This window comes from Paenibacillus sp. FSL H7-0331 (assembly GCF_001956045.1).
In genome coordinates this window covers 1-193,208 of sequence record NZ_MRTH01000015.1, presented here as the reverse complement: position 1 = coordinate 193,208, position 193,208 = coordinate 1, and the positions used below count along the sequence as shown (strand labels likewise).

The following is a 193,208-nucleotide window of genomic DNA, read 5'->3' as shown; positions in this document are numbered from 1 at the left end:
GACGATTATTGATCGTCTATGTCTTCGCTTGGAAACCAACCAACTTCCTGAACAATTTTAGTTCAACTTATATAGATGCTGATGCAGAGGCGTTTTGGAAGAGTAATCCAACATTATGGAATAAGTATAGACCGATTGGTAATGCTTTGATGGAAGAAAAATTTAATGAACAAACTATAATAAGTTATAATGGGTCAACTGTTACCTTAGTTAATAATGATAAAGAGTATACAGTCACTTTTGCTTCAATGAAATCAATTGAAGATACCTTTTTGACGAGCGATCCTTTAGGTGATTATAATTGGTCTGAAAGTATTAAATCAGCTATTCGTCATGAAAATGTAAAGCTATATCGAGCAGTGGATTTACAAAGGAAATAGGGAATTTAAGTACGATTTCGTTTATTTCGATGTCTCAGGTAAAGTTACTAGCGTTCAGGAATAGATAGAGTTGACAATTAGGTCCTATGCCAAGAACTTCCTAAAGAGGAGGTTCTTTTTTTACACATTTTATCTGAACAGGAGCAGTCCTAGTCTAAAGCCTAGGTTCAGACCCTCCCTAAGACGGTTATGTCAGGCAAATAAGACGGATATAATGGATTTATAACTTAGAGCGTGACTTATGAAGCCAAAGGAAGTGTTTGAATATGAAAACAATAGAAGCGACTGCAAAAGCGCCAACAGGTAAAGTGAGTTGGGTGCTTTTTAATCCAAAAACCTATGCAACGATCCTCTATTTATTGCTGTCTCTCCCGTTAGGGATTATCTATTTTACAGTAGCGATAACGGGACTTGCACTATCAATCGGTTTAACTCCAATATTTATCGGAATACCGCTGTTTTTTGGAGTAGCTAAGCTGTTGAATGGGATTGTGAATTTTGAACAAAGCATGATTAGACAAATTTTAGGTTTACCGACTCCTCCTGTTTCGTATACCTACAATCAACAGTCTGAGGCTGGGCAGAACTGGTTGATGCGAATGGTGAGAGGTTTTGACAGTGGACTATTCATTCGAAATCTGCTGCTCGTATTACTAAAATTTGTAACAGGCATTGTCTTTTTTGTTATTATGGTAACGGTGATTTCACTAGGACTAGGACTTATTGCTCTTCCAGTCGTGCATATCATTTTGATGAATGAAATGCAGCTTGATATTTTAGAGAATAGCTTGTTCAGTTATTTTCATATAGATTGGACCTACAATCAGCAATATATGCTGTACGTAGGCGTTGGCCTTGTACTTTTCTGGATCGCGCTTCGCGTTGTGAATGGGCTCATGCAAATTCAGCGCAGAATCATGTATGTGGATGAGCCATATCAGCAGCCGCCAGTGCCAGTGGAAGCACAAATACATGCGCCGGTTCAGTCGCAATATTATGAGTACCAAGGATCAGCCCACTCAAGGGATGATGCAGCCAGCCTATAGAGAGCTTTAGAAGCTCTCTTTTTTTGATGTTAGAAACCTTACACTCAGGGCGTCCAATTTCCCTATTGCAAAAAGGGATGTATGAAGTGACGTTCGAAGGGACGGGAAACGTAGTTTTTTACGTGAAATAAATATCTTCAAATCGATCAGGTGACAAATAACCGATGGAACCATACAAATTGTTTGGATGACAGATAACCAAACAGTTTTTCTATTAATGGAAAAAGTACGAAGCTTGTTACAAATGTAAATTTTTAATCGTTCATTAAGTAACTTTATTTCAACAAAATGAATAATCCATTAAATCCGCATCACCTCCATTAAACAACTTTATTTATTTTTCAGGAAAATGTAAATAAACTATGAAGGGAGCTTATTATTAGAGCAAAAAATTGTGTGTCATAAAAAAAGCTTGCTTTTGTGCATATACACATATATATTGAATACATGAATGATCTTGGACCTTTATCCTGTCACTGTTTAGTCGCGCGGCAAATGACCCGGTACGTAACAAAACTGTATGAACGTCATCTTGAACCGTCTGGAATAACTTCGACTCAATTAGCGATACTAAACTTCATTGAGCGCCATCAGGAACTGACAATGAATGAGCTGGCCGAGATGCTGCTGATGGATCGCACAACTTTAGTGCGCGCCCTGAAGCCTTTGCAAATTCAAGGTTATGTATTGACCACTCGTCATCTCAACGAGCCGCGTCGGCACTTGCTCTCTCTGTCGCCAAGCGGATGCCTCAAAATCGAAGAAGCAATGCCTTTATGGGAAGCAGCGCAACATGAATATGAAACTGAAATTGGTTATGAGCACGCACGCGCTCTTCGAAACGACTTGTTGAGGATCACGGGAGCACTGTGAAACGTCTCCCGATGATTTATTTACTTCAAACTGTGCATATACACATGTTGATTCAGCTGGGATAACATTGCCATTGTAATCATTCGCTGTAGCAGGGGGATCTAGCATCATTCAAAATTCAATTCGAGGGAGTATCAACTCATGACAAAATTACTAGAAGGGAAGAATGCTGTTAGTACTGGATTTTTTCGTTTTAAATTAACTTAATTTTTTTTTAACTTTTTGAGAACGATAGTTCTCAAAAGGATCGAGACAAGATTGAATAAGCTGGTGACGATAAAAAGCAATAATTGAGTACACTAAAGAACAAACAAAAAAGGAGTAGTGACATGGATATTTCTAAACAAGTTGCAATTATCAGTGGTTCTAACCGAGGTCTTGGCAAGAATTTGGCCCAGGAGCTTCTTAAAAGAGGAGCTAAAGTATATGCTGGAGCGAGGAATCCAGCTTCAATTGATTTGCCAGGTGCTATGCCGCTTCAACTCGATATTACAGATCCCGAATCTGTGGCCGCTGCTGCAGCCGCCGCTGGCGATGTAACCCTTCTGATCAATAATGCCGGTACATCAACAGGAGCTGACCTTTTGACGGGTAAGTTTGACGATATTAACTTGGAATTCAACACGCATGTTTTTGGCACATTATCTATGATTCGTGCCTTCGCACCGATAATTGAAAAAAATGGAGGGGGGACGATACTAAACATTTTATCTGTATTATCTTGGTTCAGTATTGGCAATGAAGGAGCTTATTCTGCTGCTAAATCAGCCGAGTGGGGAATGACGAATGCATTACGTTTAAGTTTAGCCTCAAATAATATTAGAGTTGCGGGACTTCACGTTGCTTTCATGGATACGGACATGACAGCCAACGTCAAAGCACCGAAGGCAGATCCAAGGGATATTGCGAAAATCGCAATAGATGGAGTTGAGTTAGATCTATATGAAATTATTGCTGATGATGTAAGTAAAAAAGTGAAAGAGGGACTATCTGGAGAAATTTCTTCTTTGTACCCTCAATTATTTCAATAAATTTGCCGAGAAAACTTCTAAAACAAAGAGTTACGGGTAGAGAAGCAATTCCCGAGATTGTCGAGACATAGGAACCTTCTATATGCTTTGATTGAGTAAAGAGAAAGATCGGCGCATGTTCGAGTGGTACCAGGCCAATGTTTTAAGCTTTTTCTAGCCCTAATCAAACAACGTATTAAAGTATAAAAAGCCGCCTCCAATCCCAGGATCATTATGGATTTAGAGGTGGCTTTATGTATTGTTTGGGACGGTTACTTTCGAAGCTTTCCAAAGCACGGCTGTTTATTGTTATTAAGAATAAGCAGGGACAGACAATTGACTTCTCGGAGGTGAAGATCGATATCCCGATAGATGGTTCTTTGGGAAACTTGAAACTCTTCAGCCAGCACGGAGGCAGACAAAACTTCGTGATTCAACAGCTTGTAGATTATGGAGATCAATTGCTCCAATTTCATGTGTATCCCCGCCCGTTAGTCCATTTCGTATTATTGCTCATTATTATATTACTGACATACTGTTGTCAACATTATACGTTTACCATTAGCTGTAGGAAAGGAGAGCGGTACTAATCAACGGTCAAGTCGACGGCATATGGAAACGAACGATCCTTTCAAGTGAAGAAAATATAGATAATCAAGGAGGAGCACATGAAATACGCTTATGCTTATGTGCTAGATACGATGGCGGATTGGGAGCTTGGCTTTGTAATTGCAGAGCTCAACTCGGGTCAATATTTCAAGAGTCGAGGGAGCCGTATTCCTGTCAAAATGGTTGGGGCTTCCAAACGTCCGATCACGACAAAGGGCGGCATGACGATCCTACCGGATCTGACGGTAGATGAGATCACGCATGAAACATCCGCGATATTGCTCTTGCCGGGGGCAGACAATTGGAATGATCCCGAACATGCGCCAGTTGTCGAAAAGGCAAAACAACTGCTGGACGTCGGCGGCAATGTTGCAGCAATATGCGGAGCGACCACCGCACTTGCCAATTCCGGTTTATTGGATGATCGTCAACACACGAGCAACAGTCTGGAGTATTTGACTCTGTTCTGCCCCACATACAAAGGCGCTGCCTGTTATAAAGACGAGAAGATCGTTGCAGACGGCAATCTTATCACAACCGGTGCTGCCGGCGGACTTCTATTAGCGCGTGAGGTTATTGCGCTGCTGGATCTATTTAAAAATGAAACGTTAGAAGCGTGGTATAACTACTTCAATACTGGCGACAGTAAATATTTTTATACCATGATGGAGACGCTGCAAGAGAGCAATTCATCCATCAGAAATTAAATTCCCACCAATATTGTTATAAGAATAAAAAAGTCATCACAAATTAAGTTAGTTTAAGTGATAATTGTTGAGTTATCGCTTAGACTAACTTATATTTATGTTAAGGAGGGAATTTATGAATCAAGAGGAACGATTAATAAGTATCTTAAATTATTTAGAACTGCATAAAACGATTAATATTAAACAAATATGTGAGAAGTTCAACGTTTCTCGGGATACAGCCAGACGAGATATTGTAAATCTGACTAATCAAAATTTAGTAACCAGGACATACGGTGGAATTGCAATACCCTCTTTTCATAAGCAAATTGAGGATTATCAGGAACGACTTCAAATCGAGCCATTTTCAAAAAATTTACTTGGTCAAGCTGCTGCAAATATGATAAATGACTCGGATTTGGTATATTTGGACATTTCTACGACGGTAAACTTTATACCTCAATATTTGGAATCAAAAGAAGTTACAGTTGTTACTAATTCGATTGATTGTGTGTACGAACTAGTCCAATCAGATAAAGCAACCATTCATATTTTAGGCGGTATAGTGAACAAATCATCACGACATGTTTCTGGCTACTCTGCTATTGAAAAGTTAAGTGACTTTAACTTTAATAAAGTGTTCATTGGAACTGCTGGAATTACAGAAGATGGCATTTATTATGGTTTTGAAGAAGATATTTACTTTAAGCGAGAGTTAATAAAGAATGCGAATCACGTCATTTTATTAGCTGATTACACGAAGTTTAATAAACATCATAAATATAAAGGGCTGCCATATAATTCAATTCATACAATAATTACGGACAAAACGCTACCAGATAATCTTAATAAAGTTATTTCGAAAAATGGCATAGAGATTAAAGTCGTGAACAAAGAATAGATCAGTTTTGGTTTCTAAAAGTAAATGAAGAGGAGTGTTGGTAATGCCTGAATATAACACTGTAATATTTGATGTTGATGGTACTTTGATTGACACTGAAAAAGCGGTCTTAGCTTCGCTTCAGAAATTGTTAAGCATAGATTATAACAAAGATATTGACCAATCAGAACTCAAATTTGTTCTAGGAATCCCAGGTGCTATTGCATTACCACAACTCGGAATTACTGATATTGATGAAGCAAATGAGAGATGGAATTATTTCATGAAGGACTTCTTTCATACAGTTACTATATTCGATGGTATTATTGATTTAATGAACTCGCTAGGTAATATAGGTATACAACAAGGGATTGTGACTTCAAAAACAAAGATTGAACTACAAAACGATTTTGTCCCATTTGATCTGATGAAATATTTACCACATGTTGTTTGTGCAGATGATACTGCAAAACATAAGCCTAATCCAGATCCATTACTAAAATTTTTAGAGATTTCAAACGCTAATCACGAGGCTTCAATTTATATTGGAGACACCATTTATGATTATGAATGTGCTCGCGATGCTGGCATTGATTTTGGTTTAGCTTTATGGGGATGCAAGAATCATGAGCATATCCCTGCAACATATAAGTTTGTTAAACCACAAGACCTACTTAAGATCATATAGATAGGCGGTGCAGGGGAGCCTATACGAAAGTTGATTGGAGGCTAAAGACATGAACGAGCAGATGGTCGTTGAACAGTTCAAACAGGCGGTCATGAGCAATGATACGGTCGCGACGAGTCGATGCCTAAACGAGCATCCCTTTCTCGTCAAACAAATTAACGAGCCGTGGTTTGCCTTCGATACGCCAGCGATCGTCGCCGCAGCGGCAAACGGGAACCGCGAAGCCGTGGACATATTGCTTGCGTACGGCGCTGATTTGCATGCAAAAAGCAGCTGGTGGGCTGGAGGATTCGGGGTTTTGCATCATGACCATCATGAGCTTTCCAGATATTTGATTGAACGAGGAGCTCCCGTTGATATACACGCGGCCGCAGCGCTGGGCATGTTGGATACTGTGAAAGAAATGGTCGAGATGAATCCCGCCGCTGTCAATCAGCGCGGACCCGATGGGCAGGTTCCGCTTCATTTTGCAACTGAACCTGAAATCATTGATTTTCTGCTCGCTCACGGCGCCGATATCGATAGGCGCGATATCGATCATGGCAGCACACCAGCTCAATGGGCGATCGATAACACGGCAAAATGCAGGTTTCTCATTGAGCGTGGCTCGGCAGCGGATATTTTTATAGCGATCAATATCGGAGATCCGGAGCTGGTCCGCTCTTTCATTCATGCTGACCCCGAGTGCCTTCAAGCTCAAGTCGGACGGGGTAGTTTCACGTCCGGCGATTCGAACGGGGGACATATCTACACGTACAAAATAGGCGCAAATACGCGACCGTTCTATCTTGCGGCGCGCAGCAATCATCCCGAGATTGTGGATCTGATCTCGAAGCATAGTCCTTCAAATCAGCGTCTGCTACTTGCCTGCATGCAGGCCGATCCGGCGGCTGTGCAAACTCTGCTTGAGCAGGATTCAAATCTGATACAGTCGCTCTCGCCCGAGGATCTAAGCTTAATTGCCGATGCCGCATGGAACAATGAGGTTCAAGCTGTTCGTACGATGCTCGAAGCCGGGTTCCCTGCCGATTCCCGCCGCGATGACAAGGATTTTACGGCGCTTCATAACGCGGCTATGCGAGGAAACGATGAAGTGGTACAGTTGCTGCTTACGTACGGCGCATCCGCTCATCTAACCCACGGTTACGGTGGCAACGCATTGGACAGCTGCATGTGGGGATCCGTTCACTTTCGAGATCTGGCTGGGGATTATTCGGCAGTGGCGGAGCAACTCATTCAAGCCGGCGCTCCCTTGCCCAACCAAGCGTCGGGCAGCGAAGACGTAAAGGAAGTGCTAGCGCGTCACGGAGTCGGGAGCATGAATGGGCAGGATAGTTCGAATTGACATTTAAGACTTTATATTCACAAGACACCGGTAACACTCAGGGCGGATTTCTCATATGCTGATTCGAGGAGGGATCACCAGTGCCCTGGCAGCAGAAAGCCATGTCTTTGATTGGCCGGCCGGTAGGTGTTTCCTTGGCGACCGGCCAAGGGGTTTCCGGCATTTTATGCGGAATGCATAATGGCCAAATATTTGTACTTCAATATATGTACCACTCCCAATTTGCAACCATGCACTATACTTTTGCACAGGTTCAGGATATTCATCCTTTTCCGTCCTGCTATCCGCACCCTACATGATATTAAAACGAAAGCGCCCTTCTCTAATAGTGAAGTGATTCTACAAAGGTAAACGCTTTATTACATTAGGCAACTAAAAGGTCTGATTCCGGAATTTTCCGGGCTCAGGCCTTTTTGTTTTGCTTTAATTCGTTCCGCATCGGATCAGATTGCCCCTTATTTTTGTCCAAATAATAATAAGTGCTACATGGGATACCTGGCTATGGACCGCGCCTTCTTTTTCGACCGAATTCGACATTTGTGAGAATTTTGGGAGACAGCTTCTTTATAATAAACAGTTGATAGTGACCCCTAATCAAGCTGAGGAATGGGTAGTCTAGTTGGCTTCCGTGCAGGAGGATGCATCCGTTACCGGTTGCAAGGTTGCAGTATAGGATGAAGCTTGGGAATAGCCAATAAATCAAGAAGGAGTTGAAGAATGTGTTGAGATTCGTAAGTTGGAACTGGAAAAGAATTAGACAAGAGATGACAAACGTAATTCACAGTGTGCCTACAGGAGAATCCTGACCGGCAAGGTTGACGAAAGGAAAATAGATAAATTTTCGGGAGGCAGCAGTAAATGAATAGGATATATAAGAGAAGTATAGCTTTGTTATTAATTGTCGTTCTATTTATCGGTATGATGCCTGGTTTCGACGGGACGGCGAGGGCGGCTGCGCAAAAAACTATCTATACAATCGATACGATAGCAGGCACCGGCACTGGCGGATACAGTGGTGACAACGGTCCGGCAGCGGCTGCCTTGCTCAAGAATCCGGTTGGAGTAGCGGTGTATGGCAGCGGCAATTTCTATATAGCCGACACGGAGAATCACCGCATCCGACAGATTGACGCAAGCGGACAGATCACCTTGCTCGCGGGCAACGGAGTTGCAGGATACAGTGGGGACAACGGTGCGGCGACGTCTGCCAGTTTCAGAAATCCTGGTGGAATTGCGACAGACGGCAGCGGCAATGTCTATATAGCCGATAGTGGCAATCACCGCATCCGAAAGGTAGATGCGAGCGGGAAGATCACCACGATAGCGGGTACCGGTACTGCCGGATACGGTGGAGATAACGCTACGGCGACGTCTGCACTGTTGAAAGATCCAAGCGGAATAGCAGTGGACGGCAGCGGCAATGTCTACATAGCTGATTATGGCAATCACCGAATCCGGAAGATCAATACGAGCGGCAAGATCAGCACGATAGCGGGTGTCGGAACCGCAGGATACAGCGGGGATAACGGCGCGGCGACGTCTGCTCAGTTGAATGGTCCCGTCGGAGTGGCAGTGGACAGCGGCGGCAATGTCTATATAGCCGATATGAATAATCACCGCATCCGAAAGGTAGATGCGAGCGGGAAGATCACCACGATAGCGGGTACCAACACTGCCGGATACAGCGGTGACAAGGGGGTGGCGACGTCTGCCGAGTTGAACATGCCCAGAGGAGTAGCGTTGGACAGCAGCGGTAGTGTCTATATAACTGACAGATCTAATCATAGTATCCGGAAGATAGATCCAAGCGGGCAGATCGATACGATTGCGGGCAACGGCACTGCCGGATACAGCGGTGATAACGGTGAGGCGACGTCTGCCCAGCTGAAGTACCCTGGCGGACTGACGGTGGATAGCAGTGGCAATGTTTATGTTGCTGATCGTGATAATCACCGTATTCGGAAGCTGACGCCATCCATAGTGTCCATCTACACGGTGACTTTTGACAGTCAGGGAAGCGGCACAGTAATGCCAATCAACAATTTAAGAACGGGAACGGCAATCACAGCGCCGACAGAGCCGACAAGGACAGGCTATATTTTTGGCGGGTGGTACAAGGAGGCGACTTTCACGAATGCGTGGGATTTTGCCGCGGATAAGGTGACAGGGGACATCACTTTGTATGCGAAGTGGACGGTGAGGACGAGTGTCATTATGAGAAAAATCGACACGTTCGCAGGCACCGAGTTTGGATACAGTGGGGATGGTGGTGCGGCAGTGTCCGCCAAGCTCAGAAGCCCGTTTGGAATGGCGTTAGATAGCAGCGGCAATTTCTATATCGTGGATACTGGGGATCACCGCGTCCGGAAGATTGATGCAAGCGGGCAGATCAGCACGATAGCCGGTACCGGAGTAAGTGGGTACAGTGGGGATGGTGGTGCCGCGACATCGGCCCAATTGAATTATCCTAAAGGAGTGGCTGTAGACAGCAGTGGCAATGTCTATATAGCTGATCGTGATAACCACCGCATCCGTAAAGTGGATGCTAGTGGAAAGATCAGCACGATCGCGGGTACCGGTACGGGAGGATACAATAAGGACAATGTTGCGGGAACGACTGCCCAACTGAATCAGCCCCACGGAGTGGCGGCAGACAGCAGCGGCAATGTGTATATAGCCGATACGCTTAACAACCGTATTCGGAAGATTGATACGAGTGGGAAGATTACGACAATAGCGGGGAGCTCCCAATTTGGATATAGCGGGGACAACGGACCGGCGACATCTGCCGAGTTGAGACTTCCTTATGGAGTGGCGTTGGACAGCAGCGGCAATGTGTATATAGCTGATCTGGGTAATCATAGCATCCGTAAGGTGAATAAGAGCGGGCAGATCAGCACGATAGCGGGCACTGGCGGACTCACTGGTGGATACAGCGGAGATAAGGGGCTGGCGACGTTAGCCAAGCTGAAAGCACCCATTGGAGTGGCGGCTGACGCAAGCGGTAATGTGTATATAGCCGATAGTGGCAACAACCGCATTCGGATGATAGATGCGAGCGGGAAGATTGACACGATCGCAGGCACCGGCGATAAGGCATTGAGTGGAGACAACGGGCCGGCTTCGTCCGCTAAGCTTAGTGATCCTTACGGAGTTGTGGTGGATGACAGTGGCAATGTGTATATAGCGGATAGCGGCAATTACCGAATCCGGAAGATGACGCCGCCTGTAGAAACATTTGCTGTGACCTTTGACAGTCAGGGAGGCGGTACGGTAGAGCCGTACGACTTTGCAATCGCGGGAGCTACGATCACGGCGCCGACAGCACCTAGAGCACGGTTTGAAGATATTTTTGACGGGTGGTGTAAGGACGCGGCTTGCACCAATGAATGGAACTTTGCCACAGATACGGTTAATGGATTTATCGTACTGTATGCGAAGTGGAGACCTTCGGAGTATAAAATCGGTGGTGTGATAGCGGGCACAGGCGACAACGGATTCAGCGGGGACAATGGTGCAGCTGCTTCTGCCCAATTGAATTATCCCGGTAAAGCGGCGATAGACGGCAGCGGCAATATCTACATAGCCGATACGAATAATCATCGCATCCGGAAAGTTGATCCAAGCGGAACGATTACCACTATAGCGGGAACCGGTGCGGCGGGATACAGCGGAGACAACGGTGCGGCGGTATCCGCCCAGTTGGATAGTCCGGGCGGAATAGCGGTAGACAGCAGCGGCAATGTATACATAGCCGATACGGAAAATAACCGCATTCGGAAAGTTGATCCAAGCGGGAGGATCGACTCGATAGCGGGTAACGGCACACCGGGATATGGCGGTGACAACGGCGGGGCAACTTCTGCCCAGCTGAGCTTACCGGTTGGAATAGCGGTGTATGGCAGCGGTAATGTGTATATAGCCGATTCATATAATCACAGTATCCGGAAAGTAGACGCCAGCGGGCAGATCAGCACGATAGCGGGCTCCGGGTATCCGGGATATAGCGGAGACAACGGGCCAGCGACGTCTGCGAGGTTGACCTTTCCAAGAGGAGTGGCGGTGGACGGCAGCGGCAATGTGTATATAGCTGACTCGGATAATAACCGCATTCGGAAGGTCGATGCGAGCGGCAAGATTACTACGATCGCAGGCACCGGAACCAGCGGATACAATTGGAATGGGAAGAAAATGGATGCGAAGTCTGCGGATTTAAAGGGTCCTAGTGATGTAGCGGTGGACAGCAGCGGCAATGTGTATATAGCCGATAAGTATAATCATCAAATCCGGATAGTAAATACGGCGGGGCAGATCGACCATGTAGCGGGCGCGGGTACTGGGTATATGGGGGATTATTCCGTTGGAAACAACGGCTCTGCCGCGCTCTCTTTTTTCAATAAACCTGGCGGGTTGGTGTTGGACAGCAGTGGCAATCTCTATATAGCCGATACGAATAATAACCGCATCCGGAAGGTGACGCCGCCGGATACCTATACGTTAACTTTCGACAGTCAAGGAGGCGGCGATGTAGCACCGATCAGCCGTATCATTGTGGGGGACAAGGTTACAGCACCGACAGCACCGACACGGCAGGGATATACCTTAAGTGGATGGTACAAGGAAGCGGCATACAAGACGGAGTGGAACTTTACTTCGGATAAGTCGAGCCGGGATTTGACGTTGTACGCGAAGTGGACGCCGAATACCTACACAGTAACCTTTGACAGTCAGGGGGGCGGCGGGGTAGCATCGATTCAAGCAAAGACTGGAGAAACGATCACTGCACCTACAACACCGACGCGGCCGGGCTATACGTTTGGCGGATGGTACAAGGAAGCGGACAGCATCAATGCGTGGAACTTTGCTGCGGATACGATAAGCGGAATCGGCGATATAACATTGTATGCGAAGTGGACGCCTGCTCCGGTTGCGAATTCTGTGTTACACGTAGCCGCGCCAACCTTCAGTGAAGTCAGAGTCGGGTATGCGCAGCCGGAAGCTGGAGCACTGACCATCGTCAACAGCGGAACGGGCGACGCGGTGATCACCGCTGTTTACTCCAGCGACACAAGTAAATTCACCGTTGGAGGCAGTGGCAGTACCGTAACAGCGGGAGGCAGCATCACCAGCTGGATGCTACAGCCTGCGCCGGGATTGGGAATAGGCACGCACACGTCTGTGATTACCGTCACCTACGGCACCTATGGCACCTATAGCACGTATGGCACTGCAACAGCCAATGTAAGCTTGGTTGTCATCCAAGCCGGCGGATCCGGGAACAACGGGAGCAACGGAGGAAGCAAAAAAAATGGCGCTGCGCCAACTCCAACAACCGGGTCGAAACCAAATGAATACACAATTACCATAAACGGTAAAGAGGAGAAAATTGGTACTATCGACACAGTGAAGGTAGGCAACCGAACGGTGAGCACGATTACAATCGATCAAGCCTGGCTTGAGCAGAAGCTGCAGATCGAAGAGGCTGGCGTCGTCATCACGATTCCGATTACAGTTGATTCGGACGTCATCGTCGGCAAGCTGACCGGAGATATGCTGAAGAAGTTGGAGGACGAGTCTGCGGCGCTGGAATTCATCACTCCGTCAGCCTCGTACAAGTTCAAAGCTGGCGATTTGCCCGTCAAGGAAGCAGCGGCTCAATTGGGAGCCGGCGCGGACTTGGGCGAGCTAACCGTACAGGTGGAAATTGCCAAAGCAGATGCAGCGGCAGCAAGTCTTGTGGCGGATTCAGGAAGAGAAGCAGGGTTTACTGTCATGGTTGCTCCCGTCGAGTTCACGGTGACAGTCTCCTATAACGGCAAGAACGTCGTTATTCATCGTTTTAACAGTTATGTGGAGCGTGCCATCGCCATTCCGGACGGCGTGAGCCCGAGCCAAATCACGACCGGCGTAGTGGTGAATTCGGACGGTTCGTCCTATCCTGTGCCTACCCGTATGATGGTGAAAGAGGGCCGTAACTACGCAGCCATCAACAGCATGACCAACAGCCTTTACACTGCGGTACGGCATTCGCTGAAGTTTTCCGACGCAGTGAATCACTGGTCCGGAGAGGCCGTTAACGATATGGGTTCACGGATGGTCATCAATGGCGTGACAGAGGAAACGTTCCAACCGGACCGGGACATCACCAGGGCCGAATTTGCCGCCATCATGGTGCGCGCTCTGGGATTGGCCCCGGGAAGCAGTAAGACCGATTTTACCGATGTGGCGCAATCGGAATGGTATGCCGGGTATATCGGAACAGCGCAGGAATACGGATTAATCGACGGCTATAGCTCAACAAACTTCGCGCCGCTGGCCAAGATTACCCGGGAACAGGCAATGACCATCATTGCCCGGGGGATGAAGCTGACCGGACTGACACCTGCAATGACTAGTGAACAGACACTGGCCCTGTTTGCGAATTATGCGGATGGCAACGTAGCGGCGGAGTATGCTCGGGAGAGCATCGCGGCATGCTTGAAGACCGCAATAGTGCAAGGCCGGACTGCCTCTGAACTTGCGCCTAAGAGCAACGTCACCCGAGGAGAAGTAGCCATTATGGTGAAGAAGCTGCTGCAAAAATCGGGACTGATTGATTAAGCGACATAACTCACATCCCTTCCCAGGTCGTTGACACACGTCACCTTGGGAAGGGTTTTTTATTGTTACGTAAGTGGTTGATCGTAGTTTATGTACTATTTTTTCCATCAAAGAAGTCAATAAGCCCATCCGTTAATAGTCGATGAGAGCTGCTAATAAATCGATCCGTACAGTAGATGAGCTCCAGATGACGTACAGGCGTTGGTCCTGTAAATGGTATAGCTACAATATCGGTGCGTTCTGGATGCTGTTTAAGCAATTCTTTAGGCTGTATAGTAGCGCCTACACCAGCAGAAACTAATTGTAACAGTGAAATGGCTGAACTGGTCTCCATAACTGTAGCTAATTCAATCCCCTCAATTATGCAAACCTTATCAACCAAATCACGACCCAGAAAGCCTTTCGGATACATAACTAATGAATGCTGCTCCAGTTCTTGCAGCGTGATCTCCTTCTTGCTAGCGAGCTCGCTTGCTGAATTAGCGTATAGATAATAGGGCTCTGATCTAAGCGGAACTTGTATTAATCTTTTATCAGGTGGACCTTGTATTCCAATACCGATATCGACTTTATGGTTAAGCACTTCTTCTTGTACATGTATAGTAGAGAAAACTTGCAGCTGGATGTCAGGATATTTCATCTTAAATTGAACGAACAGTGGAACAAGCTGAAAATCCAAATCAGAGGGCAGCACGGCTAGCCGAATGGTTCCTCGTTCGCCAGACAGGAGTTCTTTGATAGCATCTTTGGCATCCTGTTCGGCTTGGAGCATCTTCACTCCATACAACCGCAGGAGGTTGCCGGCTTCAGTTGCGACAACCTTTTTACCGATGCGATCAAAAAGCGGTGTTCCTAATTCCGCTTCAAGTATGCGAATTTGCTGACTTAATGTAGGCTGTGAGATTCCAAGCTTTTCGGCAGCCTTTGTGAAATGAAGATGCTCAAATACGGCCATAAAGTATTGTATATTTCGAGAGTCCATGCAACGACTCCTTTTATCGATAGTTTTTTACTATCATAATAATATAAATTATAGGATTGAACAATGATATTTGAGTCGATATACTTGAATGAATGTTACACAGCTAAGAAGGAGGGAGGCAGAGCATATGAAAAATTATTATTTATTGTTAGCCATATTTATCGCAGCTTTAAATCTAAGACCGATTATTACATCTGTTGCTCCTTTAATTGGTACTATGCAAAGTGATCTGGGAATGAGTGGACTAACAGCAAGTCTGCTTACTACATTCCCTGTGTTATGCATGGGGATTTTTGCACCTGCGGCAACAGCGCTACGTGATCGAGTAGGTCTTGAACGTACCATTTTTATTGCATTAATACTAATTACTGGGGCAACCGCTTTGCGGGGCGTAGTTAGCTCAGTCTTTATATTGGTTGTAAGTGCTCTAGTTGGCGGAATCGGGATCAGCTTGGCAGGACCTCTGCTGTCCGGATTTATTAAAAAGTATTTCCCCACAAAGCCCGGTATTGTAAGTATTTATTCCGCATCCATGACCGTAGGGGCCGCATTGGCTTCTGCATTTTCTATTCCTATATACAATCGAAGTCATCACAGCTTAACGTTGACCTTGTCATGCTGGGCAATTTTAGGCGTTCTTGCAGTAATCGTGTGGTCGGTTTTTCTTCGAAATAGAGCTAATAAAGAAAGCTTCGTACGTTCCAAGCTTCCTATCCGTAATAAAGGAGCTATTCTGTTAACGATATTTTTTGGATTAATGGCAAGCATATTTTATTCTCTTACGGCATGGATTTCACCGATTGCACATAGCTTTGGGTACGGCCCGGCAAGCTCGGCTATGCTCCTTACGATTTTTACCATTATTCAAATTCCTGTATCATTAACGATTCCCTTTTTAGTATCCAGAACGGGTAAACGAAGATTTTTTCTAATCTTTTGCAGTGTGTCTGAGCTGGTAGGGATTGTTATGTTAGTACTCCATCTGCCAATGCTGCCAGCTGTAATATTCCTCGGAATTGGAGCAGGAGGATTATTTCCATTAGCCCTTATGCTGCCGATTGTCGAGACGGATACCCCGGAGGAAGCTGGGGCATGGTCGGCGATGTCTCAGTGTGGCGGGTACATTATAGGTGCGATGGGTCCATTATTAATTGGAGTGATTTATGACAGCAGTGGAAGCTATATGGCCGCCCTTCTCGCCATGCTTGTAATTATTGTTGCGATGATCGGAGTACAACTGCTTATCACCAGCCGTAAAACTGAAGGTCACACAAGCACCTAGTTACTTTTCCCGATAAATAAAGTAAATGCCAGTTACCCTCAATTCCGAAGAATGAGGGTAACTTTTTTGTATATTAGCGATTTTTGCCTGGAAGGGGGACCGGCTCTGCCAAGCCCAGCTCGTATTTGCCTACAGCTTCCCGTCTGCGATCGACCGGATCATGCAGGGTTAGCGTTCTGGCGTTGCGGTAATAAAGATCAAAACCATACTTTTGCGTTGCCGAGGAAGCTCCCATAACCTGAAAAATAGAATTCGTTACATCTAGCGAGACCTCGGTTGCTGTAATCTTGGCATGGGAAGCGGCAATATGAATGCTGCTGCGCAGGTCGGGATACGTCATATATGCCTGCAGCAACCGAGCGGCGCGAATGACCGATTGCTGTGCAGAGGCGAGCTTGGTCGCCATATCGGCTACGCGCAGCTGAATATAAGGATCTTCAGAAGCATGCGCATGCCCGCCCCAAGGACGAGCGCGTTCTTTAACGTAATTCAGCGCGTCACGATAAGCGCCCTGAGCCATGCCGACGAACTGGGCTGCGAAGTTGATCTGGAACTGGGCCGCGAAATAATCGGCGCATTCCTGGTAGCTGCCGGGCTTCCCGAATAAATGCTCGTTCGGAATCCATACGTTGTCTGCCGTCACATGACCGCTGCCGGTACCTCGTTGTCCGATCCCGTTCCAATCATCGGTGATCGTAACGCCGGGAGCGGACAACCGAACAATGGGCATCACATAACGGTCATCCTGGGTGCCTTCCACATCCCCGGACACCGAGCGCCAAAATGCCCATTTGGAGCCGGTAGACGAGGTGGCGAACTGCTTGCTGCCGGTGAGTCGATAGCCACTGCTGCCTTCGGCTTGTCGAAGCGTGCTGTCAAGCTGAAAGCGGTTCGGTCCTGCCTCACTGCCGAAGCTGGCAAACAAATGGCCATCCAACGCCTCCTGGAAAAAGTATCTCTGCTGCGCCTCATTGCCCATGGCATGAACGAGCTGCACACCCGTATGATGAAGTGTAAACACCTGCGAGGTCGATGAGCACCAGGAAGCGATTTCCATTAATGCGAGCGCGAGCATCAAGGTGTCACCGTATACGCCTGCCCCTGAACCGCCTGAGGATTTGGGTACACACAAGCCTGTTAAACCAGCTTGCCTAAGTGCGTTGATACCAACAGTCGGAAAAGTTCCGTCGCGATCGGTTTGTCGTGCTGCGGGTCCAATCTGTGTGCGCCCGATTCTGCGTATTCGCTGAACGAGATCGTACTGCTCGTTCGTATATTCGAATTGTTCGACACGGCTGGCGTGATCATCAAAGCTGAACATGTGACTTCCCTCCGGGTACATTCATTGATTTTATCGACCCGACAGCGTTAGCTCAAGCGGCTGGCGTCACGATAGACCGCGCCTGGATGATGATGAGGCAGCTTGGCTACGCCCTGGCCAAACAAACGCTCACGGAACGTGCCCGGTGCGTAATCCTTTTTGAAAATTCCTCTTTCCTGCAAAATAGGCACAACTAAATCGACGAAGTCGAGATAAGAGTCAGGCAGTATATAAGGCTCCAGATTGAACCCGTCAACATCGGTTTCTTCCACCCAACGCTCGATTTGGTCGGCTATTTTATCCGGTGTGCCGATGACCGTCAGCCCGCGAAATCCTTTGGTAGAAAAATCGTCGATCACATCCTGAACCGTTTTGCGGCTTTGGCTGTGCTTGGTAAAGCGATCGGTATGGGTTTGTCCCTGCTCGGTGTGGATATTTTCAAAAAATGACTGCGGGTCCAACTGCGTCAAATCGATCCCCGTTACGCTCTGGTAGCTGAGCAGAGTCGCTTCCTTGCTTTTGTAATGCTCGTATTCCTTATATTTGCGCTGCGCTTCTTCCTCCGTACGGCCGACGATCGCTGAGAGTCCGGTAAACACTTTAATGAAGCTTGGATCTCTGCCGTACGATTGGGCAATATTGCGGATATCCTTGACTTGATCGCGCAGCACCTGTGTTGTCGGTGCTTTAAGGAAAACACCCTCGGCGTGCCGGGCCGCAAAGGCTCGTCCGCGGGCGGAGCTACCAGCCTGAAATAAGACCGGGGTACGCTGTACTGACGGCTCTGTGCCGTGATAGCCGGTCAATTTGAAATATTTGCCGTCGTGGACGATTTTGTGAACCTTGGCAGGGTCGGTGTAGACGCGGTTTTCCCTGTCCATACGTACAGCATCATCGTCCCAGCTGCCTTCCCACAGCTTATAGCTCAGCTCCAGATATTCATCGGCGATATCATACCGTTCATCATGGGGAACAAATACATCACGTCCGAACAAATCGGCAGCCGCTTTACTGCTGGTCGTTACCACATTCCAGCCAATTCTTCCTTTGGTTACATGATCAAGCGTAGAGAAGCGGCGTGCATTGGCATAAGGCGCCTCATAGGTTGTCGAGGTCGTCATCGTAAACGCAATATGCTGGGTAGAAACAGCCAAAGCCGGGATGATCAGCATGGGATCGTTCGAGGGGGAGCCGGAAGCTTCGCGGAATGCCAGCTCCTCTTTCTGCTTCGGATAGCCATACGAATCGGCGAAAAACATAAAATCAAATTTACCTCGTTCCAAAATTTGCGCAATCTCGATCCAGTAGTTGATGTCCTTGTAGTTCACCCGATTTTGATTGGGATGTGCCCAGATGCCTTGGGTCAAATGATTGATGCCGTTGACTTCAAAAACGCCGAGATGAATTTGCTTCATGGGGATTCCACCTTTATCCATTGTATTTAAATAGAGTTAACCGATTGGAATAATAAATAATATCGTATGAAAAGCATAAAACATAGGTCATGATTTGTAAAATTGAAAAAAGCAAACAGCGAATTTAGTAATTATAAATTGACTGAAGGTTTCTGTTAAAAGTATGGATAATCGGTCAGTTTATATTTTATAAACAGAACGATTAGTTTTTCCAATTATACATATCGGATTGGATGAATTATTATTGCGTTATGCAAAACCAGAAAGCAGATTCACATCGATGATGTGGGATAAGGGGGTTAGCAGCGATGAGTACGACTTTGCAAACGGGCTATGAGCTGCCTGAGGCTTTCAAGGCACAGGTGATTGAATGGCGGCGGCATTTGCACCGGAATCCGGAGCTCTCGTTTCAGGAATTCAAGACGGCGGAATTCGTTGAGGAAACACTTCGAGGTTTTGGCGGACTTGAAATCAGCCGTCCGACACCAACCAGCGTACTGGCGAGGCTGATCGGGCCGCGTCCCGGCAAGGTGCTGGCAATTCGCGCTGATATGGACGCGCTGCCGATCCAGGAGGAGAATGAGCTGGAATTCGCATCCGCCGTTCCAGGTGTCATGCATGCCTGTGGCCATGACGGTCATACGGCTATGGTACTGGGCGTAGCCAAGCTACTGACTTCGAGACGAGAGCAGCTGAGTGGAGAAATCCGATTCATATTTCAGCATGCTGAAGAAATGCCGCCTGGCGGAGCGCAGGAAATGGTGGATGCGGGAGTGATGGAAGGGGTGGACTTCGTTGTCGGCAGCCATCTCAGCTCCAAGCTTGCGCTGGGCCGGATCGGTATCGCCTATGGAGCGATGATGGCTTCACCCGATAATTTCACCATCACAATTCGCGGAAAAGGCGGACATGCGGCTGCTCCTCATTTGACGGTCGATCCGATTATCATCGGAGCCCAGGCCGTTATCAACCTGCAGCATATCGTTTCCCGCAATATTGATCCTATGGAGCAGCTTGTCGTATCCGTAACGCAATTTATCGGTGGCTCAGCCAATAATGTAATTCCGGGGACGGTCAAGCTCGGAGGTACGGTACGGAGCTTCGATCCCCATATACGCAGTGCGGCTCCCAAGCATTTTCACAGGATTCTACGTGGGATTACCGAAGCGCATGGAGCCGAATACGTGCTGGAGTATGAATATGGCTATAGTCCAGTGCTGAACGAGCAGGAAATTACGCGTGTTGTCGAACAGGCAGCCGTTGATTTATTTGGGCGGGAAGCCGTTGTGCATATTCCGCCCAGCATGGGAGGGGAGGATTTCTCTGCTTACCAGCAGGTAACGCCGGGCGTGTTCTTCAATATCGGGGCCGAGAATAAAGACAAAGGCATCGTCTACCCTCACCACCACCCAAGATTCACTGTAGACGAGGATGCCTTGGCTATGGGTGTGCAGGTATTTCTGCGGACTGCTGATAAGCTGCTGGATTGGTCTGAATAATTTATTTTTTAATAACATTACAACATTGGGTACAGGAGGCAATTAAATATGTCAACACAGCCAAAAATCGTTTTATGGAGCAAGCAGGAATGTCCTTATTGCGATCAGGTCAGGAATTATTTGAAAGCAAACCAATACGAGTATGAGTCCATCGATGTGGAAGGACATGATATCCTAAGGGATGTGCTCGAAGCCAAGTACAATATTCGCCGTATCCCTGTAACGGAAATTGGTGGCGACGGCCAATATCAAGCCGTGTTTGGTGCCGATTTAACGCGCCTGGCTGAAGTGCTGGAAGCCTCGAAATCATCCAGCTCATAACGCCGGTTCATATTACGATTTTAAGGCTGCCATACGGCCTGAAGTCAAGCAGAAAGACTGTCCCGTCAGGCTATGATGGAACAGTCTTTCGTTTTGTCCCAAATTAGTCTCAGGCCATTCGGTAAATCATACTCGAATGAGCCACTTTATGGCGAGAGATGAGAAACTGCTCGACTTCCTCCATAAAACGGATGACAGCTGTTCCTTGCGGGGGATCGTATCGCCTTCTCAATATTCCGATTTGAAACCCTTCGTGAAGATCAACGATTGGCTTGAGCAGAGTTCCCGGAATTTCCGGATAAATCGCTACTATCGGTGCCAGTGCAATACCGAGATTAGCCTGCACGTAGTATTTGAGCGAGGAGATGTTGGCGACCTCGATGCTTTTGTGCAGCTCATCGATTTTTTCGGATATGATGGATTCAACTTTAATACGTATCGGGCAGTTGCCCATCGTCATCAAAAACTTCTCGTTTTTCAATTCCTTGACTGTGATTTCTTTCTTGTTGGACAAATGGTGGGTCTGCGGAATCAACAGTGCCATCGGTTCTTTCAGAAGCGGTTTGAACTGAATTTGCAAATTGGCCTCGGGCTCGGTGCATACGGCAAAATCGATCAGATCGTTCGCAAGCATTTCGCTGAGCTTGTTGCTCGTTCCACTCATAATACTGATCTGCACCTTCGGATACAGCTTGACGAACTCGGGCAGCAGCGTGGGCATAAACTCGCTTACCCAAGGCTCGGAGCCGCCGATGCGCACAAGTCCTGCTTCACCATGCCGAAAATCGGTAATGGCATCGCACAAATATTCGTACTCCTTAAGCATTTTGTCGGCCCGTTCATAGAAAATGCGTCCTGCTTCCGTCATCTTGATCGTTTTGGCTCGAACCAAAAGCTCGACCTCCAGCTCTTCCTCCAGCTTTTTAATATGCATGGTTACCGTCGGCTGCGAGTACTGCAATGCCTCAGCGGCTTTTTGAAAGCTGCCAAGCTTGACGATCATCTGGAACGTTCGAATCATACGTATTTCCATGCTGCTACCTCCGTTATCAAGTAAATTTACGTTTTCTAAACTATTCGTTTATTTTTTTCAATTATACATAATGACGATTCTGCTTTATTATATCAAATATAAACATAATTAAAACAAGCGGATTACAGGGAATTGTGAACGAAGAAAAACAATTCGGCAAACAAGGCTTTATTTTACGCGAAACTACACTATTATGCTTCAAGGGGGAGAACAGCACATGAAAACACATCGCAAGCTTACAATTATTACTTTATTATTATCAGCCTTACTGGTTACAAGCGCATGCTCCAAAACCGACTCGGCTGCAACCGGAACCGCAAGCACTGGCGACAAGGATACGAAAGAGGTCGCAACTGTAAGTGAAGTCAGGTACCCGCTCTCGCTCACCTTCGCCTCGTTAGATCCGCATCTGGTTCCTACGGGCGGCGTGGCCAATATCGACAGACACATTTATGAGCAGCTGGTCGCCTTCAATACGAAGTATGAAGCAATTCCGGTACTCGCTGAATCGGTTGATATTAGCAATGAAGGTAAAACGTACACGTTTCCGCTGCGCAAGGGCGTAAAGTTCCACAACGGCAAGGAAATGAAGGCTGAGGATGTGGTAGCCTCGCTGAATCGTTGGAAAGAAATTACGGCCCGTGCCAAAACGTCGATAGGGGCCTCGAATTTCGAAGCGAAGGACGAATACACCGTTGTCCTGAATCTTAATCAGCCAAGCAATGACATCCCGTCTCAGCTGGCCAGCTATCTGCAGTTTGCTGCTATTATGCCCAAGGAGGTTATTGCAGGAGCGGATGCGAAAGGTGTCAAGGAATTCATCGGCACCGGACCTTACAAGTTTGTTGAATATAAGCAGGATCAGTATGTGCACGTCGCCAAGTTCGATGATTATAAATCGGTGGATAAGCCGGCGGACGGGGTAACGGGCAAGAAAGAAGCGTTTATTAAGGATATATACTTTGATCTCGTTCCCGATACTTCGACGATGTTCTCAAGCTTCTTGGCAGGCAACTATAACTTCGCCGATATTACGGTAGATAACCTGAATCAGGTGAAAAGCCTTCCGGATGTAGAGGTGCAAAAGGTTTTGTCTTCCGACTACAATGTCGTGTTCAATAAAAAGGCGCCAATTACCTCCAATCTGAAGTTCCGTGAAGCCATTGCCGCCGCTCTGGACGTGGAAAAAATTCTTGTCGGCTCTACCTCCGATCCGAACCTGATTCAACTGAATCCAAGCTTGATCAACAAGGATAGTACGGACTGGTACAGCGAGGCGGGCAAGGAGAAATACAATCAGAAAAATCCCGAGAAGGCCAAGCAGCTGCTGAAGGAAGCAGGCTATAACGGTGAAGAGCTGAAGCTCCTGACAACTCGCGATTCGGGTGGCGTATTTTATAACCCTACCGTGCTGGTCAAGGATCAGCTTGAAAAAATCGGTGTGAAATCGAAGCTTGAGGTGTACGACTTTACTACGATGATCAGTAAAAGAAGTGATCCGAGCACCTGGGATATTTATGTAGGATCATTCGCATTGCAATCCAGTCCGTCCCAGCTGCTTTATCTTGGAAAAACGTACGGCTGGCCTGAAGATGAGAAGCTGCAAAATCTGGTTAAAGCGACGACGACCGCTTTGACTAAGGAAGACAAACGGAAAGCGGCTGATGCGCTCCAGGCTTACGAATATGAGTACCTGGCGGCCATTAAGATCGGCGATTTCGCTACCTATAAGGCAGTTCGTAAAAATGTTACGGGCTACAAATATTTTGAAGGTCCAATTTTGTGGAACACGAAAGTTCTTAAATAATCGGCGATGAAAGAGGAGAAGCGTATTGGCGATTTATTTGCTCAAACGAATTTTGCACCTGTTTCCCGTCTTGTTCATTTTATCGATTGTCGTGTTTTTCATTATTTATCTGATTCCCGGAGATCCCGCATCCGTTATGCTCGGGGATGGAGCCAGTCCGGAAATTGTTGAACAGCTGCGCGAGCAAATGGGGCTGAACACGCCCTTATACCTGCAGTATGTACACTGGATGTCCGATGTGCTTCACGGTAATCTCGGCAATTCTTACTTTATGAAGAAGTCGGTGACGGAAACGATCATCGAGCGGCTGGGGCCGACGCTATCGCTGGCGATTCTTGCGGAAATCATTGCGGTCATTATTGCTATTCCGGTAGGTATATTTGCAGCTGTGCGTCATGGCTCGGCCGCCGATAAAACAGTCACGGCGTTTTCCTTGTTCGGCATTACGGTACCGGGATTTTTATTGAGCTTGTTTTTGATGCTTATTTTTTCCGTTGAACTCAAATGGCTTCCTGTCGCAGGCTACAAGCCTTTAAGCGCGGGGCTGTGGGAGCATCTGCGTCATTTGATTTTGCCGGCCGTTGCGCTTGGCGTTGTGCATTCAGCTTTTCTGGCACGTATTACCCGATCGTCCATGCTGGAGATTTTGAATGCAGGTTTTATTAAAACAGCCCGCTCCAAGGGGGTAAAGGAACGTTCAGTGATTTACAAGCATGCGCTGCGGAATGCATTTATTCCTATTCTAACGATTATCGGCCAATCGTTTGGTTCGCTGATTGCGGGAGCGACGGTCACGGAAACGATCTTCAATATTCCCGGACTCGGACAGCTGCTGGTTAATTCGGTACAGCGGCGGGATTATGCAGTCATTCAGGGAGCGGTCCTGTTCGTGGCGTTCCTGACCGTCATGATTAATTTGCTGGTTGATTTGCTATATGCAGTGATTGACCCAAGAATAAGACTGAACCGTTAGCATAAAGGAGCTTGGTTATGGCAGCAGATAACGCAAAAAGCCATGCAATCGGCAGCTATACGGCACCGTCGGTAGCACCGGAGCTTGGCAAAGAGCAGCGCAGGCGAATTTTCCGAAGATTTATTACGAACACAGGAGTCGTTGCAGGCAGTGTGATCCTGTTGATCATTATTGTGCTCTCCTTATTTCCTGAATTGTTCGCCACACATGATCCCTATTTGATTGATGTGGCAAGTCGATTTCAGAAGCCCAATGCTGAGCACCTGTTCGGGACTGATAATTTTGGCCGTGATGTATGGAGCAGAGTTGTGTATGGGGTGAAAATTTCGGCGGAGGTCGGATTCGCGGTTTCCATTGGCTCTTCGATTCTAGGCTTGATCATTGGCTTGTATGCGAGCTATTACCGGACGCTGGATCATCTGTTCATGAGAATTTCCGACGGCTTGATGGCGTTTCCCGGTATCCTGCTTGCGCTTGCGATTATGGCGATGCTTGGACCGAGCATCCGTAATCTGGTCATCTGTCTGATTGCTGTTATTACGCCGCATGTAGCGCGAGTTATCCGTTCGACTGCTCTCATTATTCGGGAGCAAACCTACATCGAGGCGATGAAAGCCTTAGGCGCGTCGTCAACGCGAATCCTGTGGGGGCATATTGCGCTCAACTCCATTTCGAATCTGATCGTGCAGGCCTCTTTTATATTTGTTGAAGCGATCATCGTGGAGGCGGCGCTCAGCTTCCTTGGCGCAGGCGTGCCTTTGCCTACACCGAGTTTGGGCAACATGCTGATTGACGGCAAAATGTATATTTTTAACTCATGGTGGATGACGGCCTTCCCGGGTGCAGCGATCCTCGTATTGGCGCTAGCTTTTAACTTGTTTGGTGACGGCTTGAGAGATTTTCTGGACCCGCACACGACAGCTAAGAAATAAAGTCATAACTATTTATACAAAGGGGTGAGGCTTCCTTTGAAACAAGCGCATTTGTTGGAAATCAAGGAATTGAAAACCCACTTTCATACGGAAAAAGGACAGGTTACCGCAGTGGACGGGATCAGCTTTCATATCGATTCAGGCGAATTCATCGGGATCGTAGGTGAATCCGGCTGCGGCAAAAGCGTTACCTCACAGTCGGTTCTCCGGTTATTTGATGAAAAAAGGACGGTACGCTACGAGGGTGAGGTGCTGTATCAAGGGGAGAATTTGCTGCAGGCATCAAATGCAAGAATGCAGGCGATCCGGGGCAATGATATTTCAATGATTTTCCAGGACCCACTCAGCTCCTTGAATCCGGTGTTTACGATTGGTGACCAAATCGCCGAGACGCTGCTGCTCCATCAAAAAATCTCCCGTAGGGAGGCGCGGCAAAAAACGCTTGAGCTGCTCAAGCTGACTGGTATTTCCGCTCCTGAGCAGCGAATTGACGACTATCCCCATCAGCTTTCAGGTGGAATGAGGCAGCGAATCATGATAGCTATTGCGCTTGCCTGCAGACCTCAGCTGCTTATAGCGGATGAACCCACTACCGCACTCGACGTGACCATCCAGGCACAAATTCTGGATTTGCTGACCGAACTAAACCGTGAGTTCGGCATGAGCGTCATGCTCATCACCCACGATCTTGGTGTCGTCGCGGAAATGTGCAGTCGTGTCATCGTGATGTATCTTGGACAAATTGTCGAGGAAGCCGGTGTGATGGAGCTGTTCACGAGGCCGCTGCATCCGTACACTATCAGCTTGATAAAATCGATCCCGCGTCTGAATGGTGACCGCTTGGAGGAGCTGCATGTGGTCGAAGGAAATGTACCATCGCTGCATCATATCCCTGCAGGGTGCCGCTTCGCAGGCAGATGCCAGTATGCAGACGAACGCTGCCGCAAAGAGGAGCCGCCATATATGCGTACGGACGACAATCATGCCGCGCGCTGCTGGTATGCCGGGCAGTTTTCGGGAGAATTACTGGACAGCATTACGGCTGAAGACGCAGCTCGGGAGGTTACTCATTATGCCGGGGATTGAGCCTCATCCTCATCAGGAACCCATTAGAACGGCACCTCTTGACCAGCAGCCACTGCTGGAAATCAGGCACCTGAAGAAATATTATAAGGCTGGCGCTTCGTTTGGATTGAACAAAAATGTGGTCAAGGCGGTGGATGATGTCTCCTTCCACTTATGGGAGGGGGAAACCTACGGTCTTGTCGGTGAGTCGGGCTGCGGGAAAAGTACTCTTGGCAAGTCGCTGCTTCGTCTTAACGACGTTACATCGGGCGAGGTGCGATTCCGCGGAACCGATATCCTGAGCTTGTCCAACCGCGCCTTGCGCCCGCTGCGTCAGCAGCTGCAAATGGTATTTCAGGACCCTTATACGTCATTGAACCCGCGTAAACGAATCGGCAGTATTCTTGAGGAATCGCTCGTGATTCATGGTATTGGTTCACGCCAGGAGCGTGAGCAGCGGATATTTGAGATTTTGGACAAGGTCGGGCTGCAGCCTGAATACTATTACCGTTATCCGCATGAGCTGTCGGGCGGGCAGCGACAGCGAATCGGACTGGCTCGGGTGTTGATCCTGAATCCGAAGATCGTCATATGCGATGAACCCGTATCTGCCCTTGACGTGATTATCCAGTCGCAAATTATTAATCTGCTCAGGAAGCTCCAGGGGGAGCTCGGACTCACCTATCTGTTCATTGCTCATGATATTAGCGTGGTCCGGCACATATCGGATCGGATCGGTGTGATGTATCTCGGCAAGCTCGTGGAAGAGGCCGAGACCGATAGTCTGTTTCTCAATCCGCAGCATCCGTATACGAGGGCATTATTGTCGGCGGTGCCGATCGCTGATCCGACAGTCAAAAGGGAGCGGATTATACTAAAAGGTGATCTGCCTTCACCGCTGCATCCTCCATCGGGCTGCGTGTTTCATACGCGTTGTCCGTTCGTCATGGATGTGTGCAGGCAGGAAATGCCCATACTGCGTGAGGTAGCACCCAATCACAGGTCTGCCTGTCATTTGCAGGCTGAAATAACGAAATAATATGATATAAAAAGGAGCAAACCTGATATGACAACACTTAACGAGTATTTGGTTCAAAAAAAAGCGGCGGTAGAGGCCAGAGCTGCACAGGCGGAACACAACACCGAGGTCATTGTTCACCGGGCCAAGGTGCGTGCGGCCGGTAGAAGCGGTGTCCGTGAAATCAGAATCCGGGATTTTCAAATTATTAGCGATAGCCCGGACGACTTTGCCGGATATAATCTCGGACCCAGCTCACCGGAGCTGCAGCTTGGCGTGCTGGGCAGCTGCCTGACGCATATAACACTAATCCAGGCATCGATTCGCGGTGTTTCACTGGAAACACTGGAGGTTGAAGTAACGGGGGAATTGCATCCGCTTGCCGGCAAGCCTGGTTATGAAGAGATTCCCGTGTACCCGCACAATATCGCTTATACGGTTACTTTGGGTTCAACTGAAACTGATGAAACGATTCAGGCGCTGCGCGAAGCCGTTGAACGGGTGTGCCCGATCTACAACCTGTTGGTGAATCCGCAAACTATCCAAGGTCAGTTCGTTAAGAAATCTTGATGGGATACTTTTAGATTTACAATTCGGTCAGTATTTGCTATCATAAGCCTAATATTCAAATGCGATGAAGAGAAAAGTAAATAAATTGATTTTTTCACAGAGAGCTCCGGTAGCTGAAAGGGAGTAAAAAATGATTTATTGAAGAAAGCCTCTGAGCTGCACATCGGAACCGGACAAAAGGGATGGTGTGACAGGAGCTCCTGTTATAGAGCTAGAGTATAAGCATTCTATGTAATGCCGTACTTGAAGAGGCTGCTACGGCGACGTATCAGCAAATCTGGGGTGGTACCACGACGAATTTAACAAATCTCGTCCCCAAGACTATAAGTCTTGGGGGTGGGATTTTTTTGTTTGCACGTAACTATCTGTAATTGAATTGTATGTACTATCCAATCAGAAGGGATGCTGGTTATGAGTCGATTAAAAGCCGCAATCGTAGGAGCAACAGGAATGGCAGGGCAGCAATTTGTTCTGGCGCTTACAGAACATCCGAATTTTGAGGTCGTCCAGATGGTTATCTCACGCAATGCAGACAATTATGAAAAAGCCCTGATTGAAGCCAATGGCAGTTCAAGGTGGACACAGAGCTTACCCATACCTGAAGATATGAAAGGTATTCCTGTCGTTTCTTCAAAAGACTTTTCACCTGAAAAGCTGGATGTGATCTTTACAGCTGTAGAGTCAGATTTGGCAAAAGAGCTTGAGCCGTGGTTTGCTCAAACCACCCCTACGTTTTCAACAGCTTCTGCATTTCGTTATTTTGAAGATACACCGCTTTTGATCACAGGAGTTAATGATGATCACGCACAATTAGTTCAGATACAACGTATGCAGCGGGGGTGGAAAGGTTTTGTACTCCCTGTGCCTAATTGTACGGTTACAGGACTTGCCATAACACTTAAACCTTTGCAGCAGCATTTTGGCATTAATAATGTGCTAATGGTTTCGATGCAGGCCGTGAGTGGAGCGGGAAGAAGTCCCGGAGTAAGAACGCTGGATATTCTGGATAATATTATTCCTTATATTCCGAATGAAGAAGGAAAAGTAAGAATTGAATTATTGAAAATATTGGGTGAATTCAATAAAACTTCCATAGAACAAGCGAAAATAAATGTTAACTGTTTGTGTACAAGAGTGAATGTACTTGATGGGCATACGGAAGCCGTTTTTGTAGGATTGGACAAGAAAGCGGATATCGCAGAAGTCAGGGCAGCGATACAAGGCTACAATCCGTATAAAAACAGAAAATTGCATTCGGCTCCGAACAATATGATTCATGTGTATGAGGACCCTTACAGGCCACAACCAAGGCTGGACAGGGAAATCGGGGATGGCATGACTACCAGCCTGGGACGACTAGAGGAAGATCCTGTATTGGGCGGGGTTAAATACGTGCTCGTTTCACATAACACCAAGATGGGTGCGGGCAAAGGCGCCGTACTGCTTGCTGAATCGATGCTTGAGCAAGGTATCTTATAGTAGATAAACGTTAAAACCCGCTGGATGGATTCATTCGGCGGGTTTTAACGTCATCATAGGGTATACTGGACTCTTATAGTAATAATTACTATTTAATTGAAAGGTGTTGTTTGGTCTTATTAAGTCGTAAAAACGTTATTTAACGTCGGAATTGGGGTAGGGAAAGCTGTTTCATTATCTTATAATTCTCTATATAAAGAAAGCGCTAGAGACAAGGGAGAGGAAACGATATGGAACAAGCAGAAACTGTCCAACAAAATGCTTTGAACCCTTCATATGCAAGGACATGGAAGAAATTAAGGCGATATAGTGTACTATTTATTATGATGGTGCCAGGTCTTCTTTACTTATTCATCAACAACTACTTGCCCATGCTGGGGATTGTTATCGCCTTCAAGGATATTAATTTTACGAAGGGGATATTAAACAGCGATTGGATTGGCTTTAAAAACTTCGAGTTTCTTTTTAAAACGACAGATGCGTATATCATTACCAGAAACACGTTATTATACAATATATCTTTCATCATTATGAATCTGATCGCGGCAGTGGCGTTAGCTATTTTATTGAATGAGCTGAAAAATCGCTTCTTGTCACGATTCTATCAAAGCGCTGTACTCTTGCCGTATCTGATATCTACCGTCATCATCGGCTATCTCGTATTTGCTCTACTTAGCGGCGATTCCGGAATGATGAACAAGCAAATATTGCCGATGCTGGGCATCAAGGAAATCAGCTGGTATGGCGAGACCCAATATTGGCCCTATATTTTAACAATAGTAAGTGTCTGGAAAGGTGCCGGTCATTTATGTGTTATTTTTCTGGCGGCAATCGTCGGCATCGATAAAGAATATTATGAAGCAGCGACAGTGGATGGGGCATCCCGCTGGCAGCAAATCCGAAGCATTACACTTCCACTCATTACACCTGTCATTACGATCATGACGTTGTTTGCAATCGGCCGCATTTTTTACTCCGATTTTGGATTGTTCTATCAGGTTCCGCTGGATGCAGGCGCTCTGAGCTCTGTGACCAACACCATTGATACTTATGTATATCGGGCCTTGCTGACGCTTGGGGATATCGGGATGTCTTCCGCAGCCGGCGTATATCAATCCGTAGTCGGATTTGCATTAGTGATCTTGTCCAATTATATTGTGAGAAAAATCAATAGCGATAACGCGTTATTTTAAAGGGAGCTATTCAGATGAAGCAAAAGGAAAACTTGTATCAATTCATTATTCATCTTCTGTTTGTTGTCATAACCGCTTTAAGTCTGCTTCCGTTCCTGCTGTTGGTCACCTCGTCAATTACGGACGAGAATGAAATTATCCGAACCGGTTATTCTTTCTTTCCTAATAAAATCAGCTTTGCTGCATACGAATATTTGTTTCACGATGCCAGCACCATTCTGCGTGCGTATGGGATCTCCATTTCGGTAACGGTCATTGGCACGATTATCAGCCTGATCATTATCTCCTTGCTCGCTTATCCGTTATCGAGAAGAGATTTGCCTTACCGCAAGGTGCTAGCGTTTTACGTATTTTTCACAATGCTATTCAATGGTGGGCTCGTATCGACCTACTACATGTATACACAGGTGTTTGATTTGAAAAATACGATTTTTGCTTTAATCATCCCTTACTTGTTACTCAATGGATTTTATGTGCTGCTGGCTAGAACCTTTTTCATGAATTCCATTCCTGTAGCGATCATCGAATCAGCTTACATTGATGGTGCGGGCGAATTCAGAATTTTTTACCAAATCGTCATGCCGTTGTCTCTCCCGATTTTGGCTACCATTGGTTTATTTCAAATTATTCATTACTGGAACGACTGGTTTAACAGCCTGATCTTTATTACAGACAGCAAGCTGTTCAGTCTGCAGTATTTGCTTAATAAAATATTGCTCGATATTCAATTTTTGAGCACCGCCGATCTGGGTGGCAATCAAGGACAAATGCTCTCTGCTCTCCCCAAAGAAGGCGTACGTATGGCGATGGCAGTCATTGGGGTTATTCCGATATTGATTACGTATCCGTTTTTCCAGAAATTTTTTGTCAAGGGGCTTACGGTAGGTGCGGTGAAGGGTTAGGCTACGCCGCCATTGCCATATCATATAAAAAAACAGGAGGGTTAGTATGAAAAAAAGAGCAAGGTCATTGCAATTATTTACTGCAGCTGTTCTCGTATTCACATCGTTATTGGCAGGATGTTCTTCCGGCGCTAAGCAGGCAGGAGATACGGGAGCGCCGGTAGGCAGTAACCAACAAGAAGCCGGTTCCGCAGCTAATTTGGCTCCGTATGAAATCACGATGGCTTTCTTCACAACGAACTCGCAGACACAAGGCATTCCTGAAGTGGAAAAAGCCGTGAACGAAATCACAAAAAAGAAAATCAATGCCACGGTTAAATTTGTTCCGATCAGCTATGGCTCCTATGCACAGCAGACCAACCTGATGGTCGCGTCCAATGAAAAGCTTGATTTATTGGTCAGTGGGGTGGGAGGAACCTACAGCACACATGTGACGCAGGGACGTCTTGTTGCCATGGATGATTTGCTTACCAAATATGGTCAGGATATTACGAAAACGTTGGATCCTGCATTCCTCAATGCTGCCAAGGTTAACGGGAAATTATACGGAATTACGAGCAACAGAGATTTGGCGGCAGACCGATCGCTTACGATGAGAAAGGATCTTGTTGATAAATACAAGATAGATTTAAGCAAGCTGACTTCCTATAACGACCTGGATAGTGTGTTTCAAACGATCAAGGACAAGGAGCCGAGTATTACACCTTTGGTTCTTTACACTAGCTCGGTGACACCAGTCAATATTATTGCCAATAAGGATTTTGATGTGCTCGGGGATTATATGGGCGTTCTGGATTATGAAAACAAGAATCTGAAGGTTGTCAATATGTTTGAATCACCGAAATATGCAGGAATGCTGGACACCGTCAGAAGATGGTATGAAAAAGGATATGTACTCAAGGATGCCGCAACATCCAAGGACAATGGTTCCGATCTGATCAAAGCGGACCGTGCCTTCTCCTTCTTAACGACATCCAAGCCAGGATATGCGATGCAAGCTTCCCGGGTAACGGGTAAAGAGATGGTTGAACTCAAAGTTTCCGAGGCTGTTTCCAATACCAACCAGATTACACGATTCATGTGGTCGATCGCCAACAATTCCAAGGATCCAGCGAGAGCGATGATGTTCCTGAACCTGATGTTCTCAGACAAGGATATTATTAACCTGATGGCCTGGGGGATTGAAGGAAGAGATTACGTGAAAAAATCTGCCAACGTGATCGATTATCCTCAAGGAATCAATTCGACCAGTGTACCTTATGGCGTCAATCAAGGCTGGTTGTTCGGTGATCAATTCAAATCTTATGTGTTTACCGGCGATCCGGAAGACATTTATCAGCAAACCGATAAGTTTAATAAAACAGCTATCAAATCGCCGGCCCTTGGTTTCACCTTTGATGCAACTCCGGTAAAAACCGAAGTAGCAGCGGTTACCAGCGTATTTAACCAATACAAATCTGGCCTGGAAACTGGAACCATTGATCCGAAAACAGAGCTTCCGCAGTTTATTGCCAAATTGAAGTCGGCCGGTCAAGACAAAATTATTGCAGAAAAGCAAAAGCAATTGGATGCATGGGCACAAACAAAATAAGAATCAAAAATGGAGGCTATTATGACAATATCAATCGGATTACAGTTATTTTCGGTGAAGGATGCGTTACAACGTGATTATATCGGGACCTTGGAAAAGCTGGCGCAGATCGGCTACACCAATCTGGAAATGGTCATTCGTAAAACTGATGAGGGCTTAAGTCTTGGGGGGAATATTACTCCCTCTGAGGTAAGGAGGCAGTTGGATCGTCTTGGCATGAAAGCTGTCAGCAGTCATACCCGTGTGAATGAGGAGACAGACTGGGAAGGTATCATAGCGGCTAATCAAGAAATCGGGAGCACAGGAATCGGATGTTCGATCGCTTTCTTTGCCAATAAACGGGATGTACTGAATTTCTGTGAATCATTTAATAGATATGGGGAAATATGTAAGAGTGGCGGTATGCAATTATATTATCACAATCATTTTCAGGAATTTCAGGTGTTTGAGGGTGAAACGGTTATGGACCTTATGCTCGCGCATACCGATCCACAGCTGGTGAAGTTTGAACTGGATACGTATTGGGCGGTTAGAGGCGGAGTTGATCCGATAGAATGGATGAGCAAGCTGGGAGATCGCTGCATCATGCTGCATCAAAAGGATCTGCCTGCGGCGGCTCAGCCTGTCAATTGGTTTGATGTATTCGGGGCTAACAGCAGCATCACGATAGACGAGCTTTATAAAACTCAGGACCCGGCTCATTTTACCCAAATTGGTCAGGGAACCCTCCCTATTGTGGACTATTTAAAGGAAGCCACATCGCTTGGACATGCCAAGTATGTATTTGTTGAACAGGATGTAACCGCTGGTGACGAGGTTGAAGGGGTAGCCACCAGCTATCGCAACCTGGAAAGACTGCTGCAGCAAATAACGGTGTAAGAGATCTCAATCCGAAGCCGCAAGGGGTCAGCCGGAACGTATTCTGGTTGACCTCTTCCATGATATAATTATCGGTTATAGACATCACGATCATGGAGGTCAGAAGAAATGGGATTTATGAACAAGGAATTTTTTAAATCTCTGAGATTTCGAATTGGTTTGGCTTTTTTTGCAATCTTCATTCCTTTGATGGTCTGGATGATCTATTACAGCTCTTATGCGGGTAAGGTCGTCAGGGACCAAGTAGCCCAATCCAATAAGAATCTCGTTACCCTGTATATGGGGCAGATCGATCGTACGCTCGGAGAAGCGGATGAGTACTTATACAATATGGTTGCTGAAGAAACCGATTTGATCATTCTTGATCAGCCGGATGCCTACTATTCAGTAAGATACCAGGAAGCCCGAATTCGATTGTTCAATAATATATCGACTACTATAAATAACAGTAAAACGATGGATATGTTCTTTGTTTATTCGGAAAATAATGATGATTTTTTAATCGGACCGAACCTGGCATTAAGCTTTGATGAGAGGGATCAAGCTCGAATACTTCTCACCTCCATGCTGAAGAATAACGCACAAATGGAGCAAGAATGTACACTGAAATGGTGTGTCCAACAAATTGACCAAGAGCATTATCTGAGCCATGTCGCCAAGATAGGCAATGTATATGTAGGGGCATGGGTGAATGTAAAAAGGATGATGATTCCGCTCAATTTGATCGATTTGGGGGAAACCGGGATTTCAGTTTTGTCTACGGAACACCATGAACCAATGGATCATCAGGAGTTTATTGCACAGAATGGCATCGATCTGACACTCGAAGATGAAATATACAAGCTAACCGGTAACAACCACACATACTTGGAGGTTGCAGAACGTTCCAAGAAGGGCAGCTTCTATCTGACGGTGCTGATCCCGGAAAATGGAATTATGGAGAAGCTGCCTATTTTTCAACGGGTTGTGCTGATAGTTCCTCTTGGCTTTGTCATTATGCTGCTGCTGCTGCTGTTGTTTTTGAGAAAGCTCATTCTGCGTCCGATCTACAAATTATTAATGGCGATGCGGAGATTTAAGGAAGGCAAATGGGATACCCGAATCGTGCCTTACCCATCCTCCGGTGAATTTGAAGTGATAAATGCAGCGTTCAATGATATGGTTGCTCAAATTGAACAATTGAAAATCGATGTATATGAGGAGCAATTGAGCAGTCAGCGTGCGGAGCTTAAGCATTTGCAGCTGCAAATCAATCCGCATTTTTACTTGAATTCCTTAAATATTGTGTATCATCTGGCTCAGGCTCAGAAGTACGAGCTGATTCAGGAAATGTCCTTATCGCTGGTTGAGTACTTTCGGTACATGTTCCGCAGTAACCTGACGTTTGTCCCTTTACAAGATGAAATCAGACATACGTGCAATTACTTGAACATTCAAAAAATGAGGTTTCCGAAGCATCTCGATTACGAGGTGACCCTGAAGGATGACTTGGAGGAAATTCAGGTTCCACCCTTGATCGTGCAAACTTTTGTGGAGAATACAATTAAACATGCGGTCACGATGGACGATTCTATTCATATTCATATTGTCATAGACTCCGAGTCATCTGCCGAAGGGGACTTGTTGAAAATTTCCATTGAGGATTCGGGCAAGGGATTTCCCGATGATGTGCTTCAGCGGCTGCAATCGGATGAGGATCTGATGAACGATAAAGGAGAGAACGTCGGGATCTGGAATGTAAAACGCAGAATTGCGCTGCTGTATCCGAATCGGGCTCACGTGGTGTTCATGAATGGACCCGAAAGCGGCGCGAAGGTTGAAATCCAGCTGCCGATGGAAGCGATGGATAATGAAAAAAACTTATAAGTATAGAGGAGTGGTTACATTATGAATGAACCTTTAAAAATCGGAATTATTGGCTGCGGAGCCATTGCACATCAGAAACATATGCCATCACTAGCCAAACTGCCTCATCTGGGAAAAATGGTTGCCTTTTGCGATGTGGTGGAGGATAGAGCTATTACAGCAGCGGCGGAATTTGGAGTTCCTGATGCTGCCGTGTATACGGACTATAAGGAGCTGCTAAAGGACAAGTCTATCGATGTCGTTCATGTGTTGACGCCTAATTTGTATCATTCCTTTATTACTGTAGATGCATTGGAATCAGGCAAGCACGTGATGTGCGAAAAACCGATGGCGATTAATTCTGTCGAGGCCAAAAAAATGCTGGATGCATCGAGGAGAACCGGTAAAAAGCTGACCATTGGTTATCAAAATCGGTTTAACGAGGAGTCCCAGGTATTGTACCGTGCTTGCTCGAAGGGAGATTTGGGTGAGGTCTATATGGCTAAAGCCCATGCAGTTCGCAGAAAAGCTGTTCCGACATGGGGTGTGTTTACCGACAAGAAGCTGCAGGGCGGTGGGGCTTTAATCGATATTGGTACCCACGCACTCGATTTGACATTATGGTGCATGGACAACTATAAGCCTCAATCGGTGACAGGTTCGGTATATTATAAAATGAAGGACAACATCGAAGGTAATTTATTCGGACCTTGGGATCCGGCGACCTTTGATGTAGAGGATTCGGCTTTTGCTTTTATCAAAATGGAGGATGGTGCGACCGTATTCCTGGAGTGCTCCTGGGCGCTTAATACGACTGATGCCAAAGAAGCGAAGACCTCCTTATTTGGAGTTGATGGCGGAGCTGAAATGAAGGTTGGGGCGAATAGAAAAACAGAGCTTGTCTTTAATAAGGCACAGTACGGCAAGCTGGTTGAAATTACGCCGAATACCGGCGCGAGTGTTGCTTACTTTACGGGCAAGGATGAAGCTCCCGGCGTGTTGGAGGCTGAGCAATGGCTGGAGTGCATCATCCATGATACGGACCCGTTGGTCAAAGCAGAGCAAGCGTATGTAGTAACCCAGATACTGGAAGCTGTCTATCAATCCGCCGAAACAGGGAAAACCATTGATTTTGCTGAATTTGTTACCCTTAATCAATAAGGTTTGAAGGCAAGATAGTAAGGTCCTCCTATGAATAAAGTCCATGGTCATGGAGATCATGGACTTTATGTGCGCTAAATCTGACAACCTTCCTTGTGACGAAGGGTAGCTCCCTTTACCCATCGGGTTTAATGTTATAATCATCCTATACAGTCAGAATACGTACTTGGGGACGGAGGGTTGATCATGGATGGAGTGCTTATTGTAGATGATGAAATTCATGCCGCACATGGAATAGAGACCGGAATTGATTGGGCGAAGCTTGGGGTTACTCAAGTATATGTAGCCTACAACATTCGTCAAGCAAAGGAGATTTATACAAGTCAGGCCATCAGTTTGATGATCTGTGATATAGAAATGCCTCAGGGAAACGGAATTGACTTATTAACCTGGGTTAAGGAGCATTATCCGGCAACCGTGAGTCTGTTTTTAACCTGCCATGCGGATTTTGAATACGCCAAAAAGGCGCTTCAATTGGGAAGCCTTGACTATCTGTTAAAACCGGTTCGATACACGGAACTCGAAGCTGTGCTCCATAAAGCCATACAAAAAATTGAATCCGATAGCGAAGCTGTTAAATTTACCGAAACCTTAAAACATTATTATCAGCTATGGTCTGCACACCATCCGTTATTGGTGGAGCGTTTTTGGCTGGATCTGATTCATCAAACGGTATCCTCCCATCCCGAGCAGATCAGCGAGCTGATCTATAAACGTAATATACCTTATCTCCCCGATGATCAATTTGTGCCGATTCTAATAGCCGTTCGCGGCTGGAGCAAAGAGCTGTCAGAACGCGAGAAGAAGATCATGGAATATGCGCTTCGTAATGCCGCTGAGCACAGCTTTCATTTGGATGGGCTTGAGGGGGGATGTGTGGTACCCATTTCGGAGAGGAATCTGGTCGCCTTACTCCCTCGGGACCATGCGCTTCTTGTATCCACAGCCTACCTGGAGGCAGAGCTCATGAGTTATGTTCGTTCTTGTGATGAGTATTTCTATTGTGAATTATCGTGCTATATTGGTGAGGTTACGGATATTGTCGACATTCATAAAGCGGTACAATCCTTGATTGAAAAGGATAGAAATAATGTAACCAATGCGCGAAAGGTTTATCGTTTGGACGAAATATTCGAGCTTCAGGACCCTATCCAACAACCGAATATAAGCAGCTGGCTGGAATTACTTAAACAAGGTTCGAAAACATCGCTGCAGGAAGATATTCATCATTACCTTGAAGATATGAAGCAAACTGAAGGCAGCGCCAAAATGCTGCAGGAATTTTATCATAATTTCCTCCAAATGGTTTATCATGTGCTTCAATTAAAAGGACTACAGGCTCATTTGATATTCTCGGAAAGATTGTCTACCCAACAAATGGCATCGGTTACACGTACCGTTTCCAATTTGCAGGAATGGTCCAAAGAAGTTGTTGAGCTTGCTGTCGATTTTATTCAATCCATTGAGGAATCCCATACTGTCATCAATCAAGTGAAGGCCTACATTTCCGAAAATATGGACAAGGATATATCCCGAGATGACATAGCTGCGAATGTATTTTTAAGTCCAGATTACTTATCGAGAATATTTAAAAAAGAGACAGGCACATCCTTATTCGATTATCTGATCGAAGAGCGCTTTAAATTAGCCCAATCGTTACTCATTCAATCGGACAAGTCGGTTAGTGAAATTGCAACCTCAATCGGATACACCAACTTTTCCCATTTTTCAAAAATGTTCAAACGCGTCACAGACATGAATCCTCTGGAATTCAGAAAGAAACACCGAAAGTAAAAATTCCTGAGGGAGATTTACGATATAGGAGCTGACAGGCCATGACAGACGTACAACATATTTCAGACAGAGTTCAAGAAATTGCGGATTCGATAGAGAACCAGAGAGACTTGTTTATCAAGGTCAGTAATCAAATATGGGAATACGCAGAAACGCGCTATGAGGAACGGCAGTCGGCTGCATTGTTTGCCGAGGTGCTGGAACAGGAGGGCTTTACGGTACAGCGTGAAGCAGGTGGTATTCCAACAGCTCTCGTTGGAAGCTACGGACAAGGTAAGCCGGTCATTGTTGTACTCGCAGAATACGATGCGTTGTCCGGGCTCAGTCAGAAGAAGGGAGAGTCCCGGAAAGCTCCGATCGTTAGTGGAGCAAATGGGCACGGCTGCGGACACAACCTGCTTGGCAGTGGGGCATTGGCTGCGGCAGTAGCTGTGCGTCAATATATAGAGAAGCATAAGCTGCCAGGCACGGTTCGCTTATATGGATGCCCTGCTGAGGAAGGTGGCGGCGGTAAAGGCTTCATGGTGAAAAATGGGCTGTTTGCCGATGTCGATGCCGCAGTAACCTGGCATCCGGGGACAACCAGCCATATTATGAGTACGTCGAGCTTGGCTACCTGCCAGGTTTACTACAGGTTCAAGGGGCGCAGTGCCCATGCTGGTGGAGACGCACACTTGGGACGAAGCGCGCTGGATGCAGTCGAGTTAATGAACGTTGGCTGCAATTATTTGCGCGAGCACATTATTTCGGATGCGCGCCTTCATTATGCGATTACGAATACCGGCGGCTTATCGCCAAATGTCGTCCAGTCGGAAGCCGAGGTGTTGTATAAAATGCGCGTTCCGCGTTCCGAGCAGCTGGCCGATTTATATGAGCGAATTTGCAATGTCGCCAAAGGAGCGGCGTTAATGACCGGGACCGAGCTTGAGATTATATTTGATTCCGGCTCGTCTGAGCTGATTGTCAACCGGATCTTGGAACAGGTGATGCATGAACAATTTATTCAACTGGGCTGCCCGGTTTTTGATGAAACGGAACTACAGTTTGCGAGCGAAATACGTGCTACTTTATCGGATGCTGAGAAAAACCACAATTTGCCGCAGGAGCTGTCAGGTAAGGTGCTGTCCGATCGTCTGGAACCGTACGAGGTTAAACAAGAAATTACTGTCGCTATGGGTTCAACCGATGTGGGAGATGTCAGCTGGAACGTACCTACTGTACAGAGCTGGATCACCAGCATGGCGCTGGGTACGGCTCTCCATTCCTGGCAGGCGGTCAGTCAGGTCGGGATGTCGATCGGCCACAAAGGCATGCTGCATGCAGGAAAAGTGATCGCGGCGACAGCTGTTGAGCTGTTGTCCAAGCCCGAGGTACTGGAACAAGCCAAGGAGGAACACGCGAAGCAGCTGAGTGGCAGAAGTTATATATGTCCGATTCCGGACGGTCTGATCCCAGGTCCTGTCAGAGGGGCTTAAGGGGAGGGGAATATAGGCAGGAGGATATAGGCAGGAGGATATAGGCAGGAGGATACGGCGTGAGGGCGCAGTGTCCTCCTGTTTTTTGACGGTGGACAAGCTGACCCAAACAAGCTGATAATGAATGACATACTTACTCAGGGAGGTTAACCATGATACAAATAGATCGCTTGGACCATCTTGTATTGACGGTCAGTCAGGTTGAGGCATCATGTACGTTCTACCATCAGGTACTGGGAATGGAAGTCGTTACGTTCGGAGAGGGTAGGAAAGCGTTGAAGTTCGGCCAGCAAAAAATAAATTTGCATCAATATGGAGAAGAGATCGAACCGAAGGCGGCTAAGCCGGTTCCAGGTTCGGCTGATCTCTGTTTGATTACGAAGACACCACTGCTTGAAGTGATCCGTCATTTGGAGCTATACAGTATTCCTGTCGAGCAGGGCCCCGTTATTCGTACAGGAGCCTGCGGCAGGATTGAATCGGTCTATTTTCGCGACCCGGACATGAATTTGTTAGAGGTGTCCAATTATGTTAATACGTAGCGACACTGCTGCTGACCTTGCTTTTCTTCTCCTTATGCAGTGCAGCATGCATCAGGAAAAAAACTAGTGAAACGACGGATGCACAGGTTCCGGCCAGCAGCACGGGGACAATGCCCCAATGATCGTATAAGTTGCCGTATAGAGTAGGCCCCGTCATTCTTCCTACATTGCCAAAGCCTCCGGATAAGCCCATAAAGAAAGGTGCAGCCCGGCCGGTACGCTCGGAATAAAAGGTAGGGATTGCAGGCAGCAGCAGCATTTCGCCTATTGTGCATACGATCATGCCCACCACGAGAAACAGGTAGGAATGGTGAAATAGCATAATAAAGCCGAGTCCAAGCGAATAGCATAAAGAGCTCATGACAATTTGCGCGACAAGCGATTTGGCGATGGTTGACTTGATCAATCCGGTTACTGGTTGCCCGGCAAAAATCACGATACCATTAATCGTCCATAGCAGGCTGTACATCGTTAACGGATACCCCTGCTCGGTCAAATACGGGGCGATACCGTTGCTCCACAGCGTAAAAGCGATATAGTAGAACAAGGCTCCTAATCCGAGAAACAGGTAGATGCGGAAATTCACGATATGCTGGTAAGCACTTTGATTCTCTCCCAGTGAACCGGCAGTTTTCGTCGCAGAGACACTGTCATCCGGAGAGGTTTTCATAAAGAAAAACAGGAACACCCCAAAAGCAAGCGTTGAGACCGAAGTTACAGTATAGGTCAACGGGAATGAGATCGAAGCGATAGCACCACCGACTGCCGCACCTATCGCGAGCCCCGTGTTGTTCCCCACATAGATGGCGTTATACAGCTTGCGTCGATGCTCCTTCCATCTGAAGCCGACATAGGCATTGATGGAAGGAATGGCGATACCATTCATAAAACCGTTCACACTGACAATGATGACAAAAACCCAGTAATCATGGACGAAAACGACGGAGCCTAACAGGGATGCTGTGAGCACCATGGAGCTAACGATCAGCTTTTTGGGTCCGAGCTTATGGTAAAGCGCCCCTCCGACGATTTCTCCGAGAATCCCTGCCAAAGCCTGATACAGCAGGACGAGTCCCGCCTGCCCGTAGGAGCGGCCCAGCACTTCGTGGACGTACAACGTGGTTAGCGGCCACAAAATCGCTTTTCCGGTTGCATTAACAAAGCTTGCCGCCATAAAATATAGCGCATCCTTCGGATACGCCTGGAAAAAAAGAAGCCATCGTTTTTGAATAAGGTTCATAATTAGCAATTCCACCTTCGGTCTGTATGGCATGTATGGCTTGCGCGCGCTTTATTTATTTCCTTTTGGGGTCCAACGCATCACGCACGCCGTCTCCAACAAAATTGATAGCGAGTACGGTAAAGACAATCATCAAGCCGGCAGGAATCCAGAGCCATGGCTCGCTTTGCAAGGTTGTGATCGATTGGGCGGCTGTCAGCATGTTGCCCCAGCTGGCGGTCGGCGGCTGAACGCCCATACCGAGAAAGCTGAGCGACGACTCGGAGAGTATGGCCGTGGCGGCGCCGAAGGTGGCATTGACGAGCAAAGGGCTCATCGCATTCGGCAATATCTCATGGAAAATGATTTGCCGTTTGCTTAATCCCAGCGCCTGAGCGGCTTTTACAAACTCCATTTGCTTGATTGACAGCACACTGCCTCGCACAAGTCTCGCAACGCTAGGCCACCCCAGTAGACCGAGCACCAGGACGATGTTGGACAGTCCGGGTCCGATGATCGTCACCAAGACGAGGATAACCATCAGATGAGGGAACGACATGAACACATCGATCACACGATTGATGATCATATCCACCTTGCCGCCATAATAGCCTGCGATGGCGCCGACTACGGTTCCGATAGCCACATAGATGGCGACGGACCCGAGACCGATCGATAATGATATGCGTGAGGCATAAATCAGTCTGCTGAGCACATCACGCCCTACCTGATCGGTGCCCAGCCAATATTTGCTCGAAGGCGCGGCGCTGAATTCATCCTGGATAACACTTGGATCATACGGAGCTAATAGCGGTGCAAAGCACGCCATAATGAGAAGCAGCGCAAACACCAGCAAACCGGCTACCGCCATTTTATGCTTCATGAATTGACGGCTGACCGAACGGAAATAGCTTTCCTGTTTATCCATATCCTGCTTGGCTAGCGGTTCCAGTCCTTGAATGGCTCTTTCATCTGTTGGTTCTCTCCATGATACTGCGGGCATAGCTGCACCTTCTTTGCTTAATTGTATTTGATTCGCGGATCGACAAAGGCATACATCAAATCGGCCCATAGGTTGGACAGCAGCACGGAAACGGCGGCGACCAGATTAATGCCCATCAGGGCGGGATAATCGCGGGACAGAATCGACTGGATCGTCAATTGGCCCATACCCGACCATTGAAAAACCGTTTCTGTAACGACTGCACCGCCGATCAGCATCGGAATGTCCAGACCTGCTACCGTAATGATCGGAATCAGCGCATTTTTGAGCGTGTGCTTGTTAATGACTTTCCATTCAGGCAAACCCTTGGCCCTCGCCGTACGGAGGTAGTCCTGATTCAGCACCTCCAGCACGCTTGCCCTTACATAACGCACCATACCTCCTGCAATCGAGGTGCCGAGCGTAAGGGCCGGGAGTATCAAATGCTTCAGCGTATCGATCATCTCACCTTCTTGGCCGATCGTATTCATGCCTCCGGTTGGCAGGATGCCGAACGTAACGCCGAACAAATAAATGACGCCCAATCCGAGAAAAAAGCTGGGTACGGATACGCCGAGAAACGATCCGGTGGAGGCCACATAATCGAGCCAGGAATACTGCTTGACAGCACTCAAGATGCCTAGCGGAATCGCAATCAGATAGGCGATTAGCAGAGCCGCCCCCATCAACAGCAGTGTGGCTCCGAGTCGTTCCACAATCATATGCGACACGGGTTGAAAGGAGCTGAACGAAGTGCCAAGATCACCGATCAACAGACGACCCAGCCATTTTACATATTGAACGATCAGCGGGGCATCCAGACCAAGCGCTTCACGCCGTACCAGCTTATCCGCTTCCGTCACATCCGGGTTGGCGTACAAATCCACGGGATCTCCGGGAGCCATATAGATAATGAAAAAATTTAACAGCGTGACGCCCAGCAGTACAGGCAGCGCTATAAGCAGCCGCCGAATCGTATAATCCAACATAGCCTGTGTCCTCCTTTAATAAATTCAGCTTAGCGGGTAATGACAAGCCACCAGATGCTGTCCGCCGAGCAACTCCGGCTGCTCCTCCCGGCAGCGCGGCTGGGCCATCGGGCAGCGGGTATGAAATCTGCAGCCCGATGGTGGAGCGGCGGGATTGGGCACATCGCCCGACAGGATGATGCGTTCCTTGTCGCGGAAGAGCGGGTTGGGCACGGGATACGCATCGAGCAGCGCCTTTGTATAGGGATGCTTTGGCTGGTTGAAAATATCACTTGTCCTTGCCAGCTCGACAATTTTGCCCAGGTACATCACCGCGATGCGGTCGCTCATAAATTTGACCGCCCCAAGGCCATGGGCAATAAACAAATAGGTCAGCTGGAAATTATTTTGCAGCGACTTCAGCAAATTCAGGATTTGTGCTTGAATAGATACATCAAGCGCCGATACAGGCTCATCGCAGACAATCAGCTTCGGCTGCAGGATAATCGCCCGGGCGATGCCGATTCGCTGTCGCTGACCACCGGAAAATTCATGGGGAAATTTATTCAACGAATGTTTCGACAGGCCGACGATATCGAGCAGCTCCATCGCTTTTTTGCGAGCTTCGTCCGGCGTCATTTGAACATGGACCAGCAGAGGATTGATCAGCAGCTCGCTTACCCGTTTTCTCGGGTTAAGTGAAGCGTAAGGGTCCTGGAATATAATTTGCAGCTCTGAACGGACCCGGCGCATATCGGATTCGGACATGCGGTGCACATCCTGCTCTTTATAGTAGACCGAGCCTTCCGTCAGCGATTCCAGCCGGACGATACTTCTGCCGAGGGTTGACTTGCCGCAGCCTGACTCGCCTACGATGCCGAGCGTTTCCCCCGGGAACACCAGCAGGTTGATGTCATCTACGGCTTTTACATGGCCTACGGTTTTGGAAAAGATGCCTTTACGGATTGGATAATATTTTTTTACACGCTCGATGCGTAGAATAGGATCGCTGCTGACCTGTGCTTTATGCAATATAGCGCTCATGGGTAACCCTCCGTTTGGAATTAATGTACAGCTTGTGAATCCAGCGCAGTAAGCGTCAGCTCGTCTTCGGCCAGCCAACAGCGAACGGTGTGCCCTGCGGCTACCTCAAACAGTGGAGGATTGTGTCTTCGGCATTTGTCGGAAGCGAGCACACAACGGGCTTGAAAGCGGCAGCCCGTTGGCATTTCATGGATGGCCGGTACCGATCCCGGTATGCTGGACAGCTTGTCGTCGGGGCTGTTGAGATGCGGAATGGAGGACATCAATCCCTGTGTGTATGGATGCCTCGCGGCTTCGAACAGCGTGAATACATCGGTTTCCTCCACTACCTGACCGGCATACATGACGAGTACACGATCGGCCATCTCGGCAACGACGCCCAGGTCGTGTGTAATGAGCACAATTGAAGTGCGAAACTCGTTTTTCAGCTCCTTGATCAATGCCAGAATCTGTGCCTGTATCGTGACGTCGAGCGCCGTGGTCGGTTCGTCGGCAATCAGCAGCTTGGGCTTGCAGGACAATGCCATAGCGATCATGACACGCTGCCTCATCCCTCCAGATAAGGAATTCGGATACTGCTTCATCAGCGCTTCAGCTCTGGCGATACCGACTCGATTCAGCAGCGCAATTGAACGATCGCGGGCTTCCTGCATGCTCACACGCTCATGCTGGAGGATGGTTTCCGTCATTTGGCTGCCGATCGTCAGCACTGGATTGAGTGAGGACATTGGGTCCTGGAAGATCATCGAGATGTCTTTTCCCCTCAGCTTTCGCAGCTGCTCGGGTGTCAGCTTCGTCAGCTCAACGTCCTCGAATTGAATGTTACCGCTTTTGATGTAGCCGTTATTGCCCAGGAGATTCAGAATGGAGAGGGAAGTGACGCTTTTGCCGCAGCCGGATTCCCCAACAACCGCGACGGTCTCACCATACTTGACCTGAAACGAGACCCCTTCAACCGATAGGACCTCTCCATGCTCTGTGCGAAAGGCAGTCCGAAGGCTGTCGACTTCCAATACATGTTTCATGATTTGCATACCTCCGGGTTTTATTGTCGTTGTGTTATTATTCAATTGCTTTAAAAAAACACAGAAAGCCGCCTTCTCTTATGCAGAGAAAAACGGCTCCATTGCCTATTCCAGACTGGCATCATTGACAGACCGGAAATATATTCGATTGATAAAAATCATCTCATGTCACGTATATTAACACTAAAAAATAATTATTGTCAATATTCGGTTTTAAAAAACAGTTGACTCTTTTTTTAGTTAGATTCATGATATATAACATAACATTCATACAATACTTCTGTCACCTCGTGTTCAGTGCTCATGAGTTATGACACGACACAAATGTTTTCGGCATGACAAGAAAATCCATACCGAAGGTGTTGCTGCTTATGAAATCATTGCTGGTATTTTTTTCCGACTCCTGTCAGCCTGCAGCTCATATGATAGATTGTCTGAACGCTATAGGTATGGATGTCATATCGGTGTATGAAGCCGAGGATCTTACTGTCAAGACTTACGAACCCGACGGCATTATTCTTTGCTGTACCGAGCAGAGGCTGAATGTTTGGCTGGATGTATTGGCCAGGCAGTTCGAGCTGCCTGTATGGTGGTGGTGCCAAAGCTCGGGCTTCATGACGGGTCCCGCCCATCACATTGAAGGCATCCTCACATCCAGTATGAGTCCCCCGGAGCTGCAGTGGGCGCTTGTAGTCGGGCTCAACAACTATGAGAACCGGAGATCGGTGCAGCGGCAGATCGAACAGCTGCAGGAAAAGCTTGACGAAAGAAAGCTAATTGAACGAGCTAAAGGTATACTGGTAAAAACGACGGGGATGTCCGAGGACGAGGCTTTCAAGTATCTTCGTAACAAGGCGATGAAGGAACGCAAGAAAATGGCTGCAATCAGCAGCACAATCGTCGATTTGTACGGACCGCTTATGGAGCGCTGACCTGAATCATGCAGGCTGTGCGGCGTACCTCTTACCCCCGAAAGGAGTTCTGTAACTATGATGTTGACCCGAATGAATGCACCCATGGACAGCTATCTGCAGCCCTCGATCTGGCTTGACTATGACCACCCGCTTATACAGCAAACCTTACATCAGCTGGTTCCCGTCGGTAGCGACGAGATCAGGACCATCGAGGTCCTGTATACCTTCGTGCGCGACAAGATCCAGCATTCATACGATGCGCAGCTGAACCAGGTGACGATCAGCGCATCGGATACGTTGAGGGAAGAACATGGTATCTGTTACGCCAAGTCCCATCTGCTTGCCGCTATGCTGAGGGCCTGTGGTATTCCCTCAGGCTTGAGCTATCAGCGGCTGACGTTGTATGAAACGGCACAGTCCGGGTTCTGTATCCACGCGTTGAATACCGTCTATATCAGGCAGCTGGATACGTGGATTCGTCTTGATGCGAGAGGGAACAAGCCAGGCGTGGACGCCCGGTTTTCCCTGGAGACCGAACATCTCGCTTTTCCTGTGCGGCAGGATATTGGCGAGGTTGATTATGACGTTAATTTTAGTGAGCCCCATCCCATCATTATCGAAACCTTGATGGCGCATACGCATAGCATACGCATGTACGAGCGGCATCTCCCGGATTCACTGCCCTTGCCGGAATCGATCTTGCCCAAAAAATAGGGTTGACGAATTCGTCAGGTGCATGTTAGAGTATGTCACATGAACAACTTGATATGTTATTCCGGTTTGTCAATGATGCCAAACCAGTGAATCCGGCAATGAAGCCGTCTTTCCTCCGAATAGGAGAAAGGCGGCTTTCTGTATTTTTATAAACCTCAATAAGGAGTGGTTACATTGTATCGTCCAATGATCGAAAGAGGTATCCCATTATTTTCAGGTATTCGCACGTTTATGCATCTTCCTTATGTTCAGGATTTGGAGCACGTGGACTACGCAGTGATTGGCGTTCCGTTTGATACGGGCGTCAGCTACGCTGTAGGAACCCGATTCGGCCCTTCCTCGATTCGCGAAATGTCCCAGCGTCTTCGGCCTATCAGTCAGGCACAGGGCATCGATACTACCGAATATGTATCCGGTATTGATTATGGTGATCTCAAGATCGTTCCGGGCTATATCGACCTGAGCTATGAGGCGATCGAGGAGCAGCTCAAACCGATATTTGCCAAAGGTATTATTCCTATACTGCTCGGCGGCGACCATTCCATCTCTTATCCTCACGTGAAAGCGGCCGCCGGTGCCTACGGACCTGTCAGCCTGGTGCATTTTGATTCGCATACGGATACCGGTAAAAGCATGGATGAAAGGCGCAAGCATTCCCACGGCACGATGTTCCGTTATGCAGCGGAAGAGGGTTACATTGATGCTTCAACCTCTATTCAGATGGGCATGCGTGGAACGCCGTTTACGCTGACCGGTCTGGATGATTCCCGTGAACTTGGATATGAGGTGCTAACGACCGATGACGTCAAAAAGCTGTCGATTCCTGAGCTGTGCAACAAAATTAAACAGCGTGTTGGCAATAATCCGGTGTTCCTCACATTCGATATTGATTTTCTTGATCCAGTGTTTGCTCCAGGGACAGGTACCCCGGAGGTTGGAGGGTTCAATACTTATGAAGCCCAGCAAATGCTGCGTGGCCTGACCGGTCTGAACATCATCGGCTTTGATCTGGTCGAGGTGCTGCCTGATCGTGATTTAACGAGAGTGACTGCCCTGAATGCGGCCAACATTGCCTTTGAGTTTATTACACTGATTGCGCTGAACCGTCGTGAGCAAGCCCTTAAAGCAGCAGAGAAAGCTGACGCAACAATCATCGGCTAAGGCGGGTGTTGACGGAGGCGGGATTGGCGGCATAGGCTTCCCGACCTCCAGTCCTGTTTATCATTCATTATCCGATAGGAGGCATGACTGTGAGACTGACAATGAAAAAGGTATCTTGTATATGCGTGGCGGGCTTGCTCTTACTGACAACGGCATGCACTCCCAAGCCGGAAGCCTCACAAAGTCCGGCAAGCTCAGGCGCTGTCAGCGCCGCTTCCAGCCATCCGGATCGAATTACGATCGGGATGACCAATCCCCCCACGATGTTTAATCCTATCGATACCGATGCTTCAGGTTCCAATGCGGCTACGTTCATCAACCGTTATTTGTACGATACCTTGCTGAAGATGACGGCACCGCTTGAGTTCAAGCTGCAGCTGGCTGAATCGTTCGAGCAAAAAGACAGTAAGACGTATGTAGTCAAGCTGCGCAAGGATGCCAATTGGTCGGACGGTAAACCTGTAACCGCGCAGGATTTTGAATTCACGGCTAATCTTGTAGCCCATCCCAAAACATTGACGACAATCCGAACCTATATCAATTATTTGGACGGCCTTAACGAGAAAGGCAGACTGCCGGAAGGTGTCACCATGCTGAGCGGTGTCAAGGTCATTGACGACAAAACCTTCGAGCTGGTGACCGCCAATGCGGTTGACCCGAATATGGTGAAGGAGCGTTTGTGCGATTTCCCGATAATTCCTAAGCATGTATTTGAAACCGCGGATCCATCTACGCTCAACAGTCATGCATTTTGGAAAAATCCGAATGTGACCGATGGACCGTATACCTTTAACAAATTTGAGAACGGCGTCGTCCAGTTGGCTGCGAATCCGTCGTATTATCGCGGTGCGCCGAAAATTAAAGAGGTAGTTGTCAAGGTAATGCCTGCGGCGAACATGGTCGCTCAGCTGCAATCGCAGGAAATCGATATGAATGCCGGGCAAGGACCAGGTAACATACCACCCAAGGAATGGGAAACAATTAAAAAAATGAATCACGTACAAACGACAGAGGAACCGACCCGCCGTTACAACTCAATTGAAATCAATACGACCAAAATCCCTGATAAACGGGTTCGGCAGGCGATGGCATACGCTATTAACCGTGAGGCGATTGTTAATCAATTGATGAAAGGCATCGGTGAGGTGCAAAATGGTCCTTATGCGGTAAGTCATCCTTATTACGACAAGGACATCAAGAAGTACAGCTATGATCCTGAGAAAGCGAAGCAGCTCCTGAAGGAAGCGGGTTGGGATTCCTCGAAAACGCTGGATTTCATCGTTCCTACTGGAGATGCTGTGCGGGAGATGGCGGGGAACATTATTCAACAAAATCTGGAAGCCGTCGGTGTGAAGGTGAAGCAGGTCAATTTCGATTTTGCTACAGCTGTCCAACGCGCGGTCAAGGGTGATTTTGATCTGCTGATCTCCAGCTTCAGCACGATTATCGATCCTGACGGCCCGAGTAATACGTATAAATCAACAGCTGCACTGAATGATATGAGGTATAATAACCCTCGTGTTGACGAGCTGTTTGCGCTGGGCATGAAAGAAACAACCAAGGACAAGCGGTTTGCCATTTATAAGGAGCTTCAAAATGTGATACAGGAGGACGTTCCGCTGATCACGATATACTCCGAGAAAAATTTGATCGCACTGAACAAGTCGGTGACGGGTCGGGGCGGGACGATCTACGGTATGCATTATGATGTTAATGAGTGGACAATAAAGTAGACAATAAAGTAGACATTGAAGTAGCTGCTCCTAATAAGAATCTTCCTCAGAAATGAGGAGGATTTTTTTGTCCGGATCTATCCAAACTTCACTTGAAAATTACAAAAGTATAGCCTACTATTATATATAGAACTATGTTCTTTATTATAGAACGACAAGGAGAGAGATATGAAACTTCGTATCGGTTTTATAGGAACAGGTAGATATGCGGATAAGCACCAACGTATACTTTCACAAATGGAGGGTGTATCGGTCGTAGCCTTTTGCGGCAGAAACATGGAAAATGTGGAGCGGGCAGCACGCAGCTGGCCAGATTCGAAAGCGTTTACAAGTGTGGTACAAATGCTGGATACGTGTATATTGGATGCTGTCTACATATGCGTACCACCGATGGGGCACGGTGAAATTGAAAGGCACCTGGTTGATCGTGGCATTCCTTTCTTTGTGGAGAAACCGCTCGGAATCGAGTTGACCGAGAATTTGGAGCTGCTGCGGAAGCAAGCAGCTGACAAACGTCTTATTACTTCAGTTGGCTACAATTGGCGTTATCTCGATTCTACAGCCAAAGCGCGCGAGCTTCTGTTGGAGGGCACGATGGGTATGGCACTCGGTTACTTTATGAGTTCTTTCCCGCAGATTGCATGGTGGAGGCGAATGAACGGCTCGGGAGGGCAATTCAACGAACAGACCACGCATATTGTTGATCTTATTCGTTATTTATGCGGGGAAGTCGAAGAATTGTACGCAGCCTTCAGCAAACGACGTTTACATGAAATTCAAGAAGGGATGGATATACCGGATGTGGGCACCGTTACACTCAAATTGGTGAATGGGATGGTGGCCACGATATCCAATACATGTATACTTCCAAGAGGTCACCATACAGGCTTGGATGTGTACACGACCTCTGGTGTTGTGGAAATTCGTATGGATAGCCTGAAAGAAATCGGTCGTGACCGAACGGTAGAGTACCGGAATAGCTCGGACCCGTACGTATTGGAAAATGCGGCCTTTGTGCATGCATTAAGAACGGGGGATACTTCTCGTATCTTATCTGATTATGACGATGCTTTCCGCACATTCGAAGTGACCTCTGCTGCACATGATTCTGCGACCGAGGGCCGGATCGTACGGTTACCTAGCTATACAACGAAAGAGAGTTGAATCGAATTGTCAGATGAAGGAAAAGTGAAATCATTAATTAAAGCGCTGAAAATTCTCGATTGCTTCACGGTACAATCGCCTGAGCTGGGCATTACAGAAATAAGCGAGAAGCTGGGACTCTATAAAAGTAATGTTCACAATATCGCAGATACTTTTTTAAAGGCAGGGTATCTGGAGCAAAATCAGGAGAATGGGAAATACAGGCTTGGATTTAAGCTGTTGGAGTTCAGTAATGTAATCCATAGTAACATTGATTTCAGGACTATCGTGCTGCCATTGATGCAGGAGCTATCGGACTTTACGAATGAAACCGTGTACCTGGGTACGCCAAGAGAAAATGAAGTCGTTTATCTGGATTCCACCTGTCCGCGAAATCAGCTTTCCACGAGGTCTATGCTGGGTGTTAAGGCGCCGCTTTATTGTACCGGGATTGGCAAAGCGATGCTTGCTTATTTACCCGATGACAGAATCAAGGCAGTCATAGACAAGGGTCTTATCGCCATTACAGATAGTACGATAACCAGCCAAGAAGCGCTTATACTGGATTTGCAGCAGATTCGGGCAAGAGGATATTCTATTGATCATATGGAGCATGAATACGGAATTAAATGCATGGGAATGCCGATTCGCAACAAAAAGCGGGAAGTCATTGCCGGGGTAAGCATTGCCGGTCCCTCCCTCAGGTTTGATGATTCCACAATTGAAAATTATGCGGTTAAGCTGCGGCAGGTGGTTAGCCATATCGAGGATAAGCTGTGACAGCATGAAACCAGATAGGGGTGATTTAAGTGGCAACGATGGCAGGTTCACTTCGTAATATGAGGCTTAAATCCAAATTAATCGTATCCTTTGTACTACTTATTGTAATATCCACGTCTATCATCGGCTGGATATTTTTTCTTATTTTAAAAGAAACCATCGTTAATGAAGTGGGTCAATCCGTCCAAGAGGTTCTTAAGCAAACGATGCAAAATATCGATTACAAGCTCAAAGATATTGACGAATTGTATGTAAACATCGTATCGAACAAAGAGCTGCAAATCATTATGGAATCCGATGCCTCTACCGACTCGGTCAGAGCTAATTATGAAAAAATATTTTATGAAACTGTGTATCCGAGTATTTTTGGGGGGCGCTCTGAACAGATTCAATCGGTAAGTTTTTTTGGCCCATACGGCCTGAACTTATTCGTGAATACCTCCTATGCCAATCGGACAAGAGAGGAAATTGAACAAACGGCCATTTATCAACAGTCGTATGCGGCCAAGGGCAAGCCCTTATGGCTGTTTGCCAATAAGGACATATTCTCCAACCGTGATTCAGGGCCCAAGGTGATTTATAATGCGCGAAAAACATTGGGCTTGTTAGCCCTTAAAGACTGGGGGCTTATGCTGATTGGTGTCCGGGAAAGCTTTATATTCGACAGCTTCAAAAACATTCTTACGGATATGAAAGCGATTACGTATATAGTTGACGAGAATGGATTCATTATTTCTCATGTTAACAAGGACCAGGTCTCTACCAAGGCAGATCCTGATGTATGGAGGATGATTACCGACTCGTCCAATGGAAGCTCACTGATTATGCTGCAAGGAACGATGTATTCCGTTCATTATTTTACATCGCAATATACAGGCTGGAAGCTCGTTACGATGATTCCGCAGTCTATTGTCTACAAGCATATTGAGCTAGCCAAAGGCACGATTGTGATGATTATACTTATTACCGTGGCGTTATCGATTCTACTGTCCGTGTTCATTTCATCCAGCATTACCCGACCGCTCATGAAATTAATTCGTCACATTAAAAAAGTAAGGGATGGGGACATCCACACCAAGGTTCATCTGGGAACGCAGGAGGAATTTGGGGAAATATCGGAGAGCTTCAATGAAATGACGGAAGAAATCGGGACCCTGATCCACAAAGTGCGGGATGATGAAAAGAAAATCAGAGAGGCGGAGCTGAGGGCCTTACAATCTCAAATTAATCCGCACATTTTGTATAACACGATGGATTCTATTTATTGGATGACCAAAACAAAGGAATATGATGAAATTGCGGAAATGACAACGGCGTTTGCTCAATTTTTCCGGCTTATTCTCAATAAAGGCAGCGAAATGACAACCATCGCCAAGGAATTGGAAACGATCGAGCACTACCTGACTATTCAGAAGCTGCAGTTCAAAAATAAATTTGAGTATGCGATTGAAGCCGATCCTCATGTACTGGAGGAAGCGTGCATTAAGCTCATTTTGCAGCCATTGGTGGAAAACGCGCTGCTGCATGGCATCAAACCGTTAAAAAATAAACTAGGGACGATTAAGATTGTAGCCAAAAGGGAAGGCCAGTTCATTCTGCTGGAAGTTATCGATAACGGAATCGGTATGGATTTGGAACAAATTGAAGCGCTTCTCGAGCCGCCTTCGCAAGATGGAGGTTATGGCATTTATAACATTAACGAACGGATTCATTTGGCTTATGGAGAAGGATATGGCTTACACTTCGAAAGTCGAAGAGATGAAGGGTCCCACATACAAATCATACTTCCAGGGGGATATATCGATGTATAAAATGATTCTGGTGGACGATTCGGAGCGCGTGAGAAATGGTCTGAAAATGAGTATGGATTGGTCCAAGCATCAAATTGAGATTGTTGGTGAGGCCGAAGACGGTGTCGAAGCGATGGAGTTGATTATGGACCAGAAGCCGGATTTGATCATCTCCGATGTGTTGATGCCTCATATGAACGGATTGGAGTTAACGGAAAAGGCGCTCTGCATCGTACCGCATGCGAAGGTGATTTTGTTAAGCGGCTATGATAATTTTCCCTATGTGCAGACGGCGATTCGCAATGGTGCTTTTGATTATTTGTTGAAACCGAGCACAATTGAAGAGTTATTCGCCATCATCGAAAAAGCCAAGCAAAGCCTGGAACAAGAAAGGAGCCAGGTGAAGGACGTTGTACAATTAAGGCAGCAGCTGCTGCATAGCATCCCTGTGCTCAAGGAAAGGTATTTGCGCTACCTGCTTTCCGGCCAAATGTCTTTATTGGATATAAGAAACAGATGTGACTACCTGGATCTTTCCATCGGCAGCCATTTATTTGCATGCCTGGTTGTAGAAATCGATGATGAGGATGCTGTAGCACAGAGTGCCCGAATTCGTGATAAACAGCTCTTATTATTTGCTTTTCGCAACATTGTAGAAGAGCTGCTTCGGGAACAATTATACGCCGAGATCGTCGAAAATTACGATAACCAGCTCATTGTAATCGTTAGCCGAGCGGAGCCTATGGAAAGCAAATATTACTTGGAGCTGCTGCAAGCGATAGCAAGAAAAATAAAATATTATATCCAAACTTATTACAAGGTGTCTGTTTCAATCGGAATTGGCGGCATCTACGATGAACCGGAATGGATACCGGAATCCAGCAAGCAAGCGGTGGAGGCTGTTCAGTATCGTCTGTATTCAGGTAAAGAAAGCATCGTATACATCGGTGACGTCACATACCAGGCTTCAGTCGAACATACCGTATACCCGTATGACCTGGAGAAACGATTGTGCCTGGCTTTGAAGATCGGGGATGTACACGGAGCAGTTGGGTATGCAAGGCAATTTTTGCGCGCTATTGTCGACGACTTTACCCCAACTCCTGATCATTTACGCAAGATTTGTCTACAGTTGGTCTACGCGCTGCTTCGCCAATTAATCGAGTGGGATCTTTCAGATGGTAACATCATGGAAATCACGGCATTGGATGAACAGATTAAGAAAAGGAAAACCATTGAACAGCTTGAAATGTGGCTTTTACATTATGTCAACGATCTGGCCCATAGCATAGAAAAGAAAATGCAGCAGCGTCATGTTTCGATCGTTCAGAAGGCAATTTCGTTCATGGAGTCGCAGTATGCGCAGGATATCTCCTTGCAGGACGTAGCCGACGTTGTCTATTTGACACCCAATTATTTCGCCAATTTATTCAAGGAAAGAACCAATGAGACGGTTTTGAATTTTTTGGCCGATATTCGGATCAACAAAGCCAAGCAGCTGTTAAAGCAATCCGATTTGAAAATATTCGATATTTCCAGCCAAGTCGGATATACCGATGCCAAATATTTTGGACAAGTGTTTAGAAAAAGGGTAGGTGTTACCCCGTTGGAGTATCGGAAAATGCAGCCCAATTGAATAACATTACAAACCAATCATAGGAATTTCACCTATTTATCCGTGTGCAAATTACGGATAATAAGAGCAAGGGATGAGCATACAGGGGGTGAACGATAATGATCCCGAAAAGAAATATGTTAGTAAATAAACATACGGTTGGCTATTTGTTTTTGCTTCCTCTGATCCTGGGGGTCGTTACCTTTTCCTTGTACCCGATAGGAGAGGCTTTCCGTATCAGCTTGTATCACCATAACGGGGTAAGGGGGATTTGGGCAGGGTTCAGCAATTATGAATTTATTTGGTACGATAAGACCTTTTGGCGTGCGCTTCGTAACACGATAATCATGGGTGTCATGGGGCTTGGAATGGGATTGCCTCTGAGCTTTATTGTCGCTTCATTGATTAACGGGATCGCCGCCCGCAGGATAAGCATTCTGTTCAAAGCGATTTATTTTTTACCGAATGTGACTTCAACGGTTGCGGCCTCGATTGTATTCCTGCTGCTGCTGTATCCGACGGAAAAAGGGATTGCCAACTCGGTGTTAAGCTGGTTTGGCGTAGCTCCACTCGGATGGATGGCAGATCCCAGACTCGCACAGTTTAGCGTCATTTTGATGGATACGTGGCACGGGTTGGGTTATTCCGTATTAATCTGGCTGGCAGGACTTCAAGGTATTCCGCGCGATCTGTATGAGGCTGCCAGCGTGGATGGTGCCAAGAGAATACAGCAGTGGTTCTATATAACGATTCCCGGAATGAAGCCCGTCATTTTCTTTATGGTCGTCATGGGTACGATCAATGCTTTTAAAAGATTCGGCGATGTTTTCGTTATTGGGGGACCGGATGGAAACCCGGGCGGATCGTTGTTTACACTCATGCTGTACGTATACCGATACGGCTTCTACACCTATGAGTTTGGCAAGGCTGCTGCCGCATCGTATGTGATTTTCATTATTATTTTGCTGTTTACCCTTTTTAACTTTAAAGCGTTTCAAAATAAGGATTAACCGGAGATGAGACATATGACCATGATGTCCACTGCAACAAAAACCGGGGTGATACTGCAATCGAGGAAAAAAGTGGATAGGCTTGGAAGGCTTGTGACCCTGTTGTTCCTATTCGCTGGCGGCGTAATGATCCTATTTCCCTTCATTGTTATGCTTTCGATTAGCTTTGACAAGGATGCAATTTTCGAATTTCCTTTTCCCTTTCGTTTGATCCCGGAACACCTCAGTTTCGAAAATTTTAGAATTGCCATCATCAATACCCATATGCCGCGATTGTATGTAAATACGTTTATGATTGCTGTTGGTGTTATTGTGATTAGTACGTTTTCAGCGCTGCTCGCGGGTTATGCGTTGTCGAAGCTGAACGTCAAGGGTGGCAAAATCATACTGCTGGTCGTGCTGGCTACGTTGATGATTCCAAGTGAAGCGACATTAATCCCGCTGTTTATGCTGTTTAAGAAGCTGCAGCTCATCAACACCTACTGGGCTTTTTATTTGCCGGCCATCGCCAATATATTCGGTACCTTTTTGGCCAAGCAATTTATGGACGGCATTCCTGGCGAACTTAGGGAGGCTGCCATTATCGACGGCGCGGGAGAGTTCCAATGCTTCACTAAAATCTATTTTGCTTTATGCATGCCAATCGTCGCTACCTTGATTATTCTCACCTTTCTGAACGTATGGAACAGCTTTTTGTTCCCGCTCATTATGCTGAATGATCCAGCCAAGTACACGATTCAAATTGGAATCGCTTTGCTTAATGCACGCACACAAACCGGACAATCACCTCCGGGTCTGAATATGGCCGCCACGGTATTGTCCATCATTCCTGTTCTGCTGGTATACCTGTTTTTCCAGAAATATATCATTCAAAGTGTTGCCCATTCAGGTATTAAACAATGAAACATCCACTTATAAGGAGTGATACGATGCGAGTGAATAGATGGAAAATGACACTGATGCTAACAATGTGTTTAGTGCTTTTATTTTTAACCGCTTGCGGCGGCGGAGGGACGGGTGACAATAGTGCGGCTCCAGGTCCCGCAGCAAACGCGGATAATTTATCCGGTGTTGTCAAGTTTGCTGTTTTTAGTTATCCGGTGGATGACGGTATCGATCCGGTAACGGGCAGCAATGTCAAAGGGATGAAAACGATGCTGAAGCCATTTTTAGACAAACATCCCAAGCTGACTGTGGAATATATTGAAGTTCCGCAAGATAACAGAAAGGCGAAGTTCCAATCTTTATTGCTTAGTGGAAGTGTGGATGTGTTAATTCTGGATTCGTCTATCGATTTTTATAACCAAGGGTTTCTGATGCCTCTGGACGATTACTTGAAACGGGATAATTGGAAACAAAATTATTACGATTCTTTATGGCTGGACAAAGAGCGCTTTACGAATGCTACCGATGGTAAAGTCATGGCGTTACCGGGAATCGTCAATACCAGTACGGTTATGTATGATAAGCAAATCTTTGATGATTGGGGTGTGGCACCGCTCAGTGATAAACCAACCGCTCAGGAAATATTGGAAAAAGCGGCCAAGCTGACGGGGATCAATCCCAAGACCGGCAAACAAACCTACGGCATGTATTACGACCCGCGCAGCAGCAGTCACATGATGCTCGATTATTTCTCAGATGGGAACGGTGTACAGCTAGGCGAAACCGACTGGGCGAACTTTGGGAACAGTAAACTGAATTTCAATAACCCGCAAATTAAAAAGAGTTTGCAAACCTTGATCGATATGAACTCCAGTCTACCACCCGGATATGAAATTGGACGTGGCTTTGAGAATTGGGGGAAGGTCGAGAACAATGTAGCGATTTGTTTATGGTGCAGCAAAACGGATGAAATCCTCAAAAACAAGCTGCAGGATCGTTATGTCGTGACCAAAGGGGTACGGGACAAGAACGGAAAAACCTCCTATGGTACAGCCCAAACGTATACGATGGCCAAAGATACGAAAAATCCGGAAGCGGCATGGCAGGTGCTGAAATATATTACAGGAGCTGAAGGACAAAAAGCTATCTATGATAACTATAAGTATCTGCCTTCCTGGAAAAATGCCGATTGGGTTAGCGAAAAGGATAATCCGTATGCCAAACAATTGCTAACGGTCGTAGAGGATACCAAAAACGTGCTGTTTCCGCCGATCATGTTCTCACTTATTCGTCCTTGGATGGCAGAGTTGATATCGAGGGCTAATCATGGTCAAAAGTATGATCTGACAGCTGAGATGGCAGATATTCAGGAAAAGATTAATAAATGGGTCGAAGAGCAAAAAGTCATCGATGCCTCCAAAAATAAAAAGTGATTCAAATCCGATAGAAATAACAAGGAATGAGGCGGCAGCTGAAGGCTGCCGCCGTAAGAAGGGATGAATGGTGGATGAACGTTCGTAAAGAGAACTCTACGTGGAGCTATTCAACAGCCAAGGGAATCGCCTATGCTTCCAAGGGCTATGGAGCCCCATATAGTGAGTTAAATATAGTACGGCTTGCTCCGGGAAACCGGCAGCTGCAGTTGGATTGGCAGTATGATGGATCATGCAATTCCGATGATCTTGTTTACGAGGTCAAGCTGACGGCAGGGGAAGAACGGACAGAAATTCAAACTCGCCAACTACCGGGTGACGCCACTTCGATTTTACTTAGCGGTCTGGATCATGCCGTAGATTACGAGGTTGCCGTTCGTGCCACCAAGAAGGATTCCAATGAGCAGTTGGCGGAAAGTCCGGCAAGAAAGGCGCGAACCGGAGAGGTGCCCGGTATTGTCGTCAATTATATTCATCCCGATGACTACACGTATGACTTCTCGGGCCGTTCCCCGGCAAGTCCATCCATCGTAAAGCTTCCGGATGGAACCCTACTTGCCTCCCATGATGTTTTTTGGGGGCTGGGCGGACAAAATCTGAGCAAGATTTTTCGATCTACGGACGACGGTCAAAGCTGGTCATTCCTGTGCGATCTTTATCCGTGCTTTTGGGGGAAGTTGTTTCTTCATCGCGGAGCGCTGTACATGCTTGGAACAAGTACGGAATACGGCGCTTTGCTAATTGGCCGCTCTGACGATGGCGGAGCAACCTGGTCTGCACCAACGGAGCTGATACCAGCTGGAAGCAGGGAGGAAGGCGGACCTCATAAAGCGCCAATGCCTATCGTTGAGCACGAGGGGCGGATTTGGAGCGCGGTGGAATATGGGTCATGGTCTCTCGGTGGTCATGCCACCGGAGTCATCTCTGCACCAGCGGATGCGGATTTGCTGGATCCGGCCAATTGGGCGATAGCTCCTTTTCTTCCATACAGCCATGAATGGCCGGGTGTCATTGAGGGTGGTAGACCATCGCTGCTGGAAGGGAATATCGTAATCACTCCCGGTGGAAGGCTCGTCAACCTGCTTCGTTATAATACGGGCAAGGGCAATCCTGATTATGGAAGAGCTGTTATACTGAATGTGAATACCATACATCCTGATGCGGACCTGACGTTCGGCAGTGTCATTGACTTTCATGGCAATATGTCCAAATTCACGGTTCATTATGATCCTGTCAGCGGAAGATATTGGTCGTTAGTGAACAGAGTAACCTTACCTAATGTATCTCAGCGCAATATATTGTCTCTGGTGTCATCAGCCGATTTGGAATCGTGGAAGGTTCATACGGACGCTTTAAATTATCAGGATAACGGTTGGACGGAGGATGATCTTAAGGTCGGATTCCAATACGTCGATTGGCTGTTTAATGGGGACGATATTATTTATCTAAGTCGGACCGCGCTTAATGATGCCTACAATTTTCATAACGCCAATTATATGACATTTCATACCCTTGAGAAATTTCGTGCATTTCTTTAAACCTACTATCGATCATATGGAAAGGTTGTGCGTTATGCTATGAAGCCAATACAACCGCTTGCCCAGGATTATGTAACCGTGTATGAATCGCCTGATCCCGACAATATTTATACGTACAGTCCCGGCATTGCCGTCTTGCCGAATGGCAGGCTGGTCGCCACGCTTGATCTGAGCGGACCAGGTATGGACGATCTTCCGGGCCCAAAGCGTGTCATCGAGCACGGTCAATTATGGTTCGGTAAAATATTCACCTCCGATGATAAAGGAGCAACGTGGCAGTTTCGTGCGGACTTTCCATTCATGCATGCAAGACCTTTTATAGCGGGGAATTCCGTCTATGTCATCGGCCATTGCAACGATCTTGCGATAGTCCGGTCTGACGATAATGGAGAAACGTGGAGTGAGACCAGCTTTTTATCTAAGGGGGAAATTTGGCATCAGGCTCCTGCTAATGTCCTTTACGTTAAGGATCAGGTGTACCTGGTTATGGAAAGAATGACGTTCACCGGTATGAAAATATGGCCATGCAGCATTCTTGCTCCTGTTCTCATGAGGGGGAGCATCGACAGTGACCTGCTGATCAGGGAAAATTGGACATTCGCATCAGAGCTGGCATTTTGTGATACAGTGCCTGTGGATCAACTGGATTATTTCGGAATTCCCTTTTATAATGCCGCACCGATTACGGGAACGATGATCGCTCCCGGACGCAATTGCGCGCCAGCCGGGTGGCTGGAGACGAATGTCGTGCAGATCGCAGATCCGGATCATTATTTTTACGATCCCGAGGGACGCACCTTCCATCTCTGGATGAGGGCGCATACCGGTGGGACGGGATATGCCGCCATTGCAAAGGTTGTGGAGAACGACGATGGCAGTATGACAACCCTGCTGGAGCAGGTTCCTTCCGGTAAAAATATCGTCTACGTGCCTTTGCCGGGTGGACAGATGAAGTTCCACATTGTTTACGACGATGTCTCGGAGATGTATTGGCTGCTTAGCACACAGGCAACGGATAGCATGACGCGCGCGGAAAAGCTCCCTGAGGATCGGTTCTGGACACCGAATAATGAACGGCATCGGCTGCAGCTTCATTTTTCCCGCAACTGCATCGATTGGTGCTTTGCCGGTATGGTAACGATGGGTGCTTCGCAGAAGCAGTCACGCCATTATGCGAGTCTGGCCATTGACGGGAATGATTTGTATGTACTCAGCCGGACAGGGGACCATCGTGCCAAGGATGCGCATAATGTGAATCTGATCTCGTTTCATACGATTACCGATTTTCGTAATTTAATTTATTAAGGAGGAAGCTCAGAATGACTTTAACCCATAGCGAATTGCTGCAGCTCAAACGTTGGAATACCCCATCAGTCTTTAATGGCTGGGAACAAATTTCTAAGCATGATCGCAGAACGGGCTTTAACCTGGAGGAAACCAAAGACTTCATGCCTCATATGGGAGTTATGGTTGGATATGCGGTGACTGTAGTGTGTGAACCGAGCAATCCCGACCATCAGACCAGAAATCCGAACGCTCAGGTTGAATATCGCGAATATATAGCCAGCATTCCGGGACCGAAAATCGTGGTCGTTCAGGATCTGGATAAACCGTATGCGTATGGTTCTTATTGGGGGGAGGTAGGTGCGAATATGCACCGTTCCCTCGGCTGCGTCGGGACAATTACGGATGGAGCGATTCGCGATCTCGATGAAATGAATAATGCAGGGTTCAAAGCGATTGCCAGCAAAATGTGTATCGGTCATGCCTATAGCTGGCCTGTGCGCTGGAACTGTGAAGTTGAGGTCTTCGGTACCACAATCAAGCCCGGGCAGTTGATTCATGCCGACAAACACGGCTTTCTCGTCATTCCCGAGGAGGATCAGGCCGGACTGCTTGACGCGACGCGGTTTATGGATAAAAATGAGTGTGACACCGTTATAACATCAGGGCGCAATACGGCAGGTATCGAGATGAATGCTTTACTGCAAGGAATGAAAAAGGCAGGAAATCAGTTCGGAGCTGCAGCTCAAGCCCAATTCGGACGAAAAGGCGAGTGGTAGAAGCGATCCGACACAACAAGCTTTTTGAGGAGGCGAGGGGTGGTCCATGATGTTTACTCAAGCGGTCAAGGAATTAGTTATGACTGCCCAGGCACCATTCGAGAGCTGTCACGCATCCAGCTTGGCGATACTCCCGGATGGTGATATGTTGACGGCATGGTTTGCAGGGAGCAAGGAAGGAGCGGGTGACTCTGCTATCTGGTATTCGCGGAGACACAAGGGAACATGGACGTTTCCCATCCAGTTAGCAGCTGCTGACGGAATTCCTCATTGGAATCCCGTCTTTTTTTGGAAGGATCATGGCGAGCTTGTGCTTTTTTACAAGGTCGGACAGCTTCTCAAGGAATGGAGCACTCAAGTTATCGTATCCAAGGATAACGGATACACATGGTCACTGCCGGTTGAGCTGGTAAAAGGCGACCGTGGAGGCAGAGGTCCGGTACGAAATAAGCCCATTGTGCTCTCGGACGGTACATGGTTGGCGCCGGCATCTACTGAGGACGGTATTTGGAAGGCTTTTGTCGACATTTCTACAGATCAAGGAGCCACGTGGATACGGAGCGTAGATATCTGGATCCAGGAGCTGGACTACAGCAGCATTGAAGCTGTGACAGGCAGCGATATTCCGGTTTCGGAGCAATCCTTTTTGGGTAGAGGTGTGATTCAGCCTACGCTTTGGGAGTCGCAGCCTGGGATGGTACATATGCTGCTGAGAAGTAGTGAAGGTTATATGTATAGGAGCGATTCATCAGATTCGGGACATACCTGGTCTAAGGCATATCCGACACCGCTTCCTAATAATAACAGCGGTATTGACGTAGTGAGAATGGATAACGGCGTGTTGATCCTGGCCTTTAATCCGGTTGGGGCCAATTGGGGGCCACGTACGCCTCTGGTGCTAAGAGCGTCCTATGATAATGGACATACTTGGGACGATGAATTCGTTCTGGAGGATCAGGAGGGAGAATACTCTTACCCTGCCATTATTGCCGACGGAAAACGTATATTCGTCACTTATACCTGGAAAAGAGAAAATATCGCATTCTGGCAAGTTGCCTTATAAAAGAGGGTTGTTTTTACCATTTTATGTAAATTGAAAAGACCCATGAGAACGGAGAAAGATTTTCTCTCTAATCTCATGGGTCTTTGGGTTCATCCGATTTACGCTTGGCAGATGCATCTAGAATGCGGAACCGCTAATGGCGACCAATGCCGATCTCGGTATATTGTCACCGAAGCGGTGCGGCCATGTACTGGTCAGTTTAACCCGCTCCTCAGTGGTCTCTCCGGGATGCTTAACTGTCAGAAATAAGGTCTGCTCATCAGGGGTAAAGCTTACTCCGTCAAACTCGGCATCGAATGGAGCGGATGCAAATTGCCGCGTCTCTTTGGTTGAGCCGGAAACAGGTATCACGTACAATCCGTTATTTTTAAATTCAGCCCATGCGCCTTTATTCAAATGACTCGAAGCAATATTCGTCGCAACCCAGAGATTGCCTTTGGTATCGAACGCAAGGCTGCCTGGTGAGCTGAACCCGCTTTGAGGTCCGCCAGCAGCAAAAATCTCATAGGAAAATTCAGTTGCTCCAAGATTGTTGTTTTTCTCAAAGAAACGAACAATTTGTCCATGCAGGTTTCCGCGTCGACCGTTGTTCGTATAAGCAATATACAAAGTATGATCCTGCGGATTTATAGTAACCGTTGCAGGACGGTCGGATAGAGTAGCGCCTACAATAATTGCAGCTTCCCGCGCATATACAAATACGTCTGCCTGCTCCTTAAATATCTCAACAAGTGATTCCCGGGTTTGATTCAATACACTCGGTATGTTATAGCGAGGATTCTTAATGGATTGAGTCACAGCCTCTATCGTTAATTCAACCCATTGTCCAGTTGCTTTATTCGCCGCATACAGCTTTCCGTCGTTTAAAAGCTCGGAGTTGGCCTTGCCTCGCGCCGGATCAAATTTGTTCGAGCTGATAAACTTATAGACGCAAGCGTCCTCGGCATCCTCGCCCATGTAGACGATAACCTTGCCGTCGGTGCTTAAACCCATCGTTACGTTACCGTGATTAAATCGTCCCAATGCTGTGTGCTTCCTCAGCGTGGCGTTAGCATCGTAAGGATCAGCCTCTACAACCCATCCATAATGTATCGGGTCAAGGCCTGTACTCCTGCATGTAGACTCGAATTGATTCTCGCAGGTAAGCACGGTACCCCATAAGGTTGTACCGCCACCGCGGTTGGCTAATGTACCTTGGACCCGGGTTGCATGGTGTACCGACTTGGTTCCACGCACCGGCCCCGTCAGCTCAACAGCATCAAGTCCTGTGATACGTCGGGCATATTCAGACTTGGTATCCATTTTCCAAAGGCCCTTATCATTACGAAACACCTTCAAGATGGAAGCCCCTTGATTATATAACAAGGACCGCTGCTGAGCCGGAGTCAAATGTCGCTGCTGATTGCCGTCCTCAAGAAACAATTCGTTCGTCGATTCGTGACCTACCCAGAGCAGTCCTTCAACACGGGAACCGTCTTGAGGAAAAAAAGCGGTATAGCTGTTGTTATCCCCGAACGTGTCGCCCTTCGTATTAATAGTGTCTCCATAAGCTGCGATGACCTCGTATTTAAAACCGGATGACAGTACCAAATCATCACTCGCTACTGCTGTATCCCGGGTTGGGTTAAAGGAATCCGAAACCTTGATCGTTGAAAAATCGAATAGGGACCTGCTCGCTTCCGATGCATTCGCTTGTTTACCGAAGGAACCGAGACCCATAGAGGATACTGCAAGATACGCTGTGCTGGTTCCCAGATAACCGAGAAATTTCCGGCGAGATAATTGCTTATTGTCGTCCATACCTAACCTCCAAAAATGAAATGTATATGTAAGTCTAGCATTATCATCATTACAGACTCTTTTAAGATAACATAAAATGAGAGGGAAACGACAAAAAAACAAATAATTTATAATCAATTTGCTATAATTATTTTCGATAATTCAGGAAATTTTAGTTTTGATGTCATGTATAGGAGTAGAAACAAACAAATAATCAATATCGACTCGAAAAAAGGAGTTTTTAAGTGGTTATAGAATATGTAAATAATGGCGTTATGTTGATGATATCATGTCAATGAACAAAGATAAATCTCCTATTTGTAAGAGACTCTTACATAGAAAGGGAATTATGCTGAATACGATTCAGGTTACTTCTAATGATGAATCCTTTTTATATGATCTTTATGCAAGCACTCGAGCAGCTGAGATAACGGCGTGGGGCTGGGATGCTGCAGTAACGAATGCTTTTCTCCACATGCAATGGACTGCGCAAAAGCGATCTTATGAGGCTCAATACCCTGATGCGGGCCACTTCATCATTCTATATAACGAACTTCGTGTGGGTCGTGTGATGTACGGTATTACAGCAAAAGAAATCCAACTTATCGATATTGCGTTATTACCGGAGTCTCGCAATCAAGGAATAGGTACGTTAATGATTCGATCCTTACAATCTGGAGAAGGTCTGCTAATGACACAACCGATTCGTCTCAGCGTTCTGCAGCACAATCCCGCTAAACGGTTATACGAGCGACTTGGGTTTACAAGTGTTGGAAGCAATGGATTATATGAAAATATGATATGGTTCAACGAATAAGATGAGCTTTACTGGCGTGTTCATACGAATAATATAATGAGGTGAAAGATAGATGGCTATACCCTATGTAGGTGAAATTCGTATGTTTGCAGGAAACTACGCCCCAGCAGGTTGGGCATTGTGTAACGGCCAAGTGATGAGTATATCTCAGAACGAGGTTCTTTACACTTTGATTGGAACGACGTTTGGAGGCGATGGGATGTCCACTTTTGCACTGCCTGATCTTCAAGGGAGAATCCCCATCCATTCAACTACAGCCTACCCTTTTGGGGCTACGGGTGGTACCGAGACAGTTACCCTTATAGCCAATGAGCTTCCACAACATACTCATGTGCCTCAAGCTTCTACCCAAACGGGAATTCAAGCCTCTCCAAGCAATGCTATTTGGGCGACCAACGTAGCCAAAACGTATACTGAGGCGAATGGCAATCCTGTCACGCTGAACCAGCAAACCATCTCGCTGGAAGGTGGAAATCAGCCGCACGGCAACATGATGCCCTCCCTGACAATTAGCTTTATTATCGCACTGGAAGGAATTTTCCCGTCTTTTGACTAGCCGTTTTATTTACTAAATCAAGTCGGAGGTGCTTAAATGTCAGATCCTTTTTTAGCTGAAATTCGGTTGTTTTCCTATGCGCGTGCCCCAAGAGGATGGGCATTGTGTAATGGTCAAACCATGTCGATTGCCACCAATCAAGCGCTCTTCTCGCTGCTTGGCACCACATACGGAGGAAATGGTACAACGACGTTTGCTTTACCTGACTTGCGAGGACGCGTTCCTGTTCATGTGGGTTCAAACCTTACGCTTGGGCAACAAGGGGGAGAAGCAGGTCATACTTTAAATATAAATGAAATGCCAACTCATTCGCACTTGGCTCAGGGTTCATCAGCTCCTTCAACAAGCGTTTCCCCTCAAAACCAAGTATGGGGTATGCAAAACAACCTATATGGCCCTGCAGCAGCTATTACACCAATGAATGGAACAGCAATTGCCAATACTGGTGGCAGTCAGCCTCATTCCAATATGCAGCCCTACTTGACGTTGAATTATTGTATTGCAACACAAGGGATTTATCCATCAAGGAGTTAAAGGGGGGTTAATCATATGGCAGACGCTTATATTGGAGAAATACGGATTTTCTCAGGTAATTTTGCGCCTGTAAATTGGGCCTTATGTAACGGCCAGCTATTATCAATCTCTCAGAATACGGCACTTTTTTCCATTCTGGGTGCTCAGTATGGCGGAAATGGCACTACTAATTTTGCATTACCCAATCTGAATGGGGCTGCTCCGATGAATCAAGGGCAGGGGGCAGGCTTGTCACCACGCACTGTAGGCGAACAAGTTGGTGTTAATTCGGTAACGCTTAGCGCATCTGAAATGCCAAGACACACTCATGCGGCTCAGGCTTATGAAATACCGGGCTCTTCAATCGATCCTGCCAATCATTATTGGGCAGAGGCACCCGCTCAAGGCAGACCTCATCCGCAGCAAGCTCCGATATACAGCGCAAATGCCAATGTAACGATGCATCCAAGTGCACTTTCTGCAGCTGGAAATGGTCAACCGCACAACAACATGCAGCCCTTTCTCGCGATGAACTTTATCATTTGTCTGAGCGGAGAATTTCCACCTCGGTCATAGTATCAAGTATCAAATGTTAAGGAAGCAGCATTAGGTAAGTGATGAAAGGGGGATCTAATGATGATCAGAATACGAATAGCTAAGCAGTTTCGGCAATCACCCAAATTGCTGCTAACCATATTAGCGATTTCCTTGCTTAGCGTATTCTATGGCTTTCACAATATGGTTATGGCTTCGGGTATTTGGACAAGCCAAACCTCGAACGCTACGATCACAGGGCAGCTTCAAAATGCTGCTTTTGGCGGAGGAAAATGGCTCGCTGTTGATCCTGTAAGCAGTGAGATTGTTTCGTCTGCAGATGGGATTACATGGGTTAAACAGGCTGTTCCGTTTATTCCTAATGATGCTGTGTATACAGGGACTCAATGGGTTGCGGTTGGCTCCAATGCTGCTAATATTATGACTTCTCCTACCGGTAATAGCGGGACCTGGATTCAACAAGCTTCGGGGACGGTTAACGACCTATACGCTGTTGCTTATAGTGGGTCCCGCATAGTAGCCGTTGGGAAAGGTGGGGTAATAACCACCTCTACAGATGGGATAAGCTGGAGTTCACAAACTAAGGGATCAGAGGATCTCAATAGAGTCCTATACGGTGGGGGAAAGTTTATCGCGGCAGGATCTGCGGGTACTATCTATAGCTCATCTGACGGAATTACATGGACACTACAAACCTCAGGCACAACGAATGATCTGTGGGGAGGAGCTTATGGCAGCAGTTTGTTTATAGCTGTGGGGTCATCGGGAACCCTGCTCACATCACCAGATGGTGCCACTTGGACATCGCGGGCTGTTCCGAACGGTTCAGCAGGAATAAACGGTGCCGCTTATGGAGCTGGAAAATTTGTCGCCGCAGGTGATAACGGGAAAATTATTTCCTCATCTGACGGCGTTACCTGGACGAATGAAACCTCGAATACTACAAAATTTTTCAATGCTGTTGCTTATGGCCAAAGCCAGTTTGTTGCTGTAGGCCAAGAAGGCTGGATGGAATCGCAAGCATTAAGTACGAATGCCAACCTGAGTAATTTGACGCTTAGCCAAGGCTCACTATCGCCTCCGTTCGCAGCGGGAACAATAAGCTATACTTCTGCAGCGGCTAATGCAGTGAGTAGTATAGAGGTAACCGCTATTTTAGCAGACAGTAATGCAACGGTTAAGCTCAATGGAAGCGCCGCTGCAAGTGGTAGTGCCGTAACAATCCCATTGAATATAGGGTCTAACCCCATCACGATATTGGTTACAGCCCAGGACGGCACGACACAAAAGACTTATACAGTTACCGTCAATCGTGCTGCCAGCAGCAATGCCGACTTGAGTAATTTGATTGTTGACCAAGGAACACTAACACCTGTGTTTGAATCAGGAACCATCAGCTACACGAATGATGTAGCTCACCCTGTAAGCAGCTTGAATGTGACTCCGATTATAGCGGACAGTACGGCAACGCTCAAAGTGAACGGAACTGCAGCAACAAGCGGTAGTCCGGTAAACTTGCCTATCACAGTAGGCTCCAATACAATTACGATCGTAGTTACAGCTCAAGATGGCACGACACAAAAGATCTATACGGTACTCGTCAACCGTGCTGCCAGCAGTAATGCCGACTTAAGTAATTTGATTGTGGATCAAGGAACATTAACACCTGCGTTTGAATCAGGAATCATCAGCTACAAGGACGATGTAGCTTACCCTGTAAGCAGCTTGAATGTGACTCCGACAATAGCGGATAGCACGGCAGCGCTCAAGGTAAATGGGAATACGGAAACCAATGGTAAAGCGGTAACTGTCCCTTTGAATATTGGCACTAATACCATCACGGTAGAGGTAACAGCACAAGATAACTCGAAGAAGAGTTATACAATAACGGTCACCAGGGCGGCACCGAGCAATAATGCCGACTTAAGCAATCTGGTGCTGGACCAAGGAACACTTTCACCGGTATTTGCATCAGGAATCATCAGCTATACGAATGATGTAGCTTACCCTGTAAGCAGCTTGAATGTGACTCCGACAATAGCGGATAACACGGCAGTGCTTAAGGTGAATGGGAACACGGTAACCAGCGGCAGTGGGGTAACCATCCCATTGAATGTAGGAGCTAATACCATCACGGTAGAAGTGACAGCACAGGATAATTCGACGAAAACTTATACGGTAACGGTCAACCGAGCAGCCCCGAGTAATAATGCTGATTTGAGTGATCTGATACTGGATCAAGGCTCGCTATCACCAGCATTTGCATCAGGAATCATCAGCTACACAAATGATGTAGGTTACCTTGTAAGCAGCCTGAATGTAACTCCGACAATAGCGGATAACAAGGCGACACTTAAGGTAAATGGGAACGAAGCAACCAGTGGCAATGCGGTAACCGTTCCATTGAATGTAGGAGCTAATACCGTCATGGTGGTGGTGACAGCACAGGATAATTCGACGAGGACTTATACAGTAACAGTTAACCGAGCAGCCCCGAGTAATAATGCTGATTTAAGCAATCTGATGCTGGATCAAGGAACGCTTTCGCCAGCATTTGCATCAGGAACGATCAGTTACACAGGTGCTGTAGCTTACCCTGTAAGCAGCCTGAAAGTGACGCCAACATTAGCGGATAACACGTCGACGCTTAAGGTAAACGGAAACACGGTAACCAGCGGCAATGCAGCAACAGTTCCATTGAATGTAGGAGCTAATACCGTCACAGTAGTGGTGACGGCAGAGGATAACTCAACGAAGACTTATACGGTAACGGTCAGCCGAGCAGCGAGCAATAACGCGGATTTAACTAGTTTATCGCTGAGTACAGGCACGTTGAATCCAGCGTTTTCCTCAGGTACGACGAGCTACGCAGCAAGTGTAATGAATAGTGTTTACAGTGTTCAGGTATTTGCTGTTCCTGTTGATTCTCAAGCCAGATATGAAATTATAGCTGACGGCACAACGGTAACTGGCGCTGTATATCTGAATCATATCGGGTCTAACACCGTTTCTGTCAAAGTGACAGCACCTGATCATGTATCTAGCAAGACTTACACCATAGATGTGAATAAGCAAGGTTTGGGCGTAGCTGATATCAGTACGATCACTTATATGAACAAGATTTTGCAGCGTACCTCCAACAGTTATCATCTGGATGTAGGGTATGAGATCAAATCAGTGGACCTGAGTGTAGTTCTTTCCGATCCCAATGCTTCATTCAGCGTAACCGGGGCCACGTACACGGCGAACTCCATCCTGGTATCGAATTTAGCAACGGGAACCCGCTCTTTAACAATCGTTGTAACTACGCATGACGGCCAGCAAAAATCCTTTGAAGTGACGATCAACCGTTCGGCCCAGCCTTCCTTGGGTTACGTTGATTTGAATGGTGATGGTAATATAACCGTAGAAGACGTGTCACACTTCTCTACTCATATGTTCGATATCAATCAAGATGGAAAGATTGATAGTGATGATATGCGCTTTATGCTGCTACAGATTTTACCTATAATAATCAAATAGATTCATTGCGAATCGGCTTATCCTTCGGGATTTGCCGATTTTTTTGAGTCTATTTGTACGTGATTATGCTTATACATGGTGATAGCGAATACGAATAAACTATATTTGGAGCTCCGCGTGGAAGCGATGGAACTCTTCTATATTGAGCTGCTGGGCTGCATCGGACAAGGCAGTGGCGGGGTCGGGATGTACCTCCACCATGATGCCATCTGCGCCCGCGGCCAATGCGGCTTTGGCGCAAGGAGCGAATATATCTTTGCGGCCAGTTGAATGGGTGACATCCACCAGAACCGGCAGATGGCTCTCCTGCTTCAGAATCGGAACTGCCGATATATCCAGAGTATTGCGGGTTGCCTTCTCATACGTCCGAATTCCGCGTTCGATCAACATTACTTGCTTGTTGCCACCAGCTAAGATGTATTCTGCCGCATGAAGAAATTCTTCAATAGTAGCGGCAAGGCCACGCTTCAACAGGATAGGTGTGCGTACTTGGCCTGCGGCCTTTAGAAGCTCGAAGTTCTGCATGTTACGCGCACCAATTTGAATGACGTCAATATATTCACTTGCCAATTCGATATGGGCAGGGTCAACGATTTCACTGATTGTTTTAAGACCGAATTCGCTTGCTACCTCCTTCAAAATTTTCAACCCCTCTATCCCTAACCCTTGAAAATCATACGGGGATGTTCTTGGTTTGAATGCGCCGCCGCGCATGACGGTAACCCCCGCTTGCTTCAATGCGGCAGCTACTTGACGCACCTGCTCATAGCTTTCGACAGAACAAGGGCCGGCGATCAGAACCGGCTTTCCGCTACCAACAGTAATACCTCCCAGGGTCACAATAGTATCTGCTTTTTGGCTTTTTCGGCTGACCAGTAATGGTTTTTTATGACCCGTTTGTTGAGATTCCGTAGTGGCTTGGAAAATTTGCTTGAACAGCTGGCGAATGGTTTCGTGATCCAAAGGCCCGGTGTTACGGGCGACGAGCTCCTCCAGCATTTGCTTCTCCCTTACTGGATCGAACCCAGGAATGCCGTGCTTCTCTTTCAGATGCCCAATCTCCTGAGCAATCTGTGCCCGTTCCGACAACAAATCCAGCAGCTGTTGATTGATTCCTGTTAATTTTCCCCTTAATTGCTCTAAATTGATTTGATCCATTCTCATTCGCTCCCTTTAAATATGATTTTTGACAAACAAAAAGACTCCTCATCGCAAGGGACGAGAAGCCGTGGTACCACCCTAATTAGAACGACAGTTCCTGTACTATCAGGAATGCTATTCTCACTTTAGTCCCTTAACGCAGGGAGTTACGGGTATCCCTAAGAGATGCCAGTATGCAGGCAGCCGTTCAGGAACCAGCTCGGGAGTGAACTTCGACGGGTCGTTCGATCGGGTGCTTTCAGTCGGTGGCACTCCGTCCCTGTAATGAATCGATTACCGTGTACTCTTTCCGTCATCGCTTGTTTTGCAATGAAGTTGTACTTGATTATTATGCATTCTAAATCATTTTTGGAATATTGCAAGCATGTGGTTTAACGCTGATTCGCGTTATCGTTGTGACGTGTACAAGGGGCTGCATGTAAGCCTACAGACCGATTTGTATATTTCTTAGCGGAACACATCTTGACAAAATTGTAATTTCGATGGTAAGTTTATAACCAAGTATTCACATATGAATTTTATAAATTGATAGGAAAACCGGACCACCGGAAACTAGCCTCGGCTTGTTTCTGGTTTTTTTGCATTCTGGGAAAATGCGTTTTTGAAGTAGGAGTGGGCATGAAGGTTAATGGATAACGTTCGGTGTGGTGACTTTAATTTGCGGAGCGGAGTGTGGGAGATATGAGTGAAACGGAACGAAAGATACGTCTTAATGTGTTTGTTCGCATTGCGGGGCACCATGCGGGGGGATGGAAGCATCCTGATGCGGAGCCTGAACGAGATTTGGACATTGACAAGTATGTGGAGCTGGCTCAATTGGCTGAACGAGGGCTAATCGATTCACTATTCATGGCGGACAATTATTCGGGGACGGGGAGAAGGCTGGAGCCATTCACACTGCTCTCGGCGCTGGCGGCAGTAACGACCCATATTGGCTTGATCGGTACGGTAAGCACGACCTATAATGATCCGTTTCATGTTGCGAGAAAGTTGGCATCATTAGATCACTTGAGTAAAGGGCGGGCAGCATGGAATATCGTAACAGGGCATTCGCCAGAGGACGGCAACAATATTACGAGGTGGGGAGGTTACCCAGAGCCCAGCAAACGCTATGAAATTGGCGATGAGTTCGTTGAGGTCACCAAGCAGCTGTGGGATAGCTGGGATGAAGATGATGTAACGAGCAGCAGTGTGCGGAATCTGCAGGTCAATCATACCAATATTCATGAAATTGATTTTAAAGGCACTTATTTTAATGTAAAGGGACCGCTGAATATACCTCGCCCTCCGCAAGGCTATCCGGTTCTGGTGCAAGCAGGTTCCTCGGAAGCTGGCAAGGAATTGGCGGCCAAGCATGCCGAGGTGATCTTTACTGCACAGCAGACGCTTGGGGCCGCGCAAGAGTTTTATACCGATGTCAAATCCAGATTGGCGAAGTATGGAAGAAATCCGGATCAATTGCTCATTATGCCTGGACTGGGATCGATTGTTGGCGAGACCGAAGCAGAGGCCAAGGATCTGGAGGATGATTTATTTTCTTTGTTGAATCTGGAAAGCTCGTTAAAGCAGGCCTCACGTTTTTTCTCGGTCGATCTGTCCGAGTATGCGTTGGATGACCGGGTACCACTCGACAAGGTTAAGCCTGAGGATGGCAGCCGGAACGGAGGCATTACAAGCCGGCGTGAGGTTGTGCTCGACGCCGTGCGCAGAGATAATTTGACGATCCGACAATTTTTAAATCGCAGTGCTGGTGGCCATGGTCACGTTACTTATCGGGGTTCTTATTTGCAGGTAGCCGATTTTATTGAAACGTGGCTGCGGGAGCGTGGAGCTGACGGTTTTAATTTATTGCCGCAAGTTGTGCCGCACAGTCTGGAAACCTTCATCAATAAGGTAATACCCGAGCTGCAAAATCGCGGTATTTTTCGGACAGCTTATGAGGGTACCACATTACGTGAAAATTTTGGACTGACGCGCCCTGTGAACAAAAATCGGGAAATATGGACAGCCAGACACCACCAAGTAGTGAAGGATACCGTTTACGAGCCAGCTCAATAGGGTTGGGAGAAATCTGCTTTACGCACGACTATGATGATATGAGGTGAATGAATTGACCGATTCTTCCAGAAAGGCCCATTTTAATGTATTTATCCGTGGTACCGGACATCATGCGGCTTCTTCCAAGCACCCGTTAGTCAATCCGAACGCTGGCCTTGATCTAGCGCATTTTGCCAATCAGGCGCGAACTGCCGAACGGGGACTGTTGGATTCTCTGTTTGTCGCGGACGGTTATGCCGGTTTATCCCGAGGGTTCGAGCCGTTCACGCTGTTCTCTGCGCTTGCCGCGCTTACGAAGCATATTGGCTTCATTGCTACCGTCGGAACGACCTATAACGATCCTTATCATGTTGCCCGTCAGTTTGCCTCGTTGGATCACATCAGCAAAGGACGTGCTGCCTGGAATATTGTAACAGGAGCCCAATCTGCCGCACACAATTTTGGTCGGGATGAGCACCCGGATGTGGAACAGCGCTATAAGGTGGGAGAGGAATTTGTAGATGTCGTCAAGCAGCTGTGGGATAGCTGGGAAGAGGATGCGCTCGTGTATAACAAAGAAAAGGATATTCGCCTTGATTCGAGTAAGGTCTATAACATCAACTTTCAGGGAGAATATTACAAAGTAAAAGGTCCGCTCAATATTCCGCGTCCGCCGCAGGGGTATCCTGTGCTTGTTCAGGCTGGTTCTTCGGAAGGCGGCAAGGAGCTGGCGGCAAGGACGGCAGAAGCGATCTTCACCGCTCAGCAAACGCTTGGCGCTGCGCAGGAGTTTTATAAAGATGTGAAGGGTAGGCTGGGCAAATTCGGAAGAAAGACGGATCAATTGCTGATTTTACCCGGGCTTTGCCCGATTATTGGCGATACGGAAGCGGAGGCCAGGGACCTCGAAGAGGAGCTGTTCACGCTGCTGGACACACAGAACGCGCTGCGTAACCTGTCTCGCTTCTTTACAGTGGATTTATCCGAATATCCATTGGATGCGCTCGTGCCGATAGACAAGCTGAGGCCAGCAGAGGAGTTCAGAGTAGGGATCACTTCAAGGCGTGACGTGATTATCGATGCTGCGATTAGAGATAAATTTACAATCAAACAATTCATTAGTCGGAGTGCCGGAGGCCATGGGCATATTACCCACACAGGTTCTGTTCTGCAAATAGCTGATTTTATTGAGAAGTGGTTCCGCGAAGGCGGAGCTGACGGCTTTAATATTTTGCCGCCAATTTTCCCGACCGGTCTGGATGCCTTCGTGGACAAGGTAATACCGGAGCTGCAAAATCGCGGTATTTTTCGCACGGCCTACGAAGGCAGGACGCTTCGTGAGAATCTCGGTTTGGCAAGACCGGATAACCAGCACAATAAAATCTGGGCGGCCAACAACCAGACAATTGAAGCACAAGAGGCAGCGAGGTAGCTGTTGCAATATGATCATGAATCATACACTTCCAGACAACTGGGGACATGCTTAATACCATGTTTCCGGTTATTTTTCATGTCAATGAACAAACGACTGAACCAAAGGAGCCTGTTGAGGATGAATACAACCAAATCGGCACTTGCTATTATTGCAGCTTTATCTGTTCTATTCACGGCCTGCTCCCAAGATGGGAAGAGGACTGACGAGCAGAGCCAGCAGTCGTTATCAGACAAGCCTGTGGAAATTACCGAGCCTGTTAATCTGATTTTTTATGTGAGTGGGGCGACCTTTACGGCTACTGAATTCAAAAACCAGATCAAGGACCCGGTTGAAAAGAAATTTAAACATATAACGATTGACAGGCTGGAGCCACCCTCTACGGTGACGGTCCCGGAATTATTTTCATCAGGTACCGTTCCAGATCTGGTTTTTGGAGACAATTATCATACATTAAAAAAGCTTAAGGTAGTCGAAGATTTGCGTCCGTGGTTTAAAAAATATAATTTTGACGAAAGCCGGATCAAGCCCTATTTGACTGGCTATATTCATTCATTTGGCGACAGCGGTGAGATTTATGGCGTTCCTTACAATTCCAATCAGCACATTTTGTATTACAATAAGGACGTTTTTGATAAATTCGGTGTTCCGTATCCGTCAGACGAGCAGATGACCTGGGAGCAGGCTCTGGATTTGGCCCGTCAGCTGACACGGACAGAAAATGGGGTACAATATATCGGTCTGGATGCCGAAGGCCTCACCTACTATTCACGAAGCTTGGCTCTGGCTACGATTGATCCGATAACGGGGAAATCCTTGCTTGGCAGCCCGGACTGGCTGCGGGTATTCAATATCACGAAGGCTAACTTTGAAATTCCCGGCTTTCTCCCTAAGGACAACACCAAATATTTGTGGGGCAGGGATGTCTTTATGAAGGATCGGACGATGGCGATGCGGCCGGCCTGGTTAGCTAATATGGTCGGACCGATGGAGGAGCTGCGACAGCAGGGGATTGATGTGAACTGGGATATTGCGCCGGTTCCAACCTTTGCCGATCAGCTAGGCAAAACACGGGAGACCCAGGTTCATTCCATCACAATGACCAGTCTCAGTAAGAAAAAAGACGCCGCCTTCCAGGTTATTCAATACCTGCTGTCGGATGAAGCACAGCGAATTATTTCGCGCAACGGCAGGGTGCCTGCGATTATTAACCCTGAGCTGGAGAAGGAATATGGGGCAGAGGTAGGCACTTTGAAGGGGAAGAAGATTCAAAATATTTTTGTAGGTACACCACTGCAAACGCATAAATCCAATCCATTCGAAACGGATATTGCCAAATACATGACCGAAGCGAATCTGGATTTGGCCCATGGTCTCGATGTCAATTCGACGATTCGCAAAGCGTCTGAAAACATCAATAAAGAGGTTGAAAGGCTGCAAAAAAATCAATGATAATGATCCAAAAGGAGAGGTTGATTAGATGAGTACATCCGAACGTAAGCTGCATTTGAACGCTTTTATCCGTGGAGCCGGGCATCATGAGGCGGCATGGAGGCACCCGGACACACATCCGGAGCTATCGCTTGATATTCAACATTTTATTCAACTGGCTCAGACCGCAGAGCGTGGCTTGCTCGATTCGCTTTTTCTGGCTGATGGTTATGTGGGCAAGACGAACAAGCTGGAGCCGTTCACGTTTTTGTCTGCACTTGCTGCCGTTACCCGGCATATCGGACTGATAGCCACAGTCAATACGACGTATAATGAGCCCTTCCATATTGCGCGCAAATTCGCTTCTCTGGATCATATTAGCCACGGACGTGCTGGCTGGAACATCGTAACCGGATCAGGCTCGGCAGAGGCGAATTTCGGCAGGGACGAACACCCGGAGCACTCTCTTCGCTATGAAACCGCAGAAGAATTCGTTGAAGTGACGAAGCAGCTGTGGGATAGCTGGGAGGACGATGCGCTGGTTTATGATAAACAGTCAGGTACCCAGTTTGCCCATGGTAAAGTCCACGAAATCAACTTCAAGGGAAAGTATTATTCCGTAAAGGGTCCACTGAACATACCGCGTCCACCTCAGGGCTATCCGGTGCTTGTACAAGCAGGCTCCTCTGAAAGCGGCAAGGAATTGGCGGCCAGGACAGCCGAGGTTATATTCACAGCGCAGCAGACGTTTGCGGACGGCAAAGCCTTTTATACAGATGTTAAATCGCGGTTGGCCAAGTATGGACGAACACCGGAGCAGCTGCATATATTACCGGGAATCAGTCCGATTCTGGCGGATACGGAAGCCGAAGCGAGAGAGATTGAGCGGGAGCTGGACAATCTGATAGATACAACGGATGCTGTGAAAAGGTTATCCTCTCGCTTTGGTGTTGATTTATCGGAATATCCGATAGATGGCCCGGTTCCCCTGCATGAAGCGAAGGAGCTTGAAGAGGTCAATGGCAATAAAAGTCGTCATCAGCTTGTAATCGATCTGGTCCGCAATGAGAATTTGACGATCCGTCAGCTGGTGCAGCGTCTTGCTGGTGCAAGGGGTCATCTTACCTTTACAGGGACACCCTTGCAAATGGCCGATGTGATGGAGCATTGGTTCAAAAATGGGGCTGCTGATGGTTTTAACGTGATGCCGCAGCTATATCCGAGCGGATTGGATGTATTTGTGGAACAAGTTATCCCTGAGCTGCAAAACCGAGGCTTATTCCGAACTGCCTATGAGGGTCAAACATTGCGTGAGAATCTGGGTCTGGTTCGACCGGCAAATTTGCACCAAATTCCTAATCTTGCCGTACAGCAGATCTGATACGATAGCGTAAGAGCTCGTCTATTTATTGCCAACCCTCTGGTAGAAATGGCTGCGGGGTGTTATGATTGGCAGCATTCATGTCAATGACAAGGAGGAGTTCCAATGACTACGTATACAATTGGCGTCTTGCTGGGGGATGGGATTGGTCCGGAAATCGTTCAGGCTACGGTTGAAGTGTTGACGGCTGCATCGAAAGTCGTGCCGAATGTTGAGCTTAACTGGCTGGAGCTTCCAATGGGCTGGTCTGCGATCAGGGAGTACGGCGATGCACTGCCTCTTCTCACGAAGGAGGCGCTCGGAAGCTGCGATGGCTGGATAATGGGACCTCACGATTCCTCATCCTACCCACCGGAGCATCAGGAAAAGCGAAATCCAAGCGGCGAGCTGCGTCACCATTTTGAGTTATATGCCAATATCCGCCCGAACAAAACGATTCCGGGAATCGAGAGTGTAGTGGGTGTTGCAGACCTGGTTATCTACCGTGAAAACACGGAGGGCTTTTATCCGGATCGTAATCTGTATGCAGGCACAGGAGAGTGGCTGGTTACCCCTGATGTAGCTATATCGGTGGGTGTATTTACGCGGAAGGCTGCCGAACGTATCGCCCATGCTGCTTTTCAGATGGCGATGAAGCGAAGCAAGCACGTGACCATTGTCCACAAGGCTAATGTGATCAAGCTCGGTTACGGTTTGTTCTTAAGCACCTGCCGTGAGGTGGGGGCTCAATATCCGGAAGTCAGGGTGGACGACTATCATATTGATGCGATGGCTGCACATCTGGTGCGGCGTGCAAAGGATTTTGATGTCATTTTGACAACAAATATGTTTGGCGATATTCTCTCCGACTTGGCAGGTGAGCTGGTGGGGAGCCTTGGACTAGCCCCTTCGATTAATGCAAGCGATGATAGAGCGATGGCGCAGGCGGCCCACGGATCGGCACCGGACATTGCGGGACGCAATATCGCCAATCCGATCGGAGAGCTGCTCTCGGCTGTGATGCTGCTGGACTGGCTTAGCAATCGGCATAACGATCCTGCGCTTTATCAATTGGGACGACTTATTGAACAGGCAATATTAAGTACGATTGCGGACGGTGTACGGACACAGGATCTGGGCGGCTCGGCTTCAACGACTGCATTTACACAAGCAGTTATCAGAAAGCTGGTTTGATGTTAACTGGGATTGGTTCTTATAAATTATTCCAAATAAATGTTGCGAAACCTTATTGACACAGAACATAAGGGGTGCTATATTTCAAACTACAGTAATAGCATAGGAATAATAAACATTGTATGACCAACTACCGGACAACCGGAGATCTGGCTTTTATAAGCTATGTCTTCGGTTTTTTCATGTGGACCTATGATGGACACAGAGATCAATAACATGAAGAAAGGGGCGGGGATGATGAGTACAACCAAACGTCAAGTACACCTGAATGTTTTTTTGCGGGGAGCCGGTCATCACGCAGCGGCATGGCGGCATCCGGATACTCACCCGGAGCTGGGATTTGATTTTCGCTATTATTTAAAGCTGGCACAGATCGCAGAGCGGGGTCTGCTGGATTCACTATTTATGGCAGACGGCTATGTAGGAACTGGAAGGAGGCTGGAGCCTTTCACGCTGCTCTCGGCTTTGGCATCTGTGACCGAGCACATCGGGTTGATTGGCACCGTTGGGACAACGTACAACGAGCCCTATCATGTGGCGCGTAAATTTGCATCGCTCGATCATATCAGCGGGGGGCGGGCCGGATGGAATATTGTTACCGGACATACGGATGCGACTGCATACAACTTCGGCCGGGAGGAGCATCTGGAGCATTCCAAGCGTTACGAGGCTGCGGAGGAATTTGTCGAAATAACGAAGCAGCTATGGGATAGCTGGGAGGAGGAGGCGCTTGTCTTTGATAAGCAGTCCGGCGTTCAGTTTGATGAAACCCGCCTGCATGAAATCAATTTCAAAGGCAAGGTCTACAAGGTCAAAGGGCCGCTTAATATTCCACGTCCTCCGCAGGGCTATCCCGTGCTGGTTCAGGCGGGTTCCTCGGAGAGCGGGAAAGAACTGGCTGCGAAGACGGCGGAAGCTATTTTTACGGCACAGCCTACATTTGGAGAAGGTAAGGCATTTTATACAGATGTCAAAGCCAGATTGGCTAAATATGGCCGTACCCCGGAGCAGCTCGTTATTTTGCCGGGACTAAGTCCGATTATAGGCGATACCGCAGCTGAAGCCCAGGACCTGGAGGACGAATTGAACGCATTTAATAATGTCGAGGATGCCGTAGACAAACTGTCTGAGCGGTTCGGCGTTAATTTGACGGGTTATTCCATTGATGGTCCGTTTCCTGTGTCTGCATTTGACAGCGCCAAGGGGATAGATTCGGTCAATGGCAGCAAAAGCCGTCATCAGCTTATTCTGGATTTGATCCGCAAGGAGAACCTGACGATTCGTCAGCTTGTGAATCGTCTTGCCAGCGGTCGTGGGCACTTAACCTTCACAGGTACGCCTATTCAGCTAGCTGATGTGATTGAACATTGGATTACCCATGGTGCCTCCGATGGATTCAACTTAATGCCGCCGCTTTATCCGAACGGGTTGGAGGCTTTCGTTGACAAGGTAATCCCCGAGCTGCAGAACCGAGGTCTGTTCCGTACGAGCTATGAAGGGAAAACTTTGCGTGAAAATCTGGGGCTTGTGCGTCCTGCTAACAGCTTGCTTCATGTATAGGCATTAAATAGTTAAAAAATATCATTGCCATATTGGCAGTGCTATGGTAAAGTGATCAAATTCATACTAAAACTATAGGAATAATAAATTGCGATGACCAGACCACTGGAAGAGCACAACACTTTGTTGTGCTCTTTTTGTTTAAAATCGCAGACTGGATTCAAAGGAGTGAGGAGAAGATGGTAAAGCATCAAGCCATTGAGCCGGAATTCGGTTGGTATATGCCAACAAGAGGAGATGGCCCATTTATTGGCGTCAAGCCTGACCGTGTCGTGGATACCGCCTACATGATACGTGTTGCACAAGCTGTGGAGGAGGCTGGCTACACCTTTGCTTTGATCCCGACAGGCGGGCATTGCACAGATGCCTGGATTATGGGAGCGACACTGGCCGCACATACGAAGGTGTTCAAGCCGCTGGTAGCTATGCGTCCAGGCTTAATCGCTCCTGCGCTGGCTGCAAGGATGGGAGCAACGCTCGATGAAGTGACAGGAGGCAGGGCGCTGATCAATATCGTGACAGGCAGCTCTGCTGAGGATATGAAGGCTATGGGCGATTCATTGGCTTTTGACAAGGATGCCAGATACGCACGTACGCTGGAATATATCAAGATCGTCCGCCAGCTGTGGATTAATTCTCAGCAGGTTGAAGGGAATCGAATACTGGCTTCCCGTGGCAAGAGTCAGGAAGTAGAGCCGTTTGACTTCAACGGCCAGTATTTTCAAATTGAGGGTGGAGTCAGCTATCCATCACCCGTGCAAAAGCCGCATCCACCGTTTTATTTTGGCGGCAGCTCTCCTGCAGCGAAGCGAACCGCAGCCGAGATTGCCGATGTATATCTGATGTGGGCGGAGCCGCTCGATTGGATCAAGGAGCAGATCGATGAAGTGGAATATCACCGCGATGTGCTGCACAGGACGCAGGGAATTGACCGCAATATCCGCTATGGCATCAGGGCACAGGTAGTTATTCGCGAGACGGAGGAAGAGGCTTGGGCAGCAGCCAAGCTGATTGTAAGCAAAGTCGATCCTGCGACGCTGCAGGAAACAGAGGCAAGGTTTTCACAGGCCGAGTCGGCTGGACAGCAGAGGCAAAATCAGGTGCGGAGGCAGTCGGCCAAACATGATTATGTCATTGCCCCCAACTTCTGGGCAGGGCTATCTGTTGTACGCGGAGGTGGTGCAATGGCCTTTGTTGGCACACCGGATCAGGTTGCGGATCGTTTGATTGAATACATCGATATCGGCGTCTCCTCCTTCATTCTCTCAGGCTATCCGAATCTGGAGGAAGCATCGATTTCCGGCAAAGCATTGATCCCTGCTGTAAAGAAAAAGCTGCAGGAGCGTGCTGCTGTCACCAACAAGGATAGTTTCGTATCTTAACGCATTCATAAATATAAATAACCCATACCCATCTATAAGGAGTGTTTAATCATGAGTATCCATCTTAGAAAATTTGGCAGAACCGGTTTAAAGGTATCCGAGGTCAGTCTGGGCACCATGGCATTTGGACGCTGGATCAGCGAGCAGCAATCGGCTGACGTATTGGACACGGCACTGGACGCTGGTATTAACCTGATTGATACCGCAGATGTGTACGGCACGGGTTCGGATCGCAACAATCCGCTGGAGGGCGGCCAATCCGAAACGATTCTTGGCAACCTGCTCGGAGAACGCAGACACCGTATCATTTTGGCAACGAAGGTTCACGGTCGAGTAGGACTGGAGCCTAATGACGCAGGGCAGAGCCGTTATCACATTCTTCGCGCGGTAGAAAACAGCCTTAAACGCCTGAAAACGGATTACATCGATTTGTACCAGGTCCACCGCTTTGACGAACAAACGCCGCTTGAGGAATCCTTGAGAGCTTTGGACGATCTGGTCCGTCAAGGCAAGGTTAGATACATCGGTGCTTCCAATTACGCCGCTTGGCAAATTGCCAAGGCTCACGGCATCTCAGCCCGCTTAAACCTTCACCGATACGAAAGTGTACAACCGGAATACAGCATTATTGCCCGCGATATTGAAAAAGAGCTGCTGCCTTTTGCCGCTTCCGAAGAAGTTGGTGTAATTGTATACAGTCCGCTTGGACGTGGTTTGCTGACCGGCAAATACAACTTTGAGCAAGCTCCGCCGGAAGGAACTCGTGGAGCAGCTGGCGAGAAACGTCTGCAGGTGCTGCTTGATGAAGAGCGCAACTTCCGAATTGTTGAGCAGTTGAAAGGGATTGCCGAGCGCAAGGGCTGGTCATTGGCTCAGCTGGCACTAACATGGGTTGTGAGCAGACCGCATATTACGTCCGCTATTCTGGGTGCTTCCAGTGCGTTGCAAGTCATAGAATCGGTGCAGCATGTAGGCGAGAAGCTCTCGGCTGAAGAGCTAGCCGAGATCGATGTCATTACGAGCGAAGCGGCAGGTTCAGGCCAAGGTGGATCAGCGCTTAAAGAACCCGCAGGTACAGCAAGAGGTTGATCAGGAAGCATCGGATGATGGATGACCTAGAAGTGCGGTGAATAAAGAGCGGAGTGGGCGGAATCGTTCTGGAGAAGCGAAGCGTTCGCCTTTGTCTTCGGATTTCTACAGCTAAATGTCTTATATAATCAAGAAATCTGAAGACAACAGCGATCGGAGGAATGATCCGCCCGCGCAGCGGAGACTTATTCACCGTACTTCTAGCAACAAGAGGGAGTGGTGATAATGGCGGAAATTGTGATTAATCATTTATACAAGCGGTATGGCAAGGATAAGCATCCGGTCGTTCACGATTTCCATCTGGACATCAAAGACAAGGAATTCCTTGTCTTTGTAGGTCCATCCGGCTGCGGCAAATCAACGACATTGCGGATGATTGCCGGGCTTGAGGACGTCACGGAAGGCGAAATTTATATTGGCGACACGCTGGTGAACAACCTGCCTCCCAAGGATCGGGACATCGCAATGGTTTTTCAAAACTATGCCTTGTACCCGAATCTGAGTGTCTACGAGAATATTGCCTTCGGTCTCAGGCTGCGCAAGCTGCCCAAGCATGAAATCGATCTGGCGGTGAAAAAGGCGGCGCGTGTGCTGGAGATTGAGCAATATCTGGACCGCAAGCCCAAAAATTTATCAGGAGGTCAGCGTCAGCGTGTTGCGTTAGGTCGTGCGATTGTGCGTAATCCCAAAGTGTTCCTTATGGATGAGCCCCTCTCCAATCTGGACGCGAAGCTGCGGGTGCAGATGCGTACGGAAATTATCAAGCTTCACAAAACGCTGGGTGTCACCTTCATCTATGTAACACACGATCAGATCGAAGCGATGACGATGGGTGATCGGATTGTGGTGATGAAGGACGGCGTCATCCAGCAGGTGGATACTCCGGAAACGATCTATAGATACCCGAGCAATACCTTCGTTGCCAGCTTCATCGGTTCACCTCAAATGAATTTTATCGATGGGCGCATTGTGGAAAATGTTCCGGGCAAGCTGGAGTTTTCCACATCTCGCTTTACATTGGAAATTCCTAATGATTTGGTACCGATCCTGATTAAACACAATCAAATTAATCGGACGTTAACGCTTGGAATCCGGCCGGAAAATATTAATTTGGAAGGCCTTTACTCCGATGCGATTTTAACCGGTGTGTATAAGCTCAGTGAATTGATGGGTGCGGATCGATTCCTTCATCTGGATATTGGTCAGGATAAGCTGCTGGTCGTTCGGGTCAATCCGGGATTCCAGGCCAAAGAAGACGAGAAGGTTCGGCTTTCTCCAGATATGACGAAGGCCTTATTTTTCCATAGAGATACCGGAACAAGGTTTTTTTAAATCACATTTGTCATCGGGAAGGGAGTGTACGCTTTGTTGTCCATTCATTTTACTAAACACGCTCGGAAGCGAGTCCTGCCCGTTGTGTTAGCTTACGTCTTGGGAGCGATAAGCCTCCTGCCTGCGGAAGGGACAGCTCCGGTGGCAAATGCGACAGCTATTAAGCAGGAGCAGCAGCCCCCGACTGCTGTCACACCACAAGCTGCCAAAGCAGCGGATGCCAAAACCATAAATAGCCCTGATTCCGAGCCTTATTATGCAGATGTTCTGCAAACGTGGAAGCAGCAGGGAGCTCAGGATGCAGCTAAATCCGTTACCATTAAAGCTGCAGCACCTGCGGCACGCTCTGAGGGTTCAATCTTTTCTACAGGCAGCTTGGAGGGAAAAACGGATGTTTTGCTATGGAAGGCAGCTTCTACAAGCTGGGTGGAATACCAGTTTAACGTATCCGCAAAGGGCCCATACGAATTTCAAGCTTCTTATCGTCCGCTTCCGGGTAACGGGGTCGGCAATCCAATCGCATGGGACGTAACACTTGATGGGAAGCATCCCTTTCGGGAGGCTTCATCGATTACATTTTACCGGGAATGGAAGGACGCGCGTCCGATCCTGAAAAATGACGATGGAGACGAAGTCAGAGCCCGTTCGATTGAAGCGCCGGCTTGGCGTATACAACCGTTTATTGACTCGGAAGGCGCGTATGCGAATCCGTTAAAGTGGTATCTCACCGAGGGCGTTCATACGATCAGACTCAGTGGAAACGAGCCAGTCGCCATAGAGGAGCTGCGAATCGTACCTCCCGAAAAGCTCAAGCCTTACGCAGGGGTTGCTGCAGCTTATCCACAATCCAAGCCTGTTGAAGCGCAAGCCTTGACTCTACAGGCCGAGGATATGGCTTTGAAGAATGATACTTCGATCAAGCTGTTTTCCGATACCGACCCGCGGACAGTTCCTGTTGCCAAGGGTAGAATTACCTACAATACGGTAGGAGCCAAAAGATGGATGTATCAGAATCAGGAAATTACCTGGAATTTCGAGGTGCCGGAGACAGGTAAATACAAGCTCGCACTGCGATCCCTACAAAATCAAATTTCGCAAAAGTCCTCTTTCCGCAGAATCAAGATTGATGACAAGGTTCCATTTGAAGAGTTCCTTATGTATCGTTTTCCCTACAATTCGAGCTGGAAGGGAACTGTCCTTGAACAGCCTGACGGCAAGCCCTACGAGCTGTTTCTGGAAAAAGGCAAGCATACCTTGTCGATAGCTGTGACTGGAGCTCCAGTCAAGCCGATTCTGATCGGAATTGATGAATTGTCGCAGCGGCTTCGTTCTATCGATCAGGATTTAAGAGCGCTCACGGGTGGTTTGATTGATAGAAACCGCACCTGGAAGGTGGATCAGGAGCTGCCTGATCTGGCAGGTCGTTTGGATGAAACTGCCAAGCTAATGGATAGCTTGTCCGGGCAGCTGCTGCTGGTGAACGGAAGTAAGGACAGCATTATCCAGGGCTTCAGTACGTCCGCGCAGGATATTCGCGAGCTGCTGAAGAAGCTGGATGATGTACCTTATTATGCCGATCAAATTACAAGTATTAATGAAAAAATTAGTAATTTCATTGAACAACTGCTGCAGCAGCCATTGCAGCTGGATGAAATCTACATAGCTCCATTGGAAAAACCGTTTCCAGAGATGGAGGCCTCCTGGATTTCGCAAATAGCGGGTTCAGTCACGAATTTTTTCTACTCCTTCCAATCGAGGGACAGCTTGAGTGATCTGGATGAACGTGTATTAAACGTCTGGGTGCAGCGCGGTCGTGACTATGTGGATCAATTGCAGCAGCTCACGGATGAGGTATTCACAGCGGATACGGGTATTAAGGTGAAGGTTAACCTGCTGCCTACGCCACAGCTGCTCGTCATGTCCAATGCAGCAGGCATCCAGCCGGACGTGGCGCTTGGCTTAACGCAGGATTTACCTGTGGATTATGCGATTCGCGGAAGTGTCACGGATTTATCGAAGCTCCCTGATTTTGCTAATATTTATAAGCAGTACAGCCCCGGGTCATGGCTGCCGCTACATTACAATAAGGGATATTATGCGATCCCGGAAACGCAGTCGTTTCAGGTACTCTTTTATAGAAAGGATATTTTAAAGCAATTGGGCCTGGAAATCCCGCAGACGTGGGATGATGTGTATGCACTGCTGCCGGTTTTACAGCAAAATTCTTTGAATTTTTATATGAATCCGAAGGATTATACGCCTTTCTTTTATCAAAATCATTCGGAGTTTTATGAGCCTCAGGGTTTGCGAACGGCGCTCGATACGCCGCAGGGCTTTAAATCGTTCAAGCAGTGGACCGACCTGTATAATACGTACGCAGTGGAAAAAGAGGTCCCGAGCTTTTACCAGCATTTCCGCAGAGGAACGATGCCGATTGGCGTCTCGGACTACAATATGTATGTACAGCTGACCGCTGCGGCGCCTGAGCTTAATAACCGCTGGGGAATTGCCGAAATTCCCGGGGTGAAGCAGCCGGATGGAACCATTGAGCGGTGGGCCGGAGGCGGGCAAAGAACAGGTGTTATTTTTGAAAAGTCCAAGAAAAAGGATCAGGCCTGGAAATTCATGCAGTGGTGGATTTCTCCTGAGACCCAGGCACGGTATGGTAACGATATCGAAGCGGTGAATGGCGTGGCTTTCCGCTGGAATACATCTAATGCTCAGGCGTTCACCAAGCTGCCATGGAAGCAGGAGGATGCCAACGTTATTCTCAAGCAGTGGAGCTGGTACAAGGATGTACCCAACCTGCCAGGCGGATATTTTCTGGAAAGAGAAATTACGAATGCCTGGCTGCGGGCTGTTGTGGATGGCACGAATTATCGAAGCTCACTGGAAACGGCTGTTCTGGACATCGACAGGGAGCTCAGGCGCAAGCAGCAGGAATTCGGTTATGTCGATCAGGATGGACGTGTAATCAAAACTTTGGATTTGCCGGTGATTAATAAGCCGTGGGAAGGGGTTAACGCCTATGTTAAATAAAATCTCGAATGTCGCGATCAGTACGCCCGTCAAGGCGTCTGCAAAGCCTCAGGTGGAGCCGCAAGAGAGCAGGCTTGGCAGCCTGCTCTCGGAAATATGGGCGTATCGTCTATCCTATCTCTTTATTGCACCGTTCATGCTGTGCTTCACCGCCTTTATTTTTATCCCTGTGCTTGCGGCGGTGGGTTTGAGCTTCACTTATTTTAATGCGATTGAACAGCCGAGATTTATCGGATGGCAAAATTTTCAGTATTTGATCTCTCAGGATCTGCTGTTCCTGAAATATGCACTGCCCAATACATTCAAATTTGCGCTTATCGTCGGGCCAGGCGGATATATTGCAGCTTTTACACTGGCCTGGTTGATTACCCAACTGCCCGATTCACTGCGCAGATGGTTCGCGCTTGCGATGTATACACCATCCCTGACGATTGGAATTGCAATGTCGATCGTCTGGCTGCCTATGCTGACGGGTGATAGAATCGGCTATTTGAACAGTATACTGCTGCAGCTTGGGTTCATTGATGTGCCTAAGCTGTGGGTAACGAGTAAAGATTATTTAATGAATTCGATGATTGTGGTCACGCTCTGGTCCAGTATGGGCGTCGGCTTTCTGGCCATGCTGGCAGGTATTCTCAATGTGAACAAGGAGCTGTATGAGGCAGGGCGTCTGGATGGCATATCCAGCAGAATACAGGAAATCTGGTTCATTACGATTCCGTCAATGAAGCCGCAGATGCTGTTCGGAGCGGTGATGGCTATTGTCGCGACGTTCAAAGCGGGAGCGATTGGTGTGGAGCTGTCCGGTGTGAATCCGACCCCTGAATACGCAGGCCATTTGATTATTAATCATATTGATGATTATGGGTTTATCCGTTTTGAAATGGGCTATGCAGCAGCGATTTCCGTATTTCTGTTGATTCTGATGTATGTGTCCAACAAATTGAGCTGGACGTTGTTCGGTTCAGCCGACGATTAAAGGATATGCTTACGATGCAGGCTTTCCAAAGGAAAGCCCAAGTGATGCTTACGATGCAAGTTTTCCATACGGAAAACTCTAAGGAGGTTGAAAGATGACAACATTGCGCTTGCCCTGGAAGCTTTCCCATGTATTCCGCAAAAGACCCCGGCTGCAAAGAATGGACACGTTTCAAAAAATATTGATCGTCCTGATGGTTCTTTTGTCCATCTTCATGCTGCTGCCTATCGTATATATTTTGAATCATGCTCTGAAGCCTTATCATGAATTGTTTGTGTATCCACCTAATATTTTTGTCAGGGAGCCTACCCTGCAGAATTTCACGGAGCTGTTTCTGGTAGCTGCCAACTCTACGGTGCCGATTACCCGTTATTTGTTTAACAGCGTGCTCATATCGGTTGCTGCCGTAGTTGGTGTTACGCTGGTGAGTGCAATGTGCGCTTATCCGATTTCCAAGCATAAATTTCCGGGTCATCGCTTTGTGTTCAGCCTCATCCTGCTGACGCTGATGTTCGCTCCCGAGGTGATGCAAATTCCGCGATATCTGGTCGTCAGCCATCTCGGCATTATGAACACCTATTGGGGGCATATATTACCGCTGCTTGCAATGCCGGTTGGCGTTTTTTTACTTAAGCAGTTTATCGATCAGCTGCCGAACGAACTGCTGGAGGCGGCGAGAATTGACGGAGCAGGCGAAATTCGGGTGTTTCTGCGAATTGTTATTCCGGTGTGCATGCCAGCTGTAGCGACCGTAGCGATTTTGACGTTTCAAAATTCATGGGGGAACGTGGAAACCTCGCAGCTGTTTATGCAAAATGATGAAATGAAAAACTTTCCGTTTTTTCTGAGCACATTAACGAACAATGCAGCCAATATTGTAGCCCGTCAAGGCGCAGCAGCAGCAGCGGCTTTAATTATGTTCGTACCCAACCTGCTGATCTTCCTGTTCTTCCAGGGAAAGGTGATCTCCACGATGGCGCATTCCGGTATTAAATAAGAAAGGAGGACGACTTCTTGCGCTCGTATCTTATCAAACAGCTTCTTCTGATCCTGCTTGCGGCTATTATCTCGACGGTGTTCATTCGACCGGCGGAAATCCTTGCCTATACGCCATATAACACGAATTACAAGGATGGCTACGATCAATTGGTCTGGACCCAATCTGCCTACAATCCGGTTGCGGCTCTTGGGCGCGAGATTTATATTCCTGACCCAAAAAAGCCGGATCAGCTGATCTTTTCACCGCTTAAGCAAGCCCAGGATCTGTTTATAGATGACAAGGATCAGATTTATATTGCGGATACCGGGAACAACCGAATTGTCCATCTGGATGAAAAGGGGAATCTGGTTCGTATTTTGGACGTTAAGGAAAGTCCGCTGAATAAGCCGCAAGGGCTGTTCATCGATCCCAAAGGAACGATTTATGTTGCCGATACGGGGAACAAGCGTGTGGTTAGCCTCGATAAAGATGGTAAGCTCATTCGTGAGTTTAAGCGTCCTGAATCCAAGTTTCTTCCAGCATCGTTCAAGTTTGATCCGGTGAAGCTGGTCGTCGACAAACGTGGATTTTTATATATAGCGGCACTTGGCGGCTATCAAGGGCTTGTCCAGCTGGACCCGACAGGCAATTTTCAAGGCTTCTTTGGTGCCAATACGACAAGCTTTTCCTTAATCGACATGTTCAAAAGACTGGTATATACACGGGAGATGTACGTACGTGAAATCAGCAAGCTGCCGGGCTCGATAGCGAGCGTGACAGCCGATCAGGATGGCGTGATCTATACGGTTTCCAAGGATGTGGAATACGGACAAATCAAGAAGCTTAATATCGCAGGGCTGGACCAGTTGGAAAGCAAAGGCGATTTCGCCAAGAGCGATAAGAAAACGTCTTATGGGGAAATGGCCTTTTTTGACTTCCAGAATCGCGTGCCTTTATTGTCGGATTTAACGGTAGACCTAGATGGCAACATTACCGTGATTGATTCGAAGCTGAAGGTTGTGAACCAATATGACAGCTCCGGTAATTTGCTGTTCTTCTGGTGGGGCGACGACAATGCGGTAACGACCAAGCTGGGCTTGGTCAAGACACCTACGGCCATTACGACCAACTCTAAAAACGAATTGTTTATTCTCGACGGAGAAAACAATTTTGTTCAATCGTTCCGGCTTTCTGAATTTGGCGCCTTGGTGCACAAAGCTAACCATTTGACCCAGGAAGGCAAATATGAGGAAAGCGAAGCGCTGTGGGCGGAGGTAAATCGGCTTAACGCCTATTATACGCCTGCGATTTTGGGGCTGGCGAAGGCCGCTTATAAAAAAGGCGACTATACCCGGGCCCAGCAGCTGTTTTATGAAGCGGGGCAGGCGCAAGGCTATTCGGATGCCTTTTGGCAAAACCGTCTGGTCTGGTTCCAAAAGAACTTCGGCGTGCTGATGAATGTCATTATAGCGGTATTCATCGTGCTGTTTATTTTGGAAAAGTGGAGCAAGCGAAGCGGTTGGCGGCAAAAGTGGCGTCAGCGTAAGCGCAGTGAAAGTTTGCTTGTACAGCAGCTGGGGCAAGCCTTTTATATATTAAAGCATCCGATTGACGGGTTTGGAGGGCTTCGCTACGAAAACAAAGCAGGGGCCTGGAGCAGCCTGATTATATGGATATTGGCTTTGGCTTCCTACTGCATCATGCAGGCAGGTATCAGCTTTATTTTTAATCCGGCTGTTATTCTTGAAGTTAACTTGCTGACGATAGCCGTTCAATTTTTAGCGATATGGCTCGCATGGGTCATTTCCAACTATTTGATTTCTTCGATTTTACGCGGGGAAGGTCGCTTCCGTGATGTTGTTTATGGAAGCACATACGCCTTATTCCCATTGGTGCTGGTCGGATTGCCGTTAACGATCCTCTCCAATGTGATGACATTAAATGAAAGCTCGATTTATTATTTTCTGTATTTTGGTTTATTTGTCTGGATTGGCCTGCTGTTGTTCTGGAAGGTGCAGAGCTTGCAAAATTACAGTATAGGGGAAACGTCGGTGAGCGTCGTGCTATCGTTGATTACGATGACGGTGCTCGGCGTATTGATTTTTATTACGGTTGGATTAACGAAAGAATTGACGGATTTCGGTTATTCGGTCTTCCAGGAGGTAACGATTCGATGAGGCGTAAGCAGGTTTGGTATCGATCAGCAGCTGCGCTGATAATAGCTTTGATAGTGGGTATTGCGCTGTTCCAACAGCCGGGAATTAATTGGTTGTATGCTGCCGATCAGAAGGAGGACGGTAAAGTGGTGCCAGGCACGGCGTCGCCGCAGCCTTCGAGCGGAAATAGTACGGTAGTGGCGTCATCCGCACCCGCAGCTTCGGTCCAAAATCCGACAACAGCTGCTCCACCAGCAGCCCCTCCAGCATCGCAGCCAGCAGCGACCTCTGCTCCCGCCCCGCAGTCGGCTGGAGCAGCCAAATCCGGGTTACCGGAAGAAGCGGGCTTTCGTGTCATAGCCGAATCGTCGGTGTTAAAGCTATGGGTCCATGATGCGACTGCCCACTTCAAGGTGGAAAATAAGCAAAGCGGACAAGTATGGCGTTCCTATCCGAATCCGGAGCAGTGGGCCAAGGAAACGATAACTGGAACGTGGCGAAATAACTTGTTATCACCGATTATGCTGGAATACATCGATGCGTCCAATTCCAAGTCTCAGGCCAAAACGATTAGCTGGACGGAGGACAAAGGCGTTCTGGAAGGCTTCCAAACGACGCCGAACGGGTTCAAGGTCGTGTTCAATTTTACAGGCACGCAGTTTAAAATTCCGGTCGAGGTCAGATTGCAGGATGATTACGTAGATACGGTTATTGTGGATCCGGATATTAAAGAAGGCAAGCTTAGCCTGCTGAATTTGAAGCTGTATCCGTTATTGGGAGCCGAGGCTTACAATGATAAGCAGGAGGGCTATCTGTTTGTACCGGACGGTTCAGGGGCACTAATACGCTTCAAGCCGAATAAGGCCAATGATAAATCGTTTTACCGTGCTAACGTATACGGTCCAGATAGTGGCTTCTTTAATGAAACGACAGCACGCAATCCGCTTAGAATCCCTGTATTCGGTTTGAAATCGGGAGCTCAGGGTCTGGTCGGAGTAATGGTTTCGGGTGAGGAATACGGCAAGGTATTCGCATCTCCGAATGGTGCCTTCGGACAATTTAACTGGGTAACGACAGAATGGCAGTACCGTATCAAATTTTTCCAAAATACGAGCAAAAAAGCGCAAACCGGATTTTTCACCTACAGTAAGGATCGTTTTACAGTTCCTGAGCGCAAAACCCGCTATTATTTCCTTGCACCGGACAAAAGCGATTACGTAGGTATGGCGGAAACATACAGGACCTATCTGGTTAAAGACAAAAGCTTGAAGCCTGTTCAGCCCAAAAGCGGCGAGGTTCCCATATATATCGACATCATTGGCGCTGATATCAAAAAGGGACTGCTGTGGGACAAATATTTGAAAGGGACGTCGACGGCTGAGGCTATTGATATGATCAAGAGCCTGACCGCACGGGGGCTCAAAAATTTGACGGTTCAATATGCAGGATGGCAGCAGGATGGCTACAGCTCGCATGGCGGTCTGTTCCCCGTGGATTCACGAATAGGGGGCAATGATGGGATGCAGCAATTTATCCAGCACGCTCATTCCCAGCAAATTCCGGTATACCTGACAGCCAACTATACATTGAATAATAATGGCAGAGACCGATTTTGGCCGATGTTTGACGGGCTTCGTGACTTGGCGGGCAAGGTAATCGAATTTGAAAATTATGCTAATCACGAAATGACAACGCTGGTGAGTCCGATCTTTACCGCTAATGTGGCCCAGAAGGATTTGGGCAGCTACAAAGCGCTCGGTGCCGACGGTATTTATTTCAATGAGGGTATCGGGCAATATTTGAATAGCGATTACAATAACAGCTATCGGGCCAGCCGCAGTGAGGTGTTGAAGAGTCAGCAGGCTATTCTTAAGCAGACGAAGGACACGCTTGGCAGCGTCCATGCGGAGAACGCTAACTTCTATGCTTTGAATGAGGTTAACCATATTCATCGATTAGCTGACACCTACTCGTATGATATTTTTGTGGATGAATCGGTACCTTTTACGCAAATTGTGCTGCACGGGTTGATCACGTACACATCGGAATGGTCTAACTTACGTGAACAATATCGTACGGATTTCCTGCGCAGTATCGAATTGGGCGCTTATCCAGCCTATGTATTTACGAGTGCTCCATCCGGTACGATGAAAGGCGCCTATTCTGTCTGGTATTACAGTATGAATTACCGGGATTGGGAGGCGTCGGCTGCCGAAGAATATAAACGGTTTAATGAAGCGCTTGGTGATGTTCAGGATAAGCTGATCATCGGGCACAGGACGCTAGCTCCCAATGTCAAAGAAACCACCTACGAAGGTGGCAAAACCATCATCGTGAACTACAACGAGCAGGAATTCACGAATGGCAGTATTCGCGTTCCGGCCCAGGATTTTATTGTCGGGAAGAGAGGGACGCAGCGATGAGCAAACTGAGACTTCAAGGAGCCACTCTCCGCAAATTGGAGGGAACGCTCTTTATCACTCCATGGGTAGTCGGTTTTCTGGTTTTTGTGGTCTTTCCATTGGTTTTCTCTTTATACATGAGCTTTCATCGTGTAAAAGTGACGGTCAATGGGATTGAGACGATACCCAATGGTGTGGAATATTATCGTGAAATTTTATTTGCTGACGGCGGGCTGCTTTATGATGATTTGATTCCCTTTCTGCGTGAAGCGGCCGTAATGATCCCGATTATTCTCATATTCTCGCTGCTGATTGCGATTTTATTGAACCAGCAGTTTTGGGGAAGAACCTTTTTTCGAGTCGTTTTTTTCCTGCCTGTTATTTTTTCATCGGGTCAAATTATACTGGAATTTATTAAACAAGGTGAAGGTACATTATCCTTTGTGGAATCTTTACGAATCGATTCGTATATTATTGAATATGTCCCCAAAACCTGGGTGGAACCGATCAATCATGTTATTAGCTCGTTTGTGCTTGTACTATGGTACTCCGGGGTGCAAATTCTGATCTTTCTGGCGGGGAGGCAGACGATTTCCTCCTCGGTGTATGAGGCTGCCCGTATCGATGGTGCAGATCCCTGGAATACATTTTGGAAAATTACGCTGCCGGGACTCATCCCATTTATATTTTTGAATTTGATCTTTACGGTTGTCGATTTGTTTACGTTCCCGACCAATCCGATTATTAGCAAGGTGACGACAGCGAATTATGGGTTGTCCAGCGCTCTGGCGTGGATTTATTTTATGATCGTACTCGTTTTTATTGGTATTGTCATGCTGCTCTACAGCCGGGTCGACAAGGCATTCAGCGGCAAACGCAGCTAGCAGAAGCTTAGGAAGCTTAGCAAATGCTTACGAAGTCAGTTTTTGCATACGCAAAAACTCTTAGGAAAGAAGGGACCACCATGGAACGCGTGCTCCAATTATTCAAAAAACGTCAATTGGCCGATGTATCCATCAGGGACCGATTGATCTCCACGAAATATTTTTTTATCGGCAAGGAGGCGGATAAAGGGTTTCTATTCCGCTTGTTTCTGTATCTGATCTTGATCGATACCGCTTTTATTTATTTGAAGCCGATTTTGTATATGATGATTACGATGCTCAAGGATGCTAATAATATGCTGGATTCGTCCGTGATCTGGGTACCCCGGTCGCTGTATACCGGACATCTTCAGGCGGCATTCGAGATGCTCAAATTTAAAACGGCGTTTTTTTACAGCCTCACGATTTCGTTGTCCGTTTCGATTCTGCAAATTATATCCTGCTCGATCGCGGGTTATGCATTTGCCCGGCTTGAATTTCCATTAAAAAAGCTGTTATTTGCCGCCTTGATATTTACGTTTATTATGCCGCCGCAGCTGACGATATTGCCGTCGATTCTGATGTTCAAGGAAATAGGCTGGGCGAATACGTACTTACCGATGATTGTACCGGCTATATTCGGACATGGACTAAAGGGGGCGCTGTTCGTCATCATTTTCCGGCAATTTTTCTCAACACTGCCCAAGGAACTTGAAGAGGCGTCAAGAATAGACGGTGCCAATGCCTTCCGGTTTTTCTTTAAGGTCATGCTGCCGATTTCCAAGTCTGCGATCATCGTCGTTTTTTTATTTTCGTTTGTGTGGAATTGGAATGATTTCTACCTACCGTCGATGTATATGTCCGGTTCCAAGGAAGTCCCGCTGTCGATCAGCTTGGCCAAGCTGGCTGCATCCTTGTCGGCCGATGAGGCACAGGGAGGAACCAGTATTTTCTCGGAGCCGATCAAAATGGCCGCGTCCTTTCTCATCATTGTCCCTGTATTGATCGTATATGGAATAGCGCAGCGATGGTTTGTTGAAGGTATTGAGCGCACGGGGCTGGTCGAGTGAAGGCGACACGTTTGTTGACGGATTATGTGCTGTCCAAATGGCCGATATATGTTGTGGCTGCTCTATCTATTTCTTGCGGGAATATTATTCAATCGTATTATCCGAAGCTGCTAGGCTTGTTTACCGATCAGCTGCAGCAGGGGGAACTGACCAAAACGTTAATTATCGATTACAGCCTGGAGCTGCTCGGTATTGGCGTTTCCTTCGGGCTGTTGACAGCGATCGGACAGTATTTGATCATGAGGATGGGCCGGCGGTTTGAATACGTTGCCAGAAAACGATTATTCGATCATTTCACGACGCTAAGCGCTGAATTTTATTCGAAGCATGGGGTAGGCAAGCTGCTCAGCTATGTGATGAATGATGTGACCGCGATCCGCGAATCGATTTCGATGGGATTTAATCACATCATCAACTCGACGATTCTGATCCTGTCCGTTGTGGTCACGATGCTATTCAGCTCCATTCCGTTTTATTTGATCGTCTGCTGTGTATTCCCGCTGCTGTTCATTCCGTATCTCGTTGTCCGCTTTCGTCCGGTTATCAAGAAGCGTTCCCTGCTCGTACAGGAGTCTCTGGGCAAAATGACGGAGTCTGCGGAGGAGCAGTTCGGCGGTATTCGCGTAGCGAAGACATTTGCCGTTGAGCCGATCATGATCGCACGGTTCGGGGAGACTGTAGACCGCATCCGGGATCATCAGCTGCGTCTGGTTCGTTTATCCTCGTTGTTTGAAGCGATGATTCCGTTTTTGGGTGCGTTTTCGCTCATTGTTACGATAGCATTTGGGGGATATTTAACGATTCATCAGCAAATTTCTTTAGGGAATTTCGTAGCGCTGACGTTATATATCCGCATGATGGTTAATCCGCTTCAACAAATTGGTCGTGTCATTAACACGATGCAGCGCTCAAGAGCATCGCTTGAGCGTATTAACCATTTACTGGATATGAAGTCGGATATCGTGGAAATCGAGCAGGCCGTTTCGTCCAATTTTAACGCTTCGGGGATTCAGGTAAGAGGGCTATCCTTTGCTTATCCGGGAGAAGAGGATGAAGTGCTCCATAATATCAGCTTCAGTCTGCAGGCAGGTAAATCATTAGGTATTGTTGGCAAAACAGGCAGCGGCAAATCGACCTTGGTTAAGCTATTGCTCCGTATTTATGATCCTCCGGCAGGCACGGTGTGGATAGGGGGTACGGATATTCGCGAGCTTACGCTGGAAAGTCTGAGAACCCAAATTGCCTATGTGCCCCAGGAGGGATTTTTATTCAGCACGACGATTCGCGATAATATCGCTTTTTTTCGGAGAAGCTCATCCTTGGATCTGGTCGAAAAAGCCGCCCGGCAGGCGCAAATATCATCCAGCATCGCTTTATTTCCCGATAAGTTCGAGACCAAGCTGGGAGAGCGTGGGGTTACGCTATCAGGTGGACAACGGCAGCGCACCAGTCTGGCCCGGGGCCTGATCAAGGAATCGCCAATTATGATTCTGGACGACAGCGTCAGTGCTGTGGACTCCGTAACCGAAAAAAGCATCATTGATACGATGCGCAGGGTACGCGCCCAGAAGACGACGATCTGGATTGCCCATCGTATTAGCGCTATTAAGCATGTAGACGAAATTATCGTGTTGGATCAGGGGCGTATTGTTGAGCGCGGCTCCCACAGAGAGCTGGTACAGCAAAAGGGCTTGTATGCCAAGCTGCTTGCCATACAAGAGGAGGGAAGCAGCATTGCCGAACCTACGTAAGGAAAAGCCTAACAGTAAACAGGAGACCACGCCGCCGCAAGCGAATCAAGCCTATAAGTCCGCATTTCGCGATCTATCGGTATATGCAAGGCCGCACAGGGTCACTTTTATCATCGTATTTTTCTGTACCGTGCTGTCGATAGCCGCAGATCTGCTGCAGCCCTATCTGGTCAAGATCGCTATTGATGATAACTTGATGGTGGGCAAAAATGATTACAGGACCCTCCTGATCATATGTGCGGTCTATATGGGATTATCGGTCAGCAGCTTGTTTTTTACTTATTTGCAAAATAATTTGCTGCAGCTGGCGGGGCAAACCATCGTTGCTCGCATTCGTAAGGATTTGTTTCGCCATATTTTCAAATTGTCGATGTCCTACTATGACCGTACCTCCAGCGGCAGCTTAATTACGCATGTGTCCAGCGATACGGAAACGCTCAATCAGTTTTTTACACAGGTGCTGTTAAGTCTGGTTCGTGATGGGATGACGCTGATTTTTATTATTGTCATTATGTTTCAATTGGATGTTCAGTTGACCTGGTACTGCATGCTGCTGATGCCGATTATCGTACTGATTGCCTCGGGATTTCGTTCCTATATGCGCAAAACCTACCAGATCTCCAGAGCGCAGCTGTCCCAGCTGGTATCGTATGTAGCGGAAAATTTGTCCGGGATGCATCTGATTCAAGCCTTTCATCAGGAGAAGGAGCAGCAATCGCGGTTTTTGGATCACAATGTCAGTTATTACAAGGCAAATTTGCGTGAGATTAGAACGAACGTGATGTTTAACCGCTCCTTTGATATATTGGGTAATTTGTCAGTTGCTTTTGTGACCTGGCTTGGAGGTATTGCTGTATTTGATAAAGCGATTGAATTTGGGGTATTGTACGCCTTCATTACGTACATCCGGCAGTTTTTCCAGCCGATCAATACGATTACCCAGCAATGGAATACGCTTCAATCGACCACGGTTTCGTTGAACCGGATCTGGAATGTATTTTCGATTAAGCCAGAAATTACGGATGCAGTGGAAACACAGTCTCTGGATTTGGCTGCCATCAGCGGGAAAATCGATTTTGATAACGTAAGCTTTGCTTATCAGGAGGAAACGAAGGTCATTCATGATCTCGATCTGCACATTGCACCGGGTGAAATGATCGGGGTCGTAGGCTCCACAGGTGCCGGGAAAAGCTCGCTGATCAGTTTGCTTTGCCGATTTTATGATGTGCAGCTGGGCAGTATTCGGATTGATGATGTAGATATTCGGGAGATCCCACAATCCGAGCTGCACCGATTAGTTGGACTTGTGCAGCAGGAGCCGTATTTATACTCGGGCAGCATTATGGATAATGTCAAATTGTTTGATGAGACGATTTCACAGGAGCAGGTCATTCAGGCCTGTAAGCTGGTTGGGGCTGATTCGCTCATAACCCGTTTGAAGGAGGGCTATGATACGCGTGTATCGGAGCGGGGAAGCGGATTGTCCGCTGGAGAGCGGCAGCTGATTTCCTTTGCCAGAATTATCGTATTTCAACCCAAAATATTGATTTTGGACGAGGCTACCGCTAATCTGGACTCCCATACGGAGCAAATGATTCAGGGTGCGTTAAGTATTGTTGCCCAGGGGAGAACGTCGATCGTAATCGCCCACCGACTGTCCACGGTTATGCAAGCCGATCGCATTATCGTTATGAGCCAGGGAGGTATTGTGGAAGAGGGAAACCATGGGGAGCTGCTGGAGCTGCATGGCTACTATGAACAGCTTTATCTTCATTCCCAAGGGACGATTACGCAAGAAACGGGGTAAGGCAAGCGGGACAACCAGACTCTTTTATGTTATACGGCACGTGAAAATAGCTGAAAATAGGATTGACACCGTTCTAGTTTGGTGTTATATTTCATTTCATAGTAAGTCTATAGGAATAATATAAATCTACCGGAACACCGGAGACAACCAACAATTGTTGTGGGGTCTCCGGTGTTTTTGTATGGAGAATAAAGTACCCAGAGAGGAGTGGGGAGTTCGGAGAGTGGCATGGAGGTTGATCACACAGCTATAACTAAACATAATCAAGGGGTGCAGACCAAATGAAGTTCAAACATTCAATAACCGTAGCTCTTATTTTTATTCTACTTATACTTTCAGCCTGCTCGAAAGAGGCTCCAACCGCAGCAGCGACAGACCCTGCCAAGCCTGGAGCATCATCGGCACCAAAGGATGCAGCAGCCAGCACCGAGCCTATCACCTTGAAATTTTACAACAGCAGCGGTACGTTTACGAATACCGAATTTAAAACATTTATTGCCGATCCGGTTAATAAAAAGTTTCCGAATATCAAGGTGGAACGGATCGAGCCGCCTACAGGCACAACTCCGGAAGATTTCTTTTCCTCCGGGCAAATACCCGATATTATTTATTCCAGCTCCAGCTCACACCGTAAAGTTATTAGCTTGGGCGTACTGCTGGATTTGAACGAGTATGTAAAAAAGTATAATTTTGATCTTACCCGAATTAAGCCGGAGATGTTGAGCTATGCCAAGGAATTATCCAATAAAGGCGAGCTGCTGGAGCTTCCGTTTAACTCCAATCAACATATTCTTTACTACAATAAAGATATTTTCGATAAGTTCGGCGTTCCTTACCCGTCCGATACCCAGATGACCTGGGAGCAGGCGTTGGAGCTGGGACGTCAGCTGACTCGTACGGAGAATGGTGTGAACTATATCGGTATTGATGCCGAAGGCCCAATCGGGATTGCTAAAAATCTGGCACTGCCTGTGATCGATCCGAAGACAGGTAAATCGTTATTAAGCACACCGGATTGGGTTCGTGTATTCAACATTGCCAAGCAAAATTATGAAATTCCCGGTTATATCGGCAAGGCTGATAAATACGTGTACGGACGTGATGAGTTTATGAAGGACCGCAATCTAGCGATGAGGCCTACATGGCTGGCCAATATGGTAGGGCCGCTTGAAGAGCTTCGCCAACAGGGACTTGAAGTGAATTGGGATATCGCACCTGTGCCTACATTCAGCGATCAGCTGGGCAAGTCGCGTGAGGCGCAAAACCATACACTGTCCGTATTTACCAAGAGCACACATAAGGACGAGGCGTTCCAGGCGATCGCACATATTTTGTCCGATGACACGCAAAGGATCTTGTCTCGTAACGGCAGAGTGCCTGCGATCATTAACCCGGAATTGGAAAAAGAATACGGAGCCGACCTTCCGGTGCTCAAAGGCAAAAAGGTGCAAAATGTATTTGCCGTCAAGCCGATTCAGGAGCATACCTCGCACCAGTTTGAGCTTGATATTAATAAATTTGTAACGGAAGCGGCGGCAGGTATTGCCAAGGGTACCGATGTCAATACAGCCATTCGTAAAGCATCGGAGAGCATTGATAAAGAAGTCGAGCGATTGCAAAAAAATCAATAGTTCTGCTGGAGGGAGTACAGTGCCATGATGGCTTGAGCTGTGCTCTCTCGAATTCATCTTAAAAAACGAGGTGTTTATTCATGAGTGAGACAGATCGGAAGCTGCATATTAACTTATTTCTTTTTATGGCAGGACACCATGAGGCAGCCTGGAGACATCCGCTTGCCCAGCCGGAGCGCACACTGGATGTGAATTTTTACAAGCACTTGGCCCAAACGGCCGAGCGCGGTCTGCTGGATTCCCTATTTATTTCCGATAATTATTCGGGAACCTGGAGACGCTTTGAGCCGTTCACTTTGCTCTCAGGCTTGGCTACGGTAACCGAGCATATCGGCCTGATCGCAACGGTCAACACGACCTACAATGAGCCCTTCCATGTAGCACGTAAATTCGTATCCCTGGATCATCTGAGCGGAGGCAGAGCTGCCTGGAATATTGTAACCGGCGGTGGCTCGGATGCACATAACTTCGGACTGGACGAACACCCTGAGCATGCCAAGCGCTATGAAAATGCAGAGGAGTTCGTGGAGGTTGTCAAGCAGCTATGGGATAGCTGGGAGGATGATGCTCTCGTATATGACAAGCAGGCGGGTATCCAGATCGATAGCAGTAAAGTCCATGAAATCGACTTTAAAGGAAGCAGCTATTCGGTCAAGGGGCCGCTCAATATTCCACGTGGACCACAGGGGCATCCTGTACTGGTGCAGGCGGGCTCCTCAGACAGCGGCAAAGAGCTTGCAGCCAAAACGGCGGAAGTGATCTTCACGGCACAGCAATCGTTAACAGGTGCACAGGATTTCTATCGCGATGTCAAAGCAAGATTAGCCAAATATGGACGTACCCCGGAGCAGCTGCAAATTTTGCCGGGACTTAGCCCGATTCTTGCCGATACGGTTGCAGAAGCGAAGGATATTGAAAATGAGCTGTTTGAGCTGACCGATTGGAAGGGAGCGATTCAGCGGCTTTCCGAAAGGCTCGGAATCGACTTCAGCGGATATTCGCCCGACAGCCGGATTCCTTCTCTAGAAGGTGCACGCAGTGTTGAAACGATTCAAGGCATGAAAAGTCGGCACCAGCTGCTGATCGACCAGATCCATACAGAACAGCCAACTTTTCGTGAGCTTATTACGCATCTGGCTGGTGCCCGGGGACATCTTACCTTTACTGGCACTCCACTTCAGCTTGCGGATGTGATTGAGCATTGGTTTAAAGAGCGGGGCGCAGATGGCTTTAACCTGATGCCGCCGATATTCCCGAGCGGACTTGAGATATTTGTCGATAAGGTGATCCCGGAGCTGCAAAATCGTGGATTGTTCCGTACAGCTTATGAAGGCACAACCCTTCGTGAGAACCTGGGACTGGCTCGTCCTGTTAATCTGCGTCATGCAGTTACGAATTAGGCGGAATATTGCAACTGGGAAGCACATCGTACATCGCACAAATAACAATACCCCACCAATTCCACGAAATCGTGGTTTTGGTGGGGTATTTGTTTAAACGACAGTCTGTACTCGACTAATCTCTGGAATAATCGATTTGCAGGCCTTGTTTAATCCGGCGATAAATCGGAATGCGGGGCCATGTGTGTGGGAGGAGAGTGGGCCTGCAAAATAAAGTCCTGGAAGGCTGCTTTGGAAATGGGCGTCTAGCAGAGGGTATTGATCATATCCAGCTTCTTCACGCTTAATTTGCTGCAGCAAATGCTGATCGATGAATGGGACACGGTCCAATTGTATTTGGAATCCGGTAGCGGCCAGTACATGATCGACGATACGATGCTCACCATTGGTTAGCTTAAGAAACAGCTTGCCGTCAGCGGTCGTAGCTGCCTGCTCAACGGATACATGAGCCGTCTCTCGTATTTTGCCCTCGACATAAGGACGCAGGAAATTGGCAATGCTGCCGGCTGGTTTTGCCCAACGTGCTTGCTTTTGCTCCAGCGGCAAGTCGTAGAAGGTATTGGCTAGCTCAATTAATTCGATACCAGTAGCAGCTTTGACACTATAGTTCGGAGTTTCACGCCTATAAAGCAATTCGCATTCGCTGTCTGCGAGATGCAGCAGGGCTGCTGCTTCCCAAGCGCTTTGTCCGCTTCCGATTACAGCAACCTTTTTCCCAGTAAATGAGCTGAAGCTGCTGTAGCCAAATGTATGGGATACGAGGTCAGAGGAAATACCGGCGAATACCTCCGGAATATAAGCGTAGTGCTGCAGACCTGTTGCCACGATAACGTTATGTGCAGAGTATATTTGACCGGATTCGGTGGTGACCGAATATCCGTCTTTACTGGTTTCCATCCGCTGCAGAAGGGATACATACTCAGGCGTAAATACGACATTCGTTGTATCAGCAAACCACATGGCATAATGAACAAAAACAGGGCGGGGCAGGGGAGTCGTTATCTGAACCCCAGTTTCTTCTGAAAAACGTTCCAGTGTATACACGTTCTGTGGATCGGAAAGTCCTATGGAAATCGGATTGGTACGGATAAACATCTCCTGCGGCATTTGGTTTTGCCAAAAATGCATGGGATATCCCAGCAATTTGTAAGTCAAACCGTGAGCGGAAGCATGAGCTGCCAAGGAAATCCCATAAGGACCCGCACCGATAATAACTAAATCAAGCATGAAGGCCCTCCTAAAAGTTTTGCGTATGCAAAACTGACATCGTAAGCATTAACTGAGTTTTAATTTAGTTCAAATCCCTGATCGTGGAGGAATTCCGTGACATCATCGCGTTTTCGGGATTTCAGACGTTTAGCCATTTCCTTGGACCAGTTCGTGTCTCGATTGCCACCTACGCGAGTTGCCATAAAAGCCTGCAATGACTGATTATACTGTTCAATGCCTTCGTCGTAATGGTCGGTGGAGTAATGCTCCCGATGAAGGATTGTTTCTACAGGTAGACGGGGACGGGAGGTCGGCTCTTGATCCGGGTAACCGACACACATGCCAAAAACCGGATAAACCAGCTTAGGCAATCGTAAAAGCTCGGACACCTTGCGAATATTGTCGCGAATCCCTCCGATATAGACGGCCCCGAGTCCAAGTGATTCGGCTGCCAGTGTAGCATTTTGGGCTGCAAGTGCGGCATCAACCGTTGCGATAATAAAAATTTCAGTTGTGGTCGGTATTTGAATGTCTTCTACTGATGCGGTGGCATATTGAAGGCGGTACAAATCGGCGCACCAGACCAGGAATACAGGACATTCCTCAATATACGACTGATTGGCAGCCAATTTAGCAAGCTCACTCTTGATTTCGGGGTTCGTTACAGCAATGACACTATACGCCTGCATGTTGCTGGAGGTTGGAGCACTTTGTGCGGACTGGATAATGGCTTGGAGCTGTTCATCGGTCAATAAATCTGGTTTATACTTACGGATGGAGCGGTGCTGCTGTAATTGGCTTATTGTGGTATTCATCGCGGTTTCCCCTTTTCAACTTGAAGAAGTATGACTGCTGGACAACAAAAAAACCGAAGACTTCAGCCATTAGGCCAGTCTCCGGTGATCCGGTAGCAATTATAAACATATTATTCACAGTGTAATACTCGAAATTAAATATAGCATCGTTTTTTGGTGATGTCAACGTTCTTCGAGATGGATAGCTTAAGGTGACTTTCACTGCTGCATGCGGTATGATGCTTATAATTGGGGATTTACAAAATACGGGTACCACGTGTATAATGTGAATTAACTAAATGATTAAGAAAATTAAAGGAATGAGCGAGTATCTCTAACAAAATGATTTATTTACAGCAGGTTAAACAAAAAAATATGTCAGAGATCCTTGAACGGATTTGGGAATATCGTCAAATTTCGCGTGTGGAATTGGTCGAACTAACGGGGCTGACTTCAGGTACAATCACCAATCTTACACATGATCTGATACAATTGGGCATTTTGCGGGAAAATGAAGCCATTTCGGGAAATGTCGGGCGTAGACGGGTTATGCTCGGTTTTGACCCACGCTTTTACCGCATTATCGGGTTGGATATCGGACGCACCAGCTTTGAAATCATAGTGATGGATCTGAATGGAACCATCCTACAATCTATTGAACGAGAGATGAATGGCGTTCAAGGGCCGGAAGCCTATTTTCAGGTCATCACGCCGACTCTAACGACAGTAAAGCAGGAGATTGAAGCTGCTGGCGAAAAAATCCTTGGATTGGGAGTAGGCATTCCGGGCCCGATCTACTATGAGAGTGGGTCGCTCCTTGCACCTCCCAACTTTCCCGGCTGGAAAGGCTATCCGCTGAAGCAGATGCTGGAGCAGCAATTTGACCTTGTCACACTGATTGAGGATGATGCCAGAACCTCGGCAATGGCTGAACGCTGGTATGGTCTTGGAAAAAGTGTGCAAAATCTCGTTTCCATTACAATGGGAACCGGGATTGGTGGCGGTGTAGTTACCAATGGTAAAATCGTTCGCGGAACGAATGGACTATGCGGTCAGGTCGGCCATATGACGATTGTGCTGGATGGTAAAATGTGTGATTGCGGCAACCGCGGTTGTTGGGAAACAGTCGGTTCCATCCCGGGCATTCTGAGCCGTTGGTCACAGGGCAGCACGCTTATGGAGCTGCAGACAGCGATACGGCAGGGGGAGCCTGAAGCCCTTCGGTGTATCGACGAGACGCTTGCTTATTTGGAGGCAGCCTTGGTCAATGTTCAGAATCTGTACGATCCTGAGCTCATTTTACTCGGAGGCAGATTGTTTCCGTTGCTGGCAGAGCATTTGGACCAATTAAAGCCGCGTCTGCAGTCGAGACTGTATGCTTTTGCCAAAGACCGCTTGAGAATAGAGCCAGCTACCTTTGGGACGTCTCAAAGTGCGGTTGGTGCTGCTGCCTTAATGTTGGGCTTCCTGTTATCTGAGCCTGTTCGCTTGTTGTCGCTACAAGATAGCTAATCCCTGTCCGTTCTGGACAGGGGGCGGACCAAATTTTTTTTGAATAATTAACTTAATAATTAAGTAAATATAAAAAGAGGTGTAAAATGGCCGATTTACTGTATCGATCGCTGCGTAATGAAGGCTGTCGAATTGTTGATGACATTCAATACAAAGGCTACCGTTCGCTGCTGCTGGAAAATGACAAGCTGCTTATACATTTGCTGTTGGATAAAGGGGCGGAGCCTATTCGTTGGCTGCATAAACCTACAGATACCGATTTCATCTGGATATCAGGTCAGGGCCTGGTTCGCGCTAACGCATTATATTCGGATTATCAAAGCAGCTATATGGGCGGGTGGCAGGAAATGCTGCCGGAGGTGAGCTATACGTCGCAATATCGGGGAGCAACCGTGCACCGTGGAGAGTCGGCCGTGACGCCATGGGACTATCGCATTATAAAGGACGAATCTGACGAAATTCAGGTTGTGCTGACCAACTCTATCCGTTCTCTGCCTTTACGTGTGGAAAAGCGGATAACGCTCACCTCAGGAAGTGGAACGGTGAGAATCGAGGAGACACTGTACAACTTGTCACCAGCAACATCGGTAGAGGCGAACTGGGGGCATCATTTGGCCTACGGTGCTCCGTTTGTTGGGAGGGAAGCGGTAATTTCCCTCGGAGAAGGTGCTCAAATATGCGACCCGATCAGCGGTGAAAGCTGGGAATGGCCGTATATGATAAAAGAGGGGGCTGCTGTAGATTTATCGATCATGCCTGCTCCAGGTACCATAAGGGATTTGCTGTACATTAAATTGGCAGCTTATCAATATCGTGTGACCCATCCGCTTAAAGAAGTATCGCTTGAGGTTCGCTGGGATGGCGAGGTATGGCCGTATTTGTGGTATTGGCAAAATTTCATGGCTGACCGCGATGCTCCCTTTTTTGGCCGGGATTATAATATAGGGCTGGAAATGTTCAATATTCCACCGAAATTGACATTGAGTGAAGCGGCTGAGCAAGGATACGCGCTGGAGATCCCTGCCGGGGGGAGCATTTCTTCCTGGCTGGAGATTGAGGCAATTTCTGTAACGAAGTAAGTTTTGCTAACGCAAACTTATAAATAAGTGCGGAGAATAAATAGCGGAGTGACCGTGGTGTTCTGGAGATAGCGGAGCGGTGCCTTTGTTTCCGGAATTTTACCGCTATATTTTTATAGAATAAATCTGGAAACAACAGCTGAGAGTTTGCTTAAGCAAACTAGCTTCGTAAGCATCATCTCGGAGGAATACTTCGGTCACGCAGCGGGACTTATTCACCGTACTTATCAGCTTATGTTTTGCATACGCAAAACTCTAAGGTTAATGCTTACGAAGCTAGTTTTGCATACGCAAAACTCTAAGGTTAATGCTTACGAAGCTAGTTTTGCATACGCAAAACTTTAGGAGGAACCAAGTGGCACACACACAACGATTATCTTTTGAAGGTATTAAGACAAATTCCGTCTATTCACGGACGAATCTGGTCACGATCACCAACATGGCCCGTCCCTATGAAGATCAAGCTGATGCTTTAACGGCCACAGAGGCTCCTGAGTTTCAGCAGTTGATCGAGCATATCCTTGAAAAACGTCTGGCTGGCAAACCAGTGATCTGGTCGATGGGCGCGCATGTCATTAAAAACGGTTTGTCCCGATACATCATCGAACTGGTCAGACACGGATTCGTGACGCATGTTTCTGGTAATGGGGCTACCAGCATTCATGATTTTGAGTTGGCCTTTCTTGGTGAAACCTCCGAGGATGTAGCCCGCTCCATTGAGGACGGCTCCTTTGGGATGTGGGAGGAAACCGGTCGCTATATGAATGAAGCGATCCAACAGGGAGCGAAGCAAGGCTTGGGCTACGGCGCCAGTCTATACAAGTATTTGTCAGCAAATCCTGATAAGTTCCCATATTACGATGACTGCGTGTTCGTGCAATGCCAGAAGTATGGCGTCCCCTATACCTGCCATATCTCCATTGGAACCGATATTATTCACCAGCATCCCATCGTTGATTTTGCGGCTTTGGGAAAAGCTTCCGGTGTGGATTTTGACCGCATGTGCAGGTCCGTTGCGGAGATGAGTGACGGAGGTGTATTTCTTAATTTTGGATCAGCTATATCAGGCCCGGAAATTTTTCTGAAAGGATTATCGCTTGCCCGTAACCTTGGTCTGCCCATGCACGATATGATCGCGGCCAACTTCGATATTGTACCCGTGTCTGCAGATGAGAAGCCGGAACCCACTGACCCGGATTACCACTATCGTCCGCGCCGTGTGTTTATCGATAGGTTCAGTGAGCTTGGCGGGAAAGGTTATTTATTTCACGGGCTGCATCAGCAGACGATCCCGGCGTTGTTTCACAGTCTTTTGAGGAAAAAGCAGGAGCTTGGGATTGAATTCCCGCCAACGGCCGTCAAGAGTGAGGTTAATCAAGGCACCAAACCCGCATCAACCAATGGAAATAAAACGATCCTTCATCCAATCAGTACAAGAGTCAGCAGACTGCATGTAAAGGATTTGGTCGATCCATCAGCAAGCGCAACTGGCGATACGAGCTCGAATCATGCTGCTTCGCAGCAACCGTGGCAATCTCCACATTTCGACGAATTCATGCAGCGGCTGCTGCTAGCCAGAGTGCACAGCAATCGAATTCTCGTCTCCATTGGAGGCAATATGATAGGCAGCGGCGTTAACCGTTTGCTGATCGATCTGATCCGGCGAGGTTTCATTAGCCATCTGGCTGTGAATGGAGCCGCCTGCTTTCAGGATGTAGAGCTTGCAATAAGCGGGCAGGCAGAAGAGCGGGAGGATGGTTATTTACGCGAAGGAAAGCTGGGCATGTGGCAGGAGGCAGGAGATTTGATCCATCAGGCACTTGAGGATGGCCATGTGTCCAAACGTGGTTATGGTGAAAGCTTGATCGATTACAGCCGTAAGCATCCGCACAAGCTGCCCTACCTTGAAGAAAGCTTGCTTGGGGCATGCGCCAAATACGATATTCCTTATACATGTCATATTACGATAGGTACCGATGATATCCAACTGCACCCAAAATCGAATTTAAGCATTCAGGCTGGTGCCAGTGGCTATGATTTTCAATCGTATTGTCACACGGTTGCGCATCTGGAGGGCGGGGTGTTCATGAACTTTGGCTCATCGGTTACGGGGCCTGAGGTATTTCTGAAGGCACTGTCGATCGCCAGAAATTTGCAATATCCTGTGAATCAGATTACGACCGCTAACTTTGATATTATCCGGCTTGGTGATTATTCGCTTAAAGTCGGTTATGCCGATTGGGAGTATTACTACCGTCCGCGCAAAAATATCGTACATCGTCCCACCAGTCTTGGCGGGAAAGGATTTCATTTTGAAGGCCTGCATCAGGAGACCATTCCGGCAATCTGGAAAGCGATTGAAGCAGCTGAAGCCAAAAGTTGATCCATTAGAAAATTCGTTACTCGATGTTTCATAGAAAGCAATATTATCCATTATCATCCAGGTAGAAGGAGACGGGCTCGAATGACAAGTGAAAAGCAGGCAGTTCGGATTAAAGCGGTGCTGTTCGATTTTGACGGTACATTATCGACACTCAGGGCAGGTTGGGAGGAAGTCATGATTCCTCTTTTTACGGAAATGATTACAGGCGATCACCAACTGACAGCTGAGGAAGCAGAGAAGCTGAATGAGGAAATTATCGATTACATTGATCAATCCACAGGGATTCAAACTATTTTCCAGATGCGCTGGCTGGCCGAGAAGGTAAAGGAAAAGGGCTGGAATACGGAAATACTCGGAGAATGGGAATATAAAGCGGAATACAACAGGCGTCTGCTGCTCCAGGTGAATGAGCGGATCAGGGGCTTAGAAACGGGGCTGTATCAACCATCGGATTTTTTGATAAAGGGTTCGGAACGTATCCTTGAGCTGCTGCAGCAGCGTGGAATCCCGATGTACATCGCCAGTGGAACCGACCATCCCGATGTCGTTCATGAGGCTGAGGTGCTCGGCGTTAGGACGTATTTCAAAGAAATTGCCGGCGCTCCGGTTGGACGTGCGGACTGCTCCAAGGAGAAGGTCATCAGGGATCTGCTGGGGCACGAGCAGTTCGATAGTGAAGGGCTTGCGGTCATTGGAGATGGCAAGGTAGAGATCAGGTTGGCTAAGGAAAATGGTGCATTGGCGCTTGGGCTGGCTAGTGACGAAGACAAGCGTGAGGGACTGAATCCCATCAAGCTGGAAAGACTGCAGGCTGCAGGAGCGGACTGGATAGCAGGGGATTTCACGGACATGACAAAATGGAAGCAATGGTTGGGGTTGGACAGCTAAAAGGTACATAAGTGCCGGACTGACGGAGTAAATTTTCTTACGAAAACCAGAAGTGCGATGAATAAAGAGCGGAGCGGCCAAATGATCCTGTAGAAGCGCCAGCGCTCGCCTTTGTTTCCGTATTTTTACTGCTAAATCTCTTATAAAATTAAAAAATACGGAAACAACAGCGATCGGAAGGATATTTGGACGCGCAGCGGGACTTATTCACCGGACTTCTAGAAGAAGCTTACGAAGTAAGTTTTCTTACAAAAACCTTGAGGGGGATTATACATGTTTTTAACATTGGATAAATTAGCAAAGCGTATTGAGGAGCTGAAGGAGCACCGTTATATCGATCATCGTGAGCTGCCCTCTTACTTGTTCTGGATCGATAAGGAGGCAGAAATTGCCGCGAAGCCGCCTGAGGATGCAGCCTGGGATCGTATTGCTATCGGCGACAGATGGAAAGGGTGGGATTTGACCGCTTGGTTGAAAACCGAAGCAACCATCCCCGCGGAATGGACGGACAGACAAATTGTTGGCTTGTTCGATTTTGGCAAAACCGGCTCCGGTCATAACTGGGGCTTCGAATCACTGCTCTATGTGAATGGAGAGCCTTATCAGGGTGTGGGCAGCAATCATACGGAGGTATGGTTCCCCGAATCGTATAGAGGGCAAAAGGTGGAGCTATTATTTAAAGTGTGGAGCGGATTAAGCGGAGCCGATGGTACGAAAACCGTGCAGGAGCATCAGCTCCGGACGTCCGCATTTGCCGTGCTCGAAACGGAAACGGACGACTTGTATCATACCGCGTTCGCTGTGTATCATACGATTCAGGTATTGGAGGAGAACCGCTGGGAACGACAGGCGTTGGTGAAAGCGCTTGACCGTGCTTTTCTTCTGCTGAATTGGAGGGTTCCTGGAGACGAGGCATTCTACGCAAGTGTTAAGGAGGCTAATCAGAAGCTGAAGGATGAGTTGGCGAAGCTGCCCACCTACCAGCCTCTAACCGTTCGCTGCATCGGTCATACGCATATCGATGTGGCCTGGCTGTGGCGATTGAAGCATACGCGGGAGAAAGCAGTTCGTTCTTTCTCGACGGTGCTGCGCTTGATGGAGCAGTTCCCGGAATATGTATTTTTACAAACGCAGCCGCAGCTGTATGAATATATCCAGCAGGATTACCCTGAGGTTTTTGCCAAAATTAAAGAGCGTGTTCAGGAAGGACGCTGGGAGGCTGGAGGCGCTATGTGGCTGGAGTCGGACTGCAACATCCCTTCCGGGGAGTCGCTTGTCCGCCAGCTTCTGTATGGCATACGCTACTTCGAGCATACCTTCGGTGTGAAATGCGAATATTTATGGCTGCCCGATGTGTTCGGGTACAGCTGGGCACTGCCGCAAATTTTACAAAAGAGCGGACTGCGCCATTTTATGACGTCCAAAATCAGCTGGAATGTATATAACCGCTTTCCGCACGATACCTTTTATTGGCGCGGAATTGATGGGACTGAGGTGCTGACGCATTATATTACGACGCCGGACCCTGATATTCCGGAGAGCACATTCACCCGCTTCTATACCTACAACGGTCAGGTGCTGCCTGCTACATTAAGCGGGATCTGGAACAATTACCGTGATAAGGAAGTCAACGATTCCGAGCTGCTGTTATCCTACGGTTGGGGAGACGGTGGCGGTGGACCGACACGTACGATGCTGGAAATGCGCAGAAGACTGGAAAATATGCCGGGCTTGCCGAAGGCGACAACAGGTCGGGCCGACGAATTTTTCAACAAGTTGGAGCAAACGGTAGAGCAAACAGACCGCTACGTTCACCATTGGGACGGGGAGCTGTATTTGGAGCTGCATCGCGGTACCTATACCTCACAGGCCTATGTGAAAAAGATGAATCGCCATATGGAATTTTTGCTGCGTGATGCCGAGATTGTGTCGATCTTTAACAGTCCGCTCACCGGTTATTCCAGTTATCCGCAAAAGCAGCTGTATGACAGCTGGAAAATTGTACTGCGCAACCAGTTCCATGATATTTTGCCGGGCTCCTCAATTACAGAGGTCTACGAGGATTGTCGTATTGAGTATGCGGAGTCGGAGCGGCTGGCTCAGGGAGCACTTACGGATGGGTTGAGTCTGTTAACCTCATGCATATCCTTGGAAGGCGAGGGCTGGATGATATTCAACTCCTTGCCATGGACGCGCAGCGAGCTGGTAGACTTATCCTGGAAGGAAGACTATGAAGGACAACAGTGGGTGGATGCTGAAGGCCGTGTCCTTGCTGCTGAACGGATTCGTGGATTTGATGCCGATGGAGTAGGAGATCGGCTGCTGCTGCTGGTCAACGACATTCCGGCGATGGGCTACACGACGATTCGTATGGAGTCAAATGAAGGACTAGATGCAGCAGCTTCGACGGATGCAACCGGAACAGTCGATCTGGCTGCAGCAAAGCTGCAGGAAGTACCAGCAGCGCTGACACCAGCAACAACAGAGGTTATGCAACCTTCACCATTCTCCTTCACAGAGAATGGAGTGTCGACTCCATTTTATGATATCGAGTGGAATGAGTTTGGTCAGCTTAGCCGCTTGTTCGATAAACGCTCTAAGCGAGAAGTGCTTGCCGCGGGAGAGACGGGCAATCGCTTTGATGTGCACGAGGATAAGCCAGCGTATCATGATAATTGGGAAATCGATATTTTTTATGTGGAAAAGGTCCGTCATGTTACGGAATTGCAATCGGTGGTCTGGCTAGAGAAAGGTCCGCTGCGCGCCGTTGCCCAATTTGAATGGTCATATGGTAAGACGGTCATCCGTCAGGAGCTGATTGTGCATGCACATCACCCGCGGATTGATTTCTCCACCTGGGTCGATTGGCACGAGCGTGAGACGCTGCTGAAGGTGGCCTTCCCGGTATGCGTTCGTGCAGCCGCGGCGACTTATGAAATTCAATTTGGACACGTACAGCGTCCGACTCATTGGAACACGAGCTGGGATTATGCGCGGTTTGAGACGTGCGCACATAAATGGGTAGATCTTTCCGAACGTGGATTCGGCGTCAGCCTATTAAACGATTGCAAATACGGCCACGACATAAAGGATCATGTGATGAGGCTCACGTTAATTAAGTCCTCCAATAAGCCAGATCCTGAATGCGATAAGGGTGAGCATACCTTCACATACTCCTTACTTCCACATGATGGCGATTGGTTCGCAGCGGGTACTGTAGAGCAGGCCTATCGGTTGAATGTGCCTGTCGTGGTTTCGGAAATAACAGCTCAGGCAAGCCGTCCACAATCGCAGTCTCTGCCTGCGCAGTTAAGCTTTATTGGAGTGAGTGGTGATCATGTTATGATTGATACCGTCAAGAAAGCCGAGGATTCAGACAGCTGGATCGTACGGTGCTATGAATACGCAGGTAAACGCGGCGAAGTCACCTTTACTACGCATTTCAAAGTCGACCAGGCCGAAGAGGTCAATCTGGTTGAACAAGAGGGTATTCCTGTTGAGCATGGCGAGCATGGGTTCGGAGCTTTCTTCAATCCATTTGAACTGAAAACATTCCGCATCGTCCTGGCAGCGCAGTCGGAGGACCAGGAAGGGAGACAGTCTCATGCTCAGTGACGAATCGATGAACCTGGCTTCGATCCGGCAATTTGACGGATTGGCTCGGGAGCAGGTATCTGATATTTTGCAGCGCATATCCCGATTAAAGGTCGGTGTGATCGGGGATGGCTGCCTCGATATGTATTGGCATGCCGATATGACGGCCAGTGAATTGTCCAGAGAGACGCCGCACTATAATGTACCGGTTGTTGGGGAGCGCTTCGCTCCCGGAGCAGCCGGCAATGCAGCAGTTAATTTCAAAGCACTTGGCTGTGAAGAGGTCAGCTTCTGCTCGATTGCAGGAGACGACTGGCGCGGACATCTGCTGAAGGAGGCTTTACGCTCACGCGGTATCAATGATGCGTTTGTGCAGGTGGAACCGGGGCGAGTCACTCCCGCCTACTGCAAGGTTATGCTGCACGGCTTGCAGGAGGTGCGACAGGAGGCGCCGCGGATAGATTTTATCAATCAGGAAGGTTTGTCCGACGCTGCCGGGCACAGGGTTGTCCAGCAGTTGGACCGCATGGCGGAAAAAGTCGATGTTATCAGCGTAACCGACCAGCTGGAGTATGGTGTGGTCGGTTCTATCGTCCGCGAGCGGCTGAGTTACTGGGCAAGTCTGGGGAAAAAAATCGTTGTAGACAGCCGAGATCGGATCGGTACATTCAAGAATGTCGTGCTAAAGCCGAACGAGCTGGAGGCATTGCGCTGGTATAATGGAAGCTCGAAGCATCAACAAGCCACAGAAAGTGGTATATTGAAAGCAGGATTGCAGCTGAGTAAACAGGCCGGTGCTCCTTGCTGCATCACCTTGGGGGAAAAAGGAGCGGTATGGTTCGAAAATAATGAGATGATACTGGTGCCGACACGGCCAGTGCCGCCTCCTATTGATATCGTGGGCGCAGGCGATTCATTCACGGCCGCTTTTTTATCCGCTTGGGGGACCGGGTGCACAGGGCCAGAAGCAGCAGCATTCGCACATCTGGCGGCAGCGGTTACAGTGAGGAAGTGCGGTGAGACCGGGACGGCATCTCCGCAAGAAATATTGGACCGCTGGGATCATAGTGAAGTTTAGAAGTCCGGTAAATAACGAGCGCAGCGGGACTTATTCACCGGACTTCTAAACAGGTAGCATAAATGGGATTCGGGCATAAGGAATCATACTCATGCCCGACCCATGTATTTAACAAGGGGGATACAGAGATGAAAGGTCATCCATTGAAGCAGCTATTCCCGGCGAACAAATTATTTGCCAAAATTTTGATGTACTTTCTTTCCTTATTGATTCCCATCATGATCATAGGGTTGATCGTGTATTTCAATGTTGATCAAGTTGTAAAAAAGGATGTTTCTCAGAAGCTGACGGATAATTTGAAGTTTTCTTCACAAACGGTTGATATTTATTTGCGCAGTGCACAATTGACCAACAATAATTTATTTTCAAACCCGATTATCGAACAAAATTTAAAGCCTTATATGCAGATGAACAACGAAGAAAAATTGAGTATGCAATTAATTGTAAGAGCGATTGCGGGAAATCGGAATACGATCAGCTCTTTCATTGATCATATTTTTATGTACACGGACACGGTAAAGGTTTACACGAGCCAGGAGATGGCTGACTTTGATATGTTCTTCGACAAGTTTTACCGGATGGAAGGCTACGATAAAGAGTTTTGGAAGAAAAAGCTGCAAGCAAGCAGTTTTTTTGAGCTGCTGCCGCCAACGGATGTACATAACTACATCGATAACGATATTACCCGAAAGGTAATTCCAAGCGTATCAACCCAATATGTTAATGGCAGATTGGTCACGATGGTAACAAGCCTGTCACTGCAGGCGATTTCTGCTTCCCTTAAAAATAATGCGATGTATGCATCGACTACATATCTCATATTGGATAAAAAGCGTCAAGTGATTTTGAACGAAAGCGGCTACAGTGCTGAAATGATTGAACAAATCAGCAAGCATTTAGATAAAACGGATTCCACGGAGTTCATGGAGGTTGCTGACGAGCAAGCCTTGGTCGTCCATATGCCTTCAGAAGCTTTTGGCTGGGACTATTATTCCATTACGCCGGTTCAAGCCTTTGGCAAGGAGCCAGCGAGCATCCTGAGCCTCGTATTTTGGATATGCATCACTTTGATGATTATTGGCGTTTGCTTTTCCTTTATATTCAGTATGAATCTGTACAATCCCATCAAAAACATCCGCAATATTCTCGTTCAGAGTGAAAAGGAAATCGAATTTACGAATGAACTGAGAAGCAGCGATGAGTTAAGTGTCATTGGCAGCCGGATTGATCAGTTGATCCAGCAAAATCGGGACGCGGTGCAGAAGGTGAGTCAATATTCCAACGGGCTGCTGGATCATTTTTTTGCCAGTTTATTTCGCGGTCAGCCCTGGACGCAGCAGGAGACGCTGGATCAGGTTCTGGACGATATCGGTTTTCGCGGCGACAGCTATTTGTGCTGCTGCTTTATGTTTCATTACAAAGAACGGTTTTATCGGGACATTGAGGAAGCAGACCGATTATTGATTCAGGAAAAAATGAAAAAGGTTTTATGGGGGATCATGCAGCAGCAGGTGAACTGCTACTTGATGGAGTATGAGCACAATTTTTATGTATGCATGGTTAATCTGAAGCAGGAAGCAGACAATGAGCGGCTAGTGCTGGCGCTGGATTCCATTAAGAAAACCTTTGAGTACGATATGATTTACTGCGAGCTGATTATCGGACTGGGCAAAACGTATGACAAGGTGAGCGATATCGCCAAATCCTACAGCGATGCCATTACAGCGATGGATCAGTGGAAGGATCATTCAGATATAGCCATTGCGGATGCGGTCGGACTGACTATCGAGCAAAGCTATTACTACTCATTTCTGGATGAGAAAAAAATCGTCAATGGCTTGAAGGCCGGTAATGTAGAGGTACTGGCAACCGAGGTGGAGGGTCTGATCCAAGCCAATAAAAGCCGCGGCGTATCCTATACGCATCTTGGAGTCCTGCTCGTTGAATTGTGGAATACAGGGATTCGCTATGCGAATGAGCGGCAGCTGGACATACACCTTCTCCTTACCGAAGAGGAGTATGCGGTGCTTGCCAATAAAAATATAACACCCAATGAGTTTACGGATCGTGTAGAGAGGCTGATTAACTTCTACGAGCGGATCGTTGCTGAAACAGGGACCAAGGGAGAGCGTCGGACGGGTACGGTGATCTCTTTTATTACTGCCTATATTGAAAGCAACTATGCCAAGGATATTTATCTCGAAAACATTGCTAATGAAATTGGATTGTCAGCCAAGTATGTCTCCCGGATGTTTAAAGAAACGACAGGAACGAGTATTACGGATTATATCAGCTTGATCCGGATGGCCAAGGCCAAGGAGCTGCTGACGGAGACGGATTTGAAAGTGAATGAAATTGCAGATCGGATCGGGATGAACAGCAGAACGACCTTCCTCCGAATGTTTAAGAAGCATGAAGGCATCTCACCTATCGACTACCGCCATATCAAAGCCAGAAAAGAGTGAAAATCGTCCTTTTGTAACAGGGTGGAATAAAGTATCATCGCTGTCCGAAGTGGAATAACGTATCATCGTGCGTCGTATCGGATGTATTCAAGGTTGCAGAATACCGCTTACACTATGGGTGTGAAAGCAACATTACATGTTTCAAGGAGGAGAACGACGATGAACAAAAAGGGGTATCTGGCCGCAGGCTGCTCGGTCGCTTTATTAGGAACTATAGTAGCAGGCTGCAGCACAGCTGGAACAAAACCAGAGGCAGGAACGAAGGCAGCAGACGATGCGAAGAACGCAAAGCCGGTAACTGTAACATGGATGAGGTATGAGCATCCGAGCCAACCGCTGATCGCCAACTCGATGGTCGTGCAGGAAAGTCTGAAAAGAAAGAACATCAAGCTTGAAATTCAAAGCACTCCGCAAAGCAATTACGATGATAAAAAGAAGACGTTGATAGCTACGAATACACTGCCTGATGTGCTGCTAGTCAAGCAGGATGATATTTCCAACTTTGCAGATACGGGTGTGTTTCTGGATCTGACTCCTTATTTGGATAAGATGCCGAACTTCAAAAAAGTAATCGCAGACAACCCGGAAATTAACAAAAATAAAATTGATGGCAAGTTGTACGGCTTTCCGCTTGCGCAAAAGTTAGGTGCTTCTCAATCAGGTCAGGTACCTGTTATTCGGGTCGATCTATTGAAAAAGCTGAATATTCCAACCCCAACTACCTATGAAGAATTGTATCAGGCTTTTAAAAAGCTAAAAGAAGCTTATCCGGATACGTTCCCGTTCACGAGCCGCGCGGCAAATGGGTTAACGGGCACTGAAAACCTGATCAACCCGATCGCTTTTGGAATGGGCAGCGGTTATACGAATGTAAGTGGAGCCAAGATTTATTATGATCCTGCGTTGAAGCAATATAAATTTGGACCAGCAATGCCGCAATTTAAAGATGCTGTTACTTACTTGAACAAGCTGTATCGCGAGAAATTGCTCGATCCGGATTATACGACCTCAACCTCGCAAATTTGGCAGGAGAAGCTGAGCTCGGGCAAATCGTTGTATTATATGGATAATACTGGGTTTGGCGTTAATTTCAATACGGCCCTGCAGAAGAAGGATCCCGATGCGCAATTTGATATGCTGCCGATTCTTGCCAGCGACAAGGGCGTAAAGCGTGGTCTGCTGTATCAGCTTGACCATTTGTCCGAATCCTACGCAATTAGCGCAAGCGTGAAAAATCCCGATAAAATCATCGAATATATCGATTGGATTTACTCCGAAGAAGGTACGAAATTATTTTCCTGGGGAATTGAAAATGAGCATTACACGATGGTTGACGGAAAACCGATTAGAAAAGAAGAATTTGCTAACAAGTTCAAGGATAAAACCGATCCGTTTGCAGCTATCAAATCGGAGCTTGGAACCAGCTACCTAGGTTTTGCTCTATATGCTGATGATACTGTTGATATTCCAGGACAAGCGAAGCTCATGACGGAATGGACCAATAAAAACCTTGCCTACATCAAAGATGGCTCAGCGTTTAGAATGGCGTATGATCCTGCATTTACCAAAGAAGAGCGTGAGAAATTGAAGCAGCTGCGGACGCAGTTGGATGCTTACCTGACGCAAACGATGGATAAATTCATTATGACCGACGGTGCAATAGACAAGGAATGGGCTGCTTTTATTCAGCAATGTAAGGATAAAGGCTCGGAGGAAATTGAAAAAATCTATAATACGGCACTAGCCCGAGTTAAATAAAGGATGGAAGAGAGGGACCTGATCTTAGTCCATGGACGGGGACGGTCCCTTCATTTTCACCCAAAGGAGCGGATTATTATGTCGACCATCACTGGCAGTACGTCCTTGTCATCCAACCCTTCGGTTAACAAGAAAACCAAATGGCAGCAAGTAAGAAGAAAGCTGCGGAAAAGCCAATATTTGTATGCCATGTTCGTGCTTCCGTTTATTTATTTTCTTATTTTTCACTATGCTCCGATGATCGGCAATATTATGGCTTTTCAAGATTATTCGATCATAAAAGGTGTTTTTCACAGTCCGTGGGCGGGATTAAAATATTTCAAGCAATTTTTGTATGAGCCTTACTTCTGGAAGGTGCTTCGTAATACGTTAATGCTCAATTTCTATGCACTGATTTTTTATTTCCCGGCTCCAATTATTTTTGCGATTTTGCTAAATGAGCTGCGAAGCAGTCTGTTCAAGCGGTTTATTCAAACGGTGACCTATGTTCCGCATTTCTTGTCGACCGTCGTTATTGCCGGGATGATCGTCAATTTTGTCTCGATTTCCGGTTTGTTCAATCAATTGATCGTTCATTTCGGTGGAGAAGCACAAACGTTTCTTGCCTTGCCGGAGTGGTTCCGTACCATCTATATCAGCTCCGAGATCTGGCAGGGTATGGGCTGGAATTCGATTATTTATTTGGCCGCCTTGGCCTCGATTGACCCTGGATTGTATGAAGCGGCAACTATTGATGGTGCCAACAGATGGCACAAAATTCGCCATATCACACTACCTGGTTTGGCTACAGTAGCAACGATATTATTACTGTTAACGATTGGACATATGCTATCTGTAGGCTTCGAAAAAATTATTTTGCTGTACAGCGGCCCGACCTATGAAACCGCAGATGTGCTGCAAACCTATGTGTACCGGCGCGGACTTATTGACGCTGATTTCAGCTTTGCTGCGGCCGTGGGCATATTTCAATCCGTCATCTCGCTTGTATTGATTGTCGTGGCCAATCAGGCTGCCAAAAAGATACAGGGTGCCAGTTTATTTTAATTTATCCTTGAGGAGGACAACTACGGGATGAGACTTAACAAAATAAGTCCCTTTGACATTGTGAATGTGCTGCTCATGCTGGTTTTAATCATCGTTACGATCTATCCCCTCTATTATATGGCAATTGTGTCCGTAAGCTCGGGCATTGCGGTGCAGAGGGGCGATGTATTTTTGTACCCGATTGAGTTTTCAATGAAAGCTTACGGGATTGTTATGGATGATCCGGCCATTCTGCGTTCCTATACGAACACGCTGCTGTACACCTCGCTTGGTGTCATTGTCAATTTATTGATGACGACGCTGTGCGCGTATCCACTCTCGAAAAGGTATTTATACGGAAGATCGCTGTTTGCATTTTTCGTAGTATTTACGATGTTTTTCGATGGCGGATTGATTCCAAGGTATACAGTCGTTCATTCGCTCGGCATGGTGAATACGATATGGGCGCTGCTGATTCCGACAGCGGTCAATGTGTTCAACATGATTTTGATGCGAACCTTCTTTGAGGAAATACCGGAAGCCCTCTATGAGTCGGCAACGGTGGATGGTGCTGGAGAATTAAAAATATTATGGAAGATCGTGCTGCCGTTATCGCTGCCGGTTATGGCGACGATGTTTATCTTTTATGCGGTAGCGCACTGGAACAGCTTCTTCCCGGCTTTGATTTATTTGAACGATAAATCGATGTTCCCGCTGCAAATTCTTGTACGGAACATTGTCGTTCAGGGCGAGCTTACTTCACAAGCAACAGAAACAGGCTCTGCCGAAGGCATTACGATGATGGCTCAAAATATTAAGTATGCCGTCGTATACGTAGTCATTTTACCGATTCTGCTGGTGTACCCGTTTGTTCAAAAGTATTTCATACAGGGCGCTATGCTGGGAGCGGTAAAGGGTTAGTTAATCATGAGAAAACTATTTCAAAGGAGCAGTGGATATGTCGGAAAATACGAAGGTTCATCTTATTGGTAATGCCCATCTCGACCCGGTTTGGTTATGGCAGTGGCAGGAGGGTTATGCGGAAATCAAGGCAACGTTCCGCTCTGCCCTGGATCGCTTGAACGAATTTCCCGAGTTTGTGTTTACGTGCGCTTGCGCCGCCTACTATCAATGGGTAGAGGAAAATGCTCCTGATATGTTTGCAGAAATCCGTGAGCGGATTGCCGAAGGGCGTTGGGTCATAACCGGGGGATGGTGGATCCAGCCGGATTGCAACTTGCCGTCAGGTGAATCCTTTGCGCGTCACAGCTTGTATGGACAGCGCTACTTCCAGGAAAAATTCGGGATCATGGCGACCGTTGGCTATAACGTCGATTCGTTTGGTCATCACGGGATGATGCCGCAAATTTTAAAGCAAAGCGGTATGGACTATTACTTGTTTATGCGTCCTGAAGAGCACGAGAAGCATCTGGAAAATGACTTGTTTTGGTGGGAGTCCGAAGATGGCAGCCGCGTGATGACCTTCCGTTTGTCAGACAGCTATGCCAATTTCACGAAGCATGGCAAGGATGCCAAAATTCTCAAGCATCAGCGGCTTGCCAAAGAAAAAGGTCACGACTACATGTCATTCTATGGAGTGGGCAACCATGGTGGCGGACCGACGGTAGCTAACCTGCAGCTGATCGATGAAATTCGTGAGGAGCATGGCCGGGAACAGATTATTTTAAGTTCGCCGAATCAGTTTTTTACCGATATGATCACGGAAAATCCGGCGATTCCTGTTGTCAAGGATGAAATGCAGCGTCATGCTATTGGCTGTTACTCTGCCCATTCCGAGTCTAAAGCGAACAATCGTCGTGCTGAGCATCGATTACTGAGCGCTGAGAAATTCTCTTCTTTTGCCAATGTGTTGTTGGGGCTTCCTTATCCGAAGGCACCACTCAACCTGGCTTGGGAAAACGTCATGTTTAATCAGTTCCATGATATTATGGGCGGCTGCAGCATCAAGGAAGCCTTTGACGATGTGAGAGAGTTTCACGGAGAAGCATTGGCTATTGGCGCGAGAACACTGAACGCGGCTTTGCAAAAAATATCGTGGGCGATCAATACGATGAAGCCCGAGGTCAAGTCACTGAGCAAGGATAAGGATTGGCAAACCTGGGAGCAGGATGATTTGGGAGCACCTATCGTTGTGTTTAACCCTTTGTCCTGGGAAGTCGAGACGCTTGTTAAAGTGAACAAGAAGCTAACAAGTGTTACTGACGAAGCGGGTACGCCGATTCCGCTCCAGACTGTACGCGCGTCACGGACAAATGGAAGAGACGACAAGTGGGACTCGTTAATCACGGCTCGTGTTCCTGCGTTTGGCTATCGTGTTTATTGGACTTACCGCGATAAGGACATTCCAGCGGCACCATTAGCGGGAGAGGTTCTTGTGGATAACAATGTCTTGGAAAATGCTCAGATCCGGGTGCAAGTGGATGCTCATACCGGTTACATCAGCAGTATTCTCGACAAGTTGACGAATACCGAGCTGTTGAACGGCAAGGGCGCTGTGCCGATTGTGATCGACGAGCATCACAGCGATACATGGGGCCATCATCTGGTGCAATACCGGGATGAAATCGGCCGCTTTGGCGATGCGCAAATCAAGGTACTGGAGCAAGGTCCACTGCGCGTTACACTTCGTGTGACGAGCTATTATAACAACTCTGTGCTGCGTCAGGATATCAGTCTGGGCCATCATTCATCGGATATACAGGTTCGTGTGCAGCTGGACTGGAGAGAAAAACACAAGATGCTGAAGCTGTCCTTCCCTATTCATGTGGAGCAGCCACAGTCTGTCTCGGAAATTCCTTATGGCTTTATTGAGCGGCCGACGAATGGCAACGAGGTGCCAGGACAGCAATGGGTGGATGTATACGGTCTCGCACCGAATACTGCGGATGGTGAAGAGCAGCAGGTCAGAGGAATAGGGCTGCTGAATGATTCCAAATATGCGTATGACGTGCAGGGAAGCGAGATCCGAATGACGGTTGTCCGCAGTCCGATATTTGCCGATCATTTTAGCGAGCGTGACGATGATCAGGTTGAATATATGGATCAAGGTGTACAGGAATTCGGTTATACACTTGTACCTCACTCCGGCAGCTGGAAGGACGGCAGATTGGTCCAAAAAGCAAATGAGCTTAATGTTCCGCCGCTGCTCATGTGGGAAACTTACCATGAAGGATCGCTTCCGCAAATATCAGAGGGTATTGTCATTTCTGACGCTGCTATTGTGGCAACGACGTTCAAGCGTGCGGAGGATGGCGACGGATGGATCGTTCGCTGCTATGAGACCTTGGGGCAGGAAACCGAATCCGCGTTCAAGCTGCCTGCGCTGCAGCGTGAGTGGAGCGCAGCGTTCCGCAAATGTGAAATCAAGACATTTTTTGTTCCCGACGATGCAGGCTCAGCAGTGAAAGAAGTCAATTTCGTTGAATTGGCTGAAACCGAGTAAAGTGAATAAGCTGAACCAAGTCAAGTGAACGAGCTAACTTTATTGTTGTAAAGGAGCGTATACCGATGAGTGCAGTACTTGATGTAATGTGTGATAAATACCCGGAGCTGGTCGTGTGTCTGCCTGATGTGGAGAAAGCGGCTGAGCTTCTAAAGCAAACGTTCCATGGAGGCGGCAAGCTGCTGCTGTGCGGCAACGGCGGAAGCGCATCCGACAGCGAGCATATTGTAGGCGAATTAATGAAAGGCTTTCGATCCAAGCGATACTTGTCGGACGAAGCACGAAGCTCATTTCTCAAGGAATTCCCCGATGCTGGGGATTTCCTTGCCGATCATTTGCAGGGAGCACTGCCTGCGATATCACTGGTCAGTCATTCGGCCTTGATAACTGCTTATGCCAACGATGTGTCAGCGGAAATGATCTTTGCCCAGCAGGTTTACGGATACGGCAAGCGAGGAGATACACTGCTTGGACTGAGCACCTCCGGCAATTCCGCGAACGTCGCCCGGGCGATCCAGGTCGCTAAGGTTCAAGGTCTTCATACCATCGGTCTTACAGGGAATCAAGGCGGTCAGATGGCGGAGCTTTGCGATGTAACCATTCGGGTGCCATGGGAGCTGACGCCGGATATTCAAGAACGGCATTTGCCGATTTACCATGCCTTGTGCATCATGCTGGAGGAGGAGTTTTTCCCCTCATGAGTATTTTGGCCGGTATCGATATTGGAGGCACCAAATGTGCGGTAAGTCTGGGAGTTATGGGGGATAGGGCTGACCAGCAGATCGAAATTATTGCCAAACGCCGCTTTGCTACTTTATTAGGCGCGGAGGCCAATATCGTTCGATTGTTAAGCGAGCTGGAAGAACTGCTAGCCGAGGCTGGTCAAGCAGATGCTGAACATGGGCAGCTCGAAGCGATAGGCATCAGCTGCGGCGGTCCATTGAACAGCAAAGCGGGACTCATTCTGTCACCGCCGAATTTGCCGGACTGGTCCCGTGTCGATATCGTCACTCCATTTCGCGAGCGCTTCGCCGTGCCTGTCGGCTTGCAAAATGATGCCAACGCGTGTGCATTGGCAGAATGGAAATGGGGTGCTGGTCAGGGCAGTCGCAATATGATCTTTCTCACCTTCGGCACCGGGATGGGAGCCGGTTTGATTCTGGATGGCAGGCTGTATTCGGGAACGTCAGATATGGCTGGAGAAGTTGGACACATGCGTCTCTCCCCAACAGGTCCTGTCGGTTATGGAAAAGCGGGCTCCTTTGAGGGCTTCTGCAGTGGCGGGGGTATTGCTGAGCTAGGGCGCATGGAAGCAGCACGTTTATTTAAGGAAGGAAGGACTCCTTCCTTTTGTGCTGAGCCTGGCGCTATACCTGCGATTACAGCGGAAGCTATCGGTGAGGCGGCGCAGCGCGGGGAAGCGGATGCGGTTGAAATTTTCCAGACGGTAGCTCGTCAATTAGGCCGCGGCTTGGCGATCCTTGTGGATATCCTGAACCCCGAAGTCATCGTGATCGGCAGTATTTACGGCAGACAGCTTCCTTTGTTGGAACGGGTGGTGCAAGAGGAGCTGCAGCGCGAAGCGCTCTCCCATTCGTTGTCCGTGTGCCGGATCCTGCCTGCTGGACTGAAAGAACAGGTCGGTGATTACGCCGGTTTATCCGTAGCGTTGAATCAACTGATAACAGCCAATTAACAGTCACTGCTCAATTAGCAATGAAGCAACATTAATAATAAAGGGTGGGAATACAAAATGGGGAACACGATTACGAATGGCGTATGGCCAACGATGCTCACGCCGTTCACAGAAAATAATCAATTGGATGAGCCTGCCTTGGAGCGGCTGGTGGATTGGTATATCGAGCAGGGCGTACATGGTTTGTTTGCCGTATGCAATTCTAGTGAGATGTTCAAGCTGAGCCTGGACGAACGCGTGAAGGCGACCCGGATTGTCGTCAGACAGGCTTCCGGCCGTGTGCCGGTTATTGCATCCGGACATATCTCAGATTCTATCGAAGACCAGATTGAGGAAATTAAGCAAATATGGGCTGAAGGGATTGAGGCCTTCGTCATGCTGAGCAACCGTTTGGCAGCAGAGCACGAATCCGATGAGGTATGGAAGGCTAACGCGGAGCGTATTTTGCAGGCGGTTCCCGATGTCAAATTCGGGATTTACGAATGCCCTTATCCTTATAAAAGACTGATGAACCCCGCACTGCTGGAGTGGTGCATCTCGACAGGACGTTTCTTGTTCCTTAAGGATACGTGCTGCGATATTGTTGAGATCAAGGCTCGGCTTGAGGTGCTTAAGGGAACCGGACTGAAGCTATTTAATGCTAATTCGGCAACACTGCTGGAATCACTGAAGCTCGGAGCTTCAGGTTTTAGCGGAATTATGGCCAATCATCATCCGAATTTATATGTGTGGTTAACTGAGAATTGGAACACGCAGCCGGAGAAGGCCGAGCAGGTTCAGGACTACGTGGGTCTTGCCTCGGGGGTCGAGGGCCAATATTATCCGGTAGATGCCAAATACAACATCCAGCTGTCAGGCGTTCCGATCACACTGACTACACGTGTCAAGGATGGCGCGGGTCTCCAGCCACATCAGCGTATATTGGTTGAGCAGCTAAAGCGTTATTCAGATCGATTGATGGCTGAGCTGAAGTAAGATTAGTAGATTAGTTATATTTGGCGCTTTCTTTGTGTCTACTTGTCTATAACAAGATCCTCCAAGTAGATACAAAGAAAGAAGCCTAAATTCATGAAGTTAAAGCCAATCGATCGATTATTTACGGCAATATACGATTGCTGATGTCATGAAGCGTGTCGATTTTATTGCAATTCGAATTAATAGCTGACTGTAGGCTCAAGCACACTTAAAGTATTATTGAACGTATTCAGATTTACCATTGCTCCTATAGGGATCGCAGCTTTATATTGACCGTGGGCACTTGCCAGATTCGTCATAAGAGGTTTGCCAAGGGGTACAACAAATTCATTAATCAGATCTTGATATGACTTTCCATAGGCATCTGCACAATCCGTACATTCCCCCATAATAATTCCAACACAATTCGCGAATTTGCCAGCCAACTTTAAATGGTTCAAATACCTGTATATCGTGTTGATGGGTTCATGCGTATCCTCCAGGAATAATATTTTCCCCCTCGTATCGATTTCAAAAGGTGTGCCCAAAGTATCAACCAAGGAAGTCAGATTACCCCCGACTATGGGGCCAACAACGTTACCACCCACCCTGCTCACCAACGGCAATCCTGGCGGATTTTGGATTTCCCTGTATAAAGCTAACGAAGACGTTGCAGAAAAAAATTGGTTGAAACTATACGCAGGCGTATCTGGTTTGAAATCGATAAGCATGAGACTATGGAAAGTAATCAAATTTGAAAATTGGTACAGGGCATTCAGCAAAACGGTTATATCACTATAGCCGGATATAATTTTGGGATGGCTCTGGATGAAACGATAATCAAGATAGGGGATTATTCCGGCAACCCCGACACCCCCTCGGGTGGGTAGGATCATTTTCACCTGATTGTTTTCAAACATTCTCATCAAGTCCAGAGCCCTTTGCTGATCGGTACCCGCTATAAAACCATTTTGGGCATATACATATTGACCCAAAACAACATTAAACCCCATACCTTTAAGAAAATTAATGTTTGCATCTATAACCTCTGCCTCCAATGGACTACCCAAAGTAACAACCCCGATGGTATCGCCATTCTGCAAAATAGCCGGTCGAATTGCCATTCGTACACCTTCCTCCTCAAAATTGCATATGTAACTTCATTTCTTTAATGTATATGGACAAATTCGATGAGCCATAACACAAAAAAGCCTCAAATTTCGAGGCTTTAGCTTTATTATTGATTATTATGAATGGAAATGGGGCATAGTATCATAATCAATGATGCAATCGTCTACGCTTAAATACTATAATATTGTGTCTAATAGATACTATACGGAAACGATTGTTCAAGAGGCAGCGTTCAGCACGCAATACACGACCACCCACAAATAAAAAACCTCTACATGGAAATGCACTGCCAATAATTCGAACAGCTCTAATAATTCGAATACCAGCAATCCGACGGAACTCAATAATTACGACATCATTTCTTATAAGAGACATAACCTTTCACCTCGCTTTCATATATGAAACTACTCATAGTAAATGCAAGTAGAATTCCAATTGGAACTGCTAGTACCCTTCGGGCTTCACAAATCCGCTAGTGGCATTTCTAGTTGTGATGGTTACCTACAGCCCTTGTATTGACTTGAAAAGTTGTATCCTTTCATTGTATGTGCTACAATTTATACCGAACGTTCAGTATAATAAAATGAATGTTCAGATAGGAGTTTCAACATGAGAGAACAACACACGACACACCTACTGGATACCCAATCGGTTGGTCGAGCTTTCCTTCGTTATTTGATCCCTTCCATGCTGGGGATGCTGCTGGTCGCTGTCAACATTGTCGTCGATGGTGTCATGGTAGGAAACAAGCTGGGGTCCACGGCGCTCGCAGGCTTGGGCATTGCAAGTCCTGTATATACGATATTTGTCGCGATGTCACTCTGGATTGGTATCGGGAGTGCAACCTTATATTCACAGGCAATGGGTGCGAAGGAGCATCATAAGGCACAAACTATCTTTTCGTATTCCGTGACGATTATTACCGTAGCAACACTCGTGATAGGCATCACTGCCTTTATGTTTCGTGATCCGCTCATCTATGCGCTTGGTGCTAATGCCGAGACATATCCCTATGCGTCTGCCTATATGAATGTGATGCTGCTGTTCGGATTTGTATTTACTATAGAGAATGCTGTGAGCATCTTTGTCCGTAATGACGGTAATCCTAACCTGTCGATGATGGCGCAGATTACCTTTGCACTGTCTAACATTGTTATCAACTATTTTGTTTTATATGTGTTCGAGCTGGGGGTTGCCAGCGTGGCTATGGGGACGATCATTGCTGCATTTCTTGGTTTAATGGTACTCTTCACCCATTTTCTCAAAAAAACGAATCATCTGAAGCTGCGGCGTTTCAAATGGGATAAGGCACTCCTGATTACAGTTATCATTGTAGGATTTCCAAGCTTTCTGGCTGAGGTCGGTATTTCCGTATTCACGATTTCGCATAATGTTTCGTTGGAAAAGTATGCCGGGACTGACGGGGTCGCTGCATTTTCTATTATGAGCTATATTCACAGCATTATTTTGCTGACCTTCTTGGGAATGGGCTCGGCGATCCAGCCACTGATCAGCTATTATCATGGAGCTCGGCAGGATGAACGGAAGCGGCAAACGATCCGAATTGCTGTCCGCACGGCGCTTGGAGCGGGAGCTGTCCTACTGCTGATTGTACAGCTGGCAACATTGCCGATCGTTGGGATTTTTGGGCACTTTAGCAGTCAGGTCACAGCCCATGCTGTCCATGGGCTCAGGATTTTCGTAATCGCCTATCTGTTTATGGGCATCAATTTTGTGATGATGACTTATTATCAATCAATCGGCAGCATGAGGATGGCAATCTGGATCACTGCAGCGAGGGAAATGATTCTTATGCTGGCTTTTATTACGGTGCTTCCAAGGTTCATGGGGATCACGGGGATCTGGATGGCTGTTCCCTTGTCAGAATGTATTGTACTGATCACGATTGTTATTTATTATAGGAGGCAGGGATCTTTAGGGAAACATTCATTGCGTAAGGCTGGTATCTAAAAAGGAGATGGACCCGATGAATAAAAAACAGCTGCAGAGTGAGCAGACTAAAAAAAAGGTGGCTGAAGCCGCAAGGGCATTATTTGCCCAAAAAGGGTATACAGCCACATCCATTGAGGATATTGTAGCCGCTACGGGAAGCAGCAAAGGGAATATTTATTATCATTTTCATAACAAAGAAGGATTATTCTTATATTTGCTGGACGAATGGGATCGGGATTGGAAGGAGCAATGGGCTGAGAAGGAAAAACTGTACGCAACCGTGGAAGAAAAATTATATGGGTTTGCTGAACATCTCGTCGTGAATGATCTGAACCATCCGCTAACCAAAGCTACGGATGAATTTATATACAGCGAATGGGCAAGAAATGATGTACAGGAAGAGGTAGCCAATTATCTTTCTGACCATGTGCAATTGAACCAAAGGATGCTTCAGCAGGCAATGGACGCGGGTGAACTGAAGCCTGCTGATGCTCGGACACTTGGGTTTATACTGGAGGGATTACTAATGGGGCTTGGCGAAATGTCCAAACGTTCCCCCAACCATGAAGCGACGTTAAACATATATCGTCAAGCCATTCATGTGTTTCTCCATGGCACAGTCGTCCCTAAACCAAGGGCCTAATGCTAATAGAGGGATTAGTATGGAATAAATTGGATGATATCAGATCGCTTCATCATCGTTTTTTATTGGAAAGCTTGGAGAATCTAATGAAAAACGATGAGGGGTCACAGGCCATTGGATACTTCCAAATACGATTGCATTATTATTGGGGGAGGTATTGCGGGCTTACAGGGAGCGATCCAGCTGGGCAGGTATAAGCACCGCGTACTCGTTATAGATAAGGGTGAAGGTCGTTCAAGCCTCTGCAGGAGCTATCACAATATACTCGGTTGGCCGGACGGGGTGTCGGGCAATGAGCTTCGCAGTCTTGGTAAATTGCAGGCGGAACGACTTGGCGTGCAGTTCATACAAGATGAGGTAACTGGCCTTGTAAGATCAGAAGACGAATTTATGATAGAAAGATCAAAGGGCAATCAAAGCTTTGAGGCTAAGACCGTATTGCTTGCAATGGGGTTGAGCGACAGGTTCCCGGCGCTGCCCGGACTTGAGCAATGTCTCGGTTTAACGGTGTATGTATGTCCCGATTGCGACGGTTACGAAGTTAATGGCCGACAAACCATCGTTATGGGTGCCGGCAATGTCGGTGCTGCCATGGCGCTGACGTTGACCTACTGGACCCAAGCTATCACGTATATCAATCATGAGTGGCAGAATAAAACCGTTGATGATGAACATTTGGAGAAGCTGGCTTCACATGGCATCGTCCATATCGACGCAGCGTTGTCAGAGGTGGTAAGAAGTGAATTCAACGGTGATTTTCAGGGTGTTCTTCTGGATGACGGACGTATGATTGCAGGCGAACGGGGCTTTATCGCTTTTGGCGGGAATCATGTTCATTCGGAGCTCGCTCGCCAAGTGGGCATTGAGTGCCTGGAAAATAAGCATATCCTCACGGACCCACGCACCAAGATGACCAACATACCTGGCATATGGGCAGCAGGTGATATCGGTGTGCATGCGGAGCAGCTGACTATAGCCATGGGCGAAGGCTCTCAGGCAGCGATATGGATTCACAAGGAGCTAGTAGGAGCACATAGAGTCACGCCAACTTACAGGCGAGATCTTCAGCTTGAACATCATTGAATACGTCGATTACCGTATATGGATAGAGTAAGCAGAGTTCATTCTGCTCGCTCTATTCATTTTTATTTTCATAACTACTTGATAGGGAAGCCAGCTTCTCTTTTTTCATTATATCAGTCCATGTTCGGTACATTGGCATTCGGCAGACTGAAACGGGAGAACAAGCTCCATATGAGTTCTCTTCGGCTCGTCATGCCGGTTTTCGTGAAAATCGATTTCATATGATCTTGAACCGTATAGGCGGAAATATGCAGAGAGCTGGCGATTTCTTTCGTGGAAAAACCCCGTAATACCGACTCAAGAATTTGTTTCTCTCGTAATGAAAGTCCATGGGCTTCCGCCATAAAGGGCATAATATCCAGTGGCTTCGCCGTTTCGAAGCAAACTGCCAGCAGCATGGAATTAGAGGGTCCGCTTAACCGACTTGCCCGGATAACCAGAAATTGTCCATCTGGTGTATAAAAGCAGACTTTGGACGGATACGCTTGGTCTGGATATGGAGTATGGTTCGATTGGGCGCGAGCACATACCGCTCGAACAGGCCGGGGCAGCGTGGTGCTGTCGATTCGTTCCCATTTGCGAAGCAAGGAAAGCCAATAATCGGCCGCTGCATCAGAGGATAGGGAGGTAAGGCTGTTCGACAAAATCAGGATGCCAGCGTCCATGTGCACCTGCTCCGATTCATGAGTCGTCAGCTTCAGGCTTCTCTTGCGCAGCATCTGAGAAATAGCAGGGACCAGAGAGGAAACGCAGGAACGCTCAGCCTCCCCAAACACAGGTTGATTCTGAGCACGGAATAAAGTCAAATACCCCCAGCATGCGCCATCGCTCACCAAAGCCGCTCGCATTTCATCGCCAAAGCCTGCCGGACTGAGAATGTCGCGGTAGCGGGAGCTCTGCTTCAATTGACCATTCGTAGCCCCACTGAGCGTGGCGGTGGGGTCATCAGCTTGGACCAAGCTGGTGTATTTATTGAAATCTTCGTGCTGGTATTCATTTTCAAACAGCAGGTGATGAATTTTTTCTACACTATGCTCCGTAACAGCCCCCGTTGAGAGCAGTGTCCTCGGATCAACAGTCGTGCAACAAGCCGCATCGAACGGTACGACGCTGCGTAAGAGTTGAATTACCATTTCCCGATAATCCGAACCAGATGCAGGACTCGTTTCCAGTGCAGATATCTCTTTGGTGACGGCTCTTATATGTGTATGAACGCTCATGTCGCTTCTCCTCGTACAAACCGGTATGTGCTTTCTGCGAGAATCCCAGATTTGTGGGATTGTCCTTACCGACTACATCCTTATAATTGAGAATGATTCTTATTGTTATTCTACTATATAAAAAAGGGGATGAAAAGAAACTATGCTGCGTCGTCGTACCCTGCATTTGTTGTTGTTGACTCTGACCGGTCTCATTATTCTTTTAGCTGGTTGCTCCAGAAGTGCGGAAGACGTTAAGGAAACAACGGTCCCGTCGACAAATGTGGAAAATGTCGTCCTGTTATCTCCGAAAGCACCTTCTCTGATTCCAGCATTGTTGGCCGAGAAGAAAGGGAGTCCAGATATGAAGCTGAAGGTGGAAACATGGGATACCATTGAGCAGTTGCTCGCTCGTATCCAGAACGGAAATGTACCATTTGTCGCCGCACCGCTTAATCTTGGGGCCAATATTGCTGCAAAGGGATTGCCGCTGCAGCTGCTTCATGTCAATACGTGGGGTTCCATGTATTTGATTTCCACTTCACCTGATGCACACCGTCTGGCTGATCTGACCAATGAGACGGTATATATTCCCGGACAAAGCGGCCCGCCCGATATTTTAACCCGATTTTTGCTGAGAAAGGAAGGGCTGGATGGAAAGATCAAGCTTGCTTATTCTACCGTTCCAGAAATGATGCAGCAGCTTGCAGCAGGTACCATTAAGTATGCTGTGCTGCCAGAGCCTATGATCAGCGGATTGCGTGTGAAGCTGGATGGCAGGTTATATGAAGTTATCGATTTCCAGAAAGCGTGGCGGGCCCAATTTGGAGAGGATTTACCGCAAACAGGTATTTTCGTGAACCGTGAATGGGCCAAGACACATACCAAGGAAGTAGCGCAATTTCAGATTATGTATCGGGATGCGCTGAATGAGACGGTTCTAAGGCCAGAGGAATCGCTTAAATTGTCTGCTGAAGCATTCGGTGTACCGCAAGCCGTACTATTTGCTGCCATGACCAAGATAAGTTTGGTTTATAAAGATGCCAAGGATGCCAAGCCGGAAGTAGAGCGATATTTTCAAATTTTGCTGCAGGACGCACCGGAATCGATAGGAGGCCGGCTGCCTGATGCGGGTTTTTATTACGGTCTATAACAAATGGCCAGGCTGCTATACCTTTCTTGTTATTCTTGCCATCTGGGTGGTTGTGGCCCGTGTATACCCTGCTGTTATTCTTCCTTCACCACTTGAAACCTTACAGGCGCTGCTCCATATCGCTGGAAATGGACATTTATGGGAGCCATTGTGGCTTTCCTTCGTACGTCTAGCGATTGGTTTCGGGATAGCTTTTGTCATTGGAACTGGACTTGGAATTGCATCAGGCTATAACGATAAAATATACGCATTCGTGCGGCCAGCAGTGACACTGTTACAATCCGTACCTCCCGTGTCATGGATTCTTTTGGCTATACTATGGCTAGGAATAGACGGAGGGGCGCAGATTCTGGTCGTCGTGATTGCCCTTTTTCCAGTGTTTTTCTTTAACTCAGTGGAGGGCATCCAACAAGTACCCATGGATTTGCTTGAAATGGCAAGCGTCTTTCGTGTTCGTCGTATGAAGCGAATCCGGGACATTTATTTGCCGGCCCTGCGGCCTTACTGGTTGGCAGCCCTCACCATCAACATCGGCAGCGGATGGAAGACCATCGTCATGTCGGAGTTAATCAGCGGCCAAACCGGAATAGGCGCAGCAATGAACACCTCACGATTATATTTGAAGACGGATGAAGTGATCGCCTGGACACTACTAGTCGCTCTGTTGGGAATGAGCCTGGAATGGTTAATGCGAACCTACTTCTACGGAAAACATAAGGAAAGAGAGAACAATGAACGCTATGCGGTTTGAACAAGTGACCAAACATTACGGTAATCGAACGATTATGTCGGAGCTATCTCTTGAGCTTAATGAAGGGCAAATTACTTGCATAATGGGCACCTCAGGTATTGGTAAAACGACGCTGCTGCGAATGGCGGCAGGTCTGGAGCTGCCGGATTCCGGAATCATAGAAAGAAGAAGCGATATGCGAATCGGTTATGTATTTCAGGAGCACCGGCTATTGCCATGGAAAACGGTACTGGACAATGTTCGATGGGTGCTCGATGATCAAAAGCATGTGACAAATAATGAGATTGCGATTTGGCTGACAGAAGCGGGAATGGCACATGCGCTGACAAGCTACCCCGATCAGCTCAGCGGTGGGATGAAGCAGAGAGTTTCATTGATCCGGGCATTCGTAACCAATCCGGGTTTGCTTTTGATGGATGAGCCTTTTCAAAGTCTGGACGCCGGAACCCGGCAGGACATGCAGAAGCTGCTGCTGCGACTATGGCACAAGAATAAACCAACCATCCTGCTCATCACCCATGATCTGGATGAGGCTCTTGCTCTTGGATCTCGTATCGTAGTACTTACAGGGGTCGGTTCGCTTGTGATGGACATTTTCCATGCTGCAGCCGATGTTGGAGCTGACACCATGCGGTTTACGGCAGACGATATCGTTAAGCTGCTCAAACTTGTCAATGGACATCAATCAACCTAAGGAATGGAGCGATAACAATGAACAATCCTCAATCAAGAATGAACTGGAATAGCCCGAATGTGAACCGCTATGGAGAGACGATCTCCTTAAAAATACCTGGTTACGAACTACTGCATGATATGACGGATCGCATATTGAACGCGATCAACCATAGTGAAGATGCCGAAGATACCAGCTTGGATGTGCTAATCGTTGGGGCAGGCGGCGGTCATGAGATTGTGACGCTGGGCAGCAAGCATGACAATTGGACATTTACAGGTATCGATCCCTCCGAGCCGATGCTGAAGATCGCGGAATCAAGGATCAATCAGGCGGAGCTTGGGGATCGGGTATCCTTAATAAAAGGAACCGTTGATGAGCTGCCGCTTGAAAAGCGTTATGACGGTGCAACTTGCATGCTGGTCCTGCACTTTGTCAAAGGCATGCAGCACAAGCTGGAGCTGCTTCGCGGTATTTCCGCACGTCTGAAGCCCGGTGCTCCTCTCTTGCTTGCATCGCTGAACGGTGAGCCGCAGACACAACAGTTTGTCACTCAGATGCAAGCCTGGGAAACGCATATGCTGGATAACGGAATTACACTAGAGGAATGGGAGCGATTCGCCGCTTCTATCGGTCAGGAATCAGATCCAATTTCCGCAGAAGACGTGGCAATGTTATTACATGAAGCTGGATTTACTCACACATCACGTTATTTTGGTTCTTATTTAATAGAAGGATATTTTTGCTTCAAATCCGCCGATACGATGGAATAGAGAATACAGCATACGGGGTCAGGAGAATTATTGTGAAAAATCATATGATGGTGGTTGGTGGTTACGGTCAGGTAGGACAAATGATCTGCAGGGATCTGGGTGAGTTATATCCAGGAAAAGTGATTGCGGCAGGAAGAAGCTATGATCGTGCTGAGCAATTCTGCTTAACAACCGAGGGTAAGGTAAAGCCTTACCAGATCAATATCAAGGAAGCCGTTGATCCGGAAATATGGAAGGATATCAAGCTGGTCGTGATGTGTCTGGATCAGATCGATCCTGCATTTGCACGGACTTGTTTCAACAACGGAGTGCATTACGTGGACATTTCTGCTGATGATTCGTTTCTTTCACAGCTGGAACATCTGCATGAGGAAGCCGTAGCAGGTCAAGCAACGGCGGTGCTGAGCATTGGACTCGCGCCGGGGCTGACCAACCTGTTGGCTGCTCACGCCAAACATCTGATGGATCAGACGGATGTCATAGACATATCGATCATGCTGGGATTGGGCGACCAACATGGTAAAGCGGCTATCGAATGGACAGTGGATAACCTGGGCACGGATTTTACTGTGATGCAGGCTGGAAGCAAAGTTGTTGTATCCAGCTTTACGGACGGTAAAATAACGGAATTTGGGTCAGCGTTGGGACATAGAAAGTCTTATCGGTTCAACTTTGCTGATCAGCATGCTCTATCGCGAACACTGGGTGTGCCACTTGTATCCACCCGGCTCTGTTTCGACTCGGCGTCCGTGACCGGCTTGCTGGCGTGGTTAAGAGTAGGCGGAGTGTTCCGTTTATTGAAGTTGCAGCGGATTCGTCATGCTGTCATCCAATTGTTCGGTAAGCTGCGATTTGGAAAAGAGATGTTTGCCGTGAAAATTGATGCGTGGGGAAAAAAAGGTCAAGATGACGTGTTGATAGAATGTCTGGTTCAGGGGATCAAGGAAGCCAATATTACGGCAAAAGTGGCTGCTACTGTAGCAGATAGGGTTTACAGCTCTGTATTGCCGCATGGCGTGTATCATATTGATCAGTTATTTGAATGGGAAAAGCTGCTTCCTTCGCTTCCTCCTGAGGTTATGATTGATATACGAATAAACGACTATAGATAAAATCTCCGTTGTAACATTCTGGAAGAACAACTACACTTTTGATATAAATTGAAAGTGGAGAGAGGTTATCACCATGTCCATTGCGCTGCGGCCCTTGAGGCTGCCGGAGGATTATGCAGAATTAGCAGAGCTATTAAACACATACTGGTCAGAACCAATCACGGCAGAGAGGCTTGAGGAAGACGATGCCAAGCTTTACGAAGTAGGCCATACCTACATCGATGATAACGGGCTGCTTGCAGGTTATGATCGCGCACGTCAGGTTGCGGTTACAGAGCAGGGCGTGATCGTAGGTTTTGTTTGGGTTTGGCGGGCACCCTGGACAGAGCCCGGCCATCTCAATAACACGCTGATCGTAGCTAAACAGCACCGCAATCAAGGTGTGGGGCAGCTTCTCCTGCGCCATGTGACAAATTGGGGAATCCAGCTTGGAGCTAGCCTACTTGTAATGGAGATTTGGGATGACAGTCCGGAATCGCTTCAATTTGCTGAACGTAGAGGGTTTATAGTCGAACGTCATTCTTTTCAGTCCGTGCTTGATATGGAGAAGGTCGACTTGGAGCGTATGAATGACCATGATCTTTTCCGTGCACTGGAGTGTGAAGGGGTGCGGTTCTCTACTTTAGCCCATGAGGCTGAAGAGGGGAGCGAGCAGAGGCTGTACGAGCTCTACAAGGAGACACTTCAGGATATACCGGGGTATACAGGTGAGGTCCCAGCCATTGATGAATGGCGTAAGTGGTACTTGAAGGTCGATGGCTATGCACCGGAACAAGTCATTATTGCGATAAAAGGTAATAAATATGTGGGTGTATCCAATGTATTGCACAATCAGCTGACCAACGGAATGTATCATGAGTATACCGGTGTGAGTAGAGCTTACCGTGGTCGTAAAATCGCGCTAGGACTGAAAATAAAAGCGATAGAGCTTGCCAAACAGCGTAATGCCGCTTATATCCGTACGGACAATGACTCCACGAACGAGCCCATTCTTCGAATTAATCGGCGTTTAGGGTACGCGCCATTGCGAGGCAAAAATCGGATAATTGCCAAGCTGCAGGATGTATGGAATCATGTCCAGGGTGGACAAGGATGAGAATCCGCCATACAATGCGAGAGGTCCAAACTCTTTAGAAATAGATATGTATAACGAAATAAATTGTAAGCCCCCTCGTAACCCTGACAGTATGCTGTCAGGGTACTTGCTTTATGATTAGAAGTGTAAAGAAGAAACACAGAGACCCCAAATTCGAGGAGGCACTTCTAATGACAACGATTAACCACACATCAAACCATGTAGACACTGAGATTCGCCCTTTCCACATCGCCATTCCACAAGCTGATCTTGATGAACTGCACTACCGCTTGTCCCGCACTCGCTGGCCTGAAGCCTTGCAGGACGCTGGATGGAAGTACGGCGTGTCGCTTCCGTATGTGAAGGAGCTGGCAGCTTATTGGAACAATGAGTATGATTGGCGCAAGCATGAAGCGCGTTTGAATGAGTTTCCACAATTTACAACGACGATAGATGGGGCCAATGTGCATTTCCTGCATGTCCGTTCACCGGAGCCTGATGCGATGCCGCTCATCCTCACACACGGTTGGCCAAGCTCGATTGTGGAGTTTTTGGACCTGATTGGACCGCTTGCGGACCCACGGTCACATGGCGGCGATCCGGCGGATGCCTTTCATCTCGTCATCCCTTCTGTGCCTGGATTTGGCTTCTCTGGTGCCGCTCTCGAAGCCGGTTGGAATATAACTAGAATTGCCCGAGCATGGGCGAAGTTGATGGAACGTCTCGGTTACGAACAATATGGTGCTCATGGCAGCGATTGCGGTGCGCTCGTTTCCCGTGAGATGAGCATTCAGAAGCCTGACGGTCTGCTCGGTATTCATGTGCTGCAGTTATTCTCCTTCCCATCAGGGGATCCCGCTGAGATGGTAGACCTGTCCGCAGACGATCAGAGCCGACTTCAATTTCTGGCCAGCTTTCATGAACGGGCAGGCTTCAATGCGATCCAGCAGACCCGGCCGCAGACATTGACATATGGGCTGACGGACTCTCCTGCAGGCCAGCTCGCCTGGATCGCTGAGTTGTTCAATGGGTTTGGCGATCATGTGGACTTCATTAACCGTGACGCGTTTCTGACGAATGTAATGCTGTATTGGCTGACCAATACGGCGGAATCCTCCACTCGCCTCTACTATGAAAATGCACATAACAGCGAACAGGTTGTGCAAGGCCCTAATACGACCGAGACCGGGGTTGCTGTATTTGGCTACGACTTCAAATCGATGAAGCGTTTTGCAGAGCGCGATAACACTAATATTGTACATTGGTCGGAGTTTGAGCGTGGCACGCATTTTGCCGCCATGGATGCGCCGGATCTTTTGGCACCCGACCTGCAAAGCTTTTTCCGTCGCTTCAGATAATAACATGACTTCCTTGTATAAGAAGGTTATAGACGATTAGGTGTAGAAAATAATAAGAATCTGCAAGTGTGACCATTAAACTCGGCAAGGAGGAGCTTCAAGTGAAACTGGATCGGTTGCTTGCCATTACGATGACTTTACTTAATCAGCCCCGTGTCAACGCAACTGAACTGGCCGAGCGCTTTGAAGTTTCTCTGCGTACGATCTATCGGGATATGGAATCTATTAATCAGGCTGGAATCCCGATTGTTTCATTTCCCGGTTCGGACGGAGGGTATGAGATTATGTCCGGATATCGTATAGATAAACAAGTCTTAACCCTCGATGACTTTTCGTCTATTTGTTCGGCATTGAAAGGAGCACGCTCTGCTACCGACAGCTCGGACATCGATGGGCTTTTGGAGAGAATCAATGTCTTGATGCCGACTCCATCGAATGCCGCCAATATGGTTCATGTGGATCTCGATTTCACCCCAACCCCCAATGACAAGGTGAAAATCGCCCCTCTTCGTCAGGCTATTAAAGAGCTGCATATCATCCGGTTTGACTATTTAGATAGCAAGGGAACGGAAACAGAAAGAACGATCGAACCGATGGGATTGTTTCTCAAAGGATATGTTTGGTATTTGTATGGCTACTGCCTCACTCGATCTGCTATGCGTGTGTTCAGGCTTTCCCGTATGCTCAGACTGCGAAGCTTGCCTGAGACCTTCGTTCGGCGTACTTATACGCTGCAGGATGTTGAACAGCAGTTCATGAGCCATGCTAATTTTTCCAAGGTGCGAGCGGTTCTATGTTTTAATCCAGAGGTCAAGACGAGAGTACGGGATGAATATGGTTATGACCAGATCATAGATAACCCGGACGGTACGATATCAGTAACGGCACATTATTCCTCCACGGAAAAAGCGGTTCAGAACATTCTTAGCTACAGCAGCTATGTCAAGCTGATAGAGCCTCCCGAATTAATTGCCGAGCTGCAAGGTCATATTATGAAAATGGTCCAGATCTACAAGGTCGACTGATTCGATACCCAAGTGCTGCCGCGGGCGGTTGGAACGAGTATGGAGAGGTGATAAGGTGATAGGGGGAGAAGGTTGATAGCCGTAGGAGCCGTCTTGATCAATATCCGCTATTTGTGTACAAGGATACTACCTATTTTCCAATGACATGGTACGATTCCAGGTTGTTGGGATTCGCAAGATTATGGCAGAGCGACTAATGCCGCAACGAAGTACGCGCTAACGTGGAGGAGTTCCTTATGGAGTTGCTCTAATTGTTCATAGAGTGGGGAAATACGGAATTTTTATCTATACAGGATCTGCGTACCTTCAATCTCTTGTGAATCCTGTGGGCCCTTCGAGCTTGTCTTAGTATTTGTCTGAGATGCGGTTTCGTTAGGTGCTGCTGAATTTGAAGGCAATGCTGTACAAACAGTTGATGATAATAATAGAGCAGTGAGACTGAGGCTGCGAGTCATAATTAACATGGTTCATTTCTCCTTATAGGTTAGTTGCTGGTCTCATGAGTATCCCAAACAGGTTGTCATTTTAACAAGTTACCTTCTGTCATATCTTTGCATCCTGCGCTGAAATGGGCTGGTTTCCATGTCATATGACATTTAGGCACTGGTCTATATGACGTAGGGAGGATTAGACTGTGGATGACTATAAGAGTCTCAAAACAACCTGGGAGGGAAATGAACATGCACAAACGATTCGTGAGTAATATGCACAATATGTACTTTTTGTTTCTAACATTTATAACGGGATTGTTTTACTTTTGTTTTTATTTGGTTGGTCTTATACTGGGTTTAAGCTTGTGCTTTACATTAATAGGGGTTCCGATACTCTCTTATGTGATGCGCACGACACAAACATTTGTACAATACGAGCGTATTCAAACCAAGCTTTATGCTGATATCACGGTGGAGCCTTATCCAGAGAAACCACGCATAGAGGGTACCTTGTGGGCACAGGCTAAAGATGAGCTGCTCGATCATCGGAACTGGAGCGCTATCTCTTGGTTAATGCTGAAGTTTATTATTGGACTTATTGCTCTAATTAGTGCCGTATTTGTCTATGTGGCTCCTGCCCTATTCATCCTGACCCCGGTTCTATTCCAGATTGTCGATATCCAGTTGATGGGGATGCCTATCGATACATTCACCAAATCCCTTTATACGATGGCTGGGGGATTCGTTCTTGCTATTGTAGGTGCTTGGCTGGGAAATGGTCTGGTTCGAATGGTAGGGGGTTACACGCGTCATATGATTAACAGGTTAATCCGGTAGGACTTCCTAATTAGATAGCGATATGAAGTGAAACAGAAGGTTTGTTAGGGAGTTGATTGACTTGTACGACATGGTTAAACAATGGTTCTGGTATGATTGGATCATGTTCCTGATTCGAATTATTAGTAGTGTATCGCTCTTTCTCACAACGATTCAATTCCAGGATCAAATACCGATGCCGCTATGGGGTATGGGTATTTGGCAGCTTGTTGCATTTTCCGTACCTTGGCTGTGCTTGCTTCTTAACTATAAGTACTATCTGCTAACGGAAATTGTTTTTTCCGGGGGGCTGTGCTTGTTTTTGGGATATTTATTTCCAGAAGCCTATTTGTCGTTTTTGACATATGCTTTTCTGATCGCTGCCAATAGTGCACATCTTTCCTATCGTTGGTCGGGGCCTATTTCCATCGTCCTCATACCCTTACTTATTAATCTGCTGTCTCATCAGAATAACTACTTAATCATGATCATTCACATCGGGCTGGCTTACACGCTCGGATTTACCTTTCATCTGCTGGTCGTTAATCATAAGCAAAATGAGATCATCCGCGGGCAAAATGCCGTCCTGGAACAATATTTATCTCAAATCGAACGTATCACATTGGCTGAAGAACGTAACCGGCTTTCCAAAGAGCTGCACGATACGATCGGACATTCCTATACCTCTATCATTATGGGATTGGAAACAATGCGACCTCAGCTTTCGGAAAAGGCGCAGGAGAAAGGACTCGATCCTCTATTGCTATTGGCTCGCAAAAGTATAGAGGAAGTCAGAGGCTACTTACATAAGATGGAATCACCGCAAGAAAAGCTATCGCTGCTGCAATCTTTGCAGAATTTGGCCGATGAATTTCAAGCGAATACCAAAGTGCAGGTTCATTTTCGAACCTATGGCGCGGAATACCAGTTACCCAAGCAGGCCAAGCTGACCTTTTATCGCTGTCTTCAGGAATCATTAACTAATGCGGTACGTCATGGTCATTCCACGGAAATTAATGTTTCTGTGCAATTTGAGCAATGGCAAACGAGACTCGAAATAAAGGATAACGGTACAGGAATGCAGAAATGGCAGGAAGGCTTCGGCCTGAACGCAATGAAAGAACGAGCCATCAATCTGCAGGGACATGTCTCTGTTTACTCTGAGCCCAGTGAAGGAACTGTTGTTGTTTGCACACTGCCCAAGCAAGCGGAGCTGCCAGAAGAAATTATTCGCTTGCTGCTCGTTGACGATCAATCCTTCATACGTGAGAGTCTTCGTACCCTGATCGAAAGACACAAAGATTTGCAAGTGGTGGGCTTGGCTGAGGATGGGGAGCAGGCCATTGAAATTTGTGAGCAGGTCCAGCCGCAGCTGGTGATCATGGACTTGGACATGCCCAATATGGATGGTATGACTGCATCGAAAATTATGAAGCAAAGGTGGCCGAACATTCGTATTCTCATTCTGACCACGTTTCAAGATACGGAGCAAGCCCTAGAGGTGCTGAGAAGTGGGGCGGATGGGTACTTATTGAAATCTATGGAGCCACGTGAGCTTGTAGAAACGATTCGTCTTGTGTATCGTGGGGGCACTCTCATAGATCAGGATATGTCACAGAAATTGTTTGAGAAAATTCAACTAGACAAACAGGAGAGCAGCTTACCCAATACGAACACAACGGATGAATATGGACTAACGCCTCGTGAATTAGAAATTTTGCAGCTCGTATCCAAGGGTTTACGTTACAAAACTATCGCCTCAAAGTTATATTTATCTGACGGCACCGTCAGGAATTACGCCTCAACCGCCTATATGAAACTGGGCGTACGTAATCGGGAAGAAGCGGCCAAGAAAGCAATGGATGCCGGATTTCTCTAGTGCCTTAAAGAGGTTCTTGTTAATTCATTTAGATAATTTTTCAAGGGAGTGCTATATTCCCGAAAGACATGTTATAATATGGTGGATAATGGAAGTAATTTATCGAGAATAGTTGAGATGAGAAAGGTGAGATGAGGAGCATGGCTCAAGTGAAGATCTTTGGCATTAAGGAAAATCTGAACCCCATTAAGGAAAGGGTTTCGGATATTATTCATCTTTGTGTTGTTGAAGCTTTTAAATTTCCAATGGATAAGAGGTTTCATCGTTTCTTTCCAATGGCTAAAGATGATTTTTATTATGCCGCTGGACGAACTGAAGCCTATACCATTATTGAAATAAGTATTTTTGAAGGACGTTCAGTGGATTCCAAAAAACAATTAATTCGGTTGCTTTTTGAAAATTTTCATAACAAATTAAATATCACTGCGCAGGATTTAGAAATTACAATTTTTGAGACTCCTAAATCGAATTGGGGGATCAGAGGTTATCCAGGCGATGAACTTCAGTTAAATTATAATGTGAATATATGAATGTGGTTAGTGGGCAGCCAATGAACTTGGTTGCCTATTTGCTTTGCTATACATAGTGAAAGGTTGCAGAATAAGTTCTGCTGCGATACATTGAAAATAAAAAGTATTTGTTGTCAAAAAAATGCTCTAAACCCTTGTCTTACAAGGATCTAGAGCAAGCTTTACCATACTTCTCAGCCCTATTATTTAATAGAGTATGCCCAGGATTCTGTACGATAGTTAAGGAAGGGAAAACTCCAATATTCGATTGATCACTCTATTGCTGGAAGAAGCTTCTCCCATACGATATCCAGTAACGCCTGCATTCTTTTCTCGTCCGAGGTAATCGCAATGACCACATCCTGCTTGGGCATTATGATACAAAATTGACCGTTTGCACCTCTTCCACAAAACCCGCCAAACTGGCAGCGCCAAAACTGATACCCATAACCCTGCTGCTTGTCTATACCATCCATAGCAGCAGTTGATATATGAACAGAAGTCGCCTTCTCAATCCAGTCCTCCGATACGAGGCGTTTGCCGTCCCAAACTCCTTTACGTAAGTATAACTGTCCAAATTTCGCGATGTCCTCTGTCGTAAGATTAAGACCCCAGCCGCCACAGCTAATTCCCATAGGACATGATTCCCAAGTTACATTTTCGATTCCAAGAGGTTGAAAAAGTCTGGGCCGTAGATAGTCGAGAAGCGTTTGTCCGGTTACCTTCTGCACGATCGCGGACAGTAGGTAAGTAGCGCCACTGTTATAGACGAATCGTGAACCTGGAGCTTCTTCAATGGGTGTTTCGAAGAAAGCTTTTACCCAATCACCATCTTGTGTATTCCGTATGAGGTTTGTAGGATCTTCTGAATGGCCAGAAGTCATTGTAAGCAGATGTCGGATCAGTAAGGAGCTCATGTTGGACTCAATTTCCGGTGTCATATGATCAGGGAAATATTGCAGTACCGGTTCCTCGATGGATAGCAGACCATCATCAACCAACATACCGATAGCTGTTGAACAGAAGCTTTTACTAATTGAAAATAAAGCATGCGGTTCGTCCGGATGATGCGTTGGCCACCACTTTTCGGATACTACGTACCCATGACGAAGGAGCATAAAGCTGTGCATATTCAATCCGGCAGCTTCAATGGCGATAATGAATTGTTCAATGGCCTGTGGAATGATATTCTGATCTTCAGGTTTGGAACGAGGTAACAGATGTTCTGTCATAATAGCCCTCCCTTAGATATGGTTTCTTTTTCCATCATAACATGGATTGGGCAGAAGCGATGAGGACAATTGGAATAAAATGAAAGATTTATTTCCACTATAAATAAAGCAGACATGCGTTTGCAGGTTTCAAGTGGATACGATATGATGATGGCAGTTTCGGAAAACTCAATAGGAGTTGATTTCATATGAACCTAGAGGTCAATACAAAAATGAAAATATCAAAGTCTGTAAAGGACGTATTCGAAGCTTTTGTGTATCCTGTACAAATGGCAAACTATTGGTTCACAGGCTCGGATCAATGGGAACAAGGCAAAACGATTACTTTGAGATATATGGAATACAATGCACAAGTGGATATTAAAATATTGGAGCTCGAAGAAAATAAGAAAATCGTGTTCCAGTGGGGAACAACCGGGGATGGGAATGTGGTTACGATTACGCTGAAAGAGCTTGACTCTAAGAGTTCCCTTATTGAGATTAATGAAGTAGGCTTTAAAGAGAATGATGATGAACTCATAAGCAAATTGTTGGGCAATAAAGAAGGCTGGGTATACATGTTAACCTGTCTAAAAGGTTATTTGGAATATGGCGCTATTTTGAGAGCTGCATTGGTGATATAAGGTTTATTCAATGTTTAACGGTAGTCTGGACTGAATTCCTATGTCCTGGGCTACCGTTGTATTTGTGTAGAACGACCCATACTTATATTTCCGAAAGTTTGTCCAAATAAGCGCGCAGAACATCGTGTTGGAGAACAAGACTCATGAACTTGCCTTCACGAATGCATTGAACCAAATCGGCTGTCTCCAATTCTTTAATATGATGGGAGATGGTAGCGGCGCTCACGTTGTGGGACTCATGCAGTATACTGCAGGGTAGCGGCTCTTTGGCTGCTCCGATTTCCTTGAGCATTTGATAACGACGCGGTTCGGCCAGGGCGCGGGAGATCCTCGAGAACTGCTGGTCGGATAAGGTTGTCATACAGATTTCTCCTTTTCTGTGACATTGTGTGTTGTTGTATTAACTTCTTTTTATGTCGTTGGTCGCTCTTCATTTTGATGATATGGAAGTATCTTGATTTGTCAACGCAGATTTAGGTAACCATGAAAAGCAACTGTGATTATGTTTATCATACCATATTTGGTCTAAAATTTCTCCTGAGCAGACAGGATGATCGATCCTCCACTCCCGTGCATTTCTGATCCTATCAGGCATTATCGTATAATTTAATTAAGGTACCCATTTAAATCCCAGAATTGACCATGTTTGAGACATTGTTATAATTGGAGATGCTATGGATTACACAATCCCTACAGGATTTATAACAGCAAATAAACAGCTCCATTTAGCAATAGTCATAGAAGGGAATTGTAGTTCCCTCTATGCTTATTGCTAAAAGAGCTGCTTGTCTGGCAATCAGTGATTAGTGAGGGTTAGCTTAGATCTCGCTTTTTTTGAACCAAGGGATGTTCTTAGCATAATGGTCACAAAACCAAGCGCCAGGAATATGATGCCGGACCATACGACATGATGAGTGCCCATATTTGCAATAAACATACCGCCAATTAATGTGCCGACCGTTACGCCTAGATTGGCAAAGGCAACAAACAAGCCGTTTGCAAAGTCAGGCGCTTCTGGGGCTGAGGAAGTAATCCAGTATTGAGATATATTGAGTCCGAGGGTAAAAAGAACACCCCATAACGCGATAATTATCGTCATTGGAATAGTGAAATTCCCTAGTAAATACGCGAGTAAATAAATGACTCCGAACACAAATGGAAACACGATTGCTGTTGCGATCGCTCTATTGCTTAGTAATTTTCCAGCCAATAGATTACCTGCCATACCGGTTACACCGAATAATACCAACATCAGGCTGATTTGTTTTCCAGTCATATGAGTAACGGTATCCAGATACTCGGCAAAAAAACTGTAAACGGCATACATCGATGAATTCAAGAAAATGACAGTCACAATGCTGATCCAGACCAGTGGTTTCTTCAACACGCCCAACTGTGCTCCGTAGGATAGTTTTTCCTTAACGGGCATAGACGGGATGAAAGCGAGAATGGTTACGAATGCTATCGCATTGACTACAGCAAAGAACCAAAGTGAAGCTTCAAGCGACATGACGTCCGCGATAAAAGACGTGATGGGTGTACCAATGACCATCCCGGCAGTAACGCCCATGAATACCTTGGATATGACTTTGGGAACCTGGTCTTTGCTAACGGAATTGGCTGCTGCTGTAAAAGCTACCGAGAAATAAACGGGATGCAGGAACGCAGGGATAATCCGAGCTATAAGGAGCACGGTAAAGTTAGGCGCATAAACAGATATCACATTGGTGATGACGAAAAGTCCGATTACCATGAGCATGGCTATCTTACGATTCATTCCTGAGAAAAGCAAGGGTAAGAAGGGGCCGCTAATCGCAACAGCCAGTGCGAAAAGGCTGACAAGCAAACCTGCGTCGGATACGGTTATGCCAAATTGTTGGGAAATCTGTGGCAAAATGCCGATTACACCCATTTCGGTATTAATGATACCAAAGATACCGAAAGCGAGGATGAATATAATTAAAGATTTAGATTGAGCCACCTTTGAAATCATCTCCCAAATATCGTGTAGTTGTATATCTCTCAATTGACGCTAGTCACACGCGCCGATTTTCTTCAAACCTCAAGCAGTTCTGGCGGGATTAAACAGCTAAATCACATCAAACCATCCTTCTTTTTTTGTCGTCAATTAGATACTTGTATAACTATATAACTAAAGGTGTTGTTCGTCAAGTACCTTATTCGCGCATAAAAACAAGGAATATGAGCTTAAATGTGGAATTCGTTAACATAACGTGAAGTGCAGACAAGATAGAGGGAAGGTGTGAAGAAATGAAAGAAAAGGTTCTCCAAGCTTACGAAAAGCTTGCTAAAGACTATGAAATACATGTGGATATTGAGAGTGGGCATAACGCTTATTATGAACGACCGGCGATGATGAAGCTTATGCCAAGCGATATGAGAGAACTAGCAGTCCTGGATGCTGGCTGTGCCGCAGGTTGGTATTCGGAGCAATTTATAAAACGGGGTTCTCAGGTTACGGCTGTTGATCTAAGTCCTGCCATGGTAGAAGCTTGTAAAAGGCGAGTTGGTGATGAGACAGCGGTGTTTACTTGTGATTTGGCTGAAACACTTCCGTTCCATAACGAGACATTCAACCTGATTGTAAGTTCATTGACCCTTCACTACATCGATGACTGGGCACCCACCTTTCGTGAATTTCATCGTATCCTGAAACCAGGAGGCTGCCTGATTTTCTCTGTGCATCACCCTTTTATGGACTTTAAACACTTTGATAGACCCGATTACTTTGCCCATGAGCTACTGAAGGAAACATGGAACAAAAAGGAGTCCGGACCCGTAGAGGTTACATTTTACAGGAGACCTCTTCAAGAAATACTTAACGTCACCTCAGCACAATTTGTAATTGACAGAATCGTTGAGCCGCAGCCCGATATAGAGTTCAAAGATAAACCTGAGTCCATGGATTGGTACAAACGATGGTTTGATCGTCTTTCGACGAACCCGCATTTTCTTATTGTAAAAGCACGAAAACAATAATCGTTCCTTATAAGACATAGTCTGAACCTCCATTTGGTAGCATACCAGAAGGAGGTTTTTATTTTAACGAACATAGTTCTTTACGAACTATGTTCGTTGTGGTATAACTTGAAGAGAAAGGAGCGAGTTGAAATGAATACAAATACACAAGCGAATCATGCCACAGCCGCGTTCTCAGTCGAGTGACTCCTATTACGACATCTGCTCAACAAATCGTAACCTCATTTGGTATTACTATTGTCACTGCTTGTTTATCACACCGTATCAACGCCTTACAAGATGTCCACAAGTTGGGGAAGAGGCTTGTCCCTGTAAGTGTTAGGATAAACGGAAATATTGTCATATCTAAAAACGAACAATGTTCGTTATATTATAAAATAGTCAAGACATTCACAATCTAACTTTGAGGAGCTGAAAAGGATGACAGCAGCATCAGCAAAAGAACAACGTATCGCAATTATAGGTGGAGGTCCCGGCGGATTGACGTTAGCCCTGATTTTGCAGCGGCACGGTATAAAAGCGGTTGTGTATGAACGCGAAGATTCGGATAAAAACAGCGACAGTGGTGGCTCGTTGGACATTCATGAAGATACCGGGCAAATCGCGCTTAAAGAAGCAGGCCTTTACGAGCAATTTAAAGCGATTGCCCGCTATGAAGGAGAAGACTTCCGGCTTCTCGACAAAACGGGCAAAATTTATATGGATGAGGTGGCTGGCATCGATGATACCGGGGAACGTCCCGAAATCGACCGCGGAACCCTATGTGATCTGCTGCTGAACGATCTCGACCCTGAATGCCTTCACTATGGGCATAAATTAATTGAAGCCATTCCTTTGGATAATGGCATGCATGAGCTTCGCTTTGAGAATGGGCACGTGGATACCGTCCATCTTGTCGTCGGTGCCGATGGCGCCTTCTCCCGTATACGTCCTCTTCTCACGGATGCCAAAGCCGAATATAGCGGACTCAGTATGGTGGAGCTTAATGTGGACAATGCAGCCGTCGCCCATCCTGAACTCGCCGCCTTTAACGCTCGTGGGAAGATGTTTGGTCTTGCCGATCATCAAGCGATTCTTGCTCAGCTCAATGGAGATGGCCGTATCAAGGTATATTTAAGCTTTAGAGCCGAACGTGACTGGCTGGATACGTGCGACATTCCATTCAATCAGCCCAAGGAAGCGAAAAGGAAGCTGCTACAGTATTACAGTGATTGGGACGAACAACTGAAGAACTATATCCACTGCTCTAACGACAAGATGATCCCAAGACGCATCTATATGCTGCCTGTCGGTCTGAAATGGGCCTTCAAGTCGGGTGTCACGTTAATCGGTGATGCTGCGCATCTGATGTCTCCTTTTGCAGGAGAAGGCGTGAACTTGGCGATGCTGGATGCAACACAACTGGCGCTAGCCATCGCTCACTATGACGATCTCGATGAAGCGGTCAGCGTATACGAGGAGAAGATGTACGTCTACTCATCCCGATCAGCCGAGGAATCAGATAAGAACCTCAAGCTTATTTTCTCCGATGACGCTGCAACCAAATTGAAGGAAACGTTTGATCAGTATCATCATCAGGCTGAACTTAAAGAATAAATCAAGAACCGCTATGAACCTCGGACTTCGTGTAATAGAGCGCATTGAAAATGAAAAATAGTACAAAGGTTAATCCATTGGGATATAAAGGGTTGAGAACACCTATATCCACATTTGATTTAATCAAATCAAGCATATGAATGATTGCAGAACCGAATGGAAAATAGCTTACAAAAGTAATGCGTTCCGGAATATGGTCCTCAACTCCCTGAATCGCCATCATATTAATGAGGATAGCGACTATTCCGAGCACGACCGGAGGGATGAAGCTTTTTCCAACAATTCCGGCTGTCATCATAATCGGGATAAGCAGAGCTTGCAGCACAAACATCCACAAATACGCATCGGTATATTTCCAGAACAGTTCTGCCGTAATCGGTTGATGGCCTATTAGGCTGCCTGACAACCAAATCAATGAATAATTAAGGGCAGATACCGTAACAGATAGAAGCAGAACGACAACCATTTTTGCAAATAAAATCGTGACGCGACGATGAGGATATACGAAAAGTTGATTAACCGTATTATCATTGTATTCCCGGACCACCACATATCCTGCTAGCATCGATAATAACATCGGACCAATCATTACGTTGAGAAACAGAAGATTGTTATTTAACAGATTGGTCCAATTCATGTCCTTGAATTCACCGAATGTGGTGATCAACGCAGGCAGTACAGCGCCAATGATCGTTAACCAGAGAATGTTGGAGCGTTTTAATTTCAGTAATTCGGTATACATAATATTAAGCACTTCGAGCACCCCCCGTCAGGCCAAGGAAATAATCCTCCAATGTTTCACGCAGCATCGTAATTTCGCACACATCTATGCCGTTATCAACAAGTGTTCGATTGATCATAGCCGATTCTGATAGCTGTTCGAACACCCTGACAATGCCCGGTTCGGGAACGGAGTAGTCGTGAATGCCCAGCTTCTGCTCCAGCAGCATAACTGTCTGACGATCATTGCTTACCTTATACTCCACACAATGTCTGTTTCTCATCTGCAGCGCTTCTTGTTCAATTTCCTCCACTAATTTTCCGTTATGAATAATGCCAAGTACCGTAGCCATCTGCTGAACCTCACTTAAAATATGGCTCGATACCAAAACAGCAATATTGCGTTTCGATGCCAACTCAATAATTAAATTGCGTACTTCCTTTATTCCAACAGGGTCCAAACCGTTTGTCGGCTCATCGAGGATAAGCAGCTCCGGATGATGCAGTAGAGAACGGGCTATGCCAAGACGCTGCTTCATTCCGAGCGAGAAGCTTTTCACTCGCTTGTTGCGAACGTCCAGCAAACCTGCTTGCTCCAGTGATTGTTCAATGCTTTCCTTGTTCCCCATGCCCATCATTCGGCGGTGGATGTCGAGGTTCTCGGCGGCAGTCAGATTCGGATAAAAGCCGGGTATTTCAATCATCGAACCGATGCGTTCAAAAGCTGCTCTGTGCCCCGACTCCAAGGTCTGCCCGAACAGTTCGATCTGGCCTGATGTGGGCTGGATGAGACCCATAATCATGCGAATCGTCGTCGTTTTACCTGCTCCGTTCTGGCCGAGAAAACCGTAAATCTCTCCTTTTTTCAAGGAAATGTTGATACAGTCGACCGCTGTGTGATCTTTATACTTTTTGGTGAGGCCGCTTGTTTTCAAAATGGTTTCCACTTGTTCCCAACCCCCTATAAGTTTTGCATAGCAAAATGACTTCGTAAGCCATCATTTTGGTTGGTTTTAATTATATAGAGTACACTTTACATCCTAATTAACTATTCCTTACATTTTTCTTAAGTTGCCTTGGGCAAGTAGAAGGAAAAGCTGGTTTTTTGATTTGGGATGCTGTCGACATGAATTTCACCTTGCTGTTTCTCAACTAATTTTTTGGTAATCGTCAGGCCCAGACCATTCCCTTGCTGAACAGCATTTCTGGATGCTTTGCCCGTATATAGGCGCTCGAATATATACGGCAAATCTGTCTCTGAAATCCCTTGGCCTTGATCCCAAACATCAATCCATACGCGTTCTTCTTCTTCCCGAACCCTAATGCCGATCATTCCACCTTCCACTCCGTAACGAAGCGAATTGGACAGCAGATTGTTCATAATCCGATCTATGCTGTGCCCATTTCCCCAAACGTAAATGGGGTGTTCGGGAAGCTGCAGCTGTGGACTCAATTGTACGAGCTGAAACTGGTGATAGAAGGAAAGTATCGCTTCTTGTATTTTGTCAATGATGTTGATTCTCTCAGGGTTCAATAGTTCATCATCGGCCTCCAGTTTGGAAAGCTCGAAGAAATCTCGTATCAAAGTTTCCAGCTTGTTCCCCTTGGAGGAGATGATTTGGAAGTAATGCTGTCGTGTAGCTTCTGTAAGGGTTTTATCTGTCTGCATGAATTCTACGTAGCCTAGAATGGCTGTTAGCGGTGTTCGTAAATCGTGGGAGAGATGGGTGATCATTTTTTTTCGTTCGCTTTCCAGCCAGTTGACCTTCTCCATGCTTCGCTGAAAGTCATCGATGAGTCGGTTCATACTGCCTCCGAGCTCGTTCAGGGATTTCTGCGTGGTGGAAATACGGACTCTCTGATTGATGCTGCCATTGCGTATCTCTTCGATACGGGCGGTCACCATCGCTAACTGCCGTTTGAAATGCCACTGTCGAATAACAAGTAAGCTGCTTGCAGCAAGCAAAATAACGGTGATGCTAGTCTGGATGTACGTGAACATCAGTTAGCAGCCTCCCCGAGTTTGTATCCTATTCCCCAAACCGTTTGAATATATTCCGGCTGAGACGGATTCAACTCAATTTTAGTGCGAAGACGGCGGATATGTACCATGACCGTGTTGTCATCAGACATACAGTCTTCCTTCCAGACGGCTTGAAAAATTTGCGCCTTCGTGAAGACCCGGGAAGGTTTGGAGAGAAACAACTTTAATATTTCAAATTCTTTGGAGGTCAGCGTTATTTTACCGGTTCGTGACGCGACTTCATAGGTATGTAAATTGATCGTAAGATCGCCATGGGTCAACACGGACGAGGGATCGTCTTTCGTACTATTGTTAAAGTAGACATAACGTCGAAGCATAGCCTTGACCCTCGCGGACAGCTCTCCAAGCCCAAAAGGCTTTGTTAAATAATCGTCCGCACCGAGCCCAAGTCCGATGATTTTGTCCACCTCGTCTCCTTTTGCAGAGAGGATCAGTACAGGAATATTTTGTGTTTCTCGTACGCGACGGAGTACTTCATAACCGTCAATCTCAGGTATCATCAGATCCAAAATGAGGATTTGAAATTGTGTTTGTGCTAAGAGGCTGAGTGCCTCTTTTCCGTTGTAGGCGGATGTTGTTTCATAGCCTTCTTTTTGTAAATAAGCGGCCAGCAATTCGTGAATCTCCCAGTCATCTTCGACAATGAGTATTTGTGAAGTTATATTGTCCACTCCTCGATAGTTCGGATAAAAACATCTTACCTTTTTTTGGATTTTTGGAAAAGCAGTAACTAGGATCAATCGTCTAATGAGCATTCTTTCTCTGAGGTATGCTGTCATTAGGCGCAACAAAAAGCTTATCCAGTCATACAAATCATACATATATGGTATGCTGTAAACTAGTTGACTCCATGGGAAAGCATGTGTTCAGCAGTTGCAATGTGACAAAATGGAAATTTTAACATCTGGGAGGGACGTTTATTAGATTATGGTTACCAGAGAGACACTCGAGCAAAAACAAATTTTGATTTATGTGATTACCCTAATCGTTGCTGCAGTTATTGGGTTGATGTGGCCAGTTTTTTCTTCGACATTTGGGTATATAACCTCAATCGTGATTGCCATTCTACTATTTAGCATGTTCACTCAAATTCCTTTTTTTCGTTTACAAGAAACGTTATCCAATCGAAGATTTATTTGTGCCCTGCTCGTTACGAACTACGCGGCGGTTCCTTTATTGGTCTGGCTGCTAACGAGCTTTTTACCTAATCAACCACCACTATTACTTGGCGTTATGCTTGTACTTTTAGCACCCTGCATTGACTATGTTATCGTCTTTACTCACCTTGGACGAGGCAACGAAAAGCTTATGCTGATCTCGACACCTTTTCTTTTTATTACCCAAATGTTATTTCTGCCTTTGTATCTGTGGCTTTTTATCGGCGATCAGGCCGTCGAATTCATTAGTTTGGAGCCTTTTTTTGAAGCATTTATCGGACTTATTCTGCTTCCCCTTCTGCTTGCTTTGGGTGCACAGTTTTGGGCGACCCGCAGTAAAATGGGAGAACTGATGTTAGATGGTGCCGCATGGCTTCCGGTTCCTTTTATGGCCTTAACACTTTTTGTGATTGTAGCGTCCCAGATCAGCCGCATCTATGAATATTATGAAGTGATCATATACGCAATTCCAATTTATATCGCCTTTATGGTCATTATGCCTTTTGTCGCAGCTCAGCTTGCAAAATGGTTTCGATTGGACGTTTCGGCTGCCCGTGCGCTCGTTTTTAGCGGAGGCACACGCAACTCACTGGTTGTCTTACCGTTTGCTTATGCATTACCGGATCCGTTAGATGGGTTGGTTGCTGCGGTTATTGTCACTCAAACGATCGTGGAATTGGTAGGCGAGCTCATTTATATTCGTGTGATCCCGGGTTATCTGATTCGTGATAAGCAATAATTTGAGAAAAGGACTGCATCTGGTGGTTCTTTTTCTAATTCTCGGATGTACGAGTTCAGGCAAGATGGCTTTACTCTGATTGGGTATAGATATTACCCATATTTGGAATATTAATCTTTAGGGACTTTGAGCAGAATCGAATGATTGAGGTGACAACGATTGGGAAATAAAATGAATCCGATTATTCTGAAGATGTTAAAGTCATCGAATCACACTTTCCTTCTAACCTCGCTGCAAGAAGCCTTCCAGGATGCAGCGGATTTTGAAGTCGTCTGCATTGGTGAAATGGAGTCCCAAAAAGTCTATCTTTGTTATTTATCTACACTTGTTGGTTCCGATCATTTGGGCTTTCATGTAGCTTCCATGGAAGAAAACCAGCTTCATACGGTGTTGGAAAGCTTTTATGGAACTAAATATGCAGAAGGGAACTTCAATACGTGTGAGAGCTCTATATGTAACGGTAAGACCGTATTATGTATGTCACACTCATCCAATGGAATCATTCTGGAGACGTATTATCCGCATCAAAGTGCGGTGCAGTCACCTCAAACCGAGAATGTGATTCAAGGGCCGATGTATGCATTCAATGAAAATTATCAAACGAATGTTGCCTTACTGCGCCAAAGAATGAAAACATCGCGCTTAAAAATATGGGAATCTACCGTAGGTAACGTGATGCATAGCAAGGTGGGCGTCGTTTACCTGAAGGATGTAACGGAAACCAGTCTGGTACAACGTATATGTGACCAAATAAGCCAGATTGATGTAGATGGTATTCAGGATTCGGGAGAGCTTCTACGATTAATGAACAATCATTCCACTTTTAATTTGTATCCTATTGCCATTACCTCAGAACGTCCGGATCGAGCAGCAGCTTCCCTTTTGGATGGAAAAGTTATTGTCATTCTTGAAGGGACCCCTTTCTCCATTATTGCACCAACTGCTTTCGTGGATTTTTGGCAATCAGCCGAGGACCAGTATCTCTCTCCTTTTGTTGCTGTTTTTCTAAGGGTGCTGCGGTTTGCTGCTTTAATGATTAATTTGTTCTTGCCGGGCTTTTATGTGGCGATAACCTCAGTTAACATTGATGTCAATCGGTTGGAGATTAGTCTTGCCGCTGCAGCGAGCAGAGAAGGCGTGCCCTATCCTGTCTTGATTGAAGCCATGCTCATGTTATTGATTCTAGATTTCATAGTAGAGGCCGGAGTTCGTCTGCCTAAGTCGATCAGTTCCACAGTGACCATGGTAGGTGGTGTCGTGCTCGGCCAAGCGATCATTCAAGCCAATATAGTTAGCAATCTGCTGGTAATCGTCGCTGCAACTACGGCCATTACGAATTTTATCGTAATCGATTATCAAATGGGGCTTGTACAAAGACTATTAAAATATTTTGTTCTTTTAGGAGCCAGTATAATCGGAGTTTTGGGAATTGTCATTTGTTTTGTGATCATGGTTATTTTTCTTTCCCGTATTGAGTCCTTTGGTGTGTCGTACCTGACACCTATTGGGCCAAAAGCTCGGGTTCGCTCTCGAGGCATCGGTCTGCTTGCAAAAATGCATCCTTTTTCAATTAAATTCCTCATGAATTTGTGGAAAGAGAAGAGGCAGGGAACTTGAACCCATCCAAGCTGCAAATTTCCTTTAGTGAGTATTTTGTATTGCAGATTATGATATTTGGGGGTACTTCTTTTTTTCTGTATCCTTATTTTATCATTCAAGCTACACATGAGAGTTATTGGATGATTATCGTCATCTGGATGCTGCTCGGAATGTTAGGTGCATGGCTGTATAGCTGTATGTTGGCCTTAGAACCTGGAAAAGATGCTTTTACTATTTGTAAACATCAATTTGGCATGGTGGGAAGCTTATTATTCATTGTACCTCTGCTGTGGTTTGTCGGGAGTTCTATTGTATTAATGATTCGTGTGCACGGGGAAATGATTTCCATGACCATGCTGCACACAACCCCTCAGTGGTTTTTAAGCGGGGTTGTTTTTGTCTCCGCGTTTTTGGCATCAGGTGGACTCATTTCGATTGTTCGTACAGCGGGCGTGTTCATTATTGTTAGTATTCCACTATCCATTGCGCTAACCCTGTTAGGTCTGAGCGACATTCAGATTCAGCTGGGAAAACCATGGCTGCCTAATAACGGAGATTTTTTACAGCAAGCCTCTTTTTATGGATCTTCTTATGTATGGACGGGTTTTATTTATTTTGCAGTTACTGGAGCTTATACGAATAAACCCAAACAGCTCTGGAAATCGTACGGGATAGCTACAGTCTTTTTTTTTCCAATCATATTTGGGGCAGTTTACTTTCCCATTTTGACCTTTGGTCCTGAACTAACGAGAAGTCTTACATTTCCGTACATAACCAAAATGGATTCGATAAGTCATTACTGGCTTGTTATTGAGAATCTAACGGCTGTGTTTGTTTCCGTATCTATGTTATATGTCATACTGGCCATGGCTCTAATGATCCATTGCTTCGTCGTCGGAATTCGTACCCTGTTTCCCAAATTTAAGGAAAATTTGTTGTATATAGTCACGGGTGTGCTGACGTATGGATTGGCGTTAATTATTCCCTCATGGAATTGGATAGAACAAGCGGTTATATGGGCTACCCCACTTCGTTTATATGTCGTATTTGTCATTCCGGCAGCTATTCTTATCAAATATCGGATACAGAAAGGGAAGAAGCATCAGCCATGAAACCAACACATCCTCTCCGCCTGGGCGGTATCGTGATCTTATGTATGATCTTGCAAGGATGCTGGGACGTCAAGGATATAGATAATCGAATGCTGGTCGCCGTCTTGGGAATTGAACATGCCGAAGATAATAAAATTTCGCTTTTGGTGCGGTTTCCTGTAACCAAATCGGCGCAGCCAGGAGGAGGAGGAGGAGGAATCGATAAAAGTTTTTTTATGGCCAAGCAAAAGGGGGATACGGTGGTGGATGCTCTGGATGAGCTGCGATTGAGATTACCCAAATCGCTTGATTTGTCTGAGACAAGAGCCATCTTTTTGGATCAGGAATTAGCCGAAAAGGGAGTAAAACCTTACCTGGAATTCGCGGTGAGAGATCGAACCCTTCCGTTAAGTACGGTGGTGGCCTTGATTTCGGGCAGTATGGAGCCAATATTTTCAAAACCTAATCCAACAGGAGAATTATCAGGTATTTATACCAAGCTTTTTTTTGAATCGTATGCCGGTGGAACTCCCCAAAAAAACAAGGTCCCGCTTTGGAGCTTGTTCAGTCGGATGTACAACCCATTGGAAGAAAATATCGTGCCATTATTGGTGAGAAGTAATATGAATATGTTTGAATTAAAAGGAAATGCCTTCTTTGTAGAGGACAGGATGGTGGGTAAGCTCACTCCTGAAGAAACACTTATTTATGAGATTATTACCCAAAAGATGAGTGATTTTGAAATTGAAACGACAGAAGGAGCCAATGTGAAAATTCTTAAAAATAATACCATGATCTCGTCGAAAATGATGGATGGCAAGCCAGTCATTCGCATCCATACCTTATTAACAATGACGTTAATGGATTCTTCACAGTCAGCCCAGAACAGTACAACAGAAATTGAGAAGTCAGTCAGCAAGGAGCTTGAAGCGAGAGCTGAGAAAGTATTTAAACTAACGAAACAGAAAAAGTCCGACATATTTGGTTTCGGAAATCGCTTTCGAGGTACACTAGCTCCTAACCAGGACTGGTCGGAAATGTACCAGCATGCAACAATTGAAATGAAAATTGTGTCCATGCTGAGAAATACGGGACTTCAGATGTTGAAATAACTGAAGTAACGAGTTAATTTTATTAAAGTGAATGCTTATATGGATTATGACGGATCATCTGAATGAGGTTCGCCGCGGAAGCAGATAAAGGTTCGTTTTTACGCGTACAAATGGCAATCGTATTGGTGAGATGGATACCGTCCACATGAACCCGGCATAGCTCTCCACGATTCACATATTTGCGTACAACCAATGACGATACGAAATTTGCACCATATCCGGCGATAACAGCTGTAATAGCTTCATGCAGCCCATTGAACTGCAGGGAGATTGTAGGCGCCGGTGAATTGTAGGTGCGACATAAAGAAAATAATCGCTCACGTGTGGAGCTGCCTTCTTCGCGCATGACAAACGGCTCTTTCATCATTTCCGGCAAAGTTACTTGCTGATTGGCATATCGGTGATTCGGTGCAACAACAAACCATAGCTCGTCCTGAAACAATTCCTCGGTCTGAATCTCATCCACATATTCTTCAGGTAGCCCCCCGTAAATAGCCATATCCACATCCACATGTAAAAGCTGCTTCAAGGCGTCACTTGAATTGGTCGTCGTAATAATCATTTCAACTTGTTCATACTGCTGTTTAAACTTGGCAATCCAGGTCGGAATCAGGAAATGAGCGGGTAAATACGTAGCGGCTAATCGAATACATCCGTTGGTGCCATTCCGGTAATCCAGAGCAAATTGTTCGATTTGCTGTTCGACTGCGAAGAGTCTTTTTGCAAGTATTGCAAGCTCTTCACCTGCATCGGTTAAGGCTATGCCTCTTCCTTGAGGCTTCAGAAGGGTGAGGAGCAATTCCTTTTCAAATTTTTTTATTTGAGCGGTAATAGCAGGCTGACTGATATTTAATAATTCAGAGGCACGTGTCACACTTCCGGTTGAGGCGATCACATGGAATAAACGTAATGCATGCAGATTCATTTGAACTGCTCCTTCTACATATTTTATACATTCAAAGTATCGATCTTATTAAAAGATATATTATATTTATGATTATAACTCATTTACAATAGAACTAGAAGGCCGGTGAAAACCGAGCGGAGCGGCCAAATGATCCTGGAGAAGCGTAAGTGCTCGCCTTTGTTTCCGTAATTTTACCGCTAAATATCTTATGGAATCATAAAATACGGAAACAACAGCTAAGAGTTTGCTTAGGCAAACTGGCTTCGTAAGCATCATCTCGGAAGGATATTTGGCCGCGCAGCGAGATGTATTCAACGGACTTCTACTAGAAGTAAAATCAATGAGGGAGAAGTGATCCATATGAATCAAGCGAATACTTGGGATAAAGTCGATCAGTATGTTACAGAGCGTCTGATTCCACATGATGCTGTGCTGGAAAAAGTGTTATTTGCCAATCATCAGGCAGGGCTGCCAGCAATTGATGTAACGCCGAATCAAGGTAAGCTATTAAACCTGCTTGTTCAAATGAAAGGCGCACATCGTATTCTGGAGATCGGCACACTGGGCGGATACAGTACTATTTGGATGGCGAGAGCACTACCGGCTGATGGACAATTGATCACCCTAGAGCTTGACCCCCTTCATGCTCAGGTAGCACAAGCTAACATAACCCTTGCACAGTTGGATGGACTTATAACTATTCGGGTAGGTGATGCCTTGGCTCAATTAGCCCAGATGATAGATGAGGGCGTGCCACCATTTGATTTCATATTTATTGATGCTGACAAACCTAATAATCCCAACTATTTAAAATGGGCACTTCATTTCTCCCACCCTGGGACTGTCATTATAGGAGACAATGTCATTCGTGATGGCCAGGTCATTAATGAAAATAGCCAGGACCCTCGTGTACAAGGCGTCAGGCAGTTCTATGACTTGTTGGCTGAAGAATCAAGGATTTCGGCTACAGCGATTCAGACAGTGGGGAGTAAAGGTTACGATGGTTTTGTATTGGGGATCGTTAGCAGCTGATATGTAACTTTATCCAATTGCCTTTCGTCTATAAGATAGGTTATAAAGTTTCACTCAAGGGGCAAATCGGATGAGAAAAAAGATGATATTGGTGATGCTGCTACAAAGAGGTTAAGAAAGAAGATAACTCAGTCAGGGCAATTGGTAAGCATACAGACGGAAAATTACTCGTCACACCTGCTGGCAAAGCAGTCTCAGCTCCTTTGGGAGCCCCGAGCTGTTACGGATTTTTGGAGTAAGCGGCGGGAAGGCTTTCCCGATAACGCTGGAGATGAAGCCAGAACAAATCTGGACGCATATAGGCCAGCTGCCGCATCACCCTTTTCAGGTAACTAATGACGAACTCATTTTGACGGGAGGTTATGGGGCAGGACAGGACTTCATTGATGTATATTTTTTTCGGTATGATTCGATGAAACAGTCCATGATTTTGCAATCTACGGATCAAGTGAAGCCGGGTGATCTTATCCAGGATCAGGATCAATAAGGGCATCTGATTATGTTTTTTTCAATGCGTCCAATCCAATCTCCGCTGATGTTCATAATATACAAATATGGAATGCGGAAGGAGGGGGACATATGGGTGCATTAGGAGTTGGCGGAAGTTGCGCTAGTTGTGCAGGATATGGTTTGGGTACGACTACGGGTGCAATTCTTGTACTATTTATTTTGTTGGTAATTATCAGCAGCACATTTATCTAAATAACGCCTCCACCTACGTGGAACATAAACCGATTTTTCAGATTTCAATTGAATGAAAGCTATGTGACAGTTGATGATTATAAATATTTACCAGAAGAGCAGGTACAAGCAATCGTTGAATCGTTTGGATCGATCGACGATTTGAAATAGACTCAATGAACTCATCGGCTTGGTTGCAGAGTTATATAATTAAGCGATTAATGTACGGATACAAAAGGGCCTCGCGAAAAGTACGCGGTAGGCCTTTTTGTGCAGCTCTGGAAGCTGCTATTTTATCCAAGATGAGGCTACCGTGCTGCTTATACCTTATGTGCTCGGATTTCTTCTTCCCATCGCTGTACTCCTTCCGGACAAACGTACATATATTTTAGATATGAAGTCTGCTTCCTGATGAAGACCAATGGTGTATGAGAGACCCGATTATTACCTGTAAATGTAAGGGTTTGCAATTTTATTTCTGGACTTTGTAAGCTAATAGTCGAAGCCAAGGGAGGGATAGATTGTGCATATTGATTTACGTGGGAAGGTGGCTCTTGTGACAGGAGCGGGGCGGGGAATTGGCCGGGAGATTGCACTCACATTAGCCAGTGAAGGCGTGAGGACGGTCGCCATGGATGTGAATCCGGATCATTTGGCAGAGCTGCATCAAGTATTCGCTGAGCATCAATTCGAGGGCTTTCAACAGGTGTGCGATATTCGTGAATACTCGGAGATCGAGATGGTGATTCAAGAGGTTGAGCACCAATACGGTCGAATCGACATCCTTGTTAACAATGCGGGTGTTGCAAGCGGTGGTCTGGTCGAGAGCTTATCCGAGGAGGTGTGGGATCTCAATATGGATGTCAATCTGAAGGGCAGCTTTCTTATGTGTAAGGCTGTGCTGCCGATAATGAAAAGGCAAAAATCAGGACGTATCCTGAATGCTGCCTCATTCGCCGCCATTATCCCGAGCTTGGGTGGGGCAGCGTATGCCGCATCCAAAGCGGGGATTGTGCATTTTACCCGAGTGCTTGCCGGGGAGCTGGGGCCATGGAATATAACGGTGAATTGTTATGCCCCTGGAGTCATTCCTACCGATTTGAATCGGTTTGCAGATCGTTCTCCTAAGGAGCAAAAGGAGCTGCTGGACAATCTCTCGCTTCGGCGTTGGGGCAATAAACAGGAAATAGCTCACCTGATTTGTTACCTGGCATCCGACTATGCGAGTTATATAACCGGAACCATGATCGATATTAGCGGAGGAAAGCTGGCGACTCAAGTGCCGCGAATGGCTTATGAATGGGCAGCGAATGAATTGAACGTATAGTTATCAAAGCTCGAAGGAGGAATAAAATGAGTTTAAGTACGTTTAATTTGGATGGCAGGGTTGCCCTGATTACTGGCGGCTGCCAAGGGTTGGGGTTAGTTTTTGCCAAGGCGCTTGCAGAAGCTGGAGCAAGTGTGGCAGTAACGAGCAGGGATGAAGCGAAAGCCGCTGAAGGCGCAAGGCAAATCCGTGAGAAAACCGGACAACAGGCAATAGGATTAGCCGTGGATGTTACGGATGTTGAGCAGGTTCAGCGTATGGCAGCTGAGACGGTGCAGAGCTTGGGACGGATCGATATTCTGGTCAACAATGCAGGCATCAACGTGCGCAAGCCGATTCTGGAATATGATGAGGCGAGCTGGGATCTGGTGCAAAGCACGAATCTGAAGGCTCCTTTCCTATGCCCAAGGCTGTAGTTCCCTTTATGATCAAACAAGCCTATGGAAGGATTATTAACCTGTCCTCGATGCTGGGCACCGTCGCGCTCCCTGAACGCTCTGCTTACTGCTCCAGCAAGGGCGGATTAATTCAACTAACCAAAGTTATGGCGCTGGAATGGGCTGAGCACCATATTACGGCTAACGTCATATGTCCGGGGCCATTCGCTACCGAGCTTAACAAGGTGGTGATCGACAATCCAGTGGCTAATCAATTTTTCCTCGATCACCTTGCGATTAAACGTTGGGGCAATCCGAATGAACTGACAGGTTTATTGATTTATTTGGCTTCAGAGTCATCCAGCTTTATGACGGGATCTTCCATTGTCATCGATGGAGGGTGGACGGCACAATAATACGATGAGAAAGGGCTGAAGCGCTTGAGATACGGTCTCACGGTTTATGGCACAACCTATGGAATGGGCATCCATCCACAGTCGGGCATCAAACCAATCACGCCTATAGAGCTGATGGATATTACGGAAAGCTATGGACTGGAAGGGATAGAGATCCCTTATCCAATATTGAAGGAACATGACCTCGACGAAGTGGCAGACTACGCTCGCTCCAAAGGGATGTTCGTGAATATCGCAGCAAGCGGTTATGATCCTGAATCATTAAAGGAAGCGCTGCTGCTTGCCAAGCGAGTGGGGGCAGTAACGGTGCGGACCGTGGTGGGCGGAGCCAAATTTGGTGGCGATCGCAGACATATGGCCGGTACGTGGAAGCTATTTTTGGATCAGATCCTTACATCCCTTCAGGCAGTGGCGGAAACTGCGGAGCAAACGGGTGTCAATCTAGCCGTGGAAAACCATCAGGATTTGGCCTCTGAGGAACTGCTCTGGCTGTGTGAAACTATCGGTTCGGACAGGTTTGGTATTAACCTCGATACAGGTAATCCGCTGGCAACCGCTGAAGAGCCCAATGACTTTTTTCGCCGGGTAGCCCCTTATGTAAAAAATGTTCACTTGAAGGATTATTACATGTATTGGTATGAGGAAGGGTATCGGCTGGTAAGGAGTCCGCTTGGTCAAGGCGTGATAGATTTTCCTGAACTGCTGCGAATTTTCTCGGTAGCGGCTCCTCAGGTAACGATGTCCGTAGAGCATGGAGCTTTGGAGGCAAGAAACGTTAGGGTGCTTGAAGAGGACTATTGGACGGAATACCCAGAGCGCTCAGCTAGACAGCTTACTCGCCTGCTGAGGTATGTACATGACCATGCTAAGGCAACAGGCGATTGGAGAACTCCATTTGAGAAAGGCGAATCGCCCGCAGTAATAGTTACTTATGAACAATCGCAAATGAATACAGCCCTTGCCTATTTGAAAACGTTGATCCGGGAGTTTCGTGATCATGAAAATTTGGTGAAAAGCTGAGGTGCAGGTATGGCAGATTTTGATTTAAGGGGTAAAAACGCGCTAGTCACCGGCTCCAGCCGTGGTCTTGGCCGACAGTACGCAATGGATCTGGCCCGTGCCGGCGCTAATGTAATCATTCACGATGAAACGGAAACCAAATCGATGGAATTCAACGAAGCACTTTCCGGCTTTACAGTGGCTGAGGAAGCTGTTGAGCTAGGTGTGAAATCCGGGTTTATTGCCGCCGATCTCACCGATCCTGAACAGGTTGAGCAATTGATTCTGCGGTCGATAGAAATGCTGGGTTCCATAGATATCCTCGTCAATAATGCGGGTGGTGACATTGGCTTCAATACCCCACGCCCGGAGCCGAATGATTGCTTGGATATTCGTGTTGAGGATATCCGATCTGTTGTCGAACGCAACCTGCTGTCTACGATGTACACGTGCAAATTTGCGGGTCAGCATATGCGTGAACGGTGCAGTGGCAAAATTGTAAATGTTGGCTCAATTGCAGGACATGTGCCCGTTACGTCAGGCATCATTTATGCTGCTGCCAAGCTGGGAATTTCCCATTATACAAGAAGTTTGGCCCAGCAGATGAGACCGTATGATGTGAATGTCAACTGTATTTCACCCGCACCGACCTACACAGCACGCTTTTCAGCTACACGTACGGTGAGCAATGAAGAAGGCTTGTCCAGACTGCAGCGGATTGCCCAGCCTGAGGATATGTCCCGAATCGTCATGTTCCTCTGCGGTCCGCAAGCAGATTATTTAACCGGAGAAACGATCGTTTGCTGGAAATGAGAATAAGGAAAAGGGTGAAGCCAATTTGAACTTTGATGGCAAAATCGTATTGGTAACCGGCGGAGCCAGAGGAATCGGAGCCGCCATCGTGAAGCAGTTTCTGGAAAATGGAGCCAAGGTCATGATAGCAGACGCTTCCCCGGACGGGGAGCAAGCTGCGAAGCAGTGGCAGAGCCAAGGTAAAGAAGCGGTGTATGTCCAATGCGACGTGTCCCGGGAAGCTGAAGTGAATCATGCGGTTTCGGTTGCCGAGCAGCAATTCGGAAGGCTCGATATTGTAGTCAATAACGCTGGGATCTTTCCGCGTGCTGATTTGCTGCAAACAGATGAGACTTTCTGGGATCGTGTGATGGATATCAATCTAAAAGGCGTTTACCTGATGTGTCGAGCGGCTGTCCCCCTGATGATCAGGCAGGGCGGGGGATGTATCGTGAACATAGGCTCGCTGCATTCGACCGTAGGAGGAGAAGAGTTGTTTGCATACGCGATATCGAAGGGCGGTGTTGTGACGCTGACCCGGAATTTAGCCCGCGCTTTAGCGAAGCACGGTATCCGTGTCAACTGTGTGCATCCAGGCTGGGTAGCCTCTCACGGAGAGAGGGCGATGATGAAGGCTAATGGAGAAGAAGACAATTGGCCGGAGCAGCATGCATCCAAAATGCCCTTCGGCAGATTGCAAACCGAGGATGATATTGCGGCGGCGATTTTGTTCGTATGCTCTGCCCATGCAGGGCAAATCACAGGTCAAATGCTCACTGTAGACGGGGGGCTTGGATTTAAATTATCGTAGCAAAGGGATGTTCGATTTTTCAATAATGGATTCAAAAGCCGATTGCCAGGCGCAGTCGGTTTTTTGTGTATACACGGTGAGGACAGACAGCCTCGTATCTATTTTTTTGTTGGTATTAAATGGATATTTTCGTATACTGGAATTAGATGCAGCCAGATAAGATATGAATAACCTTGAAGGAACGATAGCCAGGCATGAAGAGTTGAATGAAATCGATAGCTGCTGCTGTCGGCTGAAGGAGGCGGAAACGGTTTATGAAAAAAAACGCACTCATAGGTTCTTGAGGCTCAGGGAAATCAACGCTTGCGCGTAAGCTGGGGGATGTTACACAATTACCTGTTTATCATCTAGACGCCTTGCACTGGAAGCCGGGTTGGGTTCCAACGCCCGAAGACGAGTGGTATCAATATCAGCAGGAGCTTACCCAGAAGGATGAATGGATTATTGACGGGAATTACGGTCGTACACTGGATATTCGGCTGGCCGAAGCAGATACGATCATATTTTTCGATTTATCCAGGTGGATCACGACGTACCGAATTATTAAGCGTCGAATCCAGTATCATGGAAAAACAAGACCTGATCTGACAGAAGGCTGCCCGGAACAGCTGGATTTGCAAGAAAATCATCATTCTAAAAACAACAGCAGATGCGGACTTGCTGATTACTCGTTTAAAGGAAAATAAACCTGTTGAAAGCAGTATATGATAAGCGTGCGCAACACAAGCATTGAAAGGGTTCCTATGTTGGGATAAAACGCTATTGAGAGGACATATTAAATAGGAATGAATCTACCAGGACAGGAGGAATTTACATGACTGAATTCAAGGGAACCAACAGTGAAGGACCATCCAAACCGGGCAAACCTGAATCCGACCGGGCTAGAAGTCCATTGGACCCGCGCTCCCCGGGCTTCGATAAGAAATTAGATGGCCCGGTCAGACCGAGTGAATGATCGCAAGTGCTGAAGAAGCACGCAATTTCCAATAGCAAGGCAGCAATCAGAAGCAGCTTCGGGGAGAATATCCCCGAGGTTTTTTAGCATACTCTCTGTTATCTCAATATTGGATATCTCTTTGCCAAGCGCCGTCGATTGGAGTTGCTGGAAGATTGGGGAGCTTCAGCTCCTGCGCGGCAATACGCAAATATTTAATATTATAGCGGATTTCCGAGCTGACCAACGGGGGTGTGGATGGGCCGAAATATTTGCTGGGGTCAAAATAGTTGAGCATCTTCAGGTCGTTACTATACAGAGCCGCATCCCAGTGAATTTTGGATATGGAGCGGCTGACAACTTCCAAAGGAAATCCAGTTTCCAGCGCAAAAACTTTGGCAGCCTGATGGGGCTGCTCCCGTATCAGCCGATTGGCCTGCATATGTGCCTTTAAGTAAGCGACTACCAAATCCTCATGGTCGAGTGCCCAACGCTCGTCAGCGACCACGTTAGCAATAAAACCAAGTCCCAGCTCCTGGTTGAAAATCGATTTGCCGATTTGCTGATGATGGGCAAGACTCAGGAAGGGCTCCCACATAATCGATGCGCTCAGTCTGCCTTGACGCAGGCTTTCCATACTTTCCTCGATAGAACGATGAATAATGTTCAAATCCGTCATATAATGCGATTCCAGCATCTTTCTCAAGCGGTACTCCGCATTGGTGCGGAATGTGGTGGCGATAGGCAGAGTGGCGAGATCGCCAATACTCTGAAGTGCCAGATCTGTCGGAACAACCATTCCAAACCCGTCACCCTTCGCGGATTTTCCTCCGGCGGCAAGCAGAATCGGACGGTAATCGGGCAGCATTGTGCTGATCATATGGCTGACCGACAGGGCATAATCTCCAAAGGTAGCAAAGTGAATATTGCCTGCTATCATTCCTTTTATCAATTCCATTCCGTCCTTGGCCTTGTGCCATTTGATTTCGATCCGGTCCTTGGGACGGATACGCCGCAGCTCTTGTTCGAGAAATCCGAATTCCTTAATAATTAACGGACCCCACATATGCGTGGAAACGGTCGTATATCCAATGGTTATCGTCTGATTGGCGGTAAGAACCGGGGAGGATTGTCGTACTTGGCCAAATTGCCTATACCAGCGCATAACCTCATTTTTATCAAAATATATTTCTTTTCCTATTTTTACGCTGGGCAGCTGCTTCGTTTTTCGCCAACGGTCAATCGTCGAACGGCTAACATCCAATTGATCCATGACCTCACTGATGTGGATTAAATTAAATTGGTCTTTAATCATGCGAGTGACCCCCTTGGAATGTAAATTATTGGTCATTTTGGTCAATAATCATCAGTAATCTTTTATATTTGTCATTATGTTGACTAAAAAAATTGCACATGCTAACTTATATTAATCCTAGTATATCGATATGAATAGGTATATTACAATCATTTTTTTTTGAAAGAAGGGGGAGGGTCTGCTTGTCGAATACAGTTAGCGCGGAATGGCTCCATGAACGCTTGAATCATACAGAGATCGTGATCGCAGATTGCCGGTTTCTTCTTGGCAAACCTGCTGCAGGTAAAGAGGCGTACGAGGCTGGCCATCTGCCGGGTGCCGTTTATTTTGATCTTGAACTGGACTTATCAGATGCGATTGGCGTCCACGGAGGCAGGCATCCTTTGCCGGATACGAATCAGTTGTCAGCGAAGCTTGGAGATGCGGGAATCGATGAGTCCAAGATCGTCGTCGTTTATGATGATCAAGGTGGTGCTATGGCATCACGATTATGGTGGATTTTGAAGTATTACGGACATCCACAGGTTTATCTGCTGGATGGTGGCTTACCCCGGTGGAAAAGCCAAGGTTATGAGCTTACAAAAGAAGTCTCATCCGTTAAAGGCAGTACGTTTGTCCCGCAGCTTCAGGAAGGGTTGCTGCTGGACGCCCAAGAGGTGAAGCAAAGATTGGGTCGCTCGGACACCCAACTCATCGATTCCCGTGAAGAAAAACGATATCTGGGTCTGGAAGAGCCCATTGACAGAATAGCTGGACATATACCTGGGGCAGTAAACCATTTTTGGAAAAATGCCTTTACTGCTGAAGGCGAGTTGAAGGATTCGGATGAATTGAAAGCAATCTTTCATGAGCTGGATGCATCCAAGGAAATCATCGTTTATTGCGGATCAGGTGTTACAGCCTGCCCTAATGTTCTGGCCCTAACAGAAGCTGGGTTTACCAACGTCAAATTATATGGCGGAAGCTGGAGCGATTGGGTATCTTACCCGGATAATCCGATTGAAACAGGGACTGGAAATACCTAACAGGATGGAAAGGAGCAGTGAACGAACATGAGTAGAAGAAAGGGACAGCTGCATCTTACTTTGTCCGTACAGGGCACTGGTTATTATCCTGGGAGCTGGCGTCATCCTGACGTCAGTAATGTGAAGCTGCATGAACCAGCTTATTACTACAGTCTGGCGCAAACGGCTGAGCGTGGGAAATTCGATATGCTGCTTCTGGACCAGACTTTCATCGGTGAACATCTCCGTGCAGCAGGCAGGGAACCCGGGCTGCCGTTCGAGCCATTCACCTTGCTGGGTGCGTTGGCTTCCGTCACGAAACATATGGGTTTGGGAGCTCCTGTATCGACCTCCGTTATCGAGCCGTTCGCGGTTGCCAGGCAATTGGCCGCGCTGGATCATCTCAGTGACGGAAGGACGGCATGGCTGGCGAGCGCGGTCGATCTATATGAACCAAAACGCCGTCTCGGCGGTCCACCCGTGCTCTCCCAAGTACAGAGAAATGAGCGCAAGCAGGAGTTTATCGAAGTCGCAGCACGTTTATGGGACAGCTGGGAGGATGGGGCAGTCATCATTGACAGGGTAGAAGGGCGCTATATTGATTCTGACAAGGTGCATTTGATCCATCATACGGGACAGCACTTTAAAGTGCGCGGTCCCTTAAGTATACCACGGCCTCCACAGGGACATCCGGTTCGCATCGGTATAAGCTCTGCTTGGGATAACCGGAATGGGGACGATCTGGATAAGCCGGAGCTTGTGATAAGCTCCCGACCATTGATAAAGACGGCGGCTGACTTTTATCAAAAGCTTCAGAAACGAAGGGCTGTGAGTGGGTACTCTGCTGCTGGAGTGAAGGTGCTTACCACCTTGTCCCCGATAATAGGAGCAACCGAAGCGGAAGCCAGGCGTAAAGCAGCCGAGCTGCAGGGGCTCGCTGATCCAAAGACGGGAATTGCCATCCTGTCCGATCTGTTGAAGCAGGACTTGACGGGGTATTCGCTGGACGGACCCCTTCCTGATATTCCCGGTTTGTGGGAGGCGGTCAAAGCTTCAGGAATCGAAGCGGCAACACTTCGTGAGCTTAGCTCTCAGATTGTGAGGCTTACCGGAACTAAAGTATTTGTTGGGACACCTGAGCAGCTTGCCGACTGGATGGAAGACTGGTACCAAGCTTACGGTAGTGATGGGTTCCACCTGCAGCTTCCGCTGCTGCCAGGGGGATTGGATGAATTTGTTGCACAAGTAATTCCCGTGCTGCAGCGAAGAGGGCTTTTCCGAACGGAATATACGGGAACTACGCTGCGGGACCATCTGGGACTGGAAGCTCCAGTCGGCGTGCGAATAAGCAAGGAGGGATAACGATGGGTAATACCAAAAAACAGCTGCATCTCGGTGTTTTTCTATTAAACACTGGGCAGCATGTAGGCGGATGGCGTCATCCGGAAACGCACGCTGACCGGCTGCTCGATTTGTCTTTCTATCAAGACTTTGCGAGGCTGTCAGAGAGAGGGTTGTTCGATACGATTCTGGCGCTGGAGCAAATCGCCATTGGCGAACAGAATGGGAAGGTAGCTGAGGAACGCTCCATTCCGACGCCGGATACGCTGACCCTGCTATCCGTGATGGCCACAGTAACGGAGAAGATTGGTCTGACGGCTACGTTATCCACGACGTACAACGATCCCTATCATGTCGCGGCCAGATTTGCAACACTTGATCACTTGAGCGGTGGAAGGGCTGGCTGGAATATGGTCACCTCCCAGGACCCGCGTGTCGCCTCCCAATTCAGCAAGGACGCGCATATGGACCATGCCCTGAGGTACCAACGCGCGAACGAATTCGTAGATGTGGCGATGAAACTGTGGGATAGCTGGGAAGAGGATGCACTGATCGGGAAGCAAAGCTCGGGCCAATACCTCGACCCTGCCAAAGTACATGATATCGATCATACAGGGACTTATTTCTCGATCAATGGAACCTCCTATATTCCGCGCCCGATTCAGGGGCATCCGGTGCTCTTTCAGGCAGGTTCATCCGGCAGCGGCCTGCAGTTTGCAGCCCAGAAAGCTGAGGTCGTCTTCACCGCTCAGGATAACCTGCGCGACGCCTTGGATTACTATGCCAATCTGAAGGGGATGCTGAAGTCCCATGGACGCAGACCAGAGCAGCTTCATATACTGCCGGGGCTTGCACCGATTCTGGGTTCTACGGAGCATGAGGCTAAAGAACGCGAAACGTACTTTAATGAGCTGGTTTTGCCGGATATTGCCGTGAAAACCTTGTCTGGCACCATCGAGGTCGACTTATCCTCGTACCCTCTGGATGGTCCGTTCCCATACTGGGAAATTAACCCGGAGGCGAACAATAACAAGAAAAGCCGTCTACAGCTATTGAAGGATTTGGGACAACGTGAACAATGGACGGTCAGGCAGATGAGCAGGCACGTGGTATCCGCCGGCGGGCATCATACGTTCGCAGGCACACCGGAGCGGTTGGCTGATCTGATGGAGCATTGGCTGGATCAGGGGGCTTGCGACGGATTTAACATTATGCCCTCTCACTATCTGCGAGGACTAGAGGAGTTTGTCGATCACGTCATTCCGATATTGCAAAAACGCGGATGCTACCGCACTGAATATACCGGTAATACGCTGCGTGATCATCTGGGATTGACGCCACCGGTTAATCGCTGGTCTGCGCTCAGTACGCCATCATCCAAATAACAAACCATTTATCAGGAGGAATAACTTCATGAAAAAAACTCGTTTTCATTTTATATTTGCAGTCGTATTGCTTACCATTCTGGCAGGCTGCGGAAAAACGGCCCCTGCTGCGGATGGCGGCTCGACCCCGGCTTCAGCAACGCCTGCAGCGGCTTCAACTGCCAAAGCAGCACCTAAAGTGATTAAATCTGCACTTAATACAGTTCCCGTACCTTTATTCAGCTTTCTGGATGAGAAAAACCAACCGGCAGGATTTATGATCGATTACCTGAAGGAGCTGGAAAAGAAGCTTCCGGAATATAAATTTGAGTACGAATCCGTGGATAACGAAGGGCAACTGATCGGTACCGACACTGGCAAGTACGCATTTGCCGCCAACTTCTGGTTCAAAAACCCGGAGCGGGAGAAAAAATATTTGTATCCGCAGCAAGAATTCGGTTATTCCATTACAGGTTTGGCTGTTAAGCCGGACCGCAACGATATCAAGACCCTGGATGATCTGGTAGGCAAGAAATTGGTTCCAATGACCCCGGTTTCCGGCTTCCGCTACATCCTGAAGGATTATAATCTCAAGCATCCTGGCAAGGAAATCAAAATTGAAGATGTAGAGAAGACGACCCCTGCTGACGATCTGAAACTTGTTGAATCGGGCAAATACGATGCCCATCTGCTCAACATCAATCATTTTGAAGATGCCGTTAAGAAATTAAATCTGAACCTGAAGATCGGCGGCGTCATCTCGAAGGAATCGGTATATTTGCTCTTCAACAAGAATCAGACAGAGCTTGCCCAAAAGATGGACGCGGCAACTGTAGAGTTAATTAAAGACGGCACGCTGCCGAAGCTTTCGGAAAAATGGTTCAAGGTGGATGTATTTAAAAGCCTGGAGTATGTGCAGCAGGGCTATAAATTCCGGAAGGATTAACGAAAATGAACAGCGCCGGAATCGAAACGACTTTGAATCTGGTCCTGCGAATAGCCGAGAGGCTGCCGATTACGTTGACGATCATGCTCTTATCCCTTGTTTTTGGACTCTTGCTGGGGTTGGTTATCGCCCTGGCCAGAATTCAAAAGAATAAAATCATTTATGCGCTTGCCACGTTTTATCTGTCGTTCATGCGGTGCACCCCGACCATCGTTCAGCTTTTTCTGGTCTATTACGGGCTGCCGCAGCTGTTGATACTGGTAGGCGTGGATGTGAACGACTGGGATAAGATCATCTTTGCCGTAATCACCTTCTCGCTGCACAGTGCAGCCTTCTTCTCCGAGGTTATCCGCTCTTCCTATCTGGCGGTCGGAAGCGGTCAGCAGGAGGCTGCCTATAGTGTGGGCATGACCTACGGACAATCACTCAGGCGGATTATTTTGCCACAAGCCTTCGGTATTGCGATCCCCAATCTCGGCAACAACGTGATTATTTTATTAAAAGAAACGTCACTGGCCTTCTCCATCGGGATAGTTGACATTATGGGGCAGGTACAGATCATACTGGGAAATAATTATGGAGCAAATACGTTCCAGGTGTATATTCTCGTTTCGTTGATTTACTGGGTTCTGAGCATTGCCATTGAAAAGGGCTTTGGACGGTTAGAAAAAAGCTATAAGAAAGGCCATGTCAGTATTGCAAGATAAGGAAGAAAGGGAGGGGAGCTGCATTGGCTGAATTTAGCTTGGCCTTCGCTATTGAGAAATTCCCGGAGGTTCTAAAGGGTGTACCCTCCATGCTTATTGTGGCGGTTATCTCGATGCTGCTGGGTACGATTATCGGACTGATCATCGCTCTGTGCAGGATCTATAAAGTACCTGTGCTGGATAGGCTGGGCGCATTGTACGTTTCCTTCATCCGGGGGACTCCCTTGTTGGTGCAGCTTTATGTAGTGTTCTACGGTACATCGCTCCTTGCTGATACCTTGAACCGGGAGTGGGGCTGGCATTTGCCTCTTCAGGAAATGTCGCCTCTCGCTATTGCACTGCTCGCGTTTACGATCAATTCGGCCGCCTACCAGTCGGAGGTCATCCGCGGGGCGCTGCTCACTACGGATTCGGGTCAGATGGAGGCGGCGTATTCAATCGGAATGACGACATCCCAAGGGCTAATAAGAATTGTTGCTCCGCAGGCATTTGCCGTTGCGCTTCCGAATTTGGGGAATATTTTTATTAATCTGATTAAAGGCACCTCGCTAGCTTTTGCAATCAAGGTTATCGAGGTGATGGCCCAAGCCAAAATCGTCGCCGGTGACGGTTATCGATACTTGGAAATGTACTTTGATGCTTCTATTATTTACTGGGTTATTTGCTGGATCTGCGAGAGGCTCTTTGTATGGCTGGAGACCCGATACAGCCGCCATGAAAAGAGAATGGCCGCGTGAGCAGCAAGTCAGATGTATTGATTCTATAATCGAGGTGGCGCAGCATGATTCAAATGTCAAAGATCAAAAAATCCTTTGGCCGCAACCAGGTGCTGAAGGGCATCGATTTAACCGTGCACAAGGGTGAGGTCGTCGCTATTCTTGGACCCAGCGGTTCGGGTAAAACCACCCTGCTGCGCTGCTTGAACTATCTTGAAAAGCCGGACGAGGGCAGCATCACCATCGGCGATTTCGCTATCGACTGCAAGCGTGCAGGCAAGAAGGAAATTCATCAGCTTCGCCAAAGGTCGGCGATGGTGTTCCAGCAGTATAATCTGTTCAAGCATAAAACCGCGCTGGAGAATGTAATGGAAGGGCTCTTGGTCGTAAAGAAGCTTCCTAAGGAAGCAGCCAGAGATTTAAGCGTCGAGCTGTTGAAAAAAGTAGGGCTTGAACACAAGCTGGACGCTTATCCGTCACAATTATCCGGCGGTCAGCAGCAGCGGGTAGGCATCGCCCGGGCGTTGGCGCTTAACCCCGAGGTGATTTTGTTTGATGAGCCGACCTCAGCGCTCGACCCGGAGCTGGTAGGCGAGGTGCTGTCAGTCATTCGCAAAATTGCCAAGGAAGGAATTACGATGATCATCGTAACTCATGAGATGGGCTTTGCGCAGGACGTTGCGGGCCATGTTGTATTTATGGATGAAGGCGTAATTGTCGAGGAAGGCAAGCCGAATGAGCTGTTCAGCGATCCGAAGGAAGAGCGGACCAAGCAATTCCTCAAGCGGATACGACCGGAGCTGAACTATTCCATTTAACATGACATAAATAAATCTACCTAATCACAGAGCTTCAAATAAACCACGTCAGGAAGCCTCCATCCCCACTGCCCAAGTGGAAGCCGGAGGCTTCATTTGAGGTGGTTTTTTAGGTTCAAGATGTGTATTCTGTATGCCCAAAATCGGAGAATCACTCAAAAATCCGTATGTTTACCAATCGCGCTTTTCAATAATTGCAGTTATAATTAGAAGGCGGACGCCGCAATATAGTACAACGGGTTCTTCACTCAGGAAGGAATGACAACACGGATGTCCTTGCTCTTCAAGCTCAAATCGTTCAATAATAAGCTTTTTTGGAAGTTTTTTGCCAAATATTTTATGCTTATTCTTATTCCTGCCATTCTGGCAAGCGCGTTTACGAATCTTTTTGTCGTTAGTCTGATCCAGAAGGAAGCAGAGCAATCGAGCTACATCGTTATGAAGAACAATGCTCGTCAGGCTGACGCGAGCTTTCATTCTCTTCAAGTGGATATGATCAATTTATTAAGCTCGTCCAATATGAAAAGCATTCTGAAGTATGCCGGTAAGTCCCAGCTCAATATGGAACAAACAGAGATGATTTACGCGATGATGACACAGGTAAACTCCGTCATCACAGAGCCGCTCGTATCAGGTGCTTTCCTTTATTTCGCAAATGCCGATCTGGTGATCGATAATAATATTTATACGAACAAATCATTTTATTTCAAAAATTATTACTCTCTGGATGAATCGGAGTCATCGAAGCTGATTGCTCAATTTAAGGGCAAACAAATGATGCGTTTCACCGATCCGTATCCTGCCAATCTTAGAAATAATGTTTTAGGTGACAATCAAACACGTGGTTCCAACGTTTCGGTTATGATGAGTTATCCGTTCAACTCCGATAATCCCGAAGTGTACTTTGAGGTTCATTTTCAGAAGGAAAAGCTGGAGCGGTTGATCCAGACACAGGAAAAATGGATTTCCCGGACTGCGATCATTCATACAGACGGAAGTGTGATCAGCCAATCGGATACAGCAGAGCTGAACTTAAACTCCCTGAATGAGGCTATCCTCGCCAAATCGGAAGGAGCGTTCTCTGCTTATAATGACCAACAGGCCGTTTCATTTGTCAGATCCGAATACGATTCTTCCTGGTACTATATCAGCTGGGTTGATTTGAAAACGCTTTTGAAGCCTGCTGAGACGCTGCGTATTCTGAGCATCGTGTTTGTATTGTTTTTTCTTCTGGTCGGAGCCTGTGTGTCTTATTATTTGAGTAGGCGTCTGTATACCCCGATCCTGGAAATTCGCAATCGTTTGCAAGCTCACCAATCCTTTACTCCGCCTGATGGAGTCGAGATTGTGCAGGATGGCAATGACTTCGATATGATTAAACGATTTTCCAAATTGCTCATATCCGAGCATAAGGAGATGTCTCAATGGGTTAAAGGGGCGCTTCCTATCGTACAGGAGGATTTTATTACCCAAATCCTGTTAGGTGAGTACAGAGATAACCTGTCGATTGATTATTACTCCAAAGAGATCGCCTTCCCCTGCGAAATTAAAGCTGCACGTACGGTGCTGGTTATTGAATATCATTATTATGCACATGTGCTGGAACAGCTGTCCGAGACGTCGAAGTCGTTCCTGCTTGTTGAACTGAAGGAGAAAATCGGGAAGCAGGTATCCAACCAAATGTGGCTAAGCCAAACAAGAGCAGATGTACTGGCCTGTGTATGGCATCATGACCTGGACAATTCCACCGATGCAGCAGAGATAGCCAGGCAGATCAAGCGGGTGCTGGAGCCGTATATGACTTATTTCAAATCGACGATCGGGATCGGCAGGACCGTGCAGGAAATAGGCGAACTTCATAGCTCCTATCAATACGGTCTGGCTATGCTAAAGCAAAAAAGTCTGAACGCAGAGGTCGAAATCTGCAGCGAGGACGATGCTTGGGAGGATCGGGCTCAGATGGACAGCTTCCTGTCGTCCGAGGAAGTGAACCGTATCGCGAATATGTACAAGGCGCAAGAGTATGAACGGCTGCTGCAATCCGCACTTCACCTGCTGGAATTGGGACAACGCAAGCAGGCAGGCGCGATGCAGATGAAAAGCTTGTGCGCGGATGTGCTCAATACATGGATTCGTGCCGTAGAGACAGGGCGCAATGATTTTAACATTTCGTTATATTCCGGATTATTCGAGTCGTTGAACAGGTGCCAGACATGGGATGAGCTTAAGCAGCATTTCGAACATATTCATTCCTTGCTGTTCCAGGCTTCGTCTTCCATGAATCGAAGCGATCAGTTTGCGGAAGTGGTGCAATATATTAACGAGCATTACCAGGAGGAGCTATCGATAGAATGGTTTGCCGGAACAATGAATATGTCGGTAAGCCACTTTAGCCGGACGTTCAAGGAAGCTGTCGGTGAGAAATATATGGAATATATAACGAAGTATCGATTATCCATGGCCAAGAAGCTGCTTAATGAAACCGACATGAAAATTGAAGAGATCGCGGAGCGGGTAGGTTATCTGGGCAGCAATGCATTTATCCGAATGTTCCGCAAGTACGAAGGGATCACACCGGGCAAGTACAGAAATGTAAAATAGGCGTTTTTTGTGAGATGAGCTTTTTTTGCGGAAGGGCCTATAACGTTAATAAAAGTGCAGAAAAGTCGGCCATTGGGCTGGCTTTTTTTGTATAACCTTACTGTCAGACAAAAAAAGACGATACGAAAAAATGCGCGATTTACAGCTGTTCATATAATCCGTATGCTGTGGCTATGCGTTAACGGTGTGATACAGATCATAGCAAGATTTGCAGAGCACGCGGGAACCGATTGGATAACATCAGGAGCGTGATGAGATGGTGGTAAGTAAATGGAAAGCCGGTTGGCAGACAGCAAGGAAGCATAAGGCGCTGTATCTGCTCATGCTGCCGGGTATATTGTATTACATTATTTTCAAGTATGTGCCCATGTATGGGGTAGTCATTGCGTTTCAGGATTATTCCATGGGAAAAGGAGTTTTTGGAAGCAAGTTTGTCGGAATGAAGCACTTCGTTGAGTTTTTCGTGAATACGCCTGATTCCTGGAAGCTGATTCGCAATACAGTGCTGCTCAACTCCTATGATCTGTTGTTTCACTTTCCGGCTCCCATTATATTGGCACTTCTGTTTAATGAGCTTAAGAACAAATATTTCAGACGGTTCGTGCAGACGATCAGCTACATGCCGCACTTCTTATCAACGGTGGTTATCGCAGGCATACTCGTTATTTTCCTGTCACCGACGACCGGTATTGTTAACTTTGCACTAAAATGGCTGGGTACGGAACCGATTATGTTTCTTGGGATTCCCGAATGGTTCCGAACGATTTATGTAGGCTCAGAGATTTGGCAAAAGATTGGCTGGGGAACGATTCTGTATCTGGCAGCCATCGCCGGAGTAGATCCGGCCTTATATGAAGCGGCCAAGATGGATGGCGCTAATCGGTATCACCAAATTCGCCATATTACTTTTGTTGGCATGATTCCGGTTATGGTGATTTTGTTTGTACTCAATCTGGGCCATTTTATGGAAATAGGCTTCCACAAAATCATATTGTTGTATAACCCGTTAAATTATGAAACTGCCGATGTTATTAACACCTTTGTATATAGAAGAGGGATTCTCGATGCAGATTTCAGCTTCGCTTCGGCCGTCGGATTGTTCCAATCGGCTATCGGCCTGATTCTGGTCGTCATTGCCAATCGTGTTGCCCGTAAATATTCCGAGACCAGTCTGTGGTAGAAAGGAGGACCAACATGCGTTTGAAACAAAGCTTGGCATCCACGATATTCGATACGATTAATATGATTTTCATGGTTTTCCTTATCATCATTATGCTTTATCCCATGGTGTATGTGTTCTCGGCTTCAATTAGTGATAATGCAATGGTAGCTGGCGGCAAAGTATTTCTTTGGCCCAAATCACTGACCTTTGCCGCCTATGAGCGAATATTTGGAGATAAGCAGCTGTGGGTCAGCTACTGGAATACAATCAGGTTTACCGTAGTTCATACGGTGTTGACGCTGCTGGCAACCTCAGCTATGGCGTATCCGCTCGCCAAGAAATGGCTTCCTTTACGAAAAACGATATTACTTATGGCCGCCTTCACCATGCTGTTTAATGGTGGGTTAATCCCGACCTTTATCGTCGTCAAACAGCTTGATTTATTAAATTCGATCTGGGCCATTGTGCTTCCGTCATTAATCAGTACATGGCATTTGTTCATTATGCGTACCTTCTTCGAAGCTCTTCCCGAAGAAATCGAGGATGCGGCCACTATGGATGGTTGTGGGTCTTTTCAGGTGCTGCTGCGTATCGTCATTCCACTTTCCATGCCGGTGATGGCGACCATTGGTTTGTTTACGGCAGTAGGCCAATGGAATGCATTTTTCGACGCACTTATTTATTTAAGTGATAACACGATGTATCCGCTGCAAATTATGATTCGTAATTATTTGATTGCGGGACTCAATCCGGCTCAGGGTGAGGGTGATCTGCAAACGATGGAAACGGTGAAATACGCTTTGATCGTGGTTGCGACACTGCCCATCCTTTGTGTATATCCATTCTTGCAGAAATACTTTACACAAGGCAGCATGATCGGCGGCGTAAAAGGCTAATCTTTGCTGGAAGGCAGCTGAATTAAGGGTAATGTTGGTAGCTGCAGATGGTTTGTTCATCTGTTACTATATACAAACAAGTTAACGAACGATAATTGGGAGGTTTAAGTAATGAAGCACAAACAAAGAGCAATAGCGATGGCACTTACCTCAGTAATGCTTACGGGAGTAGTAGCAGGATGCAGCAGCGCTGGAAACAAACCTGAGGCAACGGGAGATGGGGGTACCAGTGCGATCAAACCGGCTACTTATACATGGTTGGTTGGAGATCGTATTGAAGGACCGATTCGCCAAGATTGGGAAATTTTCAAGGAAATTGAGAAAAAAACCGGTGCCAAAATTGAGTTTCAGGCTGTACCTGCTACATCCTTGGAGGAGAAGAAAAAAATTCTGATCGCTACAAACTCTGTACCTGATATTATGCACATCACCAATCAGGAAGGGCGTGAGCAAGGTCCTGAAGGCGTATTCCTGAACCTGAAGACGTACTTGGACAAAGCACCTAATATCAAAAAATATTTTGATGAAAATCCGGAGGCAAAAGCACTTGCAACCGCAGCGGATGGTGGGATTTACACCGTACCGAATCTGGATTCCTATATTGGAGGCAAAGGATTTGACCATGCCTGGTATTTACGTAAGGATCTATTAGATAAATATGGTCTTAAGGTTCCGACCAATATGGATGAATTCTATCAGGTGTTGAAGGGACTTAAACAACAGAATCCAGATTCTTATCCATTGACCATGTTCCCGCCTGCAACAGAGAAGAAGATGGGACTGTATACGGTTTTCCTGAGAGCGTTTACCGGCATTCAGGGACTTATCAACCTGAATCCTGATAACGATACCTATACATTCGCTGGATATCAGAAAGGATTCAAGGAAACCTTGCAATATTTGAACAAATTGTATAGCGAAAAGCTGCTTGATCCCGAATATTCGTTGTTAACTCGTGCGCAGTTTGATGAGCGGCTAATTTCGAATAAATCGTTCGTTACGTTCGTCTGGAAAGCCGACATTGAAGACATTGCTGAAAAGGCACGCAAAGCAAGCGGAAATGCAGAGTATAATATGGAAGGTTTCATGCAGGTCACTGCTCCGAATGTGAAAAACTATCAATTCGCTCGTTCAGTCGTTAACGTCAACGGGATTGCCCTTTCCAATAAGGTTAAAGATAAAGAAGCAGCAGTCAAATTACTTGACTTTTTGATAGGTGATGAAGGTGAGAAGCTGCTTTCATTGGGGATTGAAGGTAAAACATACCAGATGGTGGATGGAAAACCGCGCTACCTGGAGTCATTTGGCACGTCTCCATTTAACGGACTTCGCAAAGATTACGGTGTTTGGTTTCCTGGTATTGGCTCCGACTTTGCGCTTGCACGGTTAGCTTGGGAAAGTGCTTTGAACCCAAGGACCAAGAAGGTTAATGAGGCCTATGAACCGATTATCGTACCAGCCCCAAGAGGTTATGCAAAAACTAAAGAAGAGCAGGAGCTTGAAAAATCGAAGCTGAGTAATCTGGACAAATACATGGACCAAAAAATGGCTGAATTCGTTGTTGGCAAGACACCGGTCAATGATGATACCATTAAAGAGTTTGTAGACCAGACAAAAAAGCTGGGATTGGATGAAATCCTTACTATGTACAACACTGCCTATAAACGGACGTATGGCGGCAAATAAGCAAATATAGCTCCTCTAGGCCAACCCCTTATCCGCGGATAGGGGGTTTTTCCTGAAATCGTAGAATTACTGAATATAACGTAGTATTATTAATCGCAAATCAACACCCTGCATTTTACAATGTATGTATCAAATGTAAGGGGGCTTTTAGAAAATGAGTTCAGTGCAGAAAGTCATTGATACCGATGTGCATAACACGTTTAGAACCCCGACAGACCTTGTTGAATATTTGCCCGAGCCGTGGAAATCGCGTGTTGCAGGCAGCGGCATTGGAAATCCATGGCATGGAATATGGTCACCCATAGGTGTGTTCCGCAAGGACTGTATGCCTCCTACCGGAGGGCCGGCTGCTTCGGACCCGGAATTTTTGGTAGAGAATTTGATCGAACCGAATCATATCGAATTTGCGATCCTGACGGGTGACGCGATGAATATATGTGTGAATCCCGACCCTGACTATGCGGCGGCTATTTGTACGGCATACAATGATTATTTGATTAAGGAATGGCTGCCGGTTCATAAGTCGTTTAAAGGGGCGATGTTAGTTGCTGGTCAGGACCCGCTGCTGGCTGCCAGGGAGATTGATCGGGTTGGGGGACATCCTGACATCGTGGAGGTGCTCATGGGCAGTGCCCAACGTGCAGGGCTCGGTCAGCGTCAATTCCACCCGATCTATGAAGCGGCCGTACGCAACGGCCTTCCCATGTCCATACATCCGGGTGCTGAAGGCTCTGGTGGAACTTATGCTTCAGCGGCGGGTATTCCGACCCGTTATCTGGAATGGCATACTGGTTTATCACAGAACTATATGGCCCATACGATAAGTCTCGTATGCGAAGGTGTATTTGAGAAGTTTCCCGAATTAAAATTTGTCATGCTGGAGGGTGGACTGGCTTGGCTGCCGCATCTGATGTGGCGTTTGGATAAAAACTACAAAGCACTAAGGGCTCAGGTTCCTTGGTTAAAGAGGCTGCCGAGCCAATACATCCGCGATCATTGCTACTTTTCTACTCAACCGATTGAGGAGCCCGACAATCCGAACCATCTAATCGATTTGTTCAATATGATTGACGCTGAAAACTTCATTGTTTTCTCCAGTGACTATCCGCATTGGGATAATGATGCTCCGATGGAAATATTGAAGCGTCTGAATCCTGATGCACGCCATAAAATCTTTTACGAAAATGCCAGAAAGCTGTATAACCTGTAAATGTGATTCCAACTATGCTCGAATCCAACATTCCCTGCGGATTTTGTCGTTTATCACGGGGAATGTTTATTTAATTTCGAACCTTGCCAACCCCTAAGCAGATGTGTGAAAATAGAAATATACAAATAATTGGAAGGGGATTGGTGTGATAGGTGAATCGGTTTTTCGGCCCCCGCTCGTTTAATATAGCGTTGTTTTGGCAGTTTTTTGCAAGCTATTTTATTCTCTTTCTCATTCCCGTTATTATAGCCAGTACATTTACTTATGTGTTTGTAGTCAAGCTGATCGAGCAGGAGGCGGAGAATTCGAATAACATCACGATCCGCAACTTCTCCACCCAAACCGACACCGCCTTTTCTTCTCTCCAGGCCAACATGATTAATCTTCTGGGTACCTCTAACCTTAAAAGCGCTATGAAGCTGTTCGACGAGCCTGTCAAAGACCCCGACTATTATGAAATTACCCATTATCTGATGGATCAGTTAAATACGCTGGATACAGGCGATATCATCTCCAACGCCTACTTTTATTTTGCCAAATACGACCTTGTTATAGGGTTTAACACAGAGACAAGCAAAGAAAATTTTTTTCAATATTTTTATCCGATCAGTGATCAGGAAAAGAAAGAATACCTGAACAACTTTTCCGGTAAAAAAATGATGCATTTTACAAAGCCATATACCTTGCATCAAAAAATACTGTTCACGAATGATATTGTATCGTCTAGCTCCAGCATTTCGGCAGTGATGAGCTATCCATTCAATAGTGATCATCCCGATGTGTATCTGATCGTCAACATGAAGCTGGGTGAGCTTAGCAAGCATATTCGTATTCAGGAGAAGTGGGTTGCAGGGACCGCTATTGTTGATGTGACGGGTAACGTGATTACTCGGGCTGGCGAATCCATTGTTAATCCGCAAAAGCTGCTTGACGCAGCCCGTTCTCATTCCGAAGGAGCGCTTTATTCAGACGACCAGTTGCAAGCGTTATCTTATGTAAAATCCCGCTTTAATGATACGTGGTATTATGTCAGTCTGATCGATCTCGAAACCTTATTGAAGCCAGCGCACAGGATTCGTATGTTCAACCTTGTATTTCTCGGATTTTTTTTGGTTCTAGGTGGATTGGTTTCTTATTACTTAAGTAAAAGGTTATACAAACCGATCCTCGAAATCAAAAGCGGATTGACGTCGCACCTTCGTAAATCTGTTTTACCTGTACAGCAAAAAGGAAATGACTACGATTTTATTAAGCAGTTCTCGAAGCTATTAATATCTGAGAATAAAGAGCTGTCTGAATTGGTGAGTGGGATGTCTCCGATTGTACAAGAGGATTTTATAGCGAAGATGCTGTCCGGCGAATATCGTGACAATTTATCGATCGAATTATATGCCAGAGAGATCGATTTTGTTTACGAGCGGAATGTAGCACGAACCGTTCTGTGTATTGAAATCCAGTACTATTCATGGGTACTTGAGCAAATTTCGGAAACGTCCAAAACGTTTATGATGGTGGAATTAAAGGAACGTATTCTCAAATCAGCATCAGGAACCGTTTGGCTATGCCAGACGAAGCCGGATATGCTGGCGTGTGTGGTCCAGCATTCGCTTTTTTTACATATGGGCCCTAAAGAGGTATCAGAGGTTGTGGAGCTGATTCTACAGCAATTTAATCCGTATTTTAAAGCTGCGATTGGAATCGGGAAAAAAGTTCACGATATCGGTGAGCTGTACTTGTCCTATGATTCAGCCTTGGCCATGCTGCAGCATAAAAGCCTTCACTCCAGAGTGGAGATTTTAAGTGAAGAGAATGCTTGGGAAGATCGAACGCAGCTTGACAGCTTTTTATCTAGTGATGAAGTCAATCGGATTTTTAATATATACAAATCACGGAATTATGCCAAGCTGCTGAAATCGGTCTTCGACCTGTTGGATATGGCAGTCGTGAAAAACGCAAGTGCCTATCAGGTAAAGGGATTATGCTCGGACGTGTTGAATACATGGATCCGCGCAGTAGAGACGGAACGTAAAGACTTGAACATTCCTTTTTACTACAGCTTGTTCGAGAAGCTGAATCGCTGTGCGACCTGGGATGAAATCAAGCAATGCTTCGAGCATATCCATACGATTATGTTTCCATTGGTGGAGCCAAGCGACCGGAGCGCGCAATTTGCAGAAATATTGGACTATATTCATCAACATTACGGAGAAGAACTATCTGTGGAGAAATTCGCTCAGCAATTAAACATGTCGGTAAGTCATTTTAGCCGTACCTTCAAGGAAACAGTTGGGGAAAAATACGTGGAATATATTACAAAGCATCGCTTGATGATGTCCAAAAGATATTTGCTTGAGACCGACATGACCATCGACGTCATTTCTGAAAAAGTCGGGTATTTGGGACGGACTTCATTCATCCGAACCTTTTGCAAATATGAAGGTATTACTCCCGGCAAATATCGAACGATTCATCATCAATAACAATGGCATATCACTCCATGTGGCCCGTTTCACTGTCATAATGACAGGGAGCGGGTCTTTGGTATTCAGCGACATCGGCAGGCTCATTATACGTAGCTATAATTGTATGTGTCGCTATTTTTGCGGGAAGCGTGGAATAGGATATAAGAAGGGTAAGATACACAAATAGCTACATAGCACAAAAATGCACGCTTTACGCCTGCTGCCAGAGCACCTATCTTTAGGTCAGGAGTATGCGTTATCAAGTACCGAGTGAAGTGAATACAAAAGGAGTGAGGGTGCTTTGTCAGCCAATAGCGGAGTCAATAAAAGAACGAGTGAGCGCGTCGTTTCTCAAATCACAACTGGAAAGCGCTTACGTGCCAAACGTTATCTAATGAAACATAAAGCCTTATATTTATTAATGCTCCCAGGCATCATCTATTATATTGTTTTCAAGTATGTGCCGATGTACGGAATTATTATTGCGTTTCAGAACTATTCGATTGGAAAAGGCATGCTGGGGAGCAAGTTTGTCGGGCTGGCGCATTTTGTTGAGTTTTTTTATAATACGCCTGATTCGTGGAAGCTGATCCGCAATACCGTGTTATTGAATATTTACGATTTGTTGTTTCATTTTCCAACTCCGGTTATTCTGGCCTTGCTGCTTCATGAGATCAAAAATAAAACATTCAAACGAATCGTGCAAAGCATCAGCTACATGCCGCATTTCCTGTCAACGGTGGTGATCGCCGGAATTCTCGTCATCTTCTTGTCTCCGTCTACCGGTATCGTCAATATATTGCTGCATAAAGCGTTTGGCATCGAGCCGACCATGTTTCTGGGCTTGCCCGAATGGTTCAGAACCATATATATCAGTTCGGAAATATGGCAAAAGGTCGGTTGGGGGACGATCCTCTATTTGGCGGCTATTGCCGGCATCGATCCCGCTTTGTATGAAGCAGCCAGAATGGACGGTGCCAATCGTCTGCAGCAAATACGTCATATTACGTTGATTGGGATGATTCCGGTCATGACGATTTTATTTGTGCTCAGTCTCGGCCATTTTATGGAGATCGGGTTTCAAAAAATATTGCTGCTCTATAATCCGATGAACTACGAGACGTCCGATGTGATCAATACTTTCGTCTATCGAAGAGGAGTATTGAATGCCGACTTCAGCTTCGCCTCAGCTGTAGGTCTGTTTCAATCGGTGATTGGCTTTACATTAGTCGTTACGGCCAATCGGCTTGTGAAAAAATATTCGCAGACCAGTTTATGGTAGAGGAGGGGCAGCATGAAACGAAAAAGCTTTGGCTTCAAGCTGTTTGATATCGTCAATACGCTGATCATGGTAGTCGTCATTATGATCATGTTATATCCGATGGTGTTTGTATTTGCAGCCTCGATTAGTGATAATGCGATGGTTGCCAGCGGACAGGTTCTGCTGTGGCCCAAAGGCATCAATTTTGGCGCTTATGAAAAAATTATCGTCGATGAAAACCTGTGGATCAGCTATTGGAACACGATTCGTTATACCGTGGTGCAAACCGTTCTTACTTTAATAGCAACTTCTGCTATGGCGTATCCCTTGGCCAAAAGGTGGCTGATTGGTAGAAAGTGGATTCTGATACTGGCCGCGTTTACTTTGGTATTCAATGGAGGACTGATTCCAACATTTCTCCTTGTCAAGCAATTAAACATGTTGGATACGATTTGGGCTATCGTGCTGCCATCCTTGATTAGCACCTGGCACTTGTTCATTATGAGGACGTTTTTTGAAGGGCTACCGGAGGAGATTGAGGATGCAGCGATTATGGACGGCTGCGGCTCCATGCAGGTGCTGCTGAGAGTCGTTGTTCCTTTATCGCTGCCGGTCATGATGACGATCGGATTATTTACAGCCGTCAATCAGTGGAATGCTTTTTTTGATGCACTGCTGTATTTGAATAACGGCAAGATGCATCCGCTGCAGATTATGCTTCGCAGTGTCCTTATAGCCGGCAACAACCCGCAGGGTGAGGGTGATCAAAGTTATATCGAATCGTTGAAATATGCATTGATCGTAATCGCGACATTGCCGATCCTGTGCGTGTATCCCTTTATCCAAAAATATTTTGTGCAGGGCAGCATGATTGGCGGCGTGAAAGGCTAGATAGCCATAGATTCCCCTGGAATCTGTTCCTATATATGAACCATTAAGGGAGGTATTAGGGTGAAAAAGAGAGCATATGCAGCGACGCTTACAGCTATTATGTTTGGCGGCATGATTGCCGGCTGTAGCAGCGGGGGACCCAGTGCTGGCACTTCAACGCCAGCAAAGGATACAGGTGGCACAACGGCGCCGCCATCAGCGACAACGCCAGCCCCAGCGGCAAGCCAGCAGCCCAAAGCGGTAACGTTCACATGGTTGGCAGCTAATCGCGTGGAGGGACCGGTTAAGCAGGATTGGGAAACCTTCAAGGAAATTGAGAAGAAAACGGGCGCCAAAATTGATTTTCAGGTGATCAGTGAGGAAGCACTCCCGGAAAAAAGAAAAATAATGATTGCGACGAATACAGTCACCGACTTTATACTTGTGCCTAATCAGGATGGAAGGGATTTTGGACCGGAGAAGGTGTTCCTGAATTTAAAAGACTATTTGGACAAAGCGCCGAATATCAAGAAGTTTTTTGACAATAACCCGGAAGCGAAGGCTCAGGCGACAGCAGCGAATGGCGGATATTATTCCATGCCTGTATTGGAAAGTGATCCCAGCACGAAAGGCTTTAACTACGCCTGGTACGTTCGAAAGGATTTGCAGGACAAATACGGCTTGAAGGCGCCGACTACTGTGGATGAGTTCTACCAATATCTGAAAGCGTTAAAAGAAAAACACCCGGATTCGTATCCGCTCACATTTCGCACACCTGTCAGCAGCCCTAACCTGACCGGGATCTTTACGGTATTCTTAAGAGCATTCACAGGCGTCGAAGGATTCATTAACGAAACACCAGGAAGCGGCGGTCAATATGAGTTCGCCGGGTATCATAAAGGGTTCAAGGATTCGTTGGTGTACATGAATAAGCTGTATGCCGAGAAGCTGCTCGAACCGGAGTTCGCGCTGTTGACTACAGCCCAATGGGAAGAGCGGCTGCTGACGGGAAAATCGATGGTTACCTACTTCTGGAAGGCTGACATGGACCCGTTAATTGAGAAAGCCCGTAAAGCCAACCCCAACAATAAAGATTTTGATATGAATGTCATCCCGCAATTCGCTGCCGAAGGTGTCAAAAATTATCAGTACGCACGGCCTGCCGTCGGTACAAGCGGCCTTGCGATTTCAGCTAATGTAAAAGACAAAGATGCGGCGATCAAATTTATGGATTATTTATACAGCGAGGAAGGCACGAATTTGATGTCGCTCGGCATCTTGAACAAAACCTATAAACTGGTAGATGGCAAGCCCAGATACATGGAAGAGTTCGGTACCAGTCCCTATGTTCCATTGCGCCGTGATTGGGGCGTGTGGTTTCCTAACGTCTCGATCAATAACGCGATAGCACGTGCTGCATGGGAAAGAGGTCTGGACGCCAAAAACAAGGAAATCAATGCTTCCTATGCCAAATTTATTATTGACGCACCCAAATCGATCGTTAAAAATGCGGATGAGCAGGAAATCGAAAAATCGAAGCTGAACAACCTGAACAAATATTTTGATCAGAAGCTAACCGAATTTGTCAGTGGAAAAACACCGATCAATGATCAAACCGTTGCCGAATTTATTGACCAGTCGAAGAAACAGGGCGTGGACGATCTGCTGAAAATGTACAATGCAGCCTACAAGCGCACTTATGGGAAATAAGCTTATTCACTTGGAGTTTCGTGCGTAAGCGTATGAATATATACACGAAAGGACCGTCCGCGACCTTGCTGGACGGTCTTTCTTAAACATGATGAGGTGAGTACCGTATCGGCTCTTAGAGCTTAGAAGTGGCAGATAGCAAACAAGGATGAACAGAGGACATGGGTGTGGGGTGGAAAGTTTACGGGCCGTTGTTGAAGTCGTGTTCCCACCGCCTAGTCTAATCCACGGAACACGACTTCAACAACGGCTGGAACCCCATACCCATGTCCTCGCCAACGCGCCAACGTATGGGTTTAGACAAGGATAGTTTTTCTATTTGGCCTCCATTGAACAGCTGCTTTTATTCCGCTGCCTGCTTCATGCCACGCTTGGGCGTAGATGTTGGAGGATAGCCTATATTTTTTTTGTAAATATAATTAAAGTAAGTTTGATCGCAATAACCGAGATAATCGGAAATCTCCTTGATTGTCATATCGGTATTAAGCAGCATCTCGCGGGCAGAGGTAATACGCACCTGATGCAGGTATTCGACCGGTGTGCGGCCTGTTACTTCTTTAAATACACTTGAAATGTAATTCGGAGTCCGGTCAACGTGTTGAGCAAGCTCACTGAGACGAATCGGCTCCCGGTAGTGCTTGACGATATATTGCTGAATGTGCATAGCCAGGCTTTGCTTGGACGTGGGATGCTGCTTGGACATAAGCTCCCGTTGGACGATCCCCAATATTTCCAGCATAATTCCCTTGGAAATAATTTCATAACACGGCATTTGCCCGATCCAGCAATCATAAAGCAAAGAAAACCGCTGCTTCAGGTAATCGAAGCTGATGGTTCGAATAAAACGGTGGTCTCCTCCAGCAAGTAGAGGTATATCAATTTCCGTAGAATCGTTGAAGTGTACGGAAAACATCTGATGGGGATCAGTAGGGTCCGTGACTGCAGATCGCATAGTACCCGCTGATATAAACAGACCGTCTCCACGCTGCAGAGGAATTACGGTATCCCCTAAGGTATAAGTGATTTTTCCGTTGATAACAAGCAGTAAAATATCATATTTAGTCGGTGACCTCGATATGCTCCAGTTTTTGCCCATTTGAGAATCAAATAAAACCGATGTTATTTTCACGAGTCTGCTCCCCTCCCAATGACTTCATTTTATCATACTAATCGGAGAATCTCTCAATAAATTGTTGAATCACTTATCGTGATCCCTTGTCTCTTTGATTACAATAAACATAGGACATAAGGGAGGTCATGAAAGTGAGTGAAATATTGAAGGTCATCGATGTGGACGTGCATAATGAGTTGAAAAAACCGCAGGATCTGGTTCCCTATTTACCGGAGCCCTGGAAAACCCGGGTTGCTGCTTCCGGGATCGGTATGATGGGGAGCGGGTACTGGTCGCCAGTCGGAGGAATGCGTAAGGACACCAAGCCACCAGGCGGAGGGGTGGAAGGATCGGACCCGGATTATATGCTCGAACAACTACTGGAAGAGTACAATATGGAATATGTCGTTCTGACCGGTATTCTTTATAATATTTCAGCAACACATGATCCTGATTTTACGGCAGCTATTGCTTCTGCATATAACGATTATTTGATTGCGGAATGGCTTCCGCGGAGCGATAAATTCAAGGGGGCAATGGTCGTATCAACAGGGGATCCTCTGCTCGCTGCGCGTGAAATCGACCGTATCGCCGGACACCCGGATATTATCGAGGTTATTATTTCCAGTGCAACCCGCGAACCGCTGGGGCATCGCATGTATCATCCGATCTATGAGGCGGCAGAGCGGCATGGACTGCCAATAGCTGTACATCCCGGAACCGAAGGTACAGGTGGCACCGGCGCCCCGACTTCAGCTGGTTATCCTACCCGATATATCGAATGGCACACGAATTTGTCCCAGATGTTTATGGCACAATTGACCAGTGTTGTTTGTGAAGGAGTGTTTGTGAAGTTCCCAAATTTGAAATTGGTACTGCTGGAAGGGGGGATTGCCTGGCTGCCCCATCTGATGTGGAGGCTGGACAAAAACTACAAAGCTTTGCGGGCCCAGGTGCCGTGGTTGACACGATTGCCAAGTGAGTACATTCGCGACCATTGTTTCCTTTCCACACAGCCGATTGAAGAGCCGGATAATCCCAAAGATTTGATCAGATTGTTTGACATGATGGATGCGGAAAATATTTTGATGTTTTCCAGCGACTATCCCCACTGGGACTTTGATGCCCCGGATGCGATTCTCAAACGTCTGAGCCTTGAAGCAAGAAAAAAGATTTTCTATGAAAATGCCAAAAGACTATATAAACTGTAGCTCTATCGTTAAAATAGGTTTCGTATTATGAGGTTAACCAGCTAAATCTGGTTAACCTCATTTTTTGCGTTAAAATTAGCATTAGCCGGTGAGAA

The 193,208-nt window shown here is 46.9% G+C and carries 155 protein-coding genes, 3 pseudogenes and 1 other annotated feature; of the genes and pseudogenes, 132 read left to right on the top strand and 26 right to left on the bottom strand.

Annotation, left to right across the window (positions count from 1 at the left end):
- From BK127_RS43825 to BK127_RS22425, 4 genes and pseudogenes are all read left to right on the top strand, one after another.
- The coding region (locus tag BK127_RS43825; protein ID WP_179097570.1) for a hypothetical protein at positions 1 to 380 on the top strand (380 nt) is incomplete at its 5' end.
- 266 nt (positions 381 to 646) lie between these two features.
- A pseudogene (locus BK127_RS22435) lies at positions 647 to 1,436 on the top strand (sensor domain-containing protein).
- Between the two features lie 437 nt (positions 1,437 to 1,873).
- Positions 1,874 to 2,299 (top strand): MarR family winged helix-turn-helix transcriptional regulator, encoded by a 426-nt coding sequence (locus BK127_RS22430; RefSeq protein ID WP_076233764.1) that lies wholly within the window; start codon positions 1,874 to 1,876, stop codon positions 2,297 to 2,299.
- Between the two features lie 329 nt (positions 2,300 to 2,628).
- The gene (locus BK127_RS22425; protein WP_076233748.1) at positions 2,629 to 3,330 is read left to right on the top strand and encodes an SDR family oxidoreductase; all 702 of its coding nucleotides are present in this window, start codon (positions 2,629 to 2,631) and stop codon (positions 3,328 to 3,330) included.
- Positions 3,331 to 3,662: 332 nt separating this feature from the next.
- Here BK127_RS22425 and BK127_RS22420 read toward each other — a convergent pair.
- Positions 3,663 to 3,785: pseudogene (locus BK127_RS22420) on the bottom strand (HTH domain-containing protein); the annotation flags it as partial.
- A gap of 192 nt (positions 3,786 to 3,977) precedes the next feature.
- Here BK127_RS22420 and BK127_RS22415 point away from each other — a divergent pair.
- From BK127_RS22415 to BK127_RS43035, 6 genes are all read left to right on the top strand, one after another.
- Entirely contained in the window at positions 3,978 to 4,625 is a 648-nt protein-coding gene (locus BK127_RS22415) for a DJ-1/PfpI family protein (RefSeq protein ID WP_076233747.1), read from the top strand.
- A 115-nt stretch (positions 4,626 to 4,740) separates the two neighbouring features.
- Positions 4,741 to 5,505, top strand: coding sequence for a DeoR/GlpR family DNA-binding transcription regulator (locus BK127_RS22410; protein ID WP_076233746.1), 765 nt, complete (start codon positions 4,741 to 4,743; stop codon positions 5,503 to 5,505).
- A 43-nt stretch (positions 5,506 to 5,548) separates the two neighbouring features.
- Entirely contained in the window at positions 5,549 to 6,172 is a 624-nt protein-coding gene (locus tag BK127_RS22405) for an HAD family hydrolase (protein WP_076233745.1), read from the top strand.
- Positions 6,173 to 6,221: 49 nt separating this feature from the next.
- Entirely contained in the window at positions 6,222 to 7,517 is a 1,296-nt protein-coding gene (locus BK127_RS22400) for an ankyrin repeat domain-containing protein (protein WP_076233744.1), read from the top strand.
- Between the two features lie 101 nt (positions 7,518 to 7,618).
- On the top strand, positions 7,619 to 7,816 hold the full coding sequence (locus tag BK127_RS22395) for a hypothetical protein (RefSeq protein ID WP_372237370.1): 198 nt from the start codon (positions 7,619 to 7,621) through the stop codon (positions 7,814 to 7,816).
- A gap of 559 nt (positions 7,817 to 8,375) precedes the next feature.
- On the top strand, positions 8,376 to 14,117 hold the full coding sequence (locus BK127_RS43035) for an NHL domain-containing protein (RefSeq protein WP_076233742.1): 5,742 nt from the start codon (positions 8,376 to 8,378) through the stop codon (positions 14,115 to 14,117).
- 88 nt (positions 14,118 to 14,205) lie between these two features.
- Here BK127_RS43035 and BK127_RS22385 read toward each other — a convergent pair whose 3' ends face one another.
- A complete protein-coding gene (locus BK127_RS22385; RefSeq protein WP_076233741.1) occupies positions 14,206 to 15,099 on the bottom strand; it encodes a LysR family transcriptional regulator in 894 nt (297 codons plus the stop codon).
- A 127-nt stretch (positions 15,100 to 15,226) separates the two neighbouring features.
- Between BK127_RS22385 and BK127_RS22380 the strand changes: the two genes are divergently transcribed.
- Complete coding sequence (locus BK127_RS22380) at positions 15,227 to 16,381, top strand: MFS transporter (RefSeq protein WP_076233740.1); 1,155 nt, start codon at positions 15,227 to 15,229, stop codon at positions 16,379 to 16,381.
- 73 nt (positions 16,382 to 16,454) lie between these two features.
- On the opposite strand, the gene BK127_RS22375 is transcribed toward BK127_RS22380, so the two are convergent.
- Entirely contained in the window at positions 16,455 to 17,702 is a 1,248-nt protein-coding gene (locus tag BK127_RS22375; protein WP_076233739.1) for an acyl-CoA dehydrogenase family protein, read from the bottom strand.
- A gap of 47 nt (positions 17,703 to 17,749) precedes the next feature.
- Positions 17,750 to 19,117, bottom strand: a complete 1,368-nt coding sequence (locus BK127_RS22370) for an LLM class flavin-dependent oxidoreductase (protein WP_076233738.1) — start codon at positions 19,115 to 19,117, stop codon at positions 17,750 to 17,752.
- A 308-nt stretch (positions 19,118 to 19,425) separates the two neighbouring features.
- Here BK127_RS22370 and BK127_RS22365 point away from each other — a divergent pair, with 308 nt between their 5' ends.
- Entirely contained in the window at positions 19,426 to 20,616 is a 1,191-nt protein-coding gene (locus BK127_RS22365) for a M20 family metallopeptidase (protein ID WP_076233737.1), read from the top strand.
- Between the two features lie 48 nt (positions 20,617 to 20,664).
- Positions 20,665 to 20,937, top strand: coding sequence for a glutaredoxin family protein (locus BK127_RS22360; protein ID WP_076233736.1), 273 nt, complete (start codon positions 20,665 to 20,667; stop codon positions 20,935 to 20,937).
- A 109-nt stretch (positions 20,938 to 21,046) separates the two neighbouring features.
- On the opposite strand, the gene BK127_RS22355 is transcribed toward BK127_RS22360, so the two are convergent.
- A complete protein-coding gene (locus tag BK127_RS22355) occupies positions 21,047 to 21,970 on the bottom strand; it encodes a LysR family transcriptional regulator (protein ID WP_076233735.1) in 924 nt (307 codons plus the stop codon).
- A 217-nt stretch (positions 21,971 to 22,187) separates the two neighbouring features.
- Here BK127_RS22355 and BK127_RS22350 point away from each other — a divergent pair, with 217 nt between their 5' ends.
- The 16 genes from BK127_RS22350 (at position 22,188) to BK127_RS22275 (ending at position 41,196) form a co-directional block, all read left to right on the top strand.
- Positions 22,188 to 23,777: an ABC transporter substrate-binding protein gene (locus BK127_RS22350; RefSeq protein ID WP_076233734.1), complete on the top strand. Its 1,590-nt coding sequence runs from the start codon at positions 22,188 to 22,190 to the stop codon at positions 23,775 to 23,777.
- 25 nt (positions 23,778 to 23,802) lie between these two features.
- Positions 23,803 to 24,750 (top strand): ABC transporter permease, encoded by a 948-nt coding sequence (locus BK127_RS22345; RefSeq protein ID WP_076233733.1) that lies wholly within the window; start codon positions 23,803 to 23,805, stop codon positions 24,748 to 24,750.
- 17 nt (positions 24,751 to 24,767) lie between these two features.
- Positions 24,768 to 25,682: an ABC transporter permease gene (locus tag BK127_RS22340; protein WP_083689485.1), complete on the top strand. Its 915-nt coding sequence runs from the start codon at positions 24,768 to 24,770 to the stop codon at positions 25,680 to 25,682.
- A gap of 36 nt (positions 25,683 to 25,718) precedes the next feature.
- Positions 25,719 to 26,768: an ABC transporter ATP-binding protein gene (locus BK127_RS22335; protein ID WP_076233732.1), complete on the top strand. Its 1,050-nt coding sequence runs from the start codon at positions 25,719 to 25,721 to the stop codon at positions 26,766 to 26,768.
- Positions 26,755 to 27,786, top strand: coding sequence for an ABC transporter ATP-binding protein (locus tag BK127_RS22330; protein WP_076233731.1), 1,032 nt, complete (start codon positions 26,755 to 26,757; stop codon positions 27,784 to 27,786). The genes BK127_RS22335 and BK127_RS22330 overlap by 14 nt, the downstream gene beginning before the upstream one ends.
- 27 nt (positions 27,787 to 27,813) lie before the next feature.
- On the top strand, positions 27,814 to 28,335 hold the full coding sequence (locus BK127_RS22325) for an OsmC family protein (RefSeq protein ID WP_076233730.1): 522 nt from the start codon (positions 27,814 to 27,816) through the stop codon (positions 28,333 to 28,335).
- 55 nt (positions 28,336 to 28,390) lie between these two features.
- Positions 28,391 to 28,655: a binding site (T-box leader), on the top strand.
- A 91-nt stretch (positions 28,656 to 28,746) separates the two neighbouring features.
- On the top strand, positions 28,747 to 29,814 hold the full coding sequence (gene asd / locus BK127_RS22320) for an aspartate-semialdehyde dehydrogenase (protein WP_076233729.1): 1,068 nt from the start codon (positions 28,747 to 28,749) through the stop codon (positions 29,812 to 29,814).
- Between the two features lie 230 nt (positions 29,815 to 30,044).
- Positions 30,045 to 31,007: an ABC transporter permease gene (locus BK127_RS22315; RefSeq protein WP_076233728.1), complete on the top strand. Its 963-nt coding sequence runs from the start codon at positions 30,045 to 30,047 to the stop codon at positions 31,005 to 31,007.
- A 14-nt stretch (positions 31,008 to 31,021) separates the two neighbouring features.
- Positions 31,022 to 31,909 carry a carbohydrate ABC transporter permease gene (locus tag BK127_RS22310; RefSeq protein WP_076233727.1) on the top strand — a complete coding sequence of 296 codons (888 nt, stop codon included), beginning with the start codon at positions 31,022 to 31,024 and terminating at the stop codon, positions 31,907 to 31,909.
- Between the two features lie 46 nt (positions 31,910 to 31,955).
- On the top strand, positions 31,956 to 33,500 hold the full coding sequence (locus BK127_RS22305) for an ABC transporter substrate-binding protein (RefSeq protein WP_076233726.1): 1,545 nt from the start codon (positions 31,956 to 31,958) through the stop codon (positions 33,498 to 33,500).
- Positions 33,501 to 33,521: 21 nt separating this feature from the next.
- Positions 33,522 to 34,379, top strand: coding sequence for a sugar phosphate isomerase/epimerase family protein (locus tag BK127_RS22300; RefSeq protein ID WP_076233725.1), 858 nt, complete (start codon positions 33,522 to 33,524; stop codon positions 34,377 to 34,379).
- Positions 34,380 to 34,487: 108 nt separating this feature from the next.
- Positions 34,488 to 36,245, top strand: coding sequence for a sensor histidine kinase (locus BK127_RS22295; RefSeq protein ID WP_076233724.1), 1,758 nt, complete (start codon positions 34,488 to 34,490; stop codon positions 36,243 to 36,245).
- 21 nt (positions 36,246 to 36,266) lie between these two features.
- Positions 36,267 to 37,385 (top strand): Gfo/Idh/MocA family protein, encoded by a 1,119-nt coding sequence (locus tag BK127_RS22290; RefSeq protein ID WP_218639026.1) that lies wholly within the window; start codon positions 36,267 to 36,269, stop codon positions 37,383 to 37,385.
- Between the two features lie 186 nt (positions 37,386 to 37,571).
- On the top strand, positions 37,572 to 39,179 hold the full coding sequence (locus tag BK127_RS22285) for a response regulator transcription factor (RefSeq protein ID WP_076233722.1): 1,608 nt from the start codon (positions 37,572 to 37,574) through the stop codon (positions 39,177 to 39,179).
- Between the two features lie 41 nt (positions 39,180 to 39,220).
- The gene (locus BK127_RS22280; protein ID WP_076233721.1) at positions 39,221 to 40,654 is read left to right on the top strand and encodes a M20 family metallopeptidase; all 1,434 of its coding nucleotides are present in this window, start codon (positions 39,221 to 39,223) and stop codon (positions 40,652 to 40,654) included.
- Positions 40,655 to 40,806: 152 nt separating this feature from the next.
- Positions 40,807 to 41,196: a VOC family protein gene (locus BK127_RS22275; protein WP_076233720.1), complete on the top strand. Its 390-nt coding sequence runs from the start codon at positions 40,807 to 40,809 to the stop codon at positions 41,194 to 41,196.
- Here the strand turns inward: BK127_RS22275 and BK127_RS22270 are convergent.
- The 5 genes from BK127_RS22270 to BK127_RS22250 form a co-directional block, all read right to left on the bottom strand.
- A complete protein-coding gene (locus tag BK127_RS22270; RefSeq protein ID WP_076233719.1) occupies positions 41,186 to 42,436 on the bottom strand; it encodes an MFS transporter in 1,251 nt (416 codons plus the stop codon). The two genes, BK127_RS22275 and BK127_RS22270, sit on opposite strands and share 11 nt — an antisense overlap.
- 55 nt (positions 42,437 to 42,491) lie before the next feature.
- The gene (gene opp4C / locus BK127_RS22265) at positions 42,492 to 43,343 is read right to left on the bottom strand and encodes an oligopeptide ABC transporter permease (RefSeq protein ID WP_372237369.1); all 852 of its coding nucleotides are present in this window, start codon (positions 43,341 to 43,343) and stop codon (positions 42,492 to 42,494) included.
- Positions 43,344 to 43,435: 92 nt separating this feature from the next.
- Positions 43,436 to 44,386, bottom strand: a complete 951-nt coding sequence (locus BK127_RS22260; protein ID WP_076233717.1) for an ABC transporter permease — start codon at positions 44,384 to 44,386, stop codon at positions 43,436 to 43,438.
- A gap of 24 nt (positions 44,387 to 44,410) precedes the next feature.
- Complete coding sequence (locus BK127_RS22255; protein WP_076233716.1) at positions 44,411 to 45,409, bottom strand: ABC transporter ATP-binding protein; 999 nt, start codon at positions 45,407 to 45,409, stop codon at positions 44,411 to 44,413.
- Positions 45,410 to 45,429: 20 nt separating this feature from the next.
- A complete protein-coding gene (locus tag BK127_RS22250; RefSeq protein ID WP_076233715.1) occupies positions 45,430 to 46,434 on the bottom strand; it encodes an ABC transporter ATP-binding protein in 1,005 nt (334 codons plus the stop codon).
- A gap of 371 nt (positions 46,435 to 46,805) precedes the next feature.
- On the opposite strand from BK127_RS22250, the gene BK127_RS22245 reads away from it, so the two are divergent.
- The 15 genes from BK127_RS22245 to BK127_RS22170 all read left to right on the top strand — a co-directional run bounded on the left by BK127_RS22245 (position 46,806) and on the right by BK127_RS22170 (position 64,276).
- Positions 46,806 to 47,366, top strand: a complete 561-nt coding sequence (locus tag BK127_RS22245) for an ANTAR domain-containing response regulator (RefSeq protein ID WP_076233714.1) — start codon at positions 46,806 to 46,808, stop codon at positions 47,364 to 47,366.
- Between the two features lie 57 nt (positions 47,367 to 47,423).
- Complete coding sequence (locus tag BK127_RS22240) at positions 47,424 to 48,062, top strand: transglutaminase-like domain-containing protein (protein ID WP_076233713.1); 639 nt, start codon at positions 47,424 to 47,426, stop codon at positions 48,060 to 48,062.
- A gap of 174 nt (positions 48,063 to 48,236) precedes the next feature.
- Entirely contained in the window at positions 48,237 to 49,223 is a 987-nt protein-coding gene (gene speB, locus BK127_RS22235; protein ID WP_083689482.1) for an agmatinase, read from the top strand.
- An 89-nt stretch (positions 49,224 to 49,312) separates the two neighbouring features.
- Positions 49,313 to 50,956, top strand: coding sequence for an ABC transporter substrate-binding protein (locus tag BK127_RS22230; protein ID WP_179097569.1), 1,644 nt, complete (start codon positions 49,313 to 49,315; stop codon positions 50,954 to 50,956).
- A gap of 168 nt (positions 50,957 to 51,124) precedes the next feature.
- A complete protein-coding gene (locus BK127_RS22225) occupies positions 51,125 to 52,120 on the top strand; it encodes a Gfo/Idh/MocA family protein (protein ID WP_076233712.1) in 996 nt (331 codons plus the stop codon).
- A 24-nt stretch (positions 52,121 to 52,144) separates the two neighbouring features.
- Positions 52,145 to 52,879, top strand: a complete 735-nt coding sequence (locus BK127_RS22220) for an IclR family transcriptional regulator (RefSeq protein ID WP_256711407.1) — start codon at positions 52,145 to 52,147, stop codon at positions 52,877 to 52,879.
- Between the two features lie 38 nt (positions 52,880 to 52,917).
- A complete protein-coding gene (locus tag BK127_RS22215) occupies positions 52,918 to 54,690 on the top strand; it encodes a sensor histidine kinase (protein ID WP_256711409.1) in 1,773 nt (590 codons plus the stop codon).
- A complete protein-coding gene (locus tag BK127_RS22210; RefSeq protein ID WP_076233709.1) occupies positions 54,683 to 56,305 on the top strand; it encodes a response regulator in 1,623 nt (540 codons plus the stop codon). The genes BK127_RS22215 and BK127_RS22210 overlap by 8 nt, the downstream gene beginning before the upstream one ends.
- Positions 56,306 to 56,421: 116 nt before the next feature.
- Positions 56,422 to 57,294 carry a carbohydrate ABC transporter permease gene (locus BK127_RS22205; protein ID WP_256711406.1) on the top strand — a complete coding sequence of 291 codons (873 nt, stop codon included), beginning with the start codon at positions 56,422 to 56,424 and terminating at the stop codon, positions 57,292 to 57,294.
- Between the two features lie 6 nt (positions 57,295 to 57,300).
- Positions 57,301 to 58,197, top strand: a complete 897-nt coding sequence (locus tag BK127_RS22200; protein ID WP_256711405.1) for a carbohydrate ABC transporter permease — start codon at positions 57,301 to 57,303, stop codon at positions 58,195 to 58,197.
- A 26-nt stretch (positions 58,198 to 58,223) separates the two neighbouring features.
- Complete coding sequence (locus BK127_RS22195; protein ID WP_076233708.1) at positions 58,224 to 59,612, top strand: ABC transporter substrate-binding protein; 1,389 nt, start codon at positions 58,224 to 58,226, stop codon at positions 59,610 to 59,612.
- A 74-nt stretch (positions 59,613 to 59,686) separates the two neighbouring features.
- Positions 59,687 to 61,150 (top strand): fibronectin type III domain-containing protein, encoded by a 1,464-nt coding sequence (locus tag BK127_RS22185; protein ID WP_083689477.1) that lies wholly within the window; start codon positions 59,687 to 59,689, stop codon positions 61,148 to 61,150.
- Positions 61,151 to 61,189: 39 nt separating this feature from the next.
- Positions 61,190 to 62,455, top strand: a complete 1,266-nt coding sequence (locus BK127_RS22180; RefSeq protein WP_076233707.1) for a sialidase family protein — start codon at positions 61,190 to 61,192, stop codon at positions 62,453 to 62,455.
- Positions 62,456 to 62,469: 14 nt separating this feature from the next.
- Positions 62,470 to 63,213 (top strand): RraA family protein, encoded by a 744-nt coding sequence (locus BK127_RS22175; protein ID WP_076233706.1) that lies wholly within the window; start codon positions 62,470 to 62,472, stop codon positions 63,211 to 63,213.
- A gap of 46 nt (positions 63,214 to 63,259) precedes the next feature.
- A complete protein-coding gene (locus tag BK127_RS22170; protein WP_076233705.1) occupies positions 63,260 to 64,276 on the top strand; it encodes a sialidase family protein in 1,017 nt (338 codons plus the stop codon).
- A gap of 117 nt (positions 64,277 to 64,393) precedes the next feature.
- On the opposite strand, the gene BK127_RS22165 is transcribed toward BK127_RS22170, so the two are convergent.
- On the bottom strand, positions 64,394 to 66,076 hold the full coding sequence (locus BK127_RS22165) for a PhoX family protein (protein WP_076233704.1): 1,683 nt from the start codon (positions 66,074 to 66,076) through the stop codon (positions 64,394 to 64,396).
- Between the two features lie 328 nt (positions 66,077 to 66,404).
- On the opposite strand from BK127_RS22165, the gene BK127_RS22160 reads away from it, so the two are divergent.
- From BK127_RS22160 to BK127_RS22140, 5 genes are read left to right on the top strand one after another with little or no spacing between them, the layout of a single operon-like run.
- A complete protein-coding gene (locus BK127_RS22160; protein WP_076233703.1) occupies positions 66,405 to 66,872 on the top strand; it encodes a GNAT family N-acetyltransferase in 468 nt (155 codons plus the stop codon).
- A gap of 52 nt (positions 66,873 to 66,924) precedes the next feature.
- Positions 66,925 to 67,428, top strand: a complete 504-nt coding sequence (locus BK127_RS22155) for a phage tail protein (protein WP_076233702.1) — start codon at positions 66,925 to 66,927, stop codon at positions 67,426 to 67,428.
- A gap of 36 nt (positions 67,429 to 67,464) precedes the next feature.
- Entirely contained in the window at positions 67,465 to 67,962 is a 498-nt protein-coding gene (locus BK127_RS22150; RefSeq protein ID WP_076233701.1) for a phage tail protein, read from the top strand.
- A 15-nt stretch (positions 67,963 to 67,977) separates the two neighbouring features.
- Complete coding sequence (locus BK127_RS22145) at positions 67,978 to 68,517, top strand: phage tail protein (RefSeq protein ID WP_076233700.1); 540 nt, start codon at positions 67,978 to 67,980, stop codon at positions 68,515 to 68,517.
- Between the two features lie 60 nt (positions 68,518 to 68,577).
- Positions 68,578 to 72,018, top strand: coding sequence for a cadherin-like beta sandwich domain-containing protein (locus BK127_RS22140; RefSeq protein ID WP_076233699.1), 3,441 nt, complete (start codon positions 68,578 to 68,580; stop codon positions 72,016 to 72,018).
- A gap of 99 nt (positions 72,019 to 72,117) precedes the next feature.
- On the opposite strand, the gene BK127_RS22135 is transcribed toward BK127_RS22140, so the two are convergent.
- Positions 72,118 to 73,176 carry a bifunctional 3-deoxy-7-phosphoheptulonate synthase/chorismate mutase gene (locus BK127_RS22135; RefSeq protein ID WP_076233698.1) on the bottom strand — a complete coding sequence of 353 codons (1,059 nt, stop codon included), beginning with the start codon at positions 73,174 to 73,176 and terminating at the stop codon, positions 72,118 to 72,120.
- A 684-nt stretch (positions 73,177 to 73,860) separates the two neighbouring features.
- Here BK127_RS22135 and BK127_RS22130 point away from each other — a divergent pair.
- From BK127_RS22130 to BK127_RS22035, 20 genes are all read left to right on the top strand, one after another.
- A complete protein-coding gene (locus tag BK127_RS22130; RefSeq protein ID WP_076233697.1) occupies positions 73,861 to 75,237 on the top strand; it encodes an LLM class flavin-dependent oxidoreductase in 1,377 nt (458 codons plus the stop codon).
- A gap of 52 nt (positions 75,238 to 75,289) precedes the next feature.
- Complete coding sequence (locus tag BK127_RS22125; RefSeq protein WP_076233696.1) at positions 75,290 to 76,648, top strand: LLM class flavin-dependent oxidoreductase; 1,359 nt, start codon at positions 75,290 to 75,292, stop codon at positions 76,646 to 76,648.
- A 120-nt stretch (positions 76,649 to 76,768) separates the two neighbouring features.
- Positions 76,769 to 78,100 (top strand): ABC transporter substrate-binding protein, encoded by a 1,332-nt coding sequence (locus BK127_RS22120; protein ID WP_076233695.1) that lies wholly within the window; start codon positions 76,769 to 76,771, stop codon positions 78,098 to 78,100.
- A 28-nt stretch (positions 78,101 to 78,128) separates the two neighbouring features.
- Positions 78,129 to 79,460, top strand: a complete 1,332-nt coding sequence (locus BK127_RS22115; protein WP_076233694.1) for an LLM class flavin-dependent oxidoreductase — start codon at positions 78,129 to 78,131, stop codon at positions 79,458 to 79,460.
- Between the two features lie 105 nt (positions 79,461 to 79,565).
- Positions 79,566 to 80,633: an isocitrate/isopropylmalate dehydrogenase family protein gene (locus BK127_RS22110; protein ID WP_076233693.1), complete on the top strand. Its 1,068-nt coding sequence runs from the start codon at positions 79,566 to 79,568 to the stop codon at positions 80,631 to 80,633.
- Between the two features lie 237 nt (positions 80,634 to 80,870).
- Positions 80,871 to 82,193, top strand: a complete 1,323-nt coding sequence (locus BK127_RS22105; protein ID WP_076233757.1) for an LLM class flavin-dependent oxidoreductase — start codon at positions 80,871 to 80,873, stop codon at positions 82,191 to 82,193.
- A gap of 179 nt (positions 82,194 to 82,372) precedes the next feature.
- Positions 82,373 to 83,575, top strand: coding sequence for an LLM class flavin-dependent oxidoreductase (locus BK127_RS22100; RefSeq protein WP_076233692.1), 1,203 nt, complete (start codon positions 82,373 to 82,375; stop codon positions 83,573 to 83,575).
- A 51-nt stretch (positions 83,576 to 83,626) separates the two neighbouring features.
- The gene (locus BK127_RS22095) at positions 83,627 to 84,664 is read left to right on the top strand and encodes an aldo/keto reductase (protein ID WP_076233691.1); all 1,038 of its coding nucleotides are present in this window, start codon (positions 83,627 to 83,629) and stop codon (positions 84,662 to 84,664) included.
- Between the two features lie 225 nt (positions 84,665 to 84,889).
- The gene (locus BK127_RS22090; protein WP_076233690.1) at positions 84,890 to 85,996 is read left to right on the top strand and encodes an ABC transporter ATP-binding protein; all 1,107 of its coding nucleotides are present in this window, start codon (positions 84,890 to 84,892) and stop codon (positions 85,994 to 85,996) included.
- 99 nt (positions 85,997 to 86,095) lie between these two features.
- On the top strand, positions 86,096 to 89,035 hold the full coding sequence (locus BK127_RS22085; RefSeq protein WP_256711404.1) for an extracellular solute-binding protein: 2,940 nt from the start codon (positions 86,096 to 86,098) through the stop codon (positions 89,033 to 89,035).
- Positions 89,025 to 90,014: a carbohydrate ABC transporter permease gene (locus BK127_RS22080; RefSeq protein ID WP_076233688.1), complete on the top strand. Its 990-nt coding sequence runs from the start codon at positions 89,025 to 89,027 to the stop codon at positions 90,012 to 90,014. The genes BK127_RS22085 and BK127_RS22080 overlap by 11 nt, the downstream gene beginning before the upstream one ends.
- A 94-nt stretch (positions 90,015 to 90,108) precedes the next feature.
- On the top strand, positions 90,109 to 91,011 hold the full coding sequence (locus BK127_RS22075; RefSeq protein ID WP_076233687.1) for a carbohydrate ABC transporter permease: 903 nt from the start codon (positions 90,109 to 90,111) through the stop codon (positions 91,009 to 91,011).
- Positions 91,012 to 91,088: 77 nt separating this feature from the next.
- Positions 91,089 to 93,170: an SMP-30/gluconolactonase/LRE family protein gene (locus BK127_RS22070; RefSeq protein WP_372237368.1), complete on the top strand. Its 2,082-nt coding sequence runs from the start codon at positions 91,089 to 91,091 to the stop codon at positions 93,168 to 93,170.
- Entirely contained in the window at positions 93,167 to 95,572 is a 2,406-nt protein-coding gene (locus BK127_RS22065; protein WP_076233685.1) for a DUF5696 domain-containing protein, read from the top strand. The genes BK127_RS22070 and BK127_RS22065 overlap by 4 nt, the downstream gene beginning before the upstream one ends.
- Positions 95,569 to 96,435: a carbohydrate ABC transporter permease gene (locus tag BK127_RS22060; protein WP_076233684.1), complete on the top strand. Its 867-nt coding sequence runs from the start codon at positions 95,569 to 95,571 to the stop codon at positions 96,433 to 96,435. Before BK127_RS22065 ends, BK127_RS22060 begins: the two co-directional genes overlap by 4 nt.
- Before the next feature lie 80 nt (positions 96,436 to 96,515).
- Positions 96,516 to 97,484, top strand: a complete 969-nt coding sequence (locus BK127_RS22055) for a carbohydrate ABC transporter permease (protein ID WP_076233683.1) — start codon at positions 96,516 to 96,518, stop codon at positions 97,482 to 97,484.
- The gene (locus tag BK127_RS22050; protein WP_076233682.1) at positions 97,481 to 99,235 is read left to right on the top strand and encodes an ABC transporter ATP-binding protein; all 1,755 of its coding nucleotides are present in this window, start codon (positions 97,481 to 97,483) and stop codon (positions 99,233 to 99,235) included. The genes BK127_RS22055 and BK127_RS22050 overlap by 4 nt, the downstream gene beginning before the upstream one ends.
- Positions 99,180 to 101,042 carry an ABC transporter ATP-binding protein gene (locus BK127_RS22045; RefSeq protein ID WP_076233681.1) on the top strand — a complete coding sequence of 621 codons (1,863 nt, stop codon included), beginning with the start codon at positions 99,180 to 99,182 and terminating at the stop codon, positions 101,040 to 101,042. The genes BK127_RS22050 and BK127_RS22045 overlap by 56 nt, the downstream gene beginning before the upstream one ends.
- 281 nt (positions 101,043 to 101,323) lie before the next feature.
- Entirely contained in the window at positions 101,324 to 102,673 is a 1,350-nt protein-coding gene (locus BK127_RS22040; RefSeq protein WP_076233680.1) for an ABC transporter substrate-binding protein, read from the top strand.
- 80 nt (positions 102,674 to 102,753) lie between these two features.
- The gene (locus tag BK127_RS22035) at positions 102,754 to 104,073 is read left to right on the top strand and encodes an LLM class flavin-dependent oxidoreductase (RefSeq protein ID WP_076233679.1); all 1,320 of its coding nucleotides are present in this window, start codon (positions 102,754 to 102,756) and stop codon (positions 104,071 to 104,073) included.
- 93 nt (positions 104,074 to 104,166) lie between these two features.
- On the opposite strand, the gene BK127_RS22030 is transcribed toward BK127_RS22035, so the two are convergent.
- Positions 104,167 to 105,300 (bottom strand): NAD(P)-binding domain-containing protein, encoded by a 1,134-nt coding sequence (locus BK127_RS22030; RefSeq protein ID WP_076233678.1) that lies wholly within the window; start codon positions 105,298 to 105,300, stop codon positions 104,167 to 104,169.
- 59 nt (positions 105,301 to 105,359) lie between these two features.
- On the bottom strand, positions 105,360 to 106,097 hold the full coding sequence (gene nfsA, locus BK127_RS22025) for an oxygen-insensitive NADPH nitroreductase (protein ID WP_076233677.1): 738 nt from the start codon (positions 106,095 to 106,097) through the stop codon (positions 105,360 to 105,362).
- Positions 106,098 to 106,418: 321 nt separating this feature from the next.
- Here nfsA and BK127_RS22020 point away from each other — a divergent pair, with 321 nt between their 5' ends.
- The 14 genes from BK127_RS22020 (at position 106,419) to BK127_RS21955 (ending at position 127,990) form a co-directional block, all read left to right on the top strand.
- Positions 106,419 to 107,588, top strand: coding sequence for an ROK family protein (locus BK127_RS22020; protein WP_076233676.1), 1,170 nt, complete (start codon positions 106,419 to 106,421; stop codon positions 107,586 to 107,588).
- An 86-nt stretch (positions 107,589 to 107,674) separates the two neighbouring features.
- Positions 107,675 to 108,667, top strand: coding sequence for a DUF4432 family protein (locus BK127_RS22015; protein WP_076233675.1), 993 nt, complete (start codon positions 107,675 to 107,677; stop codon positions 108,665 to 108,667).
- A 355-nt stretch (positions 108,668 to 109,022) separates the two neighbouring features.
- Complete coding sequence (locus tag BK127_RS43820; RefSeq protein ID WP_076233674.1) at positions 109,023 to 111,050, top strand: GSU2086 family protein; 2,028 nt, start codon at positions 109,023 to 109,025, stop codon at positions 111,048 to 111,050.
- Between the two features lie 81 nt (positions 111,051 to 111,131).
- Positions 111,132 to 111,938 carry an HAD family hydrolase gene (locus BK127_RS22005; RefSeq protein WP_076233673.1) on the top strand — a complete coding sequence of 269 codons (807 nt, stop codon included), beginning with the start codon at positions 111,132 to 111,134 and terminating at the stop codon, positions 111,936 to 111,938.
- A 273-nt stretch (positions 111,939 to 112,211) separates the two neighbouring features.
- A complete protein-coding gene (locus tag BK127_RS22000; protein WP_076233672.1) occupies positions 112,212 to 115,553 on the top strand; it encodes an alpha-mannosidase in 3,342 nt (1,113 codons plus the stop codon).
- Positions 115,543 to 116,610: a bifunctional heptose 7-phosphate kinase/heptose 1-phosphate adenyltransferase gene (locus BK127_RS21995; protein ID WP_083689474.1), complete on the top strand. Its 1,068-nt coding sequence runs from the start codon at positions 115,543 to 115,545 to the stop codon at positions 116,608 to 116,610. The genes BK127_RS22000 and BK127_RS21995 overlap by 11 nt, the downstream gene beginning before the upstream one ends.
- A gap of 128 nt (positions 116,611 to 116,738) precedes the next feature.
- Complete coding sequence (locus tag BK127_RS21990; RefSeq protein ID WP_076233671.1) at positions 116,739 to 119,075, top strand: helix-turn-helix domain-containing protein; 2,337 nt, start codon at positions 116,739 to 116,741, stop codon at positions 119,073 to 119,075.
- Between the two features lie 159 nt (positions 119,076 to 119,234).
- Entirely contained in the window at positions 119,235 to 120,833 is a 1,599-nt protein-coding gene (locus BK127_RS21985; protein WP_076233670.1) for an extracellular solute-binding protein, read from the top strand.
- A 78-nt stretch (positions 120,834 to 120,911) separates the two neighbouring features.
- On the top strand, positions 120,912 to 121,877 hold the full coding sequence (locus tag BK127_RS21980) for an ABC transporter permease (protein WP_076233669.1): 966 nt from the start codon (positions 120,912 to 120,914) through the stop codon (positions 121,875 to 121,877).
- 27 nt (positions 121,878 to 121,904) lie between these two features.
- Complete coding sequence (locus BK127_RS21975) at positions 121,905 to 122,777, top strand: carbohydrate ABC transporter permease (protein WP_076233668.1); 873 nt, start codon at positions 121,905 to 121,907, stop codon at positions 122,775 to 122,777.
- Between the two features lie 37 nt (positions 122,778 to 122,814).
- On the top strand, positions 122,815 to 125,319 hold the full coding sequence (locus BK127_RS21970; RefSeq protein ID WP_076233667.1) for an alpha-mannosidase: 2,505 nt from the start codon (positions 122,815 to 122,817) through the stop codon (positions 125,317 to 125,319).
- A gap of 65 nt (positions 125,320 to 125,384) precedes the next feature.
- Complete coding sequence (locus BK127_RS21965) at positions 125,385 to 126,020, top strand: D-sedoheptulose-7-phosphate isomerase (protein WP_076233666.1); 636 nt, start codon at positions 125,385 to 125,387, stop codon at positions 126,018 to 126,020.
- Positions 126,017 to 127,015 (top strand): ROK family protein, encoded by a 999-nt coding sequence (locus BK127_RS21960; RefSeq protein WP_076233665.1) that lies wholly within the window; start codon positions 126,017 to 126,019, stop codon positions 127,013 to 127,015. Before BK127_RS21965 ends, BK127_RS21960 begins: the two co-directional genes overlap by 4 nt.
- A gap of 57 nt (positions 127,016 to 127,072) precedes the next feature.
- On the top strand, positions 127,073 to 127,990 hold the full coding sequence (locus BK127_RS21955; protein ID WP_076233664.1) for a dihydrodipicolinate synthase family protein: 918 nt from the start codon (positions 127,073 to 127,075) through the stop codon (positions 127,988 to 127,990).
- 179 nt (positions 127,991 to 128,169) lie between these two features.
- Here BK127_RS21955 and BK127_RS21950 read toward each other — a convergent pair whose 3' ends face one another.
- Positions 128,170 to 129,093 carry a S66 peptidase family protein gene (locus BK127_RS21950; protein ID WP_076233663.1) on the bottom strand — a complete coding sequence of 308 codons (924 nt, stop codon included), beginning with the start codon at positions 129,091 to 129,093 and terminating at the stop codon, positions 128,170 to 128,172.
- 616 nt (positions 129,094 to 129,709) lie between these two features.
- Here BK127_RS21950 and BK127_RS21945 point away from each other — a divergent pair.
- From BK127_RS21945 to BK127_RS21935, 3 genes are all read left to right on the top strand, one after another.
- Entirely contained in the window at positions 129,710 to 131,071 is a 1,362-nt protein-coding gene (locus BK127_RS21945) for an MATE family efflux transporter (RefSeq protein ID WP_076233662.1), read from the top strand.
- Between the two features lie 16 nt (positions 131,072 to 131,087).
- Positions 131,088 to 131,696 carry a TetR/AcrR family transcriptional regulator gene (locus BK127_RS21940; RefSeq protein ID WP_076233661.1) on the top strand — a complete coding sequence of 203 codons (609 nt, stop codon included), beginning with the start codon at positions 131,088 to 131,090 and terminating at the stop codon, positions 131,694 to 131,696.
- A 114-nt stretch (positions 131,697 to 131,810) separates the two neighbouring features.
- Positions 131,811 to 132,779: an NAD(P)/FAD-dependent oxidoreductase gene (locus BK127_RS21935; protein WP_256711402.1), complete on the top strand. Its 969-nt coding sequence runs from the start codon at positions 131,811 to 131,813 to the stop codon at positions 132,777 to 132,779.
- 113 nt (positions 132,780 to 132,892) lie between these two features.
- Here BK127_RS21935 and BK127_RS21930 read toward each other — a convergent pair whose 3' ends face one another.
- Positions 132,893 to 133,999, bottom strand: coding sequence for a helix-turn-helix transcriptional regulator (locus tag BK127_RS21930; RefSeq protein WP_076233659.1), 1,107 nt, complete (start codon positions 133,997 to 133,999; stop codon positions 132,893 to 132,895).
- Between the two features lie 142 nt (positions 134,000 to 134,141).
- Here BK127_RS21930 and BK127_RS21925 point away from each other — a divergent pair, with 142 nt between their 5' ends.
- The 11 genes from BK127_RS21925 to BK127_RS21875 all read left to right on the top strand — a co-directional run bounded on the left by BK127_RS21925 (position 134,142) and on the right by BK127_RS21875 (position 145,554).
- Positions 134,142 to 135,131, top strand: a complete 990-nt coding sequence (locus BK127_RS21925; RefSeq protein WP_076233658.1) for an ABC transporter substrate-binding protein — start codon at positions 134,142 to 134,144, stop codon at positions 135,129 to 135,131.
- A complete protein-coding gene (locus BK127_RS21920) occupies positions 135,106 to 135,882 on the top strand; it encodes an ABC transporter permease (RefSeq protein WP_076233657.1) in 777 nt (258 codons plus the stop codon). The genes BK127_RS21925 and BK127_RS21920 overlap by 26 nt, the downstream gene beginning before the upstream one ends.
- Positions 135,863 to 136,576, top strand: a complete 714-nt coding sequence (locus BK127_RS21915; RefSeq protein ID WP_076233656.1) for an ABC transporter ATP-binding protein — start codon at positions 135,863 to 135,865, stop codon at positions 136,574 to 136,576. Before BK127_RS21920 ends, BK127_RS21915 begins: the two co-directional genes overlap by 20 nt.
- A 17-nt stretch (positions 136,577 to 136,593) precedes the next feature.
- Positions 136,594 to 137,328 carry a class I SAM-dependent methyltransferase gene (locus BK127_RS21910; protein ID WP_083689471.1) on the top strand — a complete coding sequence of 245 codons (735 nt, stop codon included), beginning with the start codon at positions 136,594 to 136,596 and terminating at the stop codon, positions 137,326 to 137,328.
- A 32-nt stretch (positions 137,329 to 137,360) separates the two neighbouring features.
- Positions 137,361 to 138,440: a saccharopine dehydrogenase family protein gene (locus BK127_RS21905; protein WP_305954318.1), complete on the top strand. Its 1,080-nt coding sequence runs from the start codon at positions 137,361 to 137,363 to the stop codon at positions 138,438 to 138,440.
- Positions 138,441 to 138,513: 73 nt separating this feature from the next.
- The gene (locus BK127_RS21900; RefSeq protein ID WP_076233655.1) at positions 138,514 to 139,536 is read left to right on the top strand and encodes a GNAT family N-acetyltransferase; all 1,023 of its coding nucleotides are present in this window, start codon (positions 138,514 to 138,516) and stop codon (positions 139,534 to 139,536) included.
- A 170-nt stretch (positions 139,537 to 139,706) separates the two neighbouring features.
- Positions 139,707 to 140,873 (top strand): epoxide hydrolase family protein, encoded by a 1,167-nt coding sequence (locus BK127_RS21895; RefSeq protein WP_076233654.1) that lies wholly within the window; start codon positions 139,707 to 139,709, stop codon positions 140,871 to 140,873.
- Positions 140,874 to 140,974: 101 nt separating this feature from the next.
- Positions 140,975 to 141,898: a helix-turn-helix transcriptional regulator gene (locus tag BK127_RS21890; protein WP_076233653.1), complete on the top strand. Its 924-nt coding sequence runs from the start codon at positions 140,975 to 140,977 to the stop codon at positions 141,896 to 141,898.
- Between the two features lie 680 nt (positions 141,899 to 142,578).
- Positions 142,579 to 143,166 carry a sensor domain-containing protein gene (locus tag BK127_RS21885; protein ID WP_076233753.1) on the top strand — a complete coding sequence of 196 codons (588 nt, stop codon included), beginning with the start codon at positions 142,579 to 142,581 and terminating at the stop codon, positions 143,164 to 143,166.
- 61 nt (positions 143,167 to 143,227) lie between these two features.
- Positions 143,228 to 145,024 carry a helix-turn-helix transcriptional regulator gene (locus tag BK127_RS21880; protein ID WP_179097568.1) on the top strand — a complete coding sequence of 599 codons (1,797 nt, stop codon included), beginning with the start codon at positions 143,228 to 143,230 and terminating at the stop codon, positions 145,022 to 145,024.
- Positions 145,025 to 145,164: 140 nt separating this feature from the next.
- Entirely contained in the window at positions 145,165 to 145,554 is a 390-nt protein-coding gene (locus BK127_RS21875) for a tautomerase family protein (RefSeq protein WP_076233652.1), read from the top strand.
- A 251-nt stretch (positions 145,555 to 145,805) separates the two neighbouring features.
- On the opposite strand, the gene BK127_RS21870 is transcribed toward BK127_RS21875, so the two are convergent.
- Positions 145,806 to 146,765 carry a serine hydrolase domain-containing protein gene (locus tag BK127_RS21870; protein ID WP_076233651.1) on the bottom strand — a complete coding sequence of 320 codons (960 nt, stop codon included), beginning with the start codon at positions 146,763 to 146,765 and terminating at the stop codon, positions 145,806 to 145,808.
- Positions 146,766 to 146,977: 212 nt separating this feature from the next.
- Here BK127_RS21870 and BK127_RS21865 point away from each other — a divergent pair, with 212 nt between their 5' ends.
- Positions 146,978 to 147,388: an SRPBCC domain-containing protein gene (locus BK127_RS21865; protein ID WP_256711401.1), complete on the top strand. Its 411-nt coding sequence runs from the start codon at positions 146,978 to 146,980 to the stop codon at positions 147,386 to 147,388.
- A gap of 82 nt (positions 147,389 to 147,470) precedes the next feature.
- Here the strand turns inward: BK127_RS21865 and BK127_RS21860 are convergent, their stop codons facing one another.
- Both BK127_RS21860 and BK127_RS21855 read right to left on the bottom strand, forming a co-directional pair.
- Positions 147,471 to 147,749, bottom strand: a complete 279-nt coding sequence (locus tag BK127_RS21860) for an ArsR/SmtB family transcription factor (protein WP_076233649.1) — start codon at positions 147,747 to 147,749, stop codon at positions 147,471 to 147,473.
- A gap of 435 nt (positions 147,750 to 148,184) precedes the next feature.
- Positions 148,185 to 149,369, bottom strand: coding sequence for an MFS transporter (locus tag BK127_RS21855; RefSeq protein ID WP_076233648.1), 1,185 nt, complete (start codon positions 149,367 to 149,369; stop codon positions 148,185 to 148,187).
- A 290-nt stretch (positions 149,370 to 149,659) separates the two neighbouring features.
- Between BK127_RS21855 and BK127_RS21850 the strand changes: the two genes are divergently transcribed.
- Together BK127_RS21850 and BK127_RS21845 are read left to right on the top strand one after the other, a co-directional pair.
- Entirely contained in the window at positions 149,660 to 150,388 is a 729-nt protein-coding gene (locus BK127_RS21850) for a class I SAM-dependent DNA methyltransferase (protein ID WP_076233647.1), read from the top strand.
- A gap of 420 nt (positions 150,389 to 150,808) precedes the next feature.
- Entirely contained in the window at positions 150,809 to 151,984 is a 1,176-nt protein-coding gene (locus BK127_RS21845; protein ID WP_076233646.1) for an FAD-dependent oxidoreductase, read from the top strand.
- A gap of 1 nt (position 151,985) precedes the next feature.
- Here BK127_RS21845 and BK127_RS21840 read toward each other — a convergent pair whose 3' ends face one another.
- From BK127_RS21840 to BK127_RS21825, 4 genes are all read right to left on the bottom strand, one after another.
- Positions 151,986 to 152,726, bottom strand: a complete 741-nt coding sequence (locus BK127_RS21840) for an ABC transporter permease (RefSeq protein WP_179097567.1) — start codon at positions 152,724 to 152,726, stop codon at positions 151,986 to 151,988.
- Positions 152,727 to 152,730: 4 nt separating this feature from the next.
- Positions 152,731 to 153,651 (bottom strand): ABC transporter ATP-binding protein, encoded by a 921-nt coding sequence (locus tag BK127_RS21835; RefSeq protein ID WP_076233644.1) that lies wholly within the window; start codon positions 153,649 to 153,651, stop codon positions 152,731 to 152,733.
- A 119-nt stretch (positions 153,652 to 153,770) separates the two neighbouring features.
- Positions 153,771 to 154,706, bottom strand: a complete 936-nt coding sequence (locus BK127_RS21830; RefSeq protein ID WP_076233643.1) for a sensor histidine kinase — start codon at positions 154,704 to 154,706, stop codon at positions 153,771 to 153,773.
- Complete coding sequence (locus BK127_RS21825) at positions 154,706 to 155,410, bottom strand: response regulator transcription factor (RefSeq protein WP_372237367.1); 705 nt, start codon at positions 155,408 to 155,410, stop codon at positions 154,706 to 154,708. The genes BK127_RS21830 and BK127_RS21825 overlap by 1 nt, the downstream gene beginning before the upstream one ends.
- Before the next feature lie 265 nt (positions 155,411 to 155,675).
- On the opposite strand from BK127_RS21825, the gene BK127_RS21820 reads away from it, so the two are divergent.
- From BK127_RS21820 to BK127_RS21805, 4 genes are all read left to right on the top strand, one after another.
- On the top strand, positions 155,676 to 156,644 hold the full coding sequence (locus tag BK127_RS21820; protein ID WP_076233642.1) for an arsenic resistance protein: 969 nt from the start codon (positions 155,676 to 155,678) through the stop codon (positions 156,642 to 156,644).
- Between the two features lie 171 nt (positions 156,645 to 156,815).
- A complete protein-coding gene (locus BK127_RS21815; protein WP_179097566.1) occupies positions 156,816 to 158,261 on the top strand; it encodes a spore germination protein in 1,446 nt (481 codons plus the stop codon).
- Entirely contained in the window at positions 158,258 to 159,355 is a 1,098-nt protein-coding gene (locus BK127_RS21810; protein ID WP_076233640.1) for a GerAB/ArcD/ProY family transporter, read from the top strand. The genes BK127_RS21815 and BK127_RS21810 overlap by 4 nt, the downstream gene beginning before the upstream one ends.
- Positions 159,352 to 160,446, top strand: coding sequence for a Ger(x)C family spore germination protein (locus BK127_RS21805; protein ID WP_076233639.1), 1,095 nt, complete (start codon positions 159,352 to 159,354; stop codon positions 160,444 to 160,446). Before BK127_RS21810 ends, BK127_RS21805 begins: the two co-directional genes overlap by 4 nt.
- A gap of 22 nt (positions 160,447 to 160,468) precedes the next feature.
- Here BK127_RS21805 and BK127_RS21800 read toward each other — a convergent pair whose 3' ends face one another.
- Positions 160,469 to 161,371, bottom strand: coding sequence for a LysR family transcriptional regulator (locus BK127_RS21800; RefSeq protein ID WP_076233638.1), 903 nt, complete (start codon positions 161,369 to 161,371; stop codon positions 160,469 to 160,471).
- Positions 161,372 to 161,713: 342 nt separating this feature from the next.
- On the opposite strand from BK127_RS21800, the gene BK127_RS21795 reads away from it, so the two are divergent.
- The 11 genes and pseudogenes from BK127_RS21795 (at position 161,714) to BK127_RS43810 (ending at position 168,743) form a co-directional block, all read left to right on the top strand.
- Complete coding sequence (locus BK127_RS21795) at positions 161,714 to 162,385, top strand: O-methyltransferase (RefSeq protein WP_076233637.1); 672 nt, start codon at positions 161,714 to 161,716, stop codon at positions 162,383 to 162,385.
- Between the two features lie 271 nt (positions 162,386 to 162,656).
- Positions 162,657 to 162,872, top strand: coding sequence for a hypothetical protein (locus tag BK127_RS21790; RefSeq protein ID WP_076233636.1), 216 nt, complete (start codon positions 162,657 to 162,659; stop codon positions 162,870 to 162,872).
- A 92-nt stretch (positions 162,873 to 162,964) separates the two neighbouring features.
- Positions 162,965 to 163,087, top strand: coding sequence for a YjcZ family sporulation protein (locus BK127_RS44515; RefSeq protein ID WP_218639025.1), 123 nt, complete (start codon positions 162,965 to 162,967; stop codon positions 163,085 to 163,087).
- Between the two features lie 502 nt (positions 163,088 to 163,589).
- Positions 163,590 to 164,393: an SDR family NAD(P)-dependent oxidoreductase gene (locus tag BK127_RS21785; protein WP_076233635.1), complete on the top strand. Its 804-nt coding sequence runs from the start codon at positions 163,590 to 163,592 to the stop codon at positions 164,391 to 164,393.
- 26 nt (positions 164,394 to 164,419) lie between these two features.
- Positions 164,420 to 165,186, top strand: a pseudogene (locus tag BK127_RS45700) (SDR family NAD(P)-dependent oxidoreductase).
- A 24-nt stretch (positions 165,187 to 165,210) separates the two neighbouring features.
- On the top strand, positions 165,211 to 166,206 hold the full coding sequence (locus BK127_RS21775) for a sugar phosphate isomerase/epimerase family protein (RefSeq protein ID WP_076233634.1): 996 nt from the start codon (positions 165,211 to 165,213) through the stop codon (positions 166,204 to 166,206).
- 9 nt (positions 166,207 to 166,215) lie between these two features.
- Positions 166,216 to 166,998, top strand: coding sequence for an SDR family NAD(P)-dependent oxidoreductase (locus BK127_RS21770; RefSeq protein WP_076233633.1), 783 nt, complete (start codon positions 166,216 to 166,218; stop codon positions 166,996 to 166,998).
- Positions 166,999 to 167,023: 25 nt separating this feature from the next.
- Positions 167,024 to 167,788 (top strand): SDR family NAD(P)-dependent oxidoreductase, encoded by a 765-nt coding sequence (locus BK127_RS21765; protein ID WP_076233632.1) that lies wholly within the window; start codon positions 167,024 to 167,026, stop codon positions 167,786 to 167,788.
- Between the two features lie 163 nt (positions 167,789 to 167,951).
- Positions 167,952 to 168,101 (top strand): hypothetical protein, encoded by a 150-nt coding sequence (locus BK127_RS43815; RefSeq protein WP_179097564.1) that lies wholly within the window; start codon positions 167,952 to 167,954, stop codon positions 168,099 to 168,101.
- Positions 168,102 to 168,144: 43 nt separating this feature from the next.
- On the top strand, positions 168,145 to 168,474 hold the full coding sequence (locus BK127_RS21760; RefSeq protein WP_256711400.1) for a P-loop NTPase family protein: 330 nt from the start codon (positions 168,145 to 168,147) through the stop codon (positions 168,472 to 168,474).
- A gap of 128 nt (positions 168,475 to 168,602) precedes the next feature.
- Positions 168,603 to 168,743: a hypothetical protein gene (locus BK127_RS43810; protein ID WP_179097565.1), complete on the top strand. Its 141-nt coding sequence runs from the start codon at positions 168,603 to 168,605 to the stop codon at positions 168,741 to 168,743.
- A gap of 103 nt (positions 168,744 to 168,846) precedes the next feature.
- Here BK127_RS43810 and BK127_RS21755 read toward each other — a convergent pair whose 3' ends face one another.
- Positions 168,847 to 170,037 carry a helix-turn-helix domain-containing protein gene (locus BK127_RS21755; protein WP_076233631.1) on the bottom strand — a complete coding sequence of 397 codons (1,191 nt, stop codon included), beginning with the start codon at positions 170,035 to 170,037 and terminating at the stop codon, positions 168,847 to 168,849.
- A gap of 182 nt (positions 170,038 to 170,219) precedes the next feature.
- Here BK127_RS21755 and BK127_RS21750 point away from each other — a divergent pair, with 182 nt between their 5' ends.
- The 16 genes from BK127_RS21750 to BK127_RS21675 all read left to right on the top strand — a co-directional run bounded on the left by BK127_RS21750 (position 170,220) and on the right by BK127_RS21675 (position 190,791).
- A complete protein-coding gene (locus BK127_RS21750) occupies positions 170,220 to 171,062 on the top strand; it encodes a sulfurtransferase (protein WP_076233630.1) in 843 nt (280 codons plus the stop codon).
- A 27-nt stretch (positions 171,063 to 171,089) separates the two neighbouring features.
- A complete protein-coding gene (locus BK127_RS21745; RefSeq protein ID WP_076233629.1) occupies positions 171,090 to 172,403 on the top strand; it encodes an NtaA/DmoA family FMN-dependent monooxygenase in 1,314 nt (437 codons plus the stop codon).
- Positions 172,404 to 172,405: 2 nt separating this feature from the next.
- Positions 172,406 to 173,767: an LLM class flavin-dependent oxidoreductase gene (locus BK127_RS21740; RefSeq protein ID WP_076233628.1), complete on the top strand. Its 1,362-nt coding sequence runs from the start codon at positions 172,406 to 172,408 to the stop codon at positions 173,765 to 173,767.
- A 28-nt stretch (positions 173,768 to 173,795) separates the two neighbouring features.
- Positions 173,796 to 174,692, top strand: coding sequence for a transporter substrate-binding domain-containing protein (locus BK127_RS21735; RefSeq protein ID WP_076233627.1), 897 nt, complete (start codon positions 173,796 to 173,798; stop codon positions 174,690 to 174,692).
- 5 nt (positions 174,693 to 174,697) lie between these two features.
- Positions 174,698 to 175,399 (top strand): amino acid ABC transporter permease, encoded by a 702-nt coding sequence (locus BK127_RS21730; RefSeq protein ID WP_076233626.1) that lies wholly within the window; start codon positions 174,698 to 174,700, stop codon positions 175,397 to 175,399.
- A gap of 23 nt (positions 175,400 to 175,422) precedes the next feature.
- Positions 175,423 to 176,136: an amino acid ABC transporter permease gene (locus BK127_RS21725; protein WP_076233625.1), complete on the top strand. Its 714-nt coding sequence runs from the start codon at positions 175,423 to 175,425 to the stop codon at positions 176,134 to 176,136.
- A 44-nt stretch (positions 176,137 to 176,180) separates the two neighbouring features.
- Complete coding sequence (locus BK127_RS21720; protein WP_076233624.1) at positions 176,181 to 176,933, top strand: amino acid ABC transporter ATP-binding protein; 753 nt, start codon at positions 176,181 to 176,183, stop codon at positions 176,931 to 176,933.
- A gap of 258 nt (positions 176,934 to 177,191) precedes the next feature.
- Complete coding sequence (locus BK127_RS21715; RefSeq protein ID WP_083689468.1) at positions 177,192 to 179,534, top strand: helix-turn-helix domain-containing protein; 2,343 nt, start codon at positions 177,192 to 177,194, stop codon at positions 179,532 to 179,534.
- A gap of 256 nt (positions 179,535 to 179,790) precedes the next feature.
- Complete coding sequence (locus tag BK127_RS21710) at positions 179,791 to 180,714, top strand: ABC transporter permease (protein ID WP_076233622.1); 924 nt, start codon at positions 179,791 to 179,793, stop codon at positions 180,712 to 180,714.
- 14 nt (positions 180,715 to 180,728) lie between these two features.
- On the top strand, positions 180,729 to 181,592 hold the full coding sequence (locus BK127_RS21705) for a carbohydrate ABC transporter permease (RefSeq protein WP_076233621.1): 864 nt from the start codon (positions 180,729 to 180,731) through the stop codon (positions 181,590 to 181,592).
- A 111-nt stretch (positions 181,593 to 181,703) separates the two neighbouring features.
- The gene (locus BK127_RS21700) at positions 181,704 to 183,278 is read left to right on the top strand and encodes an extracellular solute-binding protein (RefSeq protein WP_076233620.1); all 1,575 of its coding nucleotides are present in this window, start codon (positions 181,704 to 181,706) and stop codon (positions 183,276 to 183,278) included.
- A gap of 154 nt (positions 183,279 to 183,432) precedes the next feature.
- A complete protein-coding gene (locus BK127_RS21695) occupies positions 183,433 to 184,488 on the top strand; it encodes an amidohydrolase family protein (RefSeq protein WP_076233619.1) in 1,056 nt (351 codons plus the stop codon).
- 152 nt (positions 184,489 to 184,640) lie between these two features.
- Positions 184,641 to 186,968 (top strand): helix-turn-helix domain-containing protein, encoded by a 2,328-nt coding sequence (locus tag BK127_RS21690; RefSeq protein WP_076233618.1) that lies wholly within the window; start codon positions 184,641 to 184,643, stop codon positions 186,966 to 186,968.
- 376 nt (positions 186,969 to 187,344) lie between these two features.
- Complete coding sequence (locus BK127_RS21685) at positions 187,345 to 188,232, top strand: ABC transporter permease (protein ID WP_144026532.1); 888 nt, start codon at positions 187,345 to 187,347, stop codon at positions 188,230 to 188,232.
- A 12-nt stretch (positions 188,233 to 188,244) separates the two neighbouring features.
- Positions 188,245 to 189,102 carry a carbohydrate ABC transporter permease gene (locus tag BK127_RS21680; RefSeq protein WP_076233617.1) on the top strand — a complete coding sequence of 286 codons (858 nt, stop codon included), beginning with the start codon at positions 188,245 to 188,247 and terminating at the stop codon, positions 189,100 to 189,102.
- Between the two features lie 60 nt (positions 189,103 to 189,162).
- Positions 189,163 to 190,791: an extracellular solute-binding protein gene (locus BK127_RS21675; protein ID WP_076233616.1), complete on the top strand. Its 1,629-nt coding sequence runs from the start codon at positions 189,163 to 189,165 to the stop codon at positions 190,789 to 190,791.
- Positions 190,792 to 191,134: 343 nt separating this feature from the next.
- On the opposite strand, the gene BK127_RS21670 is transcribed toward BK127_RS21675, so the two are convergent.
- On the bottom strand, positions 191,135 to 191,920 hold the full coding sequence (locus BK127_RS21670; protein WP_076233615.1) for an AraC family transcriptional regulator: 786 nt from the start codon (positions 191,918 to 191,920) through the stop codon (positions 191,135 to 191,137).
- 128 nt (positions 191,921 to 192,048) lie between these two features.
- Between BK127_RS21670 and BK127_RS21665 the strand changes: the two genes are divergently transcribed.
- A complete protein-coding gene (locus BK127_RS21665) occupies positions 192,049 to 193,113 on the top strand; it encodes an amidohydrolase family protein (protein WP_076233614.1) in 1,065 nt (354 codons plus the stop codon).
- The last annotated feature ends 95 nt before the right edge of the window (positions 193,114 to 193,208 follow it).

Bases quoted from the DNA above. Each gene is read 5' to 3' on its own strand.
- BK127_RS21940 (WP_076233661.1), top strand. From the start codon at position 131,088: ATGAATAAAAAACAGCTGCAGAGTGAGCAGACTAAAAAAAAGGTGGCT.
- BK127_RS21730 (WP_076233626.1), top strand. From the start codon at position 174,698: ATGAACAGCGCCGGAATCGAAACGACTTTGAATCTGGTCCTGCGAATA.
- BK127_RS22130 (WP_076233697.1), top strand. From the start codon at position 73,861: ATGAGTGAAACGGAACGAAAGATACGTCTTAATGTGTTTGTTCGCATT.
- BK127_RS22135 (WP_076233698.1), bottom strand. From the start codon at position 73,176: ATGGATCAAATCAATTTAGAGCAATTAAGGGGAAAATTAACAGGAATC.
- BK127_RS22375 (WP_076233739.1), bottom strand. From the start codon at position 17,702: ATGTTCAGCTTTGATGATCACGCCAGCCGTGTCGAACAATTCGAATAT.
- BK127_RS21795 (WP_076233637.1), top strand. From the start codon at position 161,714: ATGAATCAAGCGAATACTTGGGATAAAGTCGATCAGTATGTTACAGAG.
- BK127_RS22035 (WP_076233679.1), top strand. From the start codon at position 102,754: ATGAGTGAGACAGATCGGAAGCTGCATATTAACTTATTTCTTTTTATG.
- BK127_RS21875 (WP_076233652.1), top strand. From the start codon at position 145,165: ATGGCTCAAGTGAAGATCTTTGGCATTAAGGAAAATCTGAACCCCATT.
- BK127_RS22005 (WP_076233673.1), top strand. From the start codon at position 111,132: ATGACAAGTGAAAAGCAGGCAGTTCGGATTAAAGCGGTGCTGTTCGAT.
- BK127_RS22300 (WP_076233725.1), top strand. From the start codon at position 33,522: ATGACAATATCAATCGGATTACAGTTATTTTCGGTGAAGGATGCGTTA.
- BK127_RS21910 (WP_083689471.1), top strand. From the start codon at position 136,594: ATGAACAATCCTCAATCAAGAATGAACTGGAATAGCCCGAATGTGAAC.
- BK127_RS22205 (WP_256711406.1), top strand. From the start codon at position 56,422: ATGTTAGTAAATAAACATACGGTTGGCTATTTGTTTTTGCTTCCTCTG.
- BK127_RS22270 (WP_076233719.1), bottom strand. From the start codon at position 42,436: ATGAACCTTATTCAAAAACGATGGCTTCTTTTTTTCCAGGCGTATCCG.
- BK127_RS22055 (WP_076233683.1), top strand. From the start codon at position 96,516: ATGGAACGCGTGCTCCAATTATTCAAAAAACGTCAATTGGCCGATGTA.
- BK127_RS21770 (WP_076233633.1), top strand. From the start codon at position 166,216: ATGGCAGATTTTGATTTAAGGGGTAAAAACGCGCTAGTCACCGGCTCC.
- BK127_RS22295 (WP_076233724.1), top strand. From the start codon at position 34,488: ATGGGATTTATGAACAAGGAATTTTTTAAATCTCTGAGATTTCGAATT.
- BK127_RS22395 (WP_372237370.1), top strand. From the start codon at position 7,619: ATGTCTTTGATTGGCCGGCCGGTAGGTGTTTCCTTGGCGACCGGCCAA.
- BK127_RS21870 (WP_076233651.1), bottom strand. From the start codon at position 146,765: ATGACAGAACATCTGTTACCTCGTTCCAAACCTGAAGATCAGAATATC.
- BK127_RS22080 (WP_076233688.1), top strand. From the start codon at position 89,025: ATGTTAAATAAAATCTCGAATGTCGCGATCAGTACGCCCGTCAAGGCG.
- BK127_RS43815 (WP_179097564.1), top strand. From the start codon at position 167,952: ATGAATAACCTTGAAGGAACGATAGCCAGGCATGAAGAGTTGAATGAA.
- BK127_RS22165 (WP_076233704.1), bottom strand. From the start codon at position 66,076: ATGGACGACAATAAGCAATTATCTCGCCGGAAATTTCTCGGTTATCTG.
- BK127_RS21840 (WP_179097567.1), bottom strand. From the start codon at position 152,726: ATGTATACCGAATTACTGAAATTAAAACGCTCCAACATTCTCTGGTTA.
- BK127_RS22090 (WP_076233690.1), top strand. From the start codon at position 84,890: ATGGCGGAAATTGTGATTAATCATTTATACAAGCGGTATGGCAAGGAT.
- BK127_RS21705 (WP_076233621.1), top strand. From the start codon at position 180,729: ATGCGTTTGAAACAAAGCTTGGCATCCACGATATTCGATACGATTAAT.
- BK127_RS22370 (WP_076233738.1), bottom strand. From the start codon at position 19,117: ATGAAGCAAATTCATCTCGGCGTTTTTGAAGTCAACGGCATCAATCAT.
- BK127_RS21970 (WP_076233667.1), top strand. From the start codon at position 122,815: ATGTCGGAAAATACGAAGGTTCATCTTATTGGTAATGCCCATCTCGAC.
- BK127_RS22410 (WP_076233746.1), top strand. From the start codon at position 4,741: ATGAATCAAGAGGAACGATTAATAAGTATCTTAAATTATTTAGAACTG.
- BK127_RS22120 (WP_076233695.1), top strand. From the start codon at position 76,769: ATGAATACAACCAAATCGGCACTTGCTATTATTGCAGCTTTATCTGTT.
- BK127_RS22175 (WP_076233706.1), top strand. From the start codon at position 62,470: ATGACTTTAACCCATAGCGAATTGCTGCAGCTCAAACGTTGGAATACC.
- BK127_RS22170 (WP_076233705.1), top strand. From the start codon at position 63,260: ATGATGTTTACTCAAGCGGTCAAGGAATTAGTTATGACTGCCCAGGCA.
- BK127_RS22200 (WP_256711405.1), top strand. From the start codon at position 57,301: ATGAGACATATGACCATGATGTCCACTGCAACAAAAACCGGGGTGATA.
- BK127_RS22405 (WP_076233745.1), top strand. From the start codon at position 5,549: ATGCCTGAATATAACACTGTAATATTTGATGTTGATGGTACTTTGATT.
- BK127_RS22215 (WP_256711409.1), top strand. From the start codon at position 52,918: ATGGCAGGTTCACTTCGTAATATGAGGCTTAAATCCAAATTAATCGTA.
- BK127_RS22250 (WP_076233715.1), bottom strand. From the start codon at position 46,434: ATGAAACATGTATTGGAAGTCGACAGCCTTCGGACTGCCTTTCGCACA.
- BK127_RS22385 (WP_076233741.1), bottom strand. From the start codon at position 15,099: ATGGACTCTCGAAATATACAATACTTTATGGCCGTATTTGAGCATCTT.
- BK127_RS21860 (WP_076233649.1), bottom strand. From the start codon at position 147,749: ATGACAACCTTATCCGACCAGCAGTTCTCGAGGATCTCCCGCGCCCTG.
- BK127_RS22245 (WP_076233714.1), top strand. From the start codon at position 46,806: ATGAAATCATTGCTGGTATTTTTTTCCGACTCCTGTCAGCCTGCAGCT.
- BK127_RS21715 (WP_083689468.1), top strand. From the start codon at position 177,192: ATGACAACACGGATGTCCTTGCTCTTCAAGCTCAAATCGTTCAATAAT.
- BK127_RS22305 (WP_076233726.1), top strand. From the start codon at position 31,956: ATGAAAAAAAGAGCAAGGTCATTGCAATTATTTACTGCAGCTGTTCTC.
- BK127_RS22255 (WP_076233716.1), bottom strand. From the start codon at position 45,409: ATGAGCGCTATATTGCATAAAGCACAGGTCAGCAGCGATCCTATTCTA.
- BK127_RS44515 (WP_218639025.1), top strand. From the start codon at position 162,965: ATGGGTGCATTAGGAGTTGGCGGAAGTTGCGCTAGTTGTGCAGGATAT.
- BK127_RS21960 (WP_076233665.1), top strand. From the start codon at position 126,017: ATGAGTATTTTGGCCGGTATCGATATTGGAGGCACCAAATGTGCGGTA.
- BK127_RS22000 (WP_076233672.1), top strand. From the start codon at position 112,212: ATGTTTTTAACATTGGATAAATTAGCAAAGCGTATTGAGGAGCTGAAG.
- BK127_RS22290 (WP_218639026.1), top strand. From the start codon at position 36,267: ATGAATGAACCTTTAAAAATCGGAATTATTGGCTGCGGAGCCATTGCA.
- BK127_RS22030 (WP_076233678.1), bottom strand. From the start codon at position 105,300: ATGCTTGATTTAGTTATTATCGGTGCGGGTCCTTATGGGATTTCCTTG.
- BK127_RS22225 (WP_076233712.1), top strand. From the start codon at position 51,125: ATGAAACTTCGTATCGGTTTTATAGGAACAGGTAGATATGCGGATAAG.
- BK127_RS22260 (WP_076233717.1), bottom strand. From the start codon at position 44,386: ATGTTGGATTATACGATTCGGCGGCTGCTTATAGCGCTGCCTGTACTG.
- BK127_RS21720 (WP_076233624.1), top strand. From the start codon at position 176,181: ATGATTCAAATGTCAAAGATCAAAAAATCCTTTGGCCGCAACCAGGTG.
- BK127_RS22240 (WP_076233713.1), top strand. From the start codon at position 47,424: ATGATGTTGACCCGAATGAATGCACCCATGGACAGCTATCTGCAGCCC.
- BK127_RS21950 (WP_076233663.1), bottom strand. From the start codon at position 129,093: ATGGCAATTCGACCGGCTATTTTGCAGAATGGCGATACCATCGGGGTT.
- BK127_RS22065 (WP_076233685.1), top strand. From the start codon at position 93,167: ATGAGGCGTAAGCAGGTTTGGTATCGATCAGCAGCTGCGCTGATAATA.
- BK127_RS22095 (WP_076233691.1), top strand. From the start codon at position 83,627: ATGAGTATCCATCTTAGAAAATTTGGCAGAACCGGTTTAAAGGTATCC.
- asd (WP_076233729.1), top strand. From the start codon at position 28,747: ATGAGTCGATTAAAAGCCGCAATCGTAGGAGCAACAGGAATGGCAGGG.
- BK127_RS21925 (WP_076233658.1), top strand. From the start codon at position 134,142: ATGCTGCGTCGTCGTACCCTGCATTTGTTGTTGTTGACTCTGACCGGT.
- BK127_RS21985 (WP_076233670.1), top strand. From the start codon at position 119,235: ATGAACAAAAAGGGGTATCTGGCCGCAGGCTGCTCGGTCGCTTTATTA.
- nfsA (WP_076233677.1), bottom strand. From the start codon at position 106,097: ATGAATACCACAATAAGCCAATTACAGCAGCACCGCTCCATCCGTAAG.
- BK127_RS21980 (WP_076233669.1), top strand. From the start codon at position 120,912: ATGTCGACCATCACTGGCAGTACGTCCTTGTCATCCAACCCTTCGGTT.
- BK127_RS22045 (WP_076233681.1), top strand. From the start codon at position 99,180: ATGCCAAGCTGCTTGCCATACAAGAGGAGGGAAGCAGCATTGCCGAAC.
- BK127_RS21930 (WP_076233659.1), bottom strand. From the start codon at position 133,999: ATGAGCGTTCATACACATATAAGAGCCGTCACCAAAGAGATATCTGCA.
- BK127_RS21710 (WP_076233622.1), top strand. From the start codon at position 179,791: ATGGTGGTAAGTAAATGGAAAGCCGGTTGGCAGACAGCAAGGAAGCAT.
- BK127_RS43810 (WP_179097565.1), top strand. From the start codon at position 168,603: ATGACTGAATTCAAGGGAACCAACAGTGAAGGACCATCCAAACCGGGC.
- BK127_RS22430 (WP_076233764.1), top strand. From the start codon at position 1,874: ATGAATGATCTTGGACCTTTATCCTGTCACTGTTTAGTCGCGCGGCAA.
- BK127_RS21865 (WP_256711401.1), top strand. From the start codon at position 146,978: ATGAAAATATCAAAGTCTGTAAAGGACGTATTCGAAGCTTTTGTGTAT.
- BK127_RS22365 (WP_076233737.1), top strand. From the start codon at position 19,426: ATGAGTACGACTTTGCAAACGGGCTATGAGCTGCCTGAGGCTTTCAAG.
- BK127_RS22415 (WP_076233747.1), top strand. From the start codon at position 3,978: ATGAAATACGCTTATGCTTATGTGCTAGATACGATGGCGGATTGGGAG.
- BK127_RS21800 (WP_076233638.1), bottom strand. From the start codon at position 161,371: ATGAATCTGCATGCATTACGTTTATTCCATGTGATCGCCTCAACCGGA.
- BK127_RS22325 (WP_076233730.1), top strand. From the start codon at position 27,814: ATGACAACACTTAACGAGTATTTGGTTCAAAAAAAAGCGGCGGTAGAG.
- BK127_RS43035 (WP_076233742.1), top strand. From the start codon at position 8,376: ATGAATAGGATATATAAGAGAAGTATAGCTTTGTTATTAATTGTCGTT.
- BK127_RS22060 (WP_076233684.1), top strand. From the start codon at position 95,569: ATGAGCAAACTGAGACTTCAAGGAGCCACTCTCCGCAAATTGGAGGGA.
- BK127_RS21740 (WP_076233628.1), top strand. From the start codon at position 172,406: ATGGGTAATACCAAAAAACAGCTGCATCTCGGTGTTTTTCTATTAAAC.
- BK127_RS22425 (WP_076233748.1), top strand. From the start codon at position 2,629: ATGGATATTTCTAAACAAGTTGCAATTATCAGTGGTTCTAACCGAGGT.
- BK127_RS21895 (WP_076233654.1), top strand. From the start codon at position 139,707: ATGACAACGATTAACCACACATCAAACCATGTAGACACTGAGATTCGC.
- BK127_RS21965 (WP_076233666.1), top strand. From the start codon at position 125,385: ATGAGTGCAGTACTTGATGTAATGTGTGATAAATACCCGGAGCTGGTC.
- BK127_RS22115 (WP_076233694.1), top strand. From the start codon at position 78,129: ATGAGTACATCCGAACGTAAGCTGCATTTGAACGCTTTTATCCGTGGA.
- BK127_RS22185 (WP_083689477.1), top strand. From the start codon at position 59,687: ATGAACGTTCGTAAAGAGAACTCTACGTGGAGCTATTCAACAGCCAAG.
- BK127_RS21850 (WP_076233647.1), top strand. From the start codon at position 149,660: ATGAAAGAAAAGGTTCTCCAAGCTTACGAAAAGCTTGCTAAAGACTAT.
- BK127_RS22340 (WP_083689485.1), top strand. From the start codon at position 24,768: ATGGCAGCAGATAACGCAAAAAGCCATGCAATCGGCAGCTATACGGCA.
- BK127_RS22195 (WP_076233708.1), top strand. From the start codon at position 58,224: ATGCGAGTGAATAGATGGAAAATGACACTGATGCTAACAATGTGTTTA.
- BK127_RS22330 (WP_076233731.1), top strand. From the start codon at position 26,755: ATGCCGGGGATTGAGCCTCATCCTCATCAGGAACCCATTAGAACGGCA.
- BK127_RS21790 (WP_076233636.1), top strand. From the start codon at position 162,657: ATGAAGCCAGAACAAATCTGGACGCATATAGGCCAGCTGCCGCATCAC.
- BK127_RS21805 (WP_076233639.1), top strand. From the start codon at position 159,352: ATGAAACCAACACATCCTCTCCGCCTGGGCGGTATCGTGATCTTATGT.
- BK127_RS22160 (WP_076233703.1), top strand. From the start codon at position 66,405: ATGCTGAATACGATTCAGGTTACTTCTAATGATGAATCCTTTTTATAT.
- BK127_RS21955 (WP_076233664.1), top strand. From the start codon at position 127,073: ATGGGGAACACGATTACGAATGGCGTATGGCCAACGATGCTCACGCCG.
- BK127_RS22210 (WP_076233709.1), top strand. From the start codon at position 54,683: ATGTATAAAATGATTCTGGTGGACGATTCGGAGCGCGTGAGAAATGGT.
- BK127_RS21685 (WP_144026532.1), top strand. From the start codon at position 187,345: ATGAAACATAAAGCCTTATATTTATTAATGCTCCCAGGCATCATCTAT.
- BK127_RS22310 (WP_076233727.1), top strand. From the start codon at position 31,022: ATGAAGCAAAAGGAAAACTTGTATCAATTCATTATTCATCTTCTGTTT.
- BK127_RS21885 (WP_076233753.1), top strand. From the start codon at position 142,579: ATGCACAAACGATTCGTGAGTAATATGCACAATATGTACTTTTTGTTT.
- BK127_RS22020 (WP_076233676.1), top strand. From the start codon at position 106,419: ATGATTTATTTACAGCAGGTTAAACAAAAAAATATGTCAGAGATCCTT.
- BK127_RS21820 (WP_076233642.1), top strand. From the start codon at position 155,676: ATGGTTACCAGAGAGACACTCGAGCAAAAACAAATTTTGATTTATGTG.
- opp4C (WP_372237369.1), bottom strand. From the start codon at position 43,343: ATGGATAAACAGGAAAGCTATTTCCGTTCGGTCAGCCGTCAATTCATG.
- BK127_RS22360 (WP_076233736.1), top strand. From the start codon at position 20,665: ATGTCAACACAGCCAAAAATCGTTTTATGGAGCAAGCAGGAATGTCCT.
- BK127_RS22040 (WP_076233680.1), top strand. From the start codon at position 101,324: ATGAAGTTCAAACATTCAATAACCGTAGCTCTTATTTTTATTCTACTT.
- BK127_RS22350 (WP_076233734.1), top strand. From the start codon at position 22,188: ATGAAAACACATCGCAAGCTTACAATTATTACTTTATTATTATCAGCC.
- BK127_RS22075 (WP_076233687.1), top strand. From the start codon at position 90,109: ATGACAACATTGCGCTTGCCCTGGAAGCTTTCCCATGTATTCCGCAAA.
- BK127_RS21845 (WP_076233646.1), top strand. From the start codon at position 150,809: ATGACAGCAGCATCAGCAAAAGAACAACGTATCGCAATTATAGGTGGA.
- BK127_RS22380 (WP_076233740.1), top strand. From the start codon at position 15,227: ATGAAAAATTATTATTTATTGTTAGCCATATTTATCGCAGCTTTAAAT.
- BK127_RS21700 (WP_076233620.1), top strand. From the start codon at position 181,704: ATGAAGCACAAACAAAGAGCAATAGCGATGGCACTTACCTCAGTAATG.
- BK127_RS22155 (WP_076233702.1), top strand. From the start codon at position 66,925: ATGGCTATACCCTATGTAGGTGAAATTCGTATGTTTGCAGGAAACTAC.
- BK127_RS22315 (WP_076233728.1), top strand. From the start codon at position 30,045: ATGGAACAAGCAGAAACTGTCCAACAAAATGCTTTGAACCCTTCATAT.
- BK127_RS22275 (WP_076233720.1), top strand. From the start codon at position 40,807: ATGATACAAATAGATCGCTTGGACCATCTTGTATTGACGGTCAGTCAG.
- BK127_RS22100 (WP_076233692.1), top strand. From the start codon at position 82,373: ATGGTAAAGCATCAAGCCATTGAGCCGGAATTCGGTTGGTATATGCCA.
- BK127_RS21680 (WP_076233617.1), top strand. From the start codon at position 188,245: ATGAAACGAAAAAGCTTTGGCTTCAAGCTGTTTGATATCGTCAATACG.
- BK127_RS21695 (WP_076233619.1), top strand. From the start codon at position 183,433: ATGAGTTCAGTGCAGAAAGTCATTGATACCGATGTGCATAACACGTTT.
- BK127_RS21815 (WP_179097566.1), top strand. From the start codon at position 156,816: ATGAATCCGATTATTCTGAAGATGTTAAAGTCATCGAATCACACTTTC.
- BK127_RS22285 (WP_076233722.1), top strand. From the start codon at position 37,572: ATGGATGGAGTGCTTATTGTAGATGATGAAATTCATGCCGCACATGGA.
- BK127_RS22140 (WP_076233699.1), top strand. From the start codon at position 68,578: ATGATCAGAATACGAATAGCTAAGCAGTTTCGGCAATCACCCAAATTG.
- BK127_RS22150 (WP_076233701.1), top strand. From the start codon at position 67,465: ATGTCAGATCCTTTTTTAGCTGAAATTCGGTTGTTTTCCTATGCGCGT.
- BK127_RS21665 (WP_076233614.1), top strand. From the start codon at position 192,049: ATGAAAGTGAGTGAAATATTGAAGGTCATCGATGTGGACGTGCATAAT.
- BK127_RS21755 (WP_076233631.1), bottom strand. From the start codon at position 170,037: ATGATTAAAGACCAATTTAATTTAATCCACATCAGTGAGGTCATGGAT.
- BK127_RS21745 (WP_076233629.1), top strand. From the start codon at position 171,090: ATGAGTAGAAGAAAGGGACAGCTGCATCTTACTTTGTCCGTACAGGGC.
- BK127_RS21900 (WP_076233655.1), top strand. From the start codon at position 138,514: ATGTCCATTGCGCTGCGGCCCTTGAGGCTGCCGGAGGATTATGCAGAA.
- BK127_RS21945 (WP_076233662.1), top strand. From the start codon at position 129,710: ATGAGAGAACAACACACGACACACCTACTGGATACCCAATCGGTTGGT.
- BK127_RS22280 (WP_076233721.1), top strand. From the start codon at position 39,221: ATGACAGACGTACAACATATTTCAGACAGAGTTCAAGAAATTGCGGAT.
- BK127_RS21735 (WP_076233627.1), top strand. From the start codon at position 173,796: ATGAAAAAAACTCGTTTTCATTTTATATTTGCAGTCGTATTGCTTACC.
- BK127_RS22355 (WP_076233735.1), bottom strand. From the start codon at position 21,970: ATGGAAATACGTATGATTCGAACGTTCCAGATGATCGTCAAGCTTGGC.
- BK127_RS21830 (WP_076233643.1), bottom strand. From the start codon at position 154,706: ATGTTCACGTACATCCAGACTAGCATCACCGTTATTTTGCTTGCTGCA.
- BK127_RS21975 (WP_076233668.1), top strand. From the start codon at position 121,905: ATGAGACTTAACAAAATAAGTCCCTTTGACATTGTGAATGTGCTGCTC.
- BK127_RS21915 (WP_076233656.1), top strand. From the start codon at position 135,863: ATGAACGCTATGCGGTTTGAACAAGTGACCAAACATTACGGTAATCGA.
- BK127_RS21995 (WP_083689474.1), top strand. From the start codon at position 115,543: ATGCTCAGTGACGAATCGATGAACCTGGCTTCGATCCGGCAATTTGAC.
- BK127_RS22105 (WP_076233757.1), top strand. From the start codon at position 80,871: ATGAGTACAACCAAACGTCAAGTACACCTGAATGTTTTTTTGCGGGGA.
- BK127_RS22145 (WP_076233700.1), top strand. From the start codon at position 67,978: ATGGCAGACGCTTATATTGGAGAAATACGGATTTTCTCAGGTAATTTT.
- BK127_RS22015 (WP_076233675.1), top strand. From the start codon at position 107,675: ATGGCCGATTTACTGTATCGATCGCTGCGTAATGAAGGCTGTCGAATT.
- BK127_RS21920 (WP_076233657.1), top strand. From the start codon at position 135,106: ATGCGGGTTTTTATTACGGTCTATAACAAATGGCCAGGCTGCTATACC.
- BK127_RS21990 (WP_076233671.1), top strand. From the start codon at position 116,739: ATGAAAGGTCATCCATTGAAGCAGCTATTCCCGGCGAACAAATTATTT.
- BK127_RS22400 (WP_076233744.1), top strand. From the start codon at position 6,222: ATGAACGAGCAGATGGTCGTTGAACAGTTCAAACAGGCGGTCATGAGC.
- BK127_RS22110 (WP_076233693.1), top strand. From the start codon at position 79,566: ATGACTACGTATACAATTGGCGTCTTGCTGGGGGATGGGATTGGTCCG.
- BK127_RS22180 (WP_076233707.1), top strand. From the start codon at position 61,190: ATGAAGCCAATACAACCGCTTGCCCAGGATTATGTAACCGTGTATGAA.